This window comes from Exiguobacterium sp. TNDT2, from assembly GCF_003331145.1.
Classification (GTDB): Bacteria; Bacillota; Bacilli; order Exiguobacteriales; family Exiguobacteriaceae; genus Exiguobacterium.
Genome location: NZ_QLVE01000001.1, coordinates 1 through 226,445 on the forward strand (window position 1 = coordinate 1; position 226,445 = coordinate 226,445).

The 226,445-nt window shown below is 52.2% G+C and carries 244 protein-coding genes, 2 riboswitches and 2 other annotated features (1 of these 248 running past the window's edge); of the genes, 101 read left to right on the plus strand and 143 right to left on the minus strand.

Annotated features, from left to right (window positions below; translation table 11 throughout):
• Positions 1-251: 251 nt before the first annotated feature.
• From DPV68_RS00005 to acpS, 8 genes are all read right to left on the minus strand, one after another.
• The gene (locus DPV68_RS00005) at positions 252-2,378 is read right to left on the minus strand and encodes a Tex family protein (RefSeq protein WP_114164812.1); all 2,127 of its coding nucleotides are present in this window, start codon (positions 2,376-2,378) and stop codon (positions 252-254) included.
• Between the two features lie 75 nt (positions 2,379-2,453).
• Positions 2,454-3,254 (minus strand): RNA polymerase sigma factor SigB, encoded by an 801-nt coding sequence (gene sigB / locus DPV68_RS00010; RefSeq protein WP_034808700.1) that lies wholly within the window; start codon positions 3,252-3,254, stop codon positions 2,454-2,456.
• Entirely contained in the window at positions 3,220-3,696 is a 477-nt protein-coding gene (gene rsbW, locus DPV68_RS00015) for an anti-sigma B factor RsbW (RefSeq protein WP_114164813.1), read from the minus strand. The genes sigB and rsbW overlap by 35 nt, the downstream gene beginning before the upstream one ends.
• A complete protein-coding gene (locus DPV68_RS00020) occupies positions 3,693-4,019 on the minus strand; it encodes an STAS domain-containing protein (protein WP_114164814.1) in 327 nt (108 codons plus the stop codon). Before DPV68_RS00020 ends, rsbW begins: the two co-directional genes overlap by 4 nt.
• 138 nt (positions 4,020-4,157) lie before the next feature.
• Positions 4,158-4,508 carry a type II toxin-antitoxin system PemK/MazF family toxin gene (locus tag DPV68_RS00025; protein WP_029596222.1) on the minus strand — a complete coding sequence of 117 codons (351 nt, stop codon included), beginning with the start codon at positions 4,506-4,508 and terminating at the stop codon, positions 4,158-4,160.
• Between the two features lie 5 nt (positions 4,509-4,513).
• Positions 4,514-4,792 carry a hypothetical protein gene (locus DPV68_RS00030; protein WP_114164815.1) on the minus strand — a complete coding sequence of 93 codons (279 nt, stop codon included), beginning with the start codon at positions 4,790-4,792 and terminating at the stop codon, positions 4,514-4,516.
• A 129-nt stretch (positions 4,793-4,921) separates the two neighbouring features.
• Entirely contained in the window at positions 4,922-5,998 is a 1,077-nt protein-coding gene (gene alr / locus DPV68_RS00035; RefSeq protein WP_114164816.1) for an alanine racemase, read from the minus strand.
• On the minus strand, positions 5,976-6,353 hold the full coding sequence (acpS, locus tag DPV68_RS00040; RefSeq protein WP_114164817.1) for a holo-ACP synthase: 378 nt from the start codon (positions 6,351-6,353) through the stop codon (positions 5,976-5,978). The genes alr and acpS overlap by 23 nt, the downstream gene beginning before the upstream one ends.
• Positions 6,354-6,416: 63 nt before the next feature.
• On the opposite strand from acpS, the gene DPV68_RS00045 reads away from it, so the two are divergent.
• The gene (locus tag DPV68_RS00045) at positions 6,417-7,142 is read left to right on the plus strand and encodes a rhomboid family intramembrane serine protease (RefSeq protein WP_114164818.1); all 726 of its coding nucleotides are present in this window, start codon (positions 6,417-6,419) and stop codon (positions 7,140-7,142) included.
• A 153-nt stretch (positions 7,143-7,295) separates the two neighbouring features.
• Here the strand turns inward: DPV68_RS00045 and DPV68_RS00050 are convergent, their stop codons facing one another.
• The 3 genes from DPV68_RS00050 to DPV68_RS00060 are packed head-to-tail and all read right to left on the minus strand — an operon-like array spanning position 7,296 to position 8,395.
• On the minus strand, positions 7,296-7,610 hold the full coding sequence (locus tag DPV68_RS00050) for a hypothetical protein (protein ID WP_114164819.1): 315 nt from the start codon (positions 7,608-7,610) through the stop codon (positions 7,296-7,298).
• A gap of 34 nt (positions 7,611-7,644) precedes the next feature.
• Entirely contained in the window at positions 7,645-8,127 is a 483-nt protein-coding gene (locus tag DPV68_RS00055) for a hypothetical protein (protein ID WP_232819428.1), read from the minus strand.
• Positions 8,120-8,395: a 4a-hydroxytetrahydrobiopterin dehydratase gene (locus DPV68_RS00060; protein WP_114164820.1), complete on the minus strand. Its 276-nt coding sequence runs from the start codon at positions 8,393-8,395 to the stop codon at positions 8,120-8,122. The genes DPV68_RS00055 and DPV68_RS00060 overlap by 8 nt, the downstream gene beginning before the upstream one ends.
• Positions 8,396-8,537: 142 nt before the next feature.
• Between DPV68_RS00060 and DPV68_RS00065 the strand changes: the two genes are divergently transcribed.
• Positions 8,538-9,071, plus strand: coding sequence for a cysteine hydrolase family protein (locus tag DPV68_RS00065; protein WP_114164821.1), 534 nt, complete (start codon positions 8,538-8,540; stop codon positions 9,069-9,071).
• Between the two features lie 22 nt (positions 9,072-9,093).
• On the plus strand, positions 9,094-10,539 hold the full coding sequence (locus DPV68_RS00070; RefSeq protein WP_114164822.1) for a nicotinate phosphoribosyltransferase: 1,446 nt from the start codon (positions 9,094-9,096) through the stop codon (positions 10,537-10,539).
• 35 nt (positions 10,540-10,574) lie between these two features.
• On the opposite strand, the gene DPV68_RS00075 is transcribed toward DPV68_RS00070, so the two are convergent.
• A complete protein-coding gene (locus DPV68_RS00075; protein WP_114164823.1) occupies positions 10,575-10,877 on the minus strand; it encodes a hypothetical protein in 303 nt (100 codons plus the stop codon).
• Positions 10,878-10,990: 113 nt separating this feature from the next.
• Here DPV68_RS00075 and DPV68_RS00080 point away from each other — a divergent pair, with 113 nt between their 5' ends.
• Entirely contained in the window at positions 10,991-11,464 is a 474-nt protein-coding gene (locus DPV68_RS00080) for a YwpF family protein (RefSeq protein WP_114164824.1), read from the plus strand.
• Between the two features lie 74 nt (positions 11,465-11,538).
• Here the strand turns inward: DPV68_RS00080 and DPV68_RS00085 are convergent, their stop codons facing one another.
• The 3 genes from DPV68_RS00085 to DPV68_RS00095 form a co-directional block, all read right to left on the minus strand.
• Entirely contained in the window at positions 11,539-12,015 is a 477-nt protein-coding gene (locus tag DPV68_RS00085; RefSeq protein ID WP_114164825.1) for a DUF456 domain-containing protein, read from the minus strand.
• A gap of 10 nt (positions 12,016-12,025) precedes the next feature.
• Complete coding sequence (locus tag DPV68_RS00090) at positions 12,026-12,625, minus strand: histidine phosphatase family protein (RefSeq protein ID WP_114164826.1); 600 nt, start codon at positions 12,623-12,625, stop codon at positions 12,026-12,028.
• A gap of 66 nt (positions 12,626-12,691) precedes the next feature.
• Positions 12,692-13,627, minus strand: a complete 936-nt coding sequence (locus DPV68_RS00095; protein ID WP_114164827.1) for an alpha/beta hydrolase — start codon at positions 13,625-13,627, stop codon at positions 12,692-12,694.
• Between the two features lie 171 nt (positions 13,628-13,798).
• On the opposite strand from DPV68_RS00095, the gene DPV68_RS00100 reads away from it, so the two are divergent.
• A complete protein-coding gene (locus tag DPV68_RS00100) occupies positions 13,799-14,812 on the plus strand; it encodes a metal ABC transporter solute-binding protein, Zn/Mn family (RefSeq protein WP_114164828.1) in 1,014 nt (337 codons plus the stop codon).
• Between the two features lie 51 nt (positions 14,813-14,863).
• On the opposite strand, the gene DPV68_RS00105 is transcribed toward DPV68_RS00100, so the two are convergent.
• From DPV68_RS00105 to DPV68_RS00130, 6 genes are all read right to left on the minus strand, one after another.
• The gene (locus DPV68_RS00105) at positions 14,864-15,124 is read right to left on the minus strand and encodes a hypothetical protein (RefSeq protein ID WP_114164829.1); all 261 of its coding nucleotides are present in this window, start codon (positions 15,122-15,124) and stop codon (positions 14,864-14,866) included.
• Between the two features lie 81 nt (positions 15,125-15,205).
• Positions 15,206-15,634 (minus strand): hypothetical protein, encoded by a 429-nt coding sequence (locus tag DPV68_RS00110; RefSeq protein ID WP_198662209.1) that lies wholly within the window; start codon positions 15,632-15,634, stop codon positions 15,206-15,208.
• Positions 15,635-15,699: 65 nt separating this feature from the next.
• The gene (locus DPV68_RS00115; protein ID WP_114165099.1) at positions 15,700-16,155 is read right to left on the minus strand and encodes a DUF1877 family protein; all 456 of its coding nucleotides are present in this window, start codon (positions 16,153-16,155) and stop codon (positions 15,700-15,702) included.
• Between the two features lie 84 nt (positions 16,156-16,239).
• Positions 16,240-17,682: an alanine/glycine:cation symporter family protein gene (locus tag DPV68_RS00120; protein ID WP_114164831.1), complete on the minus strand. Its 1,443-nt coding sequence runs from the start codon at positions 17,680-17,682 to the stop codon at positions 16,240-16,242.
• A gap of 182 nt (positions 17,683-17,864) precedes the next feature.
• Positions 17,865-20,333: a CoA-disulfide reductase gene (locus DPV68_RS00125; RefSeq protein ID WP_114164832.1), complete on the minus strand. Its 2,469-nt coding sequence runs from the start codon at positions 20,331-20,333 to the stop codon at positions 17,865-17,867.
• Positions 20,330-20,635 (minus strand): rhodanese-like domain-containing protein, encoded by a 306-nt coding sequence (locus tag DPV68_RS00130; RefSeq protein WP_114164833.1) that lies wholly within the window; start codon positions 20,633-20,635, stop codon positions 20,330-20,332. Before DPV68_RS00130 ends, DPV68_RS00125 begins: the two co-directional genes overlap by 4 nt.
• Before the next feature lie 284 nt (positions 20,636-20,919).
• On the opposite strand from DPV68_RS00130, the gene DPV68_RS00135 reads away from it, so the two are divergent.
• The 3 genes from DPV68_RS00135 to DPV68_RS00145 all read left to right on the plus strand — a co-directional run bounded on the left by DPV68_RS00135 (position 20,920) and on the right by DPV68_RS00145 (position 22,718).
• Complete coding sequence (locus tag DPV68_RS00135) at positions 20,920-21,186, plus strand: metal-sensitive transcriptional regulator (protein ID WP_114164834.1); 267 nt, start codon at positions 20,920-20,922, stop codon at positions 21,184-21,186.
• Between the two features lie 65 nt (positions 21,187-21,251).
• Positions 21,252-21,683: a type III secretion system chaperone family protein gene (locus DPV68_RS00140; RefSeq protein WP_016509669.1), complete on the plus strand. Its 432-nt coding sequence runs from the start codon at positions 21,252-21,254 to the stop codon at positions 21,681-21,683.
• 90 nt (positions 21,684-21,773) lie between these two features.
• Complete coding sequence (locus DPV68_RS00145) at positions 21,774-22,718, plus strand: DUF4003 family protein (protein ID WP_232819429.1); 945 nt, start codon at positions 21,774-21,776, stop codon at positions 22,716-22,718.
• 21 nt (positions 22,719-22,739) lie between these two features.
• Here DPV68_RS00145 and DPV68_RS00150 read toward each other — a convergent pair whose 3' ends face one another.
• From DPV68_RS00150 to DPV68_RS00165, 4 genes are all read right to left on the minus strand, one after another.
• Positions 22,740-23,462 carry a YwiC-like family protein gene (locus tag DPV68_RS00150; protein WP_114164835.1) on the minus strand — a complete coding sequence of 241 codons (723 nt, stop codon included), beginning with the start codon at positions 23,460-23,462 and terminating at the stop codon, positions 22,740-22,742.
• A gap of 80 nt (positions 23,463-23,542) precedes the next feature.
• Complete coding sequence (locus DPV68_RS00155; protein ID WP_114164836.1) at positions 23,543-24,178, minus strand: YitT family protein; 636 nt, start codon at positions 24,176-24,178, stop codon at positions 23,543-23,545.
• Positions 24,179-24,431: 253 nt separating this feature from the next.
• Entirely contained in the window at positions 24,432-26,555 is a 2,124-nt protein-coding gene (locus DPV68_RS00160) for an MMPL family transporter (protein ID WP_114164837.1), read from the minus strand.
• A 101-nt stretch (positions 26,556-26,656) separates the two neighbouring features.
• Complete coding sequence (locus DPV68_RS00165) at positions 26,657-27,448, minus strand: hypothetical protein (RefSeq protein WP_114164838.1); 792 nt, start codon at positions 27,446-27,448, stop codon at positions 26,657-26,659.
• A gap of 140 nt (positions 27,449-27,588) precedes the next feature.
• Here DPV68_RS00165 and DPV68_RS00170 point away from each other — a divergent pair, with 140 nt between their 5' ends.
• Positions 27,589-27,753, plus strand: coding sequence for a YycC family protein (locus tag DPV68_RS00170; protein ID WP_114164839.1), 165 nt, complete (start codon positions 27,589-27,591; stop codon positions 27,751-27,753).
• Positions 27,754-27,769: 16 nt separating this feature from the next.
• Here the strand turns inward: DPV68_RS00170 and pulA are convergent, their stop codons facing one another.
• Positions 27,770-29,764 carry a type I pullulanase gene (pulA, locus tag DPV68_RS00175; protein ID WP_114164840.1) on the minus strand — a complete coding sequence of 665 codons (1,995 nt, stop codon included), beginning with the start codon at positions 29,762-29,764 and terminating at the stop codon, positions 27,770-27,772.
• Between the two features lie 70 nt (positions 29,765-29,834).
• On the opposite strand from pulA, the gene DPV68_RS00180 reads away from it, so the two are divergent.
• Positions 29,835-30,326: a YajQ family cyclic di-GMP-binding protein gene (locus DPV68_RS00180; protein WP_114164841.1), complete on the plus strand. Its 492-nt coding sequence runs from the start codon at positions 29,835-29,837 to the stop codon at positions 30,324-30,326.
• The gene (locus tag DPV68_RS00185; RefSeq protein WP_114164842.1) at positions 30,323-30,901 is read left to right on the plus strand and encodes a metallophosphoesterase family protein; all 579 of its coding nucleotides are present in this window, start codon (positions 30,323-30,325) and stop codon (positions 30,899-30,901) included. Before DPV68_RS00180 ends, DPV68_RS00185 begins: the two co-directional genes overlap by 4 nt.
• A gap of 35 nt (positions 30,902-30,936) precedes the next feature.
• Here the strand turns inward: DPV68_RS00185 and argS are convergent, their stop codons facing one another.
• On the minus strand, positions 30,937-32,619 hold the full coding sequence (gene argS / locus DPV68_RS00190) for an arginine--tRNA ligase (RefSeq protein WP_114164843.1): 1,683 nt from the start codon (positions 32,617-32,619) through the stop codon (positions 30,937-30,939).
• Positions 32,620-32,671: 52 nt separating this feature from the next.
• Positions 32,672-32,882, minus strand: a binding site (T-box leader).
• A gap of 152 nt (positions 32,883-33,034) precedes the next feature.
• Between argS and DPV68_RS00195 the strand changes: the two genes are divergently transcribed.
• The gene (locus tag DPV68_RS00195; protein ID WP_232819430.1) at positions 33,035-34,714 is read left to right on the plus strand and encodes a GGDEF domain-containing protein; all 1,680 of its coding nucleotides are present in this window, start codon (positions 33,035-33,037) and stop codon (positions 34,712-34,714) included.
• A 95-nt stretch (positions 34,715-34,809) separates the two neighbouring features.
• Positions 34,810-34,905: riboswitch (SAM riboswitch) on the plus strand.
• A 69-nt stretch (positions 34,906-34,974) separates the two neighbouring features.
• Positions 34,975-36,258 carry a Na+/H+ antiporter NhaC family protein gene (locus DPV68_RS00200; RefSeq protein ID WP_114164844.1) on the plus strand — a complete coding sequence of 428 codons (1,284 nt, stop codon included), beginning with the start codon at positions 34,975-34,977 and terminating at the stop codon, positions 36,256-36,258.
• A gap of 21 nt (positions 36,259-36,279) precedes the next feature.
• Here the strand turns inward: DPV68_RS00200 and DPV68_RS00205 are convergent, their stop codons facing one another.
• A complete protein-coding gene (locus tag DPV68_RS00205) occupies positions 36,280-36,930 on the minus strand; it encodes a TVP38/TMEM64 family protein (RefSeq protein WP_114164845.1) in 651 nt (216 codons plus the stop codon).
• A gap of 223 nt (positions 36,931-37,153) precedes the next feature.
• Between DPV68_RS00205 and trhO the strand changes: the two genes are divergently transcribed.
• From trhO to ald, 4 genes are all read left to right on the plus strand, one after another.
• Positions 37,154-38,095 (plus strand): oxygen-dependent tRNA uridine(34) hydroxylase TrhO, encoded by a 942-nt coding sequence (gene trhO, locus DPV68_RS00210; RefSeq protein ID WP_114164846.1) that lies wholly within the window; start codon positions 37,154-37,156, stop codon positions 38,093-38,095.
• A 117-nt stretch (positions 38,096-38,212) separates the two neighbouring features.
• Complete coding sequence (locus tag DPV68_RS00215) at positions 38,213-38,638, plus strand: divergent PAP2 family protein (protein ID WP_114164847.1); 426 nt, start codon at positions 38,213-38,215, stop codon at positions 38,636-38,638.
• A 102-nt stretch (positions 38,639-38,740) separates the two neighbouring features.
• On the plus strand, positions 38,741-39,964 hold the full coding sequence (locus DPV68_RS00220; RefSeq protein ID WP_114164848.1) for a PucR family transcriptional regulator: 1,224 nt from the start codon (positions 38,741-38,743) through the stop codon (positions 39,962-39,964).
• A gap of 131 nt (positions 39,965-40,095) precedes the next feature.
• Complete coding sequence (gene ald / locus DPV68_RS00225; protein WP_114164849.1) at positions 40,096-41,226, plus strand: alanine dehydrogenase; 1,131 nt, start codon at positions 40,096-40,098, stop codon at positions 41,224-41,226.
• A gap of 53 nt (positions 41,227-41,279) precedes the next feature.
• On the opposite strand, the gene murB is transcribed toward ald, so the two are convergent.
• The gene (murB, locus tag DPV68_RS00230; RefSeq protein ID WP_114164850.1) at positions 41,280-42,200 is read right to left on the minus strand and encodes a UDP-N-acetylmuramate dehydrogenase; all 921 of its coding nucleotides are present in this window, start codon (positions 42,198-42,200) and stop codon (positions 41,280-41,282) included.
• Positions 42,201-42,352: 152 nt separating this feature from the next.
• Positions 42,353-43,003 carry a diacylglycerol/polyprenol kinase family protein gene (locus tag DPV68_RS00235; protein ID WP_114164851.1) on the minus strand — a complete coding sequence of 217 codons (651 nt, stop codon included), beginning with the start codon at positions 43,001-43,003 and terminating at the stop codon, positions 42,353-42,355.
• Between the two features lie 148 nt (positions 43,004-43,151).
• Here DPV68_RS00235 and DPV68_RS00240 point away from each other — a divergent pair, with 148 nt between their 5' ends.
• Complete coding sequence (locus DPV68_RS00240) at positions 43,152-43,775, plus strand: DUF1836 domain-containing protein (protein WP_114164852.1); 624 nt, start codon at positions 43,152-43,154, stop codon at positions 43,773-43,775.
• Positions 43,776-43,841: 66 nt separating this feature from the next.
• On the opposite strand, the gene DPV68_RS00245 is transcribed toward DPV68_RS00240, so the two are convergent.
• Together DPV68_RS00245 and DPV68_RS00250 are read right to left on the minus strand one after the other, a co-directional pair.
• A complete protein-coding gene (locus DPV68_RS00245; protein ID WP_114164853.1) occupies positions 43,842-44,321 on the minus strand; it encodes an LURP-one-related family protein in 480 nt (159 codons plus the stop codon).
• Positions 44,322-44,538: 217 nt separating this feature from the next.
• The gene (locus DPV68_RS00250; RefSeq protein ID WP_232819431.1) at positions 44,539-45,039 is read right to left on the minus strand and encodes a restriction endonuclease; all 501 of its coding nucleotides are present in this window, start codon (positions 45,037-45,039) and stop codon (positions 44,539-44,541) included.
• A gap of 119 nt (positions 45,040-45,158) precedes the next feature.
• Between DPV68_RS00250 and DPV68_RS00255 the strand changes: the two genes are divergently transcribed.
• Together DPV68_RS00255 and DPV68_RS00260 are read left to right on the plus strand one after the other, a co-directional pair.
• The gene (locus tag DPV68_RS00255) at positions 45,159-47,330 is read left to right on the plus strand and encodes a PAS domain-containing sensor histidine kinase (protein WP_198662210.1); all 2,172 of its coding nucleotides are present in this window, start codon (positions 45,159-45,161) and stop codon (positions 47,328-47,330) included.
• Positions 47,330-48,400, plus strand: a complete 1,071-nt coding sequence (locus DPV68_RS00260; protein ID WP_114164855.1) for an SDR family oxidoreductase — start codon at positions 47,330-47,332, stop codon at positions 48,398-48,400. The genes DPV68_RS00255 and DPV68_RS00260 overlap by 1 nt, the downstream gene beginning before the upstream one ends.
• 23 nt (positions 48,401-48,423) lie before the next feature.
• Here DPV68_RS00260 and DPV68_RS00265 read toward each other — a convergent pair whose 3' ends face one another.
• The gene (locus DPV68_RS00265) at positions 48,424-49,803 is read right to left on the minus strand and encodes a TrkH family potassium uptake protein (protein WP_114164856.1); all 1,380 of its coding nucleotides are present in this window, start codon (positions 49,801-49,803) and stop codon (positions 48,424-48,426) included.
• Between the two features lie 140 nt (positions 49,804-49,943).
• On the opposite strand from DPV68_RS00265, the gene DPV68_RS00270 reads away from it, so the two are divergent.
• From DPV68_RS00270 to DPV68_RS00280, 3 genes are all read left to right on the plus strand, one after another.
• Positions 49,944-50,195, plus strand: a complete 252-nt coding sequence (locus tag DPV68_RS00270) for a hypothetical protein (protein WP_232819432.1) — start codon at positions 49,944-49,946, stop codon at positions 50,193-50,195.
• 83 nt (positions 50,196-50,278) lie between these two features.
• Positions 50,279-51,061, plus strand: coding sequence for a flagellar motor stator protein MotA (motA, locus tag DPV68_RS00275; protein WP_114164858.1), 783 nt, complete (start codon positions 50,279-50,281; stop codon positions 51,059-51,061).
• Positions 51,039-51,815, plus strand: a complete 777-nt coding sequence (locus tag DPV68_RS00280; protein WP_114164859.1) for a flagellar motor protein MotB — start codon at positions 51,039-51,041, stop codon at positions 51,813-51,815. The genes motA and DPV68_RS00280 overlap by 23 nt, the downstream gene beginning before the upstream one ends.
• A 35-nt stretch (positions 51,816-51,850) precedes the next feature.
• On the opposite strand, the gene DPV68_RS00285 is transcribed toward DPV68_RS00280, so the two are convergent.
• The 4 genes from DPV68_RS00285 to DPV68_RS00300 form a co-directional block, all read right to left on the minus strand.
• On the minus strand, positions 51,851-53,275 hold the full coding sequence (locus tag DPV68_RS00285) for a dihydrolipoyl dehydrogenase family protein (RefSeq protein ID WP_114164860.1): 1,425 nt from the start codon (positions 53,273-53,275) through the stop codon (positions 51,851-51,853).
• The gene (locus DPV68_RS00290) at positions 53,272-53,637 is read right to left on the minus strand and encodes a DUF1499 domain-containing protein (RefSeq protein ID WP_114164861.1); all 366 of its coding nucleotides are present in this window, start codon (positions 53,635-53,637) and stop codon (positions 53,272-53,274) included. The genes DPV68_RS00285 and DPV68_RS00290 overlap by 4 nt, the downstream gene beginning before the upstream one ends.
• A gap of 64 nt (positions 53,638-53,701) precedes the next feature.
• The gene (locus tag DPV68_RS00295; protein ID WP_114164862.1) at positions 53,702-55,081 is read right to left on the minus strand and encodes a sensor histidine kinase; all 1,380 of its coding nucleotides are present in this window, start codon (positions 55,079-55,081) and stop codon (positions 53,702-53,704) included.
• The gene (locus tag DPV68_RS00300) at positions 55,078-55,770 is read right to left on the minus strand and encodes a response regulator transcription factor (protein ID WP_114164863.1); all 693 of its coding nucleotides are present in this window, start codon (positions 55,768-55,770) and stop codon (positions 55,078-55,080) included. Before DPV68_RS00300 ends, DPV68_RS00295 begins: the two co-directional genes overlap by 4 nt.
• A 125-nt stretch (positions 55,771-55,895) precedes the next feature.
• On the opposite strand from DPV68_RS00300, the gene DPV68_RS00305 reads away from it, so the two are divergent.
• Together DPV68_RS00305 and DPV68_RS00310 are read left to right on the plus strand one after the other, a co-directional pair.
• On the plus strand, positions 55,896-56,717 hold the full coding sequence (locus tag DPV68_RS00305; protein ID WP_114164864.1) for a Cof-type HAD-IIB family hydrolase: 822 nt from the start codon (positions 55,896-55,898) through the stop codon (positions 56,715-56,717).
• A gap of 36 nt (positions 56,718-56,753) precedes the next feature.
• Positions 56,754-57,743, plus strand: a complete 990-nt coding sequence (locus tag DPV68_RS00310) for an alpha/beta hydrolase (RefSeq protein ID WP_114164865.1) — start codon at positions 56,754-56,756, stop codon at positions 57,741-57,743.
• A 48-nt stretch (positions 57,744-57,791) separates the two neighbouring features.
• On the opposite strand, the gene DPV68_RS00315 is transcribed toward DPV68_RS00310, so the two are convergent.
• The 4 genes from DPV68_RS00315 to DPV68_RS00330 all read right to left on the minus strand — a co-directional run bounded on the left by DPV68_RS00315 (position 57,792) and on the right by DPV68_RS00330 (position 61,672).
• Positions 57,792-59,354: an aromatic amino acid hydroxylase gene (locus DPV68_RS00315; protein ID WP_114164866.1), complete on the minus strand. Its 1,563-nt coding sequence runs from the start codon at positions 59,352-59,354 to the stop codon at positions 57,792-57,794.
• A gap of 53 nt (positions 59,355-59,407) precedes the next feature.
• Positions 59,408-59,605 (minus strand) — a binding site (T-box leader).
• Positions 59,606-59,727: 122 nt separating this feature from the next.
• A complete protein-coding gene (locus tag DPV68_RS00320) occupies positions 59,728-60,405 on the minus strand; it encodes a uracil-DNA glycosylase (protein WP_114164867.1) in 678 nt (225 codons plus the stop codon).
• Between the two features lie 80 nt (positions 60,406-60,485).
• A complete protein-coding gene (locus DPV68_RS00325; RefSeq protein ID WP_029596264.1) occupies positions 60,486-61,121 on the minus strand; it encodes an FMN-dependent NADH-azoreductase in 636 nt (211 codons plus the stop codon).
• A 119-nt stretch (positions 61,122-61,240) separates the two neighbouring features.
• A complete protein-coding gene (locus DPV68_RS00330) occupies positions 61,241-61,672 on the minus strand; it encodes a MarR family winged helix-turn-helix transcriptional regulator (protein ID WP_021068116.1) in 432 nt (143 codons plus the stop codon).
• A gap of 159 nt (positions 61,673-61,831) precedes the next feature.
• On the opposite strand from DPV68_RS00330, the gene DPV68_RS00335 reads away from it, so the two are divergent.
• From DPV68_RS00335 to DPV68_RS00345, 3 genes are all read left to right on the plus strand, one after another.
• Positions 61,832-62,206, plus strand: a complete 375-nt coding sequence (locus DPV68_RS00335; protein WP_114164868.1) for a hypothetical protein — start codon at positions 61,832-61,834, stop codon at positions 62,204-62,206.
• Positions 62,207-62,298: 92 nt separating this feature from the next.
• On the plus strand, positions 62,299-63,186 hold the full coding sequence (locus DPV68_RS00340) for a diacylglycerol/lipid kinase family protein (protein ID WP_114164869.1): 888 nt from the start codon (positions 62,299-62,301) through the stop codon (positions 63,184-63,186).
• A gap of 31 nt (positions 63,187-63,217) precedes the next feature.
• Positions 63,218-63,766 (plus strand): GNAT family N-acetyltransferase, encoded by a 549-nt coding sequence (locus DPV68_RS00345; protein ID WP_232819433.1) that lies wholly within the window; start codon positions 63,218-63,220, stop codon positions 63,764-63,766.
• A 34-nt stretch (positions 63,767-63,800) separates the two neighbouring features.
• Here DPV68_RS00345 and cbpA read toward each other — a convergent pair whose 3' ends face one another.
• Positions 63,801-64,436 (minus strand): cyclic di-AMP binding protein CbpA, encoded by a 636-nt coding sequence (gene cbpA / locus DPV68_RS00350; protein ID WP_114164871.1) that lies wholly within the window; start codon positions 64,434-64,436, stop codon positions 63,801-63,803.
• A gap of 188 nt (positions 64,437-64,624) precedes the next feature.
• On the opposite strand from cbpA, the gene pdxK reads away from it, so the two are divergent.
• The 3 genes from pdxK to bshB2 are packed head-to-tail and all read left to right on the plus strand — an operon-like array spanning position 64,625 to position 66,524.
• On the plus strand, positions 64,625-65,449 hold the full coding sequence (gene pdxK, locus DPV68_RS00355; RefSeq protein ID WP_114164872.1) for a pyridoxine/pyridoxal/pyridoxamine kinase: 825 nt from the start codon (positions 64,625-64,627) through the stop codon (positions 65,447-65,449).
• Between the two features lie 53 nt (positions 65,450-65,502).
• Positions 65,503-65,874 (plus strand): YojF family protein, encoded by a 372-nt coding sequence (locus DPV68_RS00360; protein WP_114164873.1) that lies wholly within the window; start codon positions 65,503-65,505, stop codon positions 65,872-65,874.
• Positions 65,871-66,524, plus strand: coding sequence for a bacillithiol biosynthesis deacetylase BshB2 (bshB2, locus tag DPV68_RS00365; protein WP_114164874.1), 654 nt, complete (start codon positions 65,871-65,873; stop codon positions 66,522-66,524). The genes DPV68_RS00360 and bshB2 overlap by 4 nt, the downstream gene beginning before the upstream one ends.
• A 165-nt stretch (positions 66,525-66,689) precedes the next feature.
• Here the strand turns inward: bshB2 and DPV68_RS00370 are convergent, their stop codons facing one another.
• The 5 genes from DPV68_RS00370 to nhaC form a co-directional block, all read right to left on the minus strand.
• Positions 66,690-67,523 carry an undecaprenyl-diphosphate phosphatase gene (locus DPV68_RS00370; RefSeq protein WP_114164875.1) on the minus strand — a complete coding sequence of 278 codons (834 nt, stop codon included), beginning with the start codon at positions 67,521-67,523 and terminating at the stop codon, positions 66,690-66,692.
• Between the two features lie 87 nt (positions 67,524-67,610).
• Entirely contained in the window at positions 67,611-68,756 is a 1,146-nt protein-coding gene (locus tag DPV68_RS00375; protein WP_232819434.1) for an MFS transporter, read from the minus strand.
• 115 nt (positions 68,757-68,871) lie between these two features.
• Complete coding sequence (locus DPV68_RS00380; protein ID WP_114164876.1) at positions 68,872-69,384, minus strand: type 1 glutamine amidotransferase domain-containing protein; 513 nt, start codon at positions 69,382-69,384, stop codon at positions 68,872-68,874.
• Between the two features lie 68 nt (positions 69,385-69,452).
• Positions 69,453-70,043: a DNA-3-methyladenine glycosylase gene (locus DPV68_RS00385; RefSeq protein WP_114164877.1), complete on the minus strand. Its 591-nt coding sequence runs from the start codon at positions 70,041-70,043 to the stop codon at positions 69,453-69,455.
• A gap of 80 nt (positions 70,044-70,123) precedes the next feature.
• Entirely contained in the window at positions 70,124-71,500 is a 1,377-nt protein-coding gene (gene nhaC, locus DPV68_RS00390) for a Na+/H+ antiporter NhaC (RefSeq protein WP_114164878.1), read from the minus strand.
• 208 nt (positions 71,501-71,708) lie between these two features.
• Here nhaC and queC point away from each other — a divergent pair, with 208 nt between their 5' ends.
• The 4 genes from queC to queF are packed head-to-tail and all read left to right on the plus strand — an operon-like array spanning position 71,709 to position 74,000.
• Positions 71,709-72,353 carry a 7-cyano-7-deazaguanine synthase QueC gene (queC, locus tag DPV68_RS00395; protein ID WP_114164879.1) on the plus strand — a complete coding sequence of 215 codons (645 nt, stop codon included), beginning with the start codon at positions 71,709-71,711 and terminating at the stop codon, positions 72,351-72,353.
• Complete coding sequence (queD, locus tag DPV68_RS00400) at positions 72,350-72,805, plus strand: 6-carboxytetrahydropterin synthase QueD (RefSeq protein ID WP_114164880.1); 456 nt, start codon at positions 72,350-72,352, stop codon at positions 72,803-72,805. Before queC ends, queD begins: the two co-directional genes overlap by 4 nt.
• The gene (gene queE, locus DPV68_RS00405; RefSeq protein ID WP_232819435.1) at positions 72,805-73,500 is read left to right on the plus strand and encodes a 7-carboxy-7-deazaguanine synthase QueE; all 696 of its coding nucleotides are present in this window, start codon (positions 72,805-72,807) and stop codon (positions 73,498-73,500) included. The genes queD and queE overlap by 1 nt, the downstream gene beginning before the upstream one ends.
• Positions 73,501-73,511: 11 nt before the next feature.
• Entirely contained in the window at positions 73,512-74,000 is a 489-nt protein-coding gene (gene queF, locus DPV68_RS00410; protein ID WP_021068099.1) for a preQ(1) synthase, read from the plus strand.
• A 29-nt stretch (positions 74,001-74,029) separates the two neighbouring features.
• On the opposite strand, the gene DPV68_RS00415 is transcribed toward queF, so the two are convergent.
• The gene (locus DPV68_RS00415; RefSeq protein ID WP_114164882.1) at positions 74,030-74,686 is read right to left on the minus strand and encodes a TVP38/TMEM64 family protein; all 657 of its coding nucleotides are present in this window, start codon (positions 74,684-74,686) and stop codon (positions 74,030-74,032) included.
• A 115-nt stretch (positions 74,687-74,801) separates the two neighbouring features.
• On the opposite strand from DPV68_RS00415, the gene DPV68_RS00420 reads away from it, so the two are divergent.
• Entirely contained in the window at positions 74,802-75,311 is a 510-nt protein-coding gene (locus DPV68_RS00420; protein WP_058765452.1) for a hypothetical protein, read from the plus strand.
• A gap of 187 nt (positions 75,312-75,498) precedes the next feature.
• On the opposite strand, the gene DPV68_RS00425 is transcribed toward DPV68_RS00420, so the two are convergent.
• The 3 genes from DPV68_RS00425 to DPV68_RS00435 all read right to left on the minus strand — a co-directional run bounded on the left by DPV68_RS00425 (position 75,499) and on the right by DPV68_RS00435 (position 77,365).
• Positions 75,499-75,996, minus strand: a complete 498-nt coding sequence (locus tag DPV68_RS00425) for a hypothetical protein (protein WP_114164883.1) — start codon at positions 75,994-75,996, stop codon at positions 75,499-75,501.
• Positions 75,997-76,086: 90 nt separating this feature from the next.
• Positions 76,087-76,542 (minus strand): GNAT family N-acetyltransferase, encoded by a 456-nt coding sequence (locus DPV68_RS00430; RefSeq protein WP_232819436.1) that lies wholly within the window; start codon positions 76,540-76,542, stop codon positions 76,087-76,089.
• Between the two features lie 58 nt (positions 76,543-76,600).
• Positions 76,601-77,365: a TrmH family RNA methyltransferase gene (locus DPV68_RS00435; RefSeq protein WP_114164885.1), complete on the minus strand. Its 765-nt coding sequence runs from the start codon at positions 77,363-77,365 to the stop codon at positions 76,601-76,603.
• A 221-nt stretch (positions 77,366-77,586) separates the two neighbouring features.
• On the opposite strand from DPV68_RS00435, the gene DPV68_RS00440 reads away from it, so the two are divergent.
• From DPV68_RS00440 to DPV68_RS00450, 3 genes are all read left to right on the plus strand, one after another.
• On the plus strand, positions 77,587-79,215 hold the full coding sequence (locus DPV68_RS00440; protein ID WP_114164886.1) for a PTS transporter subunit IIBC: 1,629 nt from the start codon (positions 77,587-77,589) through the stop codon (positions 79,213-79,215).
• A gap of 53 nt (positions 79,216-79,268) precedes the next feature.
• Positions 79,269-80,060 carry an endonuclease/exonuclease/phosphatase family protein gene (locus DPV68_RS00445; protein ID WP_114164887.1) on the plus strand — a complete coding sequence of 264 codons (792 nt, stop codon included), beginning with the start codon at positions 79,269-79,271 and terminating at the stop codon, positions 80,058-80,060.
• Positions 80,061-80,174: 114 nt separating this feature from the next.
• Positions 80,175-81,356: an MFS transporter gene (locus tag DPV68_RS00450; protein WP_232819437.1), complete on the plus strand. Its 1,182-nt coding sequence runs from the start codon at positions 80,175-80,177 to the stop codon at positions 81,354-81,356.
• Between the two features lie 35 nt (positions 81,357-81,391).
• Here DPV68_RS00450 and DPV68_RS00455 read toward each other — a convergent pair whose 3' ends face one another.
• Positions 81,392-82,096, minus strand: coding sequence for an alpha/beta family hydrolase (locus tag DPV68_RS00455; RefSeq protein WP_114164889.1), 705 nt, complete (start codon positions 82,094-82,096; stop codon positions 81,392-81,394).
• Positions 82,097-82,171: 75 nt separating this feature from the next.
• On the opposite strand from DPV68_RS00455, the gene DPV68_RS00460 reads away from it, so the two are divergent.
• Positions 82,172-83,437 carry a purine/pyrimidine permease gene (locus DPV68_RS00460; RefSeq protein WP_114164890.1) on the plus strand — a complete coding sequence of 422 codons (1,266 nt, stop codon included), beginning with the start codon at positions 82,172-82,174 and terminating at the stop codon, positions 83,435-83,437.
• A gap of 19 nt (positions 83,438-83,456) precedes the next feature.
• Here the strand turns inward: DPV68_RS00460 and DPV68_RS00465 are convergent, their stop codons facing one another.
• From DPV68_RS00465 to DPV68_RS00480, 4 genes are read right to left on the minus strand one after another with little or no spacing between them, the layout of a single operon-like run.
• On the minus strand, positions 83,457-83,849 hold the full coding sequence (locus tag DPV68_RS00465; protein WP_114164891.1) for an RDD family protein: 393 nt from the start codon (positions 83,847-83,849) through the stop codon (positions 83,457-83,459).
• Positions 83,846-84,493 carry an NAD(P)H-binding protein gene (locus DPV68_RS00470; RefSeq protein WP_114164892.1) on the minus strand — a complete coding sequence of 216 codons (648 nt, stop codon included), beginning with the start codon at positions 84,491-84,493 and terminating at the stop codon, positions 83,846-83,848. The genes DPV68_RS00465 and DPV68_RS00470 overlap by 4 nt, the downstream gene beginning before the upstream one ends.
• Positions 84,494-84,527: 34 nt before the next feature.
• Complete coding sequence (locus DPV68_RS00475; protein ID WP_114164893.1) at positions 84,528-85,832, minus strand: nucleobase:cation symporter-2 family protein; 1,305 nt, start codon at positions 85,830-85,832, stop codon at positions 84,528-84,530.
• A complete protein-coding gene (locus tag DPV68_RS00480; RefSeq protein ID WP_114164894.1) occupies positions 85,829-86,410 on the minus strand; it encodes a xanthine phosphoribosyltransferase in 582 nt (193 codons plus the stop codon). Before DPV68_RS00480 ends, DPV68_RS00475 begins: the two co-directional genes overlap by 4 nt.
• 76 nt (positions 86,411-86,486) lie before the next feature.
• A riboswitch (purine riboswitch) is annotated at positions 86,487-86,588 on the minus strand.
• A 132-nt stretch (positions 86,589-86,720) separates the two neighbouring features.
• On the opposite strand from DPV68_RS00480, the gene DPV68_RS00485 reads away from it, so the two are divergent.
• From DPV68_RS00485 to DPV68_RS00495, 3 genes are read left to right on the plus strand one after another with little or no spacing between them, the layout of a single operon-like run.
• The gene (locus tag DPV68_RS00485) at positions 86,721-87,329 is read left to right on the plus strand and encodes an NAD(P)-dependent oxidoreductase (protein WP_114164895.1); all 609 of its coding nucleotides are present in this window, start codon (positions 86,721-86,723) and stop codon (positions 87,327-87,329) included.
• Between the two features lie 60 nt (positions 87,330-87,389).
• Positions 87,390-88,943, plus strand: a complete 1,554-nt coding sequence (locus DPV68_RS00490) for an ABC-F family ATP-binding cassette domain-containing protein (RefSeq protein ID WP_114164896.1) — start codon at positions 87,390-87,392, stop codon at positions 88,941-88,943.
• A 21-nt stretch (positions 88,944-88,964) separates the two neighbouring features.
• Positions 88,965-90,089, plus strand: coding sequence for a DUF418 domain-containing protein (locus DPV68_RS00495; protein ID WP_114164897.1), 1,125 nt, complete (start codon positions 88,965-88,967; stop codon positions 90,087-90,089).
• A gap of 51 nt (positions 90,090-90,140) precedes the next feature.
• Here the strand turns inward: DPV68_RS00495 and DPV68_RS00500 are convergent, their stop codons facing one another.
• The 5 genes from DPV68_RS00500 to DPV68_RS00515 all read right to left on the minus strand — a co-directional run bounded on the left by DPV68_RS00500 (position 90,141) and on the right by DPV68_RS00515 (position 92,952).
• Positions 90,141-91,070 (minus strand): manganese-dependent inorganic pyrophosphatase, encoded by a 930-nt coding sequence (locus tag DPV68_RS00500; protein ID WP_114164898.1) that lies wholly within the window; start codon positions 91,068-91,070, stop codon positions 90,141-90,143.
• Between the two features lie 95 nt (positions 91,071-91,165).
• On the minus strand, positions 91,166-91,303 hold the full coding sequence (locus DPV68_RS14915) for a hypothetical protein (protein ID WP_198662211.1): 138 nt from the start codon (positions 91,301-91,303) through the stop codon (positions 91,166-91,168).
• Between the two features lie 95 nt (positions 91,304-91,398).
• A complete protein-coding gene (locus tag DPV68_RS00505) occupies positions 91,399-91,680 on the minus strand; it encodes a HesB/YadR/YfhF family protein (RefSeq protein WP_021068075.1) in 282 nt (93 codons plus the stop codon).
• A gap of 67 nt (positions 91,681-91,747) precedes the next feature.
• Entirely contained in the window at positions 91,748-92,707 is a 960-nt protein-coding gene (locus DPV68_RS00510; protein WP_114164899.1) for a LacI family DNA-binding transcriptional regulator, read from the minus strand.
• 11 nt (positions 92,708-92,718) lie between these two features.
• Positions 92,719-92,952 carry a hypothetical protein gene (locus DPV68_RS00515; protein ID WP_114164900.1) on the minus strand — a complete coding sequence of 78 codons (234 nt, stop codon included), beginning with the start codon at positions 92,950-92,952 and terminating at the stop codon, positions 92,719-92,721.
• Positions 92,953-93,188: 236 nt separating this feature from the next.
• On the opposite strand from DPV68_RS00515, the gene DPV68_RS00520 reads away from it, so the two are divergent.
• The 4 genes from DPV68_RS00520 (at position 93,189) to DPV68_RS00535 (ending at position 97,552) form a co-directional block, all read left to right on the plus strand.
• Positions 93,189-94,478 carry an NCS2 family permease gene (locus DPV68_RS00520; RefSeq protein ID WP_114164901.1) on the plus strand — a complete coding sequence of 430 codons (1,290 nt, stop codon included), beginning with the start codon at positions 93,189-93,191 and terminating at the stop codon, positions 94,476-94,478.
• Positions 94,479-94,716: 238 nt separating this feature from the next.
• Positions 94,717-95,454 (plus strand): (Fe-S)-binding protein, encoded by a 738-nt coding sequence (locus DPV68_RS00525; protein WP_114165104.1) that lies wholly within the window; start codon positions 94,717-94,719, stop codon positions 95,452-95,454.
• Positions 95,455-95,456: 2 nt separating this feature from the next.
• Positions 95,457-96,860 carry a LutB/LldF family L-lactate oxidation iron-sulfur protein gene (locus DPV68_RS00530; RefSeq protein WP_370447056.1) on the plus strand — a complete coding sequence of 468 codons (1,404 nt, stop codon included), beginning with the start codon at positions 95,457-95,459 and terminating at the stop codon, positions 96,858-96,860.
• Positions 96,857-97,552 (plus strand): LutC/YkgG family protein, encoded by a 696-nt coding sequence (locus DPV68_RS00535; protein WP_114164903.1) that lies wholly within the window; start codon positions 96,857-96,859, stop codon positions 97,550-97,552. Before DPV68_RS00530 ends, DPV68_RS00535 begins: the two co-directional genes overlap by 4 nt.
• Before the next feature lie 60 nt (positions 97,553-97,612).
• On the opposite strand, the gene DPV68_RS00540 is transcribed toward DPV68_RS00535, so the two are convergent.
• Together DPV68_RS00540 and DPV68_RS00545 are read right to left on the minus strand one after the other, a co-directional pair.
• Complete coding sequence (locus DPV68_RS00540; protein WP_114164904.1) at positions 97,613-98,638, minus strand: DUF4097 family beta strand repeat-containing protein; 1,026 nt, start codon at positions 98,636-98,638, stop codon at positions 97,613-97,615.
• Positions 98,635-98,955, minus strand: coding sequence for a PadR family transcriptional regulator (locus DPV68_RS00545; RefSeq protein ID WP_114164905.1), 321 nt, complete (start codon positions 98,953-98,955; stop codon positions 98,635-98,637). Before DPV68_RS00545 ends, DPV68_RS00540 begins: the two co-directional genes overlap by 4 nt.
• A gap of 191 nt (positions 98,956-99,146) precedes the next feature.
• On the opposite strand from DPV68_RS00545, the gene DPV68_RS00550 reads away from it, so the two are divergent.
• Positions 99,147-101,102, plus strand: a complete 1,956-nt coding sequence (locus DPV68_RS00550) for a sensor histidine kinase (RefSeq protein ID WP_114164906.1) — start codon at positions 99,147-99,149, stop codon at positions 101,100-101,102.
• A 41-nt stretch (positions 101,103-101,143) separates the two neighbouring features.
• Here DPV68_RS00550 and DPV68_RS00555 read toward each other — a convergent pair whose 3' ends face one another.
• Positions 101,144-101,941: a glucose 1-dehydrogenase gene (locus tag DPV68_RS00555; protein WP_114164907.1), complete on the minus strand. Its 798-nt coding sequence runs from the start codon at positions 101,939-101,941 to the stop codon at positions 101,144-101,146.
• A gap of 191 nt (positions 101,942-102,132) precedes the next feature.
• Between DPV68_RS00555 and DPV68_RS00560 the strand changes: the two genes are divergently transcribed.
• Together DPV68_RS00560 and DPV68_RS00565 are read left to right on the plus strand one after the other, a co-directional pair.
• Positions 102,133-103,455, plus strand: coding sequence for a hemolysin family protein (locus tag DPV68_RS00560; RefSeq protein ID WP_232819438.1), 1,323 nt, complete (start codon positions 102,133-102,135; stop codon positions 103,453-103,455).
• A gap of 192 nt (positions 103,456-103,647) precedes the next feature.
• A complete protein-coding gene (locus DPV68_RS00565; RefSeq protein ID WP_114164909.1) occupies positions 103,648-104,640 on the plus strand; it encodes a 5'-3' exonuclease in 993 nt (330 codons plus the stop codon).
• A gap of 13 nt (positions 104,641-104,653) precedes the next feature.
• Here DPV68_RS00565 and DPV68_RS00570 read toward each other — a convergent pair whose 3' ends face one another.
• Positions 104,654-105,454: a VOC family protein gene (locus tag DPV68_RS00570; RefSeq protein ID WP_114164910.1), complete on the minus strand. Its 801-nt coding sequence runs from the start codon at positions 105,452-105,454 to the stop codon at positions 104,654-104,656.
• Positions 105,455-105,560: 106 nt separating this feature from the next.
• Here DPV68_RS00570 and DPV68_RS00575 point away from each other — a divergent pair, with 106 nt between their 5' ends.
• Both DPV68_RS00575 and DPV68_RS00580 read left to right on the plus strand, forming a co-directional pair.
• Complete coding sequence (locus DPV68_RS00575) at positions 105,561-105,887, plus strand: winged helix-turn-helix transcriptional regulator (RefSeq protein WP_114164911.1); 327 nt, start codon at positions 105,561-105,563, stop codon at positions 105,885-105,887.
• A 63-nt stretch (positions 105,888-105,950) separates the two neighbouring features.
• On the plus strand, positions 105,951-106,958 hold the full coding sequence (locus tag DPV68_RS00580) for a S66 family peptidase (RefSeq protein WP_114164912.1): 1,008 nt from the start codon (positions 105,951-105,953) through the stop codon (positions 106,956-106,958).
• Between the two features lie 4 nt (positions 106,959-106,962).
• Here the strand turns inward: DPV68_RS00580 and DPV68_RS00585 are convergent, their stop codons facing one another.
• Positions 106,963-107,154 (minus strand): hypothetical protein, encoded by a 192-nt coding sequence (locus tag DPV68_RS00585; protein ID WP_198662212.1) that lies wholly within the window; start codon positions 107,152-107,154, stop codon positions 106,963-106,965.
• Between DPV68_RS00585 and DPV68_RS00590 the strand changes: the two genes are divergently transcribed.
• Positions 107,143-107,544, plus strand: a complete 402-nt coding sequence (locus tag DPV68_RS00590; protein WP_198662213.1) for an MFS transporter — start codon at positions 107,143-107,145, stop codon at positions 107,542-107,544. The genes DPV68_RS00585 and DPV68_RS00590 overlap by 12 nt on opposite strands.
• A gap of 22 nt (positions 107,545-107,566) precedes the next feature.
• Here DPV68_RS00590 and DPV68_RS00595 read toward each other — a convergent pair whose 3' ends face one another.
• From DPV68_RS00595 to DPV68_RS00610, 4 genes are all read right to left on the minus strand, one after another.
• Positions 107,567-107,863, minus strand: a complete 297-nt coding sequence (locus tag DPV68_RS00595; RefSeq protein ID WP_114164913.1) for a DUF3817 domain-containing protein — start codon at positions 107,861-107,863, stop codon at positions 107,567-107,569.
• 82 nt (positions 107,864-107,945) lie between these two features.
• A complete protein-coding gene (locus DPV68_RS00600) occupies positions 107,946-108,449 on the minus strand; it encodes a DoxX family membrane protein (RefSeq protein WP_114164914.1) in 504 nt (167 codons plus the stop codon).
• A 192-nt stretch (positions 108,450-108,641) separates the two neighbouring features.
• Positions 108,642-109,055, minus strand: coding sequence for a pyridoxamine 5'-phosphate oxidase family protein (locus DPV68_RS00605; protein ID WP_114164915.1), 414 nt, complete (start codon positions 109,053-109,055; stop codon positions 108,642-108,644).
• Between the two features lie 128 nt (positions 109,056-109,183).
• Positions 109,184-109,384, minus strand: coding sequence for a cold-shock protein (locus DPV68_RS00610; protein WP_016507985.1), 201 nt, complete (start codon positions 109,382-109,384; stop codon positions 109,184-109,186).
• A gap of 268 nt (positions 109,385-109,652) precedes the next feature.
• Between DPV68_RS00610 and DPV68_RS00615 the strand changes: the two genes are divergently transcribed.
• Positions 109,653-111,251, plus strand: a complete 1,599-nt coding sequence (locus DPV68_RS00615) for a glycoside hydrolase family 55 protein (protein WP_114164916.1) — start codon at positions 109,653-109,655, stop codon at positions 111,249-111,251.
• Here DPV68_RS00615 and DPV68_RS00620 read toward each other — a convergent pair.
• Together DPV68_RS00620 and DPV68_RS00625 are read right to left on the minus strand one after the other, a co-directional pair.
• Entirely contained in the window at positions 111,215-111,721 is a 507-nt protein-coding gene (locus DPV68_RS00620; protein ID WP_114164917.1) for a flavodoxin domain-containing protein, read from the minus strand. The genes DPV68_RS00615 and DPV68_RS00620 overlap by 37 nt on opposite strands.
• Before the next feature lie 104 nt (positions 111,722-111,825).
• Positions 111,826-113,475, minus strand: a complete 1,650-nt coding sequence (locus DPV68_RS00625; RefSeq protein ID WP_114164918.1) for a glycoside hydrolase family 13 protein — start codon at positions 113,473-113,475, stop codon at positions 111,826-111,828.
• A 114-nt stretch (positions 113,476-113,589) separates the two neighbouring features.
• Between DPV68_RS00625 and DPV68_RS00630 the strand changes: the two genes are divergently transcribed.
• The 3 genes from DPV68_RS00630 (at position 113,590) to DPV68_RS00640 (ending at position 116,709) form a co-directional block, all read left to right on the plus strand.
• A complete protein-coding gene (locus DPV68_RS00630) occupies positions 113,590-114,369 on the plus strand; it encodes a helix-turn-helix domain-containing protein (RefSeq protein ID WP_114164919.1) in 780 nt (259 codons plus the stop codon).
• Between the two features lie 82 nt (positions 114,370-114,451).
• A complete protein-coding gene (locus tag DPV68_RS00635; protein ID WP_114164920.1) occupies positions 114,452-115,792 on the plus strand; it encodes a globin family protein in 1,341 nt (446 codons plus the stop codon).
• Positions 115,793-115,812: 20 nt separating this feature from the next.
• A complete protein-coding gene (locus DPV68_RS00640; protein WP_114164921.1) occupies positions 115,813-116,709 on the plus strand; it encodes a class F sortase in 897 nt (298 codons plus the stop codon).
• A 45-nt stretch (positions 116,710-116,754) separates the two neighbouring features.
• Here the strand turns inward: DPV68_RS00640 and DPV68_RS00645 are convergent, their stop codons facing one another.
• The 3 genes from DPV68_RS00645 to DPV68_RS00655 form a co-directional block, all read right to left on the minus strand.
• Complete coding sequence (locus DPV68_RS00645; protein WP_021068048.1) at positions 116,755-117,462, minus strand: ABC transporter ATP-binding protein; 708 nt, start codon at positions 117,460-117,462, stop codon at positions 116,755-116,757.
• Positions 117,462-119,099: an ABC transporter permease gene (locus tag DPV68_RS00650; protein ID WP_114164922.1), complete on the minus strand. Its 1,638-nt coding sequence runs from the start codon at positions 119,097-119,099 to the stop codon at positions 117,462-117,464. Before DPV68_RS00650 ends, DPV68_RS00645 begins: the two co-directional genes overlap by 1 nt.
• A 134-nt stretch (positions 119,100-119,233) precedes the next feature.
• Entirely contained in the window at positions 119,234-120,304 is a 1,071-nt protein-coding gene (locus tag DPV68_RS00655) for a Fe(3+) ABC transporter substrate-binding protein (RefSeq protein WP_114164923.1), read from the minus strand.
• Between the two features lie 228 nt (positions 120,305-120,532).
• Between DPV68_RS00655 and DPV68_RS00660 the strand changes: the two genes are divergently transcribed.
• Both DPV68_RS00660 and DPV68_RS00665 read left to right on the plus strand, forming a co-directional pair.
• Positions 120,533-121,105 (plus strand): TetR/AcrR family transcriptional regulator, encoded by a 573-nt coding sequence (locus DPV68_RS00660; RefSeq protein WP_114164924.1) that lies wholly within the window; start codon positions 120,533-120,535, stop codon positions 121,103-121,105.
• Between the two features lie 24 nt (positions 121,106-121,129).
• Entirely contained in the window at positions 121,130-124,273 is a 3,144-nt protein-coding gene (locus tag DPV68_RS00665) for an efflux RND transporter permease subunit (protein WP_114164925.1), read from the plus strand.
• A 44-nt stretch (positions 124,274-124,317) separates the two neighbouring features.
• Here the strand turns inward: DPV68_RS00665 and DPV68_RS00670 are convergent, their stop codons facing one another.
• On the minus strand, positions 124,318-125,055 hold the full coding sequence (locus DPV68_RS00670; protein ID WP_114164926.1) for a YwqG family protein: 738 nt from the start codon (positions 125,053-125,055) through the stop codon (positions 124,318-124,320).
• A gap of 151 nt (positions 125,056-125,206) precedes the next feature.
• Between DPV68_RS00670 and DPV68_RS00675 the strand changes: the two genes are divergently transcribed.
• From DPV68_RS00675 to DPV68_RS00695, 5 genes are all read left to right on the plus strand, one after another.
• Positions 125,207-125,563 (plus strand): CidA/LrgA family protein, encoded by a 357-nt coding sequence (locus DPV68_RS00675; protein WP_114164927.1) that lies wholly within the window; start codon positions 125,207-125,209, stop codon positions 125,561-125,563.
• Positions 125,560-126,234, plus strand: coding sequence for an LrgB family protein (locus DPV68_RS00680; protein WP_114164928.1), 675 nt, complete (start codon positions 125,560-125,562; stop codon positions 126,232-126,234). The genes DPV68_RS00675 and DPV68_RS00680 overlap by 4 nt, the downstream gene beginning before the upstream one ends.
• Positions 126,235-126,380: 146 nt before the next feature.
• Positions 126,381-127,619, plus strand: a complete 1,239-nt coding sequence (pepT, locus tag DPV68_RS00685) for a peptidase T (RefSeq protein ID WP_114164929.1) — start codon at positions 126,381-126,383, stop codon at positions 127,617-127,619.
• A gap of 55 nt (positions 127,620-127,674) precedes the next feature.
• Positions 127,675-128,121, plus strand: coding sequence for an OsmC family protein (locus tag DPV68_RS00690; RefSeq protein WP_114164930.1), 447 nt, complete (start codon positions 127,675-127,677; stop codon positions 128,119-128,121).
• Positions 128,122-128,123: 2 nt separating this feature from the next.
• On the plus strand, positions 128,124-128,846 hold the full coding sequence (locus tag DPV68_RS00695) for a DNA/RNA nuclease SfsA (RefSeq protein WP_114164931.1): 723 nt from the start codon (positions 128,124-128,126) through the stop codon (positions 128,844-128,846).
• A 23-nt stretch (positions 128,847-128,869) separates the two neighbouring features.
• Here the strand turns inward: DPV68_RS00695 and DPV68_RS00700 are convergent, their stop codons facing one another.
• Positions 128,870-129,481, minus strand: coding sequence for a stage II sporulation protein M (locus DPV68_RS00700; RefSeq protein ID WP_114164932.1), 612 nt, complete (start codon positions 129,479-129,481; stop codon positions 128,870-128,872).
• A 132-nt stretch (positions 129,482-129,613) separates the two neighbouring features.
• Here DPV68_RS00700 and DPV68_RS00705 point away from each other — a divergent pair, with 132 nt between their 5' ends.
• The gene (locus DPV68_RS00705; RefSeq protein WP_114164933.1) at positions 129,614-131,239 is read left to right on the plus strand and encodes an ABC-F family ATP-binding cassette domain-containing protein; all 1,626 of its coding nucleotides are present in this window, start codon (positions 129,614-129,616) and stop codon (positions 131,237-131,239) included.
• Between the two features lie 33 nt (positions 131,240-131,272).
• On the opposite strand, the gene DPV68_RS00710 is transcribed toward DPV68_RS00705, so the two are convergent.
• Positions 131,273-132,028, minus strand: coding sequence for a FixH family protein (locus tag DPV68_RS00710; RefSeq protein WP_114164934.1), 756 nt, complete (start codon positions 132,026-132,028; stop codon positions 131,273-131,275).
• Positions 132,029-132,306: 278 nt separating this feature from the next.
• On the opposite strand from DPV68_RS00710, the gene DPV68_RS00715 reads away from it, so the two are divergent.
• Complete coding sequence (locus DPV68_RS00715; protein WP_114164935.1) at positions 132,307-133,332, plus strand: polysaccharide deacetylase family protein; 1,026 nt, start codon at positions 132,307-132,309, stop codon at positions 133,330-133,332.
• A 39-nt stretch (positions 133,333-133,371) separates the two neighbouring features.
• Here DPV68_RS00715 and DPV68_RS00720 read toward each other — a convergent pair whose 3' ends face one another.
• From DPV68_RS00720 to DPV68_RS00765, 10 genes are all read right to left on the minus strand, one after another.
• A complete protein-coding gene (locus tag DPV68_RS00720; RefSeq protein WP_114164936.1) occupies positions 133,372-134,382 on the minus strand; it encodes a ThiF family adenylyltransferase in 1,011 nt (336 codons plus the stop codon).
• Entirely contained in the window at positions 134,379-134,843 is a 465-nt protein-coding gene (moaC, locus tag DPV68_RS00725; RefSeq protein WP_114164937.1) for a cyclic pyranopterin monophosphate synthase MoaC, read from the minus strand. The genes DPV68_RS00720 and moaC overlap by 4 nt, the downstream gene beginning before the upstream one ends.
• Positions 134,844-134,846: 3 nt before the next feature.
• Positions 134,847-135,074 (minus strand): MoaD/ThiS family protein, encoded by a 228-nt coding sequence (locus DPV68_RS00730; RefSeq protein ID WP_114164938.1) that lies wholly within the window; start codon positions 135,072-135,074, stop codon positions 134,847-134,849.
• Positions 135,071-135,526 (minus strand): molybdenum cofactor biosynthesis protein MoaE, encoded by a 456-nt coding sequence (locus tag DPV68_RS00735; protein WP_114164939.1) that lies wholly within the window; start codon positions 135,524-135,526, stop codon positions 135,071-135,073. The genes DPV68_RS00730 and DPV68_RS00735 overlap by 4 nt, the downstream gene beginning before the upstream one ends.
• Positions 135,504-135,980 carry a molybdopterin-guanine dinucleotide biosynthesis protein B gene (gene mobB, locus DPV68_RS00740; protein ID WP_114164940.1) on the minus strand — a complete coding sequence of 159 codons (477 nt, stop codon included), beginning with the start codon at positions 135,978-135,980 and terminating at the stop codon, positions 135,504-135,506. Before mobB ends, DPV68_RS00735 begins: the two co-directional genes overlap by 23 nt.
• Complete coding sequence (locus tag DPV68_RS00745; RefSeq protein WP_114164942.1) at positions 135,956-137,191, minus strand: molybdopterin molybdotransferase MoeA; 1,236 nt, start codon at positions 137,189-137,191, stop codon at positions 135,956-135,958. The genes mobB and DPV68_RS00745 overlap by 25 nt, the downstream gene beginning before the upstream one ends.
• Positions 137,191-137,739, minus strand: a complete 549-nt coding sequence (locus DPV68_RS00750) for a molybdenum cofactor guanylyltransferase (protein ID WP_114164943.1) — start codon at positions 137,737-137,739, stop codon at positions 137,191-137,193. The genes DPV68_RS00745 and DPV68_RS00750 overlap by 1 nt, the downstream gene beginning before the upstream one ends.
• Entirely contained in the window at positions 137,736-138,239 is a 504-nt protein-coding gene (locus tag DPV68_RS00755; RefSeq protein ID WP_114164944.1) for a MogA/MoaB family molybdenum cofactor biosynthesis protein, read from the minus strand. Before DPV68_RS00755 ends, DPV68_RS00750 begins: the two co-directional genes overlap by 4 nt.
• 5 nt (positions 138,240-138,244) lie before the next feature.
• A complete protein-coding gene (gene moaA, locus DPV68_RS00760; RefSeq protein WP_114164946.1) occupies positions 138,245-139,252 on the minus strand; it encodes a GTP 3',8-cyclase MoaA in 1,008 nt (335 codons plus the stop codon).
• Between the two features lie 63 nt (positions 139,253-139,315).
• Positions 139,316-140,632, minus strand: a complete 1,317-nt coding sequence (locus tag DPV68_RS00765) for an MFS transporter (protein ID WP_114164948.1) — start codon at positions 140,630-140,632, stop codon at positions 139,316-139,318.
• Between the two features lie 222 nt (positions 140,633-140,854).
• Here DPV68_RS00765 and DPV68_RS00770 point away from each other — a divergent pair, with 222 nt between their 5' ends.
• Positions 140,855-141,367, plus strand: coding sequence for a hypothetical protein (locus DPV68_RS00770; RefSeq protein ID WP_114164950.1), 513 nt, complete (start codon positions 140,855-140,857; stop codon positions 141,365-141,367).
• On the opposite strand, the gene DPV68_RS00775 is transcribed toward DPV68_RS00770, so the two are convergent.
• The 7 genes from DPV68_RS00775 to DPV68_RS00805 form a co-directional block, all read right to left on the minus strand.
• Positions 141,368-142,060 (minus strand): Crp/Fnr family transcriptional regulator, encoded by a 693-nt coding sequence (locus tag DPV68_RS00775; protein ID WP_114164952.1) that lies wholly within the window; start codon positions 142,058-142,060, stop codon positions 141,368-141,370.
• 110 nt (positions 142,061-142,170) lie between these two features.
• Positions 142,171-142,374, minus strand: a complete 204-nt coding sequence (locus DPV68_RS00780) for a hypothetical protein (RefSeq protein WP_114164953.1) — start codon at positions 142,372-142,374, stop codon at positions 142,171-142,173.
• Entirely contained in the window at positions 142,364-142,870 is a 507-nt protein-coding gene (locus tag DPV68_RS00785) for a QcrA and Rieske domain-containing protein (RefSeq protein WP_114164955.1), read from the minus strand. Before DPV68_RS00785 ends, DPV68_RS00780 begins: the two co-directional genes overlap by 11 nt.
• Before the next feature lie 20 nt (positions 142,871-142,890).
• Entirely contained in the window at positions 142,891-143,433 is a 543-nt protein-coding gene (locus DPV68_RS00790; protein ID WP_015880388.1) for a 4Fe-4S dicluster domain-containing protein, read from the minus strand.
• The gene (locus tag DPV68_RS00795) at positions 143,430-145,676 is read right to left on the minus strand and encodes a molybdopterin oxidoreductase family protein (protein ID WP_114164956.1); all 2,247 of its coding nucleotides are present in this window, start codon (positions 145,674-145,676) and stop codon (positions 143,430-143,432) included. Before DPV68_RS00795 ends, DPV68_RS00790 begins: the two co-directional genes overlap by 4 nt.
• Entirely contained in the window at positions 145,669-145,956 is a 288-nt protein-coding gene (locus DPV68_RS00800; RefSeq protein ID WP_114164958.1) for a hypothetical protein, read from the minus strand. The genes DPV68_RS00795 and DPV68_RS00800 overlap by 8 nt, the downstream gene beginning before the upstream one ends.
• Entirely contained in the window at positions 145,937-147,064 is a 1,128-nt protein-coding gene (locus DPV68_RS00805) for an MFS transporter (protein ID WP_114164959.1), read from the minus strand. Before DPV68_RS00805 ends, DPV68_RS00800 begins: the two co-directional genes overlap by 20 nt.
• Positions 147,065-147,198: 134 nt before the next feature.
• Between DPV68_RS00805 and DPV68_RS00810 the strand changes: the two genes are divergently transcribed.
• A complete protein-coding gene (locus DPV68_RS00810; RefSeq protein ID WP_114164961.1) occupies positions 147,199-147,570 on the plus strand; it encodes a DUF3221 domain-containing protein in 372 nt (123 codons plus the stop codon).
• On the opposite strand, the gene modB is transcribed toward DPV68_RS00810, so the two are convergent.
• The 6 genes from modB to DPV68_RS00840 form a co-directional block, all read right to left on the minus strand.
• Positions 147,567-148,208, minus strand: coding sequence for a molybdate ABC transporter permease subunit (gene modB / locus DPV68_RS00815; protein WP_114164962.1), 642 nt, complete (start codon positions 148,206-148,208; stop codon positions 147,567-147,569). The genes DPV68_RS00810 and modB overlap by 4 nt on opposite strands.
• Positions 148,205-148,936: a molybdate ABC transporter substrate-binding protein gene (gene modA, locus DPV68_RS00820; protein ID WP_114164963.1), complete on the minus strand. Its 732-nt coding sequence runs from the start codon at positions 148,934-148,936 to the stop codon at positions 148,205-148,207. The genes modB and modA overlap by 4 nt, the downstream gene beginning before the upstream one ends.
• A 107-nt stretch (positions 148,937-149,043) precedes the next feature.
• A complete protein-coding gene (ric, locus tag DPV68_RS00825) occupies positions 149,044-149,751 on the minus strand; it encodes an iron-sulfur cluster repair di-iron protein (protein ID WP_114164964.1) in 708 nt (235 codons plus the stop codon).
• A 146-nt stretch (positions 149,752-149,897) separates the two neighbouring features.
• Positions 149,898-151,178, minus strand: a complete 1,281-nt coding sequence (gene aceA / locus DPV68_RS00830; RefSeq protein WP_114164965.1) for an isocitrate lyase — start codon at positions 151,176-151,178, stop codon at positions 149,898-149,900.
• A gap of 66 nt (positions 151,179-151,244) precedes the next feature.
• Entirely contained in the window at positions 151,245-151,541 is a 297-nt protein-coding gene (locus tag DPV68_RS00835) for a hypothetical protein (protein WP_029596327.1), read from the minus strand.
• On the minus strand, positions 151,538-153,730 hold the full coding sequence (locus DPV68_RS00840; protein WP_114164966.1) for a malate synthase G: 2,193 nt from the start codon (positions 153,728-153,730) through the stop codon (positions 151,538-151,540). Before DPV68_RS00840 ends, DPV68_RS00835 begins: the two co-directional genes overlap by 4 nt.
• Before the next feature lie 184 nt (positions 153,731-153,914).
• Between DPV68_RS00840 and DPV68_RS00845 the strand changes: the two genes are divergently transcribed.
• Positions 153,915-154,361 carry a MarR family winged helix-turn-helix transcriptional regulator gene (locus DPV68_RS00845; RefSeq protein WP_029596329.1) on the plus strand — a complete coding sequence of 149 codons (447 nt, stop codon included), beginning with the start codon at positions 153,915-153,917 and terminating at the stop codon, positions 154,359-154,361.
• Positions 154,358-154,993, plus strand: a complete 636-nt coding sequence (locus tag DPV68_RS00850; protein ID WP_034780571.1) for a nitroreductase family protein — start codon at positions 154,358-154,360, stop codon at positions 154,991-154,993. Before DPV68_RS00845 ends, DPV68_RS00850 begins: the two co-directional genes overlap by 4 nt.
• A gap of 35 nt (positions 154,994-155,028) precedes the next feature.
• On the opposite strand, the gene DPV68_RS00855 is transcribed toward DPV68_RS00850, so the two are convergent.
• Genes DPV68_RS00855 through DPV68_RS00870 form a run of 4 tightly spaced genes read right to left on the minus strand, consistent with a single transcriptional unit; the run spans position 155,029 to position 157,995 of the window.
• Complete coding sequence (locus DPV68_RS00855) at positions 155,029-155,691, minus strand: NAD(P)H-dependent oxidoreductase (RefSeq protein WP_114165105.1); 663 nt, start codon at positions 155,689-155,691, stop codon at positions 155,029-155,031.
• Between the two features lie 17 nt (positions 155,692-155,708).
• Entirely contained in the window at positions 155,709-156,320 is a 612-nt protein-coding gene (locus DPV68_RS00860) for a class I SAM-dependent methyltransferase (RefSeq protein ID WP_114164967.1), read from the minus strand.
• The gene (locus DPV68_RS00865) at positions 156,317-157,324 is read right to left on the minus strand and encodes an ABC transporter permease (RefSeq protein ID WP_114164968.1); all 1,008 of its coding nucleotides are present in this window, start codon (positions 157,322-157,324) and stop codon (positions 156,317-156,319) included. Before DPV68_RS00865 ends, DPV68_RS00860 begins: the two co-directional genes overlap by 4 nt.
• Entirely contained in the window at positions 157,321-157,995 is a 675-nt protein-coding gene (locus tag DPV68_RS00870; RefSeq protein WP_114164969.1) for an ABC transporter ATP-binding protein, read from the minus strand. Before DPV68_RS00870 ends, DPV68_RS00865 begins: the two co-directional genes overlap by 4 nt.
• Before the next feature lie 112 nt (positions 157,996-158,107).
• Between DPV68_RS00870 and DPV68_RS00875 the strand changes: the two genes are divergently transcribed.
• Positions 158,108-158,980 (plus strand): ROK family protein, encoded by an 873-nt coding sequence (locus DPV68_RS00875; protein WP_114164970.1) that lies wholly within the window; start codon positions 158,108-158,110, stop codon positions 158,978-158,980.
• A 37-nt stretch (positions 158,981-159,017) separates the two neighbouring features.
• Here DPV68_RS00875 and DPV68_RS00880 read toward each other — a convergent pair whose 3' ends face one another.
• Together DPV68_RS00880 and DPV68_RS00885 are read right to left on the minus strand one after the other, a co-directional pair.
• Positions 159,018-159,512, minus strand: a complete 495-nt coding sequence (locus DPV68_RS00880) for a hypothetical protein (protein WP_114164971.1) — start codon at positions 159,510-159,512, stop codon at positions 159,018-159,020.
• Positions 159,509-161,044 (minus strand): diguanylate cyclase, encoded by a 1,536-nt coding sequence (locus tag DPV68_RS00885; protein ID WP_114164972.1) that lies wholly within the window; start codon positions 161,042-161,044, stop codon positions 159,509-159,511. Before DPV68_RS00885 ends, DPV68_RS00880 begins: the two co-directional genes overlap by 4 nt.
• Positions 161,045-161,271: 227 nt before the next feature.
• On the opposite strand from DPV68_RS00885, the gene DPV68_RS00890 reads away from it, so the two are divergent.
• Entirely contained in the window at positions 161,272-161,706 is a 435-nt protein-coding gene (locus tag DPV68_RS00890; RefSeq protein WP_114164973.1) for a DUF6188 family protein, read from the plus strand.
• A gap of 120 nt (positions 161,707-161,826) precedes the next feature.
• On the opposite strand, the gene DPV68_RS00895 is transcribed toward DPV68_RS00890, so the two are convergent.
• The 3 genes from DPV68_RS00895 to DPV68_RS00905 are packed head-to-tail and all read right to left on the minus strand — an operon-like array spanning position 161,827 to position 164,488.
• Positions 161,827-162,582 (minus strand): AAA family ATPase, encoded by a 756-nt coding sequence (locus DPV68_RS00895; protein WP_114164974.1) that lies wholly within the window; start codon positions 162,580-162,582, stop codon positions 161,827-161,829.
• The gene (locus tag DPV68_RS00900) at positions 162,573-163,841 is read right to left on the minus strand and encodes a HAMP domain-containing sensor histidine kinase (RefSeq protein WP_114164975.1); all 1,269 of its coding nucleotides are present in this window, start codon (positions 163,839-163,841) and stop codon (positions 162,573-162,575) included. Before DPV68_RS00900 ends, DPV68_RS00895 begins: the two co-directional genes overlap by 10 nt.
• Entirely contained in the window at positions 163,841-164,488 is a 648-nt protein-coding gene (locus tag DPV68_RS00905) for a response regulator transcription factor (protein ID WP_114164976.1), read from the minus strand. Before DPV68_RS00905 ends, DPV68_RS00900 begins: the two co-directional genes overlap by 1 nt.
• A 142-nt stretch (positions 164,489-164,630) precedes the next feature.
• Here DPV68_RS00905 and DPV68_RS00910 point away from each other — a divergent pair, with 142 nt between their 5' ends.
• Positions 164,631-165,200, plus strand: coding sequence for a hypothetical protein (locus DPV68_RS00910; RefSeq protein ID WP_114164977.1), 570 nt, complete (start codon positions 164,631-164,633; stop codon positions 165,198-165,200).
• 29 nt (positions 165,201-165,229) lie between these two features.
• On the opposite strand, the gene DPV68_RS00915 is transcribed toward DPV68_RS00910, so the two are convergent.
• Positions 165,230-165,937, minus strand: a complete 708-nt coding sequence (locus tag DPV68_RS00915; RefSeq protein WP_114164978.1) for a hypothetical protein — start codon at positions 165,935-165,937, stop codon at positions 165,230-165,232.
• A 91-nt stretch (positions 165,938-166,028) separates the two neighbouring features.
• The gene (locus DPV68_RS00920) at positions 166,029-167,939 is read right to left on the minus strand and encodes an endonuclease MutS2 (protein WP_114164979.1); all 1,911 of its coding nucleotides are present in this window, start codon (positions 167,937-167,939) and stop codon (positions 166,029-166,031) included.
• Positions 167,940-168,398: 459 nt separating this feature from the next.
• Between DPV68_RS00920 and DPV68_RS00925 the strand changes: the two genes are divergently transcribed.
• The 3 genes from DPV68_RS00925 to nagE are packed head-to-tail and all read left to right on the plus strand — an operon-like array spanning position 168,399 to position 171,239.
• Entirely contained in the window at positions 168,399-168,887 is a 489-nt protein-coding gene (locus DPV68_RS00925; RefSeq protein ID WP_370447057.1) for a PTS sugar transporter subunit IIA, read from the plus strand.
• 19 nt (positions 168,888-168,906) lie between these two features.
• On the plus strand, positions 168,907-169,755 hold the full coding sequence (locus tag DPV68_RS00930) for a PRD domain-containing protein (protein ID WP_114164980.1): 849 nt from the start codon (positions 168,907-168,909) through the stop codon (positions 169,753-169,755).
• The gene (gene nagE, locus DPV68_RS00935; RefSeq protein ID WP_114164981.1) at positions 169,752-171,239 is read left to right on the plus strand and encodes an N-acetylglucosamine-specific PTS transporter subunit IIBC; all 1,488 of its coding nucleotides are present in this window, start codon (positions 169,752-169,754) and stop codon (positions 171,237-171,239) included. The genes DPV68_RS00930 and nagE overlap by 4 nt, the downstream gene beginning before the upstream one ends.
• Positions 171,240-171,275: 36 nt before the next feature.
• On the opposite strand, the gene DPV68_RS00940 is transcribed toward nagE, so the two are convergent.
• The 3 genes from DPV68_RS00940 to DPV68_RS00950 form a co-directional block, all read right to left on the minus strand.
• Positions 171,276-171,563, minus strand: coding sequence for a hypothetical protein (locus tag DPV68_RS00940; RefSeq protein ID WP_114164982.1), 288 nt, complete (start codon positions 171,561-171,563; stop codon positions 171,276-171,278).
• 245 nt (positions 171,564-171,808) lie between these two features.
• Positions 171,809-172,690, minus strand: a complete 882-nt coding sequence (htpX, locus tag DPV68_RS00945) for a zinc metalloprotease HtpX (RefSeq protein WP_232819448.1) — start codon at positions 172,688-172,690, stop codon at positions 171,809-171,811.
• Between the two features lie 21 nt (positions 172,691-172,711).
• The gene (locus tag DPV68_RS00950; protein ID WP_021067978.1) at positions 172,712-173,260 is read right to left on the minus strand and encodes a LemA family protein; all 549 of its coding nucleotides are present in this window, start codon (positions 173,258-173,260) and stop codon (positions 172,712-172,714) included.
• A 200-nt stretch (positions 173,261-173,460) separates the two neighbouring features.
• On the opposite strand from DPV68_RS00950, the gene DPV68_RS00955 reads away from it, so the two are divergent.
• Positions 173,461-174,645, plus strand: coding sequence for a M20 metallopeptidase family protein (locus tag DPV68_RS00955; RefSeq protein ID WP_114164984.1), 1,185 nt, complete (start codon positions 173,461-173,463; stop codon positions 174,643-174,645).
• 10 nt (positions 174,646-174,655) lie between these two features.
• On the opposite strand, the gene DPV68_RS00960 is transcribed toward DPV68_RS00955, so the two are convergent.
• From DPV68_RS00960 to DPV68_RS00980, 5 genes are all read right to left on the minus strand, one after another.
• Positions 174,656-175,981 carry a hemolysin family protein gene (locus DPV68_RS00960; protein WP_114164985.1) on the minus strand — a complete coding sequence of 442 codons (1,326 nt, stop codon included), beginning with the start codon at positions 175,979-175,981 and terminating at the stop codon, positions 174,656-174,658.
• A gap of 88 nt (positions 175,982-176,069) precedes the next feature.
• On the minus strand, positions 176,070-176,546 hold the full coding sequence (locus DPV68_RS00965; RefSeq protein WP_114164986.1) for a DMT family transporter: 477 nt from the start codon (positions 176,544-176,546) through the stop codon (positions 176,070-176,072).
• An 11-nt stretch (positions 176,547-176,557) separates the two neighbouring features.
• Positions 176,558-177,229 carry a Crp/Fnr family transcriptional regulator gene (locus DPV68_RS00970; RefSeq protein ID WP_114164987.1) on the minus strand — a complete coding sequence of 224 codons (672 nt, stop codon included), beginning with the start codon at positions 177,227-177,229 and terminating at the stop codon, positions 176,558-176,560.
• An 11-nt stretch (positions 177,230-177,240) separates the two neighbouring features.
• Complete coding sequence (locus DPV68_RS00975; protein WP_114164988.1) at positions 177,241-177,666, minus strand: DMT family transporter; 426 nt, start codon at positions 177,664-177,666, stop codon at positions 177,241-177,243.
• A gap of 110 nt (positions 177,667-177,776) precedes the next feature.
• Positions 177,777-178,436 carry a type 1 glutamine amidotransferase domain-containing protein gene (locus tag DPV68_RS00980; protein WP_114164989.1) on the minus strand — a complete coding sequence of 220 codons (660 nt, stop codon included), beginning with the start codon at positions 178,434-178,436 and terminating at the stop codon, positions 177,777-177,779.
• 373 nt (positions 178,437-178,809) lie between these two features.
• Between DPV68_RS00980 and DPV68_RS00985 the strand changes: the two genes are divergently transcribed.
• On the plus strand, positions 178,810-179,916 hold the full coding sequence (locus DPV68_RS00985) for a glycerol dehydrogenase (RefSeq protein WP_114164990.1): 1,107 nt from the start codon (positions 178,810-178,812) through the stop codon (positions 179,914-179,916).
• An 18-nt stretch (positions 179,917-179,934) separates the two neighbouring features.
• Here DPV68_RS00985 and DPV68_RS00990 read toward each other — a convergent pair whose 3' ends face one another.
• Both DPV68_RS00990 and DPV68_RS00995 read right to left on the minus strand, forming a co-directional pair.
• The gene (locus tag DPV68_RS00990) at positions 179,935-180,405 is read right to left on the minus strand and encodes a hypothetical protein (RefSeq protein WP_114164991.1); all 471 of its coding nucleotides are present in this window, start codon (positions 180,403-180,405) and stop codon (positions 179,935-179,937) included.
• Between the two features lie 61 nt (positions 180,406-180,466).
• Positions 180,467-180,685, minus strand: coding sequence for a hypothetical protein (locus DPV68_RS00995; RefSeq protein WP_114164992.1), 219 nt, complete (start codon positions 180,683-180,685; stop codon positions 180,467-180,469).
• Between the two features lie 200 nt (positions 180,686-180,885).
• On the opposite strand from DPV68_RS00995, the gene DPV68_RS01000 reads away from it, so the two are divergent.
• The gene (locus DPV68_RS01000) at positions 180,886-181,725 is read left to right on the plus strand and encodes a M15 family metallopeptidase (protein ID WP_114164993.1); all 840 of its coding nucleotides are present in this window, start codon (positions 180,886-180,888) and stop codon (positions 181,723-181,725) included.
• A gap of 78 nt (positions 181,726-181,803) precedes the next feature.
• Entirely contained in the window at positions 181,804-182,139 is a 336-nt protein-coding gene (locus DPV68_RS01005) for an antibiotic biosynthesis monooxygenase (protein WP_034780505.1), read from the plus strand.
• Here the strand turns inward: DPV68_RS01005 and DPV68_RS01010 are convergent.
• Positions 182,122-182,823 carry a CBS domain-containing protein gene (locus tag DPV68_RS01010; RefSeq protein ID WP_114164994.1) on the minus strand — a complete coding sequence of 234 codons (702 nt, stop codon included), beginning with the start codon at positions 182,821-182,823 and terminating at the stop codon, positions 182,122-182,124. The genes DPV68_RS01005 and DPV68_RS01010 overlap by 18 nt on opposite strands.
• Before the next feature lie 113 nt (positions 182,824-182,936).
• On the opposite strand from DPV68_RS01010, the gene DPV68_RS01015 reads away from it, so the two are divergent.
• Together DPV68_RS01015 and DPV68_RS01020 are read left to right on the plus strand one after the other, a co-directional pair.
• Positions 182,937-183,665 carry an AzlC family ABC transporter permease gene (locus DPV68_RS01015; RefSeq protein WP_114164995.1) on the plus strand — a complete coding sequence of 243 codons (729 nt, stop codon included), beginning with the start codon at positions 182,937-182,939 and terminating at the stop codon, positions 183,663-183,665.
• On the plus strand, positions 183,662-183,964 hold the full coding sequence (locus tag DPV68_RS01020; RefSeq protein ID WP_114164996.1) for an AzlD domain-containing protein: 303 nt from the start codon (positions 183,662-183,664) through the stop codon (positions 183,962-183,964). The genes DPV68_RS01015 and DPV68_RS01020 overlap by 4 nt, the downstream gene beginning before the upstream one ends.
• A gap of 35 nt (positions 183,965-183,999) precedes the next feature.
• On the opposite strand, the gene DPV68_RS01025 is transcribed toward DPV68_RS01020, so the two are convergent.
• On the minus strand, positions 184,000-185,478 hold the full coding sequence (locus DPV68_RS01025) for an HD domain-containing phosphohydrolase (RefSeq protein ID WP_114164997.1): 1,479 nt from the start codon (positions 185,476-185,478) through the stop codon (positions 184,000-184,002).
• A gap of 112 nt (positions 185,479-185,590) precedes the next feature.
• The gene (locus DPV68_RS01030) at positions 185,591-187,378 is read right to left on the minus strand and encodes a mechanosensitive ion channel (protein WP_114164998.1); all 1,788 of its coding nucleotides are present in this window, start codon (positions 187,376-187,378) and stop codon (positions 185,591-185,593) included.
• 225 nt (positions 187,379-187,603) lie between these two features.
• Between DPV68_RS01030 and mgsA the strand changes: the two genes are divergently transcribed.
• The 4 genes from mgsA to DPV68_RS01050 all read left to right on the plus strand — a co-directional run bounded on the left by mgsA (position 187,604) and on the right by DPV68_RS01050 (position 190,334).
• The gene (gene mgsA / locus DPV68_RS01035; RefSeq protein WP_114164999.1) at positions 187,604-188,017 is read left to right on the plus strand and encodes a methylglyoxal synthase; all 414 of its coding nucleotides are present in this window, start codon (positions 187,604-187,606) and stop codon (positions 188,015-188,017) included.
• A gap of 58 nt (positions 188,018-188,075) precedes the next feature.
• Entirely contained in the window at positions 188,076-188,918 is an 843-nt protein-coding gene (locus DPV68_RS01040) for a hypothetical protein (protein WP_114165000.1), read from the plus strand.
• 113 nt (positions 188,919-189,031) lie between these two features.
• Positions 189,032-189,547, plus strand: a complete 516-nt coding sequence (locus DPV68_RS01045; RefSeq protein ID WP_114165001.1) for a YflT domain-containing protein — start codon at positions 189,032-189,034, stop codon at positions 189,545-189,547.
• 13 nt (positions 189,548-189,560) lie between these two features.
• Positions 189,561-190,334: a YflT domain-containing protein gene (locus tag DPV68_RS01050; protein WP_114165002.1), complete on the plus strand. Its 774-nt coding sequence runs from the start codon at positions 189,561-189,563 to the stop codon at positions 190,332-190,334.
• Between the two features lie 38 nt (positions 190,335-190,372).
• Here the strand turns inward: DPV68_RS01050 and DPV68_RS01055 are convergent, their stop codons facing one another.
• Genes DPV68_RS01055 through DPV68_RS01065 form a run of 3 tightly spaced genes read right to left on the minus strand, consistent with a single transcriptional unit; the run spans position 190,373 to position 193,648 of the window.
• Complete coding sequence (locus DPV68_RS01055) at positions 190,373-191,335, minus strand: 2-hydroxyacid dehydrogenase (RefSeq protein ID WP_114165003.1); 963 nt, start codon at positions 191,333-191,335, stop codon at positions 190,373-190,375.
• Positions 191,336-191,374: 39 nt separating this feature from the next.
• Entirely contained in the window at positions 191,375-192,517 is a 1,143-nt protein-coding gene (locus tag DPV68_RS01060) for a YcjF family protein (RefSeq protein WP_114165004.1), read from the minus strand.
• 12 nt (positions 192,518-192,529) lie between these two features.
• Positions 192,530-193,648, minus strand: a complete 1,119-nt coding sequence (locus DPV68_RS01065) for a GTPase (protein WP_114165005.1) — start codon at positions 193,646-193,648, stop codon at positions 192,530-192,532.
• A gap of 81 nt (positions 193,649-193,729) precedes the next feature.
• Here DPV68_RS01065 and DPV68_RS01070 point away from each other — a divergent pair, with 81 nt between their 5' ends.
• Positions 193,730-194,116 (plus strand): VOC family protein, encoded by a 387-nt coding sequence (locus tag DPV68_RS01070; RefSeq protein WP_114165006.1) that lies wholly within the window; start codon positions 193,730-193,732, stop codon positions 194,114-194,116.
• 97 nt (positions 194,117-194,213) lie between these two features.
• Positions 194,214-195,014, plus strand: a complete 801-nt coding sequence (locus DPV68_RS01075; protein WP_114165007.1) for a formate/nitrite transporter family protein — start codon at positions 194,214-194,216, stop codon at positions 195,012-195,014.
• Between the two features lie 51 nt (positions 195,015-195,065).
• Here the strand turns inward: DPV68_RS01075 and DPV68_RS01080 are convergent, their stop codons facing one another.
• The 6 genes from DPV68_RS01080 to DPV68_RS01100 form a co-directional block, all read right to left on the minus strand.
• Positions 195,066-196,529, minus strand: a complete 1,464-nt coding sequence (locus DPV68_RS01080; RefSeq protein WP_114165008.1) for an alanine/glycine:cation symporter family protein — start codon at positions 196,527-196,529, stop codon at positions 195,066-195,068.
• A gap of 349 nt (positions 196,530-196,878) precedes the next feature.
• Entirely contained in the window at positions 196,879-197,046 is a 168-nt protein-coding gene (locus DPV68_RS14920) for a hypothetical protein (protein WP_198662215.1), read from the minus strand.
• 1 nt (position 197,047) lies between these two features.
• Positions 197,048-197,251, minus strand: coding sequence for a YwbE family protein (locus DPV68_RS01085; RefSeq protein ID WP_114165009.1), 204 nt, complete (start codon positions 197,249-197,251; stop codon positions 197,048-197,050).
• A 64-nt stretch (positions 197,252-197,315) separates the two neighbouring features.
• The gene (locus DPV68_RS14815; protein WP_157964118.1) at positions 197,316-197,651 is read right to left on the minus strand and encodes a hypothetical protein; all 336 of its coding nucleotides are present in this window, start codon (positions 197,649-197,651) and stop codon (positions 197,316-197,318) included.
• 47 nt (positions 197,652-197,698) lie between these two features.
• Complete coding sequence (locus tag DPV68_RS01095; protein ID WP_232819439.1) at positions 197,699-199,396, minus strand: glycoside hydrolase family 13 protein; 1,698 nt, start codon at positions 199,394-199,396, stop codon at positions 197,699-197,701.
• Positions 199,397-199,536: 140 nt separating this feature from the next.
• Positions 199,537-200,292, minus strand: coding sequence for an alpha/beta hydrolase (locus DPV68_RS01100; protein ID WP_114165010.1), 756 nt, complete (start codon positions 200,290-200,292; stop codon positions 199,537-199,539).
• Positions 200,293-200,675: 383 nt separating this feature from the next.
• On the opposite strand from DPV68_RS01100, the gene DPV68_RS01110 reads away from it, so the two are divergent.
• From DPV68_RS01110 to guaC, 8 genes are all read left to right on the plus strand, one after another.
• On the plus strand, positions 200,676-204,182 hold the full coding sequence (locus tag DPV68_RS01110) for a chitobiase/beta-hexosaminidase C-terminal domain-containing protein (protein ID WP_114165012.1): 3,507 nt from the start codon (positions 200,676-200,678) through the stop codon (positions 204,180-204,182).
• 123 nt (positions 204,183-204,305) lie between these two features.
• On the plus strand, positions 204,306-205,511 hold the full coding sequence (locus DPV68_RS01115) for an NAD(P)/FAD-dependent oxidoreductase (RefSeq protein ID WP_114165013.1): 1,206 nt from the start codon (positions 204,306-204,308) through the stop codon (positions 205,509-205,511).
• Between the two features lie 50 nt (positions 205,512-205,561).
• On the plus strand, positions 205,562-206,224 hold the full coding sequence (locus DPV68_RS01120) for a hypothetical protein (RefSeq protein WP_114165014.1): 663 nt from the start codon (positions 205,562-205,564) through the stop codon (positions 206,222-206,224).
• 134 nt (positions 206,225-206,358) lie between these two features.
• Complete coding sequence (locus DPV68_RS01125) at positions 206,359-208,368, plus strand: catalase (RefSeq protein ID WP_114165015.1); 2,010 nt, start codon at positions 206,359-206,361, stop codon at positions 208,366-208,368.
• Between the two features lie 120 nt (positions 208,369-208,488).
• Entirely contained in the window at positions 208,489-209,745 is a 1,257-nt protein-coding gene (locus DPV68_RS01130) for an MFS transporter (protein ID WP_114165016.1), read from the plus strand.
• Positions 209,746-209,880: 135 nt separating this feature from the next.
• Positions 209,881-211,065 (plus strand): MFS transporter, encoded by a 1,185-nt coding sequence (locus DPV68_RS01135; RefSeq protein ID WP_114165017.1) that lies wholly within the window; start codon positions 209,881-209,883, stop codon positions 211,063-211,065.
• A 110-nt stretch (positions 211,066-211,175) separates the two neighbouring features.
• Positions 211,176-213,230 carry a PAS domain S-box protein gene (locus DPV68_RS01140; RefSeq protein ID WP_114165018.1) on the plus strand — a complete coding sequence of 685 codons (2,055 nt, stop codon included), beginning with the start codon at positions 211,176-211,178 and terminating at the stop codon, positions 213,228-213,230.
• A 202-nt stretch (positions 213,231-213,432) separates the two neighbouring features.
• A complete protein-coding gene (gene guaC, locus DPV68_RS01145; protein ID WP_114165019.1) occupies positions 213,433-214,416 on the plus strand; it encodes a GMP reductase in 984 nt (327 codons plus the stop codon).
• 28 nt (positions 214,417-214,444) lie between these two features.
• On the opposite strand, the gene DPV68_RS14995 is transcribed toward guaC, so the two are convergent.
• Genes DPV68_RS14995 through DPV68_RS01165 form a run of 5 tightly spaced genes read right to left on the minus strand, consistent with a single transcriptional unit; the run spans position 214,445 to position 219,678 of the window.
• A complete protein-coding gene (locus DPV68_RS14995) occupies positions 214,445-214,672 on the minus strand; it encodes a GNAT family N-acetyltransferase (protein WP_232819440.1) in 228 nt (75 codons plus the stop codon).
• 6 nt (positions 214,673-214,678) lie between these two features.
• On the minus strand, positions 214,679-214,873 hold the full coding sequence (locus tag DPV68_RS15000; protein ID WP_232819441.1) for a hypothetical protein: 195 nt from the start codon (positions 214,871-214,873) through the stop codon (positions 214,679-214,681).
• Positions 214,873-215,733: an MBL fold metallo-hydrolase gene (locus DPV68_RS01155; RefSeq protein WP_114165020.1), complete on the minus strand. Its 861-nt coding sequence runs from the start codon at positions 215,731-215,733 to the stop codon at positions 214,873-214,875. The genes DPV68_RS15000 and DPV68_RS01155 overlap by 1 nt, the downstream gene beginning before the upstream one ends.
• Positions 215,708-216,481: a P-loop NTPase family protein gene (locus tag DPV68_RS01160; RefSeq protein WP_114165021.1), complete on the minus strand. Its 774-nt coding sequence runs from the start codon at positions 216,479-216,481 to the stop codon at positions 215,708-215,710. The genes DPV68_RS01155 and DPV68_RS01160 overlap by 26 nt, the downstream gene beginning before the upstream one ends.
• A 14-nt stretch (positions 216,482-216,495) precedes the next feature.
• Complete coding sequence (locus tag DPV68_RS01165) at positions 216,496-219,678, minus strand: EAL domain-containing protein (protein ID WP_114165022.1); 3,183 nt, start codon at positions 219,676-219,678, stop codon at positions 216,496-216,498.
• A gap of 152 nt (positions 219,679-219,830) precedes the next feature.
• Here DPV68_RS01165 and DPV68_RS01170 point away from each other — a divergent pair, with 152 nt between their 5' ends.
• Positions 219,831-220,142: a hypothetical protein gene (locus DPV68_RS01170; RefSeq protein ID WP_114165023.1), complete on the plus strand. Its 312-nt coding sequence runs from the start codon at positions 219,831-219,833 to the stop codon at positions 220,140-220,142.
• 40 nt (positions 220,143-220,182) lie between these two features.
• Here the strand turns inward: DPV68_RS01170 and DPV68_RS01175 are convergent, their stop codons facing one another.
• Complete coding sequence (locus DPV68_RS01175) at positions 220,183-221,175, minus strand: LLM class flavin-dependent oxidoreductase (RefSeq protein WP_114165024.1); 993 nt, start codon at positions 221,173-221,175, stop codon at positions 220,183-220,185.
• Positions 221,176-221,447: 272 nt separating this feature from the next.
• On the opposite strand from DPV68_RS01175, the gene DPV68_RS01180 reads away from it, so the two are divergent.
• Together DPV68_RS01180 and DPV68_RS01185 are read left to right on the plus strand one after the other, a co-directional pair.
• The gene (locus tag DPV68_RS01180) at positions 221,448-222,824 is read left to right on the plus strand and encodes a YjiH family protein (protein WP_114165025.1); all 1,377 of its coding nucleotides are present in this window, start codon (positions 221,448-221,450) and stop codon (positions 222,822-222,824) included.
• A gap of 73 nt (positions 222,825-222,897) precedes the next feature.
• On the plus strand, positions 222,898-223,554 hold the full coding sequence (locus tag DPV68_RS01185; RefSeq protein WP_114165026.1) for a C39 family peptidase: 657 nt from the start codon (positions 222,898-222,900) through the stop codon (positions 223,552-223,554).
• Here DPV68_RS01185 and DPV68_RS01190 read toward each other — a convergent pair.
• Positions 223,542-224,351, minus strand: a complete 810-nt coding sequence (locus DPV68_RS01190; protein ID WP_114165027.1) for a hypothetical protein — start codon at positions 224,349-224,351, stop codon at positions 223,542-223,544. The two genes, DPV68_RS01185 and DPV68_RS01190, sit on opposite strands and share 13 nt — an antisense overlap.
• Before the next feature lie 95 nt (positions 224,352-224,446).
• Between DPV68_RS01190 and rluF the strand changes: the two genes are divergently transcribed.
• Positions 224,447-225,157, plus strand: coding sequence for a 23S rRNA pseudouridine(2604) synthase RluF (rluF, locus tag DPV68_RS01195; protein ID WP_034780438.1), 711 nt, complete (start codon positions 224,447-224,449; stop codon positions 225,155-225,157).
• Between the two features lie 28 nt (positions 225,158-225,185).
• On the opposite strand, the gene DPV68_RS01200 is transcribed toward rluF, so the two are convergent.
• Both DPV68_RS01200 and DPV68_RS01205 read right to left on the minus strand, forming a co-directional pair.
• Positions 225,186-225,629 carry a hypothetical protein gene (locus DPV68_RS01200; RefSeq protein WP_232819442.1) on the minus strand — a complete coding sequence of 148 codons (444 nt, stop codon included), beginning with the start codon at positions 225,627-225,629 and terminating at the stop codon, positions 225,186-225,188.
• A 26-nt stretch (positions 225,630-225,655) separates the two neighbouring features.
• A complete protein-coding gene (locus DPV68_RS01205; protein WP_157964119.1) occupies positions 225,656-226,090 on the minus strand; it encodes a hypothetical protein in 435 nt (144 codons plus the stop codon).
• A gap of 100 nt (positions 226,091-226,190) precedes the next feature.
• Between DPV68_RS01205 and DPV68_RS01210 the strand changes: the two genes are divergently transcribed.
• Positions 226,191-226,445: the 5' portion of a hypothetical protein gene (locus DPV68_RS01210; RefSeq protein WP_114165029.1), read on the plus strand. 72 nt of this gene lie beyond the right edge of the window; only the first 255 of its 327 coding nucleotides appear in the window; its start codon is at positions 226,191-226,193; the stop codon falls past the right edge of the window.

A 226,445-nucleotide genomic window follows, 5' to 3' on the forward strand; every position in this document is an offset into this window, starting at 1 on the left:
TACCGGTTAACAGCCGGTTGCTCTACCACTGAGCTATTGCGGAACGTTGCTTGAAATTTTCGAAGTAACGATTTAAATTGTAACCGCAAACCAGAAACCTGTCAATCACTTTTTTAGAAAAGCTTTAATATTCCATGTCGTCTCTCGGCGACTTCTATAAGATAGCACGGGCAGAAAAGACCGTCAACACTTTTTCATAAAAAAACCGAGCAAAATGAAAAAGATTTTGCTCGGTGCTAGTTCTTTCTTATTTAACGCTTCGGCTCCAACATCGTGAGACTGATTCGCCCCCGATTAGCGTCCACTTGTTCAATCCATACGGTGACGATATCACCGACTGCAACGACGTCCAGTGGATGCTTGACGTAACGATTCGACAATTTCGAAATATGGACGAGTCCATCTTGCTTCACACCGATATCGATGAATGCCCCAAAGTCGATGACGTTTCGTACCGTCCCTTGGAACTCCATCCCCACTTGAAGGTCTTCCAAGTTCATAACGTCTGTTCGAAGTAAGGGCTTCTGAATGTCTTCGCGCGGGTCACGTCCTGGTTTCGCGAGCGACTTCAAGATATCTTCGACTGTCGGCAATCCGGCATCTAGCTTCTCACTCAATGCTTTGGCATCGACCGTCTTTAATCGATCTCGTAGTTCGGCCGTACCGACCGCTTGCTTCGAAACACCGAGTTCCTTCAATAGAGAGAGCGTCAACTTATAGCTCTCCGGATGAATCTCCGTTCGGTCGAGCACTTCGCTTCCATTCGTGATTCGTAAAAAGCCGGCCGCTTGCTCATACGCCTTGGCTCCGAGACGAGGCACTTTCTTGATTTCTTTCCGCGTATCAAAGCGACCGAACTCATCCCGATACGCGACAATATTTTTAGCCGTCGTCTTGTTCAATCCAGATACATATGTGAGCAGCGACTCCGAGGCTCGGTTCACATCGACACCGACCATGTTGACGACACTCTCGACGACGAACTCGAGCGACCCCTTCAGCTTGTTTTGACTGACATCGTGTTGATACTGTCCGACCCCGACAGACTGCGGGTCGACTTTAACGAGTTCGGCCATCGCATCTTGAATGCGTCGGGCAATCGAGACAGCCGAGCGTTCTTCTACTTTCAACTCTGGAAACTCAGACCGGGCGATTTCTGAGGCCGAATAGACACTCGCCCCCGCCTCATTGACGATGGCGTAAGCAATCTCGCGTTCAGCTTTCTTCAGCCAGTTTGATACGAACTGCTCTGCCTCACGGGATGCGGTCCCATTCCCGATGACAATTACGGAGATCGGATAACGTTTCACGAGCGACGCCAACACTTTCTCTGAACCAGCGACATCGTGTTTCGGTGCCGTGGGATAGAAGACACCAACTTCTTCGACTTTCCCAATCTCATTGACGACGGCCCATTTACATCCCGTGCGATAGGCCGGGTCAATCCCTAAGACGACGACCTCGCGAAGCGGCGGTTGCATGTAGAGTTGCTTCAAGTTTTTCGAGAACACGTCGATTGCCTGTTCTTCGGCCGTCTCGGTCAATTCGCTTCGAATCTCCCGTTCGATAGCCGGAAATACCGACTTTTTAAAGGCGTCCTTTACGGCGAGCGTGACGAGTTCGCGTTTCTCTGTCGGCAAACGGTCAAACTTGCCAAGCGCTTGTCGCATGAAGCCGGCTTCGTCGAAGACAATTTTCACTTGTAACACGTCCGTACGCTCTCCCCGATTCAAAGCGAGAATCCGGTGCGGGACAATCCCCGCGATTTTTTCTTCATATTCATAATACTGGGCGAACACTTCTTTCTCATCTTCCGCCTGTTTTTTCTTCTGCGAACGAAGGTGCGCCTCTTTCCGGACTTGTGTCCGGAGCGATTGGCGAAGCGTCGCCATTTCGCCCCACTCCTCCCCGATAATCGATTGGACGAACGGAAGCGATTCTTCGAGTGACAAGTCACCCGCGAGCGCCTCCGCTTCCTTCACTGAATATGGCGTCGGTTGGCGATACCAGTCAGCGAGGGCTTGGAGCCCTTTCTCACGTCCTTGTTCAGCTTTCGTCCGTCGCTTCGGGCGATACGGCAGGTAGATGTCATCGACTTGTTGTAGGCTCGTCGCCGCTTCGAGCGCCCGTGCCAACTCCGGCGTCGCCATCTCGAGTTCTTCAAGTTTAGCGAGAACATCCGTCTTACGCTTCTGCAAGTTCTCTTCATATTGTAAGGCGTCGAGAATCGCTTTGATTTCGACTTCATCGAGATTACCGGTCATCTCTTTACGGTACCGGGCCATGAACGGAATTGTTGCTCCGTCAGCAGCAAGCTGTTGCACCGTTTCGACTTGACTTGGCTTTAACTTCAACTCTTTTGCGACTTTCGTAATCAATCGAATCACTTCCTTTTCTCTTCTCTCTAGAAGTGTAGCAAACTCACGCCTAGACGACAAAAAAACGATGACCGTTTAGTCATCGCTTGAGAACACTTCGTTGAGTGGGACTTTGATGGCCTCGCGTAATTTCTCAAGTGCACGACGTTGCAAGCGCGATACATGCATTTGTGAAATCCCAAGGAGCTCACCCGTCTCTTTTTGGCTCATGTTTTTATAATAGGCACACTCTAAAATCGCCTGTTCACGTTCGTTCAACACACTGAATGCTTTTTCAAGAATGAGGCGCTGATCGACCGATTCGTAGCCACGTTCTTGGCTTCCGACGAGGTCGAGAAGCGTGACGGTCGAACCTTCGTTGTCCGCTTCGATCGAACTGTCAACGGAAAGGGCTTGGTAGCTCTTACCCATCTCGAGCGTCTCGAGAATCTCTTCATCCGAAACACCAAGGTGGTCGGCAATCTCATCGATGCGTGGTGAACGTTGCAATTCGGTCGTCAATTCCTCGACCGTCTTCTTGATTTTCGGGCCAAGCTCTTTAATCCGTCGCGGAACGTGCACACTCCACGTCTTATCACGGATGAAACGCTTGATTTCACCGATGATCGTCGGAACGGCGAACGATTCGAAACTGCGTCCGAACTCAGGATCGAAACGGCGGAGGGCAGCGAGAAGTCCGATCATCCCGACTTGGACGAGATCATCGTGGATGGCTCGGCCCCTTGAAAACTTTCGTGCAAGCGCCTCAACGAGATCTGAGTATCGGTTGATGAGGAGCATTTGGACTTCTTCGTTTTGATCGTCCTGTTGATAACGCTCGATCCACTCTAATACTTCATCATCACTGTGATGGCGTTGTTGAGATTTTGCTGGCACTCTGATCCACCTCGTCCCTGTTAAGGAGTTTCATCATCGTCACCTTGACACCATTGTCCTTGTTGATCGAGACGTCATCCATTAAGGCTTCAATGAGGAAAAGACCGAGTCCCCCTTCGTGAAGCGATTCGATTTCAACCGTCTCTTCAACTGGCGCCGCTTGGCGTTTTACGTCGTCGGCAAACGTTTTGCCCGAGTCCTCAATTGTCATTTCAAGACGGTCATCATGGACACCACACGTGAGTTTCACTTCACCTTCTTGGTCTTCATAGGCATGTTGAACAGCATTGCCACAGGCTTCCGAGACCGCGATTTTAATATCTTCGATCTCGTCGTACGTATATCCCATACGGTTAGCGATTCCTGAGACGACTAAACGGACCACACCGACATACTCCGGTTTGGCCGGGAACGTCATCACCGTCTGTTCGATGTTACTCATTGCGTGCCACCTCTTACGTTTGTATTGATTGAAAGCAACTTGTGCAGTCCTGTCAATTCAAAAAGACGGTTGACGCGGTCAGTGACGCCGACGAGCGACAACTCTTTCTCATTACGTTTAGCAATTTTAAGGGCTCCGACGAATACGCCGAGACCAGTTGAATCCATATAGTCCACTTCATCCAAATGAACAATAACATCTTGTTCCGTGATAGCCGGGTGTAAGACTTCCTTCAGTTTTGGTGCCGTATATGTATCCACTTCCCCGGATACGTAAAGGTGTAATTGCTCTCCAATGACTTGCTCGCGAATCGCTAAATCCATCGTATATTCCCTCCTAATGTTGCGTACAGAAAAATCGAGTACGATTAAACTAAATTCCCGTTTTTCAGAATCCTAAACCTGTTTTTTTAATCTTTTAAAAAAAACCGATACCCATGTATCGGCTTCTCTATATGTAAGCTAGAGAGGGATTAATCCCAGACTAATCTCTAGCGCTCGGTCAACTTTGTGCATCGTCTCATCATCGAGATGAGTGACTTTATCTGTCAGACGACGCTTATCAATCGTTCGAATCTGTTCAAGTAAAATTACGGAATCTCGTTCGAGACCATGTTTGACTTGATATACCTCTACATGAGTCGGCAGTTTTGCTTTCTGGATCTGAGCCGTAATCGCAGCGACAATGACGGTCGGGCTAAAGCGATTGCCGATATCGTTTTGAATGACGAGAACCGGACGAACTCCACCTTGCTCTGAACCGACTACGGGCGACAGATTCGCATAAAACACGTCACCACGCTTTACGATCACTCCGCTCACACCCCGCTTACTTGACGTAAGAGAGCATGTTCGGCTTCCGTCTCAATCATCAGCATCTCTTCTGCCATGTTCAAATTAAACGCGGCCATCTCTTGATAGCCTTTCGCCAATTCTTCGCGCAGTGTTTGTTGTCGATCAGCAATTTCTTTGGACAAGTACGTCACTACATCGTTCAATGACAATGATTCACGATCTTTCATCGAAATCGGACCCACATGCTGCGAGAACCGATCTGGAACGGACGCTAAAGCACCCGCAGTTCGCTGTTTCAACATCTTACACCTCCAGAATCGTTTCAATGACTGGCGGAAATCTTCCCGCGTTCTTTACCAATATAACACGCGAGTTTGGGAAAATATAGAGGATTCCCGAAAGAATTCAGATAATTTCACACGTTTTTCGCTTTACACATAACGTCGCGGGAGGCGGTTCGTCAATTGACAGACGACCTCGTAGTTGATCGTCTCGAGATGCGTGGCCAATTCGTCAATCGCGACCGGTCCGCCGATGAGGGTGACCACGGTCCCGACCGGCAGCTCGTCAGGAAGCCTCACCATGAAGCGGTCCATGCAGACACGGCCGACGATCGGACAACGGTGTCCATTAACGTCGACTTCGAATCCACTCGCTTTGCGAATCCAGCCGTCAGCGTACCCAATCGGCACCGTCCCAATCCATTCATCTGCAGACGTCGTATATGTCGCTCCGTAACTGACCGTCTGTCCGGCCTCGAGCTGTTTCACTTGCATGAGCTTGCTCTTCAACGTGAAAGCAGGGCGGAGGAATGAATAGAAGGAAGCCATCTCGGCGGACGGATACAATCCGTACAGCGCAATTCCGACCCGTACCAAGTTGTACGGCACATCTTCCCCGGCCATACGGATCGCTCCGGCCGAGTTTGACGTATGGATGTAGCGGAATCGTGAGTGGAGTCCATCCATCAACTGAGTGAACCGCTCCTGTTGCTCATAGTAAAGTTCGCTGTCCGGCTCATCCGCCGTCGCGAAATGGGTATAGATACCTTCAACGACGAAACGGTCATCGGCCTCCTCGAGAAGCGCATCAAGTTCAGCGCGGGTCCGAAGGCCGAGGCGCCCCATCCCGGTGTCGACTTTCACATGGACAGTGAGCGGACGGTCAGATAAATATGTGCGCGCCTCACGTAACCAGTCGGCCGCAAAGACGGACAACGTCACAGCATGCTCGGCCGCGACGCCCGCATATTCTGGGAACTGGGCCTCCATGACGAGAATCGGTGCTTCAACCCCGGCCTCTCGGAGCTCGATGGCTTCTTCAAGCAAGGCCACACCGAGCATCGTCGCTCCGTTCTCGAGTGCGATTCTCGCCACTTCGACGGCTCCATGCCCGTAAGCATTCGCTTTGACGACGGCCATAAGCGCTTGCGGGATCCGTTTTTTGATTTCGATTACGTTATGTTTGATCGCCGCCCGATCGATTTCAATCCAACTTGGACGAAACATCGTGATCCCCCTCTTCAATGATGACTTGTGCCACGGCGTATTGCTCGCTGTGGCTGATACTCATATGAATCCGGCCTGAGAACGGCGCCGTCATATGCGGTCGCCCGGCCTCATCCGGTAAAATTTCGATTTGTTGCCACGACAGGCCCCGGGCAATCCCGGTCCCGACTGCTTTGGCATACGCTTCTTTCGCCGCGAACCGCCCAGCGATGAATTCGATGCGGCGTTGTTCTGGATAGGCGTCCGCGAGCGCCCGTTCGGCTTCGGTCAACAGACGCGCGACGAAACGGTCATTTTTGATGGAGCGGGCAATCCGCTCGAGCTCGACGATATCGATTCCGATTCCCACAATCACAGGACACTCGCTCCTTTCCTTTTTCACTCGTTTCCTTATACAATTAAGGAAAGAGGTGATGCTATGTTTAGTCGTACTGAGAATGTTCAAACGTTCGTCCGGGCGTATCCGCTCGTAACGCTGTTCATTGTAATCCAACTGCTCGTGTTTGTCATCGATTCTTTGGTCCCCGACCTCCGAATCGTCGCACTCGGCGGGTCGTTCCATCTCGCGCTCGCCCAAGGGGAATGGTACCGTCTCTTGACGGCCAACTTCATCCACTTAGGGCTCGGTCATCTGCTGTTCAACTCGTTCGCTTTAATCATTTTCGGACCCGCCATGGAACGCATGGTCGGTCATATCAAGTTCGCTGTGTTTTATATCGTGGCCGGTGTGCTTGCCAACTTGCTCACGTTCTTCACGGTGAGTGAGCTGTTCTACCTGCAAGCCGGTGCGTCAGGTGCGATTTTAGCGATTCTTGGCTTCTATGTGTACATCGGTCGGTTCCGCCGGACGCTCATCTATAGCCAGGACGCGCGACTCGTCTATATCTTCGTCGCCATTAGCGCCGTGTTCACGCTCATCGGGGCGAACGTATCACTTTGGGGACATGTGTACGGCTTCCTTGCCGGGTTCTTGCTTGCGGTCCCGCTTGCCCGGTTCGCGGTCCCATACTCGCGTCCGCTCCGTCATGGGAAGTACAAACCACGCAAGTATTCCCCGCCGATCATTCATACGGGTGAAGGCAAATGGATTTTTTACGTAATTGTCGGACTGGCCGTGTTCGGCCTGTTCGCCCGCTTTTTGTAATCACAAGTGCTCCTGAAAAGCAGACGGGTTTCGTCACGTGACCGATTTGTTTTCAGGAGCTTTTGTATTCGTGAAACATTTATCATATAGGGACAGCGATGAAGACAACATAAAAAACAGCCCGGCGCAACAGCACCGGACCGTGAATATGAATTAGATTTGATTTTTGTGACGAGCGTCTTGGAGCGCATCGACCAAATCTTTTACGTCTTCAACGAGACTTTGGATTGTATCTTCGTTTTCTTCATAAAGTGACTTCAAATCCATGATGCGATCTTTCAAGCTCGCTTTTGAAGAGGCTTGAAGGCCGACCGAATGAGATTGCGTAGACGAGTCTTTCTTAAATCGTGATTTCATCTGTTTAAGCTGACTCACTTGTTGTTCGCGTGTCTCTCTGTGGAGAAGCGATGCCCCGGCTCCGATAACGGCACCTGCGGCCAACCCGATCCAAAAGTAGTTCTTGTTCATAAAAAAATCCTCCCCTAACGTGACGTTATGTTTATTATAGGTCATCCGCTTCATCGACGACATAGTGTTTTATGATTGGACCGGCTCCTTTTTGTTCAACGGCTTCTTTCAGCCATTCTTGGAACAAGACGTAATCGGTCGAATCACGGAAACGGTTTCCGCCCTCGGTGAATTGGATGAAGATAATCCCATGGTTGTCTTCGGGATCGACACCGAGCCGATAGGCGGCAAAACCGCTATGGCTGGACCCGAGACGTGACTTTTCTTTCAACAAGCGATGGAACAAAAGTGACCGGGCGTTCGAATCGACCGGAATGTTCGCATAAACAATATTCCCTTTCGAGGCGAATTGTCCTTCCGCTTCTTCGATTTGAAACGTCTTGCCACTTTGGAAGGGAGATTTTTCTCCTTCTGAGAGCAAGATTGTCTCGTTCCCATTCGCGACGAGAACACCAGGTTGTTGTCGCAATCGTTCAGCGACACTTCCTGAAGCGAACGTCATGAACAGTTTAGACAAATTCCTCACATCCTTTCGCGAGCATGATGTCTTTCTCCGTGATCCCGCCTTCATCATGCGTCGATACGGTCAACGTGACGTTTCGATACTCAATCAAGATGTTCGGATGATGATTGAGCGTCTCCGCTAAATCGGCGACGAGGTGGACGAATTGAATCGCCTCAGGAAACGTCTCAAGTCGATACGTCTTTTGTAGTTCCCCTTCGATCACGTCCCAGCCATTCAAACGTGAAAGTTGCTCGGACAGTTCGGTTGATGACAGCAGCATGTGCCGATTCCCCTTTCGCAAACGGTTCTTCTTACACTTAGTACCCAACACTGATCAAAAATAATCTTTTTCGCATCATGCAAAATGATTTAGAATGAGAAGGGTAGTCAATCATTCTTCACACGAGAGAGGAGATTTCCCTATGCGGGCATTGATCGTTATCGATTACACGTATGATTTTATCGCAGATTCGGGTCGTTTGACTTGTGGAAAATCAGGGCAAGACATAGAAGACCGAATCGTCGAATTGATTGAGGAGTTCGCGGACGAGGATTACGTTGTCGTGGCGAACGACGTCCACGACGCCGGCGATACGTATCACCCGGAGACGACGCTCTTCCCGCCCCATAATGTTCGCGGTACAGAAGGCCGAGAGTTATACGGTGCCGTTAAAACCGCAGCAAGCCGGGCCGATCATTGGATCGATAAGACACGGTATAGCGCCTTTGCCGGCACAGACCTCGATTTGCGCTTGCGCGAACGGGCCATCACAGAGATTCATCTCGTCGGTGTCTGCACAGACATTTGCGTGCTTCATACCGCTGTCGACGCATACAACCTCGGCTATACAATCGTCGTCCATGCCGACGCCGTGCAAAGCTTAAACCCAGTCGGGCACGCTTGGGCGCTCGAACATTTTGTCACGACCCTCGGAGCAACTGTGACCGGGAAGTGACGTAAAACAGAAAGGAACGATTATGTTACATCGCAATCTAGCACTTCACACAGACCTATACCTCCCACGTTGGATGTATATCTATTGGAAACAAGGCCGCCACAACGAAAAAGTCGTGTTTGACCTGTATTATCGCTCAAACCCGTTCAGCGGAGGGTACGTCGTCTTCGCCGGCCTGCAAAACATCGTCCACTACTTAGAGAACGTCTCGTTCACGGAAGAAGACATCCTTTATTTAAAACAGCAACTCGACTTCGAAGACGAGTTCGCAGATGTGCTCCGCAACTTCAAGTTCACCGGCTCGCTCTATAGCGTCCGTGAAGGGGAAGTCATCTTCCCGAACGAACATGTCATCCGCATCGAATCAACAATTTTTGAGGCAAAACTGTTCCAGACGGCACTCCTTAACATCGCCAACCACGAGTCACTCATCGCGACGAAATACGCGCGCATCCGTCAAGCCGCGCCGAACGAGACGCTACTTGAAGGCGGGGCTCGCCGCGCCCAAGGCGTCGATGCTGCGTACTACGGAACACGGGCCGCCTACATCGCCGGTTTCGACGTGACGAGTTTAGTATCGGCCGGACGCGATTTTGATGTTCCGACCGGCGGAACGATGGAGCACGCCGATATCCAGTTCCACGATGAGGAAATCGAGGCGTTCCGCTCGTTCGCTGAGATGTACCCAGACAACACGAGTCTGTTGATCGACACGTATGACACGCTGAAGTCGGGTCTTCCGAACGCAATCACAGTCGCCAAGGAACTCGAGGCGAAAGGCCATCGTTTGAAGTCGGTCCGGCTCGACTCGGGTGACTTGGCCTACTTGTCGAAACGGGCCCGAAAAGCGTTGAACGCGGCCGGACTCGATTACGTCAAAATTGTCGTCTCGGGCGACCTCGATGAGTACGTCATTCAAGACTTGCGCATGCAAGGGGCTGAGGCCGACACGTTCCTCGTCGGGACACGCGGCATCACAGCATACGAACAACCCGCACTCGGCATGGTGTATAAACTCGTCGCCCGTGAAGGTGCTGACGGGAAGTTGAAGCCAGTCATCAAAGTATCGTCTTCGAAAGTAAAGACGACGACGCCGCATAAAAAGGAACTGTATCGAATTATCGACAACCAGACTGGCAAATTTAAAGGTGACTATATCGCTCTTGCTGATGAACCGGTCGAGACGTATAGTGAAATCGACTTAATTGACGTGCGCGATCCGGCGTTCCGCATCAAGACACGTAATTTTAGTGTCAAACGCTTGCTTGTGCCAATCTTCCAAGATGGTAAGCGCGTGTATGAGCTACCGAACGCCAAAGAAATCCGCACGTATCACCACGAGCAGATGAACGGTCTGTGGGAAGAGTACAAACGCCTCCGCTTGCCGGAAGTATACTCTGTCACGTTCAGTCAACCGCTTTGGGACTTGAAACTCGAGATGATTCGTCAAACACGGATTCCAAAATAAGACGAGAGGCTACGGATTTTTTCGTAGCCTCTCGTTTATGTCGTCGTTATCTCATTCGCATGGATCTTATCTTCTTTTCTCCGAAAGTAAAGGGCGATCGAAAGAGAAATCAAAATTAAGATGAAGTACACGGTCCGTTGCCAAAACGTCGCTTCCGTATCCCCTCGGAACAACGCGATGATATAGTCACTCCCGCTCACGAAGAACAACCCCGCGAGCAAGAGGAAGATTCGATATCCGGCCCGACTCCGCTCCTGCTTTACTTTGAAGAAAAGGACACCATAGTAACCGATTGCTAGAATCGCGATATACCCGATTATGCCAACAATCCAACTCATCTCGATGCCTCCTTGTCCTCTATTTTTTACGTCGCTTCCCCGCTATCGTAACACAATCTTTGAATCCGACTATGTTAAGATAAACTAAAGAAAATGTGGAAGGGGTCGATAAGATGAAAACGTTCCGCCTTGTCCAAGTTCGCCTCGTCCAAGACGAGTACGGCAACGAGTTGAACCTCCCCGTCGAATTGCTCGATGGGTTGATCATCTCAAAAGAACATGACAACGAATGGCTCCTCGAGATGCTCGTGCCAACTGAATTTGCTGTCACGCTTCATCATTACTTGAACAAACGAATCTTGCTACTCGCCGAAGCCGTCATTACATCTCCATCGAACCGCCCGGCCGCCCTCGCATTGACGTTCACAAGTGAGCGATCTTTAAGCGACCATCACACGTTCGTCGCCGAAGGGATCATGTTGTTGCCAAAACAAGACCCAACGAAGCAAGTGCTCGATTCACTGATTGCCGAAGGTGTCGCCAACGCTGAACTCAAACCGTCCTTTTTTGAAAGACAAGTCGAGCAACAGCAATCGTTCAGTCGCTCCGCCTTTACCCAGCTCGTCAAGACAGGATCGTTCGAATAAGTCGAACGGTCTTGTTTTTCTTTCCCCGTTTTTATAAAACTCCCAACCAAAAAAGGCGAAGAATTTTCTTCGCCTCAAATGTAGATGAAAAATAAGATGACCATCATCGTCATTCCGATGATTTTGAGCATCGTACTGCCAAGGAAAGCGAGTACCGTACCGACACCGATGCTCCACGCCTCGCGCGTCGACTTACCAAGTGTGAGCTCGGCTAAAAACGCGAAGATGAACGGGAAGATGAGCACCCCGACGAGCGGAAAGATGAATGGACCGGCAATCAATCCGATCGTCGCCCCCCATTTCGCTCGCTCAGAACCACCTCGTTTATCGACCGTCGCCCGAGTGACGATGTAGTCGACCGCGAACAGGAAGATCAAGAACAAAATCTGCCAAAGCCAAAACGTCCAGGTGAGCGGTTCAAACGAGAATCCGAATCCGTAAATCATATAACCGATGAATAAGAACAGCACGCTCGGGATGACCGGATAAATCAAACCCGCGAACGCGACAACAAATGATGCGATGATGAAAATCCAGAGCAATGTCGTCATGAGCTTCTCCTCACTTTGCGGCGATCACATTCGTAATATGGTCGGCGATATTGACCGCCTTGACCACGAACTGACCGTCCTCATATTCGATATAGTTCGAGCAGGCGTTGCGCATGGCGTGACGGAACGTATACGTGTCGTCGATTGCCGACAGGGCGGCTTTAATCGCATGGGAATGACAGACGATAATGACACGCTTTCCAGCATGTGTTTCGACGATGTCTTCCATGCCGCTTAGGACTCGGGCACGCATGTCGTCTTCCGACTCAAGACCGGGTACGCGGTTCTGGTCGTCGGCTTGAATCGCTTCGTAAATATCAACTACCGGTTTACCGGACGCATGACCGAACTCACGCTCGATGAACCGCTCGTCTTGAATGATGGCGTCCGGGTCGATGCCGCACGCCTCGGCGATGTAGCGGGCCGTATCCATCGCTCGCGAAAGCGGGCTTGCGACGATCACGTCCCACGACTCTTGGCTTAAAAAAGCTGCACTCTCTTCGGCCTGCCGATGACCGAGTGCGTTGAGCGGGATATCTTCCCGTCCCTGAATGATTTCTTGAAAGTTCCAATCGGTCTGACCATGTCGGACCAAGCAAAGTTCTGTCACGCGAGTCACTCCTTTTTGATTCCTAAATCCTTCCCCATCGTACCATCTTTGAAAAAAAGCGCAATGTCACGTCATGGCATCATCGATGAAACGATCGATGCGGGCCATCAGTTGCGTTTCTTTGACCGGGTTATCGGATTGGAAGAAACTCGCTAGCGAATGGGTACCGTTTGGGAAAGAGATCAATTGCACGTTCGCTCCGACCTCGCTCGCATGCTCCACGAAATGGAGCGCTTGTCCGAACGGAACGATCGGGTCTTTCTTCCCGTGCAATAGGAGAATCGGCGGAGCATCGTCGTACAGATGCGTGACCGGCGAACATTTCACCATCAGCTCGCGCCACGCCTCACGACTCCCTTCATAAAATTTCAAATGGGCAAGCCACGTCTGGATGAACTTGAACAATAAGAAGTTTGTCGGCGGATAGAGGGCGATGACACCTTTCACCGGCGGCACGTCATCTCCAAGTTCACCGGTGAACTGTTTGCTTCGGTCGAGCGCCGTCGCGAGGACAAGGGCCGCACCAGCCGAGTCGCCCCAGACAAGCAGCTTGTTGATGTCGAGATTGAGCAGACCGTCATGCTGTTTGAGATAGCAAAGCGCATCGGAGACGTCGACGATGTTATCCGGGAAATAGACCCCGTCTTCAAACAGACGATAGTCAATACTGATGACCGCAAACCCCTTGGTAAGGAAGTGGTCGAGCAACGGATGGAACAACGTCACCATGCCGCGATTTCCTCGAACGAACGCCCCACCGTGCGCATAAACTGCAATCGGGAAAGGTCCCTCGCCTGAAGGGTAATAGACGTCAAATTGGAGTGGACGGTCGTCGACAATTTTGTACATGTGCGTCCGGCGTTTTCGGGTCGAGGGGCGCACCGGTAACTCGGGTTCTTGCCAGCGGACGAGTGATCCGTATTGGTTCCAGACGCTTGCCCCGGCTGCCGTTGCCGCCGCAAGCGCCGCACCACCGACGAACCAAGCGGTCTCCTTTCTCATATACATCCACTCCTCGTTCCTTTTTTATATCATATTCCCTTTTTCTCGAAAAACCATCCATCTGAAGTCGGACTTGACGTGTCCACATTCCCGACCTATAATATTAATCGCAGTCTCAGAACGTAACGGTTACGATTTAAAGGTTGATATAGAGAGGACAGGTGGAGAGTTATGAATAAAAAGTTGTTGAGTGTCGCCGCTACCGGCACACTCTTATTAGGTGGATGCGCCGGTAACGAAGAAAGCGCTACGACAGAGGAGACGAACGACCAGTTGACCGTGTATGCGTCAACGTTCGCTTTGAAGTCATTCGCCGAGGAAATCGGCGGGGACCGCGTCCGCGTCGAGATGGTCATCCCGCCCGGTGCCGACCCGCACACGTATGAGCCGACCTCAAAGCAAATGACTGACATCGCTGAAGCGGACTTGTTCTTGACGGTCGGCCATGACCTCGAGCCATACGTGGAGTCGATGGAGAAGAGCTTGGCCAATGAGAACGTCACGTTCGTAAAGACGGCCGAAGACATTACCCTTTTATCGGATGAAGACACAGTCCATGTTCATGGCGAAGATGAACATGGGCACGAAGAGGACGAGCACGGTCATGAAGAAGATGAGCATACCGAAGAAGAAGCCGGTCACAGTGAAGAGGACGGCCATAACCACGGCCAGTACGATCCTCACGTTTGGCTCGATCCGATGAATGCCGTCTCAATGGCCGAAGCGGTAGAAGCAGCCTTCAGTGAACAGGCCCCTGACTATAAAGACGAGTTCGCGGATCGCTTGAGCGCATTCAAAGAAGAAGCCGACACACTCGACGCCGAGCTCCAAGCGGCAGTCGAAGGCGGTTCGAAGTCAGAGCTACTCGTGACGCACGCCGCTTACGGTTACTTGGCTGAGCGTTACGGATTTGACCAACTCCCGATCACAGGTCTCACGCCTTCAGAAGAACCATCGCAACAAGCGTTGAAGCGCGTCATCGAAGAAGCGCAATTACACGACTTGAAATACATCGCCTTCGAGGATACGGTGACACCAAAAGTCGCGCAAGTCGTTCAAAACGAGATTGGCGCGGAGACGGTGACGATCTATAACTTAGAATCGGTCACGAAAGAACAGATGGACAAGAGCTATTTCGATCTCATGCGCGAGAATGTCAAAGCGCTTGAGACGGCATTGAAGTAAGATAAAAAATCTCGACGCCGCGGCGTCGAGATTTTTGGTTGAATGGCATGATTAGCGGACTTTCTCCTGTAGCAGTCGTTCCACGACCAAGACGTAGAGTAGAGAGACTAAAACGCCCACAATACCCGGTAGAACAGCCACGATTGGGTCGGCCAAATATGAGGTTGGGATTAGGTAAGTGAATAAGGACTTCACACCATAAAGTGCCAGTAGAGCCGTAATGAGAATGACGAGTTTAGTTTTTTTCTTCACATTCCCGAAAAATTGACGTTCTGTTTGATTTCCATTCGTGATGCCTAACCAAGATAACATTCGGCGAACCTCCATTGCATTATAAATACTTTGCTATTTAATCAGGTCACAGCATCGCTCGACGCTATGTAGTCGGACTTTTTACATGTCCGGCTGACGATCGATTTGTCGCAATCTAATCCAAATGACGCTTGTGACAAAAAGTACAACTGTCATCATACTTCCCTGTAGCACATTCTCCCCCAGTACTTCACGTGAATCAAGACTAAACGTGACGAGCAAGCTTCCTAAAAAGAAAATGATTGCCATGGCACCGATGTGCAACAACGAACGGTTTGGCAAACGTTCATATAGAAACATCGTGGTAGTCATCACAGTTAAGAAAAGATTGAGGAACAGCAAGATACCCCAAAGGATCGAGACAGGATGGTCGGAAGGCGTCCCCGTAACAAGGACAAATCCCCAACTCACGATATAAAACAAGAGCGTTATCATATTCAATCGTGCAACGCGTTTTCGGCCGACTCGATATGCAAACACGGGACTAACCAGCATATAGAACAAAGCCAAATTAACAAGTAAATTACTCACTTATCCCACCGCCATTTTTTCAATATTATACCATTTAGGCGATATCATTCATAATAAATCAACACGAGCTCATCCCGTTCAATCGCTTCTTCGCAAAATCGTTTCAACAGCGTCCATTTGAGCCAGATGTCATCCAACTCCTCATGGTCGACGAACGCCATGTCGGCGACATCCTCTTTCGTGAACGCGTTCATCGCGTCTTTGACGATGTGGAGCAGTTGTGGCGTCAAAATCCCGACGACGACCGCCTGTTTCTCGTTGACGATCAACTCCTCCCCGATGACGGCCATCTCCAAGTTATACGTGTCATCCCCATCGATGTACACTTCGATTTGCCCGAGAATTTTTTGGAATCGTTCAATGTTCGGGAGCATCAGCGTCTCATACGTGTCACGTTGTTGACTGTGCACGTGCAACAACCAATCTAAAATCATTTCCGGGTCTTGTCCGAACGAGCCCCATACTTCCGGGGAAATGCGTATATAGTGTGTCGTCTCCATCATTGAACGCCCCCCTTTCCTTCAGTTTACCCATCTTTTAGGCGCAAAAAAACCGTCTACGTGGTTTCGTAGACGGTTTGTCGTTTATGAACGGATCGTGCCGGTTTTGACTTCTTCTTCTGATTCCCAAGCTTCGATGTACTCGCGGCCTGGCAAGTCGTCAATCGAATCGGCGTAAAAGACCGGATCGTCACCTTGACGGCGTTGTTCCAAGTAATCGTCGAGGACGAGACGGGCAACTTTCGTAAGGCGGAAAATCGCATACAAGTTGACGAGCGCCATGAGACCCATGAACACGTCCGCGATTGACCAGACGAGACCGGCCGAACGGACGGCTCCGAAGAGGACCATGCCGACGACACCGATGCGGTAAAGCGTGACGTAAATCTTTTTATCCGAGATGAACTGGATGTTCGTCTCGCCATAGTAGTAGTTTCCAAGAATCGAGCTGAACGCGAACAAGAAAATCGCGATCGTGAGGAACGATGTCGCCATCGGACCAATCTCAGCCGTGAGCGCCGCTTGTGTCAATTCGACACCTGCGAACGACTCTGAACCGGCGACACCTGACAACAAGATAATCATCGCTGTCGACGTACAGACGAGAAGCGTGTCGACGAAGACGCTGAACGATTGAATCAAGCCTTGTTTGACCGGATGCGATACTTCGGCAGTCGCCGCCGCGTTCGGGGCTGAACCCATCCCCGCTTCGTTCGAGAAGAGACCGCGTCGGATTCCTTGGAGCACCATCGCGCCGATGGCACCACCGAACAATTGTTGAAGCCCGAAGATTCCTTCTGAGAAAATCAAGCCGAAGACTTCCGGCAACAACGAAGCGTTCGAAATCATGACCCACCCGGCGAGCAAGATGTAACCACCGGCCATCACCGGGACGATGATACTCGAGAGCACGGCGATCGACTGAATCCCACCGAAGATGACGATGGCTGTGACGACGGCCAAGACGAGACCGACAGTCGTCGTGCTTACGCCGAACTGGTTGTTCATCGAGAGCGAGATTGTGTTCGACTGCACCGAGTTGAACGCAAATCCGAACGAGAACGTGATGAGGATTGCGAACAAGATCCCGAGCCAACGTTGACCGAGGGCGCGCTCCATATAGTAAGCTGGGCCCCCGCGCCATGTGCGTCCGTCCCGAATTTTATACACTTGCGCGAGCGTACTTTCCACGAACGCCGAAGCCGATCCGATGAGGGCGATGAGCCACATCCAAAAGACGGCTCCTGGACCTCCGAGCGCGATCGCCGTCGCGACACCGGCGATGTTCCCCGTTCCGACGCGGGCGGCTGTCCCGATCGCGAACGCTTGGAATGACGAGACTTGGCCTTTTTCACGTTTCATGCCGTCTTTGAACAAGAGGCGGAACATTTCAGGCAACATGCGGAACTGGACGAATCCCATGCGGACGGTGAAGTACAAACCTAAGGCGACAAGGACAACGATTAGCACTGACGACCAAAGCAAGTCGTTGGCTGATGAAACGAGACCTTCTACGAATTTCTCCATCTTTAAATCCTCCGTGTATGTGTAAGTTATAAGAAAAAGTTATGTCAACTTTCTTTACATGAGTAGAATTATAGGAAAAACGTCTAAGAATTGCAATCTTTTTCGACAAATTTTACATAGGCTGTCGAACAACAGAAAAAGCGACCGGTCAAGTGACCGATCGCCCATCCTACATTATTTGATTAGATGAAGAGGTTCAAATTGCCGCCTTCAGCCGCCCCGAGGTATGCTGCCACACCACCGAGATCGATGCCGTCGATCAACTCTTCTTCCTTGATTCCCATGACGTCCATCGACATCGTACAAGCGACCATTTTGACGCCTGCTTCTTGAGCCGATTTAATCATTTGATCGAGTGACGGGACATTTTTGTCGCTCATCACTTTTTTCATCATCTTCTGACCAACGCCACCGAAGTTCATGTTCGAGAGCGGAAGCTCACCTGCATGAGATGGCATCATCATGCCGAACATCTTCTCGAGGCCTTGCTTTTTCACTTCTGGTGCATCTGGTTTACGGATGACATTGAGTCCCCAGAACGTGAAGAACATCGTCACGTCTTTGCCCATCGCCGCTGCACCTTGCGCGATGATGAACGAAGCGAGCGCGCGGTCGAGGTCTCCACTGAAGACGACCATCGATGCGCCGTCTGTCGCTGGTGCCCCAGCTTGTACAGTCGCAGGACCATTGCCTTTTTGAAGGATCGCTTCGACACGACCGTTCACGAACTGTTTCGAGACGAGCTTGTTGCCGGTTTTCTTCGCCCATGCTTCGATGTCCGCAAAGAAACCAGGATCACTTGCGAGGACGCGGAGCGTCTCGCCTTCGCCGAGTTCGGCTACTTTTTTATTTACCTCTAAAATTGGTCCCGGGCATTGCAGACCGCACGTATCTAGGAAAATCGGTTCCCCGACTGGTTCATTCGTCATTGCTGGTGGTGCCTCCTCCGTTACTGTTGCGGCAGTCTCACTCTCTGCCTTCGGGCCTGCCTCGATGACATCAAAATCACGTTTCACTTGTGACCATGTTTTGTAGCCACCGCTCAAGTTTTTCACTTTGAAGCCGTTTTGACGCAAGATACGGGATGCGAGGTATCCGCGGAGCCCGACTTGGCACGTCACGTAAATCGTTTCGTCTTTGCTGTAGTTATCCAAGTGATCACGCAATGAGTTGAGCGGAACGTTGATTGAGCCAGGGATTTTACCGAGTTCGTGTTCTGACTCGTCACGGACGTCAAGCAATGTCGCGCCGTTTTGGACCAAGTCGTCGATCTCATTCCAGTGCACGACTTCGTTATCGCCGAGGACGACGTTCGACGCGACGTAACCAATCATGTTAACCGGATCTTTCGCCGAGCTGAACGGTGGTGCGTAGCTGAGTTCAAGGTCTGGAAGGTCAAGGACCGTCAAGCCACCTTTCATCGCTGTCGCAATGACGTCGATCCGTTTATCGACACCGTTCATCCCCACGCCTTGCGCGCCGTAGATTTCACCTGTCGTCGGATGGAACAAGAGTTTGAGTGATACGGGTGTCGATCCTGGGTAATAACCCGCATGTGAACCCGGGTGCACGTGGACGGCTTCGAACTCTTTACCGGCCGCTGTCAAACGCTTCTCGTTCCAACCTGTCGAGGCGACGGTCATATCGAAGACTTTGGCGATCCCAGTCCCCATCGTTCCGTTGTATTTAACGTCACGACCGTTGATGATATCGGCGACAAGACGACCTTGGCGGTTGGCCGGCCATGCAAGCGGGACGACCGTCGGCTCTTGGAAGACATAGTCGAGTACTTCAACAGCATCTCCGATCGCGTAGATGTTCGGATCTGACGTGAGCATCTTCTCGTTGACGCGGATGGCGCCGCGGATGCCTGTTTCAAGTCCTGCTTCCGTTGCGATTGATGATTCTGGAACGACACCGATTGACAAGACGACCATATCGGTATCGATGACACGACCGCTCTTCAAATGGACACGTTTCCCTTTCTCAGAGAACGAATCGACACCGTCAGAAAGCTGAAGGTCGACACCATGGAGGCGCATGTGTTCGTGAACCGGTGAGACCATCTCGCGGTCGAGCGGTGTCATGACTTGATCGGCCATCTCGACGAGCGTGACGTCGACGCCACGTTCCCGTAAGTTTTCAGCCATTTCGATTCCAATGAAGCCGCCACCGATGACTGTCGCGTGTTTCGGCGTTTTGTCGTCAACGTAGCTGCGGATTTTATCCGTATCCGGAATGTTGCGGAGCGTGAAGATGTCTTCTGCTTCTTCAATCCCCGGGATGTTCGGACGAATCGGTTTCGCTCCTGGCGACAAGACGAGTACGTCGTACGACTCGTCGTACGTCTCACCTGTCTTGACGTTTTTCACCGACACTGTCTTCTCGTCACGGTTGATTTTCGTCACTTCTGTCAAATTACGGATATTGAGTTGGAACCGCTTGTTCATACCCTCGACGGTTTGGACAAGCAATTTTTGACGGTCTTGAATCACGTCACCGATGTAATATGGAAGACCACAGTTCGCGAACGAGATATACTCGCCCCGGTCGAACATGACGATATGATTCTCTTCATTTAAACGACGAAGGCGGGCGGCTGCCGAAGCGCCACCGGCGACCCCACCGACGATTACGATTTTTTTACTCATTGCTCATTTCCTCCTTTGACGACTTCACCAGGCCAGCTCATCAAGCCATCTTCTATATTGACCACTTTATAACCTTTCGCTTCCATTTGCCAAGACGCCTGCGTGCTGCGAGCACCTGAGCGGCAGAGGACGATGTATTCTTCTTCAGGATCGAGTGTCTCGATCCATTCCGAAATTTCCGATAACGGATAATTTGTTGCGCCAGCAATGTGCGCTTTTTGGAACTCGTCACGTTCTCGAACGTCAACGATGTTTACCGGTACTTCAAAATCTATTTGACGTTTCAAAGCCGATGCTTTCATGTTCGTTTACCCATCCTTTTCATCTATGATATTCACTTATTTATTCGTCAGCTTGGTAGCGGGCGTTCGACGAAACTTTGTGATTCGTTGAACATATCGCTTCCACGTCATTAATATACCCCCTACGGTATTTGATTGCAAGGGATTTGTTTGACGAAATGGTAAACTTTCAAAAATCTTCACTTCAAACGTTGTCACTCGACACATACTCCCCCACGTATTAAGATGAGACTACACAATAAATAGTTGGGTTACTGAACGATTTGAATATAGAGGTGAATCTAATGGAACAGTATCAATACGATGCGAAAGTGATGAACCGGATGAAACGAGTCGAAGGTCAAATCCGGGCCATCATCCGAATGATGGAGGAAGGGAAAGAATGCCGCGACGTCGTGACGCAGTTAAGCGCGGCTCGATCGGCGCTCGACCGGGCTTCGACGATCATCGTCGCTAAGAACTTGGAGCAGTGCATCATCACCGCCCAACAAGATGGCGAAGATACGTCAGAGACTGTCGAAGAAGCCATCAAAATGTTGATGAAACGCTAGTTCCCCTTGCTTTCCCTCCGCAAATGGGCGAAAGTTAGGGTAACGACTTTTAAGGGGGACTTGTTTTGAACTTCGAAGAAAAAGTAGAATCATTCAAAGCGCTCGTCGCTGAACGCAATATGACGTTCAAAGAGAGCGAGACCGAAACGCACGTCACATTTTTGACACGTGAAACAACTAAATCCGGGGCTCAGCCCGTTATGATTATCGCCTTCAATAAAAAGACGACAGATGCGGAACTGTATGCCGCGACGGTCACACACGTGCCGGATTACGTCGAAGACCTACCGATTCTGAACGCCTTGAACGAGTTCAACCAAGAGTTCAAATACTTCCGCTGCGTGCTCGACAGTGACCGTGATGTCACGCTCGCCTCGACGCTCGATCTCGACCTCGGCTTCTCACCAGAGATTATCTTGCAACATTCATTCATGATGTTCCAAGCGGCCGATGAAGTGAACGAGTACATGCAGAAGTTGTATACGCAAGTCCAATAACAAACAGCCGCCCCGGACGAATCCAGGGCGGCTGTTTTTGAATCATTCTTTCGATTGTACTCGTATAAGGAGCAAAAGGAGGAATTGCTGATGATGACACGTTACACCCGTTACCTCGAAGCACTCGAAGGAATCAGGGGAGCGACAAAGTGGTTCACCGATGATTTCCGACGTTTGATGGCCATCAACTATGCCATGCACGATACCCCGTTCGATTCGGGACGGTTCGAACACGCTCAAGCGGTTCTGAAACAGAAGACCGGCATGTTCTCGAAATTTCGCGGCAGTAATAATTTTGTCTGGCTATCGTTTCTCGATGCCAAGTACGAAGACATCGAACCGGCCATCGACGAGGCACTCCGGCTCGATACGTTACTCGACCGGAAGCACTTCCGTTTCAGTATGTTGCGGCCCTTTATCGCGAGCCAACTGATCAACGTCGATGAGCCCGAGCGCCGGCTCGATGAGGCAAGCACACTCTATCAAACGTTCAAACGAAACCATCCTTGGCTGACGAGCGAAGAAGATCTCTTGTCTGCCCTCGTCCTCGTTCAAGCGTTCGATGACCATGTTGCGCTAAATGAACGAATCGAGACGTATTACGAAGCGTTGAAAGCTGAGTTGCCCCGCTCAAACGAGCTCCAACTCGTCTCCCATCTACTTGCTTTTAGCGACTTGCCTTCAGACGAGGTCATCAACCGCCTGCTCGAGTGGCGCACGCGGCTCCAAGGACAAACAATTGCTGTCAAAAACGAGCATCTGCCAGCGCTCGCCCTCTTGGCCATCGTCGCGGCTCGGAACGACAACGACGAGCGCGACCTGATCGAAATCACGAACGCCGAGAAGGAAAAGCATCGCTGGTTCCACACCCACGCGTTGACGGTCGCCCTGCAACTCGTCGCGGCAAACAACATCAAGGAAGACGCGAGCGATTTACTGTTACACGGGACGTTCGCCCACCTGCTCGCCATGCAACAGGCAGCAACGGCCGCGACGACTGTCGCCATCATCTCTAGCAGCGCTTCAAGCGATTAAAAAAAGAAGGGTCGCCCCTTCTTAAGAAAATAAATACCAGCTGAGACAACCGAGCACGAACACCGAGTTGGCGATTTCGACGATCCCGATCTTCATGATGGGGATCTTTTTGCCGTAGAACGCGACCGCCCGGACGAGACTTGGCGCGTAAGCGAGTGCCAAAACCGGATAGCCGAACGCGATGAAGATGGTGACAAGCAAGGAGTGATACCCCCATGATACGTTTCGATAGAATAGACTTTTTTTCTCTCGAATCATCGTCTTGACGAAAAAGATACTTCCGAGGAAATATAAGTACGGCAAGACGAACATCCACATCATTGTCTCGTCCAAGACCCGTGCCCCGAGATAATAACTCGCCATCCCGCCGATACAAAATGAAGTGACGGCGCTGACGTCGTTCCAGACGTTGCGCTCGTCTTTGATTTTGGCGAAATAGGCGTTGACGAGTCCGAACGGGATCATCGCGAGGACGAACCAGACGAGACGCCACTCGGACAGAAACACCGGGACGGCGGCGACGGTGGCAATCGTCAAATACGTCACGACCGTACGCAACAGTTCCTTAGACTTCTTCCGTTGCTTGATGTATTGGAACAAGAAAAACGTGCCCATATAAACGAATAACCAAGCGATCGCGAACGGGATGTGTGCGAGCGTCCACCCTCCGACGATGCCGCCGAGTAAGAACGGTAAGATCAGCATCGACCAGGCGCCGTGCTGTTTTGGAATCATCCATTTCATTTGACTCCCTCCTTCTATGTGTAGTGTAGAAGAAAGATGACTGTAAAACTGTGATAAATTTTACAAAACAAAAAACGATCTCACGCGAGATCGTTTTTTGTTTTTAGTTTGGTCACACTTGGTACGGCTACTTCGACCACATCGTCCGTCAACATTTTCGTGACGACACGACCCGCGATCGAGACCGCAAGAAGCGTATAGAGTGCGTTCGAGAGCGGTAAATAGATGAGCGAGATCGCCAAGACGATGACATCAAACATGATGAGAATCGTCCCGACCGATACGCCGGTCCATTTTGATAGGCCGAGGGCGAATAAATCATCGCCTCCGGTCGCCCCGCCTGACTTCAAGACGAGACCGAGACCGTAGCCGGTCACAATCCCGCTCGCGATGGCGGCGAACAATGTCGCCGGCCAGACTTGGATATCGAACGTGAGTAAATCCAACCGATCCCACATCGCATAGCTGAGCGACAACGACGCTGCGGCAAGCACGGCTTGTCCGACGAAGCGCCAGCCTTTCCACCATAAGGCGATTAAAAAGAAAGGAATATCGAGCACGATCATCGAGATCGCCGGATCGATATCAAATAAATAGCGGCCGAGCAATGCTAGCCCGACGAAGCCTCCTTCTGCCAAACCAAACTGTTCATTCAAATAATAATAACCGAACGCCATAATCAGCGTTCCGAGCACTATGGTAGCAACTCGTTTCATTCCGATTGTCCTCCCCGTTTTCAACGGAGAGGAGGATCCTCAGTCGTAGCCGCGGTTCCATCTGTTCCATCTCCGATCTTCCGTTTGTTGATTTTTACATTGATATCGCTTGTAAAAACTCAACGCTAGAAGTCCGGTAATTGAAACAGAGGCCATGTCCTCTCGGTATCCATAAAGACCTTCCTTTCCCAAATTGCGCATAGTTATACGTGTATTCTAACACGAATTCAGGTTTCTTTCATTAAATGTATATTTAGTGTAGATTGCGTTTCGGTAAATCTTTCTTCCCGAACCACCACCAGTTCCAGTCCCCGAACAGCTTCATCAAGGACGGAACGAGCAAAATGCGGATGATTGTCGCATCGATGAAGATGGCGAGTGCGATCCCGACCCCGAGCTGCTTAATTGGACTGACACCGGTGAAGGCGAACGCTCCTGTGACGACGATCATGATAACCGCGGCCGACGTGATGATTTTACTCGTCTTCGCGAGACCCATCTCTGTGGCGTAGTCGTTGTCCCCGGTCTCTCGGTAATACTCCTCGATTCGTGACACGAGGAACACTTCATAGTCCATCGACAGACCGAACACGAGCGAGAAGATGAACACCGGGGTCAATATACTGATCGTCTCGGCATCGTACACGTAACCCGACTCGAAGATGATGACGAGCAGCCCGAACGTCGCCCCGAGACCGAGCACGTTCATGATAATCGCCTTGATTGGAATCAAGACCGAGCGGAACGCCCACATGAGGATGACCATCGTCGCCAAAATCACAGTGATGACCGCGTACGGGATGCTGTCATAAATCTCTTCATAGATTTCTTCGTTGAACGCGGCCGGTCCCCCGACATCAAATCCTTTGTCGCGCCAATCCCGGACGAACGCCTGGGCGTCCTTGTCACTCGGCGGGACGTCAAAGCTGACGTTGACGAGAGCGAGGTCGGTATTCCCTTCGAGCGTGACGAGACGGTCAAACGCCTCGAGCTGTTCCGGTGCCACTTCCACGATTTGCTGGAACTCGGCCGGTTCGAGTCCGGATGCTGTCAAGAATGTCGTGACGTTGTCGACAATCGGCTCCTCGGATAGCTCCTCGGTGAGTGCCGTCAATTCGTCTAGAATCATCGAATCGGTCAAATCGTTCGTCTCAAACAAGAGCACCGCATCGGTCGACGTCTCACCGAACACATCGTCCCATCGCTCAAGGGCGGCCCGGGATTCATACGAGGTCGGGAGCGCATCGGCGTCCGGGATGTTCAGTTCGAGGTCACGGACGAACCAGAGGCTTGGCAGTAGCAGCAAGAGCGCGACGAGCGTCATCGTAACGGGACGTCTCATGACGAAGCGGGCCAACTTCTGCCACCGTACCTCGGAGCGCGTCTCGTTCGTCTTGACGAGCCGCCCTTTATTGATGGCGTCTCCAACAATGTACAAAGCAGACGGCAACAACGTGAGCGCGGACAAGACAGCACCGGCGACGGCAATCAACGCACCGAGGGCAATCGCTTGGAACACATCGACTTGGATGAACAACAACCCAGCTAGTCCGACGAAGACGCAAAGTCCTGAGAACAAAATCGAACGTCCGGCCGTTGCGACCGTTCGAACGATGGCTTCTTCACGTGAGTTCCCACGCGTAAGCTCTTCCCGATAACGGTTCACGAGCAATAAAGAAAAATCGATACCGAGCGCAATGGCGATCATTGCGACCGCATTCAGGACAAAAATGGATAATTCCATCGTCTGGGCAAAGAAGAACAGTGCACCTGCCGCTACGATGAACGTAATCAATCCAACAAATAATGGCATGACCGCGGCAAGCGGCGTCCCGAAGACGAGCAAGAGCACGAGCAGTGCGACCGGAATCCCGATTAACTCGGCCCGAATCAAGTCGTTTTTTGACGCCTCGTTCAAGTCATCGGCGAAGACCGGCTCTCCGGTCAATCGCACGTCTGTGTCCGTGTCTCGTATCAAGGCGTTGCGGACGTCCTCAATCGATGCTTCGGCCGTATCGTAGTCCTCGAACTCGAGCAATAAGTAGGCGACGTCCCCGGAGCGGGCGTCCGGATTCTCGGCTGGCGTGATCACGCCGTCCACCCCATCGACATCGACGAGTCGATCGCGTTGCTGTTCGATGACCGTTTCTAAATCCCCACCTTCTAGCAAGACGATCATCGACGCACCGGCCCGGTCGAACCGGTCATTCAACGTGTCCTCCACTTGGGCGAAACGCCCGTCTTGAATTGCGAAGCCGTTGCCACGTAACTCACTTGGCAACTGCAATCCGAAATAGACCGATACGGCGAGTAACACCGTCCAAATCAACACGACAGCGTAGCGCCATCGGACCAAGTTTTTTCCCAATCGTTCCATCCCTGTCCACTCCTCTCCATCTAAGAAGACTGTTCCCGTTTTTTTCGGGCTTCATCAAGTCTTCGTAAAAAAATCCTGAACCATGGTCTGGTCCAGGAGCGTCAACGCTCGAACACTTGAAGCCAACTATGGCAAAAGCGGCGTGGCGTTGACAAGACGACAAGTCGGTCGCCCGGTTCGTCCAATAAGACGACTTTCAATAATTCGGTGTCAGCACACACCTCAGACGAGAACACTTCCTGGTCGCGTTCAAACAATTGGAACGACGTCATCGATGCGATGGCGGTCGTCTCGCCGATTTGATCGACGATGGCCAAGTCGCGGTCACCTCCGTATGGAATCATCCAGCACGCTCCCGCTTCGACGTCCTCGATGACGAACCGTTGATTCGGTTCATCGTACAACGTCACGAGGCCGGGTGCCGTGAATCGTTCGAAATCATAGGTCGGCTGATAGGCAAGTTCAATCATACTCCCGAACTTAGGGACCTCTTCGTACCGGCTATACCGGAACGTATGGTCGTTCAAGTTCAAGGCGACGATATCTGATTCGGCCGAATAAAGAAACAGGTCGTCTCCTGACCAGTGGTGCAGGTTACTGAACCAATCGTCATGAAACGTCCGTGGGATCGAATGACGCTCCATCGTCCCATGTGTTAAATCCATGACTCCGTATGTCTGCAAATCTCGAAATAGCGCGACGGCTCGTCTCCCATGTGGTTCAATATATAGTGCGCATGGCGTCCATTCCCACTCGAGTTCCCATCGGATTTGGAACGTCTCGTCAAAAAATAGAAAACCGGTTTGCGCCAAATACAACATCCATCCCTCACCAACGCGCTCCAACCATTCGACCGTTTGATGAAATTGATAGTCTGCTACTTGTTTGTACATTTGATCACTTCCTAGTTTCAGCTTAGCAACGCCCGACGCATTTTTCGATTTTGAATGTGTTCACAGAACACATTCTCCATACGTCCGAATTTCCTGTATACTGGCAGTAGCATACCCTGAATGTGAAAGGAGGAATCTTCATGCGCCCACTTCAACTCTCTCCCGAGACGGCAGTCGAGCTTGCTAAAAAGCTAAACGTCCCTCTAGAAGAGCTCATGCATATGCCAAAACATATCATCGTGAAGAAGATGATGGAACTCGAGGCAGCCAAAACTGAAACGAACGGGGAAAAGGAGACGGAATGACGTCTCCTTTTTTTGTTTACTGCTGTTTGTTCTTGCGTTTTTTCGCGACATACCAGAGACCGAGGATGGCAAGGGCAGCCCCACCGGCGACGGCATATTTGCTATAATCCGGACGGCGTTCCGTCACGACGAGCGTCGAGAGCGGTGCTACGGTGACGTGCCGGTCTTCAAGCAGGCGCGGCGCCGTCAAATTGACGGTATGGTCTTCAACATGTACTTCGAACTTGCCAGCCGGCAGTTTCACTTCGACGGCTTCCTCAAGTCCATTGTGGTAGACGAGATGACGCTCGACGTATCCTTCGACGTGGCGACTCAGTTCAAAGGCGATCACCCCTTCTTCTTCATCGAAGAAGCGCAAATGTTTGCGTATTTGCTCCGTGTTCTCGAGACGGAACAACGGATATTGTTTGCGCAAACTGATCAATCCTTTCACGTATTCGACGCTCGGCGTCTCCTGCTCGGCCCGTGTCCAGTCCAAGCGGTTGACGACCTCACCCGAGTTAAAGCTGTTCTCGTCCCCGTCTTTCGTCCGGAAGAACTCCTGACCGCTATGCAAGAACGGGATGCCTTGACCAAGCATGACGATTGTCGTCGCGAGGCGATGCCGGCGGCGGCGTGTCGTCTCATCGTCGTCCGGGTTCGTGAGGGCAAGTTTATCCCAAAGCGTCAAGTTGTCGTGACACTCGACGTAGTTCACGACTTGGTTCGGCTCATCGGCAAAACTCTGACTCGTGATTGCGCCGGCGATGCCGCGTTTGACGTCCGCCGTCATGTCCGTATTGCCGCTGATCCAGCCCGGCAAATCCTCGATGAACACGTCCCCTCGGACACCGTCGCGAATCGCGTCGTTGAACTGGGCGATACGTGGCATCTTATGGGCGTTATGCTGGTTCGCTTTCTTACGGACCGAGAGCGGCGTATCGAGATCCCACCCTTCTCCAGTCACAAGGATCGACGGATCGATGCGATCGAGTGCTTTCCGGACTTGGTTCATCGTCTTAACGTCATGGAGCCCCATCAAATCGAAGCGGAAGCCGTCAATCATGAACTCTTTCGCCCAGTATGAGACACATTCGACGATCAATTTTCGCATCATCGCGCGCTCTGAAGCGGTATCGTTCCCGCACTCCGAACCATCGGCAAGCGTTCCGTCCTCGTTCAAGCGGTAATAGTAATCGGGCACGAACTGACCGAGTGGGGTCGTCAATGCATCATACGTATGGTTGAATACGACGTCCATGATGACACGAATCCCACGGTCGTGCAGTGCCTGAATCATCGCTTTCAACTCGATGATGCGAGCGGCCGGATCATCGGCAGACGAAGCGTACGAGCCTTCGACGGCAAAATAATGGACCGGGTCATAACCCCAGTTATAGTTCGCTTCGCTCTCACGGGCCTCGTTCACCGAACCGTAATCGAAGAACGGCATAAGTTGGAGGTGCGTGACGCCGAGTGCGGTGATATAGTCGAGCGCGGTCGGATAACCGTTCGGCGTTTTCGTGCCGACCTCGGTCATGCCGAGGAATTTTCCGCGATGCATGACACCGCTGTCCGGATGACTCGTCAAATCACGGACGTGCGCTTCATAAATGACCGCCTCTTGTGAAGAGTGGAAGAGCGGACGTTCTTTGACCCAATGGTCCGGGTTGAGCGTGGACGGGTCGAGCAGACACCCGCGTTTCCCATTGACACCGACGACTTTCGCATACGGATCGAGCGACTCGATGCGTTTGTCATCGACAATCGCTTCAAACGTGTAAGAGTACCCTTCGTACGTGGCACGTTCGAGTTCAGTCACCCAAGTCCCTTTCTCGGCCCGTTCGAGTTCGATTCGTTCGAACTTCCGCGCACGAGGCGTCCGATATAGTTTGACGACCATCTCTTCGGCGACCGGCGACCAGACCCGCAACCGGATGAGGTCCCCTTTAAACGTCACCCCAAGGTCTTTTCCGTGATACGCCATGTGGTCTAAATCTACATTTGTCTGTTGATCGATAGTATGTTCCATCTCTTTCACTCCTTCACTACTTCAAATCTGCTATCATTATAACAAAACCCTTGTAAAGGATGGATGAAACATGGCAAAAGACAATTCTTTTGATATTGTGTCCGAAATGAACCTCGAAGAAGTGAAGAACGCGATTCAAATCGCCGAGAAAGAAATTTTGAACCGCTACGACTTTAAAGGATCGAAGAGTGAGATGTCGCTTGATGACGGTGATCTCGTCCTCGTCTCAGATGACGATTACAAACTCGAACAGTTGAAGGACATCATGATTTCGAAACTGATCAAGCGTGGCGTGCCGACAAAAAACCTCGACTACCAAAAAGTCGAGCGCGCCCTCGGCGGCACCGTCCGTCAACGCGTCAAATTGAAGAGTGGCATCGATAAAGACGATGCGAAAAAAATCAACAACGCCATCAAAGAATCAAAATTGAAAGTGAAATCGCAAATTCAAGACGATCAAATCCGTGTGACGGCCAAGTCACGCGATGACCTCCAAGCTGTCATGCAACTCGTCCGTGAGCTCGAATTGTCTGTCGATGCCCAATTTACGAACTACCGATGAAGCTCGCTATCATCAGTGACCCGCACGGTTCGTTTGATGATTTGAAAGCCGTCCTCGAGTCAGTCCGCCGCGAGACGGAGCACATCCTTTGCCTCGGCGATTTATATGAATGCCACATTGGCAAAAAGCGACGGAACGAACGGTTCCATGAAGTGTCCGATGTCGTGTCGTACGACCCGGACTACGAGGCACTCCTCACTTTCCCGAGTCTGCGCGGCAATCAAGAGGAGCGGATTGATGAAGTGCTCGTCGTGTCACATCCAGTCAAGACAAGGATTTCGTTATTGCCGGAGCAGACGACGCTCGATGAGGCGCTGTTCTTGCATGGCCATCAAGTGAACTGGAGTCCGGACTGGGAACCGATCGTCGAGAAAGGCAAGTATCCGCTCGTCTTTATCGGACACAGTCACCTCCCAGGGATTTACCGGAAAGGCCGCTCGATTCCCTGGGAAATCGGGAAGCCGTTCCAGCTCAAGAAAAAACGTTACGTCATCAACGTCGGCGCCGTCATCTTCGATCGGGAATGGTGTCTTTATGATACGCAAGCACGGACGGTCACACGGATGAAGGCGTAAGAAAGGGACCCCTCAACAGGGTCCCTTATTTGTGCTTACATTTCTTCTGGAGCTTGAACGCCAATCAAACGGAGTCCTTCTGTCAACACGATCGTCACTGCTTTGACGAGAGCGAGACGTGACTGTTTGCCTGCATCTTCTTCAAGAACACGGACATGGCCATAATACTTGTTGAACGATTGCGCCAAGTCGAGGACGTAACGGCTGATGATTGACGGTTCACGGCGTTCGTGGGCACGTGTGATCACGTGCGGGAACGCGTTGAGCATCGTCACGACGCCCCACGTGTGATCGTCGTCCGCACCCGTAAACGTCGAGCCGTCGTAGTTGCCTTTACGGAGGAGCGAGTTCGCACGCGCGTTCGTGTACTGCACGTACGGGCCTGTCTCCCCTTCGAATTTAAGCATGCTGTCGAGGTCGAACTCGATGTTGTTGATGCGCTCGTTCTTCAAATCGTGGAAGATGACCGCGCCGACACCGACCATGCGTGCCACATCGTCCGCGTTCGCAAGTTCTGGGTTCTTCTGCGCGATGTTGCCTTGCGCTTTCTCGATTGCTTCTTTCAGCACTTCCTCGAGCAAGACGATGCGACCTTTACGTGTCGACATCTTTTTCCCTTCTTGCAAAATCAAGCCGAATGGCACGTGGTGCATGCCGTCGACAAAGTCGTAGCCGAGTTTACGGAGAACCGCGAACAGCTGCTTGAAGTGGAGCGCCTGTTCGCCACCGACGACATAGTTCGCTTGGACGAAGTTGTACGTCTCCTGACGATAAACGGCAGCTGCCAAGTCACGTGTCGCATAAAGCGTCGCGCCGTCTTTCTTTTTGATTAAGCATGGCGGCAAGTTCTCATCTTCGAGCGAGACGACCATCGCCCCTTCACTTTCGACGAGAAGGTCCTTCTCTTCGAGCATCGCGACGATGCCATCCATCTTATCGTTATAGAACGCCTCACCGTGGAAGCTGTCGAACTCGACACCGAGCAAGTCGTACACTTTTTGGAACTCTTTGAGCGATTCGTCACGGAACCACGTCCAAAGTTCAGTCGCTTCCTCGTTGCCGTCTTCGAGTTTCTTGAACCACGCGCGGCCCTCGTCTTCGAGCTCCGGTTGCGTCTTCGCTTCTTCATGGAAGTGCACGTACAGCTTCAACAGTTCAGCAATCGGGTGCTCACGTACCGCTTCCTCGTTGCCCCATTTCTTATAGGCGACCATCAGTTTACCAAACTGTGTTCCCCAGTCCCCGAGGTGGTTGACCCCAACGACGTCGTAGCCGTTTTTACGGGCGATTTGGTTGATGGCGTTCCCGATTACCGTCGAACGGAGGTGTCCCATCGAGAACGGTTTGGCGATGTTCGGTGATGAGAAGTCGGTCACGATTGTCTCGTTGCGGGTTGCGTGCGTCGCATAGTCCGCTTTTTCGTCGAGCACCATGTTGATGATTTCTTGGGACACGACGTCACGGTTCAAGAAGACGTTCACATACGGGCCGGCCGCCTCGACTTTTGTGAACAATTCATCGTTCAAGTCGTTGGCGATATCCGTCGCGATCATGACCGGTGCTTTCCGGTAGGCTTTCGCAAGTTGGAAACAAGGGAAAGCCAGATCTCCGTGTGCCTCGTGTTTCGGTTTTTCAATCAGTGCTTCAATTTGGTCGAGCGTCAACTCGTCCCCGATGACACGGGACAAGGCTTCCGCATATTTGCGTTCATAACTCATTACAATTCCTCCTTATAAAATTTTCATAAAAAAAACGCCCTTTGCACAGATGCAAAGAGACGGGATGGCCCGCGGTACCACTCTTCTTGCCTGCTTGACGCAGACCGCTTTATCGGTGATAACGGGGGTCCCCGGCTACGCCTACTCGCTTCGGATAGCATCTCAAAAGTGCGTTTCGCGATGTTTGTCAGCCTAGGCTCTCACCAATCCCTAGGTCGCTTTGTTGACGGAACGATCGTTACTCTCTTTTTCATCGACTTTCGTCTATGTGGTTGAAAAGCAACTTCATTATAGAGGATATTTCATATAGACTCAATGCTAGAATTCCGCCATTATGATGAATAGGCAGGACTCGGGCATGATTGTGCCGAATCTCCTACCATGCATATCGAATTTTCCCACATAGGAGGGAACTATGAACCATTTTCGCAAGATGTCCGTCCTCGGTTGGAGCATATGGAGTGTTTTACTCCTATCGACGATTACCTTGTTCGCCACACGCGTATTGAACATGCCGGCCATCGAGCCGTTACCGTTCATTTTGATCGCGCTCCTTGTCATCATTTTTCAAATGGACTCCATCGAACGGAAAGGCGTCTACTTCACGTTTTCAGAAAGTATCGTCCTCATCATTTTCTTATTCTTCGATTTCGAGACGGCCCTGTTCGTCAATCAGATTGGTCTCCTCGTCTTCCAGTTCGTTAATTTGAAACCGCGCATCGCGCTTCGACGCTTCCGCTTCACGTATCCGTGGAACGCGATTACGTCTTTTTTAGAACTCGCCATCCCGGCCAGCGTCTATTTGGCGCTTGGCGGAGAGACCGGTCTCGGCTTTTATGCCCAAGACTCGTTCCTGCCGATCGCCGGTTTGATTATTGCCATCATCTTGAACACGGTCGTGCAAAAATATCAAGTCGGTTGGTGGTTCCGCGTCGACATCCCGGTCCGCGATTTTCTGAGCATCGCATTTTATACGTATATCGTCAGTCTTGTTTTCATCTTGGCGGCCTCGCTCTTCCGCGAGACGAACTTGCTCGTCGTCAGCAGCATCGCTGCCGCGCTCACATTCTTTATTAAGCGACTCGTCATCCAAAAAGGGCGACAAGATGTCTTCAAATCGTTGATTGAGCAATATGACGAGGCGAAAGAGGCGGTGTCGTTATCGCAGAGTGAAGCGCAAGCGATTGAAGTGTTTCTCAGTCAATGTGAGCGGCTCAATCACTATGACGAAGGATTCGTCGAGTTTAAACTGTTCGACCGTACTTTGTACTTTGATTTGAAGACGCGTCAGCCGATCGACCGTCACCTCGTGTTTGATTTGCTCGATCACGCTTATCCGAACGAAGCCTCGGTTGAGTATGAGATGCGCTTCGAATGGGATGCTCCGTTGTCGAATGCATTCAACGATGACTATCACAGTTTCATCTCGGTCCGCTCCGAGGAGATTGAAGGGATTCGAACGTGGCTCGTCATGACCGGCGGGCACGTCTATGGCTATCCTCCAATCATTCAACGCGAGATCGTCAAACTGCTCAAGTCGTTCAACCGGACAATCAGTCGGTGTCATGAACGCGATCGCCTCTATACGGAGAGCCGGACGGACAGCTTGACGCTCCTCGCCAATGCACGTGCCTTTTACGAATATGGGATTCAACAGATTTCGGACGGTTCGATGTATCCAATCTCGGTCGCGATGCTCGATATCGACTTCTTCAAAAAAATCAACGATACGTACGGCCACCAAGTCGGGGACAGTGTGCTCCAAGAGTTTGGACGACGGATTCGCCAGGCCCTCCGCACCGAAGATTTTGCCGCCCGTTACGGCGGTGAAGAGTTCATCTTGCTATTGAACCGTTGCGATGTCGAACAGGCCGTCGAGATTGCCGAACGGATCCGGCAACAAATTGAGAACAAACCGTTTCACGTCGACGGGATCGATATCCCCGTCACCGCTTCGATTGGGGTCGACACGATCCAGACGTTCGGTGACAAACGCCTCGACGATACGATCCGCAACGCTGACCGGGCCCTTTACGTCGGCGGGAAGTACGCCGGACGCAACCGCGTCGCCCATTACAATTTCTTAACGACCTGACTCGCCCCCACGTTCACCGCGTGGGGTTTGCTATTGACAAGCGGATGTGAAACGGATACGTTAGGAAACGTGTCTTGTAACTAAATATCACAACTTTTTTATCAAGAGAGACTGAGGGACTGGCCCAGTGACGTCTCGGCAGCGGGTAACCTGTGCCAAATCCAGCGAGCGGACTGCTCGAAAGATGAAAAAAGTGTTTTCTTGTAGAGAGCCTTTTTTCAGAAGGCTCTCTTTTTATTTTAATGAATGAGGTGAATTGATTGGAACAACCAACAGCTAACAAATGGGCATTATTGCCTTTGCTCGTCTTCCTCGTTTTCTTTATAGGGGCAGGCACCTACTATAACGACTTTTATAAATTTCCGGTCCTGATCGCGGCGTTGATCGCGCTCATCGTCGCGGCGATGATGACGAAAGGCAGTGTCACTCAGACGGTCGAGCGTATCGCCCAAGGTACGGGGAACCCCGGCATTTTGATCATGGTCTTCATCTTCTTGCTCGCCGGGGCGTTCTCGAGTGTCGCGGAATCGATCGGCGCGATTGACGCGACCGTCAATGCGGCACTGACGTTTTTGCCGTCTTCGCTCTTACTGAGCGGTCTATTCGTCATCGCGGCTTTCATCTCGATGGCGATGGGAACATCGACGGGCACGATTGCCGCCCTCGCCCCGATCGCGCTCGGCATCCATGAAGAAAGTGGCGTCAATATCGCCATCTCGGCGGCTGCCGTCGTCGGCGGAGCCATGTTTGGGGATAACTTGTCGTTCATCTCAGACACGACGATCGCTGCCGTCCGGACCCAACGGACGAATATGCGTGACAAATTCCGGACCAACTTTTGGATCGTCCTCCCGGCCGCCCTCATCACAATCGTCCTCTTATCGGTGTTATCAAGTGGAGAATCGACTGTCGATGCGGCTGCATTTCAATGGTACAAGCTGATTCCATATCTCGCCGTCATCGCTCTCGCCTTGACCGGGTTGAACGTCATCCTCGTCTTGCTTGGTGGGATCGCCTTGACCGGCATCATCGGTCTGTTGGATGGTAGTCTAGCTGTCACCACATACGTCACGGCCATGGCGGACGGCATGATGGGCATGGCCGAAATTTCGCTCTTGACGCTCCTCATGGGCGGACTCGTCGGACTCATCTCGCATAACGGCGGACTCACTTACTTGCGTGACGCACTCACGTCGCGGATTCAAAAACGGGCCGGTGCCGAGTGGAGCATCGCCGGGCTCGTCAGTGCGACGAACATCGCGACGGCGAACAATACGATTTCGATTCTCGTGGCCGGACCGCTCGCCGCCAATATCGCCGACGATTATGACATCGAGCGAAAGAAATCAGCAAGTGTGCTCGATATCTTCTCATGTGGCGTCCAAGGCCTGTTGCCTTATGGGGCGCAGCTGCTCATTGCGGCCGAACTGACGAATACGGCGTCACCGGCGCTCGTCCCGTATATGTTCTACCCGTTCCTCCTCTTCATTTGTGGCGGACTGGCCATCGTCTTTAACTTCCCGCGTTTCAAAAAGCGCGCCTAACCAAAACGACCCTTTGAAGCATTAGCTTCGAAGGGTCGTTTGACGTTTTGCTTCACGTTCACGTTCAAGCTGTTCGTTTCGTTTTCTAAAGGCGCGCCGTTTGAGCAATTCTTCAAGACCGCGGCTGATTGCCCAAAGGACGAACAATAACAGTCCAAGCATCGATAAGCGGAACGGACTTTGAATAAACTCCTCCCACTGGTCCCCGATGACCGAAAAGATCAAGACGACAAGCAATTTCCCGAACCCCGCCGCCATGATGAATGTCCGAAGCGGCATTTGAATGAGGGCGAGTAAGTAGGTGATTAAACTGACCGGGATGAACGGGAGCGAATATAGAAATCCGAGCGAGATCGGGCTCATATGGTTGATGCGCTCAAGCCAGTATACCCCTTGTTTATGTTTTTCGAGCCACCGCGTCATCGGTCTTCGGAAGACATACCGGACGGCTGTGAAGACAAGAATCGTCCCGAGCAGACTACCGACCCAAGACAATAACGTCCCGAGCAAGAACCCATATGTGGCCGCGTTCGCCGAAATGATCAGGACGAGCGGAAGAAATGGAAAGATCGCCTCAAGGAACGGCGCCCCTAGTCCTGCCCATGGGCCTCCCGGAAGCTCTTGAAGCCATTCAATCAGTTGGATAATCCATTGTTGGAGTGATGTGAGCATATCAGTTTCCACCTTCGACTTTCATTAATACCTTTTACCCGATTTCGCTCAGGAAGACGCATCCCCCTGCATGCCAGTAAAAAAAATAAAAAGTATTTGCGAAATTTCGCTGTGATATCTATCATATAATATGGACTTGTGGTTGCAGGCAAGTCCGTTCGTCGAACGACACAACCCAACGTTCGTTTTCCTGCAAAAAACTGAACACAGGGGAGTAACACACATGGAAACAAAACCAATGCGGGTCTTGCTGTACTATAAGTACGTCAATATCGAAGACCCAGAAACGCTCACACAAGAGCACCTCAAGTATTGCAAGGACCTCGGTATCAAAGGACGCATCTTGATTTCTTCCGAAGGAATCAACGGGACGTGCTCTGGGACTTGGGAACAGACCGAGCAGTACATGAACGACTTGAAAGCGAACCCGCTATTCAGCGACATCGAGTTCAAAATCGATGAAGTCGAAGAGCATGCGTTCAAAAAAATCTTTGTCCGTCATAAGAAAGAGCTTGTGACGTGGCGCTTTGATGGTGAGTTCGACGTGCCTAAACAGCACGGTGCATATCTAGAACCGGCTGAATGGAAAGAGATGATGAATCGCGACGATGTCGTCATCCTCGACGTTCGTAACAACTACGAGTACGATCTTGGTCACTTTAAAAACGCGATCAAAATCGATGTAGAGGCTTCTCGTTACATGCCAGATTGGCTCGAAGAGAACAAGGACCTCTACGAAGGGAAAACGTTACTCACGTACTGTACCGGAGGCGTCCGTTGCGAGAAATTTACCGCATATATGCGTGACCAAGGTCACGACAACATTTTCCACCTTAAGGGCGGCGTCGCCATGTACGGCAAAGACGAAGCCACGAAAGGCGAGGACTGGGAAGGTGAGCTTTATGTCTTTGACGAGCGCATCAACGTCCCGGTCAACACGGTCAACCCGTCGGTCGTGTCCGAGTGCATGCACTGTGGGACGAAGACGGTCCGTTACGTTAATTGTGCCAACCCGGTGTGTAATGCCCAGCACTTCTGTTGTGAAGAGTGTGAACCGAAACAAATGCGTTCATGCTCGAAAGAGTGCCAGGAGCATCCACGCAACCGCTATATCATCGAAAATATTGCGGACAAACTTCAGGAGACTGAAGGCGTCGTCGGGTAACAAAAATCGACCAAGAAGCACTTCGAGCCTACGCTCGAGGTGCTTTTTTTGACAAAAACTTTACGTCTATCACCTGATTGAATCGGGTATAGTGTAGATACCATTGTCAGACAGGAAGTGAATCGATTGCTCTTTAACGAACCTTTACTCGCCGCCTTGCTCGCGTGGTTCATCGCCCAGGCGGCCAAGCTCGTAACCGAACTCATTAAAACACGAGATTTTGAACTTGAAATCATGTTTGCCTCAGGTGGGATGCCAAGTTCCCACACCTCGACCGTCGTCGCGCTCGCGACCGCGATTGGCCGGGCTGAAGGACTCGACTCCAGTATGTTCGCCCTCGCACTCACATTTGCGACGATCGTCATGTACGACGCGACTGGTGTCCGGCAAGCGGTCGGCTTCCAAGCCCGTTTGTTAAACGACTACTTCAAAGGGATCAAGCACGAGACGCCAATCTTGAACGAACTCGTCGGCCATACACCGTACCAAGTCATCGTCGGCGCATTGCTCGGCCTCGTCGTCGGACTATTTTTCCCAATGTAAACGATACACACGTTCAGGCATGTCGGCCCCTCTCAAGAACTGCCCATCTTTTTGTGAACTTTCACAATAGAGACGGTATAGTAAGAGAGAGGAGGAATCGACATGCCTTTTTTGCAGAAATCTTATGAGTCGCTCGACACGCTTGCCGAAGCCATCGGACAGGCTATCCGCGCTCCAATCACGATTGAAAATCGCCATCATCAGTTGCTCGCTTACAGTACCCACCCCGACTCGACCGACCCGGCGCGCATTGCGACAATTATCGGCCGCCGCGTCCCGGAAGCGGTTATCGAGGACTTATGGGAAAGTGGAATCCTGCAAGAAGTGATCGACCGCGACGAACCGGTCGTCATCCCAGCCCGGATGGCTGTCGGTTTAGGCGAACGTGCCGCTGTCGTTATCAAACAACAGGACGATGTGCTCGGTTATATTTGGAGCCTCGCCCGAACGACCCCGTTCTCGGAACAAGAGCTCACTGTGTTAAAAGAAGGCACGGGCATCGCTAAAAAGTTGCTCATGACTATCGCCATGCACGAACGGCGTATCGATGCCGAGCTCGAGCGCTTCTTTTTAGAAGTGTTAGCGACCCCCAATTTGTCGCCCGCTCATCGCGATCGGTTAAATGAACTCGCCCCGATTGCTGTCGCCAGCCGGCTCACTATCATCGAGTGCGCTCAGCCGATCACCCCACAGTTAGCGGAGCGATTATTTTACGTTCTCGCGACCCAACAAGCGATTGAAATCGTGCTGCATGCCATCGACGGTCAACAACTGCTCGTCTGGCATTATATGAAATCGGAGTTGGCCGAGGAAGAGACGGCACTTTTACAGTGGGCCAATCGCTTCGAGACACAGCTCCGAGAGAAATTCACGGAAGTCGATCCACGTTTAGGCGTCAGCCGTCGTTTCTTTGAGAGCGACATGCTGTATGCAGCAATGGAAGAAGCACGACGGGTCACATCACTTCGTCGGAAGTTTCCGTATGAACTTGCCACGACGCACACGTTCGAACAAATCGGGATTTATCAACTCGTCCCAGATCTCGCTCGCCGCATCGGGCTTCGACTCGAGACGCATCCGATCATCGAGCGTTTGCAGGCATATGATGTCGCTCATCAGACTGAACTCGTCACCACGCTCGAGTGGTATTTCTATTTTGACGGGAACGTCAAACGTGTCGCCGCGCATCTTCATATTCATCCGAACACTGTGCTCTATCGGATTCGCCGCATCGAGGAGCTGACGAATATCACGCAAGTCTCGCTACCTGAACGGGCCGCTGTCTATCTCGCCATCAAGGCAGGCCAGTATCGGCAAGACGATTGACATCCAATTTGTGATTTTTCACAAAGTGGGTGTTGTCATTTTTAGAATCCATGCTAAAGACAGCGTTTTCATAGGGGTCTATACTAGAAGTGTGAACAAATTGTGTCAGTAGAGAGAAAGGGGAACTTTACATGAAGATCGGGGTATTGAAAGAAATTAAAAATAACGAAAACCGTGTGGCCTTGACACCGATGGGTGCAGCGGTGTTAACAGAACTTGGACATGAGGTGCTCGTCGAGACCGAAGCCGGAGTCGGGAGCGGTTTTACGAATATGGAATATGTCGATGCTGGTGCGACCATTGTCGACACGGCAGCGGACGTTTGGGAACACGTTGAATTGGCGTTGAAAGTCAAGGAACCGCAACCGTCGGAATATCATTATTTCCGTCGCGATTTGACGCTCTTCACGTATTTGCACTTGGCGGCCGAACCAGAACTCACGAAAGCACTCGTCGATTCTGGGATGACGGCGATCGCTTACGAGACGGTTGAGATTGACCGCACGTTGCCGCTCCTCACACCGATGAGCGAAGTGGCTGGACGGATGGCCGCACAAATCGGGGCCCAAATCCTTGAAAAACCGCACGGCGGAAAAGGGATTCTCTTGTCTGGCCTGCCTGGCGTACCACGTGCGAACGTCACCGTCATCGGGGGCGGCGTCGTCGGGATGAACGCGGCCCGCATTGCCATCGGTCTTGGTGCCAACGTCACGCTCATGGATATCAGCCCAGCACGCCTTCGCCAAATCGACGACCAGTTCGGCAACACAATCAACACGCTCATCTCAAACAGCTACAACATCGCCAAACAAGTGGCCGAGAGTGACCTTGTCATCGGGGCCGTGCTCATCCCGGGCGCGAAAGCACCGAAACTCGTCACGAAAGAAATGGTCCAACAGATGTCACCGGGGTCGGTCATCGTCGATGTCGCCATCGATCAAGGCGGGATTTGCGAGACGATTGACCATATCACGACGCATGACGCACCGACGTATGAGCGCTACGGTGTGCAACATTATGCCGTCGCCAACATGCCGGGTGCCGTCCCACGTACGTCAACACTCGGCTTGACGAACGCGACGATGCCGTATATCGTCGAGTGTGCGCAAAAAGGGATTTTCCCGGCGCTCCGTGAAAACGCTGCGTTACTCAAAGGCCTGAACGTCATCGATGGAACGGTCACGTATGAGGCTGTCGCGCGTGACCTTGGTTACACGTTCGTGGCGCCTGCCGAGGCGGTCACGAAGCAACTACAAGCATAAACGCAAAGCCATAAATAAACGCTCGAACCGATCGGTTCGAGCGTTTGGTGCGTTCAGGCGTTCTCGACGGCGATATCCTCACCGATGATTTTCACTTCTGGTTCGAGCTCAATTTTGAACTTCTCCTGCACCGTCGCTTGGACGTGACGGATGAGCGAGATGTACTCGGTCGCCGTCGCCTCGTCAATGTTGACGATGAATCCAGCGTGCTTGAGTGAGACTTCCGCTCCACCGATCCGCTTCCCTTGCAGACCGCAGTCTTGAATCAATTTACCAGCGAAGTAGCCCGGTGGCCGTTTGAAGACACTACCGCATGACGGATATTCAAGTGGTTGTTTCGACTCGCGCTTGTACGTCAAGTCATCCATCACGTCTTTGATCGCTTCATAGCCGAGCGGTTCGAGTTCGAACGTCGCTTCAAGCACGATCAAGCCTTCTTTCGAGATTCGGCTCGTCCGGTAGTCGAGGTCGAGGTCCTCCTTCGTGAGCGTCATGAGTTCGCCTTCTGGCGACAAAACGACCGCGCTCGTGATGACATCTTTCGTCTCTCCGCCGTAAGCGCCTGCGTTCATATACACCGCGCCGCCAACCGTCCCTGGGATACCACAGGCGAATTCTAAGCCTGATAACTCCTCGGCGAGCGCTTGCCGCGACACGTCGATGATGGCCGCACCTGCTTGGGCAATCAATTGATTCCCATCTCGACGAATCGTTTTCAGTTCGTTCAAGTTTAAGACGATACCCCGAAGGCCTCCGTCACGGACAATCAAATTTGATCCGAATCCGAGAATCATGAACGGGACGCTCTCGCGATGGGCGAGCTCAAGCACGGCTTGCACTTCCTCGTACGTGTGCGGGGCCACGAAATAATCAGCATTCCCGCCTAATTTTGTATACGTGTGTGCCGAAAGTGGTTCGTCTTGCTTTACGCGATCGGCCGGGATGATAGTAAATAGTTGATCTAAAAAGCTCATGCGTTGCCTCAATCCTTTACGTTCTATTTTAAGAGTGCCTCGGTAAGTCGATGGAGGCAGACATGGTACTGAATGATGTCAGTACGAAACACAGTATACAAATCTTTGACAGGGGTGACAAGCAACGTTTTCTTTACAATGAAGGAATTAGTTTAGAGCAATAATGATGTAGCCACCGCTACCACAATTGGAATTGTAAAGTTATCCCAGTCTCGATATGAAATCGCTTCTGTTAGCGTAGCGATGATAGAAATAATGAATCCATATGTTACCACTTGCCAAAGTGGAACATCATCCCACAAAAACAATAAAAAGAGGACAGCGTACGAACTGAGGAACATGGCCATGCTCCCTTGAAACGAGCGCTTCTGCCCATATAAGTCGTACGTCACGGTACCATATTTACGTCCGATGAGAGCGGCCAACCCATCTCCCCAAGCCAAGACGAGCGAACCGGCCAAAAAGGCGAGCGGCTCCGATTCGAAGAAAAAGTACAAGATGACGAGCAAGGCGATCGGATAATAGACGGTACCGAGTGATTTGCGCTCCGTCTGATGGACCGGGGACGGACTCTTATAAAGAAGCCATGCGTTCGCGAACGTGAAAAAGACGAGCGGGACGGCTGCGACGTACCACGTCTCCATTAACCAGACTGCGAGTAGCGACCAATGGCCGACCGCGATATGTACACTCTTTCGAATTGTCTCATCCGTCCAGTCGAGGCGTTTGCCGATCTGTTCAAGACCGACGAGAAACACCAGGACAATGACGATGGACAGGATAGAACTGACCCATTCATTCATTTTCGGACCACCTTTATCTCCATTTTTTATATGTATTCATTATACCTTAATCAGGCGATAGCCTAGCTTCCTTTTCAAACATTTGATAGAATGAGGTCAAATGACTGTATAGCCAATGGACGTAAGCGGCTATAGAAAGGATGCCTGTATGCGCGACGCAATTTCGATTCAAACTTTAGCTGATTGTCTTCATTATATGCGGATTGGCGACGTCGATCGGGCCCTGTCTCTTTTCCCTGAGGACGTGCGCGACCATTTCCCGAAAGAACTTCGGAAATTCCATTTGTTTCATATTGAAACGAATGGACTATCGATTAATCAAATCGTCGCTTTGGCGAACACGTTGACGGGGGAACATTTATCCGCCACTACGATTCAAAACTGGACGAAACGAGAAGTTCGAACAATCATCGGAGTGCCCCGAATCGGGAAAAAATACTCGCTCCAACAAGCGGCCATTATTTACTTACTAGATGACTTAAAACATTTGTTTTCGCTTGAAGAGACAAGCTCGCTTCTCGCGCTCATCTTCAACAACCCTGACCGTGATGAAGACGACCTCATCTCACCAATTGATTTTTACCGCCTTTATGCCGAATATGCCAAGTCAACGAGCCCGATCGAGCTACTCGACACTCGCGCGAAACGTTCCATTGAGAAGACGGGCTACACCCATCCGAATATCTTGCACGTCCTTAAACTCTGTTTATATGCGCACCGTGTGACGGCGCTCGAGATTGAGGCCAAACAGTATTTGAACCGCTTCATTTGACCTCGTCGAATGGAGCTTTTTCTAAAAAAAAGCACCAGTCGCTATGACTGGTGCTCGCCATGTGTGTTAGACCGACATTGCGATTGGCATCCGTGACTTAACCGTTAACGTTTTGAGCACAGACAACAACTCAAACATCGAGAGTTGATCGGCCTCTTTCGTCAAACAGAAGCAGTCATCGTCCTGTTTGCGGAGTTCCGCCACAAGTTTGCCTGCTTTGTCTCGAACGCTGAACTTGTAACGCTCGACATCGTATTGAATCGTATAGAGACCGCGTTCATAGACGTTGTACTCACACTTTTTCCCGAATAACGAGAATTTGTCCTTCAATTGACCAATCGCTTGCCCGTCATGGTTCATGACGACCCATTTCTGGCAGTTCGGGATGTACTTCCCGTGAGCGATTTGACGGCCTGACAAGTTGTGCACTTGAACACTGCCCTCCGCGTCGCGGTGAACAGATCCGATCGCATCATTTGTCTCGTCATAAATGGTCGCTTCGCCTTGCGTAAAGACGCAACCTTTTACATAAATTAATTTGCGCACCGCTTTTCCTCCTAATACGTTCCAACCGTGGACTTATATCTGTTTGGTTGGTCTTTCTATGAAGCCCCCAAAATTGGTCCTCTTCGTCGCCTTTTCTCGTTTCAGCGACTGCATATTTCGTATGACGAAGATGATTATTGCACCGATTGATGAAAAAGACAACCCTTTTTCTTCGACACAATCCGCCATTCTGTCAAAGTTGTGAACAAGCACGGCCCTACCGCTTGAAACCGGCCTGTTTCAACAACTGTTCGAGCTCCGTTCTTGCAATCAGACGAACTTGATTTGGCTCCGCCAATTCGTATGCACTTTCTGTATAAGATGAGTTCGTCACGACCCACCCTTCGTTCACACCGTAGTACGGAACAGACGCCGCGACTTGCTGGACTGCTTCAAGGCCGACCGCTTTTTCATAGCGTTTCGCTTGGACCGCGATTGACCATCCGTCCTCCGCTTCAAGGAGCAGGTCTGCCCCGAAGTCGCGTGACGCCGGCGTCACCGTCACCGTGTAACCGAGTGCGGTGAACACTTCTTCTAGAAATAATTCAAACTCGCGGCCGTCCATCCGATCGATGCGGTGGATTGTCGAGAGACGCATGCGCCAGATGAGCCAAAGCAGACCGATGCCTACACATGCGATGATGCCCCAAATCGGTGCATCCCACCACCATAACCCGAGGGCAATCATTAAGCTGAGCCCCATTCCTTTCACGTCCATCGTCCTCTCCATTTGTTCTCACCTTCACTTTACCGTTTGAAGGCAGGAAAACAAAGGGGGAGCTGTCGAATGTATTGAAGATGTACCCGTTTGATATAGAGAAGGAGGGATCATCGTTGATGGAGAACCGAGGACATCTCCAAAGCGAGCTGCTGCACGCCTTACCTTACGGTGTAGCGTTAATCACGAAGGATGGGACAATCGTTCAAGTAAACCGTCCGTTCTTAGAGCAATTCCCTGAAGACTTGCAAACGCGATCGAACATCTTTCATATGGTCAACCAGTCACCAATTACGATGGAGCTATCGCGGCGGATGGAGCAAGGCTTGCCCTGGACGTATGAGATGCCGACGATTCGGATTCATGCCATCCCGAACGGTGACGTCTACATCCTTTTAATCGAGCCGCTCCCGCTCGATACGCGTGTCACTGTGCAACATAACGCCTTCGAGGCGATGATGCACACCGAACTTGATATGGCGATGATCATGACCGATGCAAATCTGTTGATCAATCGCTTCAATAAAGGCGCGACCGCACTGTTCGGCTATGAACCGCATGAAGTGCTCTATGAAATGACTCCGTTCGGTCTATTCGAGTCGCGGGAACTTAGCGAAAAACGGACCCATTATCAAGACGAGACAGAACGGCTATTGTCGTTCGAACAGATGCTCCGTGTAGCGTTAGACCGTGGCGATCGTGAATGGAAGTTCCAACGAAAAGACCGCACCCATTTCGTCGGAAAACTGTTCATGCATCCCGTCTACGAGCAAGCACGCATCATCGGATTTTTCTTTTTCGTGTTTGATGTCAGTCCTGAAATCGCACTGAAAGGCGAGTTGCTTCATAAAGAACAACGCTACCGCATGTTTGCCGAATCCGTCATCGAAGCCGTTTTGTTCCATGAAGGCGGGATGATTCTTGACGCAAACAAAGCTGCCGAGACCATTTTCCGAATTCCGGCCGAACAGATGGTCGGCCGTCAAACAATCGAATTCATCGCGGAAGGCTACCGGGCCGACGTATTGCGTCGTATCCGAAATCACATTCAAACACCATATGAAGTGATCGGGCGTCGTGACGACGGGACGTTCCTCGAGATGGAAGTGTATCCCAAAGAAGTGACATTCCGAGGACAGACGCTCCGCGTCGCTGTCATGCGTGACATTAGTGACCGAAAGAAAGTCGAGCGCATGCTCGAACGGGAAAAAAACGCCATCGCCCGACAGCGAGACATCATTCAATCGATTCTACAGGCGTCCAACGAAGCGTTCGTCTTGACCGAGTCGAACGGTAGCGTCCTGTTCATGAACGTACATGCCCGCCGTCTGCTCGATTTGCCGGGAATCGCCCCGAACAAGATGCAAGAGCGAATCCCGCTCCTGACGACGTTGCGGGCACGGGACCGCTCTGAAATCTTGAAAAAAATTGACTTGTTGCTCGACGGCTCGGCGCGTGAAGTCTCGATGCGCTTTTCGATTCCACAGCCAAACGAGCGGGACGAACAATATTACGAGATGTATGGGACGGGCATGGATACGAAGCGCCAAATCGGAATGGACAGCGGGTTTTTGTTCGTGTTTCGCAATCGCAGCGAGGAAGAACGGATGGATCAAATTAAAAACGAATTAGTTAGCACCGTGTCTCATGAACTGAGAACCCCACTCTCGTCGCTGTCTGGATATATCGAGTTGATGCTCACTCGCGAGTTGAACCCGGAAAAGCGTGAACGCTACTTGAAGACGATGGCAAAGGAAGCGAAACGTCTGACCGACCTTTTAAACGATTTTCTCGATATTCAACGCATGGAAGACGGCAATCAAGAATACAAGAAAGACCATTTCATCTTGAACGAACTCGTCCGCGATGTCGTTGAACGCTTCCGCGAGACGAGCAATCACTCCATTCATTTCGATGATACCGATACACCGCTTCACCTAGTCGCGGACAAAGACCGCATCGAGCAAGTCATCATCAATCTGCTATCGAACGCCATCAAGTATTCACCCCATCGCCACGAGGTCGAGGTACGGGTTCGCCATGAACGGAATCAAGCCCATGTGTCCATTCAGGACTTTGGCATCGGGATACCCGAACATGCATTCGAAGAGTTATTCAAAAAGTTTTATCGTGTCGACAATTCAGACACGCGCCAAATCGGCGGAACCGGACTCGGTTTATCGATTTGTAAGGAAATCATTGAATCACATGGCGGTAGTATTGAAGTCGAGTCGAGCGTAGGAGTGGGCTCGACGTTCACGTTTACATTGGACTTAGCGGAGGAGACATGATGAACCATTACGCTTTCACAGGTTTCCCCGGCTTTTTAGCCGGGAAGATGATCGCGCACCTCGCGTCATTGCCAAATCAGATTGGAACGATTTACGCGCTCCACCTCCCGGCCGAACGTTCCGGGGCACTCGCCATGAAACAGGAGCTGTTGAAGATAACGTCGTTACGAGAGGATCAGCTCGTGCTTGTCGAAGCCGATGTCACATTGCCGGAAGTCGTGTTTGACCCGATCATGCGCTCGGTCATCGAGCGCGAAGTGAACTACGTGTTTCATTTGGCCGCCGCCTACGATTTGAGCATCCCTTACGACGTCGGCTATCGCATCAATATGCTCGGAACAAAACACATCACTTCACTCGCGAAGCGGGCGTCGCACTTGAAACGATATGTCTACTTCAGTACCGCTTATGTATCTGGGCGGCGCCAAGGTACGGTGTATGAGAACGAGCTATGGCACCGCGTCCACTTCAAAAATCATTACGAGGCGACGAAATATGAGGCTGAGGCCATCGTCTCACGCGAGCTTGGCTCGATGCCTGTGACCATCATTCGTCCAGGAATCGTCATCGGACATAGCCGGACCGGCGAGACGAAGAAGTTTGACGGGGTCTACTTCGTATTAAAACTGATGGATCAGCTCCGCCAAACGGCGCCGCTTCCGTACATCGGCCGCCAAAACGTCGAAGTGAACCTTGTCCCGTACGATTATGTCGTCGAGGCGACCGCCTATCTCACCCACGCGCCCGTCGGTTTAAAACGGACGTTCCATTTGACGGATCCGTTCCCGCACGGCGCACGAGAAGTATACCGGATGATCCATGAAGAGATGTTTGGTCGTCCTCCACGCGGGACGATCCCACATGCGGTCGCGGAGACCGGATTTTCAGCGTTACAGCTATCGGAGCGTTACAGCGTTCCTCGCGAACTGCTCGACTATTTCAAGCATCAAGTCCATTTCGACACGACCCAGACGCTACGGGCATTAAACGGGACCGGGATCGTTTGTCCAGATTTAAAGGACTACTTACCTGATATCGTCGCCTATTACAACGCACACAAAAAGCCCTGAGCATCAGGGCTTTTTGTGTGTCCTCATCCAATTAGCAGTTTCTCTTTCGGATAACGGATTTTCCGGTCCATCTGTCTCGCGACCGTGAACAGGATTGTCAACGATCCGACGCGGCCGAGCAACATCATGAACATGATAAAACCTTTTCCTGCATCGTTCAGCTCTGCCGTGATGCCGAGTGATAACCCGACCGTCCCGAACGCTGAGACCGTCTCAAATAAGAGTGCGGTCGCCGAAATGTGACCGTTCGTCAAAATCGTCAATGCCGTGATCAATAAAATAAAGATGAAACTCGTGATAGCCACGATATATGCCTTTTTGATTTGAAACGCGTCAATCGTCCGTTCGAGAATGACCGTCTCTTTTTTTCCAGCAATGAACGCCCACATATCGGCCAGAATGACAGCGACGGTCGTCACTTTAATCCCGGACCCAGTAGAAGCCGCACCTGCCCCGATATACATGAGAATCAAGATGACACCGATGGACACAGGTGCCATCGTCGAAATATCAATCGTGTTGAAACCGGCCGTCCGGGTCGTCACCGCCTGAAAGAAAGTGACGTGGAGCGCTTCTCCGAACGAACGTCCATACAAGCTCCCTTCAGCCGACACCCATTCAAACAGCAAGAGTGCGAACCAGGCAATCCCGTTGACGATGGCGAGTGAGGCAATCATGATTTTCGAATGGAGCGCGAGACGTTTCCAACGCTTCACCTCGGTCGCATCCGCAATCGTTGTGAAGCCGAGACCCCCAATCATGAGCAGAGCGGCAATTGTGATGACGATGGCCGTGTTTTGCTCGAACTGCATCAAGCTGTCCGGCCAAAGCGCGAACCCGGCGTTGTTGAATGCTGAGATCGCATGGAAGAAGCCATAATACAATGCCTCACCGAAGCGATAATCACCAGTACTATACAGCTCGAACGTTAAGAACAGCATCCCCAGAAATTGAACGACGAGTGTCGTGAAGACGATGTTGCGGACGAGCCGTACCGTGCCGCCGGGACCTGACAGATTGAGTGATTCTTGAAGCAGGATTCGTTGCTTCAAGCCAATCTTCTTCCCGAGCACGCTGAGCAACATAAGAGCCACCGTCATGAAGCCAAGTCCTCCGATTTGAATCAATACGACGATGACGAGTTCACCGAACGTACTAAAGGAAGAGCCGATATCAATCGTCGACAACCCTGTCACTGTGCCGGCCGACGTCGCAATAAATAAACAATCAATCCAGGAGACCGGTTCGTCTTGAGCGAACGGCGTATAAAGCAATGTCGCACCCGTCAAGATGGCGAGTAAAAATCCAGTTGCGATAAAACGGGCCGGCTTTTCAAACACGAGCCGGTAGAGCGCCTCAATTCGTTTTACGCGCAATTCCCGTACGGTCAATCGATGTCGCATCTCGCTATCTCCTTCGCATCAAATTTTCTAAGGCTCATATTACTCCTCACGTTTAAAATTGCCAACTAGAAAATGTATCGCTAACTGTTCGTCCGATTTTTTGGTAATATGAGAGATAGACTTTATGAATGTTGAGGAGGTTGAATGAAACCGTGGACCCTAGTACGGTAGATCATTCGCTAACGGATGTCTCGCGAAGGTTGGAGCGGCAGTCCCAATGTATGCCCGCCCATCTTTATTTCCAGCTTGAAGAACTGCTGCATTGGTCACTCGATCAAGAAGTTGTGAATCAATTGTACGCATTATTAAAAAAATACGACGTGTTAACCGATATAGAGCGTGAAGAACGAAATATCATCATTCAAATGTTGATTGATGAAAACGGCGCTTAACCATCGGGAACGCATTTGCGGGAGACGAGTTAAGTCTCTCGCTTTTTTGTCTCCTGATTTTTAGAAAGGTGGAAAACAAAGACATGGATGTCGTCACGTTAATAGGTCTCCTCCTCGGGTTCCTCACCCTCATCGGTGGGATGATCTTGAAAGGAGCCGGGATTGCCCCGCTGATCAACCCAGCAGCACTTGTCATTATTTTCGTCGGGACAGCGGCCGCGGTCAGTATTGCCGTCTCTAAAGAACAGCTGCAAAACGTACCAACGCTTTTCAAGATTCTATTCAAAAAGCAAGAATTACCGAGTAAAGCCGGACTTTTGGCACAATTCGTCGATTTGTCGACGCAAGCGCGTAAAGAAGGACTGTTATCGTTAGAAACCGCGCTCGAACAAGTCGAAGAACCGTTCTTGAAACAAGGCATGATGATGGTCATCGACGGCCAACCGTCCGAGTACATCGCGGAGGTCATGTCTCGTGATATCGAGAATATGGAAATTCGCCACAAAGCGAACGCGGATGTGTTCACTCAAGCGGGGACATATGCCCCGACACTCGGTGTACTCGGGGCCGTCATCGGCCTCGTCGCCGCATTAAAAGATTTATCGGATATCGACAAACTCGGATATGCCATCTCGGCGGCCTTCGTCGCAACGCTGTTCGGGATCTTTAGTGGCTATGTCTTGTGGTTTCCGTTCGCCAACAAGTTGAAGCAATATTCGAAGAGCGAGGTTGTCGTCAAGGAAATGATGATTGAAGGAATTTTGTCTATCCAAGGCGGCGAATCACCAAAGACGCTAGAAGATAAGTTGGCCGTGTATTTGTCTCCAAAGGAGCGAGCGAACTATGAAGCGCAAAAAGAAGCATGATCATGAAGAACATATTCCTGAAGGCTGGCTCATTCCTTATGCCGATCTCCTGACGCTTCTGCTCGCCTTGTTCATCGTTTTGTTCGCTTCGAGTAACGTCGACCAGACCAAGCTCGAAAAGATGTCCCAGTCCTTTAATCAAGTGTTCTCAGGCGGGACGAGCGTGTTTCAAGCTTCGACGGCTTCGAACAGCGATATTAGTCGCACGAACAAAACGGATACGACGGCGAATCCCCGGACATACGAACTCGCCAAGCTCGATGAGTTGAAAGAAGCGGTCAATCAATACATCCAAAAAAATGGACTCGAAAACGAAATCAAAGCGTCCATCAATTCGAGCGGTCTCGTCTTAACGATTCAAGACCGGGCATTGTTCAGCATGGGCGAAGCGACGCTCGACGCGGATGCTCGGACGGTCGCCCGTTCCATCAGTGGCATTCTCGAACAGGCCGGCAATCGTGAAATCGTCGTATCGGGTCATACGGATAACATCCCAATCAACACGGCCCGCTTCCCATCGAACTGGGAACTCAGTTCGGCCCGGGCCACGGCTTTCATGCGCGGCTTGTTGACGAACGACACGTTGAACCCTGAGCAATTCACACTTGCGAGCTACGGGGAATATAAGCCGATTGCGACAAACGACACGGAAGCCGGTCGCTCCAAAAACCGCCGCGTCGAAGTGTTGATTAAACCGCTCGTCGACTTGTCAGAAGGATCCCCTAAAATGATTGAGACGATCGTTTTACCTTAAGAAAATCCCACTCCGCAAAAGAGTGGGATTTTTCGTTATCGTGTCCATTCGAAATATTTGCGGGCGAGCTCGGTGAGCGGGCTGTTGAACAAACGTTTCCGCCAGTACAGATCCGCCGCTTTCTTGACCGCTTCGCTACGCGACGGATATGGGTAAATCATCCGAGACAACTTACCGATCTTGTCGCCCCGCTGCATCGCATAAACGACGATTTGCATCCAATCTCCGGCCGTCATCCCGACGGCGTGCCCACCGATAATCTTACCGTTCTTCCGCGTGATGATTTTGACGAACCCCGTCTCTTGACGGTCGGCGACGAACCGATCGACTTCAGACAGTTTCGCTTCAAAAATCTCGACGTCATCACCGTGACGCTCACGCGCCTCGGCCTCGGTCATCCCGACGTGGAACACTTCTGGATCCGTGAACGTGATCCACGGCATCTTCGTGTAATCGACCTTGTTCCATAGCCCAAACAAGGCGTTCGCCACGACGGCTTTCCCTTCTTCTCCGGCCGCGTGGGTGAACGGTAACGTGTTGATGGTATCGCCTATCGCGAAAATATGGGGTTGGGACGTCCGGTATGTCGAAGAGACGTCGACGTATCCGTCTTTTACGTTCACTTGGGCCCGATCGAGTCGAAGTTCATCGATTCTTGGTTTACGGCCCGTCGCCACGAGCAGCTTGTCTGCCTCGTACGTGACGGTTTCACCACTGATTTCGCCAGTGACGTGAATTCGTCCCGCGATTTCCGAGATTTGATTGACCTTGATTCCGATTTTAAGGCGCATTGCCATCTCGAGCTGTGAGCGGAGCAATTTGCTGACCGACTCGTCTTCTCGCGGCAAGAACGTGTCCTGTGCCTCAAGCACGGTCACTTGACTGCCAAGACGAGCGAACGATTGGGCGAGTTCGAGACCGATTGTTCCGGCACCGATGACGATGATACTCTCCGGCAACGTCTCTTCTTCAAACACTTGCTCATTCGTTAAATATGGCACCCGGTCCAATCCTTCAATTGGTGGCACGGTCGGTTTCGAGCCGGTCGCAATGACGAACTTTTTCCCGATCAATAAATCGTCCCCAACTTTGAGCTCGTACGGGCTTTGGAATGACGCCTCGCCGACATATACATCGACCCCAATTTTCTCGAAACGATCCGTCCCGTCATGGTCTTGGATGATGGCACGGGCACGGTCGACACGTGCCTTCGTTGTCTGGTAATGGTCACGGCCATCAAATTCAGTTCCTAATACGCGCGCTGCCTGCATCATGCTGCTCGCTTCTTTCGAAGCGGCAATCAACGCTTTCGACGGGATGCACCCGACGTGGAGACAGTCGCCCCCGAGATGTTTTTTCTTTTCGACCAAGGCGACTTTTGCGCCAAGATTCGCGGCGCCGGCCGCTACCGTCATGCCGGCCGCGCCTCCACCGATCACAATCAACTGATAATCCTTCATCTCATCAACCTCCGATATCGTTCACTCACGTCTTGCATCCGAGTTCGGTTCACGCCAAAGTCATAATGACCTAGCCGTGCCGCCGAACGGAACTCGATTTGTCTCGTGACATCGTCAAAACGGAATTCGACGTCGTCTTTAAAGCGCATCACTTTCGATGATACGACGTAATGCAGCGTGTCATCCGTCTCCTTGACGAGCTCGGTCCGAGGCAGTTGCCCCATCACCATCTTGATTGTCTCGATGCTATCAGCGCGGTCTCGCGCATATGGGAGCGGCTCCATGCGCAATGCTTCGATTTCTGTTTCGGTCGAGACGGCATTCGGACTTCCGGACAATAGCTTTAATGATTTCGTGGCCACGAAAAAAACCTCCCTCATTCTACATACAATTACATGTATCCTGAATTCAGAATGTTTAACCCTTTTAATGCAGTTCGCTCGGGTCGAGCGGTAACAAAACGGTCACCGTCGTGCCATGACCGACCTCACTTTCGATGACGAGCTTCCCTTCGTGCGCCTCGATTAACTCTTTGGCGATGGCGAGACCGAGACCACTGCTGCCTTTCGTCACTTGCGCCTGATAAAACATTTCTGTGATGCGCTGCAGGTGCTCCCGTGAGATACCAGGTCCCTCGTCGATGATCGAGATGAACGCGACCCGTTCTGACTGCACGAACCGTACCGTCAACGTCCCGCCTTCCGGCGAAAAGCGAATCGCGTTCTCAAGCAAGTTTAAAAATACTTGCTTGAGCCGGTTCTCATCAAACAGTCCAATCGACTTTTGTGGATATCGTTCGATGAGCGTGATTTGTTTGTCCTCGACTGACTGTTTTAATTGGACCGTCACTTTCCGTAACAAGGATACAAGGTCAAGTTCTTGCCGATACAAGACGAGCCGGCTCTCTTCGATTTTCGTATAATCGAGCAACTGCTCGACGAGCCCAATCATCCGCTCCGTCTCCGAATGGATGATGCTCAAACCGAGCTCGGTCTCCTCCGACACTTTCTCGTCCCCGCCGCGAATCGTCTCGGTCCAACCTTTAATCGAAGTGAGCGGCGTCCGCAACTCGTGCGACACGTTTGATAGAAATTCATTTCGTGTTGATTGGTGCTGTTGCACTTTCGCACCTAAATACGTGAGCGTCCGAGCCAGTGCCCCGAGCTCATGTTTTTCATTGGAATAGACTTCGACGTCGAAATCACCTTGTGCCATCTCATCGGCCGTCTCGATAATGTCACGGATTGGTCGGACGAAGCGATCGGCAATCCGAATGACGGCATAGAGTGCGACCAACCAAATCAAGACGCCAATCATGACGACGGCCATCCAGATCTCACGGATTAACGTATCGAGATCCGCGAGCGGTCGCGTGAAGCTAATCGCGAACTCACTCGTGCCGTCGGTCATAATGGGGCTCGTCACCGACAAATAATGATTCCCTTCCGTATCGTAGTCTTGAACGACGGACTCGCCGCGGGCGAGGTCTTGCAATTGTTCGGTCGAAAAGACCACCTGTTGTGCCCGCTGTCCCGTCGTTTTAATGATTTGACCGGTCCGGTCGACAATCGTCAAATCAGTGCCGGGGTACCCGAACGTCCGGACGAGGACTGAGAACGCGCTCGGTGTCTCGAACCCAACTTGTGCCTGCGGATAGAGATAGGCGCTCGTCGTCGCGTGACTGAGCAACGCCTCTGATTCATATTCATAGTAATAGCGGTACGTTCCGTACGACAGGACGCTCACGAGCAAGACGAGCACGAGCGTCATGACGAGCATAATCCGAATGACGAGCTGTTGCTTCATCCGTCATGTCTCCGCCACTTGTACCCGTGCCCCCATAGCGTCTCGATATAAGCCGGGTGGCTCGGGTCGTCTTCAATCTTTTGACGGAGACGCCGAATGTTGACGTCGACCGTCTTTCTGTCGCCAAAGTAATTGATGCCCCAGACGGCGTCTAACAGCGCGTCACGTGACAAGACGACTTCCTCGTTTTGGACGAGGTGACAAATCAAATCGTATTCGGTCGGGGTCAAATCGATGGACTGCCCATACTTCGTCACTTGCTTCGCGGCCAAGTCGATGGCGAACGGTCCTGACTTCAACCGTTTGTTCTCTTTTCGTTTCACTTTCTCGACGCGTCGTAGCAGTGCCTGAATCCGTGCCACAAGTTCGCCCGGACTGAACGGTTTGGCGATATAGTCGTCCGCTCCTCGGCCGAGCCCTTCAATCTTATCTTCTTCCAGTGTGCGCGCTGTCAGCATGATGATGCCGACATTCTCATCTAAGTCGCGGATGGCGGCGCATGCCTCGAACCCATCCATCTCGGGCATCATCACGTCGAGCAAGACGATATCGAACGGTTCGCGGTCGAACGCCGTGACCGCCTCGCGTCCGTTTGTCGCCTCGAAGACGTCGAAACCGGCCCGCTTTAAATTAACGATGATGAAGCTGCGAATCGCATGCTCGTCTTCGGCTACTAATATCCGATTCATATATCCACCTCTTCTGATGTTCACTTCTCTACATTATAGTTACGTTTTTGCGACAAGGTTGTCAATTGACCTCAAATCGTATTAGGATGGAGTCATTAGATTCTGAAGGAGGACTCCTTACCATTATGAGTTACAAGATGATTGTTTTAGATATGGACGATACGCTCCTCACGAGCGACCATACGATTTCTGCCAAAACGAAAACGGCCTTGCTGGATGTACAAGCACGCGGACATAAAGTCGTGCTCGCGAGCGGTCGCCCGACATACGCGATGTGGGATGCTGCCCGAGAGCTCGAACTTGCCAAATATGGTAGCTATATTCTCTCATTTAACGGTGCCTCCATCATCAATTGTGAGACGAATGAAGAAATCTTCTCGAGTACGTTGCCTCCTGAAACGGTCGCCCATCTCCATGATATCAGTGTCCGGGAAGAAATCGCGATTCATACGTACATCGGTAACGAAATCGTAACCGATCAACCGAACCCATATACCGATATCGAAGGCGAATTGACAGGGATGCCGGTCATCCATGTCGATGACTTCAAAAAAGCGGTAACGACGCCTGTCGTCAAGTGTCTCATGCTTGGTGACGGAGACACGCTCGCGCCAATTGAAACAAAACTTCAAGTCGAGCTCGAAGGGAAACTCGCTGTCGCCCGTTCGAAGCCGTTTTTCCTTGAGTTCACGGAAGCAGGTGTGACGAAAGGGACAAGCCTCGCCTTCCTCGCCGAACACGTCGGCATCGAGCAAGCCCACGTCATCGCTTGCGGAGACGGGAACAACGACTTGACGATGATCGAATGGGCCGGCCTCGGAGTCGCCATGGGCAACGCCAACACGACGGTCAAAGGCAAAGCCGACTTCATCACGAAATCAAACAATGAAGACGGGATTGCGCACGTCATCGAGACGTTCATGGGAACCGCCCTCGTCGATCAATGAGCGGATAACCTAGGTTAAATTCAAGGAGGAATTACGATGAATAAAGGATTGAAACGAGCAGGACTTGGTCTAGTCGGTACAGCTGTCGCCGGTGCCGCTTATGTATTCTTGTCCCCGAAACCGACCTCACGCCTCGTCAAGACCTCATATTCCGGCGGGAACGAAGTGGCCATCAGCGAGTTCGAGAAAGTCGTTCAAAAAACGTCGGTCCGTAAAGACATCGACTACCATTCGGCTTACGAGAATGGAACGTTCGACTTGATTCGTTACGAAGGCGAGAAACAAATCGTCCCGACCATCTTTTGGGTACACGGCGGTTCGTTCGTCGGTGGCGATAAGGCCGACGTCTTCAAGTATGCGACGTCAATCGCAAGCAACGGCTATAACGTCGTCAGTGTCAATTACGCACTCGCCCCAGACGTCACGTACCCGGTGCCGCTCCAGCAACTAGAAGAGGCATACACGTATATCGCCGAAAACAATGACCGCTTCCGTCTCGACCTCGACCGCGTCTTCTTTGCGGGTGATTCGAACGGTGCCCAACTCGTCGCCCAGTTCGTCGGTATTCAATTGAACGACGACTATGCCCCGTCTGCCGAAGTGAAGCAAGTCGTCCCGAAACCATCCATCCTCGGTGCGGTTCTCATGTCAGGTCCGTACGATTTGAAACGAAGCATCGTCGAGTCGTCGAAGGCCCTCAACCGATTCTTATTCAAACGGATCGGTTGGGCGTACTTCGGAACGTACAACTGGGAGGACTTGCCGGTCGTCGCGGAGGCGTCGCCGCTCGTGAACATCCCGGCCGCGTTCGTTCCGACGTTCATCACCGACGGCAACACCGGTTCGTTCGAGACACAAGCGAAAGAGTTTGCGACGATTCTTTCAGGTCGGACGGACGTCACGAGCGTCTTTTATGACCGAAACGAACAGGCACTCGGCCACGACTACCATTTTGAGATGGATCAACCGGCAGCCAGTGCAACGTATCGCCGTTTGATTGCATTTTTGCGTGAGACGACACACTAAAATAAACTAAAATAATCCCCGCCCTGTCATGGGCGGGGATTATTTTTGTCAATTGAGCAAGCGAAGTGCGCGACCGATCAACTCATGCCGCGACGGCGACGTCTCACGCAACTCGTGAAGTCGTTCCGTCAGTGCCTGACGTAGTTCAGCAGACTCGACGAGTTCCAAACATTCGATGTGGAGCAGCCAGGCATCGGGATGATCGGCAAGAATCGTCGGCACGAGCTCATCGATCGACTCACCTTGCTCCCGCATATTGCGAATTCGATTGAACATCGGGTCATCGTTCGTCCACACACGGGCGTCACGTTCGATCTGGACCGGCTTCTCCAAGATGATAAGCTCTTCAATCTCGGTGCCTGGGAAAATCGATGGGAGCGTATCTTGTCTCACTTCAAGTGTCGTGAGATGGATTTGCCGGTCTTCAATCGTGACGATGACGTCTTCGAACTGTAACGCTTCCGTCGTCTCGCTGACGAGGCGTCCGTCCAGTCGAATCTCTGCCGTCGCCAATACGTCTTGAAGCGGTCCATCGAGCACGAGCAGGCCGTGATTGTGCATGTTCGTCAATTGACCGTGATCGACGTTCACACAGTCGTCCCATTGAACGAGGGCATGTGACCCAGAGCGTGTCACGTGACGAATCACACCGACGCGGTCCGTCCCGTCTTCAAGCCGGACAGTCGATTGACTGCCCGACGCGAGCGCTTTCTCGAGTGAGGCGATTCCACCTTGGTTGACCGCCATCCGTGACTCGAGTTCGTCTAGCGCGTCCTTCAACGCTTCAAAGTCTGGAATGACGAATAACTCGCGTTGCATATTCGTCACGTCTTGTTTCGTCTCAAGGGCGTGCTCCAAATTGAATGGATGCTTCGTGACGGCGTCTGTCAAACAGTGACGGCTCTCTCCGACCGAAGATAACAGGCCTGCCCCGTAGATGAGCGGATTGTCCACATCACCGATGAGACCGAACTCAACCGTCCACCAAAAGATGCGGGCGACTTGTTGTGCTTCAGAGAAGCCAGTCACTTGGGCTTTGGCCGCATGAACAGCCGCTTCGGCGGCGGCAATCTCCTCGTCCGTCGAGTTCGCATTCTCCTTCACGACGGTCAATCGTTTAAGTGCTGCGAACGAGGCATGTTCTTCTCGATTCATGAATGCCCTCGCCCCGAGCTGACCGAACCGCTTCACAATCTGTGAAAATTCAGGATCCATCAACATCGGTGCATGGCCGGCCGCCTCGTGGATGATATCCGGTGCCGGACTGTATAAAATATTCTCGACTTTTCGGATATCGGTCGCGACCGGCAACATCCCGTTGCCTTGGAAATCAAAGAAAGCGACGCCTGGAATGAGACCATCGACTGCGACCGTCGACCAACCGGCCGACCGCATCTCTTCGGTCATCTGTTCGACGTTCGGGAGACGCTCCGGTCCCATCCCCGTCTTTTTCAACCCTTCGATGTAGAACGGGTGGGCCTTCCCTTCAAGCGTGTGCAAGTTCAGTCGTAAGACGAAGCGCCAGACCGCATGATCGGTCGGCGTGTACTCGTCGTAGAACTGTGGCGAAATATGAGGGGCCAAATGGCGTGGAATGATTTGTGTGAGCATGATGTTTCCTCCTTTAGTTGACTGAACGTAAAAAAATCCCTATCGATTCACTCGATAGGGACGACTTCGGCCGCGGTACCACCCTGATTACTAGACGGACGTCTAGTCACTCTACTCCGATAACGGGGGACCGCTCAACACGTGAGAGCTCGCGAACTGTAATTCGATTCATCCTATGGGCGTGTTCACAGCACCACACGCTCTCTGGGCCAGGGAAGATGTCTCTACTTCGGTTCGGTCATCGCTTTTATACTGTTATACAGTTATGCTTCTATGCACATTCGCTTTTAAGTACTAAAGTATCTTGTTGCTAGTAACGATAACAGACGATTTGGACGCCGTCAACAAAAAAACAGTCCGCATCTGCAGACTGTCACAAACACCAATCGATTTCAGGTTGACCCCACTCACTCAACTTCGCATTCACTTGCGAGAACGGCTTCGATCCGAAAAAGCCGCGATGGGACGAGAGCGGACTCGGGTGGACAGAGGTCAAGACGGCGTGTTGCGGGCCAATAAATTTCTGTTTCTTCTTCGCGTCGTTCCCCCATAAGATGAACACGAGCGGCTCTTCCCGCTGCCCAAGTCGCTCGATGATGGAGTCGGTGAACTGCTCCCATCCCTTCCCGCGATGTGACCCGGCCTTACCCGCTTCGACCGTGAGCGCGGTGTTGAGCAGCAACACGCCTTGGCGGGCCCATGCCTCTAGATTCCCGCTGGTCGGCACGGGACAGCCGATATCGTCATGCAGTTCTTGAAAGATATTCCGCAGTGACGGCGGGAAACGGACACCTTCTTGGACCGAGAAGCTGAGTCCATGCGCTTGGTTTGGTCCATGATATGGATCTTGTCCGAGAATGACACATTTGACATCCTTGAACTTCGTGTAGACGAATGCATTCCAAATGTCTTCTCGGGCCGGATATACGGTCGATGTCGCATATGCCTCATCGACGAACGCCTTCAAGTCATTAAAATAAGGCTCGGCCATCTCGGATTCGATGATGTCGCTCCAATCGCCGAGCAGGCGATCTGATAACTGTTCTCCCATGTTCTTCTCCCCTTTCCGTCTTATCATACCCGAATCGATGGCACACAAAAAGACGAGCCCGATTGGACTCGCCTTGACCATTATACTGTGACTGCACCTGCGACTTCTTTCGCAAGTGCTTCGGCTTTCGCTTTTGCGTCAGCAACGATTTCTTCGATTTTGTCTGGGTATTGGTTCATTCCTTCAACCGGAAGTGTCGTCACTTCTGTCACGCCTACGAATGCGAGTGCTTGACGAAGGTATGCGTCTGCGAAGTTGAGGTCCGTACCCGTGTAGATACCACCAGTGCCTTGGATGTGGATTGCTTGTTTGTTCTCGAGAAGACCGACTGGACCTTGTTCTGTGTAACGGAACGTTTTACCAGCAGTCAATACGCTGTCGAGGAACATCTTCATGCGTGCTGGGAAGAAGAAGTTCCACATTGGTGTCGCGAACACATACATGTCAGCTTCCATGAACTTCTCGAGCATACCGTTCATTGTCGCGACTTTAGCTGCTTCGACATCTGTGAGTGCTTCACCTGATGCGAATTTGCCCCATGCGCTGAGGACGTCGCCGTCGATTTCTTGGACATCGACATCGTAAAGTTCAATTGCTTCAACTTCGAGTGACGCATTCTCGTTCGTGAGTGTCGTCATGAATGTTTCAGCGACTTGTTTGCTGTATGACAATTCTGTCGGTTTCGGGTTAGCAGATACGTATAATACCTTTTTCATAATGAGTTCCTCCATAAAAGTAATCTCTATTTGTAACAACAGTTTGAACTATATCATCTGTATATCTCACAGTCAATTATTTTAACTTCAAGATAATTAGTCAAAAAAACAGGCAGGCGTTATTTGCCTGCCGCGTTATAACCGACTCGTTTCAATAAATCGATTAACTGTTCAGTCTCTTGGTCGCTAAGGGGACCATAGATGTCTTTAAAAATCTCGATGTGCTCTGGATAGACGACGTCCATCAAGCGCTTGCCTTCCTCTGTCAACGAGGCGTAGGTGACGCGTCGGTCAGACGGACAAGCCACACGCTCGATTAAGCCACGTTTTTCAAGCTTATCAATCACGTACGTGACGCTTCCGCTCGTAATCAAAATTTGGTCTCCGATTTGCTGGAGCGGGGTATCCCCTCGTTTATACAAGACGGATAAAACACCGAACTCTGTTGAATTCAATTGGTGGCGTCGTAAATCGTCCTTCACACGGTCACTGATCGCGTCCATCGCTCGTGCCAAGACGATCCATGCCTTCAATTCGAGTGATTCAATCATGTCGGTTTCACCTCAATTCGTTCATCATTTACTTTTAGTATAGCAGGACATGAGCAGTATACGGTGGGATAAACGCTTCGTCAAGAAACTTCTTCATTGTCGCCCCTGTCTGAAACGTTTAGAATGAAATTATTGCGATTTTTAGAAAGGGTGGACGGTATGCGTGATTATTACGAGATTTCATTGACGATTAAACAAGCCTATTTGAGTACGGTCATCAAGTTGTTGAACCGGGAAGGCATCGCCCCAGACTATGCGCTCGAAAAAGAAGGTGCGGTCTTTTTATTGTTCAACCATTTGCCATGGCCGAACGTCACACGTGAACCGCATGCAGTCGAACGTTTCTTGTTGACGTTGCCACGTGAAGATTACTTGTTCGTTAAAACAAAACGTAAGTCGCCCGTCCCGGACCACGAACCGGTCGCCTGCATGGGGGCATTTGACTCACCGTTCCATGAACATTTGAAGATTGAACTCGCCGTCGACGAATCCGACGCGAACCACCTTGATATGTCGGCGTTCCGACACTACTGAACAACACATCTGTGTTGTTTTTTAGTGACTAGCCTCGCCACAAGAAGGGAATAGATGACAATATCTGAATGTGAAAAGGGGAATGTGCTTTGATGGATACAGTCATGTTAATCGTCAACCCATCGTCTGGGAAAGAGTTAGGAACCGAGCACGCCGCGGCCGCGGAAGAAGTATTACGTGAGCGTTACGGCAACGTCGATGTCCGGTTTACGGAGAAAGCTGAAGATGCCACGCATTTTGCAAAAGAAGCGGCGTCAAAACAATATAAAGCTGTCATTGCGATGGGCGGTGACGGGACGTTGAACGAGGCGGTCACCGGTCTCGCAGAAGCCGATTACCGTCCTGATTTTGGAATCATCCCGCTCGGTACCGTCAACGACCTCGCCCGCGCGCTCGGTGTCCCGAGCAATCCCGAGGCCGCTATCGAGGCCCTCAAAACCGCGCAACCGACACCAATGGACATCGGGAAATATGAGAATGGCTACTTCATGAACGTCATCGCCATCGGTCTCATCGCCGAGGCCGTCGATGAAGTCACCGTTGAGGAGAAAACGAAATGGGGACCGCTCGCTTACTTAATCGAAGGCATTAAAGCGTTCCGCGAACATAGCCCATACGCCTTGTCAGTCCAAGCTGAAGAGCATGTGTTCGACGGGGATGCATTTTTGGTCGTCATCGCCCTCACGAACTCGGTCGGCGGGTTTGAGAATTTTGAACCGGACGCCAAGTTGAACGATGGCTTGCTTCACGTCTACTTATTTGAAAATCTCGGCTTCAAAGATGCTATCCAACTCGCACCGGCTCTGTTTACCGGTAAATTGAAGGAAACGGACAGCGTCACGTCGTTCACGACGAAACGGGTGCATGTCGACTCTCCTGAGTCACTCCCAGTCAACGCCGATGGAGATACGGGCGGCAAGCTCCCGCTTACGTTCGAAGTGCTTCCGAGCCATCTGAACGTCTTGAAGCCAGTCGAGTGAAACAAGGATTCCTCCCCTTAAACGTTAAAACGTGTCACGGAAAGGAATGGGAATGATGGCCATCTCGCTCGTCCCGTTAAAGAAGGCGTCGGACGCCATCGTCGCGACGTTCAACCGTTGGAACAACGATCCCGCAATCGTCCATTTGATTCGTCCCGTCCGCTCGGCGGAAGAACTTGCCGCCGAACATCACATGACAATCGAAGACTTGACAGACCGCCTCCTGACGCACGATATCTTCCTCATCTACGCAGACGACATGCTCGTCGGTGAGGTGAACGTCATCTATGACGCTCCGCATCTGTATGACAACGAACGCGGAAGCGCCTGGCTCGGTCTCGTCATAGGAGAGCTGAACGGTCGCGGGAGAGGTATCGGTACAATGGCCCTTCTCTTGTTAGAAGAACGATTGCGAGCGCAAGGTGTGCCTCGCATCGAGCTCGGTGTGTTCGGATTCAACGAAGCGGCGCAACGACTTTATCGAAAGGTCGGATACACCGAGATCGCCCGCATCGAGTCATTCACCTATTGGAACGGTCAGTTTTGGCCGGATATCCGGATGGAAAAGCGATTGGATTGAAAAGACCTTCCTCAGACGCGAGGAAGGTCTTTCATCAGTTGTTCAAATTTTCGACTTCGACGACGCGGAACCCTTTTTGTTCGAGTTGTACGACAATCTTGTCTTTCGTCTTCTCGTCACAGCCCGGTGGCAACGTGATCAATACCCGGCGCAAGACTTTGCTCTTGGCGTCAAGCGTCATGAGACTGGCGATTGACGAGTATTTGCTGATGATTTTCGTGATTTTCTCAAGCGCCCCCGCCTGTTCACTGAGTGCGATCGTGACGACATAACTCCCCGTGTCACGGCTCCATGCCTCTTCGAGCATGCCGAGCATCTTCCCGTGCGGCAATATCCCGTAAAATTCATTGCTCTCATCTTTTAAGACTGCGATATACGGCAATTCTTTAATCGAGAAGAACACTTTGAAGAAACCGTCCGACTCATGGACGTACTTTTGCGTGTTCTTGATGAGCTCCATGACATTATCGTCTAGGCTCGCCCCACCCATCCCGTGGCGATAAATATGCATTTTATAGATATTACCGCGGAAAAACGTTCCCGTCTCATCGAGCACAGGGACACAACGGTAACCTGTCTTTTCGAGCGTGTCGAGCGCCTCGCGCAATGTCGCCTTTTCACTGATTGTGACGACATCTTTCTTCGGAATGCATAAGCTATGCACTAACATGCGATTTTCCTCCTAGCCAATTGAAAGTGGTCTACACCCTATTCATTACTATTCCCCAAATATGATTGAAATCCTGCCAACAATTTTCAAAAACTTATTCCTGTACGGAAACGACCTCGGAATTTGTCGTAGCGTCAAAAAGTCGTTATAGTGAAACTATCCAAACAGACAAAGGGGATTGAACGACTATGACAATGAAAAAAGCGTTAACGATCGCCGGCTCGGATACGAGCGGCGGCGCAGGTATCCAGGCTGATTTGAAGACGATGGAAGAACTCGGTGTTTATGGCATGACCGCCCTCACGGTCATCGTGGCTCAAGACCCACATAATGCGTGGAACCACGAAGTGTTTCCAATCGATACGACGTTAATCGAGAAGCAAATCGATACGGTCCTCGCCGGAATCGGTGTCGATGCCGTCAAGACAGGTATGCTCCCGACGCCAGAGATCATCGAACTCGCTGCCCGTAAAATTAAAGAGTACGGTATCGAGAACGCCGTCGTCGACCCAGTCATGGCGTGTAAAGGTGCCGACGAGATTCTCAACCCGGACGTCGCGGTCGCGATGCGCAAGCACCTCGTGCCGGTCGCTAAAATCATCACACCGAACTTGTTCGAGGCGCGTATGCTCGCTGGCCTCGATCAAACACCTTCCACGATGGAAGAAATCAAAGAGGCTGCTCGCTTGATCCATGAACTCGGCGCTGAAATCGTCATCGTCAAAGTCGGTGGCAAGCTCGGCTTCGATACAGCGTTCGACGTGCTTTACGACGGTAACGAGTATCGCCTCCTCGAGAGCGAAAAAATCGACCCTGCCTTCACACACGGCGGCGGCTGCACGTTCTCGTCAGCTATCGCGGCGTCACTCGCGAACGGTCACTCCGTCGACGAAGCGATTGAAATCGGAAAAGAGTTCATCACCGAAGCGGTCCGTCACTCGTTCCGCCTCAACCAATACGTTGGTCCGACGAACCATACCGGTTACCGCAAAAAATTAGCTACACAATCTTAACGGGTGGCCCGGGACGCATGTCTCGGGTCATCGTTTCCATTGGAGGGAACCGCGTGAAATCGATTCAACCTACAACCATCCAGACTTATTTGGACGCGCATGTGTCCATGCCACTCTATGTCCATGTCGAGACGACGAACGGGGCGTATGCGACGCATAACGACCCTGATTTTCATAATGCCGGTATGTTTATCCGCAACGTCGTCATCGAATATAGCATCGGCCAAATCAAAGGCGATGGGCCTTATCGGGTCGGCTTGAAGCTCGATCACGGTTGGCTTTACGTCGAAGGTTTGACCGATTATGAATTGCATGGGGACCAACTCCTGCTCGCCGGGCATGACCGTCTCGGACGTCTCGCCTGTGCCTTACATTTAGACATCAAACCGCTCCCGCAAGGAGCCTCGGAGGTGGAAAGCCAATGATTGGACCGTTACTCGTTATTTTTCCGCATCCTGATGATGAAGCGTTCAGTTCTGCCGGGACGATTATCCAGCATCATAAGAACGGCTTCCCGGTCACATACGTCTGCTTGACGCTCGGTGAGATGGGCCGCAACATGGGCTCGCCGATTTTCACGACGCGTGAAGAGTTGCCGAGGATTCGCAAGCATGAGCTCGAGGAAGCATGTGCCGTCATGGGCATCGACGACCTCCGCATGTGGGGACTCCGTGACAAAACCGTCGAGTTCGAAGACGAAGCAGAACTCGCGGCACGGTTCAGTGCCTTGATCGAGGAAGTACGGCCGGCCCGCGTCATTTCCTTCTATCCGGGATACGCCGTCCACCCCGATCATGAGGCGACGGCACGGGCGGTCGTCCGGGCGCTCCAAGAGATGGATGAAGCGAATCGTCCTGAGTTTTTAGGCGTCGCGTTCGACCACCGCACCGAAGCAGAACTCGGAAAACCGCACGTCATCATCGACGTCGGTCAAGAGAGTGCCGCAAAACGCGAAGCGCTCTTCGCCCACCGCTCTCAGACGGAAGGACTGCTCCGGGCGATTGATAACGCAGAAAACGCCCACGTCATGGAATTACTCCAACGTGAGCGTTTCTATCACTATCCGTTCTCATGATTCATAGGCAAGGCGTGTTACGTACAGCAATGTACCGACAGCCCCGAGGCCAATCAATGTTCCCAATACGACAACGATATGTTCCATGTTCTCACCTCTACTCGGTTATACGAACTTGATGGATCATTGGTTTCAAAGCGCATGTGCTGACATGTGCTTTTTTATTTAGAAGTACAAGAAGTAAATGACAACCGCCAATACGATGCGATAAATCGCGAACGGCGTCAATTTGACTTTATTGATCAACTTTAAGAAAAATTTAATCGACAAGAGCGCGAACAAGAACGCGCTAATGAATCCGACGACGAAGACTGGGAGGGTCGCCATCGTGAAGTACTCCCATTTGCTGTAGAGCGACAGCGCACTGGCACCGAACATAATCGGTACGGCCATGATGAACGTGAAGTCTGCCGCGGCCCGGTGACTCATTCCTAAAAGGACACCCCCCGAGATGGTCGACCCTGAGCGTGAAAAGCCTGGCCAGAGCGAGAAACATTGAATCAAGCCGACACCGAGCGCTTGTTTATACGAAATCTCATCGAGCGTTGCCGTCGTTTGCCGCTTCACGCCTGACAAGTCCGCAGCAATCATGAAGAATGCGCCGATGACGAGTCCGATTAAGACGGTCTTTATGGAGAACAAGTTCTCATCGATATAGTCTTCAAACAATAGCCCAAGCACGGCTGCAGGGAGCAGACCGATGAAGATATGTAGCAAGTTCAGTTTCTTTGTCGGCCCGCTGCTACGAATCGCGAGCAACTCCTTCGGATTCAACAACTCTTTGAACCGATTCCGAAATACGACGATGACCGCTAAAATCGAACCGAGCTGAATCACGATTTTAAACGTGTTCGCCACCTCTTGACCGAGGAAGCTGCTCGAGTTGAGCCACAGGTCGTCCACGAGAATCATATGTCCCGTTGACGATACCGGAGCAAACTCTGTCAGCCCTTCGACGACACCTAACAAAAATCCAATCAATAATTCATACCATTCCATTGTTTGTCTCCTATTCCAGTATTGTTTCTTATCATACACGGGAGCTCCTCCGACCGCCTCGGTCTTGAGGCGTAAAAAAAGGACGCTTCAGGAAGCATCCTCTCTCCGAGCTATGACCGTGACAAGTGTTTGATGCAGACAAACGGTGATTCCGATGAAACAAAAGGCGGTGAAAAGCGTCATGTCGGCCCCGACGACAAACACTAGCCCGAACAGGATGATGCCGCCATGCAGCAACATCGAGACCGACGATTCCGTCGTCGCCCTGATTCCGGATGGGACACGGTGGTGCAATGCACCGAGATAGAGCGGCTCGACGATTCCAATAAGACAGGCCATTCCAGCCATCAACAGCAGACCGCTCGGCCCTGGATAGAGGCCAAGAACGACAAAGCCGATACCGGTGCCCCACCCGATTCCGTGCAGCCAACGTTCGGCCGTGGCAAAGCGTAACAGTATCGGTGCGACCAACTGTCCCGGTATTTGAGTGAGCAACAGGACGGTCGAAATTATTCCGAAGCAATAGATGGGAACTTCGACGTCACGGGCGTACAACTGCCAAAACTCATCGATGAAATTGAAGGCGGCAAACGTCATGACATACAACGACGACACGATGAACAGTTGGCGATGCTGCCGGATGAAGCGAAAACCTACCCCGATATCCGCCCACTTCAACCGTTCGTCTGACACGACCCGTCTCGGTTCGACAAGGACAAAACTACATGTCGTCGCGATGAACAAACTGACAATCGATAGCACATAGTTCAGTTCAAACGGGAAGCGTGTGGCCAGCAGGGCACCGCTGATCGCCGCGAGAACCGCTGCAACGATTCCGATGACATTCAACCGCCCGATCCAGCGCTCGAACGTTTCCGGCTTCCCGTCCTGTTCGAGCGTCTCATACAGCAACGAGTTCTCCGCCCCGCTCCGAAGCGCCGCCCCAATACCTGACAAGGCGATGGCGACAGCAAACCCGACAAACGAGAACGACAACAATAGAACGATAAACGATAGACATTCCAACCCGACCCCAATCTGCATCAGCCGCCGCCGCTCGAATCGGTCGGCGAGGACACCCCTCGGTACTTCCAGCATCACAACGAGGACGGCGTAAATCATTTCGAGATAGACGACTTCTTGAATCGTGATCGTCCGCGACTCCCAAAACAGACGTTCAATCGTGTAGGCTGGGATGAGGGCATCGAACCAACGGATCCAGCCGAGCAACACAACGTTTCGATCGACTTAACTAGGTGAACGTGCTCGTTTCATCATACATCTCCTCCTTATTTGTCTATTCCCGCTGACACAAAAAAAGCCACGGAAACATTCCGTGGCCTGCACATTATTTAAGCAGATTGAGCATCTCGCGATTGAACGCCGGGATGTCATCCGGTTGTCGGCTTGTGACGAGCTGTTCTTGGCAGACGACGACTTCTTTGTCCGCATACTTCGCCCCAGCGTATTCCATGTCGACTTTGATCGATTTGTAGCCGGTCGCGTCGCGGCCTTCGAGCGTCTTCGCCGTAATCAACAGCTGTGGTCCGTGACAGATGGCGAACACCGGTTTTTTCGCGTCCATGAACGCCTTGGCGAACTGGACGAAACGATCATCTTCGCGCAACAAGTCAGGTGAGAATCCGCCCGGTAAGAGCAGTGCGTCAAAGTCTTCCGGTGAGACGTCGTCGATGGCTTTGTCGATTGTGACCTTCGACTCCCCTTGTTTGCCTTCGACTGTATTCCCAGCTTTTTTTTCAATCGTGACAACGTCGTGCCCTGCTTCCACCAATGCGTCGCGCGGACCCGTGAACTCTACGTCTTCAAACATATCTGTGATTAGCGTTGCTACTTTTGCCATATTGAAACACTCCCTCATTATTTTTGTGCACATAGGGAGTGTTCCACACCTAACCGGGCAATAAACATTCAGCGGAACTTCGAGACATACGGATTGGCCCGCTCAAAGAAGCGATACGGGTAGTCACGCGCTTCCCCCGTGTTCGGGATTCCCACGCGCGGACCCGCCTCGATGTCCGGAATGACATCCCCTTCGACGATATAGAGTGGTTCATGTTGGAGCGAGTGGCCATACAGGTCCATCGTGATGCCGAGCGCTTTCGTCAGCTTTCCGGGACCGTTCGTCTGATCGAACCGTTTGATGCCAGGACGATTCATGTCGATAATCGCTTGTCCTTCAATCGGTTCGATGGCTCGGATGAGGACGGCTTCTGGCGTGCCGACCGGTCCGCTCACGACGTTCAGGAGCGTATGCGTGTGCATTTGATACGTATAGACGTGTCCCGGCAACCCGAACATGACCTCGGTCCGATTCGTCCGTCTGCCCCCGAAGCTATGGGCCGCTCGGTCGATGGCGCCAAGGTAAGCCTCCGTCTCGACGATTTTTCCGACAATCTGACCGTCGAGATGATCGTGAACGAGATAGTGGCCGAGTAGCGACCGGGCCAATTCGAGCGTCGGTTGTTCATAAAATGATGGATTGAGTCGTTTCATCGTCATCCCTCCTCGGTCTCATTTTCTCAAATGAAGACAGGAACATACAAAAAAGATGCCCTGAACGATTCAGGACATCTGTTAAATTATGATGCGATGCGCATCGCCTCACGTTGCTTTCCCAACTTCACGTATCCGAGAATGATTGAGAAAATCGGGCTGAGCCAGAGGAAGAAGGCGAACGGTGCGTATTCAAGCACCGGCACGCCGAGCGTGGCCGCAAAGAACGCACCCGACACGCCCCATGGGATGAGCGGGTTGATGACCGTCCCGCCGTCTTCGAGGGCACGTGACAAGTAACGGGGATCGATGCCGCGAGCGATGAACCCTTGCTTGAACGCTTGACCTGGGAGCAAGATTGACAAGTACTGTTCGCCGGCGAGCAAGTTGACACCGATTGAGCTGAGGACGACCGACAATACGGAGCTTCCTGGTGACTTCAACCGTTCGAGCAACGCATCAACGATCGCTTGGAACACACCGAGCTCACGGAGCAAGCCGCCGAACGCGAGCGCAATCAAGACAAGACTGACCGACCAGAGCATCGACTCGAGTCCGCCACGATCGAGCACAGCTGCAATCGTCTCGTTCTCGACACCTGACTTGAAGCCGGCCTGCATGACACCGAACCAGTTCGTGACGTTCCAGTTGCCTTGAACGAAACCAGCCGTCAACACCCCAGCGAACATTCCGACGAGCATCGTCGGCAAGACCGGCATGCGACGAAATGCGAGCACCGCGACGAGAACCGGCGCGAGGAGCGTCAACCATGACAAGTTGAACCGTCCAGCGAGTGCCGCCTGCGCTTCCGCAATTTGCGTCGTATCCGCCGCCTGGCCGCTCCGACCGAGAAGCGTGAACAAGATGAGCGTGATGAAGATGGCCGGTACGGTCGTCCCCATCATAAAACGGATATGGTCGAACAGTTTGACACCAGCCACAGCTGGCGCGAAGTTCGTCGTATCCGATAGCGGACTCATCTTGTCACCAAAGAGGGCACCCGAAACGATGGCCCCGGCCGCGAGCGCCGGAGAGATCCCGAGCGCCATCCCGATTCCGAACAAGGCGACCCCGACCGTACCGACTGTCGTAAAGGCACTGCCTGTGAACGACGAGACGATCATCGTGATGAGCAAGACGCTCGGCAAGAACCATTGTGCTGAAATTGTATCTAAACCGATGGAGAGGATCGTCGCCACCGTGCCAGACATTTGCCATACGCCAATCAACATCCCAATCAACAGTAAAATCAAGACCGGCATGATGGCTTCACGAATCCCGCTAATCATCGCCGCTTCGATTCGTTTGAAATCACGCGTCCGATAATACGCGTAACCCCCTATTAATACCATTGTGCCAAAGATCGCCATGTGTGGCGTCGCTTTGGCCAAAAACATCAGTGCGAGCAGGGAAATACCGCTCATCAGCACGACGAATACAGCCTCTTTTCCTTTCATCTGCATCGACGTCCCCTCCTTTCAGTTCCATTATTTTCTACCTAACCGCTTAAACGCTTTTATGCACGAAAGTGCTTCAGTGATGTTCTTTACTATACCTGCTTCTCTTTTCCCTGTCAAACGTCTTTTTATGGTAAAGTAAACGCTCGAGGGTGACCTCCGGAGTTCGTAACCTCCTCCGACATCAAAACTAGCGAAAAAGGAAGTGTGCACGTTGCAACACGAAAAAGCATTGGTCGTCTTTAGCGGCGGTCAAGATTCAACCACCTGCCTATTTTGGGCAAAACAACAATTCTCTCATGTGGAAGCGGTGACGTTCGCCTACGGGCAGCGCCATGACGCGGAAATCGAGGTCGCAAAAGAAATCGCGGCTGAACTCGATGTCCCGCACCACATCCTCGACTTGTCCTTACTTGGACAACTCACCTCTAATGCGCTCACGAGACATGATCTCGATATCGACAATGCGGACGTCCCAAACACGTTCGTCGATGGACGCAATCACTTATTCTTATCCTTTGCGGCCGTTATGGCCAAACAGCTCGGGATGCATCACATCGTCACCGGCGTATGTGAGACCGACTTCTCCGGTTACCCGGATTGCCGGGACCAATTCGTCAAGTCCTTGAACGTGACGCTCAACTTGGCGATGGACTATCCGTTCGTCATCGACACGCCGCTTATGTGGCTCGATAAAAAGCAGACGTGGGAACTCGCGGACCGTCTCGGTGCGTTCGATTACGTCAAAGAACGGACGCTCACGTGCTATAACGGCATCCTTGGATCAGGTTGTGGCGAATGCCCGGCGTGCGTACTCCGTCAAAACGGCCTCGTCGCTTATGAGGAGGTGCGCGTATGAAACACGCCCCATTCCTCGCCCCGACGAGTGTCGAAGCCAAACAAGACGGCTCGCTCATCTACTGTCCGCACCGCGTCCAAATCGTCAAAGAAGTGACGTTCGACGCCGCCCACCATTTGTTCGATTACGACGGTAAATGCCGCGCGCTACACGGACATACGTATAAACTACAGATGGGCATCAGCGGATTTTTAGACAACCGTGGCATGACGCTCGACTTTGGCGACCTAAAAGCCATCTTTAAAGAAGAACTCGAACCATACTTCGACCATCGTTATTTGAATGAGTCGTTACCTTATATGAACACCACTGCCGAAAACATGTGCTACTGGATTTTCGAGCAGCTCGCCAAGCATTTGCCTGACGAGCGCGACGTCCGCGTCGAATTCGTCAAACTGTACGAGACACCGACATCATACGCCGAGTTTCGCCGCGAATGGTTGGTGGACTGATGAAAATCCCTGTCCTCGAAGTGTTCGGCCCGACGTTTCAAGGAGAAGGCCGCGCCATCGGACAAAAGACGATGTTCGTCCGGACCGCTGGTTGCGATTATCGCTGTTCGTGGTGTGACTCCGCCTTCACTTGGGACGGCTCGGAGAAACCCGACATGCTGACAGCCGACGAGGTGATCGAACGGCTCGACGCGCTCGGTATGTACGACTACGTCACCATCTCAGGAGGCAACCCGCTCCTCATCGCCGCGATGAAAGATTTGGTGACGAAACTGAAGGCACGTAACGTCAAGCTCGCCGTCGAGACACAAGGCAGTCGCTATCAAGACTGGCTCGCTGACATCGACGACGTGACACTCAGCCCGAAACCACCGTCTTCCGGCATGACGACCGACTGGGAGAAACTCGACGCCATCGTCGAACGGCTACGCCCCGAACAGATGACGTTCAAAGTCGCCGTCTTCGACGAGATCGACCTCGCCTATGCGAAATCGGTCCAAGCTCGTTATGCTCCGGACGTTATGTACTTATCGGCCGGCAATCCTGAGCCCGGTACGGACGGTGACATCACCGACGCCCAGCTTCGTCGTTTGAAAGAACTGTGGGAAGACGTCGCTCGTGACCCGTCATGGCAAAGCGTACGTGTCCTGCCGCAACTGCACACATTACTGTACGCCAACGAACGTGGCGTCTAAGGAGAATACCTATGAGACCAGAAGACTTACAAGACTTATCGCTCCTCGGACAGAAGAGCGTCCCCTACATTTTTGAATACGCACCGGACGTCCTCGAGGCGTTCCCGAACCGTCACCCGGAGAACGACTACTTCGTGAAGTTCAACGCACCGGAGTTCACGTCGCTCTGCCCGATCACGAACCAACCGGACTTCGCGACGATTTACATCTCATACATCCCGGACGAGAAGCTCGTCGAGTCGAAATCGCTCAAGCTGTACTTGTTTAGCTTCCGCAACCACGGAGACTTCCATGAAAACTGCATCAACGTCATCGGGAAAGACCTCGTCAAGTTGATGGAGCCACGCTATCTCGAAGTGTGGGGCAAGTTCACGCCACGCGGCGGCATCTCGATCGACCCGTACTACAACTACGGTAAGCCGGGCACGAAATATGAAAGAATGGCGGAACATCGTTTGTTCAACCACGATTTATACCCTGAGACGGTCGACAACCGTTAAATCAAAAAGTAGGCGCTCAACGGGAGCGCCTACTTCTTTTTATAGCGATTGATTTGTCGTTTGATCGGTTCCCGGAACACCGTCGCGACGAGCGTAAGGACGACCAAAACGATGAGGGCAAGGATGATTAGCTTAAAATCTCCGCTCGCGATGCTGCTGCCGAGGAAGTTGTTGGCGAATGCACCCGGAATCATCCCGATCGTGGTCGCGAAGACATAACCCGGAAGTCTCACTTTTGCGAGCCCTGAGGCGTAGCTGACCAAATCAAAGTTCACGAGCGGAATCAAGCGTAAAATCAACACGTAGAAGAACCCGTCCTCTTCAATTTTATGCTGTAACTTCTCATAGTTACTCGTCTCGAAATGATGGAGAAAACGATTACCGAAGCGAATTGCGATATAGTAGGCGACGAGCGCGCTGAGCGTGGCTCCGATGACCGTATAGACGACACCAGGCAACGTCCCGAACGCCAGCCCACCGGCGACGGACAAGACTGACGTCGGAAATAGAATCAACGGGCGCAAGGTGAACAGTAAAATGTATACGAGCGGGGCGAGCCAACCGAATTGAACGATATAATCGCGAATCTCACCCGGCCGCAAGTCGATCCACTGATAAAGGAATGTCGCGGTACCAAAAATGAGCAAGACGATGGCAATGACCCACTGCGCTTTCCACTTGTTCATCGGTCGACCTCCTCTCTTCCTTCCATCATATCGCCTCACCTCGAAAAAGTAACGCCTTCCTTTTTTTAGGAATCACAGTATGGTACGGTTAGAAAAAGCAGAAGGAGGAATCCCTATGTATTTGGCCGATGCCATCAAATTGAAGAGCCTGCTCCATAAGCAGATTGATAAATTGTTAGAAGAAGTCGAACGCGTCGCATTCATTGAACTCGAGAAAGATGAACCGCTCCCAACGATCCAGTCCCGCTCACTCGAGGACATCGAAGTCGAACTCGAGTCGATTCGTCGAGATATGCGTTGTCTCGATCGTCTCGTTTATGAGGCGAACTTGAAGACGGTAATCGAGACGCACGACGGGCCACTCCCGCTCGTCGAGGCCATTGAGTTCGCGATTCAACTACGTGCTCAGGCCCGCATGTATCAAGAACTATCCGAGCGTCCGAAGCGCGAGTTTCAATACGGTTTTGGTGAAGGGACTGCCGTCATCAAGCATGCACTCTACGATCCGGAGCTATATCGCTTGAAAGCGATTGACGTCGAGAAGCGGGCGAACCGCATCTCAAACGCCATCAACGCGGCCAACTATCGAACGGAGATTGACTTTGACCCGAGTCGTTACATGTGACCTTGGCCCGGGGAGACTCCGGGTCAAGGATTGGCGCCACCACTTTTTCCTACGTCTAGGATGAGCATACGGCCATGGACCAACCAATTACCGATGACCGATGACACCTTTACTTGTCACTCGTTCCTAACCAGATACGATTCAAGTGCGCCGAAAACGCGCCGGGGAACATTCCCTGGCGCGTTTTTCACATGTGGTGATTATGATGGTCATGATGATTGTGATGATGCGAGCTTGAACGGCGGCGCGGTGCCGGCTCGTCGGCGAACTTCTCCCCGTCCAAAATGCCGAGCCGTTTATATTGGCGGTCAATCCGCTCTTTCGTCTCGTCGTGTACGTGCGGCGACTCCATGACCAAATGGTAACTGCCGAGTGCGACCCGGAACGGTTCCATCTGTGTCCGTTCGACCGGGAACGACGTGACGTCCCGCAAGTAGTCAGCGAGCCGGTTCGCCGACTCGTCACTCGGATGGTCGGCCAAGTCTGACGCGAACCGTTGCATGTCTTTCAACAGGCTGTTCGTCTTCACTTGATTGCGGATGCCCGCCATCACGGCGAATACAATTAACGTGATGATGCCAATAATAAAGATTGGAAAGATACTGAACATCCCTTCGAAAAACGAATCCCCCATCCCCGTCGACTCGATATAGACTTCTTCCCCAAACGCAAACGCATGGACCATGATGTCTCCCCCTTTTTTCTATCATACGGACGTGACTCCATTTGGTTTCATCTACACAAAAAAACCGTGGCATGTGCCACGGCTCAGCGGTCAGTTCAATTGTTTCTCCATCATGATGCGAGGCTCGTGATCCTCTGTATACGCCCCCATAATGTCGTAGCCACACAACAGATTCAAGATGATGACCCCTTTGTTCGTGTTACGGGCTTTCGTTCGAATCGAATGGAACCCTTGCGCTTTCACCCACTCAAGTTGCGTGTCCATCAGCTTGCGGCCGATACCATGCTTTTGAAACTCGGGGTGGACGCCGCCGGCCCAGCTGTAAAAGCGGTATGGCTCGGCCTCATAACCGATTTTGAAGCCGACCAGGCGCTCATCTGAAAATGCGAGCAACACGAGCGGATTCGCATGACGATACAGCCGTTCTTTAAAACGCAGTTGATCGATGTCCCCGTAAAGCGTGCGGTACAGGTTAAAGAATTCCTCTTCGTAGTCTTTGAAATTCGTCGTCACATCTTTCACGATAAATGAACTGGTCGTACTCATCTTTCCATCCCCTTTCAGTATATGGACAAGTTGTTCGTACGCCTGTACCTTTCGCCGTTTACTCCGTTTTTCCTGTCTCACGCGCAAAAGCGGTCAAACCTTTTTGCTTATACACACCGAGCGACCGCTTCGGAAGGCTCTTTACCATCCAATTTTTTAAGATGCGCTGCTTGTCTTCCACCTTCAGTCCATATCCGTCCGTCACGACATGGCGCGCCCGCGTCGTCACATCGTACAACGAGATGGCGGCAGCGACAGAGATGTTCAAACTTTGGACGTATCCTTGCATCGGAATCAAATAATTCCCGTCCGCCTTGGCGAGCGCCCGTTCCGATACCCCATGATGTTCATTTCCGAATAGGAGCACGGTCGGTTTTGACACATCGATGTCCTCAAGTGGGACCGCCTCTTCACTGAGTGCCGTCGCGAGCACTTGGTAACCGTCCGCCTTCAACCGATCGATCGCGTCCTCGATCGAAGGATGTTCGACCACGTCGACCCAGCGATCGGCGCTTTTGGCGATAATCGAGTTCGGCTTGAACTTGGCCCGTCCCTCGACGACGTGCAACGTCTGGACACCGAACGCGTCCGCCGAACGGAGCACGGCCGACTGATTGTGCGGGTCATCGACCCCTTCCGTCAAAATCGTGATATGGTTCGTCCGTAACTCCAACACTTCCTGCATACGCTTGACGCGGTCGGGCATCAACATGCTATACAGCAGTCGATCCTCTTCTAATAACAGGCCCGACTGCAACAATTCATCGAGTAATGCCGCTTGCTCTTCTTTTGATAATGCCGATGTCGTCTGTCTCCATCCCATCGTTCTCGCCCCTTTCAACCTCTAGTATTGTAGCGAGATTCGCTTCGACTGACAAGCTAGGGGCAAAGCGAGTCGAATCTGTTTCGATTATGAAAATAAATGAAAATTAGGAAACCGGTTGCACAAAGTTATGCAATCGATTACAATCATTAATGCAAGCGATTGCATTAACAGTCGCCACAGACAGATAAAAAGTTCCGTACAGGAAGGAAGCGTATAGAATGAAACAACTCATCTCGTTTGATTTTTGGCAAAAACTCGGTAAGGCCTTAATGGTCGTCATCGCCGTCATGCCAGCTGCAGGTCTCATGATCTCGATCGGTAAATTGATTGGCATGTCCGCCGGAGACGTCAGCATCTTGCTCACGACGGCTCGTATTATCGAAGACCTCGGTTGGGGAATCATCGTCAACTTACACATTTTGTTCGCAGTCGCCATCGGTGGCTCGTGGGCGAAAGACAAAGCCGGCGGTGCCTTCGCTGCACTCATCGCCTTCATTTTAATCAACCGTGTCACAGGCGCCATCTTCGGCGTCAACGGGGCGATGCTCCAAGACCCGAAAGCGACAGTCCAGTCACTCTTTGGAGCTGACCTCGTCGTCGCTGACTACTTCACATCTGTACTCGGTTCACCTGCCCTTAACATGGGCGTGTTCGTCGGCATTATCGCCGGTTTCCTTGGTGGTGCGCTCTACAACCGTTTCTATAACTTTAACAAATTGCCGAACGCCCTCTCGTTCTTCAACGGGAAGCGCTTCGTCCCATTCGTCGTCATCCTCGGTTCGGTCGTTGCCGCGATTGCCTTGTCAATCATTTGGCCGACGATTCAAGGTGCGCTCAACAGCTTCGGTGAATGGATTGCCACGTCACGCGACACGGCACCCGTTCTCGCGCCATTCATTTACGGTGCGCTCGAGCGCCTTCTCTTGCCGTTCGGCCTTCACCACATGCTCACTGTGCCGATGAACTACACGGAGCTCGGTGGCACGTACACGATTTTGACAGGGGCGACAGCCGGTTCGGTCGTTGCGGGTCAAGATCCGCTCTGGTTGGCTTGGGTAACGGACCTCGTTAACCTTCGTGCCGCTGGTGATACGGCTGCTTACAATGCATTGCTTGCTGACGTCGTACCGGCCCGTTTCAAAGTCGGCCAAGTTATCTTGTCATTCGCCGCCTTGATCGGTGCCGCTTACGCGATGTACCGCAACGTCGACGAAGACAAGAAAGCGCAATACAAACCGATGTTCTTGTCGGCTGGTCTTGCCGTCTTCTTGACAGGTGTCACAGAACCAATCGAGTTCATGTTCATGTTCGTCGCGCCAGTCCTTTACGTCGTCTACGCGCTCATGGCCGGTGCCGCCTTCGCTTTAGCCGATGTGATCGACCTACGTGTTCACGCGTTCGGTGCGATTGAATTGCTTACACGGATCCCGATGATCGTCAAAGCGGGACTCTTGCAAGACTTGATTAACTTCTTCCTCGTCTCGGCCGCTTTCTTCTTCTTGAACTTCGGTGTGTTCAACTTCTTCATCAAGAAGATGAACTTGCCGACGCCTGGCCGTAACGGGAACTACATGGAAGAAACAACAGAGAAGTCGACCGTGACCGGCAACGAGCAAGTCATGGGGATTATCGCTCTACTCGGTGGGAAAGAGAACATCGAGGACGTCGATGCCTGCATGACGCGTCTCCGTGTCACAGTCAAAGACATGTCGCTCGTCTCAGAAGAGAGCGAATGGAAAAAGAACGGCGCCATGGGTCTCATCTTGAAAGACCGCGGTGTCCAAGCAATCTACGGCCCGAAAGCCGACGTATTGAAGTCAGATATTCAAGACGTCATCGGTGCATAATCAACAGGCCAGCTCGTACGAGTTGGCCTGTTTTTTTCTAAAGGAGGACTATCGTGAATATTTTAACGCTGAACTGTCACGCCTGGTTAGAGGACCGCCAACAAGAGAAAATCGACTCGATCGTCGAACGGATCGCGAGCGAGGAATACGACATCATCGCACTCCAAGAAGTGAATCAACATAAAGAAGCCCCGCTCATCGACGGTTTGATTCGAGAGAACAACTTCGCCCATGTGCTCGTCGAGCGTTTGAAAGAGCAAGGCGTCGATTATTACATGACGTGGGACTTCGCCCATTACGGCTATGACATCTACGAGGAAGGCGTCGCAATTTTGTCGCGCACCCCGTTCATGTCGACCGAGTCGTTCTTCGTCTCCCAAACGACCGACCCGAACAATTATAAGTCTCGAAAAATCGTCAAGGCGGTCGTGGATGGCATGGATGCGCCGACGGCGATTTACTCTTGTCACCTCGGCTGGTGGCATGATGCCGACGAACCGGTCCGCCATCAGCTCGATGAACTGTTGCGCCGCGTCGAGGAAGACGACCGCGCCTTGTTGCTCGGTGACTTCAACAACGATGCGTTCATCCGCGGGGAAGGTTACGACTATTTGATCGAGCACGGTCTCCAAGACTTGTTCCACTTGGCGACCGAGCGTGAAGGCGATGCGACCGTTCAAGGTAAGATTGCCGGTTGGGACGAGAACAAGCAGGCGCTTCGCATCGACTTGATGCTGACGAACGCCCCGATTCACGTCTCACGCCACGCCGTCGTCTTTGACGGTGAGAACGGTCCGATCGTCTCGGATCATGCGGGTGTCGAGGCGACGGCGTTCTGGCGCTAATTTAGCCCTTTTCTTTCACAATGTGAGAGAAAAGGGTTTTGCTTTTGGCGAAAATTCGGTATGGTTGGAAACGACTGATGTCTAACAACCTTGAACGAAAGAAGTGATTTTATTTTGAGGACTACCCCATCGCTCAGTCGGACCGACTGGACGCTTATTTTATCACTCGCCTTGCTCACGTTCGTGCTCGGGACGAGTGAATTTGTCATCGTCGGCATTTTGCCCGATATCGCCGACGGTCTGTCGATTTCGATTGCCACGGCCGGAACGCTCGTATCGGCGTTCGCCATCACGTTCGCCATCGGCACCCCGCTGACGATGTCGTTGACGAGCCATTTGCCGAAACGAAAACTGATGCTCACGCTCACCGCTGCGTTCATCGTCTTCAATTTGTTCAGCAGTCTCGCCCCGACGTACGGAATATTGCTCGCGCTCCGGATGATGACCGCTGTCGTGACCGGCGTGCTCATCTCGCTCGCCATGCTCGTCGCCAGTGAATCGGTGCCGACCGGGAAGCGCGGCATCGCTGTCTCATTCATCTTCGGCGGTTTCACGATGGCGAACGTATTTGGCGTCCCGCTCGGTACATTCATCGGTCAACGCGCAGGGTGGGAAACGACATTCCTGTTGACGACCGCCTTAGGTGTCATCGCTTTCTTCGCCGTCTACCGCGTCGTGCCGAGTCACTTGACGAGCGTCAAGACGTCGATTGCCGATCAGTTGCGCCTATTGACGAACCCGCGGATTTTAATCGCGTTCTTCATCCCGGCGTTCGGCTTCGGCGCGACGTACGTCGTCTATACGTACCTCGTCCCGATTTTGAAAGATGTGCTCGGCGTCCCTGTCGCTTGGGTCAGCCCGATCCTATTCGCTTACGGGTTCATCTCCATCTTCAGCAACATGGCGGCCGGGAAAATCGCCAGCCATAATCCGATCGGACGGCTCCGGTTCGTCTTTCTCGTCCAAGCGCTCGTCTTGGCGGCCTTGTATGTGACGACGTCGAACATGACGCTCGGTCTCATCAATATTGCGCTCATGTCGTTCATGGCAATTCTGCTGACGACATCGACGCAAATCTATTTGATCGACTTGGCCGAGAAGTTCAATCCGGATGCCAAAGGCCTAGCCTCATCGCTCATGCCGGTCGCGAGCAACGTCGGAATCGGAATGGGCTCGGCGCTCGGTGGTCTTGTCTACGCCAACGCACCCGTCATGACGCTCGCCCTCGTCGGCGGTACCGTCGCGCTCGTGACAGCCTTGCTGACCGCGGTCAGCCATCAGCTCGATCAACGTTAAAACAGCGTGCCCCATTGATGTGGGCACGCTGTTTTTTAGAGCCAATCGATAATTTGGTCGATTATCTCGTCGAGTTGCTCTTTGGTGCTGAGCGGGCTGTCATTATCCCCGTTCTGCGGCCCGTACATCCCAAAGTTGGCATGGTTGCCGTCCTTGATTTGATGGAAGACGGCGTCATCCGGGACGTTGTCACGGCTCGCCTCGATATCAGCCGGTGTGGCCAGACCGTCGATCTCCCCAGAGACGGACAAGACACGCAGTTTGCTATCCGCCATTGTACTGATCGGATACGAGGCGAGGAAAATGACCCCCTCGACTTGCTCTTCATGCTCAAGCGCGTAACCGGACGCCGCCGAGCCACCGAGTGAATGCCCCCCGACGACCCAACGTTCGATATCCGGGTGGGCGGCGATGATATCTTCTGCTGCATCGATATCGGCTATCCCTAGATTCAAACGCACCGATGGGATGGCAACGAAGACACCTTCCTCTGCCAGTCTGGTGCCATAGTAAGCGTACGCCTCTTTCTCGACTTTCGCCCCCGGATACAGGATGACACCAACCTTGCTGTCCGTTTGCCCGAACTCGAGCCGATTGTCCACTGCCGTCGCCTCAGCCGCGTAACCGAGCGCCTCTTCCGTCGCTCCATACGTTAGTTGCGTCCATACGAGGAAGCCGATGATGGCGACCAAAATGACTCCTAATAGGCCAAGGCCAATCCACTTCAGTTTTTTCTTCATTATATACCTCCATTTGCATCCACTTCCCCGTCACGGTACACTAGTAGTAAAAAAGGGAAATATCAGGGGGACACCATGACGAAAAATTCTGTAACCACGACGATTCAGTGGTTTATTTTTATTTTAGCTACAAACATTGTACCACCGCTCTCGATTGCCGCCTTATTCGAACTGTCGCCGGCCGAGACGATGACGTTCATCTCACGCTCACTGTTCGTCTTTGCACTGTTCAGCATCATCCAGACACTGCTCGGACACCGCCTGCCCATTTTAGAAGGACCGGCGGGGATTTGGTGGGGCGTGTTCACACTTTATGCATCCATCGGTCCAGCGCTTTATGGAAGCGGACAAGAGACGCTGCAAGCGCTAGGTTTCATGTTGTTCTTAAGTGGTGTGCTCGGTGTGGTCATGACTATCACCGGCCTGTTGCGACGGATGCTGTCGCTGTTCACCCCACAAGTGCTCGGCGTCTATATGATTCTGCTCGTCCTGCAACTGTCGGGCGCGGTCATTAAAGGTGGCTTTGGCGTGACCGAGGACGGCATTAACATCGTTCAAGCCGTCGCGACGGCCGGTCTCGTCTTATTCGCGCTCACGCTCGAGCGCAGCCGGTTCAAGCAGTATGGCCTCGTCATGACGCTCATCGCCGGATTTTGGTTGTTCAACTTGCTCGGACTCGGCAACCCGATTGTCCGTTCCGAGTCATTCTTCCTCGTGCCTGAACTTTTCCCGTTCGGAACGTGGGTGTGGGACTGGAACTTGCTCCCGACTGCTTTCGTCATTACACTTCTGCTCATGACGAACGTCCTTGCTAACATCAAATTGATTGAGCGTATCGTCAGCTCGCGTGAGAAACGTCAAATCGAAGGGAACGTCCCGGCGTCCGGTGTCGTCAGTGGGATCAGTCAAATGGTGGCGGGCTTGTTCGGCACACCGGGTCCAGTCGCCATCTCCGGAACGGCTGGTTTCTTATCTTCGACCGAAAGTGTGCATCGCACGCCGCACCTCGTCGCTCATACGCTCATGATGGTGCTCGCCCTCGTCGGTCCGTTCGTCTCGCTGATCGCGAGCATCCCAGCCGCTGTCGGATACGCCATCGTCACCCCGCTCATCGCGACGATGATTATCATCGGAATCAACGAGGCGGCATTCGAATTGAACCAAAAGACGGCCTCGCTCACCGTCGGTCTCCCGCTCGTCATTGGGGCCGGGGCGATGTTGCTCCCACCTGGGGCGATGAACGATTTGCCGCCGCTCTTGGCGACCGTATTCTCGAACGGACTCGTCCTCGGAACGATCGTCGCTTTGACGACGGCCATTCTCAGCCGCATCAAAGACTAAAAAAACTGACCTCGAGAGGTCAGTTTTTTTCGGTTACGTGCATATGGAACGCAGCATCGTGCGGCAAGACGGCACCATCTTCGGACTCGAAGTGTGCGCGGTCCTTGACGTAGGCGGCAATCGAAATCGTGTCGCGGTGAAGCGCACGTTTAAACGCTTGCTCGGCCGTGACCGGGGTCCCGTCGTCATTCTTCAACTCGAGTCCCATCAGCTTATAGCCGAGCGTCTGTCCGCCGCGGCGCATCTGACAGGCCTCGAGCGCGTAAGCGACGAGTGTCGGCGTGATGACGGCATGGACGAATTCGCTCTTCACTTTCTTGCGGACGAGCTGTTCGACACCAAAACTGAGCAATCCGGCAATGACGCCATCAATCAAGACGGCTTTGGTCCGTTTCTTCGTCAATGGTTTCATCGGCTCATCCTCTGCATCATACCAGACGTCAACACTTCGATGCCCTGTCCTTCTTCCGCGGCCATAATCAAGGCACGCGCCACATGGAGCGCTTGAATCGGTGCGGCGTCTGGGAGTTTGTCGAGCAACAACGGTTGGAACGGACGGCTGACAACCTCGGCCGCTTTCTCACCGAGACGGAACTCATCCCGCTCCCCAAGCAAGAGCGACGGACGGGCGATAATCAAGTGTTCGAAACCGAACACTTTGAGTCCGTTCTCGAGCTCACCTTTCACGCGGTTGTAGAAGAACGGTGACCGAAGTGACGCGCCTTGTGCCGAGACGACGGCATAACGTGTCGCCCCGTGTTGCTTCGCGACGCGTGCCACTTCGAGCGGCAAGTCGAGATCGACATGTTTGAACGCTTGACGTGAGCCGGCGACGGCAATCGTCGTCCCGAGTGCACAGTAGACGTCATCGATGTGCGGCAACGCCTCGTCCATTCCTTCAAACCCGACGACTTCATGCAGTTTTGGATGACTCCAACGCTTTGAACGTCGGACGATAATCCAGACTTGATCATATCGTTCTTGTTCGAGCAGCTGCTCGACGAGTTCGCGCCCAATCAAACCGGTGGCGCCAACGACAAGTGCAGTTTTCCCCATGCTTGTTCCTCCTAGATCCGTAGTTCCTTTCAGTCTAGCTGACTTGCCGGTTATCGGCAACGACCTCGACCGGACGGAACCGGTCGACGAGTCGGAAGAACCCGTTCAACAACAAAGCAGTGAACGATCCAGCGACGATGGCGCTGTCCGTGAACAATTGGACCGCCTCAGGCATGTTCGCGACGATGGCCGGGTTGGCCGTGATGCCAAGCCCGACACCGATCGACAAGGCGATTGTAATCAAGTTCTCATTTTTCGCGAAATCGACTTGGCTCAAGATTCGAATCCCTGACGCGGCGACCGTTCCGAACATGACGAGCATCGCCCCACCGAGCACCGGTTTCGGGATCAATGTCGTGAACGTCGCGACTTTCGGCAAGAAACCGAGCAAAATCAACAGTCCGCTCGTCCAGAAGATGACGCGACGCGATTTGACGCCTGACAATTGGACGAGACCGACGTTTTGACTGAACGTCGTGTACGGGAAGCTGTTGAAAATCCCTCCGAGAATCGTCGCCACACCTTCGGCCCGATACCCTTTCGTCAACTCGTTGGAGCCAATCGGTTTTTTCGTGATGTCGCTCAATGCTAAGAAGACACCGGTCGATTCAATCATCGAGATGATGGCCACGAGCGTCATGACGAGGATCGCCGAGACGTCAAACGTCGGCACCCCGAAGTAGAACGGTTGCACCATTTGGAACCAACCGGCCTCACGGACCGGGCTGAAGTCGACGAGACCGAGGAACGCGGCGACACCTGTGCCGATCAAGACCGCGAACAAGACCGCGGCCGCCCGCGTGAACACGGTACCGATTCGGTTCAACACAAGAATCAAACCGATCGTCAAACCAGCGAGTGCCAAGTTTTGCATCGAAGCGAAACCAGGTTCGCCTGGCATCCCACCGCCGATGTCATTGATGGCGACCGGGATGAGCGAGAGACCGATAATCGTCACGACCGAGCCGAGCACGACCGGCGGGAAGAAGCGGGCCAGTTTCCCGACGAAACCTGAAATCAAGATGACGATGATTCCGCTCGCGATGAGTGCCCCGTAAATAGCTGTGATGCCGCTCGAGCTACCGATGGCAATCATCGGACCGACCGCCGTGAACGTACAACCGAGTACGACCGGGAGACCGACGCCGGTGAAACGGGTCGTCCATACTTGCAACAGCGTCGCGACGCCGCACATGAACAAATCAATCGCGACAAGGTAAGCGAGTTCCGTCGGACCGAGCCCGATGGCTCCGCCGACGATGAGCGGGACGATCGCCGCGCCCGTGTACATGGCGAGTAAGTGTTGGAAACCAAGGCTGGCTGTCTTAAACGTATTCATCGGACTACCTCCATGAAGGAAATCTCACCCGCTTCAAGTTTGGCAATCCGGGCGAGTGACTCGACTTGATAGCCTCGCTCGAGCAACTTGTCCCGTCCTGGTTGAAACGACTTCTCGATGACGATGCCGACACCGGCGACGACCGCACCAGCCGATTCGACGAGTTGCGTCAAACCGAGTGCCGCTTCCCCGTTGGCGAGGAAATCGTCGATGACGAGCACGTGCTCCCCAGGTTGGACGAAGCGACGGCTCAAACTGATGCGATTCGTCTCTTGTTTCGTGAACGAGTAGATGTCCGCTTCGACGAGATCGTCTTGGAGCGTAAGTGATTTACGTTTACGGGCGAAAACGAACGGGATGTCCATCTCAAGCGCCGTCATCATGGCCGGGGCGATCCCACTTGATTCCAATGTGACGATACGATCGATTCCCGCGTCACGGAACCGATCCGCGAACTCACGATCGATCGCCTGCATCAAGACAGGGTCGACTTGATGGTTCAAGAAGGCATCGACTTTCAATACGTGTTCGGACAACGCTTGCCCTTCATCTCTGATTTTGTCTTCTAACTGCTTCATTGTTTTCCTTCCAATAAAAAATGCGATTCGTCACCCCAACCCGGGGACGACGAACCGCATGGAAACAAAACGAATGCACACGACAAGCGTCACCCGTAGTCGAACCATTTACGGTGGTTCGGTAGAGACTTGTGAGCCATATTCTCACGGATATACGAGTGCGAATCTTTTTAGTTATATAAGATAAGGCTTATTGTAGACGAGATTTTAGAAATTGCAACCCGTTTCTGAAAAGACGGCTAAAAGTTCGATTTTTCTGAAACTGCTGTATACTAAAGATACTGGAAAAACGAGAGGAGCCACATCCATTATGAAGCTATTCGTTTTAGGTGCCACCGGTCGGACCGGTCATCAGTTTGTCGACCAGGCCATCGAGCATGGCCACCATGTGACCGCCTTCGTACGGGAACAGAAAAAATTGATTCCGACCCCGCAACTTGAAATCATCGAAGGCGACGTCACAGACAGCGCCGCACTGACGGACGCACTCGCCGGTCATGATGCCGTCATCAGCTGTCTCGGAACCGACTTGAGCGATTCGGACTTCTTGGCCCGCGTCACCGATGCGCTCGTCCCGGCACTGAAAGCAAACGCCATCAATCGGGTCGTCTATCTCGCGTCGGCCGGAATCGACAAAGAGATTCCAGGCATCGCCGGCACGGTCGTCACGTTCATGCTTCGGAAACCGCTCCGTGACCACCGGGCCGCGGTCGATTTATGGCGCAACTCGTCGTTCGATTACACGATTGTGCGACCGATGCAATTGACGGACGGTCCCCGGACTTCAACGTATCGCACCTCCGTCGACAGCATTCCAGACAACGGGAAACAGATTTCACGGGCTGATGTCGCCCAGTTCATGCTGAACGCCGTTGAAGACCAACTCTTTATCCGCCAATCGGTCGGACTAGCGTACTAATTTTTTTGAATCCATGCTACAATATCGGATAGTCAACTTTGAAGGGAACGAATAAGAAATATGAGTATATTAACGGTACAAAACTTGAGCCACGGTTTCGGTGACCGCGCCATTTTGAAAGACGTGTCTTTCCGTCTATTGAAAGGCGAACACATCGGTCTCATCGGAGCGAACGGTGAAGGAAAATCAACGTTCATGAACATCATCACACGCAAGCTCCAGCCGGACGAAGGGAAAATCGAATGGGCGAAAAACGTCCGTGTCGGTTACCTCGACCAGCACGCCGTCCTCGAGCGTGGAATGACGATCCGTGACGTGTTAAAGAGCGCATTCCAATACTTGATCGACACGGAGACACGAATCGGTGAGCTCTATATGGAAATGGGCGACGCGACACCTGAACAGATGGACGACATGCTCGCCGAAGTCGGCGAACTGCAGGAAATGCTCGATTCGAACGACTTCTATATCATCGACGCGAAAGTCGAAGAAGTCGCACGCGGTCTCGGTATTTTAGATGTCGGACTCGACCGTGACGTCACGGATCTTTCAGGGGGTCAGCGGACGAAAGTATTGCTCGCGAAATTGCTTCTCGAGAAGCCGGACATCCTTCTCCTCGATGAGCCGACCAACTATTTGGACGAGGCCCACATCGAGTGGTTGAAGCGTTATCTCCAAAACTACGACAACGCCTTCATCTTGATTTCGCACGATATTCCGTTCTTAAACAGCGTCATCAACTTGGTCTACCATATGGAGAACCAAGACTTGTCACGCTATGTCGGGGACTATGACAAGTTCATGGAAGTGTACGAGATGAAACGCTCGCAGCTTGAATCGGCTTATAAACGCCAGCAGGCTGAAATCGCCGACTTGAAAGACTTCGTCGCCCGCAACAAGGCACGCGTCTCGACACGGAACATGGCGATGTCGCGCCAGAAGAAACTCGACAAGATGGACGTCATCGAATTGAGTGCGGAGCGCCCGAAACCAGAGTTCCGCTTCCTTCAGGCACGCACGTCAGGACGTCTCATCTTTGACGCCAAAGGTCTTGTCATCGGTTATGACGAGCCGCTCTCACGCCCGCTCGACCTCCAAATGGAGCGCGGTCAGAAAATCGCCCTCGTCGGTGCGAACGGAATCGGGAAAACGACGCTGTTGAAGAGTCTGCTCGGCATGATTAACCCGCTTGAAGGAACCGTCGAACGCGGTGAGTTTTTAGAGATCGGGTACTTCGAACAAGAAGCGGCCGTCAGCAACAACACGTGTATCGAAGAAATTTGGAGTGAGTTCCCATCACTCAACCAGCAGCAAGTCCGCGCCATGCTCGCGAAATGCGGTCTCATGACGAAGCATATCGAGAGTAAAATCGCGGTCCTCAGTGGTGGAGAGAAAGCGAAGGTCCGTCTCTGTAAGCTCCAAAACAACGAATCGAACTTGCTCCTCCTCGATGAGCCGACGAACCACTTGGATGTCGACGCGAAGGAAGAGTTGAAACGTGCGTTGAAAGAATATAAAGGCAGTATCCTACTCATCAGTCACGAACCAGAGTTCTATCAAGACATCGTCACCGACGTCTGGAACTGTGAATCGTGGACGACAAAAGTATTCTAATCTTTGTAGAGGAAGTGGCGTATGGCTGGCCCGATTCAAGTAAACGAACGCATCGTTCTGTATGATATCATTCGAGGGTTTGCCCTATGCGGCATCTTCCTCGTCAACATCCCAAGTATGCTCGGGAGCGACTGGATTTTCGGTAATCCAATATACGAAGGAAGCGACCTCTTCGTTCGGACGCTATTCGATTTGTTCATTCAGACGAAGTTTTATACGATTTTCTCGCTCTTGTTCGGAATCGGCTTCTCGATTTTCCTTGAGCGTTCGTATGCGCGTGGGGACTCGGTCGGCCGTTATATCCGTCGCATCGCCATCTTATTTCTCTTCGGACTCGTTCACCTGGCCATTTGGTCGGGTGACATCTTACATACGTATGCGATGTGGGGCTTGTTGCTCCCACTGTTTTATGGATTGAGCAATCGAGCGATTCTAAGGTGGGCATGGGGTTTGTTGATCACGAGCTTCGTATTGTTTTACGGCTCATCAATCTATCTGGAATGGGCGCTAGGATATACATCTATTGGGGGCCCCTTCCCGTCCGCATTCAATTCCGGGTTCGGACCATGGTTCGACTACCGCTTGGAAAATGAAATAATTGATATGTTCCAAAACTCATTATTCGCCGGCTTTGAAATCTTCAGTCTCTTCTTGTTCGGCCTTTATATCGGCCGAGAACGAAAGCTCCTTACCTGGAGCATCCGAGGATTGACCCGGACCGCCATCATCTGTTCGATAGCGTCCCTCCCGTTCTTCGCAGTCATTGTCTGGCATCACTACGGTGGCGGTGCCGAGTATTCGGCGACGAACTCTGCGGCTGTCCTCGTGTCAGGAAAACTGCTCGCGACGGTGTACGTCTGTCTGTTCACAATCGCCGTCCGCAACGGACGCGCATTCCGTCCACTTCAGGCGCTCGGCCGTATGGCGTTGACGAATTATTTGACACATACACTCGTTGTCGTGATTCCAGTGATCACGCTCGGTTATTATGGCCAGCTCTCGTTAACGCAAGGGGTATTCTTAAGCATCATGATTTTGATTGCCCAGGCGTTCTTCTCGATGTGGTGGCTCAAATCGCATCGATATGGTCCGTTCGAGAAATTATGGCGCAACGGAACGTATGGACGACAAAAACAAGAAGCTTAACCACAAACAAGGCTCGAAGCAGATTGACCTGCTTCGAGCCTTTCTCGTTTCTTAGTTTGTCGCCGCTGCTGTGAGCACCGGCACGATTTGTTTTTTACGTGAGACGACGCCAGGGAGTGTCGCCAGACCATCGACCAATTTGACGTTGAACGCCTGCTCAAATAGATCAGTCTTCTTACCGACAACGAGCGCCTCTGAGTTATTCGTCAAGATGTTCGTGATGGCGAAGACGAACAAATCGAGCTCTTTGTCTAATAGCTTCGCGGCCATTGCCGCTTCGACTTCAGCTTTACGGCTCAACACGTCATTCGCGTCGACCGTGTTCACTTGAGCGATCTCAATGCGGTAGTCGCCCATCGCAAACTCTTTTGCGTCGAGCGAGATGAGTTCTGGGATCGTTTTTTGGCTGAGGTCCGCTCCAGCCTTCAACATCTCAAGACCGTATGTCTCGATGTCAGTGCCAGAAATGGCTGCGAGTTCTTTTGCCGCTTTGATGTCCTCGTCCGTGCATGTCGGAGACTTGAACAACAGTGAGTCTGAGATGATTGCCGATAGCATCAACCCTGCCATGTCAGGCGCAATGTCAACACCATGCTCTTTATAAAGTTTGAGCAAGATTGTCGCCGTGCAACCGACCGGCTCCGCCCGATAGTAGAGCGGATCTGCTGTTTGGAAATTACTGATGCGGTGATGGTCGACGACTTCAAGGATACGCACGTCGGCGATATCTTCCGCACTTTGTTGAAACTCGTTATGGTCGACCAAGATGACCGAGTTCACTTCGTCTGACACGCGTTCCACGAGACGTGGTGCCTTGACGCGGAAGTGGTCGAGCGCATATTGCGTCTCCCCGTTCACTTCACCGAGGCGAATCGCCTCAGCGTCCATCCCTAACTTTTTTTTGAGCTCCGCGTAAGCGAGCGCTGAGCAAATCGTATCTGTGTCTGGATTTTTATGTCCGAAGACTAGTACTGTACTCATGGTGCATTCTCCTCACTATGATAGTTTTCCCTTATCCATTATACCGTCTATCCTCATTCTTTCAATTCCCAAACAAAAAGAGCCACTAGGGCCCCTTATGCTTGTTCGTCTTCGTCCGTCTTTTCGAGATCCGAATGATTCCCTTTTGAATCTTCTTCGTGCGAAATATCCGGTTGGTCTCGTTTTAACTTCTCTTGTTCTTCTTGTTCACGCTTTTTATCTTGTTCTGACATCTGTCTCATCCTTTCGGTTTTTGTCATGTCGTAGACTGTTCCCCGAGCTAGATGGCTCTAAACGGATGTATTCTTTCTGTTAACAAACTGTGATATCACGCTTGAACGAAAACGACCTCGTCGCCTCGGATTTCGACGTTGACGTCTTGCCCTTGGAACAACCACTCATCCTGTTCAGCCACGACGAAGCGAATTCCGTCCGCTTCCGTTTCGACGGCCGCGTTGTCGATGTCTTCTGTGATGACTCCTACTGAGAAGCCGTGCGTCAAATCGGTCGAACCCCCATATTTGGCGAAGAGGCGCACCGTCTGGCCTGCCTCTACTTCCATCTCATCTTTAAAAAATTGGAGTGCTTCTTCTGTCACGTTAATCTTCATCTGTCATCCTCCTCTCGACTTCTGTCTTCATTCTAATCGTTTCAGAAAAACCGAGCGAGGAAGTTGCCTAGAGGGTCGTCCCCGGCAAATATGTGACCGTTAAACTGTTGGTGACCGAAGCCGCGCCGTTCATCTCCTCGAACGTCACATCGAACAACGTCCGTCCGATGTCTTCATTTGGCGAGTGCATCGTCGACAGGCCGAACGCCTGACCGATCGGATGACCGTCAAAGCCAAGGATGGCGACTTCATCCGGGATGCTGACACCACGACGACGCAGCTCTCCTAAAAAACCGAGCGCCACATAATCCGACGAGAAAAAGAGCGCTCGAGGACGCTCTTGTTGACGCAGAAACGCATCGGCCAGTCCGATCCCGTCCTCGCTCGTCAAGTAACCGGTCCAAACCCATCGCTCACGCGCAAGTTCAACTTCATCGAAGTACGCCTGCTGACGCGCGATCGAGCTTGGACTGTCTTGTCGTGACAACACGATGCCGATTTCGGTATATCCGGCTTGCATCAAGACGCGCAAACCGGCGACGAACGCAGTGTAATGGTCGACGTGGACCGAAGAAATCGTCTGCGGCGCCCCGACGGTCGCGACCGAGATTGGACCAAATTGTCGATACGTCTCCATCTCATTGAATGACATCGTATGGGATAACACAATCGCCCCATCGACTTCACGGTGCTTCAATAAATCAAGCGCTTGCCGTTCTTGGTCGAGTTGATACTCTGTCTGCCACATGACGAGTCGATAATCTCTTTGGAGGGCAGCTTTCGCGAGCCCGTTGACGAACAATCCATAATACGGATGATCCAAATACGGCAACACGACGACGAAACGCTGCGTGCGACCGGTCGATAACGTCAGCGCCTGCTGATTCCGTAAATAGCCAAGTTCGGCCATCGCCCGTTGCACCCGCTCACGCTTCTCTTTCGACACGTACGGATGCTCATTGAGCACGCGCGATACCGTCGTCACGGATACGTCCGCATATTTTGCGATATCTCGGATGTTCGCCATTCCGCTTCACCTCAATCTGTCAGTCTTTGCATATAGTGTACCCAGTCTGCCTCCTGACTGTCACCTTTCGCAATCACTTGCTTTCGGATCGCTTGGACGAGACGAAACCGTTCTTCGACGGGTAAATGAAGAAACTCGTCTTGGAAACGGGCGCACAACATTCTTCCGAGCGGCGTATACAACTGATTGATGACAAGTTCGTAGACGATTCCACTACACCAGGTTTTCCACGTTGTCGGATTCATGGGCTTTCCCTCCTTTGACTTAACCGTACAGTCTGAAACGCGTTTCAGAGCAAGTATTATTTTTATTTTGTCTATTTTCGAACATTCAGCGCTTACATGAGAATATTTTAGGTATTTTCACTCAAAATCATTGACGACAGCCGGCTCATTTTGTATAGTCATCAAGTTGATAACGTTAATTCGACGATTGACGAACATTATTGTTCGGAAATTAATAATAATAGGGAGTTTTATTCATGAACTTTTTTCAGTTGAACCAACATGGGACGAACGTTAAACAAGAAGTGATGGCGGGTATCACAACGTTCGTGACGATGGCTTACATCTCTGTCGTCAACCCAGCGATTCTGTCAGATGCCGGCATCCCGTTCGCCCAAGCGTTCACGGCGACGATTATCGCGATCTTGATTGGTACCGGATTGATGGCTTTCTACGCCAACCTTCCGATTGCCGTCGCACCAGGGATGGGACTGAACGCGTTCTTCGCGTATACGCTCGTCGCCCAGCAACAGATCACGCCGTCGGCCGCACTTGGTGTCGTCTTCGTCTCGTCGGTCTTCTTCTTGATTTTGTCGCTGTCACCGATTCGGACGAAACTGATTCAAGCCATCCCGGCCTCGCTCAAGCACGCCATCACGACCGGGATCGGTTTGTTCATCGCCTCGCTCGGATTGAAGTTGTCAGGACTCATCGTCGCCGATGAGGCGAACCTCGTTCGCCTCGGTGACTTGTCGTCGCCAAGCGTCCTGCTCGTCCTCGGCGGCTTGATCGTATCGGCCCTCTTATTCTCTCGGAACGTTCCGGGCTCACTCCTCATCGGGATGGTGCTCACAGGCATCGCGGCCACCTTCATGGGTCTCTTGAAGATTGAAGGCGTGACGGCGATGCCGACATTGCCGGAAGGGCTCATGGTCAATCCGCTCACGGCGTTCTCAGACGTCATCCAATACGGTTTGTTCGGTGCCGTCTTGTCATTCTTCCTCGTCACGTTGTTCGATACGACGGGAACCCTCGTCGGTGTCGGGAAACAAGCCGGTTTATTGAAAGAAGACGGGACGATCGAGAACGGTCACCGCGCCTTGTTTGCCGATTCACTCGCGACAATGGGCGGCTCGCTCGTCGGGACGAGCCCGTCGACGGCTTACATCGAATCAGCTGCCGGCGTTGCCCAAGGCGGACGGACCGGTCTGACGACAGCGGTCGTTGCTGGTTTGTTCGGACTGACGTTGTTCTTCAGCCCGCTCATTGGTGCCATCTCTGGCGTTGCCGCCATCACAGCGCCGGCCCTCATCATCGTCGGAGCACTCATGTTGACGAACGTCCGCTATATCGACTGGACGGACTTCAGCGAGTACTTCCCGGCGTTCATGACGATTCTCATCATGCCGCTATCAGGCAGTATCGAACGCGGGATCGCCTTTGGGTTCATCCTTTACCCAATCTTCAAAGCGATGAATAAAGAGACGGTCCACCCGCTCATCTACTTGTTCGGTGCACTATTCATATTGGAAATGTTCTTCTTATAAGTTAGATTCGAGCTCTCGTCGACTGACGAGGGTTTTTCTGTTATTGAGCACGGGAACACTGTCTTATATCAGCTTGTACATGAATATCAATTCATTATCATTTAGTTCTCAATTAGACAGCATTTTACATTTTTTTGAGAAAATCATTCCATTTTTCTGTCTTCCCTTTGTTTGTTATGGAATAATAATCGTGAAACCGTTTTCGATTTTGATTATGAACAAGAAAGAAGGAATGAACATGCCTAACGTGGCGCTGTTCGTCACTTGTCTCTCCGATACATTGTTCCCATCGGTAGGACAAGCGACGGTCGAACTATTAGAACATCTCGGTTGTGACGTCAGTTTCCCATTTGAACAGACGTGTTGCGGTCAGCCCGCCTATAATAGCGGCTACCATGAAGAGACGAAAAAGGTTGCGAAGCATATGATTGAGACGTTCGAGAAGGCGGATGCTGAGTATATCGTCGGTCCGTCTGGGTCTTGTGTCATGATGATGCGCGACTATCCGCACTTGTTCAAGGACGATCCTATCTGGAAAGAACGAGCCGAGGCACATGCGGCGAAGACGTTCGAGTTGACGCAGTTCATCGTCGACGTGCTCGAAGTGACGGACGTCGGGGCCAAGTTCCCGGCCAAGGCGACGTATCACGCCTCATGCCATATGACGCGACTGCTTGGCATCGAGGCGGCACCGGGCCAGCTACTTAAAAACGTCGACGGCTTGACGATGCTCCCGCTCGAGAACGTTCATAACTGTTGCGGCTTCGGGGGGACGTTCTCCGTCAAGATGCCCGACGTCTCCGTGCAGATGGTCGACGAGAAAGTCGAATCGATTTTGAACTCGGGGGCCGAGGTACTCATCGGGGCCGACGCCTCGTGTCTGATGAACATCGGGGGGCGTTTGCATAAACAAGGTCATCCGATCAAAGTGATGCATATCGCGGAAGTGTTGAACGAAGGGGTGAAACAAGCATGAGTATGGGGATTCGGTTAGATGAGAAGTTTCAGGAACGGCGCAAGGACGGAATCGACAATCCGTTCATGCGTCAAGCCGTCAGCTCGGCGCAAAACCGTCTGCGTGACGGTCGTTTAAACGCGGCAGGGGAACTCGGGGATTGGGAAGCGTTCCGAGACCATTCGGAAGAGATTCGCCAGCACGTGCTCGAACATCTCGACTATTACTTATATCAATTGAGCGAAAACATCTCGAAACGGGGCGGCAACGTCTTCTTCGCCGAGACGCCGGAAGAAGCGAACCGCTACATCCGGGAAGTCGTGCGCGCTAAAAACGCCAAACATGTCGTCAAATCGAAGTCGATGGTGACAGAAGAGATCGGCTTGAACGAGGCACTCCATGAGGAAGGATGCACGGTCGTCGAGTCCGACCTCGGGGAATGGATCCTTCAACTCGATAATGATCCGCCGTCGCATATCGTCGCCCCAGCCCTTCACAAAGATCGGAACGCCGTCCACGAGACGTTCACGGCCCACGGCTACGAAGGGACGAACGACCCGACCGAGCTCGGGCGCTATGCACGCCGTGAGTTACGAAAAGACTTCTTGAAAGCGGAGGTCGGCATCACCGGCTGTAACTTCGCCATCGCCGAGAGCGGTGCCGTCGGGCTCGTCACAAACGAAGGGAACGGCCGCATGGTGACGTCGCTTCCGGACACGGTCATTTCCGTCATGGGGATGGAACGGATCGTCCCGTCGTACGAGGAGTTCGAAGTACTCGTCAACATGTTGTGCCGGAGCGCCGTCGGTCAACGACTCACCTCGTACATCACGACGTTCGCCGGCACGCGCGATTACGGTGAAGTCGATGGACCAGAAGAGTTCCATCTCGTCATCGTCGATAACAAACGTTCCGGCATCCTCGGCACACAGTTCCAGTCGGTGCTCCAATGCATCCGCTGTGCGGCCTGTATCAACGTCTGTCCCGTGTATCGCCACATCGGTGGTCATGCTTACGGCTCGATTTATCCGGGTCCAATCGGTGCCGTGCTCGCCCCGCTCCTTGACGGCTACGAAAATTATAAAGAGTTGCCGTACGCCTCGAGTCTATGCGGCGCCTGTACGGAAGCCTGCCCGGTCAAAATTCCGCTCCACGAGCTATTGATCGAACATCGCCGGGTCATCGTCGAAGAGAGAAAGCAGTCACCGTTCGTCGAGCGCATCGCCATGAAAGGCTTCGCGGTCACGTCGTCGAGCCCGTTCTTGTTCGAAGCGGCCGAACAGATCGCGCCGTTCGCATCGTCTCCATTCACGAAAGCGGGACAAATCGAGAAAGGCTTGCCGGCCTGGACCGATTCGAAAGACTTGCCACAACCAGCCAAGCAGACGGTACGGGATTGGTTCAAGAAACGGGGGAATGCAAAATGAATCCAGGAACAATCACCAATCGCGAAGACTTTCTAAAACGGATTGCAGGACAGCTCGGACGTGACGTCAACTTGACGCCACCGAAACGTGTGTATAAGCACCGGCCGCAAGACGAGGTGTTGAAAGACGCATCCGACGAGGAACTGCTCGAAACGTTCCGCATGGTCGCGACACGCATCCATACCGACGTCGTCGAATGCGAGTCGGCGAACCTCGACGATACGCTCCGTCTCTTGATTGAACGGTATGACGGGAACGCCATCATCGCCGAACGTGATGACCGCATTAAAACATGGGCGCCCCAGACGAGCGAATCGTTCGACTGGTGGGATGCGGAGCGGCCAAAAGACAGCCGTACCCTCGCCGTGAAGGCCGATATCGGTATCACGATTGCCGACCAGGCCCTCGCCGAGAGTGCGACGATCGTCCAGTACGCAGCTCCAGGGAAGTCACGCACGATCAGCCTATTGCCGCGCGACCATATCGCCATCATCCCGAAATCAGTGCTCGTGCCGCGGATGACACAGGCAGCCAAAAAATTAGCCGAACTTGACCGCACCGGTGACCTCGCCTCGCCGAACGGCGTCAACTTCATCTCGGGCCCATCGAACTCGGCCGATATCGAGATGAATTTAATCGTCGGGGTGCACGGACCGGTCCGTGTCGCCTACTTGCTCGTCCATGACTTATAAAGAAAAAAGACTCGCCGCGTGATGAAATCCATTCACGTAGCGAGTCTTTTTGTGTTCAGTTTATTCGACCGTGATGCTCCCGTTCGAGCTCGTCAGTTTAAGTTCGACCGTCCCGTCTCCGAACGTCCGCTCGTTCGCCCGATCTCCGAACAGCTCGACTTTTCCATTTCTCGTCTTCGCGCGGATGACGGCATCACGTGGACTTTGCTTCAGACGCATATCGATGCGGCCATTGTTCGTCTTCAGACGGATTGGATGCTCGATCACATCAATCACACAGTCGATCCGGCCGTTCGAGGTTTTTCCTTCAATCGCTCCTGTCACGTCGTTAATATCGAGGCGACCGTTCGACGATTGGATTTCGAGGCGGTCCACGTTCGAGTCGATCACTTCTACGCGTCCGTTCGACGATTGCGCGTCAAGGATCTGTCCTGTCATCGACGTTAAACTGACTTTTCCATTCGAGGAGCGGAATGAGGCTCGCTCGGCGTTGATCGTATGGGCCGTGATGCTCCCATTCTCACTCTCGACGTCGACCGACGTGGCGTCAACATTGCTCATATCGCACGAGCCGAGACGGTTTTTGATCATGACCTTCTCATACGCATGGCGCGGTAGCTCGACGTGTAACACCGGTGCTTTCGTGGCGATCCAGGCGAATAGGTTCGACAGACCGAAACGACGTTCTGACTCAATTCGGATTTCGAGCGTGTCCCCAACGATATCCATCGTCACCCCGTGGTCCCGTTCTGTCTCAAGCGTCGCGTAGGCAAAGCCGTCATCAGATGGGACGACTTTGACGTGTGCTTGCAGGACGTTGATCGAGACATTGCGGAACGCAACGTTCGGGCTTTTCACAATGGCCGGTTCCTTACGCTCTGCAGTGAGTGGCTCGACGGAACCGAGTAACTCATTCGCAAGCGCATCCGGCGTTCCGAGTTCCTCAACCATCGCCGCTTCACTTTTCCCGTCAATCCGGCCACTCGCAAAGTACTCTGACACGTCCCGTAAAATATCGACCCGATCGATGACGCTCATTCCCATCAATAACCGTTCGAGTTCCAATAAATACTGCTCTTCTGTCATTTGCCCGTTCCCCCTTCAATCAATTCGTTGACACCGGTCGTGAACGCTTCCCATTCCGCGCGTAGTTCCGCCAAATGAGCTTTCCCCTGCTCTGTGATCGTGTAATACTTTCGCGGTGGGCCTTCTGCCGACTCCTTTAAGTACGTCGTGAAGTACCCGTCTGACGTGAGCCGTCTTAGGAGCGGATAGACGGCACCTTCCGAGATGGCGACTTGTGCCGAAATGGCTTGCACGAGTTCATAGCCGTAACGGTCATGCGTCTCGACAAGCGCGAGCACGCACAAGTTGAGCACGCCTTTCTTGAACTGAGGGTTCATTTCCTCGCCTCCTCTACTATATATTAAACAATAGCTTATCGTTTACTATTATTCAATAGACAATAGTTGAATTTCCGCTTATTTCTTGATTGGTGGAAACAACTGGTTCAAATCTGTACAATGAAGGGACGACACTCGTAGGATATTTGTCACAAAAGGAATGTATTTAGTTCCAGGAAGGACTGGCCTTTATGAAAGCATGGATTGACCAACGGATCGGAAGACAGTTTTTATTCGTCTTCTATTTATTCATCGGACTCATTCTCCTCACTTCACTTGCTGTCTATATGTATACGGAAAACCGAATCGAACAGACGACGTCATCGCTTGAAAGTATTAGCGAACGGCGTACGAATGCGACCGAGCTATTCGAGACGTGGCAGTCGATGCAATATGAGATGCGCGGGTACGTCATTCTCGGCGACGAGGCGATGCTCGTTCGCGTGAAAGACAAACAAGACTTGATTGAGATTCAAACAGCCTGGTTCGAGAGGAACGCGATCACCGAAAAAGAAAAAACATATGCCAGTGATGCCCGGACGCTCTTCTCAGCCTATCAGCAACGCGTCATGCCGAGCCTTGAGCGATATGTCGTCGCCAAACGGGAAGGGACGGTCACCGAGCCGTTCTTGAAAATGCCGACGCTTGGCAAAGTGACGCCGCAAGCGGAACCATCCGCCGACCGTAAATTTAAGATCAACTCGAAAAGTGCGGCTGACATGAGCGCGAGTATCGTCGATATGGAGACGGTGTTCACGGAGTATCGCAACTCGTTAAATGAAGAAGAGAATCGATTACGGGAGCAACTGGCCGCGCACACGAAGCAGGCCCAAGCGCTTTGGCTCCTCTCGCTCCTAGCGGTGCTGCTCGTCCTCTTCGTCGCCGCCCGGCCCTACGTAAAGCGCCTGACCGGCCAACTCCAGGAGCTGATTATTAATAGCGAACGGTTAGCGGATGAACGGATTATTCCAATCCCGCCGGCCGTGTCGTCACGAAACGAGGTCGGACAGTTGACGAATTCATTCCGTCAAATGGCTTCTTCCCTCGCGACGCAACGCTATCAAGTCGAGGAAGAACGTGAGAAGACGGCTCGCCTCCTGCACTCGATTCGTGATGCGGTCATTTATGTCGAGCATACGACGCATCAAAAGTTTGCCAACCAGGCCCTCTTCATCATGTTCAACCAAGCCGTCACGAAACGAAACGAGATGGATTTGTATCGCTTAGACGCCGACTTAGAAGAGCTCGGCCTGCAAGTCGATCAGAAAGACTCATTCTTCTCATTCATGCGCCGTGCGTTTGACGGTGAGAGCATGGAAGAGAGTGTGACGTTCTCGATGAATCAAGAAGCTCGTTTCATCCAGATGTACGCAGAGAAAATTCATTTGCGCGGCACCCGTCACGGCACGATGCTCGTCTTCAGGGACGTGACGCAAGAGACCGAGGTCGACCGGTTGAAGACAGAGCTCGTCTCGACCGTGTCGCATGAACTGCGCACGCCGCTCACGAGCATCATCGGCTTCACTGAACTGCTTCGCTATCGGACGATGACCGCCGAACGCACCGATCAATATTTAGGGATGATTCACCAAGAGACGCTACGTCTTGAAGACTTGATTTCAAACTTATTGGACGTGCAACGGATGGAGTCCGGCAAACAGACGTATCATAGTCAACCGGAGAGCCTGCACGCCATCTTGAAAGAGACGATTTCCGTCCATCAAGGCGCGAGCGAACATCATCAGCTCGACCTCGAATGTGATGCGAATCTCTATGTATACGGTGATCGGAATCGCCTAAGTCAGCTGTTCTCGAACTTGCTCCACAATGCGATCAAGTACTCGCCGGATGGCGGGAAAGTGACCATCTGCGTTACGACTGATCAATCAGATATCATCGAGATTTCGATTCAAGACACGGGCATCGGGATTCCGATGGCAGCGTTGCCGAAACTGTTCGACAAATTTTATCGTGTCGACAATTCAGCCAGTCGTAAAATCGGCGGCACCGGCCTCGGTCTTGCCATCTGTAAGGAGATTGCTGAAGGCCACGGCGGCTCGATCCAAGTTGATTCGAGCGTCGGACACGGCTCGACATTCACCATCATCTTGCCAAAATATAGTATGGAAGATCAGATGAGCAGTTAACAAACAAGGGAGGATGCGCATAGAGCGAGTCCTCCCTTTCATCATTGCACCTTATTTTCAGGACCAAATGATGGGTAAAGCGAGAGGCCACCATCCGCGAAAATCGTCGCCCCTGTGACATACGACGACTCGTCAGAAGCAAGCCATGCCGCCACGGCCGCAATCTGCTCAGGACGCCCGATCTCATGCGTCGGGATGAGCGCCTCGAGTCCTTTTTTCTCTTCCGGGTCTTGCATCGTCTCTTCATTGATGGGTGTATCGATTGCACCCGGCGCGATACCGTTGACACGGATTTTATTCGGCGCATATTCGAGCGCGACCGATTTTGTGAACATCTTGACGCCACCCTTACTCGCCGCATAGTGGGTATAGCCGGGACGTGGAATCACTTCATGCACCGACGACATGTTGATGATGTTTCCTTGGATGTCATGTTCGACAAAGTATTTGAGGGCGGCACGCACGCCCAAGAACGTACCCGTCAAGTTCGTATCGATGATTTTCTTCCAGTTGTCGAATTCCATCTCATGCGTCTTCGCTTCGACTTGTACACCGGCGTTGTTGACGAAGATGTCCATCTTTCCGAACTCGGATACGGCAGTCTTAATCATCTTCTCGGCGAGTCCTTCTTCCGCCACGTCACCCTTGACCGCGACCGCCTTACCGCCTGCCTCCTCGATGCCTTGGATCACTTTCTTCATCTCGTCTTCACTGCTGCGATAGTTCAGGACGACATGGACCCCTTCTTTTGCGTAACGCTCGGCAATCGCTCGGCCGAGTCCTTTCGAACTGCCGGTGATGACTGCGACTTTGCCTTTCAGTTCTGGATAGTTAGCCATATCAATTCCTCCTTCGTCTCTTCTCGATTTGTAGTTCCCTCATTCCCCTCTTTGTAAAACCTTTTAGGCTGTTTTTTGAATATTTGTGGCAAATCTACTATACTGAAACAAACTATTCGTTTTCAGGGATTCTCCTGAACGACATACAACTTACTCTAATGGAGGTGACTCCCCGATTTTTGGGGGAATTTTTGGACAGTCCCATGTTATTCAGCTTATTGATCGTCGCCCTGCTCATTTTTATGACCGCCTTTTTTGTGGCGGCCGAGTTCTCGATTGTCAAAGTTCGCGGTGTCCGGCTTGATCAACTCGTACTCGAGGGAAACAAACGGGCGTCTGTCGCTAAAAAAGTGATTGAAAACCTTGACGATTCGCTATCGGCTTCACAGTTCGGCATCACGCTCGCCGCTCTCGGGCTCGGTTGGATTGGGGCTGATCAAATCGAAGGGATGATTCAACCGCTTGTCGACCGCTTGAATGTATCGTCGGCGCTTACGACCTTCCTATCCTTTTTGATCGCCTTTTTACTGATCGCCTTCTTGCACGTCGTCATCGGAGAGCTTGTTCCGAAAACGCTTGCCGTGCATGAGGCCGAGCGCTTGACACTGCTCGTTGCCCGCCCGCTCTATTTCTTCACGAAGTTATTGTATCCGTTCATCCACGTGCTAAACGGTACAGCCCGGGTGACACTTCGTTTGTTTGGCGTCAAGACGACGGCGCAGGAGACGGCGCACTCGGAAGAAGAATTGAAAATCATTATGACCGAGAGTTTCCGCAGTGGAGAAATCAACGAAAATGAGCTCGCCTACGTTCAAAATATTTTCTCTTTCGATGAACGTGTCGCTAAAGATGCGATGGTGCCACGGATGAACATGGTGACCATCGACGAAGAAGACTCGATTGAGACGATTATCGCTACCGTCCAAGAGCACCAATATACGCGCTACCCGGTCACACGTGACGGTGACCGCGATGATGTGCTTGGCTTTATTAACGCCAAACAATTATTCACCGCCCAACTCGTCAAAAGCGATGCCCCGTTCGAGTCGTTCATCCATCAACTCCCGCTCGTGACAGAGTACACGCCGCTCCAAGAAGCGATGGTGAAAATGCAGAATGCGCGGACGATGATGTGCCTAGTCATCGACGAGTACGGCGGTACAGCCGGCCTTCTCACGATTGAAGATATCCTCGAGGAAATCGTCGGAGAAATTCGCGATGAGTTCGACCGGGACGAGCAGGCTGAAATTACCGAAGTCACACCGGGTCATTATCGCCTGTCCGGTCTCGTCTTGACTCAAGAGATTGAAGAACGGTTCGGCATCGAAATCGAAGATGACGTCGATACGATCGGTGGCTTCGTCCTATCGCAAAAAGCGAATGCGCGCACTGGCGAACGCTTCGTTTTGCCGGGCGAACATGAACTGATTGTCCGTGAAATCGACAATCACCGCATCGTTTTCGTGGACTTGATTTTAGCCCGTAAAGAGGAGATTCAACCTGAACTCGACTGACCGATTGGACTGCCTTCCCCGATTTTTCGGGGAAGGCTTTTCGTCGGCCGGTCGAACTGTCGCTATATTTTCATGTCCTGTCGTGATATACTGCACATATGTTGCTAATTTGAGTGCGTGTCACTCATTGACACAACATCACCGAACAGTTCATCAATGTTCGGTCCAACAACTGCAGAAAGAAGGTTACGCATGGAACGTAAACTATTTTTAATTGACGGAAACTCCATGCTGGCCAGTGCCTACTATGGTGCCGCCGCGAGCCGAACGAAAAAAGGACGCGAGGTATCTAAAAACGATCGGAGTGCCGTCATCGGTATGACGGGCCTCATCCGGACGATTCTACGCAGACATCGTCCGACTCATTTTGTCGTCGTGTGGGACGTCTCACGTGAAACATTATGGCGCCGCGAGCTTTACCCAGGCTATAAACGCCGTCGCCGCCAGACACCACCCGAGTTGAAAGCGCAAATGGAACTCATGCGCCAATTGCTTGAAGATAGCGGAATCCCGCAATATCAAGTCGAAGGCTATGAAGGAGAAGATTTGATCGCTCATATCGCTCGGAAATTCAGCTGCAGCGCTCCTGTCGTCATCATGACGAAGGATAAAGACTTGCTTCAGCTCGTGAGCCCACGCATCACCGTCTGGCTTCAAACGCAAGAGCTGCAACAAATGCAAGCTCGTTGCGACATCAAAGACAATCGCCCGCTCCCGCTCAAGCGACATCTTGAGATTCGTCCTGAGGAGATTGCGGCCTTGTATGAAGGATTGAAGCCTAAACAGCTTTCAGCAGTCAAAGCGTTGACAGGAGACCGTTCAGACGGGATTCCGCCTGTGGCCGGATTAGATGAAAGCCAATCGGTCCAGTTAATCAAACGCTTCGGTTCGCTCGATAAGCTCTACACGGCGCTAAGCGTCAAAGGCGACAAACGACAACAGATCAATGAAACGATCGCGGCACTGACGTCAGAAGAAGTGCCCCGTAACTTGAGACGCACACGTAAAAAGGCCGAGCGCAACATGGAGCTCGTCCGTCTCGATGTCACGGTGCCAGAACTCGAACACTTGAAACTGGCTCATCTTGAGCTCAGTATCAATTCAAAACGGGTCGAACAAGCGTATCAAAAACGCGGCATTCGCCTCTCGTTTGATTCAAGTCAAAAGAAAATTTCAGCACGCTAAAAAGCGCGGACAATTAGTCCACGCTTTTTATATTGACCGTAATCCCATCTTCGTCGGTGAGCGACCATTCCGATGTCGTCCCGCCGAGTTCACGATTCGTCGTCGCATCGACTAAGAGCGTCCACGCTTCCAGACCTGCCTCTTGTCCCATCGGCTCGCTTGGCCGGGCCCAGACGTTTGCCCCGATGTGGTGGTGATACCCGTCAGCCGCTAAAAATAAGGCGCCCGGATATGAATCGGTCGTCACCGTAAAACCGAGACGATCTTGATAGAATAATTTTGCCGCTTCTAGGGAACGTACTTTGAAGTGGACATGCCCCATCGTCGTCCCGTTCGGAAGGCCCGTGAACGGACGGTCGGCCGCTGCCTCGAGCATCGATTCATACTCAACCGGGTCCGTCGACATCTTCACATGACCGTTTGCTTCATAGTCCCACTGTTCACGGGGACGGTCGGCATAAAGCTCGATGCCGTTGCCTTCCGGGTCGCTCAAATAGAACGCTTCGCTGACCAAATGATCCCCTTGGCCGACTTCAATCCGTTGCTCGATCAAATGACGGAGAATCCGTCCAAGTTCGATACGGTCCGGCAACAGGATCGCCATATGGAACAAGCCGGCTGTTCGTGGATTGGAACGCACGCCGCTCACTTCATGTAAGATAACGAGCGGCGTATTTGGCGCACCGAGCATGACGCGATTCTCTGTCGTCTCGAGTACATCCATGCCGATGACGCGTTCATAATACGTTTTCATCATTTTTAAATCATTGACGCGCAACGTGACGGCGCCGAGTTGTATGTTTGTCAATTTCATAGTTGATCACCTCTATCCTCAGTATACCCGCTAAGTGGGAGCGGCAGAAGACGGCACAAAAAGGTGGTATAGTTACCAAAAGGATACTTTGAGAAGAGGGATGTACATGAACAGAATCTCAAGCTGCGAGGTCGATACCGCGCTCGAGCTGATTACGGGAAAATGGAAACCATCGATTTTACTCGCGCTCATCAATGAAGACACGTTACGGTTCAGCGAATTGAAACGCTCGCTCCCGAACATCAGTCAAAAGATTTTGACGGCCCAGCTCCGCGATTTAGAAGAGCAAGACATCGTGATCCGCACCGTCTATCCGGAAGTACCGCCTCGCGTCGATTATCGCTTGAGCGAGTACGGGAAGACGCTCATTCCAGTGCTCGAGATGATGAACACTTGGGGTATCCAACATGCCGAACGGATGCGCAATAAATAACTATCCACATGTGGATAACCCGTTTCCGCAAAACTACCTATCACTTATCCACAGGAGGCTCACATGATTCGTTATCCACAGTTAACCGGCCATCATTTTGGGGTGACGGCCCCTTCATCCGGTGTTCCTACTGAATTACATGGACTACTTCATGAGGCCGAGGCGACATTCATTCGCCACGGATTCACCCTCCAATTCGAACCATCGGTCTGGACGCAAGACAAAGCAAAATCGGCACCGACAGAAGTCCGGGCCGATGAATTGACACGTTTATTTCACGATGACACGATTGATTTGATTATTCCGCCATGGGGCGGCGTCCTCTTAATTGAGCTTTTGGACCGACTCGACTGGGACGCGTTACCCGCAAAATGGATGCTCGGATATTCCGACGTCAGCTTATTTTTATTCGTCTACACGCTCAAGACGGGGATCGCTTCGGCTCACGGGACGAACCTCGTCGACCTGCGCGGCGAAGAATGGGACGCGACGAGCTCGCGTTGGCTCGACATCGTATCGGCGAAAGAAGGCGAGACAGTCATCCAGCTCGCCTCAGAGCAGTTCCAAAAAGAGTGGCAACATGACAACCCGAGCCCTCATGTGTATCACTTGACCGAACCGACGGAGTGGAAATCACTCGGCGGGACAGAGGCGACCGGACGATTGCTCGGTGGCTGTATTGATGTCTTGTTGCATACCATCGGCACACCGTATGGAGATGTCGCCACGTTCCAACAGACCTATTTAAAAGGCGAACCGATCCTCTGGTATTTTGAGAACGCCGAGCTCGATGTTCCTGCACTCAAACGGACCCTGCTTCAAATGAAGTGGGCCGGTTGGTTCAATCATACGTCAGGCATTCTGTTCGGGCGCAGCGCGGCCCAACAACCCGTTCAAGGCTACACGGCAGAAGACGTGTATGCGGAACTGCAGGAATTGCTCGACGTGCCTGTCATTTACGATATCGACTGCGGGCACGTCCCGCCGCAAATGACACTGATTAACGGTGCCCACGCCTCGATTCAAGTCGAGGACGGCAAAGGGACACTTATTCAAACGTTCAAGGGCTGACGCGTCAGCCCTTGATTTTTTTGATGAGCGACATCAGATGGCTGCGGAAACGACCTTCCGGGAACAAGCCCACTTCTCGTTCAATCAACGGTACCCATTCATCCCCACACCCGTGACTCGTTCCAATTAACAGCCCTTCAAAGTAAATCGCTTGATCGACAAACCCATGCTTCGCCCATTGATCATGATGCTCCAACAGTTTCAAAAACGATTTCCGGGCTGCCTCTATCTCACCAGTCAGCGCGAAATAGACACCTTTCCAACTCTCGTCTTCTTCGCTGGTTTCGCCTTATTGAGCGGGTTCTGCATTATACGTGTCAATATTCCCATTCAACTCTATTTACAGACGCACGCGGAACCCAGCTATCTCGGTTGCGTGATCGGTGTTCTCGAATCCCTCGCCATGGGCATCACCCCGTTCGGCTTCATCGTGTTTGGCCTATTAAGCGAATGGATGCCGGTCGCTTCACTCTATACGATTTGCATGATTTGTCTGCTCACCATCACATTGTTCGCGATGTACCGAATCCGTCACGACATAATTGTCGAAAAAGCCGCTGTGTCAGCGCAAGCAGAAAGTGCGTGAACGCAAAAAGACATCGAACGTTTCAGTTCGATGTCTTTTCTGTTGATGGGAGGACTCGTTTCTCTAACAAGAACGGTCCGAACGGGATGACCGACGCCATAACGGCGAGCACTAACACTTTGAAGCCCCAGTTGAAACGCCATGCCATATAGACGGCTGCCGCCACATAGGCGACGAACAAGAAACCGTGGGCCGCGCCGACGATGCTGACGGCGAGCGGCATACCCGCCAAGTACTTGAGCGGCATCGCGATGAGCAACAGAAGTAAGAAAGACATCCCCTCTGTGTATCCGAGCCATTTGAAATGTGTCGCGTTCATATTCGTTCTCCTTTTCAATCGATGCTACGTTCATCGTAGCCGAAAGAGGTGAGTTTTGTCACAGGAGAACGTCATAAATCCGTTACGCTATTTGACGATTTGGTGAACGATGTAACACTTTCGTTTCGACGAACTTGCGAAGGAACAATCCATCGACGCCAAGTTTACCAGCATTGTAGCCCGCGACGAGGATGAGGACTGAGACGATCAACATCGTCGGGTTCGTGCTGACCGTACCTGAGAGCAAGAACGCCATGTTCATGACAAGACCGAAGAAGGCTGCACTGCGTGTGAGGGCACCGAGCAAGAGCCCGAGACCGACGAGAAACTCACCGTAAGGAATCAACACATCGAACAAAGCCGCGTTCGGGATGGCGAAGTTCTCTAAAAATGCTGCCCACCAACCGGCAACGGCTGGGTGATCACCTGTGGCGAGGGAAGCTGCGTTTTGAAGATAACCACCCGACTCGAATCCACCTGTGATTTTGCCCCAGCCTGCTGTGAGCCAGTGATAGCCGAGCCAGAGACGAAGGACTGTCAAAATACCGGTAGCGATGTTGTGGTTCTGCCAAAATTTTATGAACATGATAATTCCTCCTTTGAATGAGTGAATGATGATTGATATGTGATTACATTCACAATATACCATCTATGTTCACATTTTCACATAGGTTAGGGCAAGAGTTCACGTTTCGTTCATATGTGCGTCACAGGTCAGTCACTTTTTGGAAATTGGTCAATTTGAAAAGGACGTCCGCGAGGGACGTCCTTGTTTGAGTTACAAATTCACTTCTTGAGGGGGCTGTCCTTTTTTATTCATCACGCGCATCGACTGCGGCGCGATTTTCAAGATGACGAGTTTTGGATCGTCCGGACCATCAAACCAACCTTCGAGTTTCTCGTTCCATACTTTTTCTTTCATCGATTCATCATCCGATACACTCGTCTCGCCTAAAATCTCGAGATACGTATCCCCGACACCATCGCCGTCATAACCAATCAAAATATGCGTATACGGATTGTTTTTTAATTCATCGACTTTATCCGTGTCTTTCGACGTTGCCGTGTAGAGCGTCAAATCATCATGGAAAAACGTCATATAACGGCTGTGCGGCTTGCCTTTATAGACCGTCGCCATCGTCCCTACGTTACTATGATCTAAAATCTGTTTGGCCGTTTGCATTGCATCCATTCCGAAAAACCTCCTTGTGATAGTCACTCGTATATTGATTCCCCTGGGGCAAGTGATTAAACACGCGGACAACAAAAAACCTGCTCGCCGAAGCGAGCAGGTAATAAAATTCCTTGAGATAAGGAAGATTAGATTTTTTCAACGTTAGAAGCTTGTGGTCCACGAGCTCCGTCAGTGATTTCGAAAGTTACTGCTTGGCCTTCTTCAAGTGTCTTGAAGCCGTCGCCTTGGATTGCTGAGAAGTGTACGAATACGTCGTCTCCGCCTTCCATTTCGATGAAGCCGTAACCTTTTTCTGAGTTAAACCATTTTACTTTACCTGTGTTCATAATGAACCCTCCTGAAATAAACGCTGTGCGTTCTAGTAGTGCCTTACTAGAAAAAACTGACCAAATAAAAAATCACAAACCTCTAGGATTATCTTAAACGAAAAATAATCCAAAGCGTTTTGTGAATTATGTTTCCAGCTATTCTTAATTAAGCACATATAGAATATACCACGGATAAATGCTTCTGTCTACTAAATACTTCGGTTTGCTAAAAATACTTCTAAAACGGGTACATTCAATTGTAGTGAACGCTAGGAGGATGAACCCTATGACCGCACATATCGATCGCTCGAATATCGCCGCCACGATCGCCCGTCATTCGAACTGGGCGCTCGGTGATCTAATGAAGGAAACACTTAATTGGCATGAGACAACACGACAGGCCCACTATCCCGATCAAGCAAAAACCTATCTCTCTCACCTGCCGATGACCGAACGCATTATCCCGGTGACAAGTTCGTTGCCGCTCGAGACGTTAGATGGAATCGTCCGTCCGGTGTGGATGCGCCGGCTCGATGCCGAGCACTTAAATTTGAGACAAGCGATACGCCACCATGTCGACGTCACCGATTATGGCGCCGTCGGGGATGGTTTGACGGATTGCACGCTTGCTTTCCGGCTCGCCCTCAGGTCGAACCGCCACGTTCACGTGCCGGCCGGCGTATATCTCGTCCGCGGCATCCGCATCCCGTCGAACTGTGTGCTTGAAGGCGCCGGCCAGCAGGATACGATGATTAAACTCTCAGACCGGGCCCCGAAACATCGACGGTTGCTTCGAAACGCAACGCCGTTTGCCGGCAATCATCATATCGAAGTCTCACATTTGACGCTCGATTGGAACGTGGAGCGTCTCGGTGACGTCGACCGGACCTCGAGTGGCGATACCGCTTCGAGCGCATTGACGTTCGCGCACGTCAAATTCGGTTGGATCCATCACGTCACGGCAAAAAACGCCGGGTTGCACGCATTTGATATCACTGCCCCCCACTATCATTACTTGGGAGACGGATTACGTGCCAAAAAAGGAAGCCGCTACGTCTGGCTCGATCATTGCGAGGCGACGAATTACGGCGACGATGGCATCACGACCCATCATAGCGATGCCATCTATATCACAAACTGCTATTGTCATCATCCACATGGACGCACCCATGCCCATGGATTCTCGAACTCGAACGGGATCGAGATTGATGACGGATCACGCCATGTCACGCTCGTCAATAATATGAGCGAGGGTTGCTTCGGGGGCGTCGAAGTGAAGGCGCACGGGACGTCTTCAGCCGCCCATGACGTCCACATATTCGGACACTTCTCGTATCACGATAATCGCTCGTTCAACTTCCGGCACATCAGCCACCACTTGGCCGATGACCCGCAGTCGAAGACGGCACGTTTCCTGTCGGGCACGAATCTCGTCTCGATGGAGCCGGTCCGCTCGAAGCTATATAAGAAATCTTCGGCACGCAGCCTCGTCGTATCGGCGTACCAAGACGTATTGATTCATGGATTCACAGCCATCGGGAATCCGGAGTATGACTATCGCGGAAACCCGGCGCTTGCCATTCAATACAAATCCCGGAACGTCCGCTTGAAGCGGATTGCGACGAGTGGTTTTACTTCGGGCCGGGCCGACATCGAACTGTTCGGCGGGGATAATCGAACCGATGACGTCACGATTGAGGATGTCATTTGCCGTCACTCGGCCCCGGTCGCGTTGAAAATCGGCGGACAGCTCACGAACGTCATGCTCCGTCGAATTGAAGGCGAACAAAAAAGTGGAGATGTGCTCATCTCCACCAGTAGCCCGATCGAGGCCCACGGCTTATTCGCTTATGGGTTTTCCGATCGCGTACGCAACGACGCTTGAGCCGACTCGACGAGTTCATCGAGCATCGCCTCGTCTAAATTGAGTGAACTCACCGTCTGTTTCGCCATCATGCGGACGATGGCTTTGTCGAGAAAGCCCATCCGTTCGAAATCATAGCCGTTGCCGACGACTTCGACGAAATAAGCATGTGCCCGCAACACTTCTCGATAAGCATCCTCGAGTTCTCGTTGCCGTTCGGCCGCAGTCGGCGTACCGGCACATAAATAGAGGCCGAGCGGTCGTTTGAGCAGTTGGGTTTCATTCATGTGCAGCCAAGCCGTCATCTCATCTTGAATTTTGCCCATCCGAATCGAGCTGCCAACAATCACATGGTCGACCGTCTCCCACTCGACATCCGGCTGCTCGACTATATTTTGGATGTGAACGTCTCCCGGAAGCCGTTCGGCCAACAAATGAGCAACTTTCTCACTCGTCCCGTAGCGAGTCGAGTAGGCAATTAACGTATTCATCGCGTTTCCCCCTTTCGGTCAGACTCTACTATCTCTATTCCCGAAAGCTTCTATGATTACTAGCGACACAACAAAAACTCGCCACGGAGGCGAGTTTTTTTTCGTCACACTTTATACACTTGCGCTTCATACGGACGAAGCGTGAACGGTTCGATCGGTTCCATGTTCCCGATGACACGTTCTGTCACGTCATACGGGAGTTCGCGTGTCACCGTCTCATCCGAGAAGTTGCAGAGCACGAGCCACGTCTCCCCTTCGAACGTTCGAGTGAAGGCGTATACCGCTTCATCGTCTGGGAGTAACAGTTCATACTTCCCGTAAACGACGATCGGATTTTGTTTCCGGAGCTGAATCAACTGGCGATAGTAATGGAAGAGCGAGTCCGGATCACGTCGGGCCGCTTCCGCGTTCACGGTCACATAGTTCGGGTTGACCCCAATCCACGGCGTGCCTAACGTGAATCCGCCTTGTGCTTCAGCTGACCACTGCACCGGTGTCCGTGAGTTGTCGCGTCCGCGTGCGTGAATGCCACGAAACATCTCATCATGCGTCAACAGTCCATTCGTCGTGTAATCCCGATACGCGTTGAGCGTCTCGATATCGCGGTACTCATCGATCGAGTCGAACGCCACGTTCGTCATCCCGAACTCTTCACCTTGATAGATGTAAGGCGTCCCTTTCAACATGTGCAGGAGCGTCGCCAGCATCTTGCCAGAGGCGACACGATACTCGTCCGAATCGTTCCCGAACCGGGAGATGGCGCGCGGTTGATCGTGGTTGCTCCAGTAGAGACTGTTCCAGCCATCTTCTTCAAGCCCTTCTTGCCAACGTGAGAAGATCGTCTTCAAGTCCGTCAACTTCCAGTCCGTCGGGTTCCATTTGCCGAAACTGCCGTTGCCGACGTCGACGTGCTCGAAATGGAACACCATGTTCAACTCGTTACGGTCTTCTCCCGTATAAAGCTTCGCCTCGTCGACGCTGACGCCCGGCATCTCACCGACCGTGATCGTATCGTATTTCGACAGGACCTCACGATTCATCTCCTGCATGAACTCATGGATGCGCGGCCCATTGAAGAAGAACGGTGTGCCGTCCCCATAACCCGTCCCGCGCGTCTCGCCGTCTGGGTAGCTCGGATCTTTCGAGATCATGTTGATGACGTCCATCCGGAAACCGTCGACCCCTTTATCGAGCCAGTACGTCATCAAGTCGTACACTTCACGACGAAGTGTCTCTGACTCCCAGTTCAAGTCGGGTTGCTTTTTGCTGAACAGATGCAAGTAGTATTCGTCCGTCGCCTCATCGTATTGCCACGCACTCCCTCCGAAGAAAGCGCCCCAGTTCGTCGGCGGCTGACCGTTCTCGCCCTTTTTCCAAATGTAGTAGTCCCGGTACGGGCTGTCTTTTGAAGAGCGCGACTCCATGAACCATTGGTGCTCGTCCGACGAGTGGTTGACGACGAGGTCCATCATGATTTTGATGCCGTGACGATGCGCTTCTTCGAGCATCGCATCGAAATCATCCATCGTCCCGAACTCATCCATGATGGCCCGGTAATCACGGATATCGTAGCCGTTGTCGTCGTTCGGTGAATCGTACACCGGCGATAGCCAGATGACATCGATTCCGAGTTCCGCCAAATAAGACATTTTCTCGGTGATTCCCGGGATGTCCCCAATCCCGTCACCGTTCGAGTCATTAAAGCTGCGCGGGTAAATTTGATAGACGACTGCTTCTTTCCACCATTGTTTCATGTTTCATCCTCCTCATACGTTCTGTCGATATCATCGTACCCGCTCGTCACCTTGATTTCTATCCATGATATGATGAGGATATGCACGATTTTGCTATTAAGAAAGGATGATTCGATGGAAATTGGCTTTTGCGGCTATTCGTATCATACAACAACCTATACTTTTCCCTTTCCCAATCGATTGGAGACGTATTTGATTCGCTTGCAGACAGAAGGCACGGCGCGCATCGTCGTCAATGGGAAGACGTATACGGCACGGCCAGGCGATTTATTGCTCGTCAAACCCGGAGAGGAGTACGAACTGCATGTCGACACCCCGGCAAGCGGGGACTATCATCTCTTCTGTGATGGTCCGACACTCGATGCCTGGTGGGCGGCGATCGACCGTTCCCGCATCACTTCTATCTCAATCGACCCTCGCCTGCTGTCACTCTGGCAACATATCACCGAAGAGGCGCGCCGACCGACGACCGAACAGAGTCCGGATTTGATTGAGACATTGATTGAAGCCTTGCTTCTCATGCTCGACCGTTCCGTCCAAGAAGTGCAAGCAAACGTGCGGCCACCTGTCGTGTCACGCATGATGCGTTATATAGAAGGAAACGTCACAAGCGACTTCAAAGTATCGGACGTCGCCGACGCGGTCGGGCTCAGCGTGTCGCGGACCGTTCACTTGTTCAAAGAAGTGACCGGCATGACGATTGTCGCCTATGCCCAATCGATTCGACTCCAGCTCGCAGAAGAACAGATGCAGTATACCCAACACTCGCTCGAACGGATCGCCGAGCTGTCCGGATTCCGCTCCTATCCATATTTCCATCGCATCTTCAAACGAAAATATGGCGTCGCACCAGGGGTTTATCGCACACTTCAACAAAAAAACGAAAAAAAATAAAAAAAGAGTGATCCATTTTTTGAACCGCTCCGTTAGATGGGTGTAAACAACGACAACCACTCAAAAAAAGGAGCGATTACCCATGAAGAAGAAAACAATGAACAAGATTGTAGCACCGGCACTCGCACTCGGCTTACTCGTACCATTGAATGCACAGGCAGCGGATCACGCGCCGACAGCTAGCACACCAGCAGGTGACTTACGAGCCACGCTCGACCAACTACTGTCTGAGCATTATGTCTTAGCCGTCACATCGATGATGAAAGCTTACGACGAAGCACCTGACGCCGAAGCCGCGATGAAGGCCCTCGATCAAAACGCACTCGACATGACACCGGCCATCGCTTCAATTTACGGAGATGAAGGCGCAGCCCAGTTCGAAGATATCTTCGCTGGTCACAACGACTACTCAGCTGACTTCGTTGAAGCGGCTAAATCAGAAGACAAAGAGCTTCGCGCTGACGCGGAAGCTGAGGTTGACGAATTCGTCGAAGAGTTCTCAACATTCCTTAACGCAGCCACAGAAGGTAACTTACCAAAAGACGCTGCCGCTGACGTGCTTGAGCTTCACGAAGACCAAGTTCTCTCAGTATTCGACAACTACGTCGCAGGTGACTACGAGTCGGCATACATGACGTACCGCGAAGGGTACAAGCTTATGTTCGACATCAGTAAAGCCCTCTCAGGCGCAATCGTCACACAGATGCCTGACAAGTTTGAAACTGCTGCTGACACACCGGCCGTCGAGCTTCGTTCAACATTGAACAGCCTTGCTGGGGAACACTTCGCCCTCGCAGCAATCGGCATGCAAAAAGGCTACGATCAAGCAGAAGACTTCGACTACGTGAGCTGGGCTGAAGATCAGAACACACTTGATTTCAAAGCAGCCATCGGTTCAGTCTACGGTGATGAAGGTGCGGCCCAATTCGAAAAAGTATGGAATGGGAACCACATCACAGCCCAAGGTGACATCGTTGCCGCTACACTCGAAGGCGATGAAGCTAAAATTGAAGAAGCACGCATGAAGCTCGACCAGTTCGCTGTCGATTTCAGCACATTCCTCGATGCAGCGACAGAAGGTAACTTGCCACAAGCAGCTGGCCAAGAAGCCATCAAACAACATGAAGCCCTTGTGCTTCAAACGTTCGATCAGTATGTAGCTGGTGATGCGGATGCCGCTTGGATGTCATTCCGTGAAGGATACGCGTTCATGTTCGGTGTTGGCGAAACACTCGGTAACGCAATCGTGACACAAATGCCTGACAAGTTCGCTGAAACAACAATGCCTGAAGAGATGCCTGAAACAGGTCTCGGTGGTGCACAAGAACAATCAATGAACACGCTCTACGCTGGTCTTGCTGTACTTGGCGGAATCTTACTCGCCTTCGTAACGCTTCGCAACCGTAAAGAATCTGTTCAATAATTCAATAAGGAGGGAGCCCCATGAACAAGCGCCATTTGTTTCTGGCGCTCTCTCTCTTTTGTTTTGGCTTCTGGACGTGGACGAGCGCCCAAGAATCGTCGTCACCACCTGTAGAAGAAAAACAAATAGAGGAGAGCCCAGATTTATCGGCTGAATTCTCACTTCTACAGGAAGAGGTGAAGAAGCTCCGCTTAGCCGAGGAAGAGGAAAGTGCCAAGGCCGCGACACCCGTCCAACTTCAAATCCCCAAAATCAAGGTCGACACCGCAATCGAACAGGTCGGCGTACTCGACAACGGACAGATGGGCGTCCCGAAAGATGAGGACCAAGTCGGTTGGTTCGAACCGGGCGTCAAACCTGGTAGTAAAGGAAATGCCGTCATCGCCGGACACGTGGACAGTAAGACCGGCCCCGCCGTCTTCTATGAGCTCGATCAACTGAAGGCAGGCGATGACGTGACAATTATCGACGAGAACGGCAACACGTTGACGTTTCGTGTCACCAAAACAGAGAGCTATGATACGAAAAACGCACCGATCGAGGATATCTTCGGGGCCACGTCGAGCCGACAGTTGAATTTGATCACGTGTTCCGGCACGTTCGGTGACGGCGGTTATGACGAGCGTTTCGTCGTCTATACCGAGCTTGTCGATACCGAGATCAATACCGAAGTTGAACTCGACGCACCGACGAGCGTCGAACTCCGCGGGAACTTACTCACGTGGCACGCCGTCCGTGACGACACCGTCATCGGCTATCGCGTCTATGAAGTCATCGACGGTGAAGCGACGCATATTGAAAGTATCCCGTCGCACGCCCGGAAGAGCATCGAGGTCACGAACGAGCAGGCAACTTATTACGTGACAGCGATCGATCAACTCGGGAATGAATCGGCTCCTTCTAAACAGACGAAGTAACCACAAAGAACCCGCAGACGATTTATGTCTGCGGGTTCTTACGTTCTACACAAAACACGGAATCTGCGGGTTGAACGTCTTGTTGTTCTCCGTCATGATCTGTTTTTTGATTTTGCCTTCACCAAGATAGACGATACGGTCGGCGAGCGCCTCCGCGTCCTCTTCATCGTGCGTGACAAAAATCGTCGTCGTCCCCGTCTGTTTGAGGAGGCGGCGCAAATCGTCCCGAATCCGATGTTGGAGCGACGTGTCCAAGTTGCTGAACGGCTCATCCAAGATGAGGAGCGACGGTTTCGGTGCGAGCGCACGCGCGAGCGCGACACGCTGTTGCTGTCCGCCACTGAGCTCATACGGATAGCGATGACGGAACTCGGACAGGTTCACGAGCGTCAACATCTCTTCGACACGCTCGTTTCGCTCTTTCCGGCTCAATTTATGCAGACCGAAGCGGATGTTCTTCTCAACGGTCATATGTGGGAAGAGCGCATAGTCTTGGAACACCATCCCGACACCACGCTGTTCAGGCGGCATGAACTGGCAATCGTCGCAACAGACACAGTCGTTGACGACGACGACGCCTTGATTCGGCATCTCAAGCCCTGCGATGAGGCGTAAAATCGTACTCTTCCCAGAACCACTGTCACCGAGAAGCGAGACGATTTCACCTTTCGTGATCGAGATGGAGAATCCTTTAATCGTTTCGGCTTGCGCACCTTTATAGCTGAAGTGTAAATCGTTGATTTGAACAAACATTAGTCGGCCTCCTTATCAAGCACCTTATGGAACACAAAGATCAACAGTCCGCTCATGAGCACGATGACGATCGAGGCGAGCGCGGCCTCATGTATCTTCTCGTCACTGACATATTTGAACGCCTGTGTGGCGAGCGTCGAAAAATTGAATGGCTGCAAGAACAGCGTCAGCGGCAATTCTTTCATAATATCGATAAAGACGAGGATGAACGCGCTCATGATGGCCCCTTTAATCATCGGGATATCGACCCGGAAGAACGTCTGTACCGTCCCCCACCCGAGCATGCGCGACGCTTCCGTGAACGACTTGCCGACTTTCTCAAATCCACTCTCGATCGAGTTATAGCCGATGGCGAGGAAGCGGATGACGTAGGCGAAGATGAGCATGATGAGCGTCGTCCTGAACACGAACGTCTGGCCTAAATCCAGGGCGAGCGCCACGTTCAACACCCACTCATCAAGCAGCAAGAACAACGTGATGACGGCGATGGCGATGGCCGCTCCCGGAATCGAATAGCCGAGCGTCGTCACTTTCGAAATGACGCGTGTCATGTTCGACGGGAACAGGCGCGTGTAGTTCGCGATGATGAGCGCGAACACGAGAATGATCACGGTCGCAATGAACGCTACGCTCACCGTGTTCCAAACAAGGCGGAAAAACTCGGCCGTAAACACTTGTTCGAACGTCAATACCGTCCAAGCGACGAGTTGCACGAACGGAATGAGGAACGCAATCCCAAAGATGGTAGCCACATAGCCGAACACGGCGTAACGATGCCATCCATTCAGTTGTCTCGGTTTGAGCGGCTTCACTTTCGTCGTCGCATAGCTGAACTGTTTCCGGCCACGAACGAGCCGTTCCATCGTCAAGATGGCGATGACGAGAATCATGAGCGTCCCGGCCAGTTTGAGTGCCGAGGACGTATCTTTCATCCCGAACCACGTACTGAAGATGGCCGTGCTGAACGTCTGAATCCCGAAGTATTTGACGACCCCATAGTCGTTCAACACTTCCATCAAGACGAGGCTGACCCCGCCGATGATGGCGACGCGCGAGATCGGAATGACGACGGTGAAGAAAATGTCCCACGAGCCGCGGCCGAGGATGCGGGCGTTCTCAATCATCGAGGACGATTGGTTGTGCAGGAAGGCCCGCGTGATTGTATAGATATATGGATACAAGAACAGAGTGAAGATGAACACCGTTCCTTGAATCGTCATAATGTTGAAATACGTCTGGTCGACATTGATGCCGAACTCGTTCCGAAGCGTCGTCTGGATGACGCCCGTGTAGTTTAAAATCCCGTGATACGTATAAGCCCCAATGTAAGGAGGGATAGCGAGCGGTAAGATGAGCGCCCATTTGAAGAACCGACGGAACGGAAAGTCATACACCGTGACGAACCACGCCAGGCTCGTCCCAATGACAGTCGTCAACAGGCCGGTCGCGAGCATGATGAACAGTGTATTGCGCACGTAAGTCGGCAACAAGTACTCGCGAATGTGTTGCCAGTTCTCATTGACCGGTGCGAACAGCTCGACCAAGACGACGACTCCTGGCAGGACGATAAACACCAGCGCGATAAAGCTGAGGATGGCCCATCCATTCAGTTGTCGTTTCAGCGCGTACCAGTTCATTCCGTACAACTCCCGTTCTTTCGTTCAGTCACTTCCTGTCCCATCATATCAGGTTCAACGCTCCCGTTGTACCGCTAGCATGTCGAGAAACGCAAAAATCTTCGGCCTGAACGCACGTTCAAGCCGAAGTCTTCTTATTTCCAGCCCGCTTCGTTGAAGAGACGGATGGCTTCTTGTTGGTGTTCTCCAAGTGCCGAGAGGTTGATGTCCTGCTCTTTGAACTCACCCCATGATTGGAGGAGTTCGTTCGGTTCAACCGACTCGTTGACAGGGTACTCATAGTTCGCGCTCGCGAACTGTTCTTGTGCTGACGGGTCAGACATGAACTCCATGAGTTTCTTCGCGTTGTCTGAGTTCTTCGCTGCTTTTGTCATTGCGATTCCTGAGATGTTCACGTGTGTTCCTGTCGTGTCTTGGTTCGGGAAGAAGACGCCGAGTTGCTCAGCCACTTTCTTCTCTTCCGCGTCTTCCGAGTTCAACATGAGTCCCATGTAATATGTGTTCATGATAGCGACATCACCTTCGCCGGCGACGACTGCCTTCGCTTGGTCACGGTCATTCCCTTGTGGATCGCGTGCAAAGTTGTTGACCATGCCTTTCGCCCACTCTTTTGCCTGGTCGACACCGTTCACTTCGATGAACGAAGCGAGGAGCGAGATGTTGTACATATTCTCAGACGGACGGACGAGTACTTTGCCGTTCCATTGTTCTTCTGTGAGTGCTTCATACGTTGACAAGTCTTCTGGTTTCACACGGTCTTTTGCATAGACGATGACACGTGCCCGTTTCGTGAGACCGAACCATTCTTTATCCGTGTCACGGTATTTTTCCGGGACGTTCGACTCAAGCACATCGCTATCGACCGCTTGCAGATGTCCCGCCTCTTTAGCTTGATACAAGTTCCCTGCATCCGCTGTGATGAAGAGATCGGCTTCCGTGTTGTCGCCTTCTGTGTTCAAACGCTCGAGCAACTCATCGCTCTTCCCTTCGACGACGTTGACTTTCACGCCCGTCTCTTCTTCGAACTGCTTGTAAAGCTCTTTATCGACATCATAGTGACGGCTCGAGTAAACATTGACGACTTTTGACTCTTCCGCTGTCTCATTGTCGCTTGAAGTCGTCGTCTCTTCCGTGCTGGCGCAAGCCGCAAGAAGCGATGTTGTGAGCGCAGCCGAAAGGCCGAGTGCCATGTACTTTTTGTTCATTTCATAATCCCCCACTTATTCATCTCTATTGTTGGTAATGATAATTACTCTCAGTTACTATCATCACTGATAATCATTCTCACGTCAACCTTTTTTTGAAATCGTTTACAGTAGTTATAGATTTATAACTTAACAGTTTTAACGTCATCATGTCTTGACTTCAAAATGACTACCCCCCTATAGTGGAAGAGAACAAACCGTCTGGTCGGTACAGAAAGGAGGCGTGACATGACAAACCGATCACTGATCACGAAACAGAAATTGTTGGATGCAGCGACGGATATCATCATGGAACATGGCGTGCATCACCTGACATTGGACGAAGTCGCCAAGACGGCAGGTGTCTCGAAAGGTGGTCTCCTGTATCATTATCCATCCAAAGAAGCGTTGTTGACCGCCATCGTCGAACGGCTCCAAACCGAGCAAAACGATTTGTACGAATCGCTCCAAGCCGATGGCAACGGTCCCGTCGAAGCGTTCGTGCGTCTCTTTGACGAGACGAAACTTCATCCCGAGCGCTCAGCCATCCACATCGACGCCGAGAAGATGATTGCCTTTTTGACGCTATTTGCTGTCGACCAGGAATACGCCGAACGGTGGAAGCACGACCTCGACACGTTCTTCGCTCAGTTTCAACAGACGAGCGACCCCGTCGAGACGATGATTATCCGCTATGCGCTCGAAGGCATGATGTTGTCCGAGCACTTTAACGTCGGCGTCGCCCCACCTGCTTTAAAACAAGACATTATCGCTCGCTTGATCGAGCGAGCCCAGAACATCGATTCGGGTAAAACAGACTAATCTATTAGAGGAGAAATGAACCCCATGCAAAAAATCACGTCCTTCTCCGTCAACAACAAGTTCGCCGTCTGGTTGATGACGATCATCTTGACGGCCGCCGGAATTTTCGCCGGCTTGACGATGAAACTAGAAACGTTGCCTGACATCACGACACCGACTGTCTCGGTGACGACGATTTATCCAGGCGCCTCACCTGAACAAGTGCTCGACGAAGTGAGCACCGTGCTCGAAGAGCGCTTGAAGAGCTTGAACGGGGTCGAACAAGTTCGTTCGTCTTCGTTCCAGAACGCGTCAAACATTCAAATCGATTATGACTTCAGCACCGATATGGAAGAAGCTGAACAACTCGTCAAAGACGCGCTCAGCAACGTCGAATTGCCAGAATCCGTTCAAGACCCACAAGTATCACGACTCAGTTTTGACGCGTTCCCTGTCGTTGGTGCAGCCGTCTCAGATGAGAGTCTCGATTTGGCCGAATTGACGAAATTGGTCGAAGATGAGTTGCAACCAGCCCTTGAAGGCGTCGAAGGCGCTCAGACCGTCCAAATCGCCGGACAAGAGATTCGTCGCGTCGAGCTTCGATTCGATGAGGAGGCGCTCGCCGAATATAACTTGACGGAAGACACCGTCAAACAGTTGATTCAAGCGAACGATGCCCGCATCGCGCTCGGCCTGTATGAACTTGGTGATACGGAGCAAGCCGTCGTCATCGACGGGAAGTCGGAGACGCTTGAGGCGTTCCGCGACCTCCAAATTCCGTACTCACCCGCACCAACGGAACAGCCGGTGCCAGGTGCGCCAACGGAACTTCCGACTGGCGAGACGCCGCAAATCCCGACTGACGTGCCAGGTGCAGTCCCACCTGCGAATCTACCGACGACCGTCCCGACGGTCGCTTTGAGCGAACTCGCGACGATTGAAGACCGTGGCATCGAGGAATCGATTTCACGGTCGAACGGGGAACGTTCAATCGGGATTCAAGTGACGAAAACGCAAGACGCGAACACCGTAGATGTCGTCAATGCCGTCAAAGATGCGCTTGCCGATTTCGAGACCGACTATGACACGACCAACGTCTCGATTACGCTCGACCAAGGTCAACCGATTGAAGAATCGGTCGAAACGATGGTCTCGAAAGCGTTACTCGGTGGTCTATTCGCCATCTTGATTATTCTCGTGTTCCTTCGTAACTTCCGCTCGACGATTATCGCGGTCATCTCCATCCCGCTCTCGCTCTTGATGGCATTGATCGTCTTGAAACAGCTCGATATCACGCTCAACATCATGACGCTCGGTGCGATGACCGTCGCCATCGGGCGGGTCGTCGATGACTCCATCGTCGTCATCGAGAACATTTACCGTCGCCTCACCCGTCCGAACGAGACGTTGCGCGGCAAAGACCTGATTATCGCCTCGACGAAAGAAGTGTTCATTCCGATCGCTTCGTCGACGATCGTCACGATCGCCGTCTTCTTGCCGCTCGGATTCGTCACAGGCTTCGTCGGCGAGCTGTTCTTACCGTTCGCCTTGACCGTCGTTTTCGCTTTAATCGCGTCCTTACTCGTCGCGATCACGGTCGTACCGATGATGGCCGACTCGTTCTTTAAGAACCGCGACAAGCTGAAGCCGGAAGAAGGACCAGGGAAGCTCGCCGAATGGTATCGTGGCGTCCTCAACTGGTCGCTCAACCATAAACTCGTCGTCTTCGGACTGGCGACGCTTCTCTTAATCGGAAGTTTCGCCCTTGTCCCAGCTATCGGGGTCAACTTCTTGAACCAAGAGTCTGAGAAGACGCTGTTCGTCACGTTCGACCCAGAACCGGGTCAAACGCTTGACGATTCGATTGCGGCGGCCGAAATCGCCGAGACGTATTTCATGGAAGAGCAAGCGGACGCCACCGACGTTCAATTCACGGTCGGTGGTGAGAACCCGCTCAACCCTGGGAACAACAAACAAGGAATTTTCATCGTCCAGTATGATCCGGACACGAAAGATTTCGCTGATGTCAAAATCGCTGACGTCGAACGCTTGAATGAACTCGCCTCAGGCGGTGAATGGAAAGAACAAGACTTCGCCGGCGGTGCCGGAACGAGCGGTGTGACGTATAACGTTTACGCCAACTCTCTCGAAGATCTTGAAGCCATCGTTCCTACGTTCATTGAAACGATTGAAGAAGAGACGGATTATGTCCGTCAAGCGACGTCTGACCTTCGCGAATCATACGTCCAGTACACGTTCAACGTCGACCAGCAGGCAGCTGCCGAGGCAGGTGTCTCGGCCGCTCAGCTCGCCCAAACGATTGGGCAGTTCCAAGCCCAAGAAAGTCCGCTCTCGACGGTGACGATCGACGACAAACAGCTCGACGTCATCATCCCGACGGAACAAGTCACGTATGACAGCATCGACGACTTGCAGGAACAAGAAGTGACGACACCGTTCGGGCCTCGCCCAATCTCGGACTTCATCGAAGTCGAGGAAGGCACGACACCGGATACGCTCGTTCAACGTGACGGGAAGCTCCTTGCTCGCGTCAACGTCGAGCTCAGCACGGACAAAGCGACGGAAGCTTCGGCTGCCATCGAAGAACGTGTATCGGACATCGAACTCCCGACTGGCGTCTCCTATGACGTCGGTGGGGTCACTGAACAGATTCAAGAATCGTTCACCCAGCTCGGTCTCGCCATGCTCGCGGCCGTCGCCATCGTCTACTTGGTGCTCGTCATCACGTTCGGCGGTGCCGTCACGCCGTTCGTCGTCCTGTTCTCGCTTCCTTACGCGATTATCGGGGGACTCGTCGCCCTCCTCATCACAGGCGAAACGATCTCGGTATCTGCCTTGATCGGGGCGCTCATGTTGATCGGGATTGTCGTGACGAACGCCATCGTCTTGATTGACCGTGTCATTCATAAAGAAGAAGCCGGTCTCTCGACACGTGATGCCTTACTCGAGGCAGCCGGTACGCGCCTCCGTCCAATCCTCATGACGGCTCTCGCGACGATCGGTGCCCTCGCACCGCTCGCGCTCGGCCTTGAAGGCGGCGCCTTGATCTCGAAAGGTCTCGGTGTGACCGTCATCGGTGGATTGACGAGTTCAACGCTATTGACGCTCCTCATCGTCCCAATCGTGTATGAGTTCTTCGCACGATTCCGTAAGAAAAAAGAAGCGTAATTCAAAAGAGAGTCGCCCTCAACGGGTCGACTCTCTTTTTGCGCTCAGTAACATTGCATGAGGATTTCCGCTTCTTCAAACCGCTTGGCTCGGAGCGCTTCGGTCGGAATCAGGAAATAAAGGATGCCGGCGTCACCGAACATGATGTCGAGTTCTTCGCTTGAATCCATTTGGAATAAGAGAAACGGGTCACCGAATCGTTCCCCATGCGTCTCTTCAATCTCTTCAAACACATCATGTTGCACCTCGTCCGGATGCCCGCCTACCGCATGTGCCTCGTCCTCATCGAATAACTCCTCAAAAGCGGCATATTCATCCTCGCTCATCAGATCAAACAAGTCGTGATCGTTCTGCGCATAGCCTTCTTCGAATGCGACAGCCCTCTCGTTGAGTGCTTCACCGACGCGGACCCGTTCAAGCGTCGTCGCTTCTGTATAGAAGACGCGCCAAAGGTGACGTTCGTCCGCGTCACCCCATGGTTGTTCGTCCAAATCATAGAAGAACGATAACACCCCTTCTTTCGGAAGCGCTTCGACTGATTCAAATCCAGTGAAGTCACTCAGGCGGAACTGTGCCAACAACGTCAAGTTCTCTCCAGGATGGTCCGAGGCACTCGGTAAATCCGGATAGCCGCCAAATTTTGAGTGACCGATTGAGACTTCTTCCCGTGTCGTTCGGGGTACGAGCTTCAAGTTGACGCGCTTCGTAAACGCCGCCAAGATGTCACCGCCCTGTTCGAGCCCGTGTTGATCAATAAACTGTTTGATTGATTGAAGTTCCATTCGAACACCTCTTTCGGATATGATACAAATAGTCTACCATACCGAACATATGTACCCTTTATCATTTTTTATACAACCTTTATCTTGACCGCATGGATGAAACTTGAGAAAATGCATACGTTTTGAACGTATTCGCGAAAGGATGGTATATATGCAACTCTTTATCAAATGGATGATCGGCCTTTCGCTCTTATTCGGGTTAAGCGCGTTCGGCAACTGGATTGTCGCCACACTCGAATGGAAAGTGCCTGGAAACGTCATCGGGATGATGCTGTTATTGATATTGCTCATGACAAAAATCATCCGAGTCGAATGGATCGAGGACAGTGCCGGCTTCCTCACGAAACATCTCGCTTTCTTCTTCATCCCAATTGCGGTCGGCCTCATGTCGTATAGCGGTCTCTTAAAAGCAGAAGGGATTCCGCTATTTCTTGCCTTGATTGTCAGTCTATTTGTCGGACTCATCGTGACCGCTCTCATCTCCGGAAGACGAGGTGAAACGTCATGACATTACTTTGGGTACTCGTCACCATCGGCGTTTATCTCGTCAGCCGCAAACTGTCCTTCAAATGGGCGTCCCCGTTCACGAACGTCGTCTTCTTGAGCACAACTATTTTGATTGTGACCCTCCTTCTTTTTGAGCAACCATACGACGTGTATGAACCGGCCAAAGATTTAATCACGATTTTACTCGGTCCGGCGACCGTCGCCCTTGGTCTGCCGCTGTATCGTAACTTGCCGACGCTCCTCGCACGCGCACAACGCGCCCTGAGCGCAATTATTGCCGGTACCGTCTCGACGATTGTCGTCGCAGTCCTGATCGGCACGGCGCTCAAACTGACGGACCAGGTGCTCATCGGGCTAGCGGTCAAATCCGTCACTGCTCCGATTGCGCTCGAACTGGCAAAACAGCTCCAAGGAGACGCGGCCCTTGCCGCCTCCATCACTGTCGCCTGTGGCATACTCGGTGCCATGTTCGGTCCGCTCATGTTGTCGCTCTTCAAAGTGACCGATCCGTTCACGCGAGGACTCGCACTTGGAACAATCAGCCACGGCATCGGCACGGCTCAAGCCGCGACGGAACATCCGCTGTCCGGGGCCACCGGGGGCGCGGCGATGGGCCTGTCCGCCATCTTCACGTCGTTTTTGTTGCCGTTTCTCCTGCCGTTCCTTCTTTAAAAAAGGCCAGCACCCTTGTTTCATACAAATTGAGTAAAAGTAGAGGCCTTAGCGCCTCTCTTTTTATTTTCAAACAATTTCGATACTTCTCAAAACGGCTCTCATGCTACACTAAACGAGAACAGATTGATTAGAGGAGGCAGACCATGCAATCGAAATTAATTGAACGTTTAATCACGTATGCAAAAATTGATACACAGTCCGACTTCACGAGTGAGACGACACCGTCGACGGCGAAACAATGGGATTTGATTCGCCATCTCGAGGCTGAGTTAAAAGCGATTGGACTCGAGGACGTCGAGACGGATGACTATGGCTACTTGTTCGCCACCCTTCCGAGTAACGTCGACCATGACGTACCGACGATCGGCCTGCTCGCCCACGTCGATACGGCGACCGACTTCACCGGGACGAACGTCAACCCGCAACTCGTCGCACATTACGAGGGCGGCGATATCGTCTTGAACGAGGCGCTCCAAGTCATCTTGTCGCCGCGTGACTTCCCGGAGCTCGATGGCTACGTTGGACATACACTCATCACGACAGACGGCACGACGCTGCTCGGTGCCGACGACAAAGCCGGCATGGCCGAGATCGTCACCGCGGTCGAATACTTATTGGCCCATCCGGAAATCCCGCATGGCCCGGTGCGAATCGCCTTCACACCGGACGAAGAGATTGGACGCGGACCACATAAGTTCGACGTCGCCCGCTTCAACGCCGATTTCGCCTATACGATGGACGGCGGCCCGCTCGGTGAACTGCAATACGAGAGCTTCAACGCTGCCGGCGCCACGGTCACGTTCCATGGGACGAACGTGCACCCGGGCAGCGCCAAAAACAAGATGGTCAACTCGATGAAATTGGCGATGGCGTTCCACAACCGCCTCCCGGCCGATGAGGCACCGGAACATACGAGCGACTATGAAGGCTTCTTCCATCTGAACGGCTTCTCTGGCGACGTGGAGACGACGACGCTGCAATACATTATCCGCGACCACGACCGCACAAAGTTTGAGGCGCGCAAAGCGTTGCTTGAAAAGCTCGTCGTCGAATGGAAACAGAAGTACGGCGAAGCGCGCATCGACTTGAAAATGGACGATCAATATTACAACATGGCCGAGAAAATCGAGCCGGTAAAACACATCGTCGACACCGTCGCCGACGTCATGCGCGAACTAGGCATCGAACCGAAAATCGAACCGATTCGCGGCGGGACGGACGGTTCGCAACTGTCGTATATGGGACTCCCGACCCCGAACATCTTCACCGGTGGCGAGAACTATCACGGCAAGTTCGAGTACGTCTCCGTCAATAACATGGAAAAAGCGACCCACGTCATCATCCAGACGCTCCGTACGTTCGCTGAACGCGCGCGAGCATAACACATGCGCCTCCAATCGTTCTCTTCTAGAATAGAGACATTGGAGGCGATTTTTTATGAAGCATACGTTTCAAATGAACCTCGACTGGACCGGCGGACGCAACGACGTCGGAACGATCGAGGCCGAACGGTTAAAGACACAGATATCGATTCCCCCGGAAATGGACGGGCCCGGCATCGGCACGAACCCGGATGAGATGTTGCTCGGTGCTGCGGCGACCTGCTATATCATCACACTTGCGGCTATGCTCGGGCGAAGCGAACTGCCTCATCAAGGCATCACGATTGACGCCGAAGGCATCGTCGACGTGACGAACGGTGTCTTCACGTATGAGACGATTCGCTACACGACACGTATCAACGTTCCAAAAACGGCCACAGATCGCGATATCACGCTCGTCGAACGAATCGCCAAAAAAGCGAAGGATGGCTGTATGATTTCACGCGCCTTGGCCGGCAACGTCGCGTTCGAACTCGACACGACGGTCACGCGCGTCGTCTGACGATGTATCGCTTTGTATCTCCCCTGCAGGAAGGGGTCATCCTGAAACGCCGCAATCGGTTCGTGATGGACGTATTGCTCGGCGATACTGTCGTCGCCTGCCACTGTCCGGTCACCGGTCGCATTGGCGACCTCGTCTTCGACGGGGTGCCTTGCCTCGTCTCAGCGACGGACGACCCGCGACGGAACACCGCCTTCACAGTGGAGGCCATCTCGATCGACGCGGACCGACAATGGATTGGAATTCATCAAGGCCGCGTCAACGATTTCGTCGAACATTGGTTGCGGACGAACGTGATTTCAGCTTTTCCTTCTCCGAAACATGTGGAACGAGAGAAAGTCGTCGATGCGTCACGAATCGACTTTAAAGTCGATGGCACTTATATCGAAGTGAAAGCACCTCTAGCCGAGTTGTTCGTAACGCCTCTCCCCCGCTTTGAACGGCGTGCGGTGACGAGACCGATCGAGACCGAACGGTTGATTCGACATCTCGAGACACTCATTGCGACGTTGCCGAAAACGGGTCGGGCCGTCTTGCTGTATGTTTTCTTATATGATGCGCCCATCTTCACCGGCAACCCGAATCGGAAACACGACTTACGAATTCGGCAGCTGATTCGCGACGCAATCGCGGACGGACTTGAAATCTGGCAAGTGAATGGCGAGGTGTCTACGGAAGGGATTCGTTTAACCCACTGTGTCGAGACGACGCCTCATTTCAAGTAAAAAAGCCATCAGCGATGGCTTTTTTACTGTAATAACAGTGGGGTCACGTACGCCTCGATGATTGCAGAGATAGCGAGGAGCGGAACTGCGATGACGAGAAATGTCTTCACGCCTGCCACGAACAGCGCCTTGAACGTGACGTCGGTCTCTTTCCCACGTAGTTTTTTCCAGATGTAACGGTTGAGCGACAACCCCATCGCCGCTCCGAGCAAGATGGCCGAGATTTCGGTGATACCATGGGGCATTATTCCGAGCACGATGACCCGGATCACGGACTCGCCGGCAAACCCAACGAGCATGGCGACCAGGCCGATGACCGCGGCGTTGATGACGACGAACACATACGGGATGAAGAGCGGGATCATTCCGAGCAGGAAAGCGAGCAACGTGACGCGCGTATTGTTCACGAATAGGGCGATCATCGTCTCGCGTGCGCTCGAATCGAACGTCAATCCTTGTGATTCAAATGATTCGCCGAGCTGAGCTAAAATTTCGTCCACTTGTTCAGGGGCGATGACGGCCCTGAATAGAAAATACGACCCGATGCCCGTCACGAGGAAGATGACCCAGAGCCGGAAGAAATCTCGGCTGTAGTAGTTTGACCACGCTTCTTTCAGCGAGAGCGTTGTTTTCATGGCTGATTCCCCCTTTCTTCTCTATACGAATCAGGCTGCTGTTTGTTTCATGTTTACCCACGACTGCGCGTTTTCAAAAAACGTGATACAATACACGTCGTAAACTAATCAGAAAAACGAGGGATCCTATACATGATTACAGTAAATAACGTAAGTCTCCAATTCGGTGGACGCAAGTTGTTCGAAGACGTGAACATCAAGTTCACACCAGGCAACTGCTACGGCTTGATCGGCGCGAACGGTGCCGGGAAGTCGACATTCTTAAAAATTCTTGCCGGTGAGCAAGAAACGACAACAGGTGACGTCAGCTTCTCACCTGGCGAACGCCTCGCCGTCCTCAAGCAGGACCATTATGCGTACGAAGATCAAGCGGTACTCGAGACGGTCATCATGGGCCACGAGCGTTTGTATGAAGTCATGAAAGAGAAAGACGCCATCTATATGAAAGAAGATTTCTCTGACGAAGATGGTATGCGCGCTGCTGAACTCGAAGGCGAATTCGCTGAGATGAACGGTTGGGAAGCCGAATCAGAAGCTGCCATGGTCCTTCAAGGACTAGGGATCACGGATGCATCACACCACAAGCTCATGAGCGAGCTCACAGGTGGCGAGAAAGTCAAAGTCCTCCTTGCTCAAGCATTGTTTGGCAAACCTGACATTCTTCTCCTCGATGAGCCGACGAACGGTCTTGACCTCAAAGCGATCCAATGGCTCGAAGAGTTCTTGATCAACTTCGAGAATACCGTCATCGTTGTATCCCACGACCGTCACTTCTTGAACAAAGTCTGTACGCACATGGCCGACCTTGATTTCGGGAAGATCCAATTGTACGTCGGGAACTACGACTTCTGGTACGAGTCGAGCCAACTCGCTTCGCGTATGGCCAACGACCAGAACAAGAAAAAAGAAGAGAAAATCAAAGAACTTCAAAACTTCATCGCCCGTTTCAGCTCGAACGCCTCGAAGGCGCGTCAAGCGACGTCGCGTAAGAAGTTGCTCGATAAAATCACGCTCGACGATATCCGTCCATCATCACGTCGCTATCCGTTCGTCGGTTTCTCAATGGAACGTGAAATCGGGAACGACGTGCTCTACGTCGACAACGTCTCGAAGACGATTGATGGCGTAAAAGTACTCGACAACGTCACGTTCTCACTCAACAAGACGGACAAAGTCGCATTCGTCGGCCGTTCGGACGTTGCCATTACGACTCTATTCAAAATCATCATGGGCGAGATGGAACCGGACACGGGTACGGTCAAATGGGGCGTGACGACGACACAGTCGTACTTCCCGAAAGACAACTCGGAATACTTCGAAGGCTCGGATAAGAGCATCTTGGATTGGTTACGCCAGTTCTCACCAGCCGACGAGTCGGATACGTTCCTTCGCGGTTTCCTCGGTCGTATGCTCTTCTCAGGCGAAGAAGTCATGAAGAAAGCATCTGTCCTCTCAGGGGGAGAGAAAGTGCGTTGCATGCTCTCGAAAATGATGCTCTCGAACTCGAACGTCCTCGTCCTCGACGATCCGACGAACCACTTGGACCTCGAGTCGATCACAGCGCTCAACAACGGTCTCGAAACGTTCAAAGGCGTACTCCTCTTCAGCTCGCATGACCATCAGCTCATCTCGACGATTGCCACGCGCATCATCGAAGTGACGCCGAACGGGATTGTCGACAAAGAAGCGACGTACGACGAGTTCCTCGAGAACGAATCGCTTCAACAGCAAGTCGAGTCACTCTATCAGAACGCATAAGAAAAATCGATCGGCCGCGGCCGATCGATTTTTTTATTTGACCTCGACCGTCTCCATGATATGTTCATGGATGTCGTGTCCTTTCGTCACGTGGACTTGAACGTTGTATATGCCTGACTCTTTGAATGTATGCTCACCTTCATAGCTTCCGCCTTCCGTTTCATCAAGCTTCACCCAGTCGTGCTTGTCCGCTCCGTCTTTGAACACTTCGAGTTGGACGTCCGCACCCGTCAACGCCTCATGCTCAATTTCGACGTTGACTGTGAACGGTTGGACTTCATTGGCGACAGCTTGAGTCGGATCAAGGACAATGTCTGCTCCCGCGTGGTTGTGATGGTCTTGCTCAGCTTCAGCCTCAGCCTCGGCCGCCGTCTCCGGATGGCCGACCGTCACGTTCGTCGTCGGCATCGTATGCATCGAACGGGCCGTCACATGGACTTGCACCGTGTAAACTGCTTCTTCGACAAACGTCGTCTCCGCCTCGTAGACTCCATCTTCTGTGAGCGACGCTTTCGTCATCTCACTCTCTTCCTTGGCGCCATTTTTCCAGACCTCGAACTTAATCTCGTCGGCGTCATCGACCGCTTTCCCGTCTTGTGTGACGCGAACTGCCAATGTGACTGCCTCGTCTTTATCTGCCGAGGCCGGCACGTTCAATTCTGCTTCCACCGGTTCCATCGACTGCACCGTCTCCGTACCACTGGTCGTTTCATCGGCTCCGCACGCCCCAAGGACGAACAGACCGACGAGACCAAATGCCACCCCGAACCGTTTCATTGATTTGCTCATGTTGAATCCCCCTATTTAATCGCTTACATTCTTCACACATTGTTCATGATAGCACCCTTTTTTAGGAAATGTGTGAGGATTGTGTGATATTTGACACGTTTGTCACTCATAAATTGAACACAAAATTTGAGGGTCGTTATCCAAAAATTCCTTTCCCTATTTTTAGAGTTAGACGATGTTTACCACTAAAAGGGGGTATATAAAATATATATGCAGCTCAATATATGGAAAACCTTAACATCAAGATACATACACCTAAGAATGGAGGCGAAACCAAAATGAAGAGCAAGTTCGTACGTGTATTGATGGCCTTGTTGATCATGCTGGCACCGTTAGTCGCTTATCCAAAATCGGCTGACGCCGCCGCTTCGAAATTCATCACGAGCGTGAACACGACGAGTAAAGTCGTCGCGTTGACGTTTGATGACGGAGCGGATGGTGCGAATACGAACAAAATTTTGGACATACTTGCCAAGAACAACGTCAAAGCCACTTTCTTTTTGACTGGATCAGGCGCCAATAACCATCCTCAATACATTAAAAACATCGCCGCTAAAGGTCACCAACTCGGTAACCATTCGTATACCCATCCAGACTTCACAAAGTTGACCGCCACGCAAATGAAATCAGAACTTGATCGGACGGAAGCGCTCATTAAATCGCTTACTGGCAAAACGACAAAACCAATCTTCCGGGCACCGTTCGGCGCCGTCAATAGCGCCGTGTTGAGCGGAGTCGGCGCTGCCGGCTACGGTTATACGATTCAATGGAACATCGATACGATTGACTGGAAAGGACTGACTGCTAGCCAAATCAATACGAAAGTACAGGCAAACATCAAACCAGGCTCAATCGTCTTGATGCACACCGGTGCCGGTGCACCAGGTACACCGCTCGCCTTGCCGACAATGATTTCTCAGTTGAAAGCGAAAGGCTACAAGTTCGTCACCGTCTCTCAACTGCTCGCTTACCAAAACACATCGACTAGCAAGACTTACACCGTCAAATCAGGTGATACGCTCTACAGCATTGCTCGGGCTTACGGTGTCACTGTCGCTGCGCTCGCTGCCGCCAACAAGATCACGAACTACAACTTAATTTCTGTCGGACAAGTGCTCGTCATCCCGGGTACGATCGTCACACCACCACCTGCGACGACCGTGAAATATACCGTTAAGTCAGGCGACACACTCTATAAGATTGCGACGATGTATAACACGACTGTCGCTAAAATCGCGGCCGCCAACAATATTACGAATGTCAGCTTGATCAGTGTCGGACAAGTGCTCACGATTCCGCGCTAACCAAAAAGAAGTGTCCGCCGTTTTTGGGAGACACTTCTTTTATGTGCCGAGACACTCGTCGACCATCGCGACCGCGACATGCGCATCGTCAACCCCGTGGACGAGGACTCTTCCGTCTTTGAACAAGAGCATCCGATGATTCCGCCATCGCCACTCCAACGTGAACGGGGTCTGCTTCACGGCGATGTCCGCACGCTCAAGTAGATGCGCGATCGGGTCAAGCCCTTCGATGGAACGACGGACTTGGACGACGTCACGACCGCATAGAAGCGCTGTCTGCTGTCGACTTGAAACGAGACTCGGGTAGTCATTGGTCTGGCAAGACGGACAAACCACGTCAACGAGCCGGGCGACATCGAGTCGCTGTGACTGATTCTCCCACATGTCTTCAATCAACAGTCGGCGCTCCATCTGTTCATGACGCCCCGTCAAATATTTCAACGCCTCAACGGCTTGACGGCTCGCCACGTGTTGCACGATGGGAGCCACCACCCCCGCTGTCGCGCACGTCTGTCCGGCTATTGGCAAATGACGCATGAGACAACGAAGACACGGCGCTTCTCCCGGCATCACCGTGTAGTTCATGCCGTATGCTCCAACGCAAGAGGCAAACAAGAACGGAATGCCGCGCTCGAGTGCGAAATCATTCAATAGAAGACGTGTCTCGACGTTATCGGTTGCGTCCAAGACGAGATCAACGGGCGGCAAAGGCCGAAGCCAATCCCACGAGACATCGGCGATTTGCGCGTCCAACTCAACGTTTGAGTTGATGGCCCGCAGGCGTTCGAGCGCCGCGACCGCTTTCGGCGTCTCGGCACGTGCGTCCTGTTCCGTATAGAGCGTCTGTCGTTGTAAGTTCGTCACCTCGACATAGTCGCGGTCGACGAGGATAAGTGAGACGCCGGCCCGAACAAGTTGATCGCTCACGGCCGCCCCAAGCGCACCGAGACCGACGACGAGCACTCGTTTCTCCATCAGACGTTCTTGGCCCTCCACTCCGATGCCGTGGAACCGGGCTTGCCGCGCGTAACGTTCCGGGATATGTGTCATCGGACATAGTCCCCTGACTTCCCGCCTTGTTTCTCAAGCAAGTACGTCGGTCCGATGACGATGCCTTTATCGACCGCTTTCGTCATATCGTACACGGTCAATGCGGCGACCGATGCGGCCGTCAATGCTTCCATCTCGACACCGGTATCGCCTTTCGTCTTCACGAACGACTCGATGATGAGCTGTGTCCCGTCCCATTCGAACGTCAAATCGACTTTTTTCAAGGCGAGTGGATGACACATCGGGATGATGCGGCTCGTCTCTTTGGCGGCCATGATGCCAGCCACTTGGGCGACGGCGAGTACATCCCCTTTTGCAAGACCACCGTCCGTGATGAGTTGTTTGAGTTCACCGCTTAGTTCAACTGATGTACGGGCCCGAGCAGTACGTGTCGTTTCCGGTTTATCCGAGACATCGACCATCCGCGCCCGCCCTTGGTCGTTCATATGTGTCAATTCCATCGTTTACCCTCCGCTCACCATTGGGATGACGGCGACCGTGTCCCCGTCTACAACCGTGTATTCGTCCGTCTCATAACGCTCATTGACCGCGAACATGAGACGTTCCGCTCCTGACACGCCCCGCTCGGCCAAATCCGCTCGCAAGGCGGCGATTGTTTGTGGCGCTGAAACGTTATAGGACCGGACCGCCAACTCTTCTGCCACATGGGCAAAACATAATACCTCAATCATGTGTACGTCACTCCTTCCGGGCGTCCTGGGTGTTGTTCTTTTTGATCACCGATCCATTTCGTGCCGTCGGTCCAATGCTCCCGTTTCCAAATCGGGACAATTTCTTTGATCCGTTCGATGGCGTAACGATTCGCCTCGTACGCGTCGGCGCGATGGGAAGAACTCGTCGCGATGACGACCGCTTCTTCCATGATATCGAGTCGTCCAATCCGGTGATGGATCGCCGTCAACGCACCAGGCCAACGTTCCGCCACTTCTGTCGCGATCTGTTCGAGCATCTTCTCGGCCATCGGCACGTATGATTCATACTCCAAGAGTTCGGTCTGCTTAGAACCAGTCATTTCTCGCACCGTCCCGATAAACAGCACGACCGCCCCGACGTTTCGGTGCCGGACCGTTTCGTAAAGTGCCATCGGTTCGAGCGGATGTTCATTCACTTGATACCATTTCATCCTCCATCCACCTTTCCACTAAACGCATCAACCGGTCCTTGTCTGCCACGGAATCTCCGCGTGCGATCACGTTCGTCACATCGACCGGTTGTTCATGCCCGTCTCGCACGAGCACCACTTTCGGATAGTCTTTCTGCTTGTAGCCTTCGATGAGCACGATGTCGACGTGCGCCTCGTACCAGGTGAGGAGCAACTCAAACGTGTCGACCGCTTGCCACTCGATCAACGTCCCATCTTCACCGATCACACTCGATAGCACGGCACCGGCCAACGCGTGACGATGTGAGTCCGTCATCGGCAAGTCGAACGACCCTCCGTGACCGTGGTGTTTGATGACGCCGACACGGAGCCCCGTCGCCGACAAGCGTGCTGTCAGCTCAGAAACGAACGATGTCTTACCGCTATTTTGATAGCCGACCACTTGTAAAATCAAAGCTGATCGATGATTCGACATCGCACCGAGTCCCCTTTTTGAAACCCTCTCGTCCCGCCTGGCAGATGAATCAACGCGTTACACGTCGCGAGCGAGGAGACGATGCCCGACTTGTCTTTCCCGCTCGGATGAACGACCGTCTGCCCGGTCGCATCAATCGTCACATGTCCACGCACGAACCGGTCGAACGGATTCGGTTTCGGGAAATCGACACCGAGTTCCGCCAAAATGACAGGTCGCTCCGCTTGCCCGAATAACGTCTTCATATACGTGCCGACAAACAGTTCCGTGCCAACAAAACACGCCGACGGATTCCCGGATAATCCGAACAACAACCGATTTTCGACGTGCGCGACCGTCGTGACGGACCCTGGCCGCATCCCAACTTTATTAAACAGCACTGTCGCCCCGAGCGCGTCATACACATCCGGTAAATAATCAAAATCTCCGACCGATACCCCGCCTGTCGTGACGATGGCGTCACTTGTTTGAAGTGCCTCGGCAATTGCTTGCTTCGTCGAAGCGAACGTATCCGGCAAGATGCCGCCATATGTCGCCGCGCCACCGAGTGCCTCGATTTGAGCGAGAATCATATACGCGTTCGAATTATAGATTTGCCCGTCGGCTTTTTTCTGTCCCGGTTCGACGAGCTCATCACCGGTCGCAAACACGGTGATGTGCGGTTTTACGTATACGTCGACCTGCTCATACCCGAACGTAGCGAGCAAGGCGATGACGCCCGGATTAATGCGGGTGCCTCGGTCGACGATATTCGTCCCCGTCGCCATATCTTCCCCGCGATAGGAGATATTGGCATCTCGGGCCGGTCGTTTGAACGTCACGACTCGTTCATCTGCTTGTACGAGTTCGAGCATGACGACCGCGTCGGCTCCGGCTGGAATTTTTGCCCCGGTCATGATGCGAATCGCTTGGCCCTCGCGTAACGGTTCTCCGACGTGCCCGGCTCCCTGAACGTATTGAACGGGCAAGGTGACCGGTTCATCGCGGCTCGCTCTCAACAAATCCGCGGACCGGACAGCAAAACCGTCATACGGGGATTTATTAAATGCCGGAACGTCATGCGTCGCAATGAGATCCATCGCTAAAATCCGGCCGTTCGCTCGATACAACGGTACCGTTTCCGTCCGACCTTTCCCCGTCGCTTCTTGGACACGGATGACCGCCTCGTCAACGGCGAGCGGCTTACGAAACAGGGTCGACACCTTCTCCATCACTTCACTTCCTTTCCTAGCACTTCTTCATAATCACTCGGTGTATTCACATTCTTAAACCAGTCCCGTTCAGCAAACGAGACGATTGTCGCCTCTGTCAAGTGAGGCATGACCGCCCGTTCGCCTCGACGTAACGCGGCTTCAAACCGGGACATCATCGAGCGGGGGTACAAGGCGATGAGCGGATGGATGCGATCGTCGGCGTAGGCGACAACTGGCTGATTCCCTCGTTCCATCGCAAGCCGTTCATAAACGGTCGGCGGCAACAAAGGTGTATCACACGCACAGACGGCGTACCACTCACTCGGGACGTGCCGCATGACGGTAACGATGCCGGCGAGCGGCCCCATGCCACGCCATTCTCTGTCATCTTCGAGTTGATAGGATGTCATCGACTGTCCGGCCGGCACAACGCTCCATTGGGACGTCGTCGTGGTACTAAGCGTCTGTCGGGCCCGGTCTTCAAACGAGACGTCCTCATAACGGGCTTTCCATTTTGGAGACCCGAACCGACGTGACTTCCCACCCGCCAAGACGATGCCAATCATCGTGTCGCTTCCCAGACGATATGGGAGAGCTCGGGGAGAATCAAGCGGGTCATCGCCAAATCGACGGCGCCGCGCGATCCTGGCATCGAGAAGATAATCGTATCCCCGATTCGTCCGGCGAGAGCACGCGACAACATCGCCGCCGGTCCAATATCTTCCGTGAAACTGACGTAACGGAACAGTTCGCCGAAGCCGACCATCTCCCGGTCGAGCAGCGGTCGAATCGTCTCGATGGTGACGTCCCGTTTCGTGATGCCCGTTCCCCCGGTCGTCAAGATGACGTCCATTTTTTCGTCGACCATTCGTCTGACGGCCGCCTCGATTTCAAATGGGTCATCTTTCGTGATCTCGCGGTACGTGACCGTGTGCGCTTCTTCTTTTAACAACGTACAAATATGTTCGCCTGACACATCCGTATCGAGTGTGCGCGTATCCGAAATCGTCAAAATCGCGGCCCGGACACGCTGTGTGTTTTGATGTACATGATTGTGTGCTTGCATCGTCTTCACCCTCCGATATAACTCATTTCAATCCGATTGCGTGTTCGGCTCCCCGTTCGCGACCGTTCTTCCGAATAGCGGTCGTCCCGTACTTCCCATACCATTTTCAATGTCATGGCAATTAATTCATCGCTCGCCCCGCTACGGAGCAGTTCACGAATGTCAGTACCGTCTTCTGCGAACAGGCACGTGTACCATTTACCGTCGCTCGATAGACGCCCTCGCGTACACGTTCCGCAGAAAGGTTGGCTGACCGAAGAGATGAAACCGACTTGCGCCCCATCCGTGTAACGGTAACGTTGCGCGACCTCGCCGAGCGCTTCGGGCGCGAGAGGTTCAAGCAAGCCGTTCTGTTGGCGCAGCACGTCGAGAATCGATTCAGACGACACGACGTGTTCGACGTTCCACTCGTTTGCCGTGCCAACGTCCATGAACTCGATGTAACGGAGCGTGATGTTCCGTTCTTTGAAATACGCCGCCATCGGAGCGACTTCATGATCATTCCATCCTTTCCGGACGACCATGTTCACTTTCACTTCGAGTCCTTGTCGTTTCGCCTCATCGATTCCCCGTAACACCGTCTCGGGCGACGTGCCGCGTCCGTTCATCATCCCGAACGTCTCGGCCGATAAGGCGTCTAGACTGACGTTGACCCGGTCAAGCCCGGCTTGCTTCAACGCTTTCGCCATCCGTTCTAAATAGACGCCGTTCGTCGTCAAGCCAATCGTCTCGATGGTCGTGACCGCACGAAGACGGCGAATCAATTCATCAAGATTCGGTCTAAGTAACGGTTCACCTCCGGTTAGGCGCACTTTTTTGACGCCATGCGGGGCGATGATGCGAACGAAGCGCTCAATCTCGTCAAACGATAGCAACTCATCTCGCTTTAAAAACTGGTGGTGGCGAAACGCTTCTTCCGGCATACAGTACCGGCAACGAAAGTTGCATTTGTCAATGACTGAGATGCGTAAGTCTTCCAACGGTCGTCTCCGTCGATCGGTCCATGGGGTCATCTTGATTCATCCTTTCTATCTATCAACGACAGCAGGGACCTTCACAGTCCCCACTTCGGATTGTCAGCGAATCGGCTTTTCAGCCCCGCTGCGCAAGTAATAATAAATTGTAGTGACGATTGAAATTGCATAGAGTCCGAGCATGACGAACAACGCACCGTTGAACGAACCGACGAGTTCAAGCGACCAGCCGAACATCTTCGGAATGAAGAATGCGCCGTAAGCGGCAAACGCTGCCGAGAATCCGACGACGGCCGGTGTCTTCGTCGCCACGAACACGTGGGGAATCATCGCGAACGTCGCTCCAGAGTTGAGTCCTGTTGCGATGAACAAGACGACGAAGGAGATGAAAAACATCGTCAAGTTGCTGTTAGTGATGGCCATGATGACACTGATCGTACCGAGCGCCATGATTCCGAACACGATTAATGTCACTTTGGCCGCCCCGATCTTATCACTGATCCAGCCTCCGAACGGACGCGAAGAGGCGCCAAGGAATGCACCGAGGAAGGCGAGCGCCATCAAGTCCGACTCAGGGAACTTCAACTTCAAGATCATCGGGAACGCTGCGGCATATCCGATGAAAGAACCGAACGCCGCCGTGTAGAGCAACGTTTGAATCCAAAAATGTTTGTCTTTGAACACGCTCGCCTGTTCACGAAGCGATTGACGTGCGGTCGGTAAGTTATCCATGAACAAGTACGCGCATACTGTCAACACGATGGTCGGCACGACCCAGAGGAGTGCAGCATTTTGTAACCAAATCTCTTCCCCAGTCTCAGTCACGAGGGCGTTCCCGCCGATGAATCCAAAAATACTTGTCGTGATGACGAGCGGTGTGATCAATTGGACGAGCGAGACACCCAAGTTCCCGACACCCCCGTTAATCCCGAGTGCCGTCCCTTTTTTCGCTTTCGGATAGAACGCGCCGATGTTGGCGTTTGATGACGAGAAGTTTCCGCCGCCAAGCCCGCAAAGCGCGGCCAAAATCATGAACACCCAATACGGCGTATTGACGTTTTGTACGGCGTAGGCGATGCCAAGGAGCGGCAATAACAGAATCGATGTCGAGAAAATCGTCCAGTTCCGACCGCCGAAGATACTGTTTGCGAATGTATAGAAAAAGCGCAACGTCGCCCCGACGAGTCCAGGCAGGGCGGCCAACGTGAACAACTGGCCTTGCGTAAAGCTAAACCCGATCGAGTTCAATTGGACGGCCGCGACCGACCACATCTGCCAAACGATGAATGCAAGCGTCAGCGCCGGGACCGAGACGAGTAAGTTTCGATTGGCGACTTGTTTTCCCGTCCCTTCCCAAAATCCAACGTCCTCTGGTTTCCACTCGGCGAGTGCGTGTGACCCTTTGTCTACTTGTTGCATGGTCTATTCCTCCTCTTAACGTTTCAATTCGTACCCTAATCCCATCCTATCGGCCGCCCATTTAAAAAAGTGTGCCTTCTTTCACACTTATTTCGCATCTTAAGTTTTTTTCTCACCCTGTCATCAATCTGTGACAAAATCGCCTATCTTTTGTTTCTGTGACATTGAACACAGAAAAACCCTCCCCGCTTCCTTACGATAAGGAATAGAGGAGGGATTATTATGTCACATCTTATTCGAATCCACTGTGCGCCCGAAGTTCGCTTGGCGCTACAACCTTATTTCTTCAGTCAAGACGGGGCTCACGTGTTCCGTGTTTTCGGCGTCGCGATCGCTGAAGCTACGTTCACTGAGACCGGGCTCGATATCACGTTCCCACTTGAAAGTCCGCTAGAAGAACTAGAAGCGTTGCATAACTTGCTCGTTCGGATTGACAGCCACCACGACGTGACGATTGATGACGCGCAGGCAGTCATCGGCTACTTAGGAGACGGAACGACCGTCACCGTCTATCGCCATTTCAAACGATGGCTCGACTTCTTATCCGCTGCGCGTGTCCGTTCGATGGAAGGCGTCGTCGTCGAGGTCCGCGCCAACGGAATCAAACTAGCCGAAGGCGTACTCCGGTCTTACGAGTTGGTGGAAGATGGCGAATTTTATGTATCGGCCTGTACAATCGAGGCCGATGGGTTAGAGCATTTTGAAGGCGAGCTATCGCTTGCCGCCGTGATGTGATCAATCGATGACACAGACCGAGATTGGGCAGTCCTCACAATGATTGAGCAGTTTCAACCGGTCGAGATCATGGATAATGATTTGACGGGAAGGGAGCGAAAGGACCCCTTCTTGTGCGAGCTCGTTCAACATGCGGTTCACACGTTCACGTGACGTCCCGCAATAGTTGGCGAGCTCTTGGTTTTTCAGTTTTAAATCGATGAGAATCCCATCTTCGACTTCAACCCCATAGCTGTTCGCCATGCGAATGAGCGTTGAGTAAAGCGCTCCTTTTTTTCCGTTCAACACCAAGTCTCGAAACTTCGTGTGCTGCTTTCGCATATGTTCATTGATCATGACCATGAACTCACGGACGAACTCTGGATTTGATGACAAAATCATCGTTTCAATCCGTTCGATTTTCACCGCATAGATTTCACTGTCTTCTAACGCTTTCGCATTAAATAAATATTTTGGTTCGATTGCGAACAACGTCAACTCTCCGCAACAAGCCTCAGCGCTTAAACAGCGTAACGTCAATTCTTTTCCGTTTTCCGTCAATTTCGAAATTTGGATGAGTCCGCTCTTTACAATATAAAATTCAGACGCGTCTTCTTGTTCTCGAAACAGAAAACCACCTTTTGGGACATGAATGATTCGATGTGCCAATTTTTTTGTTTCCTCGAGCACCATCGCTTTACTTGAATGAGCCATTTCCACCGACCTTCCTTAAAACACGTTGCGCCATATGAAAGCTTGCCTTCATTCTAAACACAAACCCCCTCGAAACGCAATCAACATTTGGAAGCGTTTCAAGGGGAGGACTATTCTTTCGTACGATATTCAATTTTTTTCCAATATCGATATAATAAGCCGATCAATCCGACATTGATGACGGCGATGATCATATACAGTCGCATCGAGGCATGGTCATATACCATGTAGCTCTCAATCGTATATTGCAAGAGCACCATGTTCGTCGCGAGCAAGACGACCAATCCGATTAAACTCCAACCGTTACGCCCCATGGTGAATCTCTCTTCCGACCGCAAAGATTTTCCCGTTCTCGATCTCAAGCAAGATTTTAGGGAGTTCCCGCTGCGGCGGTCCCGACTGCGGTTGACCGTCGACGCTGAAGTAACCGCGGTGGCACGGACAGAGAAGGACATCTTCTTCTTCCACATAAAACACCGGACACTGCAGATGGGTGCATTTATTGTTATAGGCGACAAACTCGCCCGTCTTTAAATGAACGAGCAATGATGGTTCCGTACCCGGATATTCGAATTCGAGTGATTTCCCCCGTTCGAGCGCGTCAACCGTGGTAATGAACTGACGGTCGGTTCTCGGCTCGCTTCGAACGAAGGCCGCGATATTGAACGGAACGGTCGCGAGACCGAGCGCGATGCCTGCGCCAAACGTCGATTTGATGAACGCCCGGCGGTTCAATTTCACATCATCAGCGCGGCTCAAGTTGTCAACGAGTGAGGATAGACGTTCCCGGTCTTTTGATTCATTTGACATAAGTCATCTTCCTTTCCATCTCAATCGGAATAGACGCCAAAGAATTCAGGGACGTAATTCCATTTATCGTCTTGCGAAGGCTTTTTCCCTTCAATCATGTTCATTTGGACGCGTTGACGACGAAGTTGCATCATCTCATCATGGTCGATGAAACGAATCGCATCCGACGGACATACTGACGCACACATCGGCGCGATATCATGCTTCGAACGGTCGTAACACATGTCACACTTGTACATCTTGTTCTTCTCAAAGTCGAACTTCGGAATCCCAAACGGACAGGCGAACGTACAGTTGCGACAGCCGATACATTTTTCTTCGGAAGCTGATAACACGACGCCTTCTGGCGTGATTTGAATCGCATTGGCCGGGCAAACTTGAGCGCACGCCGGGTTTTTACATTGCATACAGATCATCGGGAACGTCTGACGGTTCTCCGAGAAATCGATATAATCCACATAGTTGCGCTCGAGACCCTCGTGGTCCCCGCATTCGCGGCAAGCTGCCTGACAGGCCCGACAGCCGATACAACGTTCAAACTCTAAATACATGACCTTATTCATTTCGTATGAACCTCCTCATCCATGACGTGACAGCTCGTCGCAATCGCATGGTCCGCCATGAACGGCACGCTTGATCCGAGCGGGACCGTCAACGGATTAATGTGTAACGGGGTGTTGGCCGGTAACTTTTTCATTTGTACCGCACATACCTTGAACTCCGGCATGCGTGACATCGGATCGAGACACGGGTTCGTCAATTGATTGATGGCGAGCTCCTTGCCCCAATGATAAGGGACGAAGACCGTATCTTTTCGAATCGCCTTCGTCAAACGTGCTTCGACGACCATCGATCCGCGACGTGTGCGGAGTTCGACTTTGTCGCCCGTTTGAAGGCTATAACTTGATGCCAACTCCGGATGGATCTCCACGAACGGCAGTTTTGACATCGTGCTCAAGAAGTCGACACGGCGCGTCTGATTGCCCGACAAGTAATGGAAGACGACCCGACCTGTCGTGAGCGTGACCGGATATTCTTCATTCGCATATTCACCGGCTGGCCGATACGTGACGACGGGCAAATTCGCTTTTCCGCTCGCCGTTCCGAACCGTTCTTTGAACATCGTCGGTGTGCCGGGATGATCTTCGGACGGACATGGCCAAAAGACACCATACTCGTCGTCGATTCGTTCCCATGTGATCCCTGAGTAGTCAGCCGCTCCGCCTTTCGTCGCGATACGGAATTCTTCCCAAATGTCACGCGCCGTCTCATACGGGAAGTACTGTCCGCGTCCCATCCGCTCAGCGATCCGCTTCATGATTTCCCAGTCCGGGAGCGATTCCCCGAGCGGTTCGCGCACTTTCCGGATCCGAATGACACGACCTTCTAGGTTTGTCGTCGTTCCTTCGTCCTCGGCCCACGAACAAGCCGGTAAGACGACGTCCGCGAACTCACAAGATTCCGACATGAAGAAGTCACTGACGACGAAGAAATCGAGTTTGTTGAAACTGTCCCACACGTACGGGAGGTTCGGTGCCGACACGGCCGGGTTCGAGCACATGAGGTGCATCGCCCGAATCGTCCCCGCTTGGATCTCATCGAACATCTCGAACGCGGAGACGCCTGGTTTTGGCATCTCGGAAGGATCGATGCCCCAGACGCCGCTCACATATTCGACGGCTTTCGGGTCCGTTAACTTCCGATAACCTGGTAACAGGTCTGCTTTTTGTCCGTGTTCCCGTCCTCCTTGGCCATTCCCTTGCCCCGTCATCGTAGCGACGCCTGAGGCGAACTTCCCGATCATACCGCGCAGGAGTGCCATCGACGTGTAGAGCGAGACGTTATCGACGCCTTTTGATTGTTGCTCGACGCCACGGGCGAACAACATGACCGACCGTGGACTCTTCCCGTAAATATGACCGGCCTTCTCGAGTTTTTCGATGGCGACACCGGTCACCTCACTCGTTCGTTCAAGCGTCCAGTCTCGGACCGACGCTTTTAATTCTTCGTAATTATCGCAACGCTCATCCACGTACGCTTGATCAACATAATCGTGTTCGACTAAAAAGTTGAGCAATCCCATCGCAAGCGCCGCATCCGTCCCTGGTTTTAAATCGAGATGGACATCGGCGACACGCGCCATCGGAATCTCGCGCGGGTCGGCGACGATGATTTTCGCGCCTTTGTCTTTCGCCTTCCATATATGTTGCGTCGTCGTCGGATGACATTCGGCGATATTCGAACCGGCGACAAAGAATGTGTCGACGTGCTCGAACTCCGTCCACGGAAGCGTCGCTCCGCGGTCAATCCCGAGTGTCTTTAAGAAACCGCCGGCAGCTGACGACATGCAGAAGCGACCGTTGTAATCGATGAACCGTGTGCCGAGTGCGACCCGGGCATACTTCCCGACAAGGTAACATTTCTCATTCGTCATCGAGACGCCGCCGAAGACGGACACCGCATCTTTCCCATGCTCTCGTTGAATGCGTTTAAAGTTCGCTTCGATCACGTCGAGCGCTTCTTCCCATGTCGCTTTTTCAAACTTGCCGTTCCGTTTGATGAGCGGAGTCATGATGCGGTCCGGATGTTCGATCGTTTGATAGGCCGTGACGCCTTTCGGACAAAGTTTTCCTTTGTTGACCGGGAAATCGTAGCGTGGTTCAACGCCTTTGACGGCCCCGGTTTTCTCATCGACCCGGATATGCATGCCGCACTGCATGCCACAGTAACAACAGTGGGTCGTGATCAACTTTTCACCCGGTTTGATTAAATTCTGTACTTCTGGCGACGTTAAAAAGTCACTCATCGTCTTCCCCTCCATAGAACGTTTCCGCTCTTCGTTTTGAAAATCCACTGACGTGATAGCCGTTAATCGTTTGAAGCGGATAATGCATCCCGTCACTTCCGGGCCGTCCGAGCGCCGAATCGAGCCGGGCCCGACGACGACAGGCGTGACAGAGGTCTTGGACCGTGTGCGCCGCATCGACTTTCACGAGTTGGTCCGACCCCTCGAGCAATTGTTTCACTTGTTCAATCTCTTCAAGCGTGCCGGTCGGTTCGCCGCACTTAACGCACAGGTGTCTCATCTTTTGCCTCACCTTTCGTCTCCTTCGGTCGGCCGAATCCTGGCATCGACATGCCGGTGTTCGTATCGACCGGGTGTGTCGGTAACTGTCCGTTCATCAAGTTCAATTGCATCTTCACACGCATCGAACGTCGACACGGTTGGCAGTAATCGGAGAGCTGGGTCCCGTCACTGAGCCCGAGCTGGATCGTCTGTGCTTGCAAAATCGCTTGGACGTCCTCGACTTGATTATCCGTCGCATAACGTGTCCCGCACCCGGCGCAGACACGGGTCTCATCGGCTTCGACTTCCCGGTAGTTCATCGGGACGCTGGCCGCCATCGGTCGGACCGGCAAGTGGAACAGTTTACCGAACGGGAAGTAACATAAAAAGATGATGACGGTCAATTGATGGAACAAGGCGAGCTCGTGATGGATGAAGCCTCCGAAGAATACATACGACACGGTCAACAACAACCCCGAGACAGTGACGATGAGCAACATGAGGAGCGGTAAAATATCAAATTCGAACCGCTGGGTCACTTTCACGTCCTGGTCGTTGATCCGGCGATAGAGTGCCATGAGCACGCCGACGAGCAACATGAGCGCGGTGATGTTCAACCCGTTATAGACGAGCTCCGCGAACAACCCGTGCGCAGCCATCTTGATGGTCGGGATGTTAAAGACGACAATCTGATACGTCTCGATATCAATCAAATCAAACCGCATCCATTGGAACGTCAGCCCGAATGTGATGGCGAACGACCCGAGACATCCCCAGGCAATCAACATATGTTGGGTCCAGCGGTACCAGCCACGTTCCCAGATGAACTTCTGTAAGACAATGTTGTTGACGGTCGTGGCGGCGACGGCCTTGCTGGCCCGTTTCTTCTCTGCCTTCATTTGTTTGAGGCTCCGCTTCAATACTTGCGAAGTGGCCGGCCGTGCAAAAAATAACGTCAAGCGGACGACCATCCCAATCATGCAAATGACGGCGGCGATATAGTAGCCGAACAGCGCCATGTCTACGTGCTCAAATCCTGCCGAGGCGATCCATGTCGAGAGCACCAAGACGGTGAATCCTACGAACGACCACTTTGCGGCGGTCGAATAAAAATAACGATCGGACATATGTGTTCCCCCTTCTCTTTCCGAGCGACTTCATAGTTTCATCATAAAGATGACATCTCGACTTAACTGTTACTTTTTTCACAGATAAGCGATTCGAGACGTGACAAAATAATGAACGAAGGAGGCGTTCCCTTATGAAATCATCGCTTAAAATCATGTTATTCCTCACCATCGCGGCCATGCTCGTCGTCTTTTCCATCGGTTTCGTCTTCGCCAATCGAGCGACGACCGAACCAGATGTCGAGGGGTATGTGATTGAAATAAATGAATCTGACCGCACCGCACTCGTCATCAGCGGAATTACCGCAGAAGAGGCCACGCTCTCTCCTGACACCTTGTTCGCACAAAGTGAACCGGAAGACGTAAGCTGGTTCAAGTTTCAAGTGAAAGCCACGTTCGAGCAAATCGCTGTCGGGGACCACGTCCACATTTGGAAAAAGACCGGCCCAAGTATTTTGAATACTCCGAACCGGTCTTATGTGAAAAAAGTCGCTGTGATCGACTAATATTGACGTTTGCCGTAACGTTCGCTCAGCCAAAGGACTAAAAACGCCAAACCAACCAACCATCCGCTCCAGACGAGTGCCTGGGTCATATCGCCATTGATTGTCGCCATATAGATCGCAGTGGCGAGCGTCATCGTCTCGCCCGGGATGTTTCCAGCAATCATCATCGTGATTCCGAACTCGCCGATCGACCGGGCAAAGCCGAGAACGAAACCGCTCGCCAACGCGGGTAACAGCAGAGGAATCGTCACGTAGGTGAACAGTTGACGCTCTGACCCGCCGAGCACGCGTCCGGCCTCATACCATTCCGCATCGAGTTGTTTGAGGCCGAGCCGAATCGTTTGGTAGATGAGCGGAAACGCGGCCAAGGCGGACGCGATGACGTTCGCCTGTTTCGTGAACAAGATCGTAATCGGCAAGAGTCCTCCAATCCCGTTGTTCCCAAGCACGATCAAGGCGTATAGTCCGATGACTGTCGGCGGCAAGATGAGCGGCAGTAAAAACACAGTCTCGAGCAGCCGCTTTCCTTTGAATTGACGGTGATGCATGAAATAGGCCGCGCCGAAGGCGAGGATGAAGGCACTCACCGTCGCCATCATCCCGACTTCGAATGTGAGTTGAAGTGGAGATTGCGTCATTTAGAAAATCCTTTCGCTAAAAAGTGAGCTTGGATATCATCGTCAAACAAACGCGCGTAAACATCGCGCACGTATGGGTTATGCGTCAACCGGACCGCCGGATACGCAATCGTACCCGTCGCTTCAAACGGGACCGACTGAAGCGACTCGACATCCGTCGTCAGCTCCGTCTTATAGACGAATCCCGCATTGGCGTCGCCTTGTTCGATGAGCGTCAACACTTGTCTCACATTCTGGGCGAACATGATTCGCGGCTCCACTTCCTCCCACACGTCTTCCACCTCTAGCGCCGCTTTCGCGTAGCGACCGGCCGGGACATTGACCGGGTCACCGATGACGATCCGAGCACATGCGTTCAAGTCGTCCCACGTCTCCGCGCACGGTTTCCCTTTCGGTGTCACGAGCCACAGCTCGTTATGCAAGAACGCATCCCGCTCTAGAATTGGGATTTGTAATCGGTCGACATCATCAATGCTCGCGGCTAAAAAGATATCCGCCGGAGAGCCGTGGTTGATTTGTGCTCGCAAGGCGCCACTCCCGTTCGTCACGACCCGAACGTCGACCCCATCGAATTCCGCTTCAAGTTGTTGTTCGACCTTTTCTAAAGCCGGCCCTAAACTTGCCGCTGCCAAAATGGTCACGGTGTCCTCCGAATCTGAACTCGACCAAACTTGACTTAGTAATAAGACGATCGCCACCCCGATGATGACCCCACTCACCCGTTTCATCATAAATCACTCCTTTGCTTCTCCTTTATCGTAGCGATTGATTCATCCCCCATCTGTATCAAACGTCACAAAAACACACCCCCACGTCAGTAGAGGTGTGCCATTTCTTAAGCGAACGTGCGCGCCCGCGGGAATAAAATATTGTTTTCGAGATGAATATGTTCGAACGTATCCGACTCGAGCGCTTCTAACCGTTGATACACAAGGCGATACGTTCCACACGCACCTTCAGGCGGCGTATAGTCGTTCGTGATGTGACGCAACTCTTTTAAAATGTCTCCAGCTGCTGCATGTTCTGACTCGAGCGAGGCCAAGATGTCGTCGAGCTCCCGTCTCGTTTCATCTGTCGGTGCTGTCTCGTGACGAAGCAACGTCGGGAAGTCTTCTGTCTCTTCTTTGACGATATGTTGTTCGAGCTCCACCTTCAATTGATTGAACAGTTGATGGATGCGCCCGAGGTGTGGATGGTTTTGTCCGTGGACCCGGAACACTTTTGTCACATATGGTGTGAGCTGTGGCAATTCATCCGTCAAAAACTGGTGATGCTTATAAATGATATGCTCAATCAATTCTGAGGAAGATGCGGCATCCCAATCGATGCTCTTCTCGTTCATCTCTTGCTTGCGCTGATAGAGTGCATTGACTTCTTCTAAAATGTCTTCCGTCGACCGTTTCGATTTGTCTGTCGCTTCAGCGAGTGGCCGGTTGCCGCCACAACAAAAATCGATTCGGTTTCGTTTGAAGATATCTGCCGCTTGCGGGCACTGTTTGACGATTTCAGAAACGTGCGTATCGCCCGTGAATGTCTGTGTCATCTGTCATAACCTCCATATTCGTTTTGACATGTTCAGCGTAGCAAGAGTTTGACGGCAAAAATGTGAAATACGTCACATTTAAGTGAACAGGATGCACACGTTCCGAATTTGGACACAAAAAAGCCCCTCTTGTGGAGGGGCGACGCTTAATGGGACGGCGCTTCAAATTGTTCTGCCTCGGTCGAACCGGCAAGTGCCGTCGTTGACGACTGGCCTCCCGAGATGACGAGAGACACCTCATCGAAATACCCGGTCCCGACCTCACGTTGGTGACGTGTCGCCGTATAACCGTGCTGTTCAGCACTGAATTCGGCCTGTTGCAGTTCCGAGTAGGCGGCCATCCCGCGGTCTTTGTATCCCCGTGCGAGTTCGAACATACCGAAGTTGAGCGAGTGGAAGCCAGCGAGCGTCACGAATTGGAATTTGTATCCCATCGCACCAATCTCTTGTTGGAACGTCGCAATCTCGTCATCCGACAGCTTTTTCTTCCAATTGAAGGACGGCGAACAGTTGTAAGCGAGGAGTTTGCCCGGATACTTCGCATGAATCGCATCCGCGAATTGGCGCGCTTCGTCCAAATCAGGCTCGGACGTCTCGCACCAGACGAGGTCGGCGTACGGTGCATAGGCGAGACCGCGCGCGATCGCCTGATCGATTCCCGCTTCGGTCCGATAAAACCCTTCTGGCGTCCGGTCGCCGACGATGAACGGATGGTCGATCGGGTCGATATCGCTCGTAATCAAGTTCGCGGCGTGAGCGTCGGTTCGGGCGACGATAATCGTCGAAACACCCATGACGTCTGCCGCGAGACGTGCAGCAATCAAGTTTTTCACGGCTGTCTGTGTCGGGAGCAATACTTTACCGCCAAGGTGTCCGCACTTCTTCTCCGATGACAGTTGATCTTCTAAGTGAACGCCGGCGGCGCCCGCCTCGATCATCGCTTTCGTCAACTCGAAGACGTTGAGCACACCACCGAAACCGGCCTCCATGTCAGCGACAATCGGGGCGAACCAATGCGTATCGCCTTTTCTTTCCGCCGTCTGAATCTGGTCGGCCCGTTGAAGCGCCTGGTTAATCCGTTTGACGACGCTCGGCACCGAGTTGGCCGGGTACAGGCTTTGGTCCGGGTACATGTGCCCCGACAAGTTCGCATCGGCGGCGACTTGCCATCCGCTCAAATAGATGGCTTCGAGGCCCGCCTTCACTTGCTGGATGGCCTGATTTCCCGTCAATGCGCCGAGCGCGTGGACGTAGTCTCGTTCATGGAGTAACTCCCATAGCCGTTCCGCCCCTTTTGTCGCGAGCGTATGCTCGATTAGCACTGATCCCCGAAGCCTTATCACGTCTTCAACCCCATATGGACGTTCAACCCCGTTAAACCGTTCCGACTGTAACATTCCTTCTAGTTGCATGCGTTGCTCGTTCATACCCATTCCTCCTGTATTATATTAATTTATATATTTATCCATTGTTATATAACAGATAGTGCGAGTTTAATCCAAGTATGCGCAGCACTCGAGTGCCGCTTTGAATGACGAGTGCTCCATGCCGCAGCAACGACAGACGTTTTCTTCATCCCGATCTTCCGGCTTGCGGAAAATGACGACCTCTTCGACCGGCTCTCTCATGATTTGGAGCGACCCGTCGGCCCGGTCGAGCACGAGGCGCATCAAGTCGTTCCCATAGACGAACGCCGTGTTGGCGAGCGCCGCTGTCGATTCTCCAGATACGATGCGGCGGACGACCCAACGTTCAATCAACTGTTCGCTTTCGATTTTTTTCGTTGTCATGATGAGGTTCCTCCTTTTAAATTCGGTTCCAATGTCACTTGTTGTAAAAACTGTCGACGGCGCCGGTGCAAAATCGGTTCCGTATATCCATTTGGTGATGCATCGCCTTCGAACACTAACTCTTTCGCCGCTTGATAGGCGATAGAGCGGTCTACATCTGGCGTCATCGGACGATAGTGTGGATCTTCCGCGTTTTGCGCGTCGACGACCTCGGCCATCCGGTAAAGCGTCGCTTCGACTTGTTCACGGCTACAGACTCCATGGTATAGCCAGTTGGCGACATGTTGACTCGAAATACGAAGCGTTGCTCGGTCTTCCATCAACCCGACATGATGAATATCTGGCACTTTGGAGCAACCGACACCTTGCTCGACCCAACGGACGACGTAACCGAGCAACCCTTGCAGGTTGTTCTCGAGTTCCTCGTTCACTTCCTCATCTGTATAGAGACGCGTGGCGAGTGGTACCTCGAGCAGACGCCCTCGCTCAGTTGCTGGATCAAACGAACGATTCGCCAACTCACGCTGAACGTCAAACGCATCGACTTGATGGTAATGCAGCGCATGAAGCGTGGCCGCCGTCGGGGACGGCACCCAAGCCGTCGTCGCCCCGGACCGGACATGATTGCTTTTTTCACGCATCATGTCGCGCATCCGATCGGGCATCGCCCACATCCCTTTCCCGATTTGCCCGCGTTGATGGAAACCAGCGTCGAGACCGATCTGGACATTCAGACGTTCATAAGCATCGAGCCACTCCGATGTCTTCATCTCGCCTTTCTTGCGCATCGGTCCGAGCGTGAGCGAGGAGTGAATCTCATCGCCCGTCCGGTCGAGGAATCCGGTATTGATGAAGACGATGCGTTCCTTCACTTGCTCGATACAGTTCTTCAAATTAAGCGACGTGCGTCGCTCCTCGTCCATCACGCCGACTTTGAGCGTGTGACGCGGTAACTCGAGTACATCTTCAATCGCATCGAACAAGTCGTTCGTGAACGCGACTTCCTTGGATCCATGCATCTTCGGTTTGACGATATAGATGGAGCGTTCGCGGGAATTTCGTCTGGCATCAAGGTGGCGGCTCGCGATGAGCGCAGTGAAAATCCCGTCCAAGATCCCTTCCGGCACTTCACATCCTTCCGCGTCGAGCATCAAGTCTGTCGTCATCAAGTGCCCGACGTTTCGAATAAAGAGGAGCGATCGGCCCGGAAGCGTGACTTCACGCCCGTCTTTCCCGACATACTTCCGGTCAGGGTTCAACTTCCGAGTGAGCGGCCGACCTCCTTTCGTGAATGTTGCTTCGAGCGTCCCGTCCATCAGGCCTAGCCAGTTTGCGTAAAGGTGGACCTTGTCTTCCGCCCGAACAGCGGCAACCGAGTCTTCACAGTCGACGATGGCAGACAAGGCGGACTCGAGTTCGATGTCAATGAGCCCTGCTCGATCGACCCTTCCGATTGGGTGGTCCCGGTCAAACTTCAACTCGGCGTGAATCCCGTTATGGACGAGCAAGAGCTTATTCGGATCACTCGTTTCCCCGACATAGCCGACGAGACAATCGTCTTGAAACGCGATGCGGTTCCCTTCGATGATGGCGTAGGGCCTGCCCTCTGACACGAGATAGCCGTTCGCTTCTTCGTGCGAGCCCTCCCGGAGCGGAAATGTATCGTCGAGAAACTGTTTGGCATAGGCGATGACCGCTTCACCGCGAACTGGATTATAGCCGCTCGACTTCGTTTTCCCGTCCTCTTCGTCGATGACGTCCGTTCCGTACAAGGCGTCATAGAGGCTTCCCCAGCGAGCGTTCGCCGCGTTCAATGCATAGCGTGCATTGTCGAGCGGAACGACGAGCTGCGGTCCGGCTTGCCTTGTAATCTCTGAATCGACACCCGTAACGTCGATGTTGAAATCGGGGACGGCTGCTTCGATGTAATCGATGGACCGAAGGAAACGCTCGTAGTCTTCCATGTCAAATGCTTGCTTGTGCTCGCTGTACCATTCCTGTAATAGTCGCTCATACGACTCACGTTCGTGAAGCAGTGACTCATTCCGAGGAGTGAACTCATCGAGTAGGCGCCCGACCCCAGGCCAAAATTGTCGGTGTTCCTCTTCGTCAGGCAATATACGAGCCGAGATGAAGTCGAGCAACGTTTCATGTACGTGATAAGTACCTACTTGTTTGTAATGTTCCAAGCCGTAACATCCTTCCATTCAATTGTTATATATCAGTTTACTTTAATATAGACTATTATATAACAGTTTGACAACAGTTTTTTTGAAACTTTTTATTTGCGATCTATTTCAAAACCGATTAGTATACATTGCGTGACCTATCAATGATTGATTCATCAATTAGTTTTTTGAAGGAGGATACCCGATGCGCGACGCCTGTTCGCTCAGCGATGAGATTCTCTACCACGTCATCACCGTACAAAAAGAACTGGCCCAACTGTTCGATACGGAAATGGACGGGCTCAGCTCGACCCGCTTCGATATTTTGAGCAACTTGCATCACGTCGGCCCTTTGCGTCAGCGTGAACTGCAACAACGGGTCGGCGTCGATCATGCCGCCATCACGCGTCATTTGAAACAGCTCGAGACACAGGGCTTGATCACGCGCGAACGCTGCCTCCAAGACAATCGGGTCATCTTTGTCGATTTGACCGATGTCGGTCGGGAGCGGATTGCACATTGGACCGAGCAAAAGAAGTGCTTATCGGACCGTCTTTTTGTAAACATGAAGGTAGAGGAGCAACGACAGTTACTCGAACTTTTAAATACGTTACAAACCAACATTCAACATGAAAGGAAGACCCTTATATGAACACGACAACACAGAAAGACTTTATGGAAATCCTCAAAGGACGCCGCTCGATTCGCGTCTATGATGAGAACGTCAAAATCTCAAAAGAAGAGATGACACAAATCCTGGAGGAAGCAACGACGGCACCGTCATCACTCAACCTGCAACCGTGGCGCTTCGTCGTCATCGATAGCGCAGAAGGTAAAGACACACTCCTTCCGCTCGCAAGCTTCAACAAACGCCAAGTCGAGACGTCATCAGCCGTTATCGCCATCTTTGCCGACTACCAGATGGCCGATTACACACAGGAGATCTTTGATACGGCCGTCGAGCGTGGCCTCATGCCACCAGAAGTCCGCGACCGTCAAGTTGACATGATCAAAGGCATCTTCAAAGACGCACCGAAAGAGTCTGTCAAAGACAGCATCTTGCTCGACTCGGGTCTCGTCGCGATGCAACTCATGCTCGTCGCCCGTGCCCACGGCTACGACACAAACCCGATCGGTGGTTATGACAAAGCGAACATCGCGGAAGCGTTCGGCCTCGAGAAAGAGCGCTACCTTCCGGTCATGCTCCTCTCAATCGGAAAAGCCGCGGAAGACGGTTACCAATCGGTCCGCTTTCCAATCGATCGCATCACCGACTGGAAATAAGCAAAAGCTCAAGCGCCTCGGCGCTTGAGCTTTTTTTATCCGATGTATTTGACGACCTCGTTGAAATCGCGACGTGTCTTCGGCGCGAAATCACGGGCCCGATGTCCGAACGCGACCATGACTGAGAGCGACCAGGCACCTCGTTCCATGACGCCTTCCGAAATCAATAATTCGTCAATCTCCGCTTGATTGAACCCTTCGATCGGACATGAGTCGACGCCGATCTGTGCGGCGGCCGTCATCATGTTGCCGAGCGGGATATACGTCTGGCGTTTGATCCATTCTTGGAACACACGCTCGTCGTCCAACAGTCGATAATCTTGTTCTTGGAACTCACGGACCCGTTTCACCCGAAGGGCGTACTCGTCCTCGGTCCGTCCTTGGACGTCCGTGACGATGTGACGGATGTAGTCCGAGTCGTAGCGCATCGCTTCAGGCGTCCGCGCCAAGATCAACACGAAATGGCTTGCCGTCAACGCTTGGCCTTGCGCGCCCCAAGCATGGTCTTTAATCTTTTGGAGCAAGTCTTCGCGACGAACGACGACGAACTGCCAAGGCTCAAAACCGAACGAACTTGGTGACAGGCGGCCTGTCTCCAAGATGAATTCGAAATCTTCCTCATCAATTTTACGGTCCGCGTCGAACTCCTTCGTCGCTTGACGCCAACGATACGCATCTAAAATATCTTCTTTCTTCACGATGATCCACTCCCCATTCACCAAGATGACTCCATCATATCAAAACGATAAATGAGAAAGCGCTCATGAAGATTCTTCAAGGGCAATCGGACGTCCTGTACGTAGCGAAACGGCGTCTCATCGTTCAGAAAATGTAAGTACTCATCGGCCGGATAATAGAGGATGAGGTCGACCGGACGCTGTGCTCGCTCGACCGAGTCGATGATATTCGCGACGACCTGCCGGAACACGTTCACCGAGAACGGGTTGAAGAAATAAAAGCGGTTCGCCTCAGCCGGCACCTCAAACTGTTCGGCGTAGCCGCGGACGAGCTGGACACTGCCGCGCGTCCGGTGTTTCTTGGCGTAGTTCATCCAATTCTTAAGTGCCGCTTCGTGGAAGCCGCCATCCATTTCGATGCCAATGGCCCGAACTCGGAACGTATAGGCGAGATAAAACGGGAGGCGCCCTTTCCCCGAGCCGAAGTCGACGACCGTGTCCGTCGCGGCGAGCGGATAGGCGTCACGCAACAAGTCGAGCGCCTCATAAGGAGTCGGTTCATAGCGGTGGTATTCGGCCGAGGCCGGGAACCCTTGTTGCGGTTTCGCCGTCTCGATTTGGAGCAATCGTTCATAGTCTTGTTCAGTCATGAATGTGTCCTTTCTTGGATGGCACGGAAAAACGGATGCCGCTCCATCTCTTGTTTGAACGCCTGTCGTTCTTGCCACATCACATAGCCGACGTAGAGCGGAATGAGCAACTTGAACCAACTCGGTACGAGGAGCATCCCCGTGACGGCAAGCGGGATGAGACGCAGCCATAAGTTCCGATGACGCGGCGTCCGTATATAAAGTAAGATGGCCGTCGTGCGCCGGGCGGTCCCAAACCGATTCGGTCTCGGTCGATAGAGCGGACGCTTGCGCCGGCTCGGCTTCTCGATGGCGCCCGACGTCGATAATAATGCCCGGTCAAAGGCGGTACGCAACGCCTCACTACGTTCGAGTTCTTGGCTAAGATATGGGTGGCGTGACAGCCACCCTTCTCCGACATACATCGCAAATGCAACAAGACCACTGCCGAGTACGGCCGACCATAAAGGTGAGTCGATGAGGAGCGCATACATACAAACGAACGTCACACACGTGACCGTAACTCGTAACATCCAATGGCTGCGCCGGACCGTCAACTGATAACGGATCCACGTATGAATCCCGGTCAAAAACAGGAGGCTGATCTCGAATGCGAATATAGAGGCAACGGACCAACCGTCAAGCCAAAGCACGGGCATGAACGCCGACAAAACAAAGAGGAACATTGCACCGAGTTTGAGGGCTTGATAGAGCAACGAATCGTGCTTCAATTTATCAATTAAAGAACGTTTGGCCACCAGCGTCACGTCCGCCCGTTCGACCCAGACGAAAAACGGATTTCTAAGGAGGACGATTCCAATTCCAAGCGCCCAAACGAACATCGGCACCTGACTCACCCACTCGATTTCGCCTTGCCAAAGCAATCGGTATTGATACCCGAGAAAGATGGCGAACGGAATGACGCCGTATAGAACGACTGTCCAATCCAAGATGAGCCGCCACGTCTTCCACTGTTTGGTCACATGGGTGCGGACACGTCTAACGAACAGCTGATGTTCATTCATCGCATGACCACATCTTCCATCATCTCGAACAGCGACTCGCCTTCGGTTTGCAGGCTGAGACGCAACTCTTCTTTTGTCCCGCCCGCGAGCATGCGTCCGTCATCGATCCAGACGAAGCGGTCGCATAACCGCTCTGCCGTATCGAGGACGTGGGTGACGAGAAGCACCCCGGTACCTTGACGACGTTCCGCTTCAAGTAAACGAAGCAACTGGATCGTCGTCGTCGCATCGAGTCCAACGAACGGTTCGTCGACAAGGAGAAACTTCGCTTCTTGGATGAGCGCCAAGAGGATCATCGCTTTTTGCTTCATCCCTTTTGAGAACGAGGCGATATAGTCGTGGCGAACCGTCTCGAGCCGAAACAACCGGATCAGTTCTTCCGTCCGCTCACGATTATCAACGTCCGTCAATTCCAACACGAGAGCGATATGTTCCTCGAGCGTCAAATAATCATAGTACACCGGTTGCTCGGGGATATAGGCGTAGCGGTCAATTTGCACCGTTCCACGCATCCACGGGATCGTTCCGGTGAGACAGGCGAGCGTCGTACTCTTCCCGGCCCCGTTCGATCCAATCATCCCGACGATTTCGCCCGGGCGGACCTCGAACCGGATGGCCTCGATGACCGCCTCACCGCGTTCATACCCGGCTTGTTCAATGTGAACGTTCATGAGAGAGAACCTCCCGATTTACGAATATGTTTTTTACTATGTTTATCATAACACGCAAAAAAAATGTGTCATAATATCCCTTGTCATCCTCCACATAAAGGAGTAGAACAGCATGCAACATTATTTAGCCATCGATATCGGTGGAACTAGTATCAAATACGGAGTCGTCCGATCCGATGGCACCCTACTGTCAAACAAACACGTCCCAACCCCTGCGACGTGGGACGGCTTGCTCGAACAAGTCGATGTGATCTTTAACGAAACGACCGCCGAAGCCCGCTTCGACGGTATCGGCTTCAGTGCGCCCGGCGCCGTCGATTCGACGACCGGAGTGATTCATGGAATCAGTGCACTTCCCTACATTCATGATCGTCCTTTCTTACAGGCGTTCAAAGAGCGGTACGACTTGCCTGTCACTGTCTTGAACGATGCCAACGCGGCAGCGCTCGCAGAAGGATGGACCGGTGCCGCGGCGTCGGTGACGAGCTACGCGACGGTCGTCATCGGGACGGGCGTTGGCGGAGCATTCGTCGACCATGATCAGGTGATGATCGGATCCCACTTCCATGGCGGTGAGTTCGGATATTGGATTCTCGACCCGTCTCTTCCCCACCCAGATGGGACATGGAGTAAAATCGGTGCCACGGCCGCTTTTGTCCATCGATGCAGTGAGCAACTCGAACGTCCCCTTACCGGAAAAGATGTGTTCGCGCTTCAAAGCGACCCAATCATCCAGGTGGAACTGGAGCGCTTCTATCGCTGGAACGCGATTGGCATCTACAACCTCCAATTCGGGCTCGACCCGGAGCGTATTTTAATCGGTGGCGGCATCAGTCGTCGCCCGGAAGTTCGGGACGGCATCAAGCGACACTTGGATGCGCTTTGCGACGCGTTCGGAACATTCCGCATCGACGTCGAGACGTGTGCCCACTTCAACGAGGCCAACTTGATCGGTGCCGCACGGTTTCACATGTTAGCGCAGTAAAAAAGGTTTCCATCACAAGTTTGTGATGGAAACCCTTTTATTGTGCCAGGCGGTCTTCATGGAGGTGATGATACACCTCATCTCGAATCGCTGCGAGCGTACGCTCATGAACGATCATGTGTGCCCGAATCGTTCGGTTGACGCGTTCATTAACCTTGCCGGCCTCCAAGTGTCGATCCAACACGGGAAGGCTGAAGTCGTCAATCGGCAAATAGGCGATAGGAATCACGGCGGACCCTGATTTCACCGAGACTTGCACGCCGTTCACTTCTGGAAAGAAATACGACTCATAATACGGTTCGACGACCAGCTCTTCTTTCATCGCATCCCGCACTTCGGGAATCGTTGTCGGCAAGGCGATGAAATACACCATTTGGTCGAACGAGAATGAGACGTCTTTCAGCGAGACGCCCAGTGCCTCCGCGTGTCGGTTGGCCACACTACCCGTCACAAACCGATAACTTGGACGGCTCGTAAACAAGATGGTCGCGATAAAGGCGACTGTCATGATCATGACACTGAATTCGGTCATAGCGGCACCCCTTCCCAGCGGCAGACTTGGTTTTTCCCTCGTGATTTTGCTGCGTACAGCGCTTGATCGGCGCACTCGATCAACCGTTCACGTGACTGTTCGTGAAGCGTGTGCTTCGAAGCGACACCGAAGCTGAGTGTTAATCGTCCTCCCGGCTGTCGTTCTCCATAGGTGAAGTTTGTGCCGAGCACGGCCGCACGAATCGTCTCTGCCACATGCGACGCCTCGACTTCATCATATTGCGGCAGCAGGACGACAAACTCTTCGCCTCCGAACCGATAGGCCATCTGCTCGTCCGGTACGCTCCGCCGAATGACACTCGCCAGCCGCGTAAGTAACTCGTTTCCAGCCAAATGACCGTTCGTGTCATTGTAATGTTTGAAATGGTCGATGTCCATGACGATGAGTGACAATTCGTCCGTTTCACACTCCCGGAACAAGACGTCCAAGTCTTGCTCGAACGAACGATGGTTTTTGAGACGGGTCAACCCGTCACGAAGCGCCAACGTCTCGATGCGTTGGTACAGCATCGTCTGATGCAATGCGAGTGAAGCTTGCTCCGCGATTGGTCGAACACTGTCCATTTTTTGAGGGGTGATCGGTTTCTTATTGACGACGTTGTCGATGACGAGAAGTCCGTATGGGATTCCTTGGTGATGGAGCGGGAAAATCGTACACTCGTCCATCTGTAAATCGGTATGTAACATACGCAACACCGGATCGTCGGTGATGCTCGCGTAGACGTGGAGCGGCCGTCCCGAGTCGAGTGTCTGCTTGAACAGATGGTCTCCATGAAACGGGATCGTCATTTTCCGAATCCGTTCGTTCAACTGCTCATCGTGTGTCGAGTCCGTCTCTTTCTCGTCAATCAGTCCTTGGAGATCATAATGTTGCCGAGTGATTTCTTCCCAAATTTGAAAACCATCTTCCGGGTTCATTGGACCCGTTCCCATGACCCCGTAAATACTATCTTTTTCCACATCGGCGAAGAAAATGATCGATCGGTTAAAGCCGAGACCGTGCCCAGCCGTCACTGACGTTAAAATTGTTTGGAGCAACCGGTCCGGGTCGAGCGTTTCTTGCATGGTGAAACTGACCTCTCGGAACACGTTCAATTGTCGAGAACTCGCCGTCAACATGCGCAATCGTCCTGATCGTTCTCGTTTCAACTGGGTGACATAGCCGAAAAGAAGCGCTGCACCTAGGCCGAAGAAGATATAACTGAGCAAGAGTGGAAAGGATAACGTCCCGGATTGACTGTACACGAGGAGCCAGCTGACCATGATGGCAACAGTCATGCCTTTCCAATGAAAACAAATGAGTCCTGTCATAATCAATAACAGCACCGACCAATGTAAATCATAAAAATCGGACAATACTCCGTGCCAAATCACGACGAGGCTACTCGACCCAGCGAGCAACCAGCGATTCAGGACGGGGGTCGTCATCAACCGAAGGATGTTGAAGACGATGGTGATAAGGACGATGCCGCCAATCAACAAGCCATAAACCATGATTATCCCTCGTTTCATTAAATCGATTCACCTATACTTTTTATTATAAGTCGAATCACGGGTAACTTGCCGAAATTCATTGAATCACTTACCAAACTTTCAATTACTTTGAAATATTTACCACAAGAACTTGCGCATGATGATTGTACTTTTGATATGAGTGATTTCACATAATCCTTTCATTTACTTTAACAATGTAACGTGGAATGATGGAAGTAACTAACCCATTTAAGTGAGGTGGAAGCGTGACCCGTACTGAATATCTTGAAGCAACACAGATTTTGCACCAGTTGTTTAACGCGTCTTCCTTCGTCGGGATTGACTTCGGTTCCGGCCCCAACCATCATCTGCTTTACTTTAAACGAGACGGCAACGAATCGTGGCTTTCGATTGAAGGACCTTGGTACGTCCATTCATCGGGGTCATCATTCAATGAAGATGAACAACTCCAACATCTTGTCGGACTCCGGCGCGAACGCGTCCGTTCCATCCAGTTATCTGAAGACAATCCCCATCTTGAGCTGACATTTGAATCCGGTGCCGTCCTGTTCGTGAACGGCTATCACGAACAGTATGAAAGTTGGCAGGCCGGGGACGCCCGTCCGCTCGGAGGCGAACACTTCTTACTCGTCGCCATGCCTCAAGGAGACTTGGCCGTCTTCGCGGGTGAGGATGTCTGATGGCAGCTTGGACGGAGATTCTCACGTATATGTTGATTGCCGGTGGCGTCAGTCTCGCCATCATCGTCTTGCGCAAAGTCACGAAGTCATAAGAAAAGAGCGGCCGCGTCCGCTCTTTTCTTATTTCACCGTCTCGTCCTCGAACAAGATGCGTTGCATCCGTTCTGGCGCCGCTAGAAAATCACGCATGACACGGACGTGCTCGAGTTCGTCGAACGTCGTCGGCCGGAGTCCCGTCTCGACTTGGAGAATGTCGGCGTCAGGATACGACATGAGGATTGGTGAATGGGTCGCGATGATGAATTGACTGCCCGATTGGACGAGTTCATGCATCCGAGCGAGCATCGTCAACTGTCGCATCGGGGACAAGGCGGCCTCAGGCTCGTCCAATATATAGAGCCCGCCATCCCGGAAACGATGGAGCATGAGCGACAAGAACGCTTCCCCGTGCGACTGCTCATGGAGCGATCGACCGCCATAGGACGCATAGAACCGTTCCGGGTCGGGTGACGTCCGTGCAATCTCATCCACATAGCTCGACAGTTGATACGCCGTCTCGGCCCGGAGGAAAAATCCGTCTTTTGGTCGATAGGCGCCCCGAATCGGACGGAGCGCTTCGAACAATGGACTATGCGTCGATTCAGTCTCAAAGCGGAACGTCGTCGCCCCACCTTCCGGATTGAACCCGGCGGCGATAGCCATCCCTTCGACCAACGTCGATTTTCCACTCCCATTCTCGCCGACCAAGAACGTGACCGACTTCGTCAGCGTCAATTCATCAAATCCATCAAAAATCGGTAGCGAGAACGGATAACCTGGTTGTTCAATCCGATCCCGTTCCAAGCGCACGCCCCGCAAAAATAAATTTAGTCCCATTCGATCCAAAATAGCGCCCCCTCTCTTGATTCAATCCCATACGACATTCCTTGTGCCTCGAGCAACAGCTTATTGGTGGCCAGACCAAGCCCGTGCCCGTTCGAGCGGTCGCCTTTGACGTACATGTCCCAGATGTTGGCGCGCATCGGTTCCGTGATGCCCGGCCCCTCATCCTCGATTTCAAGCCGTCGCTCGGTGAGCCTAATTGTGATCACGCCGCCGAGCGGACTGGCATGATACGAGTTTTGAAGAAAGTTCGACAGGATGCGCTCCATCGCCAAACGATCCGCCTGCACCGTCACATCCTCGAGTTCAAGCGTGACCGTCACTTGCTTATGCCGGAACCATTCTTCCATCCGCGCGACCGTCGCTTCAATCAATTCATTCATGTGAACAGTCTCAATCGTGAGCGTCTGCTTGCCTGCCGATAGCTTCGAGTACTCGAGCATCTGAGTGACGAGCCGGTCGATGCGGTCGACCTCCTCGGTCATACTGCGTGCCGTCGCGGCCACGTCTTCTTGTTTGACGACACCGAGCTCGAGCATCTCTGCCTCATTTCGGACGATGGCGAGCGGGGTGCGGACGTCGTGCGTGATTCCAGAGATGAACGTGTTTTGCAGTCGCTCTTTCTCTTCGAGCGACGTGTTCATCTGACGGACTGCTTCCGTCAAATCCCCAATCTCGTCGTCGGTGACCGGAGGCAATGTAAGATCATGCCGGCCTGACATGATGGACGCGGTCGCCTGTTTCAATTTGATGAGCGGGGACGTCAAACGCCGCCCCATCCAATACGTCACACCAATGGCGACGAGGAGCGCGAGCAAGAACCCACTCCCGAGAATGACGTAGATTTGACGAAACTGCGGATTCGACAGCGGGACGGGTGCGTACGTCACGATTTGCACATCCCCTTCTTCCCGAAGGAACGTCAATAGGCGCATGCCGTTCACGCTGACCTCGTCCCGTTCAGACAGTGCTTCCGGGTCGAACGTCGGCGTCATATGGCGACGCATCCGGCCCCCGCGTTCAAGGTTGACCGCCTCTCCGTCTTGAAATACGAGAACGTCGAGCTGACCCGGGATGCCACGCCCGTCCACGAGTGCATCGTAAACGATGTCCGCCTCACGCTCGAGTTGATCGTAGCTCTCTGTCTCAGCGAAACGTCCAATCAGGAGTGATGTCAGACCAAATGTGAGCAACGCCATGACGACGAGCGGAAGGATTGCCGTCCAGAGCAATTTCTTCATCAAACGGCTCATCAGATTTCCTCCAATCGATAACCGACGCGGTGCACCGTCTTCAATTGCCGTTTCATCGTTGGTGATTTGTCACGCAACTGTTTGACGTGCGTATCGACCGTCCGCGTGTCCCCGGCGTACGTGTAATCCCACACCTCATCGAGTAGCCGATTCCGATCAAGTGCTTCTCCGCTATGCTTCAAGAAGTAAATCAACAACTCATATTCCTTATTCGTCATCCGAATCGCTTGCCCGTCTTCAATCACCGTGCGAGAGCGTATGTCCACCGTCATGTCGCCGAATGCGATCTCGTCGGTCTGTTTGACGAGACGTTTCAGACGGATTTCGAGTTCTTTTAACACAATCGGCTTGACCAAATAATCGTCAGCCCCGAGCTCTAGCCCGAACACACGGTCATCTGCCTCTCCTCGTGCCGTCGCCAAGATGATGGCCGGTCGAGGCTTTAGCGTCTTCAGTTTCGGAATGAGCGTCCAACCTTCCCCGTCTGGCAAACGAACGTCGAGTAAGACCGCATCGAACGGTTGCTCGAGCTGTCGCTTCGCCTCGGCGAGCGTACCGGCCACACTGACGTGAAACCCCGCGTACGTTAAAAAGCGGGCGAGTCCGTCCGCTAATTTCAGTTCATCTTCGACCACAAGTACGTTCATCTCTATCGCCTCCACTCTCATTATATCGCATCGCGAAACGAACCCATCATTTCCCAAAGACAATTTGCAGAAACCTTGCAACTCCCTCACAACTTTTGATTACCCACGCCCTACACTTGAAGGAGTAAAGGAGGAGATTGACATGAATTCATCTAAATTAGCCATCGCCCTGGCCGGCTTACTTGCCGTCTCAGGAACCGGCGTCTATGCCGCCACGAACGATACGACCACAACCGACGGAACGGAAACGACGACCCAATGCGAACGCGGAGACCGCGGCGAGCGGGGCATGTTTGGTGACCGGGCAGCCGGGCAGGCCGCTTTGCTCGAGGCGCTCGGATTGAGCGAAACCGAAGTGGAAGCTGCGCGCGAAGAAGGACAATCACTTCCTGAACTCGCGGAAGAAAAAGGAATCACCATCGAACAGTTCATCGAGGCGATCATCACCTCACATGAAGCGAAACTTGACGCAGCCGTCGAATCCGGTGACTTGACGCAAGACGAGGCCGACGCGATTCTTGCCGACCACGAAGAGCGTTTTGCTGACGTCACGAGTTACGACGACTTAGGAGACATGCGCGGCTTTGGCGGCGGACGTCACGGAGGTGGGCATGGTCCTCGTCACGGTGGTCAATTCGGTGGATCGAACCAAGATACGGACACACCTGCGACCGATGATAACGTCGACAATCAGAGTACCAATTCATTGTAAGCAAAAAGGCGACCTCGAGGGTTGCCTTTTTATATGGCCAATAACAGGAGAGCGTATCCGATGAGCCCGACAGCAAACGCGCGAAAGCTGCTATCCCGTTCTTCCGGCAACTCTTCTTTCATGACGTTCAAGATGATGCCACCGGCCAAAAATGCGACGATGATGGACAATGTCAATTCATCGAGCGTTGAAAATGCGCCCACGCCCCATCCGGCGAGCACGGCCAACGACAGCCACAATCGACCACGCTTGTCATACTGCTCGCGATGATGATGTCTCAAACCTTGGTCGACCGTGACAAAGTGAATCCCTAACGCGAGAAAGTAGAGCGTCATCGCCCACACCGTATCGAACTCACTCTCCGCGAGCACATAACCGATACTAAAGTTGTACACGACGAATAACGCCATGTGGATCCAAAACACGTTGCCCTTCCCTCGGTTCTTCATTTGTGTGGCCCACCGCTCCAACCCGTAAAACACGGCCAACCCGAGCATACTGACAACGAGGATATGATTCTCGACTGAAGCGAATAGGCCGCTCTCGAGATGCCCTTCAAGTTCTTGTTGATATTCATTCAGCTCAGGCAAGAGATGGAGAAACACATAGGCGACGGCGACACCGCCGGCGAGCGACAAAAACCGGCTCCGCGGCGTCTCGCGCACATGGATCAATTGTCCAGAGAAATAATGAATCAAAGCAAATCCTACGGCAAACAACAAACTTAACCAAAACATTCAATCCACCTCCGACACGTTATCCGAAAGTCGAACTGGACATGATGACTTCCGGTCCTTGTTCCTTACCCGAGTGCCGGGCTGGATACACTCATTCACCTCGTTCGGCCCGTTGACGCGCTCGAATCTCTTTTTCGACGCGACGGAGCGCTTTTTTCGAACCACGGGCAAAGTCATGCGCTTCTTTCCGGTCCCGGTAGTCGACGAACAACGTCTCGAGGTCATAGTCCGCCGGATATAAGTCAAGCGCTTTCCCCTCACGCTGGACCCGACGGAGCGGATGGTCACGAAAGACCCCGTCGACATACACCGTAACTAGGCGCAACGATTCGTCCATTGCATAGACAAGACCGACTTGATTCGTCTCGAGCAGGCGGACCCGGTCGCCTTTCAATAGAATTTGGTCTGGTTCGACGACTGGCCGAACAACTTCTTGCGTCAGCCGTGCCGGATCGACGAGCGACTGGTCGTACGTCTTGTCGTGCATATAATGTGCTGCCTGCTTCAAAATCGATTCGGGCAATTTCATTTTCCGGGCAATGAACAAGGCGTTGCTGTCGCCGGACTGCCCAATCAACAGCCGATATTTCGGTTCGAGTGTGTCTGGGTCGAACTGCATGGCCGCGTTCATGAAGTCCGGATGCGTCTCCGAATACGCTTTAATTTCCCCGTAATGCGTCGAGGCGACGACGAGACAGCCGCGTTTGTACGCCTCTTCTAAAATCGCGATGGCGAGAGCCGCTCCCTCGTTCGGCTCGGTCCCGCTTCCGATCTCATCGAATAACAGTAGCGACCGTTTCCCTGCCTTCTGCATGATGTTCGCCACGTTATGCATATGGGCCGAGAACGTGCTGAGCGCCGACCCCATGTCTTGGTTGTCCCCGATATCGACGAACACGTCGTCAAACGTCGAGATGTCCGTGTCCGGATGCGCTGGGATATGAAGTCCGCTCATCGTCATCAAGCTGAGCAGACCGATCGTCTTCAAGACGACCGTCTTCCCGCCGGCGTTCGGTCCGGTGATAATCAGACCGCGGTACGTTTCCCCGAGCGAGAAGTCGAGCGGGACCGCCCGTTCAAGGAGCGGATGACGGACTTGTTTCAAACGAATTTTTCCGACCCCGTTCACACGCGGGGCGATGCCGTCGATGGCTTGGCTATACTTCCCTTTCGCGAATACCATGTCATATTGGGCGATGACGTCGAGTGTCGCCTCGATGGTCGGCAACGCTTCCGCCACCATGCCAGTGAGCGTCGCAAGCACTTGATAGATTTCGACCGCTTCCTCCGCTCGTTTGACGACGAGTTCCGCGTTCAGCTTCGCCACTGCTTCCGGTTCGATGAAGACCGTCGTCCCCCGGCTCGATGTGTCGACGATTGTCCCGGCGACTTTGTGTTTATACGACGCTTTGATTGGAATCGTGAATCGGTCTTGCTTCTTCGTCACAAAGCCGTCTTGAATCGCTTCCCGGTTCACAGCGCTCTTCAAGAACTTGCTCAACCGCTCCTCAATCCGTCCTTCGAGAATGTCGATTTGTTTGCGGACCCGTTTCAATTCTTTGGACGCCTCGTCGACGACACGTCCCCCGCGAATCGACTGGATAATGTCTTCCTCGATACTGCGCCACTCGCTCATCTCTCCCGCGTAAAGGGACAAGAGCGGTGCAAAGAATGCCTGCTCGGCCATGAACCGTTTCAGCTTCCGGGCGCCGCGGAAAAACTCAGCGACGGCTTCGAGTTCGCTCGCCTCGAGCTGGATGCCCCGGCTGATTTTACCGATGAGCGGTTCCATAGCAGACACCCCGATAAAAGGGACGTGTGACGTCGCGTCGAGAATCGCGCGTGCTTCCGATGTCTCTTGAAGCCGTTTTTTCACCGTTTGCAGATGGCTCGTCGGACGCTGATTTCGTAACAAGTTTCGTCCGAATCCGCTGATGCAGTATCGTTCGACGTGTTGAATCAAGTCGTTGTATTGTAGTTTGTCTAATGTTTGTTCATTCATGATGGGGTCTCCTTATTTTGTGATGGAGATACCGCGCAAACAAAAAGCGTCGGCCGATGAAGACCAACGCAAAAAGACAGACCGGTGTCTGGCAGTTTATGAAGGGCGGTATCTGTAACAGAACATGAAGGCATGACAAAAAGACGCGTCATCCAACATTTTTCAGTTCGTTAGGCAGATACAACCTCACTCATTAACATGCAACACCTTTCTCATTTAGTTTCGACCTTACTATACAACAGATTTTCGAAGAAGTAAAATTTCTAGAGAACGCTTTCAAATTAGGTCTTGATATCTATACATCGGCGTGCTATCTTGAGGGTGACGAAACGAATAATGATCACATGTGACTGATTCGATCAGGCATGGGGTAAGACGAAAGGCTCACGCCACCCGTCTATACTCCATGCCTGTTTTGTTTTTTCACAATCATTTTTCAAGCGAAAGGATGATTCGAAGATGTTATTGAATAAGTGGATGAAGAGACATACACTGACACTTTATGCACCCATGGAAGGAGACATCATTCCACTTGAGGAAGTGACCGACCCTGTCTTCAGCGAGAAGATGCTGGGCGACGGGATTGCCATCATGCCGACGAACGGAACCGTCGTCGCTCCGGCTGATGGGACCATCGTCCAAGTCGCACCGACGAAGCATGCCATCGGACTCCGTTCGGGAAACGGAGCTGAAATTTTGATTCATGTCGGACTGGACACGGTCGAGCTTGCGGGAAGCCCGTTCGACGTTCACGTCAAAGTCGGTGACACGGTCACGATCGGACAGCCACTGTTGACGACCGACTTGGAACAAATCCGGCAAGCCGGAAAAGACACGGTCACCCCGATGGTCATCACGAACGGAGGCGCGTTGGAACAAGCTTACTCGTTCCATACAGGTGGCCCATCGCTTCCTGGGAAAACCGTCGTCGCTCAAGCGGAACAATGACTCCTCGATAGGAGGACACATGTTAAAAATCAAAAAGATTCTAAACAACAATGCGGTCATCGTCTCAGACGAGGGTGAAGAAAAAATCGCCATCGGACCGGGTGTCGCATTCAAGAAGGCACGCAACGATATCGTCAATCCGCATAAAGTTGAAAAACTGTTCGTCATGTCGGAGAACGATAAGTTTCAACAATTGCTGACGCGGATTCCAATCGAGCATTTCACGATCTCAGAAGAAATCATCTCCCATGCGGAAAAGCGGCTCGAGACGACGTTCAACGAACACATCCACATCGTGCTCACCGATCACATCTCGTTTGCCATCGAGCGGGAGCAGGAAGGTATCTCGCTCCGCAACAAATTGTTGAACGAGATTAAGATTTTATATCGCAACGAATACGAGATTGGACTATGGGCGCTTCACCTCATCGAGGACAAACTTGGCGTCAAGATGCCGAAAGATGAGGCGGCCTTCATCGCGCTCCACATCCATACACTAAAAGTGAAGGGAGGTGATTTACGCAAGACGGTCAAACAGACGACAATCGTACGTGACATGATTCAATCGATTTCGAGACGGCTCGATCTATCTATAGAAGAAGATGACTTATCCTATCAACGCTTATTAACTCATTTACGATTCGTCATGGATCGGGTCAACCATTACAATCACCATACGATCGACGAAGATATGCTTCTCATGATTCAAACGAAGTTCTCGTCGGCCTATGCATGTGCGTCTGACGTCGCTAACGAAATGGAAGACTTATACGGCATCGTCTTGCCCGAATCAGAGCTTGGTTATATCACGCTCCACATTCAACGCCTGCAAGATCAACACCATCAAAAAGGAGGACATTTACAATGATGAACTTTTTACAACGTCTCGGACGTTCTCTCATGTTGCCAGTTGCCGTACTTCCTGCAGCTGCCATTCTCATGGGGATCGGTTACTGGATCGACCCGGTCGGCTGGGGTTCTGAAAACATCGCCGCCGCATTCTTAATCAAAGCCGGTTCAGCGATCATCGATAACATTCCAATTCTCTTCGCAGTCGGGGTCGCCCTCGGGATGGCGAAAAACCGTGACGGCTCAGCCGCTCTAAGCGGACTTGTCGCCTTCCTCACGGTCACGACACTCTTGTCTTCGGCAACGGTCGCCTTGTTCCAAGGTGTCGACGTCGAAGCCGTCAACCCAGCGTTCGGTAAGATTGCCAACGCGTTCGTCGGTATCTTGTCAGGTATCGTCGCCGCTCAAATGTACAACCGCTTCAGTCATGTGAAGCTACCAGATGCACTCGCCTTCTTTAGTGGGAAGCGTCTCGTGCCAATCATGACGGCATTCTCGATGATCCTCGTCTCGGTCGCCCTTTACTTCGTCTGGCCGGTCGTGTACACAGGACTCGTCGGATTTGGGGAAACGATCTCTAAAATGGGTGCAATCGGGGCAGGCCTTTACGGCTTCTTCAACCGTCTGTTAATCCCAACTGGTCTTCACCACGCCTTGAACTCGGTATTCTGGTTCGATGTGGCCGGCATTAACGATATCGGTAACTTCTGGTCAGGTGAAGGTGTGAAAGGGATTACTGGACGCTATCAAGCCGGGTTCTTCCCGATTATGATGTTCGGTCTTCCGGCAGCAGCCCTCGCCATGTACCATACAGCGAAAACAAAACGTAAAAAACAAGCGGCCTCGCTCCTTCTCGCCGCAGCGTTCGCATCGTTCTTCACAGGTGTCACGGAACCGCTCGAATTCTCGTTCATGTTCCTCGCACCAGTTCTCTACCTCGTCCACGCGGTCTTGACAGGGGTTTCCCTCTTCATCGCGGCGACGTTCCAATGGACGGCCGGATTCGGCTTCAGCGCCGGTCTTGTCGACTTTGTCCTCAGCTCACGGTTACCGCTCGCGAACCAGCCGTACATGTTGCTCGTTCAAGGTCTCGTCTTCGGTGCCATCTACTACGTCATCTTCCGCTTCATGATCGTCAAGCTCAACTTGGCCACACCTGGCCGCGAGTCAGACGAAGCGGTTGACGCGGTCGCAACGGAAACGACTCCTGAAGGCGAAACGAAGACGGCTCCAGTCGCTGCCGGCGGTCAATATTCAGCGATGGCAGCGATGATTTACGATGGTCTCGGTGGCGATCAAAACGTCACAGGCATCGAGTCATGCGTCACACGTCTCCGCGTCGATGTGAAAGACATGGATACGGTCGACCAAGCACAAATCAAGAAAGCGGGCATCCCTGGTATCAAGGTTGTCAGCCCGAACCATATTCAAGTCATCGTCGGAACGAACGTCCAATTCGTCCTCGAAGAGATTGAAAAACTCCGGAGCCATCGCGCCGGGTAACTGACGAAAGCCACCTCGCGCGCGAGGTGGCTTTTTTTACTGTCTTTGCTCATATGTTTTGTAAAATTGAATCAAAAAGTAAAGAAAGATCCATGGCAACACGTATGTCGTCATCCACATGAATGCCTCGATGAGTAATCGCCACGGGTTAAATCCGAAAAAACCGAGTATAGATAGCCCGATGAACAGCGCTAGTCCGATCCCTATGTACTTGATGAATGTTTGAATCTCACTCACTCCTCTTCCATTTTTCTCCATGATATCATATAAAAAATCGGCCATGTTCATGACCGATCCATAGACGCGTTTGACCGTTTTAATCATGTACCCTCTTCCACTCAGCTCTTCTTCTTGGCTGACATCAACATGAGCGAAACCGTGATGGAATAAATCAATAAAAATAGGACAATGCCTAACTCGAGTGCCGACTCAAACATGGAATCTCCTCCATTTCATCCTCTTTTTACTATCATTCCCATTTAATATTGATACAAACTGGATTCGCGAAATGAGTTGATCCTATTCACGTACAAAAAAGCCCTCTTCTAAAAAGAGGACCTTCGTATAGGCTACATATTGCGAAGTCTGGCAATCCGTTCAGCCGGGTTCGGGTGCGTCGAGAACAGACCGCTCAGCTTTTTCTTAAGCGGGTCTGAAAAGTAGAGCGACGCCGAGGCGCGAGAGGCTTCCTTCACCGGTGTTTGGATATTCGCGATTTTCTCTAGCGCCGACGCGAGCGCATCCGGATTACGCGTCAACTCGGCCCCGCTCGCATCCGCCAAAAACTCGCGATTTCGCGAGATGGCCAAGTTGACGAGCGTGGCGATGAGCGGCGCAAGAATCAATAACACCAGCCCGACGATCATAAAAATCGGGTTTTGGTTGTTGTCGCGGCGTCCACCGACACTTCGGAAGAAGAGCATCCGCGACCCGATATCGCTCATGATGGCGATGACCGAGACGAGGGCGAGCGTCACCGTCGCCAATCGCACATCGTAATTTTTAATATGGGCGACTTCATGGGCGATGACGCCTTCGACTTCTTCTCGCGTCAACTGATCGAGCAGTCCGGTCGTCACGGCGACGGCCGCTTTCTCTGGTTTCAGGCCGGTCGCGAACGCATTCGGTGACGCGTCGTTGATGATAAAGATGCGCGGCATCGGGACACGCGCGACCATGGCCATGTTCTCAACCGTATGCCACAGAAATCGGTGCTGGTCGACCGAGGTGATTTCTTGGGCATGGTTCATCTTCATGACGATGTTCGTGCTCGACATGATGACAATCCCGATATAAAACAACGAGAACACCGGAGTGAAGATGAGGCCTGGGAGCGGATCACCATAGTTCAAATATGAGATGACCACTCCAACGGCCAAGACGAGAAGGACGAATCCGGCCACGATGAACACGGTCTTGATTTTATTTTTACGAATTTGTTCATACAGGATCATCGTCGCCACCCCAATCCATTAGAATGAGACACGCACGTTTTCGCGTTCTTCCTCACGTGCTTCGAGCATGTCGCGTTTTTCGAAATTATGGACGGAGGCGATGATGTTCGTCGGGACCGATTCGACTTTCGTGTTATATTTCATGACCGTATTGTTATATAACTGCCGTGAATAGGCGACTTTATTCTCCGTCTGCGTCAATTCTTCTTGGAGCATCTTAAAATTCTCGTTCGCTTTCAAATCTGGGTATGCCTCCCGGAGTGCGAACAAATTCTTCAATGCGCCGCTCAATTGATCGTTCACTTCCATCTGTTCTTGACGGCTCGTCTTCGAACCGAGCTGATTCCGGAGCTCGACGACTTTCGCAAGCGTCTCTTGCTCGTGTTTGGCATAGCCCTTCACCGTTTCGACCAAGTTCGGGATCAAATCGTAACGTCGTTTCAGTTGCACATCAATCTGTGCCCACGCCTCGTCGACCCAATTTCGATATTTGACAAGTCCGTTGTACATCGAAAAATAGACGAACGCCAAGACAACGATAATCCCAATTGCGATAATCCAACCCATTTCGACACCTCATTTCATGATTTTCTCTGTATTAATTCCCTTTTGTCGTATACCATAAGCATAACTTACAAAAAACATAATAAAGACTCATGGTAATCATGTGACATAACGCTCAAACGACTTCAACGTCTTACTTATTAGATACGAATAATCACTGGAATTAGTTTCAAAAAATAATCAACTGACAGGAGTGTTTTTCCATGCTTGTGACTGACCTTGATGCACGTTTAACAGAATTATACGACGAGATGGTGACGCTCCGCCGCCACTTCCATCAATACCCCGAACTTTCCTTCGAAGAACAGGAGACACCACGGACAATCGCGGCCTATTTACGCGACCTCGGCCTGGACGTTCGCGAACACGTCGGTGGCAACGGTGTTGTCGCACGCATTCATGGCGGCGAAGGACCAACGATCGCATTTCGGGCCGACTTTGACGCCTTACCGATTCAAGATTTAAAAGACGTCCCGTACCGCTCGAAAGTGAATGGCTCGATGCATGCCTGCGGTCATGATGCGCATACGGCGACGTTGCTCGTCCTAGCGAAAGTTCTTACGGAAATTGACCTTCCCGGTGATGTCGTCCTCATTCATCAGTTCGCGGAGGAACTTGCACCGGGTGGGGCCAAACCGATGATCGAAGACGGTTGTCTCGACGGGGTCGACTACATTTACGGTTCTCACATTTGGACCCCGCTTCCATACGGGACGATTGGTGTAAAGACGGGACCGATTATGGCGGCAGCCGATCGCTTTGAACTGACAATCAAAGGCAAGGGCGGCCACGGTGCCATCCCGCAACACACGGTCGATGCCGTCATCGTCGGAACGAATATCGTCAGCCAGTTGCAACAAATCGTCAGCCGACGCATCGACCCGCTCGAACCGGCCGTCTTGACGGTCGGCACGTTCGTTGCTGGTCAGGCGTTCAACGTCATCGCCGATGAAGCGAAGCTGTCCGGCACGGTACGGACGTTCACACCGGAGACGCAAACACGCATCATTACCGAGATGGAACGGACCATCGCCCACATTTGTTCGGCGAGCGAAGCGCACTTCGAGCTCGACTATATCCGGGGGTACCCCGCCGTCATCAACCATCCCAACGAAACGGATTACGTCCGGCGTAGCGCCGCGCGCGTTGTCGGCACCGATGGCGTCATCGAGATGTCCCCACTCATGGTCGGAGAAGACTTTGCCTACTATATGCAACACGTACCGGGCAGCTTCTTCTTCACAGGAGCCGGTAACCCGGAAGTCGGGGCCATCTTCCCTCATCATCACCCCCGCTTCGATGTGGACGAACGGGCGATGCTTCTTACCGCCCGCATCCTCATGCAGGCGGCATTTGAGACATGGAAGACGCACAAAAAAGAAGACTGACGCCGCGGCGTCAGTCTTCTTCTGTTTGATCGGACAACATCGATACGAGCACTTGGTCAACACGTTTGCCGTCCATATCGACGACCTCGAATCGAAGACCATATGCTTCGACAACGTCTCCCCGTTTCGGGAAATCGCCAAGCGCATAAATAACAAGTCCGGCAAGCGTATGATACGAGTTACGCCCTTCATCAAAACGATTGTCTCGAATCCCGAACGTCCGCTTTAAATCCTCAATCCCAAGTAAGCCATCAGCCAAATACGAGCCGTCTTCCCGGCGCACAACTTCCGGCGTTTCTTCTTCAATCATCACTTCGCCGACGATTTCTTCTAGAATATCGAACAATGTGACCATTCCAAGGAATCCGCCGTACTCATCGAGCACGAAAGCGATTTCGACGCCATTCTTTTGCATCATCTGCAACACTTGGCTCGCTTCTCGCTGTTTTGGCACGATGAGCGGTTGTTTGATTCGCTTCAAAATTTGTGACGGCTCCCGAAGCGTCGACAACGTCAAAATGTCACGGACATCGATATAGCCGACGAACTCGTCGAGCGTATCGCGTCCGACCGGGAGTTTATTATGTTTACTTTCATAAATCGATTTCTTGATATCGTCCATATCGTCTTCAAGGTCGACCCATTCGAGCGTCGTCCGCGGTTGCATCAATTCATAAATCAATTGGTCATGGAATGCAAACACACGCTCGACCTGTTGCACTTCCTCGTGTGCGAACGCCCCTTGCTGGGCCCCTTCGAACAAGAGCTGCTTGATCTCGAGCTCGGTCTCGCCACTCGATTGCTCCGCTTTCAAGCCAAGCAATTTGAAGAGGAAAAGTGTCGACTTCGATAAGATCCAAATGAACGGTCGCATCACTTTACTAAATAAATCAAGTGCCGGAATGATCGCCATCGTGACTTTTTCCGGGGCCACGAGCGCAATCCGTTTCGGTACGAGCTCACCGATGATGAGCGACAAATACGTGATGATTGTAACAACGACGACGTAACCGACGGTCGGCGCGTACTGGGGACTCATGCCAAGATTGGCGAACAAATCGCCGAGCGGTGCCGAAAAACGCGCACCCCCGTAAGCCCCGTTAATAATCCCGATCAACGTGATTCCGACTTGCACCGTTGATAACAAGTCGGTCGGATCTTTTGAATACTTGAGTGCGATTTCGGCGCTGCGTTTGCCACGGCTCGCCTCGACTTCAAGTTTGGTCGGTTTGGACGAGATGAGTGCGATTTCCGTCATCGCGAAAATCCCGTTCAACACGATTAAGAATAAAACAATCAGTAAATCGATCACTATGGAGGAATCCACCGTTTTCATCACCTCTGCGTATATTTCGTACCACAATCTCATCATATCAGAGATTCGTTATTCACCTGTACCCGTTTCACTCGAGAAAAAAGCCACTTCAACGTGAAGTCGCTTCGTTTGAGCTTCCTTGCTGAAGAGCCGTGGCTTGAGATTGCTTGAAGACGATGACACCGAGCAGCAGCACCATCAGTCCGATGACCTGCCCTGGGGAAAGTGACAACTGCGGCATCCCGAACGCTCCCGAGAGGTCGACGACAAGCGCCCAGATCAACTGAGATACGAGAATGATGGACACCGACAGCGTCGGTCCGAGTAGTTGAATACTTCGCATCACACAAAAGACGACACCAACACCGAGCAAGCCACCGAGCGCATAAATCGGTGAGATGTCAAACAGCCCTTGTAGATTACCGCCAAATAGAACAAGTGGAACGAGCGAACCGAGCAAACCGACGATGAAGACGAGCACTGTCGTCGCCCATGCCCCTAAATAAACGTTCATTTTGGCATTGACCGCCGCTTGGACACTAATGAACGCGCCGGCCACTGCCGAACAGATAATTCCTACTATCATGAATGGCCTCCTTATTCGTACAACATGCCATTGGCACGTTCTTTTAATCGAGTCGCATCTAAAATCGTTACTTTTGTCCGCGTCTTTTCGACGAGTCCTTCATCCGCGAACGATTGTAACGTCCGATTCAAATGACGATAACTCGTCCCGAGCCATTCCGCCACTTCTTTTCGTTTCAACTGACTCATCTCATCTTGGAACAAGTCGTTCCCTGATTCGCTGAGCGAGACGAGATATCCCGCTAATCGTTCTTCGAGTGTCGACATGAGATGGTTCGACGAGGCATTCGCCTCGATGAACAGTTTCTCAGATACGCCGCGCAGAAGATGCTCTGTGAACTCGATCGTTCGGTTATGCGTGCGGAGAACATCAAACGGCACGCGCAGACAGGTTACTGCCCCGACGGCCTCGACCGTGTGGAGTACGTTGCGTCCGCTGGCGTATTCGATATCCCCAATCAATGTCGGGGCCATCTTTAAACGGAGCAAGCGCAACTTGCCTTCCTCGCTCAACGTATAGATTTTGACACGCCCTTCTAACACGACGAAGAGAGACTCGATCGGGTTATCGTTCGTGCAGAGCATCGCCCCTGACGGATACGTCACAATCGTCGATGCCTCTAATGTTTGTTCCGAGAACAGGTGGACCCACCCGAGTCGTTCTAGTGCTGCCTCTACTTTCATCCGTCTCCCCCTCACGTGAACGTGTAAATGCCAATCCCGGCGACCATCAAGGCAAGTCCTGTGAGCTGACCTTGGTTGAGCGGTTTCCGTTTCACACCAAACCATCCGTTCACATCAATCAAAAACGCCCCGATCAATTGGGCGACGAGCAAGACGCAGATCGCCCAAGTCACACCGAGCTGTTGAATCGCGGTCAGTTCTCCGAAAACGACGAACACACCGAACAGACCGCCTAAGCTATAGTACCAAGGCACGCGCCGAAACGCCGTCACATCTGCATCCCGCTTGAACGCGTAAATGAGGAGCGCGAGCACGAGCCCGATAAGATGAACGACCGTGACTGACATCCAGGCACCGACCGCGTAACCGAGCTTGGCATTGAAAATCCCTTGCAATGCGATGAACGTGCCCGAGAGCACGGCAAATAAAATCCCCAAACAAATTCCCTCCTATCTCCTCATCTGACTGTACGTGAGATGAATTACCTTGAAAAGGACATATGTCCGAAAAAAAGACAACTTAGGGATTACCTAAGCTGTCTGTGGGATTATCCGAGCAATTTAACGATTTCTGCGCCGACTTGTTCTGACGACTGCGGGTTCTGACCCGTGACAAGGCGTTCGTCAACGGCTACGTTGACAGCCCAGTTGTCGGCATGATCGAACTTTCCGCCGCGCTCGCGCATCGCTGATTCGAGCAAGAATGGTACCGCTGAATCGAGTTGCATCTCACGCTCTTCCGCGTCCGTGAATCCTGTCACGCGCTTGTCTTTGACGAGCGGATCTCCATTGCTCAAGTTAACGTTGACGAGACCGATTGGCCCATGACAGACGGCCGCGACGACGTTTCCGCCTTCATACGTGTCACGGATGACACGCTGTAGCGTCTCACTGTTCGGGAAGTCGACGACTGTCCCGTGTCCGCCTGGAAGGAAGACTGCGTCATACGTGTCATCGGCCACTTGGTCAAGTCGAGCTGTGTTTTTTAACAGATGTTTCGTGTCCAACACTTCTTGCGGCAAGTCGCCTTCTAAGCTGTTCGCATCAATTGGCACGTCTCCACCTTCGATGCTAGCAACCGTGACTTTATAACCTTGCTTCTCGAATTGAAGGTACGGTGAAGCAAACTCCTCGAGCCATAGCCCTGTCGCGTGACCGTTCTCCAATTGATCCGCAGACGTCGTAACGATCAGTACATGTTTAGACATTGCAAATTCCTCCTTCAGAATTAAGCATACGAAAGAGTTGTTCCCGCTATGAGTTCATTCAAACCTTGGAACCCGCAACGCGATTCATTTTTTGACCCGGTCCTATTTTTAGAACGGCGGAGTTTCACAAAACGTCTATACTAAGTTCATCAGCTGGCAGGAGGGAACGACCGTGATGAAATATGTACTTGACTGGGGATTTCTTGCCGTCGTCGTTTTGATTGTGTTGCTCGTGATTATTGCTGGGTTGTGAAGGAAACTGAGAGCAGTTTCACTGATATGTCACATGTAGGACTGTTTGAAGGAGGGACTGTATCGGGAACAAACCTATTGTTGTCCTGTCGTCACGGTTACTATAGAAAGGATGTTGAATATGTCAGAACGCGTATTTATCAGTCCGGCCAAGTACGTGCAAGGAAAAAATACAATCGATCGCATCGGGGATCATGTGAGCCATTTCGGGTCCCAGGCTCTCCTGATCGCCGATGACATCGTCTGGCGCTTGATCGGGGAACGGGTGACTGATTCACTCAAGGCGAGCGGAGTGAACGCTGAAAAGGCCGATTTTGTCGGGGAGGCGTCCCGTCACGAGATTGAACGAATCGCCAACACGGCAGCAGAGAGCCATACTGCTTTCGTCATCGGGATGGGCGGCGGAAAGACGCTCGACACGGCGAAAGCCGTCGCTGATGAACTCGACGCCCGCATCGTCATCGTCCCGACCATCGCCTCGACGGATGCGCCGACGAGCGCCTTGTCCGTCATCTATACAGATGAGGGAAACTTTGAAAGCTATCGCTTCTATAAAAAGAACCCGGATTTGGTCCTCGTCGATACGAAATTGATTGCCGAAGCTCCGGCCCGGTTCCTCGCCTCAGGAATCGCCGACGCCCTCGCGACATGGGTCGAGGTCCGAAGCGTCCTTGCCTTCGGTGGCAAAACGATGGCGGGTGGTGTCCCGACGATTGCGGCGGAAGCCATCGCCAAACGCTGCGAAGAGGTGCTGTTCGATTACGGGATCCCTGCTTATGAATCTGTAAAGGCCAAAGTCGTCACACCAGCGCTCGAGTCTGTCGTCGAAGCGAATACACTCCTGAGCGGTCTCGGTTTTGAAAGCGGCGGGCTTGCAGCGGCCCACGCCATTCATAACGGCTTCACCGCCCTCCACGGAGACATCCACCATTTGACGCACGGGGAAAAAGTCGCGTTCGGCACACTCGTCCAACTTGCGCTCGAAGGCCGGACACAGGAAGAGTTCGACCGCTACGTCGCCTTGTATATGGCACTCGAGTTGCCGGTCACACTCGAAGACGTGAAGTTGAAAGACGCTTCCCGTGAAGACATCCTAAAAGTCGGTCAAGCGGCAACGGCGGAAGGTGAGACGATTCATAGTGGGTTCGATGTGACCGCTGAACAAGTCGCCGATGCCATCATCGCAGCCGACCGCTATGCCCGCCTGTATCAAAGTAAACTGCACTAAACAAATAACGAGGAACGGCTAGTTGAGCCGTTCCTCGTTCGTTTGTTTGCGGCTGACGAACGATAGCGCCACCCCGATTGCCATGCAACAGACCGTCAAGACGAAAAACGTCAATTGGTTCGCATAGATGATGTTCGTGAACTGGTTCCATCCAGATGCGTACGCCGCGTTCTCAGAAGCACGGATGCCGGACCGGAGCGAAGTAGCTTGGCCGGCATTGATATAGAGACCGATTCCCGCCATGACGACACTTCCGACGAAAAGACCGACTCGTCCTAGGCGATGAACCGATTCCACCGTCCGCCGAGCAAGCCGGATGGTGATCCAGATGAACAACAGGACGAACGGCCAACCAATTATTAAGACGAGCACGTATGGATTCCCTTCGCCCGCCGCTTCTGTGTAGGGGGCCGTCATCGTCTCGCCGAGTTTGAATAATACAAACGTAATGAGCGTGATGATGAACCACGCCTTGATCAATTTCTCCATGACAACACCTCACTCTCAGTATAGCAAAAAAACACCGTGCGCTTTCGCACACGGTGTCAGGTCAGGCTTTCGGACGGACGGCATAGTAAATCAGGATGACGAGCCACGTCCAAACGCCGGTGAAGATCCCAATAATCCCGACGATAAAGAACCCGAGCGGCATCATCGATTTCGTCCGATTATAGTCTTTCCACATGTTCGATAACCCTTTGATGTTGAAATACAAAAAGGCGAAGAACAAGACGAGCAACAATAACGGTAAACCAAAAATGAGTTCCATACGCTCACTCCTTTCTAGTCTCAACCATTCTCTTATATCTAGTGTACCCGTTCACGTTGCACGGCACATCGGGCTCGCGCAGTACAGGGAGCAAGTCAAGAGGCGGAGACAGTCCTGTTCATTATTCCCTAATTTCTCTTCTTTTCATCCCCTTAAAAACCGGGAAAAGAGGAGTATCCAGCAAAAAGGGGGTCTTTCCTGTGAAGCTCATTCGTGTACTCCTCGTCCTATTGCTCATCTTCCCCGTCACTTCCACCTTCGCGGCGACACCGTCACCTCAGCCAGGCTATACGATCAAGACGACGAAACTGTATTGGCGGGCGATGCAATCATCCCCGGTCGCCAAAACAATATCCACAAACACACCTGTCCGTTACACGGTCTATAACCGAAGTTGGTCGAACGTCTACATCAATGGCACACGCTATTACACCCCGTCGAGCAACTTGAAGGCCGGCATCCCAAAACTTACGACCACGGAACGGCTTCGGCTCGTCAATAAACAACACGGACTGTCGAACACGTATCAATCTCGTCAACTCGTCACGTTGACCATCCCGACCGTCTATACGAAAGGAAGCGAGCGCACCCTCATGGCCGCTGAAGCCGCCCACGCCCTAGCCCGCCTTTATTACGCCGGTCGAAAAGAAGGACACACGCTGTATGCGCTCAGCGCCTATCGTTCCTACGCCACACAAAAATCGCTCTACACGTATTGGGTCAATACCCGCGGCACGGCGTACGCCTCGAAGTATGTCGCCCGCCCCGGATATAGCGAGCATCAGACCGGACTTGCCGTCGATATGACAAGTGCGCGGATGCAGATGGGGCTCTATGCCTCGTTCGACCAAACCCCTGAAGGCAAATGGATGCTCCAACAGGCACACCGTTACGGCTTCATCGTCCGTTATCCGAAAGGCAAAGAGAAAATCACCGGCTATAATTATGAACCGTGGCATCTTCGTTATGTCGGGGTAAAAGAAGCGACGACGATGAAACAACAAAACTGGACGTTCGAGGACTGGTGGGCGAAACGTTGACGCGAGCATCTCGAGCGATTCATTGAATGCGTTCAAGGTATAATGGACGCGTACGATATCGCAGAGGAGGACATGTGCATGTGGATTGTCATGAACAAACTAGACGTTGAAAAAGGGAAAGTCGCTGCGGTCACGGCCCGTTTCCAGACGACGAAAGGCATCGAGTCGATGGATGGGTTCGTTCGGATGCAAGTGTTGACCGATACGTCGGACGAGACGAAAGATCAAGTCGTCATCATGACGACGTGGCGCGATGCGGCGAGCTTCGAAAATTGGCGTGATAGCGGAGCGTATAAACATGCCCATAAAAAACGGGACGACGGTACTTCTGAAGTGAAGCCCATCGTCCTTGGAAACACGGTCACCCAATATGAGGTCGCCATCGAGCACGGCGCCTCAACCGATGATGTATAAAATATCTTGCGGCCGGATGATCCCGAGCAAAGGTTCATCTTCTTGTCCTGTCTCGGTAATCAATAAGGCATCGAGCCGAACTCCGTCTTTCATGTTGATGAAATGATGATGCGCCTCGATGACCGACGTCTCTTTCGCGATAAACCGATACCGTCGCAGGTGCGGGTCGTGATGGAGCACGTGCTTGACTTGCACGCCTTCGAGTGACACACGAGGCCCGTCGACCGTTTCGGCGAGCCAACTGGTCACTCCTTTTTTCGTTAATAATCCGCGCCACGACCCGTCATGATTATAGACCGGGAACTGCGAGTAGTTCTTATCCCGAATCTCACCGAGCACGTCGACCAACGAGTCGTCGGCGTCGAACGTCGTCACGATTTTACGGAACATCGGGATGACTTGACGCGGGTGAAGCAGTTCTTTCTCCACCTCGAGAATCAAACTGACAATCGATTCATGCGGTTCAGCAATGATGAAATCCGGCTCACGCCGCTCGTGGACGATGGCGTTGCGCAACTGACTCATTTGATGTAAATCTTCTTTGTAGCGTTCGATGATTGGATTATGTTTGGCGAGACGGTTGACCATATTACTGAAACTGAAATGCTTCCCGTCCCCCATCTCGCGACTTAAATAATCTTCAATCCGATGATACGATGCGATAAATTCTTCAGCTCGACTCATGTATTCACACTCCTTATCGCCTATATATACCCTATTTTTTTCGGGTTCGAGCAGGAAACGGTGACACAATCTCGAATCAACAACCAACTACCTAATGAAAAGGAGGATGATCTATGGCGACTCCCGTCTCACAAGTGACGCCACTTCCGAATAAGGACGCCTTCCGTTCCGGCATGCGGGCCGGTATCCCGGTCGCCGTCGGCTACATCCCAATCGCGATCGCCTTCGGCCTGCTTGCGAAATCATTCGATATGCCGAACGTCATCACGCTCGCCATGTCTTTATTCATCTTTGCCGGTGCCAGTCAGTTTATCGGCGTTCAATTGATTATGGCTGGTTCGATGTATTGGGAAATCATCTTGACGACGTTCATCCTGAACTTGCGGCACTTTCTCATGTCGGCGTCATTGTCCCAGCGTCTCGAGACGACTTCGAATCGATTTCTGGCCGCCATCGCGTTCGGCGTGACCGATGAGACGTTCAGTGTCGCCTCGACGCGTGACGAGTCGACCCGAGGCCACTTTGTACTCGGTCTGAACATGATTGCTTTTTTAGCTTGGAACGTCGGAACATGGATTGGTGTCTTTCTCGCCTTCGGATTACCCGTATCTGTCCAAGCGAGCATGGGCATCGCCCTGTACGCCATGTTCATCGGGCTACTCGTCCCATCACTCACTCGCAAACCGGTCATCGTCGTGGCCGCGATCGCCGTTTTGACACAAGCCATTCTCTATTTCGGCATCGCTCCGTTCCTTCCATTGTCGCCCGGCTTGAGTATCATCCTGGCCACGGTTGTCGCCGCCGGAGCCGGCGCCTTGCTGTATAAGGAGGACGAAACATGATCAGTCTCTTGTTGCTCGTCCTTGCCATGGCGCTCGTCACGTACATTCCACGCCTCGTTCCGCTGCTTTGGCTCCGGGACATCAAGTTGCGGCCGTTCTTGAAGCGATTTTTACTGTTCACGCCTTATGCGGTGCTCGCCAGTCTCATTTTTCCGGGCATCCTGCAGGCAACGACCAGTCTGACGTCGGCTGTGGCGGGTGGAGTGGTCTCCGCAACACTCGCATTACTCCGGGTCAACTTGATGTTCGTCGTCATTGGGGGCATCGCCGGAGTGTATCTTATGAATCTGTTCCTCTAACAAATAAGTCCGCCTAAATGGGGCGACTTATTTGTTCAAGCAGAGACAGCCTGACGTCGTAATTGAACGAACACATCGACGAACGAAGCGTCCCACTGGGTACCGCGTCCACTCTCGAGAATCGAGAGTGCCTTCTCGACCGGCATCCCGTCCCGATATGGACGGTCCGATGTCATGGCGTCATATGCGTCAGCGATTGCCATGATACGACCAAAGAGTGGAATTGATTCCCCGGACAATCGATCTGGATAACCGTGACCATCAATCCGTTCATGATGGGACCGGACACCCGCCAAGATGGGCTGTAACGCTTCCGGTAGCGAAATTTGATTCAAAATATGAATCCCGATGGTCGGGTGTTCTTGAATTTGCGCGAACTCATAGTCTGTCAGCTTCCCTTCTTTCAACAACACATCGTCACGGATGCCAATCTTCCCAATGTCATGAAGGAGCGCCGACTTGCGGAGCAACTCAATCTGTTCATTCGGCAACTGAAGCGCCTGCGCCAATTCGACGGAGTAGGCGGCGACCCGTTCGGAATGTCCGGCCGTATAGGAATCCCGGGCATCGAGTGTCGCGGCGAACAAGACGAACAGACTGTTCAATAACTGCTCATTTTCTGCATCGCGATACGTGACGTTCGTGACCATCTGATTGAAGCCCGTCACGAGTTGGGCGAACTCGTCCGAGTAAGGGTTGTCGATTGGAGTCAACTGTCCGTCGTCCAATGCGGCGACCCCTTCCGCTAACGCGCTGATTGGACGTTTGATATTGTCGTAAAGCAAAAAGCTGCTGAACGTCGCCACTCCGATGATGACGACTATAATCAGGGCCGCCCACTGCCAATACGCATCGGCTTGTTCTACCGTCGACAGCTGCACTCCTGACGCCAAAATGAACAATGCGACCGGGAACACCCCGATAACGAGCATGCTAATCAACAACTTCGTCCGGACACTGATGGACCGATATGTCGCTTGAAGCGGGCGCTCGTACAAGCGGTTGCTCACCTCTTGCAACTGAAGCAACAGCGGTTCAACCGAGCGATACGTCAAAAAGAATTCAATCAAGGCGTGCAAGATGGCAATCAAAATGGCACCGAACGCCGCCAAACCAATCAACCGATATGGCAAGTCGACCCATCCTCGCTCGATTGCGAGCACCGTCATACTGATTGCCGGTACGGACAAACCAAACAAGTGCGGGCCGAGAATCCGTTTCACCGTCAACGTGGGAAAGTGACTCGTTTGATTGAACGCTTGTTGCAGCGCCTCATATGTCGGGATATCTGTCTGAAACACGTGACGGATTGGTCGGATATGACGCCGATAGAAGAGCAGTTCGAGCCCGATCATCATCATTCCGGACAGTCCCATAATGGACAATAAGATGAGCATCTCCATCTCGGACAAATCGAGTGTCTGAAAGATGAACAACCCCCCGACTCCGAACACGGCGATGCCTGATCCCCATATGTAGTTCATAATGAGTGTACGTTGAAACTGTTTAAACATGAACATGTCACTCCTACCTTCTTGCCGATCTGTTTCTTATTATATCGACAAAAGTGACACTATTTTACAGCAACACAAAACGGATCCCTGTTTAGGGACCCGTTCTTCATCATTACGGACGACGTGGACCTTCGTTGTCATCAAGTGAACGATTATCTGGTTCTGGTGTGACGTTTTCATGGAACGGGTTCGGTTCTGGACCGTCCACGTTCGTCACCTCAGATTGTGAGGCTTGCGAACGATTCGCTTCACGTTTCAACTCTTGTTTCGTTTGATTCGCTTCACGCTTCGACTGCTCCATACCTTGTTTTGCCTGTTGCTTCGCAGCTTCGGCTTCTTGGTTCATTTGCGCTCTCTCTTGTTCGAGACCTTCTTTCGATACTTCTGTCTCGTCGATTCGCTTCTCTGCTTTTTGCAGGTAACGAGCCGCCGTCTCGCGTCCACCGAGGCCAAAGGCAAGACCAAAGGCGAGGGCAACCGCACCGAGGATAAGCAAGAATGCCGTATTGACAATCATCGGAGCAATACCGAGCTGGCTGATTGCCATGAAGAAGGCGATTCCAAGAATCGCGTATTTCGCGACGTGGCGCAAGACGCTCGGTTGGCCAGCTCCATCTACGAGCACACTGCCAACGAGGCGTTCTGCCATGTTCGCGAGCCAGAAACCGACTGCCAAGATGACGATGGCCGCAATGACCATAGGCAAGTAGGCGAAGATCGCTGTCGCAAGCGAAGCCATGAAGTCGAGGTTCGCAACTTGAAGCGCTTCTGAGACGAACAACAAGATAGTGATGATTTGAACGATGGTTCCGATCACTTGCGCGATTGACGTCGATGATGACGAACGGCCACCGAGACCCATCTTGCCAGCAAGCGAGTTGACGCCTAAGTTTTCAAGGAGTGAAACGACCACACCTTTCAACCATTTCGCGATGAACACACCGGCGAGAATCAAGACGATTGCCACGATGATGTTCGGAATCATCGCCAAGACGTCGTTGAGCATCGAGATGGCCGGATCCGAGATCCCGCGAATATCGAGTGCCTCAAGTGCCGAAATCGTGACCGGAATCATAATCAAGATGAAGACGATCGTTCCGACCGCTTTCGCAAGACTTGACCCTTTCACATAATCAGACAAGTGGAGTTTTTCAGCAAAACGGTTAAGACCTGCTGCTTCCAAGAACTTCGTCAAGATATCGCGCACGATTTTCGCAACGATGTATCCGATTGCGAAGATGAGTGCTGCAGCGACGAGTTTTGGAATAAAGGCAAGGAAACTGTTCAACAAGTCTTCAAATGGACCGCTGATCCCTTGTAAGCCAAGCGCATCTAGTACCGCCGGAAGGGCTAATAGTAAGACAAGATAGAAGACGACATTCGCTACCGTATCGACCCATTTCGTCTGATTGACGCTTGTCGACGCTTGCCCTGTCTTCTCCATCAACTTGTTCAAATTGAGGCGATGACCTGCCATTTGAATGGCTTTTTTCAAGAGTGTTGCGATAATCCAAGCGACAAGCAGGATGAGACCTGCTTTGATGACACCTGTAATCAAGCCAGAGAAACCAGAATAGATTTGACTGAACGGTTGGGTGATCGCTGGCACGTTCATAAATTCAAAGATGATTAAAAATGCGAGAAGCAACACGCCGAAGAAGACGACTTTCGCGATGATGCGTTCAGGTGTCCACCGCTTTTCCTCTCTCCCCGGTTTTCCAGGTTCACCTTCTTGTTTAACTCCGACACGATCGTCGAGGCGTGCTTTGCGAAGTGCTTTACGCGTCACGTTTTCCAGAACTTTCGCCAAAATAAATCCGACGACGAGAATGACTAATGCGAGCAAAAGCTCAGGTAGCCATGACATGAACGTGTTGAAGTTGTACGTAGTATCGTTCATTTACATCTTCCTCCTATCTCTTTTTGAAATGATTTCATTTATTTGACTCTTTGTATAAATACCAACATTTTCATCTGCCTAAACCTTGCCATTTCTTATTTCCCTATAGCGGATTTATAGGAAAACAATTTTTTTAGTAAGCATTCTCAAAGAAAGAAGACGTGTCTTTCTAAGTCAAATGTGATACGACTTAATAAGAAGAAGTCTTATGGAGGAGGAAGGAAGATGAACATCGCCCTGATTGCCCACGACAAAAAGAAAGATGATTTAATCGTACTCGTGAAAGCTTACGCTCACATCTTAGAAAAACACCATCTGTTCGCCACCGGCACGACCGGCAAGCGCATTGCCGAGGCGACAGGACTACCCGTCCATTGCTTCCAATCAGGTCCGCTCGGCGGGGACCAGGAGATCGGGGCCGCTGTCGCGCGGGGTGAGATGGACATGATTCTCTTCTTCCGTGACCCGTTGACGGCCCAGCCGCATGAGCCCGATGTGAGCGCTCTGATGCGTTTGTGTGACGTCTATTCGATCCCATTGGCCACAAACATGGGCGGAAGCGAGATTCTAATCCGCAGTATCGAACAAGGAGATTTTGAATCTCTGACCTTGACCCATAATGACCCACCCCCGGCTTAATCCAATTAATAAGAAAAGAGGAATTTTTCTGAAACCACCTGTATCGAACAATCCGGTCGTGCAACAGTTTTACGATCAAGTCCGCACTCACTTGCACGAACTGGTCAATGACGAGGTCCGAGTCGCCCGTTTGTTAGACAGTCTGGCCGGCTACATTCGACAAGCGGAAAAAAATGGACAATCACTAGAAGGTCTGACCAAACAAAATCCAAGGGACTATGCCACTTTTTTAATCGAACAACCGACGACGAATGAGGAATACCAACGTCGCTACCATACGATGATTGAGGCGACCGATGAATTGAAGCCGCATGAGAAAACCCAAGCCAATCGAGAATTCGATTGGGCGATTAAGCGGCTCAACGAAGTGCAAGTCAGGCTTCAAGATGTCGAGACGCGAGACGTCTCCTTTTTAGCCTATACAAAAATTGAGGCCATCAAATCGTCGCGTCGCGTCTGGAATCAATTCGGCTGGCTGCTCGGCATGATTTTGTCGTTCGCCTATGCGAACTTGTTGCTTGTGATCGACGATGTGTTCAGTTTGCGTTTATTTATGGCGCCGACTACGCCCTATCCGCTTGATTACTTCGGATTCGTCTTCCCTGTCCTATTGACTGGTGCTGTCTTCGGTCTATTGACTCGATTCCGGCACCACTTTCAGACGTTAGGACGAAGGATTTTGTTCGCCCTGCTCATCATTGCCGTGTACATCGGTTTCGTTTTATTGACCCAACCTATCCTGTTTTCCCTTGGATGGTCGTTCTTGATTCAATTAACGCCTGTGTACGCGCTCATCTTGCTGGCGATTAGCGGATTCATGGCCATGTGGACGTTGATTGAATTCGTTTGGAAGAACACTCGCTGCCATCTAGGAAATGACACATTAACCATCTATTACTGACCACGCCATTCTCGCTTTGAAATGGCGTTTTTTGTTTGAATCGTTGCGAGAACGGAAATTACTAGTAACGTGACGTCAATCGATAAACAAAATGGTTTAAAAGGAGGCACAACATGTCGGATCGTAAAATCATTGGGTTGTTCCATAATGAGCAAGAAGTAATGGACAAAGTAAATGAACTCAAACAAGCCGGGGAAGCAGAGAAAAACATGCACGTCGTAGCCAAGCGGGACGGGGAAATTTCTACCTTGCGCTACGAGACAGACGTAAATGCCGAATCGGGAGTTCGTGATGTCAACTGGTTGGACCGTGTCAAAGCGTCCCTTCACGGAAGTGACCGCATTCGCGATGAACTGCGAAATATGGGACTCAGTGATGCGGAAGCGGAAGAATATTACACTTCAATTGATGCCGGCAAACTATTGCTTTACATCGATAAGCATTCTTCTGAGCGCTATCCAAACATGTATAAAAAAGACAGCGAGCTTGACCATGACAAAGGTGAAGAAGCGGACGGAATCGCTTTTGATGCAAAACCATTCAATGATCATGATGAAAAACCAAGAGGCACAAAAGAGGACCCAATCGTCCGCGGCCACTCTGGTCTAGAAGATCACCGTCGGTTATAAGGAGGAAACGAAGATGAGCGAAAAACGATTCATTAGCATGTATGATACCCAAGATGCGGCCCTTGGAAAGATTGAGGAATTGCGTGCGAAAGGCTATAAAGATTCGGACATCTACGTCGTCACGAAGCACGAAGACAGTGTTTCGATCTTGCGTCGTCAGACGGACGTCCATACCGAAGCATCGCATCAGACCGGTTGGTTTGATAAAGTCCGTTCCTTTTTGAATGGACGCGAGGACGTTCACGCAGGACTCCGAAATATGGGATTAAGCGAGGAAGAAGTCAGCCGCCATTATAGAGACGTCGAGGCTGGTAAGATTTTAATTTATGTCGATGAGGACTTTGAACGCCGTCACAGCGAGGGACTGACGATTGATTCGACACCGTACACTGACTCGAGACACGATACAAGTCACCAAGGTCACCATACGGCCGATGGTCTTGAAATCGATTCAGCGCCGTATAATGATTCAAAACCTGACACGACCCGTTCGACCCGTTCAAATCAACGTACGTCCGACGGTGTAGAGATTGATTCGGAGCCATATAATGACCCGAAACATCGTGACGCGAACCGGGATGATCGCCATACGTCTGATGGTCTAGAAATCGACTCGAAACCATTTAATGAATCCGTCGGCGATAACCCAAATCGGGCCGTCGACCCTGAGCAGGACAGATTAGATAAAAAAGCAGAGTTGACTGATCGTGAGACCAAGTTGCGCGGCCTCGATGACCGGGCACTCCGAAACGATTACGAAGATCCAGACAATATCCGCCGTTTTTAATCAAGACTAAGACCTGACCGCGTACGGTCAGGTCTTATTTACGTCAATCGGTTCTTCGGCTCTTCCCCTTCGAGCACGTTCACGATGGCTTCCCGATTGAGCGCCATCATCGCAAGTCGTGTTTTAATGGATGCGCTTCCGATATGCGGTAATGTCGTCACATTCGGGAGCGTCAAAAGTGGATGGTCCATCGCCACCGGTTCTTTGGCGAACACATCGAGTCCTGCCGCCCAAATCCGCTGTTCCTTCAGTGCTTCATAGAGTGCCATCTCATCGATAATCTCACCGCGGGCAACGTTGATGAACACTGCTGTCTGTTTCATTTTCGCGAACTCGTCTGCCCCTAACATCCCACGTGTCTCTTCGGTGAGGGGGGCGAGGACGACAACGAAGTCGGATTGCTCGAGCAGTTCGTCGAGTTCCGCGTAGACGAAACCGTACATCGATTCCGATTCATGGCGCCGTGTCCGATTATGATACAACACATCCATATCGAAGCCGCGGGCGCGCCGTGCGACCGCCTCACCGATGCGTCCCATCCCGATGATTCCGAGCTTGGCCCGATACAAGTCCATCCCGACATAGCCCATCGGTGTCCACGATTTCCATTCCCCGGCCCGTAAATCGCGTTCCGCTTCCCCGAGCCGACGCGCTGTCATCATCATCAATCCAAACGCAAGATCGGCCGTCGTCTCCGTCAACACGTCCGGCGTGTTCGTCACGATGATGCCGCGTTCCTTGGCTGCTTCGATATCGATATTGTTATAGCCGACCGCCAAATTCGAGATGACCTTGAGCTGCGGAGCCTGCTCGATCATTTCCCGATCAATCGTATCACTGAGCATCGTCCAGAGTGCATGCGCCGACGAGGACTCTTTCATCAAGACGTCACGCGGGACGCTCTTCGCTTCTTCTTCCCACATGCGCACCTCGTACTTGTCCCGTAGCGGTGCCACCGCCTCTTCCGGTAATCGTCTCGTGATGTAAATTCGTTTCTTCATGTCGTTTCCCCCTTATCTCGTCTCAATCAGTGTGGCAAATCAAGACTTCTTTTTCGTCACTGGATTTTGTTCCATGAATTGCTCGAACAACGAGCCGAAGTCGCTGTTGAGCAGTTGCTCGATCGTCTTCGACGAGTCCATCGCGTTTCGGTACGCGACTTCGTTGATGGCGAGGCCGATCGCCCACGTGATGCCTGATGCGACGGTCGCATTGATGACGCTCGCCGCCGCGTTCGCCCCCGGGAAGAATTTCATGACGTTCAGTAAAATCGTCTTCGAGAGCGCCCGTCCGATTTGCGGGATTATTGTGCTCCCAATCAGCGTCTTCAGCATATCGTCGTTCGCTTTCACGCCCCAGTAGCGGAACAAGTGAACGCTCATCGTCACTTGAATCGGTGTGAGCGCGATCGCATCAGCGAACGGGAGCGGGACCGCGGCCGCTGTCCCGGCGCTGGCGACATAACCCGAGATGATTCGGTTCGCTTTCTTCCGTTTCAGCTTGAGCATCGCCTCGCTCTCAGCGTGAATCTCCATGAGCAGTCCTTCTTGGAGCGATTGGTCGAGTTGCTCGACGGACCAGGTGACGAGACGTTCCCAATCGAGATGGGCCCGTAATTCCGGGTCGTTCAACAACTCTTCGGCAATACTGACTTGAAACACTGCCTCTTCTGGCACAACATCTACTAATTCCTGTCGAAGAGCCGCGAGCTCATCCATATCAACTTGGTCGATTTGCGTCAACAGGACGGCGACCGACGTCGCTTCATTCAGCTGTTTGATAAGCGCCCGGTCGAGCGGCGTGACCCGCTTCATCGAGGCGTTGATGGCGTACCAAACGAGGTGCATCTGTTCAGCCGCTTCTTTCGTCTGGGCCCGCTCGACGAAACCGATGACTTCATCGGCGTACGCTTGTTGCCGGGCACTCCCGATCTCATATCCTTCGCTGTCATACAGCACGATGGCGATCTCGTCACTCATGAACTGATGAATCCCGCGCGTCACCGGCTCACCAGCGGCGACTTTCGTTAAATCACGGCCGAAGACGTGGTTGACGACAGAGCTCTTGCCCGACCCGGTCGCTCCCGCGATCAAGATGTTCGGTTTTTTGACTTTTCCGCGCAACCGGTCGAGTTCTTCCTTCAAATCGTACGTATCTAAATTGAATGGGACTTTTTTCTCCATGTCTGTTCCTCCTCATTGATTAAGCGTTCGGCCAAGCCGTCGCATTTCTTCCTCGAACCCACGGTGCACGTCCAACTCAATCGTCTGTTTCACCAACTCGTATTGTTGATTGACGGCTTTTTTGATGCCACGCTCCGCCGTCCGCCGTTTGAACGCCCAATAGATGAAATGGACGCCTGGAATCATGCCGAGTACCATTTTCCGGACAGTCCGGTTAAACGAATAGTCAAATCCGAGTTCGACTTGGCGGGTTTTAAAGACAAGGTCAGACGGGGCACCGACGAGCGGGTAGCGCTCCATTAGTTGAATGTAGTGACGAACACCTTGGGCCATCGCGGCCTCCGTCGTCTCAGCGGCCTCCTCGAGCGTTCGTTCCAAATCTTTTTCAATTTGGCGGGCTTTCCAGCTGATCATCACTTGCGGGGTGATGATACGAATCGCCTCGGCAGAACGATAACTCCGGGTTCGCCATGCTTCCAATTCGGTCAATAAATGACGCGTCAAGTTATGCGGTAGTTTTCGTTCGACGTCTTTCCAAAGGTTGGTCCGATTACGTTGCCACACCGCCTCATAGCCGATATACGGCACGACTTGTCCGCCGAGCAATTTCTTTTCGACACTGTTGACTCGAATCATCGCATCCCGTGAAATTCCGAGTTCGCGCATGAGCACGTCCTCCATCGCTTCCGCTTTCTCGACGTTCATCGCACTGTCTGGGTTATAGTTCGTCAAGATGATCGTGACATTGCTTCGCTTCGCATAGAGCGGTTTTAAAATGGCTTCTAACTCGTACGCCTCGACACGTCCCGAGTTGATGGACAGTAAATAATAGATTGTATGGAACCAGTCGGCGATATCGAGCGCGCCCTCCCGTTGATTGACGATGGACAAGACCGCCTCATGCCATTCGTCGGATCGGTCCGCCTCAAGTCCCCATGTATCGAAGAACCGGAACAAGATGCCTCGCTCGAGGTCATAGTATTCATATTCATGCAGCCCTTCGGCTGTCACCGGGCTGCCGGCACGTGACTCAGCAACGTCACGCCCATAAATGTAATTTAAAAAAGCGCTCTTGCCGACCCCGGTCTTCCCCGCAATCAATATGTTCGAGACAAGCCCCGTGTTGTCCATATGGTTCCCCCTACATTCGTTATATAATAACCATTATACTAAACGGACACATTTGAAACGTCCGACGGAAGGATGAGACGAATGCTACATCATGTCGAACTGTACGTTTCCGATTTAAACAAGAGTCTGACTGCTTGGGACTGGCTTCTCACTGAACTTGGCTATACCGTCTATCAACAATGGGGCGAAGGACGAAGTTATCGCTTTAATGCCACGTATCTCGTCTTCGTCCAAACCGAGGCCAATCACCTCACCCCGCCGTATCATCGCAAAAAGACCGGGTTGAACCATCTCGCCTTTCATGCCGAGTCATTGGATCAACTCGAGCGACTGCGCTCACAATTGCCTCAGCACGGATTCACGGAACTGTATGCCGACCGTTTCCCATACGCCGGTGGCCCGAACTATATCGCTCTTTATTTCGAAGATCCCGACCGCATGAAAGTCGAACTCGTGGCAACGATGTGAACAGTTGAAACGGCATCCGAAAAAAAGTTTGTGAAAACAATTGCAAACTTTTTATAGACCTCCTAGACTTAAGTTGTCTAAAGGAGGCTGTGTTTGAATGGAAAAACAAGCTGTCGAGTATATGGAAGAAGCCGCCTATAAAAAAGCGACGCTGTTGCGTCATGCGTTCGGTCACTACGCACTCCGCTCCATCGTCGCCGGTTTTTTAATCGGGATCGGGGTCGTCTTTGCCTTTTCGGTCGGAAACATGTTCATCGATGTGCCAGGGACGATGCTGTTCGCCGGGATGAGTTTCTCGGTCGCCCTCGTCTTCATCGTTTGGATGGGCGGCGAGCTGTTCACGAGCAACACGATGTATCTGTACACGGGTGCCAAACGCGGACGTGTCGACTGGCGCGATTTAACGGCCGTCTGGGGGATCAGCTGGCTCGGTAACTTGGTCGGTGCAGTCATCCTCGTCGGGCTCGTCATCGGGGCCCATAGCATGGGTGACATCGATACGGATCATCTTTTGTCCGTCGTCGCCGCGAAAAAGATGGGCGGCGAGGCGTTCGCGATTTTCTTGAAAGGGATTTTGTGTAACATCCTCGTCTGTATCGCTATCTTCATGCCACTGAAAACGAAGAATGATGTCGCCAAAATCATGCTGACGATGCTCCCGGTCGTCGTCTTTTTCGCCGCCGGCTTCGAGCACTCGATTGCCAATATGGGCATCTTCGGGCTCGTGCTCTATTACGCCCCATCTGAGGCGATCAACCTCGGGCTGGCGTTGAACAATCTTTTGTTTGCCACGCTCGGAAACATCGTCGGAGGCGCCTTGTTCGTTGCCGGGACGTACCTCCATTTGAACGCCAAGCCAGCCGATACGAAAATCGAATCCATCCGTCAACAAGCATAAAAAGACAGGGGCCCCGATGCGCAGGGCCCCTGTTGTTGCATATTGAACGAATTAACCTTTTGTCGTATCGGCAACAGCCGCTTGGACTGCACCTTGTGCGACTTCTTCTTCTTCGACGTCCCAACATTCCGTGTTCTCGATGCCGAGTTTACGGGCCGAGAAGCGTGGATTGAGCCCTTGGGCACGCTGCTCTTCGTAGTCGCGAAGGACTTTGAAGGCGACGCCACCAAGCAATGTGATGGCTGCAATGTTGATTAACGTCATCCCCGCCATGAACAAGTCAGCCAAGCTCCAGACGAAGCCGAGGCTTGCGACCGCTCCGATGAAGACGAACGCCATTGTCGCAAGGCGGAAACCAAGAACTGCGTTTTTGCTCTTCTTGATGAACTCGATGTTTGTTTCACCGTAGTAGTAGCTACCTGCGATTGAACTGAAGGCGAACAAGAAGACACTGACAGCTACGAACGCTGGCGCCCACGATCCGATTTGTTCGCTCAATGCATTTTGAAGCATGACGATTCCTTCTCCGTTACCGGCAGCATAGCTGTCTGAGAGGAGGATTATGGCCGCTGTTGCCGTACAGACGATCAACGTGTCCAAGAAGACGCCGAGCGCTTGAAGGAAACCTTGTTTCGCTGGGTGTGAAACTTCAGCAGCTGCTGCCGCGTTTGGTGCCGAACCCATACCTGCTTCGTTCGAGAAGAGACCGCGACGTACACCCATCGAGATGGCTGCTCCGACCGATCCACCGAACGCTTGCTCAAGACCGAATGCGCTCTGGAAGATCATCGCGAACACGCCTGGGATTTCTGTGATGTTGACGACGACGACATAAGCGGCGATGGCCAAGTACAATCCAGCCATAATCGGTACAACGATTGCCGAGAAGTTGGCGACACGGTGTACACCACCGAAGATGACCAATCCAGTCAAGACGACGAGGATGGCTCCACCGACGACGGCATCGATGCCGAACGCGTTATCAAACGCGGCTGCGATTGTGTTCGATTGAACCGAGTTGAAGATGAGACCGAACGTCACCGCGATCAAGACGGCGAAGACGATACCAAGGGCCCGGTTGTTGAGTCCTTTTTCAATGTAGTATGCTGGACCGCCACGGTACGCGACGTCATCTTTTACTTTATAGACTTGTGCGAGCGTGCTCTCAATCATCGCTGTCGCTCCACCGAGAAGCGCGACAATCCACATCCAGAAGACCGCTCCTGGTCCACCGACCGTTACGGCGACGGTGACACCGGCCAAGTTACCCGTCCCGATTCGTGTGGCTGCTCCGATGAAGAACGATTTCATTGAACTGATGCTCTTGCTGTCTGTGACCTCCGGTTTTTCAGCGACGACCCGGAACATCTCTTTTAAGTAACGGAACTGCATAAAGCGCGTCCTCACTGTAAAGTAAATCCCGGCTCCGACGAGCGCGACGATCAGAACATAAGTCCATAAGATGTTGTTCATGTAATCGACGCTTCCTTGTAACATGCTTTGCACGGCTTCCATAAGTAAGTTCCTCCCTGTTGTGTGAATCTAAAGTTGTTTAAAAATTTTATGATGTCTTAGTTCTGAATTATACAAAGATTCTGACAATTAGCAATAATTTTTTTATAGGTCAGTTCACACTTATTTCATATGTTATATAACAAATAGTGAGTGATAGCTTTATTTAAAGCGCTTACAAAGTTATTTGAAAGAAATAATAAATCTTTATTTCCCTGCTTGTTTTTGACGTCTACATTCAACTTGTTTCAAACCATTCGCTTTATGAATAGATTTGACTGCATAACAAACCTCTATTCCCTTCACTTCTTTTCGGGAAATAAAAAAGCAGTCGCTCACTGAGCGCTGCTTGTTAGATGCCCGTCCGTTTCTTCTGGTTGTTCGGCTTCTTCGTCAACTGGTTCGTCAACGGCTTCTGCTTCGTCCCACGAAGTCCCGTCGGCACTTTCGTCTCGTTCTGTTTCTTCTCGGCGAGTTTTTGCTTCATCGCTTCCTGAAAACTTAATTTCTTTTCACTCATGTCATTCACCTCCAGCTTCGATCACTTTCACCCGACCGACCTGTCCGTCGTTTAAGCGTACTTTAATGCCATGCGGGTGACGCGGCGAGTTCGTCAAAATGTCTTTGACGACGCCTGACGTCAACTTCCCACTCCGCTGATCTTGTTTTAGGACAATCTGGACGTGGAGCCCTGGGCGAATGTCCGCGCGTTTCGTGCCATCCATACCCGACACCCCTTTCCGTATAGTCAACCTCTATCATATGCTCTTTTCCCGCGTTTGTCACAATCTATTCCACGATGCCAATTTGACCGACCGTCCTCGTCATATAACTTTGATCGGTCCGAAATCCGTCCCTTACTTGCCCCCAAGCCGTCTCCACCTCGACGCGGCCGCGTTTAAATGAGATTGTCAAAATGTTTCGCCCGTCTGCATTTTGAAGCCTGGCTGCACCGCTCAACTCATGATAGACGCGAGTCAAATCATTCGCGAACTGGACGTAATCGCTTGTCCGGACCGTTTCTGACTCCTGGTCGTGAACGAGCCGCAACATGTTTCGTGACGCTTCTGCGATGACGAACTTGAATGTCGTCTCATCATTTCCCATCTCTATTTGATGCTGCATCTTCCCACCTCCTAAAAAGACACCTTCGCCGGGAAGGTGCCTTCTCGTTATAAGCGATACAACCTCGCTTCGAACGGTCGCATCATGAACGTATCCGTCTCAATTGTTTCAGGGTCCGTCTCATTCGTCAAGACGAGCGTCGCCTCAGCAAGACCAGCCAACGTCGTTTTAGCAGGGTTCGCTGTCAAGTTGACGACGACATAAAACGTCTGTTGTTCAAACGTTCGTTCATATGCGAACACTTGCAGATGGTCCGGCAATAAATCACGGTAACTGCCGTACGTGAACGTCTCCTCACCCCGACGGAGACGAATCATCGCCTTATAGAACGAGAGAATCGAATGGGCATCCTTCGATTGAACGTCAACGTTCAACGTTTCATACTCTTCGTGGACCGGCATCCACGGCGTTGCCGTCGAAAAGCCGGCGTTCGGTGACGCGTCCCATTGAATCGGCGTTCGCACGTTGTCGCGTGACGTGCCCCATACGTGTTGCATGGAATCGATTTCACTCATCCCATTGGCAATCCGTTCGAAGTATTCATTTTTCGTCGCCACATCGTCATAGTCATGGATGGACGGAAGCGGCACGTTCTTCATGCCGATTTCCTGCCCTTGATAGATGAACGGTGTCCCATGCATAAAGAAATACATCATCCCGAGAGCGGTCGCGCTCTCACGCCAGTAGTGGTTCTCGTCCCCGACGAGCGAGACGGCACGGACCATGTCGTGGTTTTCGATATAGAGAGCGTTCCATCCTGTCTCGAGCAGGCCTTGTTGCCACTTATCAAAAATGCGCTTCAACTCGACGACGTCAAGCGGTGCTAGACGTGACTTGCGCATAATGTCGACATGATCGAAATGGAACGCCATGTTCATCGCCCCGTTTTCTGGTCCCATCCACAAGTCGGCTTCCTGCGGCTCAATCCCGTTCGTCTCGCCGACCGTCATAATATCGTAATTAGCGAACGTCGCTTGTTTCATCTCTTGTAGATAATCGTGAATCCCGTCGATGTTCGAATACATCGAGAACGCGGTGACGTACGGTTTGCTTTCTAGAGGAGGCAACATCGTCTCGGTCGGCATCTTCTTGATGTGGCTGATTGCGTCGACCCGGAACCCGTCGATGCCCTTGTCGAGCCACCAGTTAATCATGTCGTAAATGGCGCCACGTACTTCTTTATTTTCCCAGTTTAAATCGGGCTGTTTTTTTGAGAAGACATGCAAATAGTATTGCCCCGTCGTCTCATCGTATTCCCATGCCGAACCGCCAAAGATGCTCGCCCAGTTGTTCGGGGGATTTCCATCTGTCCCGTCACGCCATATGTACCAGTCGCGTTTCGGGTCGTCTTTTGAACGTTTGGACTCGACAAACCACGGATGCTCGTCCGATGTGTGGTTGACGACAAGGTCTAGAAGTAGTTTCATCCCGCGAGCATGGACTGCTTTAAGTAAAGCATCAAAGTCTTCCATCGTCCCAAACTCTTCCATGATTCCTTGGTAGTCTGAGATGTCATAACCGTTGTCATCGTTCGGTGACTTGTACATCGGACAAATCCAAATCACGTCGATGCCGAGATCTTCTAAGTAATCTAATTTTTCAATAATGCCCCGGAGATCACCAATCCCATCTCCGTTTGAATCTTTAAAGCTGCGTGGATAAATCTGATATGCGATTGCCTCTTTCCACCACGTGCGGGTGACCGTTTTTTGCTTCTCTGCTTGTCTAGTGACCATCGACTCCATATGTTGCCTGCCTCCTACATCTCACAATTTATATTCATATACTTGGACAGCAATACCTGTTTTAAGGTGAATCTAATCCTACAATAGCATTTGTGCAAGCGTTTGCAAATAAGGAGGCATAAAAAAATGCAGTCCGAGGACTACATTTTCGGTGACGTCGCAACTTGTTCACAGAACGCGCCGATGACGTCCGCCAACCGCTCCCGATCATAATCCATCGTGGCCACATGATACGAGCGTTCGAGCACCTCCCGTTGTTTCGGGGCTTGAACGGTCTCATACAGCCACATCGAATCTTCCGGGGGGACGACGTTGTCGATGGCTGAATGGATGACGCACGTCGGCACAGTCACCTCAGCCGCCATCGGTCGTACTTCCTCGATGAGCGCGAGCAGTTCACGGATGGCTGACGTCGGCACTTTGTCGTAGACGATCTCGTACACGCCTGGTGCACAGATATCCGGTTCGTCTTCATCAATGAAACGACAGACATCGTCCGTGGCGTGACAGGCATAGCCTGGCACGGACAACGCCGCATTGATGGTGACGATCGCATCGGCCTGCCCGGCCAAAGCGGCCTTCATCGCCAGCGTCCCGCCCATTGACTGCCCGACAACGATGACGTGTCGACATCGCTCACGCAAGAGACGGATACCGGCTTCCATCGACTCATACCAGCAGCGGCGTGTCGATTGCCGAAACTCTTCCGGATCCGTCCCATGTCCTTTGAGCCGCGGTGCGAAGACGGTGAATCCTTTCTCCATCAAGGCGATTCCCACGTCACGCACACTTTGAGGCGTCCCATTAAAGCCATGGCATAACAAGATGCCGATATCATTTCCTTCATAATAAAACGCGCCCGCTCCCGGGATGACCGGATAAGTAATTGTCGTCATTCGTTTCCTCCCTATTAATCCATAGTTAACCGATAAACTTAATTGTATTAATGAATTGTAAAAGTTGAATGATGTTCAGTCAACTTAATTGACCTCTTTTATATTCCTGCCGCCCTGTCATTAAATTGTAATATGAACTTCTCGTTAAGTAGATTGAGTTCTGACGTCTGCTTGGTTATGTTTAACATGTAGTTGAAAAATCGGTAAATGATAGCATCATTCGTTACGCGATGAAGGAGATGTATAAAGTTTCCGAGCGTCAAGTCGACCAATGTAAGCGCTATCATTTTGTTTTGGCTAAAAGGGGGCATCCGCTCAAGCAATTGACCACACGAATTGGGACATCGTATCGGCCATCTACATAATTAAAGGGAGACTAACACATGGGGAAACCACAAACACGTTCATTCAAACAAATGACCGGCCTCGCCTTATCAGCCGGACTCGTCGTCAGCAGCATGACGCCGATTGCGGCAAACGTACACGCACAGACGTTGAACGCTTCAGACCTATTCATCTCGGAGTACGTGGAAGGATCGAGCAACAACAAAGCCATCGAACTGTTCAATGGAACGAATGCGGCCATCGACCTCTCGGCCTATAAACTTGAACTGTACTCGAACGGTGGGACGACTCCAGGCACGACGCTCAACTTGACAGGTACGCTCGAGCCTGGTGGCACGTACGTCATCGTCAACGGCAGCGCGAACGATGCGTTGAAAGCGAAAGCCAACACGACGAGTGGTGTGACGAACTTTAACGGCGATGACACGCTCGTCTTGAAAAAAGGCGACACGGTGCTCGACGTCTTCGGTCAAGTCGGATTCGACCCGGGCATGAAATGGGGAACGACGATTGCTACGGTGGATCAGTCGTTAGTTCGGAAAGACACGGTCACGACAGGGGATGCGAACGGCGCGGATGCGTTCGACCCGGCCACTGAATGGAACTCGCAACCAATCGATACGTTCACAAACCTCGGAACCCACACGTTCCAAGGTGTCGTCTACGGCGATGGCGGTACGGTAGAACCACCGGCTCCGGTCACTCCGGTTTCAATCAGTGACGCCCGGTCGAAGACCGAAGGTGAAACGGTCACGATTAAAGGTGTCGTCACAGCGAAGCTGGCGAACACGATTTCGATTCAAGATGCGACAGGCGGTCTCTCGGTCCGTCCGACATCACTCGCCGTCAATGTCGGTGATGAAGTCGTCGTCACGGGTGCCATCGGTTCGTATCGTGAATTGCTTCAATTGAACAGCGCCGTCGTCGTGTCAAAACAAGCGGCGAGTGTCCCGGCTGCGCAAGTTCTCACTGGCGAACAGATCAATGAGGACGTCGAGTCTGAACTCGTCACCGTCAATAACGTCATGCTCTCGGGCAGCGGGCAAAACTTGACGGCGACGGACGGAACGAAAGAATTCGTCGTCCGTGACGAACGTGGCATTCTCGATTTACAGACGGACGTCAACTACTCGTCAATTACAGGGATCGTGCAACAATTCGATAACACATATCAACTCATCCCACGCGACGTGTCTGACACGGTCATTGACGCATCGGTACTCCGTCCGGCGACAGCGAAGCCAGGTACGGGTACGTTCGTCGGTCCACAAGACGTGACACTCTCGACGACGACAGCCGACGCTCAGATATACTATACGCTTGACGGGTCGGACCCGAAAGTGAACGGTACGCTCTATACGTCCCCAGTCCGCATCGAGGAGACGAAGACGCTCAAAGTCGCCGTCAAATCGGGTGATGCGTTCAGCGCCGTGACGACGTTCGACTATAAAATCACGGACAAGATCCGCATCCATGACATTCAAGGCGCGAGCCACACGTCACCGATGAACGGACAGACGGTCGAAGGCGTCGAAGGAATTGTCACGTACTCGTTCGTCTCGATGGGTACGACGTATTACTATATCCAAACACCTGACATGGAAGCCGACCAAGATGTACGCACGTCGGAAGGAATCATTTTGTATGGCGGCCGTTCGATTGCCGGCATCCAAGTTGGCGACCTCGTCAACGTGAAAGGTCTCGTCAGCGAGTACGCCATCGAAGGCTACAGCGACCGTCAGCAGACGGACATGAAGATGACGCAGATCGATACACGTAACGGTGGTGTTGACGTCATCAAGAGCGGTGTCGCCCTCCCGACGCCAGTGAAAATCGACGAGTCGAACTTGCCGACCGAGTTCATCGACAGCGATGCCCTCGCCGTCTTCAACCCGGACAAAGACGCCATCGACTTCTGGGAGAGCCTTGAAGGGATGCGCGTCGAGACGGGCAACCTCAAATCGGTATCACCGCAACAGAACGGCGACCTCGTGACCGTGCTCGAAGCAACACCGACCGAGACGTTCAACGGTGGTATTCTGTTGAAAAAAGATGATGCCAACCCGGAACGGATTCAATTCCGTCTCGAGCCGAACGCTGCCGCTCGTGATTTCGATGTCGCGACCGGTGACCGCTTCAACGGCCCAATCGTCGGTGTCGTTGGATACTCGTACGGCAACTATAAAATTCAAGCCGGCCTTGATGAGATGAAGGCTGCCTTCGTCAAAGGCGATGCCAAGCGAGAGACGACGTTCATCAAAGCCGAAGAGGATAAATTGACGATCGCCTCTTACAATCTCGAGAACTTCTCGAACAACGTCAAAGAGACGTCCGACGAGAAAGCGCTCAAACTCGCGAAAGCGTTCGTCGAGGAATTGAACAGCCCGGACATCATCGGCGTGACCGAAGTTCAAGATAACAACGGAGAAGACACAGGCGATTCTGCGGCCGACCAAAGTTACCAACGCTTGATTGATAATATCGCCTCAATCGGCGGCAAGTCGTACAAGTACGTCAACATCGACCCTGAGTACAATAAAGACGGCGGCGCACCGAACGCCAACATCCGCGTCGGCTTCTTGTATGACCCGGAACGTGTCTCGCTCACAGAAGGCATCCCTGCCGGTGACGCGACGACGGCTGTCGGTTATGAAAACGGCAAGTTGACGCATAACCCGGGCCGGATCGACCCGCTCAACCCGGCGTTCAACAGTTCACGCAAACCGCTCGCAGCCCAGTTCGACTTCCAAGGCGAGAACGTCGTCGTCATCGCCAACCACTGGAACTCGAAAGGTGGCGACACGGGCGTCTTCGGCTCGAAACAGCCGGTCGTGCTCGGCAGTGAAGTCCAACGGAAACAAATCGCTCAAATCGTCCATGACTTCGTCGCTGACGTGAAAACGGACAACCCGGAAGCGAACGTCGTCGCCCTCGGTGACTTCAACGACTTCGAGTTCTCAGAGGCGATGCAAATCTTCAAAGGCGACTTGATGACGAACATGGTCGAGAAAGTCCCGGCCGTCGACCGTTACTCGTATGTGTATCAAGGAAACTCGCAAGTGCTCGACCATATCCTCGTGTCGAACCGTTTAGCGGCGACGACCGAAATCGATATGATTCACGTCAACGCTGACTTCACGGAAATGTCGGGCCGCGCCAGTGACCACGACCCGGTGCTCGCTCAAATCGACCTCACTCCGGAGCCAGAAGTGGAATTGACGCGTTACACGGTCGAAAATAATCGTGCTGCTCGCCTCGTCCTTCAAGATGATTTCATCGGCGTGACGATCGGCAAAGGCACGAACTTCAAAAACGGCATCTTTGTACGCGGCGTCTACACGGAATTGACGGGTGACCCGCTCAAAAACGTCGTCGTTCAAGTCAAGCCGAAACAAGCCGGTGCCATCATCGACTTCGACGGTGCACCTGTCAAAGAAGTCGTGGTAGATGGAACGAACTTGGCTGAAATCCGTGGCGCAGAGAATGTGAAGCGTATCAGCTATACGAAAGGCGCATCCGCTAAAACGGTTGTCATCAAAAAATAATCAATCGAATCGAAGACGTAAACGATTCCGCATACCGCAGACACATTGTCTGCGGTGTTTTGCGTTTTCATTCGTAAAATTCGGGGATTAAGAAGAAGATGCTGATTATCGGAGGATGACATCATGGAGATGCACAACGGGAATTTATATTGGCCGACCACAGAGTCGGAACAGATCGTCTTACAAAAACCAATCAAGAAAGAGCGCTACGATGTACTCGTCATCGGCGCAGGCATGTCCGGGACGCTGACAGCCTATACGCTTCACAAGGACGGTGTCGATTTCGCCGTCATCGACCAAAGGAAAGTCGGGGCCGGGAGTACGGCGGCGAACACGGGACTCATCCAATACTCGAACGACATCATGTTGCATGAACTCGCCGAGCAAATCGGTGAAGAAGACGCCGTCCGTTTCTATAAACTGTGTGCCGAGGCGGTCGATGCGCTCGATGAGGTCGCCGAGACGGTCGATGCCAAAGACGTCTACATCCGGCGCGACAGTCTTTGCTTCGCCAGCAGCGAGGAAGATGTCCCTAAATTAAAACGGGAATATGAGATGCTGACGAAACACGGACTCGCGGCCGAATGGCTCGACCGGGAGGCGTTACAGGAACGTTATCCGTTCGATAAACCGGCCGGCTTAATCACGAACGGCGATGCCGAAGTCAATCCGCTCACGCTCAGTCGCCAAGTCGTCCGTTACTTGTCGACCCAAAACGTCCCGATTTTTGAAGAGACGGACGTTACGGAAGTCGTCGCCGACGGAGACGACTGGCTCGTGCTGACTCCAACAGGAACGTTCAAGGCGGGCCACGTCATCTTTGCGACCGGCTATCGCCCGGCCCCGCTCCTCGACACCCATCGGATCGAACTCAACCGTTCTTATGCGATTGCGACGAATCCCGTACCTGACTTTAAAGATTGGGACAGTCAGACCCTCATTTGGGAGACGAAACGACCATACCTTTATTTGCGGACGACCGTGGATGGCCGCATTATCGCCGGCGGACTCGATGAAGAAAAAGCAGAGACGCCGCATAGCGAGGCGCTCATTCAAAAACGGGCCGAGCGATTGCGCCAAGAAGTCGAAGCATTGTTCCCGATGTATGAGTTGACAGTTGAATATGCATGGGTGGCCCTGTTCGGTGAGTCAATCGACCAGCTACCTTTTATCGGGGAACATCCGGACCGTCCGAACCTCTACTATTTACTCGGGTATGGAGGTAACGGTACGGTCTATAGCATGTTAGGCTCTAAAATCTTGAGTGAGTTGGTTCGGGGCATCGATTGTCCCGATGCTCGAATCGTACGGCTCGACCGCACACGTTAATCCTCTGACATCAGGGGATTTTTTTATACATATGAACTGGAGTGATTTAGATGACAATGAAACGAAAACCGAAATGGGTGTATCGTCTGAGACGAGGCCTTCTCTTCATCCCCGCCATCGTCTTGACCGTCTATGTCTGGCCGCACGAGCCTCCCGGTGAGGAAGTCGATGGCGCAGCCGCCCAAACAGAAGTAATGAACAAACCAGGACGTTATACGATTGAAGCGAGTCAGGTCGTGAAAGAAGACACGGCCGTCCGCTACACGTATGACGTTGTCGTTCATGGTAAACCTGATGTCGAGACGCTTCAATCCATCAGTCAAGACGTAATCGACGAAGTGACGGCGCGCGATACGTTCCAAGCCGCTCTCCTCCGTTTTTATGACCACGAAGCTTATATCGGTACCGAATCCCCGCTTGGTGAGGCCGTATTTGCACCTGATGGTGACTGGAGTCTCGCCGATTTGGTGGAACCAGGCGCCTATGAAGACATGACGTTCGGTTGGCAGTTGAAAGAAAAAGAATGGGGCTCTCAACTAACCGACCGTGAAATACGTGTCTGGCGGGCATGGAATCACGCCTACGAAGCGGAACAGTCAGATCATCCTGACTTGAAAGCCAAAGTGACTCAAACCATTTCCACGAAATACGACATGAATCCAGAAGTCGTGCAACAAATCGTGTTGAAACAGAACGTGTGGGCCGCTTTATGAATGTGGAACTTCCTTATGATACACATCCTCTATTTCAAAAATGGGGGTTTTTACTTGTTTCGTTAGGGAAAACCTGTAAAGTAGGCCAAAACACGGCTTACGGCGTGTGTGCATATTCAAAGGGAGGCAATAACATGGGGAACAAGAAAGAAGAACAGTTGAAGCAATATATGATTGACAATGAACAGCAAGCCGGACTCACGACGAATCAAGGGCTGAAGATGGCGGAGGATGAGTTTTCGCTCAAAGCCGGGCGTCGCGGACCGACGCTCATTGAGGATTTCCATTTTCGCGAGAAAATGACGCATTTCGACCATGAACGCATTCCTGAGCGAATCGTCCATGCACGTGGTGTCGGGGCTCACGGGGAATTTCAAGTGTATGAATCGCTTGCCGAATATACGAAAGCCGACTTTTTGAACGACCCGTCGAAAGTGACACCGGTGTTTGTCCGATTCTCGACGGTGCAAGGTTCACGCGGGTCCGGGGACACCGTTCGGGACGTCCGTGGTTTCGCAACGAAGTTCTATACGGATGAGGGTAACTATGATCTCGTCGGAAACAATATGCCCGTCTTCTTCATCCAAGACGCCATCAAATTCCCGGACCTCGTCCATGCTGTGAAACCGGAGCCGCACACGGAAGTTCCGCAAGGCGCAAGTGCTCACGACACGTTCTGGGACTTTGTCGGTCAAAACCACGAGACGGCTCACCACGTCATGTGGGCGATGAGCGACCGTGGCATTCCGCGTAGTCTGCGCATGATGGAAGGATTCGGTGTGCACACGTTCCGCCTCGTCAACAAGGAAGGCAAAGCACACTTCGTCAAGTTCCACTGGAAACCAAAACTCGGTGTTCATTCGCAAGTTTGGGATGAAGCGCAGAAAGCGCTCGGCAAGAACGCTGACTTCCACCGCGTCGACTTGTACGAAGCAATTGACAAGGGTGATTACCCAGAATGGGAACTTGGCCTCCAAATCCTCGCAGAAGAAGAAGAGTTCAAATTCGATTTTGATATTCTCGATCCAACGAAACTTTGGCCTGAAGAAGACGTTCCTGTCAAACTCGTCGGCAAGATGACGCTCAACCGAAACGTTGACAACTTCTTTGCCGAGACCGAGCAAGTCGCGTTCCATCCTGGTCATCTTGTTCCTGGAATTGATTTCTCGAACGACCCGCTCCTTCAAGGTCGCTTGTTCTCCTACACTGATACACAACTGTCACGTCTCGGGGGACCGAACTTCCATCAACTGCCAATCAACAAACCGGTCTGTCCGTTCCATAACAACCAACGTGACGGCATGCATCAGATGGCCGTTCATAAAGGGCAGACGAGCTATCATAAAAACGCGCTCAACAACAATCAACCGGAGCCCGTCCCGGCCGATCAAGGCGGGTTCGAGCACTATCAAGAGAAAGTCGAAGGACATAAGATTCGAGGCCGGAGCGACAGCTTCCTCGACTTTTACTCGCAAGCCAAGCTCTTTTATAACAGCATGACCGACGTCGAAAAGCAACACATCCAAGATGCTTACAGCTTCGAGCTCGGTAAATGTGAGTCGGACATGGTCAAAGAGAACGCCGTCGACTTGTTGAATCGAATCGACCGTCATCTCGCCTCGGTCGTCGCCGACAACTTAGGTGTCGAGCTTCCGGCCGAGAATAACGAAGTCGTCTCGGACAAGGTCTCACCGGCGCTCAGCATGGCCAACACGATCGCGAAACCGGACACGAAGAGCGTCGCCGTCTTGCTCGCCGGAGACGTCGATGCCGCACAAGTGAAGGCGTGGGTCCAGGTATTCGCCGACAACAACGTCAATTACAGCCTCGTCGGGAAGAAATCGTACACGCTCGGCGATCTTAAAGTGAAAGAGACGTACGACACGGTCGACTCGAGCCTGTTCGATGCCGCTTTTCTCGTCAGCACCGCGACCTCGGTCGAAGACGACGTGCTCGAGTTCATCGAGAACACATATAAACACTTCAAGCCACTCGCGCTACACTTGCATCACGATGAAGTGCTCGACCGCTGCCGGGTGAAGACGGACCAGCCTGGTGTCTACACGTTCAAACAACATAGCCTCGATGGCTTCGATACGTTTATCGATGGCATCGCGCAAGGCCGGTTCTGGGACCGCGCTTAATGTGAACAATTGAAGGATTCGACCCAAATCAATGGGTCGAATCCTTTTTACGTGCTTCCTTTCCCCTCCACTCTAACGATATACTAGGTGGGGTATATCATGTGAAGGAGGAATGACTGGATGCGAAAAGAAATAGCCACTTATGTGGAAAGCCCTGAGCACCAACGACAGTTGTACAAACTAACATTAGTCACTGTCGTGCTCTCACAAATATTTGGCGGGGCCGGCCTCGCCGCCGGAATCACGGTCGGCGCTTTGCTGGCCCGCGATTTACTCGGGACCGACGCATACGCGGGTGTTCCGACGGCACTGTTCACGCTCGGTTCTGCCGCTGCCGCTTTTTTGATTGGGTTGATGTCACAGCGGGTCGGACGCCGCTTCGGACTCGCGACCGGATTCTTGACCGGTGCGCTTGGAGCGGTCGGGGTCATCATCGCCGCGACGCTCGAGAGCGTACCGCTCTTATTCCTCTCGCTCCTCGTTTACGGGGCTGGGACGGCGACGAACCTCCAAGCCCGTTACGCCGGGACGGATTTAGCAAATGCGACCGAGCGGGCGACCGCGGTCAGCATCGCGATGGTCTCGACGACGTTCGGGGCCGTCGCTGGTCCGAACTTGGTCGAACCGATGGGACGTGTCGCCGACGGGCTCGGCTTGCCGACACTATCTGGACCGTTTTTGCTTGCTGGTGTAGCCTATTTGTTCGCCGGGCTCATTTTGCTCGTCTTCTTGAATCCTGACCCGCTTCTCGTCGCCCGTGCCATCGAGGCGAAACGGCAAGAAACCATTGACACATCTATCCATCCTATTGAATCGACGCATGACCGCCGGGGTATCTATGTCGGTGCGTTCGTCATGATTCTTAGCCAAATCGTGATGGTCGCTATCATGACGATGACGCCCGTCCATATGCGCCATCACGGGCACGAGCTCGGTGCCGTCGGGCTCGTCATCGGGTTCCATATCGGGGCGATGTACTTGCCGTCCCTCGTGACCGGCGTGCTTGTCGACAGAATCGGCCGAGAGATTATGGCGATTGCTTCAGGGGTGACCTTGTTCTTCGCAGGCGTCGTCGCCGCTTTCGCCCCGGCTGACTCGCTCTTCTTGTTGATTGTCGGGCTCGTCCTGCTCGGTTTCGGGTGGAACTTTGGCCTGATCAGCGGGACCGCCATCCTCGTCGATGCGACGTCGACGGAGACACGCGCGAAGACGCAAGGCTCGGTCGATGTGTGGATCGCCTTATCCGGCGCTTCCGGTGGTATGCTCTCCGGCATCATCGCCGCCCAGTCGAGCTATCTGACCTTGTCCCTCTTCGGCGGCATCGTCTCCCTCGTTCTCGTACCGCTTGTCCTCTGGTACCGCCGTCATCTAGCCTGACGACCGATGCGTGAATGCGCATCGGTTTTTCTAACGGAATGCGTCTGCTCGGACAAACCTCCATCCTTTTGTTATACTGCTTTAGTTATGTTTGTTAACTATTTAGAATCAAATGGATCAGGAGGCGGGCCGAGGATGCAACTAACCGCACAAAAACTATGGACGAAAGATTTTCTCATCATCTCCCTCGTCAACTTCTTTTTAACACTCATTTTTTTCTTATTGATGGTGACCATCGGCGTCCACGCCGTTTCCACATATGGGGCTTCGACGAGCGAGGCCGGGCTTGTCACCGGTATCTTTATCATCGGGACGCTCGTCGGGAGACTCTTCATCGGACGTTTGATCGATTCGATTGGACGGCGCAAGACGCTCCTCATCGGTCTCACCTTTTTCACGGCGACGGTCTTGCTTTATTTTATCGACCTCGGCGTCGGGTTCTTACTGTTTACCCGCTTCATCCATGGTCTCGGGATGGGGCTGTCGAGCACGGCGACCGGAACAATCGTCGCCCAGGTCATCCCCGGCTCCCGAAAAGGCGAAGGGATCGGCTATTACAGCATGAGCTCGACGCTCGCCACCGCCATCGGCCCGTTCGTCGGCTTGATGATGAGCCAATATACGAGCTTCTCGATCATTTTCCTGACTTGTCTCGTCATCGGGCTCATCAGTCTAGGAAGCGCCTTGTTCGTGAACGTCCCTGAAGTTGACAACCCCGAAGTCGTCCGAGGCTTGTCACTGAGTGCCTTCGTCGAACCGAAAGCGTTACCGATTGCGCTTATTATCGGGGTCGCGGCCCTCAGTTACTCGAGCGTGTTGTCTTATATCAATTTTTATGCGAGCGAACTCGATCTCGTGGAAGCGGCAAGTATTTTCTTCCTCGTCTATTCTATTGCGGTCCTGATTTCGCGGCCAATCACCGGGCGCCTGATGGACGCGCGAGGGGCCAACATCGTCATGTACCCGGCCATCGGGTTTTTCGCCACCGGCATGCTCGTCTTGAGCCAAGCAAATAACGCCGTCATGCTGTTGCTCGCCGGAGCGCTCATCGGATTAGGATTCGGGAATATCCAATCCGGCACACAAGCGATCGCCATCAAAGCGGCGTCCCCTCACCGGATGGGGATGGCCACATCGACGTTCTTCATCGCCTTGGACGCAGGTCTGGGATTCGGCCCTTATTTCATCGGTTTGCTCATTCCATTGACCGGTTTCTCGACACTTTATCTGCTGCTTGCAGGCGTCGTCTTCTTCACCATATTCCTTTATTACTTGATGAACGGTCGCCGCGAGCGGGCCGAAATGAAACAAATTGCCTGACAGGACTGTTCTCAGTCCTGTCTTTTTTAGAATGTTCACACATTTCGCTGTGACTTACGGTAATATAGGAATGACGCGCCGAAAAGTTTTTGATTGAAATGAGGGACAAGATGCACGCCGACCAGACAATCCAACATTACTCTTCCGTCCTTCTCCGTACATTTGACAAAATTTCTGATTTTGTCTTTTTCATGGAAGTGGACGGTTCAACGTATCGTTACATATTTGTGAATGAGCCGGGAAAACAGGCGATTGGTTGGACAGACGCCGATATCGGGAAACGGGTCGAAGACATGGTTCCGCCTGAAACGGCGGCTCTCGTCATCCAGCATTACAACGAAGCCATTCAGGAACGAAAGAGTATCGTCTTTGAAGATTACCGGTTGGCCGAACCGGCTTGCACGACTCATTTGCTCTCACACGAAATCCGTTTGCCGATTCATTACTATGAGTCTGAAGTGACGCCAATCTTTAATGAGGCGGACGCCTGCACGCACATCATCTCGGTCGTTCGAGAAGTAACGGACCGGAAGCGGCGTGAACTCGAGTTGTCCATTTTGAAAGACCAGCATGAATCGCTCCAGCGTTACTCGCCGCATGGCATCTTCGTTTTGGATGACGCGTTTCACATTCAATCAGTCAACCCTGCCGTCACGCACATTACCGGTTACGAAGAAGCCGACTTGATGGGCCAGTCGTTTTTGACGTGGTTACCAGAATCAGCGCATACACTTGTCGATGACGGACTCCGCCATGCCCTGTCCGGTACGCCTCACAAGTACAGTCTTCCCGTACCGCAAAAGACCGGTGCTTTACGCGATTTAGCCATCTTAAACATTCCTATCGAAGTCGGGGGCCATATTACCGGATCGTTTGTCATCATCATCGATCACACACCCGAGAGGAATGCCGAGCGGGCGACCCAAGAGAGCGAACGCCGCTATCGTCAACTGATCGAAACGATTCCTGAAGGGATCATCGTACATAAGGACGGCGTCATCCTATATGCAAACGCCTTGGCGCTAGAAACGATTGGAGAGACGTATATCGAGAGCGAGTCCATCTTCACTTTTGTGGCCTCAGACTATCATGAGACGACGAAGACAAGGCTTCTTGCTTTACGTCAAGGAGACTCGGTTCAAGACACGGAAATCGTGCTTGTCACCCCTTCTGGAAGCAAGCTGCACATGGACATTGGCAGCCTGCTTATTGATTATGAAGGCACGACCGCCATCATGACTGTATTACGTGACGTGACTGAAAAGCGCGAGATGGAACTTGCGCTGCATCAAAGCGAGATGCAGTACCGTCTCATTGCAGAAAACATGAGCGACCTCGTCTGTATCCTTGAACATGACGGTCACGTCCGCTACGCTTCGCCGTCCCATGAGACCGTGCTCGGGTACGTACCGGTGTCCTATGAGGGCAAAAACGCGCTCGACTTCATCCATCTAAATGACGTCGAGACGGCAAGACGGCAACTTCACGCCATGACACCAATGAGCGAACCGCTTACGCTTGAATTTCGTCATTTGCATCGGGACGGCCGCTGGATTTGGCTCGAGACGAAGATTCAAGCCATCTACGATGACACCGGCCATCTGCTTCATTATTTGACTGTTGCGCGAGAGATCATGAAACGCAAAGTGTTGGAGAAACAGCTCAAGCACCTGGCTTACCATGACACGTTGACCGACTTGCCGAATCGGCGCTACTTCCTCGCCTATTTGGAAGAGGCGTTGCTGGCACTGGACGAAGAGGACCAATCTATCGCCATCCTCTCGCTCGATATCGACTGTTTCAAACAGATCAACGACACACTCGGACATGACATCGGTGATGAGCTATTGCGTCAGTTCTCTGCCCGGCTGACCGATATGTTGCGAAATCAAGACCTGCTTGCCAGATTTGGCGGAGATGAGTTCTCACTGCTCATCCGCTATACGGAAAGCGATGCGCCGAGACGAGTTGCCGAAAAGCTTGTCGCCTCACTCCAGCTCCCTTGGCAAATTGAGGGACATTCGTTCGTCACGACCTCGAGCGTCGGGGTCGCTCCGTATCGGGCTGGAATGTCGACAAAGCAATTGCTCAAACACGCCGATTTAGCACTATATGAAGCGAAGGCCAATGGACGAAACCAATATGTCGTGTTCGAAGACCGCTGAATAGCGGTCTTTTTTCACGTGAAACACAGATGATAATAGCTAAAGACGAACATTAAAACAAAATAATCTAAAAATATCAAGTTATTTTAGTATTTTTCTCGATATCCCTTTGACATATTCGCTAATTTACGATACATTACCGAATGGGCGAAGTATTTATCATTCAAAGAACCTAATTGTTCGTAAATAGGGGTGTGACAACATGGATAAAGTATTTGATTATGAAGATATTCAATTGATTCCCGCAAAATGTATCGTCGACAGCAGGTCTGAATGTGATGCGAGCGTGACGCTCGGAGGCTTCACGTTCCGATTACCGGTCGTTCCAGCCAACATGCAGACGATCATCGATGAGAATGTCGCTCGGTCGCTTGCGGAGAACGGTTACTTTTACATCATGCATCGCTTCAACCCAGAGACGCGGCTCCAGTTCATCGAAGAGATGCATGGACGCGGGTTGTATGCATCGATCAGCGTCGGTGTGAAAGAAGACGAATACCATTTCGTCGAGATGCTTGCCGAAGCCGGACATACGCCGGAGTTCATCACGATCGATATCGCGCATGGTCATTCCAATGCGGTCATCCGCATGATTCAACACATCAAACACCACCTTCCAAGCTCGTTCGTGATCGCCGGCAACGTCGGGACCCCGGAAGCGGTCCGGGAACTCGAGCATGCCGGGGCGGATGCGACGAAGGTCGGCATCGGACCGGGTAAAGTGTGCATTACGAAAATCAAGACAGGCTTCGGCACGGGTGGCTGGCAACTCGCTGCGCTCCGCTGGTGTGCCAAGGCGGCGACAAAACCGATCATCGCGGATGGGGGCATCCGGACACATGGGGACATCGCCAAATCGATTCGTTTCGGGGCTTCGATGGTCATGATCGGTTCGCTGTTCGCCGGTCATGACGAGTCTCCGGGCGAGACGTTCGAACAGGATGGGAAGTTGCTCAAAGAATACTTCGGGTCGGCTTCTGAATTCCAAAAAGGGGAACGGAAAAACGTCGAAGGCAAGAAAATGTTCGTCGAGCATAAAGGGGCGCTCCAAGATACGTTGACCGAGATGGAGCAAGATCTCCAATCGGCCATCTCTTACTCGGGTGGGAATAGTCTTGATGCGTTGCGCACCGTCGATTACGTCATGGTGAAAAACTCAATCTTTAACGGGGATAAAGTATATTGAAAAAAGGCGACTCGCGCGAGTCGCCTTTTTATAACTGCTTCGTCATCATATAGTAGTCTGAACCGGGCGGATAATCATGGAGCACGCCGGCGACTTCATAGCCGAAGCGTTCATAAAACGTCTTCGCCTGAAACGAGAACGTCGTCAACTTGACGCGCGTCGCACCGAGCTCACGGGCCAAGCGCTCTCCTTCTTCGAGCAGACGACTCCCTAGGCCCGTCCCAGCATGTTCTGACGCGACCCATAACCGGTCCAAGTCGAATCAACCCCAATATACGCTCCCAAACAACCCTGCGACCACTTCCCCGTCCCGTTCCACTTTCAGTTGAACGACTGGGACGTCAACATTGCGAATCTCGCGATGGTGCATCGAGTGAGCGTCATTGAACGTTCGCAACCGACTCGTCAACAACTGTTGAAACGGTTCGTCGTCGTCGTGAATCCGTTTGATGTCCATCACGCTTCCCCGTTCGAGCCGTTCACGAAGAACGAAATCAGCTCTTGTTCTTCCTCGTCGACCGAGCGTCCCGTCAAACGTTCGTACTGCGCGGTTATCACTCTCTTATTTCCTGGGAAATCGATAGTGATTCGAGCCAAACTCCGTAAGATGTCGCGGTCCTTCTCATATTCGGGACGAGTCACGACTTGGCCGTGCGACCAGACATATGCCTCGGCATCGAACTGATCGAGCACATCTAACAGACGAAGCGTCTGCCCCGGAGTCATCCGCCAAGTCGGCGCGTACAAGTTCGCATAGAGCGCATCCCCTAAAAACAATACTTTCTCCTCTGGCATGTAAGCCACGACCGCATCAGCGGCGTGATCTCCGCCGACATGTTTCAGAATGACGTGGACCCCGCCGAGGTCGAGGGTGAGCGTATCATCGAACGTCACGGTCGGCAAGACGACGCGCATCGACCGCTCCGCGCCATATTCGAGTTGGATCGCTTCCGCACAAAACGCGATCTCGCGTCCGTCCCTGACCCGTTCGGCCAAGGAGCCATCATCCCACGCATAAGGTAACAATCGTTCCATCCCGGCTTTCGTCGCCGTGCTCGCGATCGAGACGGTGTCGGTCAGCGCCGACAAGCCAAAGATGTGGTCCCAATGCCAATGCGTCAACGCAACGAGCGTTGGGCGCTTGATTCCTTGTACGGTCAAGGCGTCTAGAAATAAGTGCGTATGCGCCTCTGAGTTCCCCGCATCGATCATGAACGTATGGGTGTCACCGACGACAGCGCCTAAAATGGGACGGTCCGTCTCCGCCACCGGGTCCATATACCAAAAGCGGTCAGAATGTTGTTTCAGTGTCTGCATGATTGGCATCCTCCTTATTCCATAACAAATCGAACGCTTCAAACGCCCCCCGTTCATCGTTGACGAGGCGAATCGTTCGTAGTGGCAAATGACTCAACACCTTCAATTCTCGTCGTTGTCGTTCTTCCAGTAGTCGAACCGTTCCTTCGATTCCATCCAATCCGTTCGCCCTTGCATACGCACGAGTCGTATAGTAGTCGACGAAACCTCGTTGCCACTCGGGCGGGCGTTCCGCATACACGTCGCGAAACACAGCCGGGATATCGTTCGTCTCTAGGTAAACAACGGTCGGGTCGAGCGGCGCTAACAAGGCTGCCACGGTCTCGATATAACGCTCAATCTGTTCATTCGGGACGTTTTGTGACACCATGCCGATCGTGAATGGATTTTGAAGAAGGGCACACTCAAACACAAAGTCCGCCTCGTTCATTTGTGCACGCTCCACGAACCGACGCCAACGGCCGATCATGAGGTCGACATGTTTCTCAAACGGCAACTCATAGACGTCCGTGCCGTTGATGACCGCTCCAGCCTGATAGCGGACGAATCGACCGCCTTCATCTTGATCGATGACTTCTCCTTCACATCGCATGTCCCCTTCGACCCAATGGACGTCATGTACATCGACCGGGTGGGCTTCATCGATTTCCGAATAGAATTTGTAGGCGTCTCCTCTCGCCACAAACATTTCGGCGAATGTCGTCTTTCCGCTTCCAGGCAATCCTTCAATCAGCCATAGTTTCCCCATCTTCCTTCTCCTTTTTAGTTCTCTTGATATGAGTCGTACACGTAATATCCGTCCCCGCCGCAGTTTTTCGCGACGTACATGGCAGCGTCCGAGTGATGGATGATCGCATCGAGTGAAGCGTGGTCTTGTGAACAAGCGACGCCGATGCTGGCCGACAGCCTTAAGGATAAGCCATTTCCGACGTTCATTTCCTGGGAAATGACATGATTCAACTCGCCAAATACGGTTGGATCGAGCGCTTCCGGCTCCGTTTCGATGATGATTAAAAACTCGTCGCCTGCGAAGCGATATGCCTTCCCGTCATACGTTTGACTGAACGATTGAATGCGTCGTGCTATCTCGATGAGCACTTCGTCCCCAATCAAATGACCGTAGGAATAGTTCACTTGTTTGAAGTTATCCAAATCGATGAACAGTAGCGCGACCGACTGCTTCCGATTCATCTTTTGTCTCAAGTCGGTCATGAACGAGTGCCGGTTCGCCAGTTTCGTCAAACTGTCTTGAGTGATAAGTTCGATGACTTCTTGATGCTTTCGCTCACGTCGAATCTCGTTCTCTATCCACCGGGTCACGAGCAAAATCGTATCGGTCATCTCGTTGATTGTCACCGCATCGACGATATCGTCTAAGTTGCCTTGTTCGGCCAAAAAAACGACCCAACCGAACGTTTTCCCTTCGTTCGCTAGTGGTAGGCTGATCATGGAAACAAACTCGAGTCCATCGATGACGAGTTCGTTTCGACCCAACTTTTGATGACCAATCGTCGTCAAGCCGTGCAGTTGCTGCAAGTCGGTTCTCGTCCAATCGAGTTTGCTTTCCCCATCTTCCGATAAGACGCGGTAGGTGGACTCCGTCGAGAACACGAGTGCGTGTGAATACCCCATCCAATCACGAAGCACCGTCTGGATTCGTTTCAATTTATCACTGAACGGTTCGTGAATGGCCGTCACTTCATAGAGCGACTCGAGCGTCTGTTGCCGCTGGGCTTGCGCTCGCGTTTGCTCGGTCAATTCGATTTCCGCCATGACCCATCGCGCGAAATCCTCAAGCGTTTGCAGCGCCTCGGCATCGAAATGGCGAGACTGTTCGTCGGTCACACATAGCGTACCGATGACGTGGCCGCTTTGCGTCAAGAGCGGCACGCCGGCATAAAAACCGAGCCCTTCGAGTAACGGATTATCCGACATCGCCTCGACCTTTTGCACGTCTTCGATGACGATTGGAGACTTACCCGTCACGACACGGTCGCAAAGCGTCCACTTCCGCTCCACGCTCGAATGTTCAAGCTCGACTCCTTGACACGATTTGATCCATTGCTGATCCGTCGTCATAATCGAGATGAAAGCGGCCGGCATGTTTAACGTTCGGGCGACAAGTCGTGAGATCCGATCATACCGCTCTTCTCGCGGGGTGTTCAAAATTTCAAGACGAAGGATTGCTTTCAAACGTTCTGCTTCCGTCTCGTCGAGCGACGTCATCGCGGTGGCTTTGTCTGATCCGTCCTGACGTAGCGCCGCGTGCTGTGAATCGAGCGCTTCAAGTGCCTGCTTGAGTCCGGCTGGCGGAAGTGGGCGACTGAAGAAGTATCCTTGCACTTCGTCACATCCGAGCTGGTCAATCGCGCGATACTGGACTTCAGTCTCCACACCTTCGGCCGTCACTTCTAAGTTCAATTTCTTGGCGAGCGAGACGATCAATTTGACAATCTCGTACTCTTTCACCCCGTTGTCTTTGTCCAATTGATTGATGAACGAACGGTCAATCTTGATGCCATCGATATCAAACATTTTTAAATAATTGAGCGACGAATAGCTGACCCCGAAATCGTCAATTAAAATCCGGAACCCTTTCGCTTTCAAATAATCGACTGTTTGAATGCCGAGGAGCGGTTCTTGCATGAGCGTATGTTCTGTGATTTCAAACTCGAACTGTTCGGGTCTCAAGCCGTACGATGTGAGCATCTGCATAAGTTGCTTCATATAGTCTTGTCGGAACAACAACGGTGATACGTTGACCGCGACACGTCGGTCTTCAAACAAGTCCGCCTGCTCCGTCATGTCACGACAGACGCGATTAAAGACGAACTCGGTAATATCCTCGATCAAAAGTGACTTTTCGGCAATCTTGATAAACGTTTCTGGTGAAACGTTACCGAGCGCCGCACTATTCCAACGCACGAGCGCCTCGAAATGAACCTTCCCGTCCTGACAGCCGACTTTCGGTTGATAGACGACGGTCAATTCTCCGGCTTTCAATCCTTTGACGAGCTCCATCTCGATCGTCATCTCATCGATATAGTGCTGGACGTAATCATCTTTCTCATACACTTTGATCATTTGTTTCCCAGCTTGCCTGGCCTCAAGGAGTGCCGTTGACGCGTTCCTGATAACTCGATCGGCATCCTCGATCCCCGCACTGATTCCAAGACATCCGGACAAAGTGAATTCCGTCTCGGCGACGTGGTACGTGTAATCGCCAATGGCCTTAAGCAGACGCTCCCCATGCTTCGTCGCCGTCTCGACCGATGTGTACGGTAAGACGGCGATAAAGTCCTCTCCATCGACGCGACCGATGATCGAGCCTTTCGGTAATAAATCCGACAAGTGCCGTGTTATCTCTTTAATGAGGCGATGTGACCCTTCTACGCCTTGTAAGGATAAGATAATTTTAAAGCGATTGATGTGAAGTCGCATGACGCTCGTCGCTTCCGCTCCTTTTTGTTGCGCGAATCGTTTCTCGAGCTCGAGCTTCACTTTCATCAAGTTCGGCATCCCGGTCAAGTAGTCGATATTCTCGATACTGCTCAACAGTTTCATCTCTGCCTCTTCCGATAAATCGGTCGTCAAGCCGAGAACGTAACGCACCTCTCCCGCCTCGTCCTCAAGCGGCATGAGGACGGAGGAAGCGAAGCGGGCCGTATTGGCTTCGATGTTCATCTGAGACATGAAATAGACCGGTGCATGCGTCGAGACGACTTCGTCGTAATGCACGACTAACTCGTTGGCGACATCGTCCGCATACATATCATGCAAATACAAGCCACTCACATCGTCCGGGAGTGAAGACGCCAGTTTCCCCTGTTCACTGACTCGAGCGTATCGATATCCCTCAGGCGTTACTTCCATCAAAAACACCATCCGGTATAGATGAACGAAAACATCAAACAAGTAATGCGGGTCAATCTTCATCTGTTGCATACTGTACCTCCAGGCAATCTCCGTTTCCTCTAGTGTAGTTGTTTTAGGCGATGTTGTTCACGAAACCGTTCAAAAAAAGGGAAAGCATTTTTTGAGATGTACTGAAAATCGGGTATAGATAAGTAAAGGTCGGGAAAGCGAGGTAAACCATCATGCTCAGTCGAAACGTCTATCCGCAGACGCGCCCGGGGAAATGGTCAGTCCTCTTATTGATCGCGGTGTTCTTGCTCTTACTCGTGTCTGCCTTCATCGTCCAATTCGCTCAACCTTTCAATTTCGACACCTTATTCGACAACACGTGGGCTGCCGTCGTATCGATCTCGGCCGTGACCGCCGCGTTCGGTGCGTTCATCGTGGGGATGTATACAATATTCCGCAACCATGAACGCTCGGTCGCTGTCTTCTTTACCGTCTCGCTTGGTGGACTGGTCGCCTTGTTCGTGCTTATGCAACTGTTTCGCTAATCGAAAACGCACCTTTCCGTTAGGAATAGGTGCGTTTTCGTCAGAGAAGTTCTTTGGCGAGGAGGCGATAGACGTTTAGTCGACTCTCTTGCGTATGTTGGATGCTGCAAATCATCGCCTCATCAAATCCGTAATGGGCCGATTCTTCCTGCAGTTGCGTCGCAATCTGCTTCGGTGTGCCGACGAGGTGAATCTTCCGGTTGTTGGCGATTTGAATCTTATCGATTTCGGTGAGCGGATAATCATGGGCCGCTTCTGGACTGAGCAGTTGACGGAGTTGGCCTTTCATCAAGAACAGGCGGGACAAATCTGATGGACGAGCCAAGTATTCGGCCTCTTCTTCCGTCTCAGCTGTCGTGACGAGATACGTGACGCTGATGTCGGGCTTCTCCATGAACGCGGACGGAGTGAAGTGATGGCGATACGCATCGAGCGCATCGGTGCTCAGTTCCCCGTTGAAAAACTGGGCAAACGAGTAGCCGAGTCCCATCCGTCCTGCTTGGATGGCGCTGTTTCCGCTCGACCCGAGGAGCCACGCCTCAGGCAGCGTCACCCCGGTCGGAGCGGCCGGCGTATTCTTATACCACCGTTCCTCTGGCGTCTCATCATTGATGAGTTGGAGTGTCGTCCCGAGCTTTTCATACAGACCGTCCATCATCGGTTTTTGGCCTTGTGACATCGCGTAGATGGCGTTAGGGTCGCCACCCGGTGCCCGGCCGACCCCGAAGTCGATGCGGCCAGGTGCGAGCGCACTGAGCGTCTTGAACACCTCGGCCATTTTAAGCGGGGAATAGTGCATCATCATGATGCCACCTGACCCGAGACGAATCCGTTCTGTTTTCGCCGCAATGTAAGCCGCGACGACTTCCGGGGCCGAGCTTGCGAACGACATGCCGCCGTGGTGTTCGGCCATCCACATTCGGTAATATCCTAGCTCTTCTGCCACTTGGGCGAGTTCGACCGCACTTTGCAACGCATGTTCTGACGTATGTCCGGATGTCACCGGCGCTTGATCGAGTACACTTAATCTCATCTGTATCGCTCCGTTCTTAAAGTATATATGGTGAATATCTCGATTTTGTAAGACTCGCCGTCATCATACTAAAGTGAGCCGGAAAATACGAATAGTTCGCTCTTGAGAACGCTTTCTTTTTTCAGAAAATTACAACGGGTTATTGCCTGATTGACGTTCTCCTCTCTATAATGAACGAGAAGAAGCTATTCTTTCATAGCAATTCACGCAACGCACGATGGGGACGTGCCAGTGAAACGTAAACTATATGTTCGGGGAAAAGGGGTAATTGAATGAATCACACACCAAACCGGTCCGGTCATGACGGACCCACATTCACATCAGCAGATTTCATGAAGTTCATCATTCCATCGTTAATCGGGATTCTGTTCTTCATCGTCCCAATCCCGTCTGGTGACGGGTTCACCATTCCGGTCGCCTATTTATCGAATTGGCTGATCGATTTGATTGGCGACTTCGTACCGACAATCGCCGTCATCATGATGGGCATCTCGGTCGTCGGTTCACTGATCACGTATGCGGTCAAACCGGCATTCATTCTAGAGCGCCCACACATGAACACGTTGTTCAACGTCACACCGTTCTGGTTCGTCATGCGCGTCATCGGGTTCATCGCCGGCGTCATGACGCTTCTCGTCATCGGTCCCGAGGCGATCACGTCCGAGTTCACGGGCGGACTGTTGTTATATGATTTAATCCCGATTTTGTTCGCGACGTTCTTGTTCGCCGGAATCTTATTGCCGCTCCTGTTGAACTTCGGATTGCTCGAGTTCGTCGGCACGATGCTCATTAAAGTGATGCGTCCGTTATTCCGTCTACCGGGCCGGGCCTCGCTCGACGCGCTCGCATCTTGGGTCGGGGACGCCACCATCGGGATTTTATTGACGACGAGACAATATGAAGAAGGCTACTATACGAAACGGGAAGCCTCGATTATCGCCACGACGTTCTCGGTCGTCTCGATCACGTTCACGATTGTCATCTTGTCGTATATGAAGCTCGACGCATACTTCCCGCAGTATTATGGAACCATCATCCTATCCGGGATCGTCGCCGCGCTCATCATGCCACGCATCTATCCGTTGTCACGCAAGCCCGATACGGCATATGAAAAAACCGAGTTGAAACCGGAAGAACCAGTGCCGGCGAACGTCCCGATGCGTGTCTGGGCACTGCGTCAAGCGTTGCTCAAATCAAAATCGAGTAAAGGCGCCGGCGCCACGTTCAAAGACGGGTTCCAAAACGTGCTCGACATGTGGCTCGGTATTTTACCGGTCGTCATGGCCGTCGGAACGATTGCGCTCGTCATCGCCGAACATACGTCATTGTTCACGATTCTCGGCAAACCGTTCGAACCGATTCTCATGTTGTTGCAAGTTCCGGAAGCCGAAGCCGCGGCCCAGACGATGGTCGTCGGGTTCGCCGATATGTTCTTACCGGCTGTCCTTGGGAGCGGAATCGAAAGTGAGTTGACACGGTTCGTCATTGCCACTGTATCGGTCACGCAGCTCATCTTTATGTCGGAAGTCGGGGGATTGCTCCTCGGTTCGAAACTGCCAATTTCATTCTTTGACCTCGTCCTCATTTTCTTGCTCCGGACGTTTATCACGTTACCCATCATCGTCGGGATCGCCCACTTGATCTTTTGACGTCAAAACGCCTCTTCTCATAGTTTCCTGAGAAGAGGCGTTGTTTGTATACTAAAGAAAAAGGAGGTGCGTCATGGACGAACATTATGCCGGCCAGCTCGAAGTGGCAAAGAAAGGCTATGCTGGAATCATCGACCCCGAGGCCTACGTGAACGACCGCTATCACGGCCATTGGACGGTCAAGAGCGAGAAGCGCATCAGCGGGGTTCCGGTGCTACTTCAAAAAGCGTTCAACGGAGGCAAGAACAATTGTACGCTCACCTCGATGACGGCCATTTTCCGCTATTACCATGACCTCGGCTATGCGCGCATCCCGGAGGACGTGGTCGAGATTCAACGAGACGCGCGTGAAATTGCGCTCGCCCATCAGTTCAAAGATGAGAAGGGTACACCGCCGACTCGAATCAGTACGATCATCACGAAACTATGGGCCCACTATGGCTACAAAGGGCACAGCAGCTCACGTTATCTATGGAAATGGTCGACGTTCGAGCGCGAACTCGAGTCCGACCGCCCCTTCATCTTGAATATGGCGAACGGGTTCTATAAAAATCACTCCGTGACCGGAATCGGGTACATCATCTTCCACAAACCCGGATTTCCCGACGTCATCTTGCTCGAGGTGCTCGACAACCGTTCCCGTGACATCCGCTACATCGATTTCAACGAGTTCAACTTTTGGGGCAGCATCACGCGCGTGTATCCGCCACAGGACGTTCAGGAAAAATAACGATGAGCCCTCGCCTCGATGGCTTCCCCGATTCGAATCAGATGCTCCCGTTTCGCATACGAGCCGTGGTGGAGACCGAACGCGTCTCGACCGTTTCCGAGACCGACGAACACTTCGGACGGTTTGAAATGCAGTCCGACCATCGGGACACCGAGCGTCGCATGATGACCGAGCTCGAACCAGGCACTCGGATACGCGTCGAGCCGTTCACTGTGCGTGAACCCGCCAAATGCCGTACAGTTATCCCGCCCAAGGACGATCAAACGGGACGGGCTCACATAACGAATCGTCCGTTCGAGCAGATCGAGCGATGTCGGGTGCTCCATCCATTGGCGTCCCGTTCGCAATTGGCCCATCTGACGCGACGTCGCATATTTGAAGAAGTCGACATGGAGCGCGGAACCATCGTAGAACGAGCGGCCCATGCCTTCAAGCAGGGCTTCGAGTTTCGCTCCGCCAGGTTTGCCGAACCAGCTCGTTGTCGCCCGACCGGCCTCAAAGTAAGTCGCAGCATAGTCAAGCGTCGCTTCGAGCGCACGTTCATCTTGCAGGTAGGCGTCGAGTGATTCGTCACGCCAATAGAACTTTTGTGACGCTCCTCTCCGAACGGTACCGTCCCGTTCGAAAAACTCGCCGCGTGACGGATTTGTCCCGACGGTGAGCCACTGTCCCTCTGTCGGCCGTCCATACCATAAGACCGGCGAGGCCCCATCAATCAGCTCCGCCTGAAACGACGACGTCATGAGCGCTTGTTGAAATCGAATCGCGTCTTGCAATAGCACACGTGCCTGATCCATCATGCCACATCCTCTCTACTCGGTCGTTTCCCGCTTTCAGGCACATGTAAAATACGTTATAGTGAGAGGACGAAGCCAAAAAAGGACGTGGATCTATGCGTATCAACAAATTCATCAGTGAATCCGGCAAGGCGTCCCGCCGCCAAGCCGACCGTCTCATCGAAGAAGGACGGGTCACCATCAACGGGAAGAAAGCGAAAATCGGGGACCAAGTGAACCCAGGAGACGAAGTGCTCGTCAACGGTTCGGCCGCCCGCGTCGCTCGAAACAACGTTTATATCGCCGTCCATAAACCGGTCGGCATCACGAGCACGACGGAGAAGAAAGTCAAAGGCAACTTGGTCGACCTCGTCAATCACCCGCTCCGCATCTTCAATATCGGCCGTCTCGATAAAGACTCGGAAGGGCTCATCTTGATGACGAACGACGGTGATATCGTCAACGAGATTCTTCGCGCCGAGGGCGAGCACGAGAAAGAATACATCGTCTCAGTCGATAAGCCGATCACCCCGGAGTTCGTCGAACAGATGGAAGCCGGCGTCAAAATTCTCGGCCAGAAGACGTTGCCGTGTAAAGTCCACCAACTGTCGAAGTTCGATTTTAACATCACGCTGACGCAAGGACTCAACCGCCAAATCCGTCGCATGTGTGAAGTGCTCGGCTACGAGGTGTACCGTCTTCAGCGCGTACGTGTCATGAACATCACGCTCGGCAAGCTCCCGCCCGGACAATGGCGTGACCTGTCGAAAAAAGAGCGCGAGCAATTGTTCCGCGAATTGAATTACGAACCGAAAGAATGGTACTGAAAAGCAGCCTGAGACATCTCAGGCTGCTTTATTCTGGTCGGAGCGATGCGACATGGTCGGTCTCACGACGAATGAAACGTTTGAGCTGGGTGCTCAAGTCATCGAGTTGCCCCATCGTCGTCCTGAACTTGAAGACCGCATGGAAGTGGTCGAACGGATCGTGTTGCCACTCGTCATGGATGAAGACGTCGACTTGAATCGTGCCTGTCCGATCAATGGGCGTGAACGTGAGGTTGATTTTGTGGTCATTCGCATCCGGGTCCAATAACTGCCAAGTCATGGGTCTCTTCCCCCAGGTGTTATTAAATCCAACGATTGAGTCAATCAGTTCTTGCAGTGTCTCGTCCTCCATATATACATCTTGATTGCTCGAACAGACCGATGCATGGAGCTGGAGCCTAATCTGGTAAAACAGCTCCGTCTCGTCCATCCAAATCCGTTCCATCTCGAATTGAGTTTTCACTTTCTGCACCCGCTTTCTCGTTTTGACCTAGCCACTTATTCCGGACGAAGCGATTCGACCAGGTCGGTTTCGCGCGCCAAGAAAACAGACAGTTGTCGCTGCAAATCATCCATTTGCCCCATCGTCGTCTCGAACGAGAATGTCGCCTGCATGTCCCCGCCATCGCCTTTCATTTGCTCGACCACGGCGTTGACTCGAACGGTACCTCGCGCATTCGCCAGTTCGAACGTCAAGGAGACATGGACGAGCGGGACATCGAGTGTCCACGTCTTGGGCGACTTCCCGTTTCGTGCATTGAACGCGGATAACGTGGAGATTAGCATGTCGATATCGGATGCAGTGATATACTCGTCCACCTTGACCTCGCACCATTTTCCTTTCAGTGTCAATACGACTTCCATTTCCAACACGTCTTCCCAAATCCGTTTCATGTTGAACTGTTGCACCGTTCCCATCCCTCGCTCTCTCATTTCGACTATATCATGTCGTTTCAGCAAAATCGGGCAATTTTTCGCCAAAACGGGAACAGTCCTATACAGATGATTTTGCAACGAAAAGAGGTGAATCGTCATGAATGGCGCCTTGTTCCCTCGTACCTCGGTCGGCAAGTGGTCAATCATCCTCATCGGCTTGTTCTTGGCCATGTACGTACCGTTCCTCCTGCTCGATAACTTCGATACGACTTTTCATTCGACGCTTTGGAGCGACAACGCCGCGAACATGCTCCGGCTCAGCTATATGACCACGTTCTCCGTCCTAGGGTTCGGAGCGTTCGTGACCGGATGGTGGGCCATCTTGAAACAAAAAGAGTACGCCGTGCTCGTC

Bases quoted from the DNA above. Each gene is read 5' to 3' on its own strand.
- DPV68_RS00730 (WP_114164938.1), bottom strand. From the start codon at position 135,074: ATGATTGAGGTATTATGTTTTGCCCATGTGGCAGAAGAGTTGGCGGTC.
- DPV68_RS00850 (WP_034780571.1), top strand. From the start codon at position 154,358: ATGAACACGACAACACAGAAAGACTTTATGGAAATCCTCAAAGGACGC.
- bshB2 (WP_114164874.1), top strand. From the start codon at position 65,871: ATGATTGGACCGTTACTCGTTATTTTTCCGCATCCTGATGATGAAGCG.
- DPV68_RS00860 (WP_114164967.1), bottom strand. From the start codon at position 156,320: ATGACTGAACAAGACTATGAACGATTGCTCCAAATCGAGACGGCGAAA.
- DPV68_RS00675 (WP_114164927.1), top strand. From the start codon at position 125,207: ATGCAACTCTTTATCAAATGGATGATCGGCCTTTCGCTCTTATTCGGG.
- DPV68_RS01205 (WP_157964119.1), bottom strand. From the start codon at position 226,090: ATGAGAGAGCGAGGGATGGGAACGGTGCAACAGTTCAACATGAAACGG.
- DPV68_RS00745 (WP_114164942.1), bottom strand. From the start codon at position 137,191: ATGGAGAAGGTGTCGACCCTGTTTCGTAAGCCGCTCGCCGTTGACGAG.
- mgsA (WP_114164999.1), top strand. From the start codon at position 187,604: ATGAACATCGCCCTGATTGCCCACGACAAAAAGAAAGATGATTTAATC.
- DPV68_RS00550 (WP_114164906.1), top strand. From the start codon at position 99,147: ATGAAAGCATGGATTGACCAACGGATCGGAAGACAGTTTTTATTCGTC.
- DPV68_RS00255 (WP_198662210.1), top strand. From the start codon at position 45,159: ATGGAGAACCGAGGACATCTCCAAAGCGAGCTGCTGCACGCCTTACCT.
- DPV68_RS00095 (WP_114164827.1), bottom strand. From the start codon at position 13,627: ATGAGAAAGGAGACCGCTTGGTTCGTCGGTGGTGCGGCGCTTGCGGCG.
- DPV68_RS01015 (WP_114164995.1), top strand. From the start codon at position 182,937: ATGGCGACTCCCGTCTCACAAGTGACGCCACTTCCGAATAAGGACGCC.
- DPV68_RS00640 (WP_114164921.1), top strand. From the start codon at position 115,813: ATGAACAAGCGCCATTTGTTTCTGGCGCTCTCTCTCTTTTGTTTTGGC.
- motA (WP_114164858.1), top strand. From the start codon at position 50,279: ATGGATGTCGTCACGTTAATAGGTCTCCTCCTCGGGTTCCTCACCCTC.
- DPV68_RS00505 (WP_021068075.1), bottom strand. From the start codon at position 91,680: ATGAAGATTAACGTGACAGAAGAAGCACTCCAATTTTTTAAAGATGAG.
- DPV68_RS00910 (WP_114164977.1), top strand. From the start codon at position 164,631: ATGAATTCATCTAAATTAGCCATCGCCCTGGCCGGCTTACTTGCCGTC.
- DPV68_RS00885 (WP_114164972.1), bottom strand. From the start codon at position 161,044: ATGAAACGAGGGATAATCATGGTTTATGGCTTGTTGATTGGCGGCATC.
- DPV68_RS00435 (WP_114164885.1), bottom strand. From the start codon at position 77,365: ATGGGATGGAGACAGACGACATCGGCATTATCAAAAGAAGAGCAAGCG.
- mobB (WP_114164940.1), bottom strand. From the start codon at position 135,980: ATGTCGAATCATCGATCAGCTTTGATTTTACAAGTGGTCGGCTATCAA.
- DPV68_RS00115 (WP_114165099.1), bottom strand. From the start codon at position 16,155: ATGGAGACGACACACTATATACGCATTTCCCCGGAAGTATGGGGCTCG.
- DPV68_RS01100 (WP_114165010.1), bottom strand. From the start codon at position 200,292: ATGACGACAATTACTTATCCGGTCATCCCGGGAGCGGGCGCGTTTTAT.
- DPV68_RS01115 (WP_114165013.1), top strand. From the start codon at position 204,306: ATGGAGATGCACAACGGGAATTTATATTGGCCGACCACAGAGTCGGAA.
- DPV68_RS00385 (WP_114164877.1), bottom strand. From the start codon at position 70,043: ATGACGATGAAACGACTCAATCCATCATTTTATGAACAACCGACGCTC.
- DPV68_RS00300 (WP_114164863.1), bottom strand. From the start codon at position 55,770: ATGAATCGGATATTAGTAGCCGAAGACGAGCATGCGATTCGCAGCTTC.
- DPV68_RS00545 (WP_114164905.1), bottom strand. From the start codon at position 98,955: ATGAACCCTCAGTTCAAGAAAGGCGTGCTCAACTTGTGCGTGCTCGCG.
- moaC (WP_114164937.1), bottom strand. From the start codon at position 134,843: ATGGAATTGACACATATGAACGACCAAGGGCGGGCGCGGATGGTCGAT.
- DPV68_RS01030 (WP_114164998.1), bottom strand. From the start codon at position 187,378: ATGAACGATACTACGTACAACTTCAACACGTTCATGTCATGGCTACCT.
- DPV68_RS01075 (WP_114165007.1), top strand. From the start codon at position 194,214: ATGGAAAAACAAGCTGTCGAGTATATGGAAGAAGCCGCCTATAAAAAA.
- DPV68_RS01005 (WP_034780505.1), top strand. From the start codon at position 181,804: ATGTGGATTGTCATGAACAAACTAGACGTTGAAAAAGGGAAAGTCGCT.
- DPV68_RS00235 (WP_114164851.1), bottom strand. From the start codon at position 43,003: ATGAATGAATGGGTCAGTTCTATCCTGTCCATCGTCATTGTCCTGGTG.
- DPV68_RS00680 (WP_114164928.1), top strand. From the start codon at position 125,560: ATGACATTACTTTGGGTACTCGTCACCATCGGCGTTTATCTCGTCAGC.
- DPV68_RS00940 (WP_114164982.1), bottom strand. From the start codon at position 171,563: ATGATTAAAACGGTCAAACGCGTCTATGGATCGGTCATGAACATGGCC.
- DPV68_RS14920 (WP_198662215.1), bottom strand. From the start codon at position 197,046: ATGAGTGAAAAGAAATTAAGTTTTCAGGAAGCGATGAAGCAAAAACTC.
- DPV68_RS00510 (WP_114164899.1), bottom strand. From the start codon at position 92,707: ATGGCGAACATCCGAGATATCGCAAAATATGCGGACGTATCCGTGACG.
- DPV68_RS01085 (WP_114165009.1), bottom strand. From the start codon at position 197,251: ATGGATGGCACGAAACGCGCGGACATTCGCCCAGGGCTCCACGTCCAG.
- DPV68_RS00995 (WP_114164992.1), bottom strand. From the start codon at position 180,685: ATGGAACTCATTTTTGGTTTACCGTTATTGTTGCTCGTCTTGTTCTTC.
- modB (WP_114164962.1), bottom strand. From the start codon at position 148,208: ATGACGCAATCTCCACTTCAACTCACATTCGAAGTCGGGATGATGGCG.
- DPV68_RS00165 (WP_114164838.1), bottom strand. From the start codon at position 27,448: ATGTACAAACAAGTAGCAGACTATCAATTTCATCAAACGGTCGAATGG.
- DPV68_RS00500 (WP_114164898.1), bottom strand. From the start codon at position 91,070: ATGAGTACAGTACTAGTCTTCGGACATAAAAATCCAGACACAGATACG.
- DPV68_RS01110 (WP_114165012.1), top strand. From the start codon at position 200,676: ATGGGGAAACCACAAACACGTTCATTCAAACAAATGACCGGCCTCGCC.
- DPV68_RS00575 (WP_114164911.1), top strand. From the start codon at position 105,561: ATGAACAGAATCTCAAGCTGCGAGGTCGATACCGCGCTCGAGCTGATT.
- DPV68_RS00120 (WP_114164831.1), bottom strand. From the start codon at position 17,682: ATGGAGAAATTCGTAGAAGGTCTCGTTTCATCAGCCAACGACTTGCTT.
- DPV68_RS00645 (WP_021068048.1), bottom strand. From the start codon at position 117,462: ATGTTTGTTCAAATCAACGATTTACACTTCAGCTATAAAGGTGCGCAA.
- DPV68_RS00630 (WP_114164919.1), top strand. From the start codon at position 113,590: ATGGAAATTGGCTTTTGCGGCTATTCGTATCATACAACAACCTATACT.
- DPV68_RS00915 (WP_114164978.1), bottom strand. From the start codon at position 165,937: ATGTTTTGGTTAAGTTTGTTGTTTGCCGTAGGATTTGCTTTGATTCAT.
- DPV68_RS01155 (WP_114165020.1), bottom strand. From the start codon at position 215,733: ATGCAGACACTGAAACAACATTCTGACCGCTTTTGGTATATGGACCCG.
- DPV68_RS00520 (WP_114164901.1), top strand. From the start codon at position 93,189: ATGAACTTTTTTCAGTTGAACCAACATGGGACGAACGTTAAACAAGAA.
- DPV68_RS00160 (WP_114164837.1), bottom strand. From the start codon at position 26,555: ATGGAACGATTGGGAAAAAACTTGGTCCGATGGCGCTACGCTGTCGTG.
- DPV68_RS01060 (WP_114165004.1), bottom strand. From the start codon at position 192,517: ATGGAGAAAAAAGTCCCATTCAATTTAGATACGTACGATTTGAAGGAA.
- ald (WP_114164849.1), top strand. From the start codon at position 40,096: ATGAAGATCGGGGTATTGAAAGAAATTAAAAATAACGAAAACCGTGTG.
- pdxK (WP_114164872.1), top strand. From the start codon at position 64,625: ATGACAATGAAAAAAGCGTTAACGATCGCCGGCTCGGATACGAGCGGC.
- DPV68_RS00060 (WP_114164820.1), bottom strand. From the start codon at position 8,395: ATGCTGCTGTCATCAACCGAACTGTCCGAGCAACTTTCACGTTTGAAT.
- alr (WP_114164816.1), bottom strand. From the start codon at position 5,998: ATGTTTCGTCCAAGTTGGATTGAAATCGATCGGGCGGCGATCAAACAT.
- DPV68_RS01045 (WP_114165001.1), top strand. From the start codon at position 189,032: ATGTCGGATCGTAAAATCATTGGGTTGTTCCATAATGAGCAAGAAGTA.
- DPV68_RS00790 (WP_015880388.1), bottom strand. From the start codon at position 143,433: ATGAATAAGGTCATGTATTTAGAGTTTGAACGTTGTATCGGCTGTCGG.
- DPV68_RS00180 (WP_114164841.1), top strand. From the start codon at position 29,835: ATGGCAAAAGACAATTCTTTTGATATTGTGTCCGAAATGAACCTCGAA.
- cbpA (WP_114164871.1), bottom strand. From the start codon at position 64,436: ATGTTAGTGCATAGCTTATGCATTCCGAAGAAAGATGTCGTCACAATC.
- DPV68_RS00755 (WP_114164944.1), bottom strand. From the start codon at position 138,239: ATGCAAGCACACAATCATGTACATCAAAACACACAGCGTGTCCGGGCC.
- DPV68_RS00050 (WP_114164819.1), bottom strand. From the start codon at position 7,610: ATGAACAAGAACTACTTTTGGATCGGGTTGGCCGCAGGTGCCGTTATC.
- DPV68_RS00950 (WP_021067978.1), bottom strand. From the start codon at position 173,260: ATGGGTTGGATTATCGCAATTGGGATTATCGTTGTCTTGGCGTTCGTC.
- DPV68_RS00495 (WP_114164897.1), top strand. From the start codon at position 88,965: ATGGCTGGCCCGATTCAAGTAAACGAACGCATCGTTCTGTATGATATC.
- DPV68_RS00810 (WP_114164961.1), top strand. From the start codon at position 147,199: ATGAAATCATCGCTTAAAATCATGTTATTCCTCACCATCGCGGCCATG.
- aceA (WP_114164965.1), bottom strand. From the start codon at position 151,178: ATGAACGAGCAACGCATGCAACTAGAAGGAATGTTACAGTCGGAACGG.
- DPV68_RS01070 (WP_114165006.1), top strand. From the start codon at position 193,730: ATGCTACATCATGTCGAACTGTACGTTTCCGATTTAAACAAGAGTCTG.
- DPV68_RS00590 (WP_198662213.1), top strand. From the start codon at position 107,143: ATGATGCTCCAACAGTTTCAAAAACGATTTCCGGGCTGCCTCTATCTC.
- DPV68_RS00195 (WP_232819430.1), top strand. From the start codon at position 33,035: ATGAACCATTTTCGCAAGATGTCCGTCCTCGGTTGGAGCATATGGAGT.
- DPV68_RS00335 (WP_114164868.1), top strand. From the start codon at position 61,832: ATGCGTGATTATTACGAGATTTCATTGACGATTAAACAAGCCTATTTG.
- DPV68_RS00125 (WP_114164832.1), bottom strand. From the start codon at position 20,333: ATGAGTAAAAAAATCGTAATCGTCGGTGGGGTCGCCGGTGGCGCTTCG.
- DPV68_RS00780 (WP_114164953.1), bottom strand. From the start codon at position 142,374: ATGGGGCGTAACGGTTGGAGTTTAATCGGATTGGTCGTCTTGCTCGCG.
- DPV68_RS00430 (WP_232819436.1), bottom strand. From the start codon at position 76,542: ATGAGTACGACCAGTTCATTTATCGTGAAAGATGTGACGACGAATTTC.
- DPV68_RS00065 (WP_114164821.1), top strand. From the start codon at position 8,538: ATGCGGGCATTGATCGTTATCGATTACACGTATGATTTTATCGCAGAT.
- DPV68_RS00735 (WP_114164939.1), bottom strand. From the start codon at position 135,526: ATGAAATGGTATCAAGTGAATGAACATCCGCTCGAACCGATGGCACTT.
- DPV68_RS00480 (WP_114164894.1), bottom strand. From the start codon at position 86,410: ATGAAGCAGTTAGAAGACAAAATCAGAGATGAAGGGCAAGCGTTGTCC.
- DPV68_RS00620 (WP_114164917.1), bottom strand. From the start codon at position 111,721: ATGAATACGTTAATTGCCTACTCGACTCGCTACGGGACGAGTGAGAAA.
- DPV68_RS01050 (WP_114165002.1), top strand. From the start codon at position 189,561: ATGAGCGAAAAACGATTCATTAGCATGTATGATACCCAAGATGCGGCC.
- DPV68_RS00325 (WP_029596264.1), bottom strand. From the start codon at position 61,121: ATGAAAAAGGTATTATACGTATCTGCTAACCCGAAACCGACAGAATTG.
- DPV68_RS00960 (WP_114164985.1), bottom strand. From the start codon at position 175,981: ATGAAAACGGTGGATTCCTCCATAGTGATCGATTTACTGATTGTTTTA.
- DPV68_RS01175 (WP_114165024.1), bottom strand. From the start codon at position 221,175: ATGAGATTAAGTGTACTCGATCAAGCGCCGGTGACATCCGGACATACG.
- DPV68_RS00315 (WP_114164866.1), bottom strand. From the start codon at position 59,354: ATGCTCACACAAATCATTCCACGCCATTTGGCCCCTCATATTTCGCCA.
- DPV68_RS00835 (WP_029596327.1), bottom strand. From the start codon at position 151,541: ATGACAACGAAAAAAATCGAAAGCGAACAGTTGATTGAACGTTGGGTC.
- DPV68_RS01180 (WP_114165025.1), top strand. From the start codon at position 221,448: ATGAATCACACACCAAACCGGTCCGGTCATGACGGACCCACATTCACA.
- DPV68_RS00170 (WP_114164839.1), top strand. From the start codon at position 27,589: ATGCGCCCACTTCAACTCTCTCCCGAGACGGCAGTCGAGCTTGCTAAA.
- DPV68_RS00100 (WP_114164828.1), top strand. From the start codon at position 13,799: ATGAATAAAAAGTTGTTGAGTGTCGCCGCTACCGGCACACTCTTATTA.
- DPV68_RS00420 (WP_058765452.1), top strand. From the start codon at position 74,802: ATGTATTTGGCCGATGCCATCAAATTGAAGAGCCTGCTCCATAAGCAG.
- DPV68_RS01125 (WP_114165015.1), top strand. From the start codon at position 206,359: ATGGGGAACAAGAAAGAAGAACAGTTGAAGCAATATATGATTGACAAT.
- DPV68_RS00260 (WP_114164855.1), top strand. From the start codon at position 47,330: ATGAACCATTACGCTTTCACAGGTTTCCCCGGCTTTTTAGCCGGGAAG.
- DPV68_RS00990 (WP_114164991.1), bottom strand. From the start codon at position 180,405: ATGGAGAAATTGATCAAGGCGTGGTTCATCATCACGCTCATTACGTTT.
- DPV68_RS00070 (WP_114164822.1), top strand. From the start codon at position 9,094: ATGTTACATCGCAATCTAGCACTTCACACAGACCTATACCTCCCACGT.
- DPV68_RS01010 (WP_114164994.1), bottom strand. From the start codon at position 182,823: ATGAGTCGAGCTGAAGAATTTATCGCATCGTATCATCGGATTGAAGAT.
- nhaC (WP_114164878.1), bottom strand. From the start codon at position 71,500: ATGCAGATGAAAGGAAAAGAGGCTGTATTCGTCGTGCTGATGAGCGGT.
- DPV68_RS00555 (WP_114164907.1), bottom strand. From the start codon at position 101,941: ATGGCTAACTATCCAGAACTGAAAGGCAAAGTCGCAGTCATCACCGGC.
- DPV68_RS00320 (WP_114164867.1), bottom strand. From the start codon at position 60,405: ATGGGAGAACAGTTATCAGATCGCCTGCTCGGCGATTGGAGCGACATC.
- DPV68_RS01055 (WP_114165003.1), bottom strand. From the start codon at position 191,335: ATGAAGAAACGAATTTACATCACGAGACGATTACCGGAAGAGGCGGTG.
- queF (WP_021068099.1), top strand. From the start codon at position 73,512: ATGAGACCAGAAGACTTACAAGACTTATCGCTCCTCGGACAGAAGAGC.
- DPV68_RS00870 (WP_114164969.1), bottom strand. From the start codon at position 157,995: ATGAACGTTCACATTGAACAAGCCGGGTATGAACGCGGTGAGGCGGTC.
- murB (WP_114164850.1), bottom strand. From the start codon at position 42,200: ATGAGCTTTTTAGATCAACTATTTACTATCATCCCGGCCGATCGCGTA.
- DPV68_RS00905 (WP_114164976.1), bottom strand. From the start codon at position 164,488: ATGAACGTACTTGTGGTCGAAGATGAACTGAAATTAGCGGACGGACTC.
- DPV68_RS01065 (WP_114165005.1), bottom strand. From the start codon at position 193,648: ATGGACAACACGGGGCTTGTCTCGAACATATTGATTGCGGGGAAGACC.
- DPV68_RS00185 (WP_114164842.1), top strand. From the start codon at position 30,323: ATGAAGCTCGCTATCATCAGTGACCCGCACGGTTCGTTTGATGATTTG.
- DPV68_RS15000 (WP_232819441.1), bottom strand. From the start codon at position 214,873: ATGGACATCAAACGGATTCACGACGACGACGAACCGTTTCAACAGTTG.
- DPV68_RS00705 (WP_114164933.1), top strand. From the start codon at position 129,614: ATGATTACAGTAAATAACGTAAGTCTCCAATTCGGTGGACGCAAGTTG.
- DPV68_RS00900 (WP_114164975.1), bottom strand. From the start codon at position 163,841: ATGAGCCGTTTGATGAAGAAATTGCTCTGGACGGCAATCCTTCCGCTC.
- ric (WP_114164964.1), bottom strand. From the start codon at position 149,751: ATGACACAGACATTCACGGGCGATACGCACGTTTCTGAAATCGTCAAA.
- DPV68_RS00580 (WP_114164912.1), top strand. From the start codon at position 105,951: ATGATTCGTTATCCACAGTTAACCGGCCATCATTTTGGGGTGACGGCC.
- DPV68_RS00030 (WP_114164815.1), bottom strand. From the start codon at position 4,792: ATGTTGAAACAGCGAACTGCGGGTGCTTTAGCGTCCGTTCCAGATCGG.
- DPV68_RS00980 (WP_114164989.1), bottom strand. From the start codon at position 178,436: ATGTCTAAACATGTACTGATCGTTACGACGTCTGCGGATCAATTGGAG.
- DPV68_RS00135 (WP_114164834.1), top strand. From the start codon at position 20,920: ATGGAACAGTATCAATACGATGCGAAAGTGATGAACCGGATGAAACGA.
- DPV68_RS00720 (WP_114164936.1), bottom strand. From the start codon at position 134,382: ATGACACATATCCCGGAACGTTACGCGCGGCAAGCCCGGTTCCACGGC.
- DPV68_RS00765 (WP_114164948.1), bottom strand. From the start codon at position 140,632: ATGCAACAAGTAGACAAAGGGTCACACGCACTCGCCGAGTGGAAACCA.
- DPV68_RS00415 (WP_114164882.1), bottom strand. From the start codon at position 74,686: ATGAACAAGTGGAAAGCGCAGTGGGTCATTGCCATCGTCTTGCTCATT.
- DPV68_RS00295 (WP_114164862.1), bottom strand. From the start codon at position 55,081: ATGAAGCAACAGCTCGTCATTCGGATTATGCTCGTCATGACGCTCGTG.
- DPV68_RS00660 (WP_114164924.1), top strand. From the start codon at position 120,533: ATGACAAACCGATCACTGATCACGAAACAGAAATTGTTGGATGCAGCG.
- trhO (WP_114164846.1), top strand. From the start codon at position 37,154: ATGGAAACAAAACCAATGCGGGTCTTGCTGTACTATAAGTACGTCAAT.
- DPV68_RS00440 (WP_114164886.1), top strand. From the start codon at position 77,587: ATGAAACAACTCATCTCGTTTGATTTTTGGCAAAAACTCGGTAAGGCC.
- DPV68_RS00540 (WP_114164904.1), bottom strand. From the start codon at position 98,638: ATGACAGAAGAGCAGTATTTATTGGAACTCGAACGGTTATTGATGGGA.
- DPV68_RS00955 (WP_114164984.1), top strand. From the start codon at position 173,461: ATGCTTGTGACTGACCTTGATGCACGTTTAACAGAATTATACGACGAG.
- DPV68_RS00665 (WP_114164925.1), top strand. From the start codon at position 121,130: ATGCAAAAAATCACGTCCTTCTCCGTCAACAACAAGTTCGCCGTCTGG.
- argS (WP_114164843.1), bottom strand. From the start codon at position 32,619: ATGAGTTATGAACGCAAATATGCGGAAGCCTTGTCCCGTGTCATCGGG.
- DPV68_RS00670 (WP_114164926.1), bottom strand. From the start codon at position 125,055: ATGGAACTTCAATCAATCAAACAGTTTATTGATCAACACGGGCTCGAA.
- queD (WP_114164880.1), top strand. From the start codon at position 72,350: ATGAAACACGCCCCATTCCTCGCCCCGACGAGTGTCGAAGCCAAACAA.
- DPV68_RS00775 (WP_114164952.1), bottom strand. From the start codon at position 142,060: ATGGCTCATTCAAGTAAAGCGATGGTGCTCGAGGAAACAAAAAAATTG.
- DPV68_RS00970 (WP_114164987.1), bottom strand. From the start codon at position 177,229: ATGAAAGTAGAGGCAGCACTAGAACGACTCGGGTGGGTCCACCTGTTC.
- DPV68_RS00285 (WP_114164860.1), bottom strand. From the start codon at position 53,275: ATGAAGGATTATCAGTTGATTGTGATCGGTGGAGGCGCGGCCGGCATG.
- pulA (WP_114164840.1), bottom strand. From the start codon at position 29,764: ATGGAACATACTATCGATCAACAGACAAATGTAGATTTAGACCACATG.
- DPV68_RS00570 (WP_114164910.1), bottom strand. From the start codon at position 105,454: ATGAAATTGACAAACATACAACTCGGCGCCGTCACGTTGCGCGTCAAT.
- DPV68_RS00130 (WP_114164833.1), bottom strand. From the start codon at position 20,635: ATGAAAGCATCGGCTTTGAAACGTCAAATAGATTTTGAAGTACCGGTA.
- DPV68_RS00145 (WP_232819429.1), top strand. From the start codon at position 21,774: ATGATGACACGTTACACCCGTTACCTCGAAGCACTCGAAGGAATCAGG.
- DPV68_RS00595 (WP_114164913.1), bottom strand. From the start codon at position 107,863: ATGAACGCGACACATTTCAAATGGCTCGGATACACAGAGGGGATGTCT.
- nagE (WP_114164981.1), top strand. From the start codon at position 169,752: ATGATGAACTTTTTACAACGTCTCGGACGTTCTCTCATGTTGCCAGTT.
- DPV68_RS00045 (WP_114164818.1), top strand. From the start codon at position 6,417: ATGTTTAGTCGTACTGAGAATGTTCAAACGTTCGTCCGGGCGTATCCG.
- DPV68_RS00985 (WP_114164990.1), top strand. From the start codon at position 178,810: ATGTCAGAACGCGTATTTATCAGTCCGGCCAAGTACGTGCAAGGAAAA.
- DPV68_RS14815 (WP_157964118.1), bottom strand. From the start codon at position 197,651: ATGCAGCATCAAATAGAGATGGGAAATGATGAGACGACATTCAAGTTC.
- DPV68_RS01130 (WP_114165016.1), top strand. From the start codon at position 208,489: ATGCGAAAAGAAATAGCCACTTATGTGGAAAGCCCTGAGCACCAACGA.
- DPV68_RS00875 (WP_114164970.1), top strand. From the start codon at position 158,108: ATGCAACATTATTTAGCCATCGATATCGGTGGAACTAGTATCAAATAC.
- DPV68_RS00150 (WP_114164835.1), bottom strand. From the start codon at position 23,462: ATGAAATGGATGATTCCAAAACAGCACGGCGCCTGGTCGATGCTGATC.
- queE (WP_232819435.1), top strand. From the start codon at position 72,805: ATGAAAATCCCTGTCCTCGAAGTGTTCGGCCCGACGTTTCAAGGAGAA.
- DPV68_RS00805 (WP_114164959.1), bottom strand. From the start codon at position 147,064: ATGTCCGATCGTTATTTTTATTCGACCGCCGCAAAGTGGTCGTTCGTA.
- DPV68_RS01165 (WP_114165022.1), bottom strand. From the start codon at position 219,678: ATGCAACAGATGAAGATTGACCCGCATTACTTGTTTGATGTTTTCGTT.
- DPV68_RS00785 (WP_114164955.1), bottom strand. From the start codon at position 142,870: ATGTCAAATGAATCAAAAGACCGGGAACGTCTATCCTCACTCGTTGAC.
- DPV68_RS00455 (WP_114164889.1), bottom strand. From the start codon at position 82,096: ATGAAGAAAAAACTGAAGTGGATTGGCCTTGGCCTATTAGGAGTCATT.
- DPV68_RS00250 (WP_232819431.1), bottom strand. From the start codon at position 45,039: ATGGACGTGAAAGGAATGGGGCTCAGCTTAATGATTGCCCTCGGGTTA.
- DPV68_RS00080 (WP_114164824.1), top strand. From the start codon at position 10,991: ATGAAAACGTTCCGCCTTGTCCAAGTTCGCCTCGTCCAAGACGAGTAC.
- DPV68_RS01140 (WP_114165018.1), top strand. From the start codon at position 211,176: ATGCACGCCGACCAGACAATCCAACATTACTCTTCCGTCCTTCTCCGT.
- DPV68_RS00565 (WP_114164909.1), top strand. From the start codon at position 103,648: ATGGAACGTAAACTATTTTTAATTGACGGAAACTCCATGCTGGCCAGT.
- DPV68_RS00795 (WP_114164956.1), bottom strand. From the start codon at position 145,676: ATGAGTGACTTTTTAACGTCGCCAGAAGTACAGAATTTAATCAAACCG.
- rluF (WP_034780438.1), top strand. From the start codon at position 224,447: ATGCGTATCAACAAATTCATCAGTGAATCCGGCAAGGCGTCCCGCCGC.
- DPV68_RS00280 (WP_114164859.1), top strand. From the start codon at position 51,039: ATGAAGCGCAAAAAGAAGCATGATCATGAAGAACATATTCCTGAAGGC.
- DPV68_RS00930 (WP_114164980.1), top strand. From the start codon at position 168,907: ATGTTAAAAATCAAAAAGATTCTAAACAACAATGCGGTCATCGTCTCA.
- DPV68_RS00310 (WP_114164865.1), top strand. From the start codon at position 56,754: ATGAATAAAGGATTGAAACGAGCAGGACTTGGTCTAGTCGGTACAGCT.
- DPV68_RS01185 (WP_114165026.1), top strand. From the start codon at position 222,898: ATGGACGAACATTATGCCGGCCAGCTCGAAGTGGCAAAGAAAGGCTAT.
- DPV68_RS00370 (WP_114164875.1), bottom strand. From the start codon at position 67,523: ATGGAATGGTATGAATTATTGATTGGATTTTTGTTAGGTGTCGTCGAA.
- DPV68_RS01120 (WP_114165014.1), top strand. From the start codon at position 205,562: ATGACAATGAAACGAAAACCGAAATGGGTGTATCGTCTGAGACGAGGC.
- DPV68_RS00615 (WP_114164916.1), top strand. From the start codon at position 109,653: ATGACCGCACATATCGATCGCTCGAATATCGCCGCCACGATCGCCCGT.
- DPV68_RS00635 (WP_114164920.1), top strand. From the start codon at position 114,452: ATGAAGAAGAAAACAATGAACAAGATTGTAGCACCGGCACTCGCACTC.
- DPV68_RS00530 (WP_370447056.1), top strand. From the start codon at position 95,457: ATGGGGATTCGGTTAGATGAGAAGTTTCAGGAACGGCGCAAGGACGGA.
- DPV68_RS00865 (WP_114164968.1), bottom strand. From the start codon at position 157,324: ATGAATGAACATCAGCTGTTCGTTAGACGTGTCCGCACCCATGTGACC.
- DPV68_RS00655 (WP_114164923.1), bottom strand. From the start codon at position 120,304: ATGAACAAAAAGTACATGGCACTCGGCCTTTCGGCTGCGCTCACAACA.
- DPV68_RS00845 (WP_029596329.1), top strand. From the start codon at position 153,915: ATGCGCGACGCCTGTTCGCTCAGCGATGAGATTCTCTACCACGTCATC.
- DPV68_RS01095 (WP_232819439.1), bottom strand. From the start codon at position 199,396: ATGGAGTCGATGGTCACTAGACAAGCAGAGAAGCAAAAAACGGTCACC.
- DPV68_RS00715 (WP_114164935.1), top strand. From the start codon at position 132,307: ATGAAGAGCAAGTTCGTACGTGTATTGATGGCCTTGTTGATCATGCTG.
- DPV68_RS00700 (WP_114164932.1), bottom strand. From the start codon at position 129,481: ATGAAAACAACGCTCTCGCTGAAAGAAGCGTGGTCAAACTACTACAGC.
- DPV68_RS14915 (WP_198662211.1), bottom strand. From the start codon at position 91,303: ATGTCAGAACAAGATAAAAAGCGTGAACAAGAAGAACAAGAGAAGTTA.
- DPV68_RS00485 (WP_114164895.1), top strand. From the start codon at position 86,721: ATGAAGCTATTCGTTTTAGGTGCCACCGGTCGGACCGGTCATCAGTTT.
- DPV68_RS00600 (WP_114164914.1), bottom strand. From the start codon at position 108,449: ATGTTCATAAAATTTTGGCAGAACCACAACATCGCTACCGGTATTTTG.
- DPV68_RS00690 (WP_114164930.1), top strand. From the start codon at position 127,675: ATGAAGCATACGTTTCAAATGAACCTCGACTGGACCGGCGGACGCAAC.
- DPV68_RS00155 (WP_114164836.1), bottom strand. From the start codon at position 24,178: ATGAAACGAGTTGCTACCATAGTGCTCGGAACGCTGATTATGGCGTTC.
- DPV68_RS00425 (WP_114164883.1), bottom strand. From the start codon at position 75,996: ATGGTCCATGCGTTTGCGTTTGGGGAAGAAGTCTATATCGAGTCGACG.
- DPV68_RS00470 (WP_114164892.1), bottom strand. From the start codon at position 84,493: ATGGGGAAAACTGCACTTGTCGTTGGCGCCACCGGTTTGATTGGGCGC.
- DPV68_RS00465 (WP_114164891.1), bottom strand. From the start codon at position 83,849: ATGAAACCATTGACGAAGAAACGGACCAAAGCCGTCTTGATTGATGGC.
- DPV68_RS00240 (WP_114164852.1), top strand. From the start codon at position 43,152: ATGCGCGACGCAATTTCGATTCAAACTTTAGCTGATTGTCTTCATTAT.
- rsbW (WP_114164813.1), bottom strand. From the start codon at position 3,696: ATGAGTAACATCGAACAGACGGTGATGACGTTCCCGGCCAAACCGGAG.
- modA (WP_114164963.1), bottom strand. From the start codon at position 148,936: ATGAAACGGGTGAGTGGGGTCATCATCGGGGTGGCGATCGTCTTATTA.
- DPV68_RS00330 (WP_021068116.1), bottom strand. From the start codon at position 61,672: ATGATTGAATCACTCGAATTGAAGGCATGGATCGTCTTGGCACGAGCG.
- DPV68_RS00965 (WP_114164986.1), bottom strand. From the start codon at position 176,546: ATGATAGTAGGAATTATCTGTTCGGCAGTGGCCGGCGCGTTCATTAGT.
- DPV68_RS00650 (WP_114164922.1), bottom strand. From the start codon at position 119,099: ATGAACTGGTACGCGCTGAAACGACAACTGAATGGATGGGCCATCCTC.
- DPV68_RS00770 (WP_114164950.1), top strand. From the start codon at position 140,855: ATGTCACATCTTATTCGAATCCACTGTGCGCCCGAAGTTCGCTTGGCG.
- DPV68_RS00305 (WP_114164864.1), top strand. From the start codon at position 55,896: ATGAGTTACAAGATGATTGTTTTAGATATGGACGATACGCTCCTCACG.
- DPV68_RS00490 (WP_114164896.1), top strand. From the start codon at position 87,390: ATGAGTATATTAACGGTACAAAACTTGAGCCACGGTTTCGGTGACCGC.
- DPV68_RS01170 (WP_114165023.1), top strand. From the start codon at position 219,831: ATGCTCAGTCGAAACGTCTATCCGCAGACGCGCCCGGGGAAATGGTCA.
- DPV68_RS00750 (WP_114164943.1), bottom strand. From the start codon at position 137,739: ATGATTGGCATCGTCTTGGCGGGTGGGAAGTCACGTCGGTTCGGGTCT.
- DPV68_RS01080 (WP_114165008.1), bottom strand. From the start codon at position 196,529: ATGGAAGCCGTGCAAAGCATGTTACAAGGAAGCGTCGATTACATGAAC.
- DPV68_RS00610 (WP_016507985.1), bottom strand. From the start codon at position 109,384: ATGAACACAGGTAAAGTAAAATGGTTTAACTCAGAAAAAGGTTACGGC.
- DPV68_RS00920 (WP_114164979.1), bottom strand. From the start codon at position 167,939: ATGAATGAACAAACATTAGACAAACTACAATACAACGACTTGATTCAA.
- DPV68_RS00220 (WP_114164848.1), top strand. From the start codon at position 38,741: ATGCCTTTTTTGCAGAAATCTTATGAGTCGCTCGACACGCTTGCCGAA.
- DPV68_RS01160 (WP_114165021.1), bottom strand. From the start codon at position 216,481: ATGGGGAAACTATGGCTGATTGAAGGATTGCCTGGAAGCGGAAAGACG.
- DPV68_RS00880 (WP_114164971.1), bottom strand. From the start codon at position 159,512: ATGACCGAATTCAGTGTCATGATCATGACAGTCGCCTTTATCGCGACC.
- DPV68_RS00535 (WP_114164903.1), top strand. From the start codon at position 96,857: ATGAATCCAGGAACAATCACCAATCGCGAAGACTTTCTAAAACGGATT.
- pepT (WP_114164929.1), top strand. From the start codon at position 126,381: ATGCAATCGAAATTAATTGAACGTTTAATCACGTATGCAAAAATTGAT.
- DPV68_RS00075 (WP_114164823.1), bottom strand. From the start codon at position 10,877: ATGAGTTGGATTGTTGGCATAATCGGGTATATCGCGATTCTAGCAATC.
- DPV68_RS01020 (WP_114164996.1), top strand. From the start codon at position 183,662: ATGATCAGTCTCTTGTTGCTCGTCCTTGCCATGGCGCTCGTCACGTAC.
- DPV68_RS01190 (WP_114165027.1), bottom strand. From the start codon at position 224,351: ATGGATCAGGCACGTGTGCTATTGCAAGACGCGATTCGATTTCAACAA.
- DPV68_RS00800 (WP_114164958.1), bottom strand. From the start codon at position 145,956: ATGAGACACCTGTGCGTTAAGTGCGGCGAACCGACCGGCACGCTTGAA.
- DPV68_RS00265 (WP_114164856.1), bottom strand. From the start codon at position 49,803: ATGCGACATCGATTGACCGTACGGGAATTGCGCGTAAAACGAATTGAG.
- DPV68_RS00380 (WP_114164876.1), bottom strand. From the start codon at position 69,384: ATGGCAAAAGTAGCAACGCTAATCACAGATATGTTTGAAGACGTAGAG.
- DPV68_RS00895 (WP_114164974.1), bottom strand. From the start codon at position 162,582: ATGGGACTAAATTTATTTTTGCGGGGCGTGCGCTTGGAACGGGATCGG.
- DPV68_RS00525 (WP_114165104.1), top strand. From the start codon at position 94,717: ATGCCTAACGTGGCGCTGTTCGTCACTTGTCTCTCCGATACATTGTTC.
- moaA (WP_114164946.1), bottom strand. From the start codon at position 139,252: ATGACCCCATGGACCGATCGACGGAGACGACCGTTGGAAGACTTACGC.
- DPV68_RS00205 (WP_114164845.1), bottom strand. From the start codon at position 36,930: ATGCTCACATCACTCCAACAATGGATTATCCAACTGATTGAATGGCTT.
- DPV68_RS00605 (WP_114164915.1), bottom strand. From the start codon at position 109,055: ATGGATGCAATGCAAACGGCCAAACAGATTTTAGATCATAGTAACGTA.
- DPV68_RS00020 (WP_114164814.1), bottom strand. From the start codon at position 4,019: ATGGATTTAGCGATTCGCGAGCAAGTCATTGGAGAGCAATTACACCTT.
- DPV68_RS00625 (WP_114164918.1), bottom strand. From the start codon at position 113,475: ATGAAACAATGGTGGAAAGAAGCAGTCGTCTATCAAATTTACCCGCGC.
- DPV68_RS00925 (WP_370447057.1), top strand. From the start codon at position 168,399: ATGTTATTGAATAAGTGGATGAAGAGACATACACTGACACTTTATGCA.
- DPV68_RS00340 (WP_114164869.1), top strand. From the start codon at position 62,299: ATGGATACAGTCATGTTAATCGTCAACCCATCGTCTGGGAAAGAGTTA.
- DPV68_RS00515 (WP_114164900.1), bottom strand. From the start codon at position 92,952: ATGAATCCGACAACGTGGAAAACCTGGTGTAGTGGAATCGTCTACGAA.
- guaC (WP_114165019.1), top strand. From the start codon at position 213,433: ATGGATAAAGTATTTGATTATGAAGATATTCAATTGATTCCCGCAAAA.
- DPV68_RS00695 (WP_114164931.1), top strand. From the start codon at position 128,124: ATGTATCGCTTTGTATCTCCCCTGCAGGAAGGGGTCATCCTGAAACGC.
- DPV68_RS00460 (WP_114164890.1), top strand. From the start codon at position 82,172: ATGACGAAAAATTCTGTAACCACGACGATTCAGTGGTTTATTTTTATT.
- DPV68_RS01135 (WP_114165017.1), top strand. From the start codon at position 209,881: ATGCAACTAACCGCACAAAAACTATGGACGAAAGATTTTCTCATCATC.
- DPV68_RS01025 (WP_114164997.1), bottom strand. From the start codon at position 185,478: ATGTTTAAACAGTTTCAACGTACACTCATTATGAACTACATATGGGGA.
- DPV68_RS00475 (WP_114164893.1), bottom strand. From the start codon at position 85,832: ATGAATACGTTTAAGACAGCCAGCCTTGGTTTCCAACACTTACTCGCC.
- DPV68_RS00085 (WP_114164825.1), bottom strand. From the start codon at position 12,015: ATGACGACATTGCTCTGGATTTTCATCATCGCATCATTTGTTGTCGCG.
- DPV68_RS00105 (WP_114164829.1), bottom strand. From the start codon at position 15,124: ATGTTATCTTGGTTAGGCATCACGAATGGAAATCAAACAGAACGTCAA.
- DPV68_RS00710 (WP_114164934.1), bottom strand. From the start codon at position 132,028: ATGAGCAAATCAATGAAACGGTTCGGGGTGGCATTTGGTCTCGTCGGT.